This window comes from Streptomyces sp. NPDC026589 (assembly GCF_040638385.1).
Classification (GTDB): Bacteria; Actinomycetota; Actinomycetes; order Streptomycetales; family Streptomycetaceae; genus Streptomyces.
The window spans coordinates 171,496-385,921 of the sequence record NZ_JBEZYG010000006.1 but is presented as its reverse complement, the minus strand read 5'-3'; the positions used below and the strand labels follow the sequence as shown (position 1 = coordinate 385,921).

Here is a 214,426-nt window from a genome sequence, read left to right as displayed (position 1 = left end):
GCATCTCGCTTTCCAGGTCCTCCGCTTTCGCGTTCTCCCTTTCCGGCGAGTCCGACTTTACCAGACTCTTTTTCGTTCCGTTTCCGGTCCGAATTCGATTTCTGATGGCCTGCGGAGTGGCCTTGCCTTTCGGCTGATCCGACTTTATCAGAGATTCTGAGTCGGAATTCCCGCCTCGTCCGGGGCTTCCCAGGCGCACGAGTGCGCGCGGTGCTTCCCGTTCAGGCGGAGACGTAAACGTACTGGAGCGGGGCTCCCCGATGCAAATCGGGGGCCCCGCTCCAGGTCAGGCGGTCGTGAGGGATCAGACCTCGACGACGACCGGAAGGATCATCGGGCGCCGGCGGTAGGTGTCGGACACCCACTTGCCGACGACCCGGCGGACCATCTGCTGGAGCTGGTGGGGCTCCATCACGCCGTCCTGTGCCGACTTGTCCAGGGCCTCCTGGATCTTCGGCGTGACGGCAACGAAGGCGCCGTCGTCGATGCCGGAGCCCCGGGCCTGGATGTGGGGGCCGCCCACGATCTTGCCGGAGGAGCTGTCGACCACGATGAACACCGAGATGATGCCCTCGTCGCCGAGGATCCGGCGGTCCTTGAGGGAGGTCTCGGTGACGTCTCCGACGGAGAGGCCGTCGACGTAGACGTAACCGGCCTGGACCTTGCCGACGATCTTCGCCTTGCCGTCGATGAGGTCGACGACCACGCCGTCCTCGGCGATGACGATGTGGTCCTTCGGCACGCCGGTAAGGGCGCCCAGTTCGGCGTTGGCGCGCAGGTGGCGCCATTCGCCGTGGACCGGCATCAGGTTCTTCGGCTTGCAGATGTTGTAGAAGTACAGCAGCTCGCCGGCCGAGGCGTGGCCCGAGACGTGGACCTTGGCGTTGCCCTTGTGGACGACGTTGGCGCCCCAGCGGGTCAGGCCGTTGATCACGCGGTAGACCGCGTTCTCGTTGCCCGGGATCAGGGACGACGCGAGGATCACCGTGTCGCCCGGGACGATCCGGATCTGGTGGTCGCGGTTGGCCATCCGGGAGAGCGCGGCCATCGGCTCACCCTGCGAACCCGTGCAGACCAGCACGACCTCGTCGTCCGGGAGGTCGTCGAGGGTCTTGACGTCCACGACCAGTCCGGCGGGAACCTTCAGATAGCCCAGGTCACGGGCGATGCCCATGTTGCGGACCATCGAGCGGCCGACGAAGGCGACCCTGCGTCCGTACTCATGTGCGGCGTCCAGGATCTGCTGGATGCGGTGCACATGGCTGGCGAAGCTCGCCACGATGATGCGCTTCTGGGCGTTCGCGAAGACCGTGCGAAGGACGTTGGAGATGTCCCGCTCGGGCGGCACGAAGCCGGGAACCTCGGCGTTCGTGGAGTCGGAGAGGAGGAGGTCGATGCCTTCCTCGCTCAGCCGGGCGAACGCGTGGAGGTCGGTGAGACGGCCGTCCAGCGGAAGCTGGTCCATCTTGAAGTCACCGGTGGCCACGGCCATGCCCGCAGGGGTGCGGATGGCGACGGCGAGAGCGTCCGGAATGGAGTGGTTGACCGCGATGAACTCGCAGTCGAAGACGCCGATGCGCTCGCGCTGGCCCTCGGTGACCTCAAGGGTGTACGGGCGGATCCGGTGCTCCTGGAGCTTCGCCTCGATGAGCGCGAGGGTCAGCTTCGAGCCGATGAGGGGGATGTCCGGCTTCAGGCGCAGCAGGTACGGGACACCACCGATGTGGTCCTCGTGGCCGTGCGTGAGGACGATGCCCTCGATGTCGTCCAGGCGGTCCCGGATCGTGGTGAAGTCCGGAAGGATCAGGTCGATGCCCGGCTGCTCCTCCTCGGGGAAGAGGACGCCGCAGTCGACGATGAGCAGGCGGCCGCCGTACTCGAAGACCGTCATGTTGCGGCCGATCTCGCCCAGGCCGCCGAGCGGGGTGACCCGCAGGGCGCCCTTCGGGAGCTTCGGCGGGGTACCGAGTTCAGGATGCGGATGACTCAAAAGACTCTCCTTACCACGCACGCCACGTACCGCTGAGGCACGTGGCGCGCATGTCATTCGTGCACTTGCTGTTGTCTTGGGGTGGTGCTCATGCGAGTCGCCTCGCGTGTTCAGTTGTGAAGTCTGTGTTCAAAGAAGTCGGTGTCTAGAGCTGTACCCCGCCGGCGGCGAGATCGATCTTGAGCTGGGCCGTCTCCTGGGCGCTGAGTTCCACCAGCGGCAGGCGCAGCGGTCCGGCCGGGAGTCCCTGGAGGGTCAGGGCTGCCTTCGTGGTGATGACGCCCTGGGTACGGAACATCCCGGTGAAGACCGGGAGCAGCTTCTGGTGGATCTCGGTGGCCTTCTGGACGTCGCCGCTCACGTACGCGTCGATCAGGGCGCGGAGCTCGGGGGTGACCATGTGGCCGACGACGGAGACGAAACCGACCGCGCCGACCGAGAGGAGCGGCAGGTTGAGCATGTCGTCGCCGGAGTACCAGGCGAGTCCCGATTCGGCGATGGCCCAGCTGGCGCGGCCCAGGTCGCCCTTGGCGTCCTTGTTCGCGACGATCCGCGGGTGGTCGGCCAGCCGGACGAGGGTCTCCGTGTCGATCGGCACTCCGCTGCGGCCGGGGATGTCGTACAGCATCACGGGCAGGCCGGTGGAGTCGGCGATGGCCGTGAAGTGCCGGAGCAGGCCCTCCTGCGGCGGCTTGTTGTAGTACGGCGTCACGGCGAGCAGCCCGTGGGCGCCGGTACGCTCGGCCGTCCGGGCGAGCTCGACGCTGTGCCGGGTGTCGTTGGTGCCGATGCCGGCGACGACATGCGCTCGGTCGCCGACCGCTTCGAGCACCGCCCGTACGAGCTGGTCCTTCTCCGTGTCACTGGTGGTCGGGGACTCACCGGTGGTGCCGTTGACGATCAGGCCGTCATTGCCTGCGTCCACCAGGTGGGCGGCGAGCCGCTGGGCGCCGTCGAGGTCGAGAGCGCCGTCCGCCGTGAAGGGCGTGACCATAGCGGTGAGGACCCGCCCGAAGGGGGTCTGCGGAGTGGAGATCGGAGCCATGGGTAACACGCTACTCGCTGCTCAGCGCGCGGGGTCCCCTCGGGGGGACGGGGAAGAGGAGCCCGGCACTGCCTGCTCGGGGGTTCAAGCAGTGCCGGGTCCGTTTGATCAGCCTAGATGAACTTCTCGAAACGCCGCAATACGGACACCGCCTACGGGGCTACCCGTCCATTTTTGTTGAAGGCCGCATGAGTGAGCGGCATGAGCTGCTCCCAGTGGGCTTCCATCTGCTCGCCGACCATCTCGATCTCGCGTTGCGGGAAGGACGGAACCTTCGCCAGCTCGTGCTGGGTGCGCAGGCCGAGGAAGTGCATCAGGGAGCGTGCGTTGCAGGTGGCGTACATCGTGGAGAAGAGGCCGACCGGCAGGACCGCACGGGCGACCTCGCGGGCCACGCCCGCGGCCAGCATCTCCTGGTACGCCGCGTAGGAGGCCCGGTAGGACTCCTCCATGGCGCGGGTCGCCAGGTCGTACTGCTCCTCGGTGCCCTCGACGAACTCGTACTTGCCGGGGCGGCCCTGCTGGACGAGCTTGCGGGAGGTTCCGGGGACGTAGAAGACCGGGTCCAGCTCCCTGTAGCGGCCCGATTCCTCGTTGTACGACCAGCCGACGCGGTGCCGCATGAACTCGCGGAAGACGAAGATCGGGGCGCTGACGAAGAACGTCATCGAGTTGTGCTCGAACGGGCTGCCGTGCCGGTCCCGCATGAGGTAGTTGATGAGCCCCTTGGAGCGCTCGGGGTCCTTGGTGACCTCTTCGAGCGACTGCTCGCCGGCGGTGGAGACCCGGGCGGCGAACAGCACGTCCGCATCGCGCGCGTCGCTCTTCACCAGCTCGACGGTGACATCACTGCGGAAGTGGGGCTTTGCGGGTTCGGGAGTGTCGGTCACCGACAGGGGTCCTTCCAATGGCGTCGCTCTGGCGGCGACCACTTTACGGGCCATCGGCACGCGTGCACGCGCCGACCTCGGGGCAGCCGTTCGTGGAGTTCCCCCAACAAGTACGGCGATTCGGGCACCGATCCGGTCTCTCGTACGTCTGACTCATTAGCAGCACCCGTCACTGAGATCAAGGAGAGTTTCCTCATGTTCCGCCGGCGTGAAGCCGTCCCGTTCTCGTTCGTCGCCGAGTCCGACCGATTCCGCAGCAATGTCACTCCCCCTCCCTCGGCCCGCGCCACCGTTCCCGAACTTCTGGGACGGTCCCTCGTCGGGCTCACCGTGGTCGCCGGCCTCGTGGGCTCGCTGCTGCTGGGGCTCCCGGGGCTCGAATCCCCGCAGTCCCCGGCGCACGGCAAGCAGTCCGAGGCGTCGCAGGGTCGCTGACTCGTACGCCGCTGACTCGTACGGACCCCCTGGGGTGGTCGGGCCGGTGGCCCTCTCGGTAGCCTCACCGGGCACAGCAATCAAGCGTGCTTGTGAGTGAGGATGAGTCGTGCCCCTGCCCTTTCTGACGGCCGACCGCGCATTCGACGCGAGCGCGGAGGACGTCGCGCTGCCGTTCGACGACCACGACAGCTGGCGGCGGCCCTACCGCCCCGGCCCGTGGCGGGTCGCGGCGGCGGCCACCCTGTTGTTGCTGGCCTCGTTCGTTCTGCTCGCGGCCATGATCATCGGTGTGGCCGGAGCGCCTTCGGGCGCCACCGTGTGCCTGGCCCTGGCCGGCGCGCTGATCGCCGCCGCCCTGCGACTGCTGCGGGTCGGCGCTTGGGTCAGCCGTCACGGAGTGCGGCGCGTCGCGTTCTTCCGGACCACCACGGTGGCCTGGAGCGGCACGTCCGCGGTTCGTACGGTCCAGCAGCCCGTGAAGTGGATGGGTCTTCCCCGTACGGTCCAGGGCCAGGCGCTCGTCGTGGTCCGGCAGAGCGGTGAGACGCTGCCGCCGCTGACCACCGACCACAACGCGGACTTCCTCGGGCGTGAGGAGGCGTTCGAGCGGGCCACGGACGCGGTGGAGGCCTGGGCGGACGAGTACCGCCAGGTGTGAGCCGCCGCTTGTACGTGGATGAGCCCGGGACCTCTTGTGGGGTCCCGGGCTCATCCGCGTACGCGGGGAAAGATGTCCTCCATCGCCGGACGGGCTTGGTTGGTGTCCTCAAGCGCCGGACGGGCCGGATGGTGCGGCCGGGCTTGATGGTGCGGGGGCGTCGGACGCACCGGAGGGTGCGGGCTCGTCGGGCGGGGCCGAAGCGGTCGCCGGGCGGGATCGGTGCAGGGCGATGGCCCTCTGCATGGCCTTGCGGGCTCTCGGCGTGTCCCTCGCGTCCTGGTAGGCGACCGCCAGCCTGAACCAGGTGCGCCAGTCGTCCGGGGCGTCCTCCGTCTCCTCGCGGCGCTTGGTGAAGACCGCGTCGGCGGCGTCCCGGTCGATGCGGCCGGACGGCGTGCGGGCCAGGTCGTCGACCGGCAGGCCGCCCTCCGCGTCCAGCTCGGCTGCCAGGGCGTTGGCGCGGCGGACGAACTGGGTGTTCTTCCAGAGGAACCAGACGCCGATCACCGGCAGGATCAGCACGGCGACGCCGAAGGTGACCGTGACCAGCGTGCCGTGCCGGATGAGCATCAGGCCGCGGCTGCCGACCAGGACGAAGTAGAAGACCAGGACGGCGGCCGTGACGATGTAGGTGATCTTTGCGCGCATGAGGGGCTCAGTCAGTTCAGGTCGAGGAAGTGTTCCAGGCCGAACGTGAGGCCCGGAGTGGTCACCACGCGGCGGACACCGAGCAGGATGCCCGGCATGAAACTGCTGTGGTGGAGGGAGTCGTGGCGGATGGTGAGGGTCTCGCCCTCGCCGCCGAGGAGCACTTCCTGGTGGGCCAGCAGGCCCCGGAGCCGGATCGCGTGGACCGGGACGCCGTCGACGTCCGCGCCGCGCGCGCCGTCCAGCGCGGTGGCGGTGGCGTCCGGCTGGGGTGCGCTGCCCGCCTTGGCGCGGGCCGCCGCGATGAGCTGGGCGGTGCGGGTGGCGGTGCCGGAGGGGGCGTCGACCTTGTTCGGGTGGTGCAGTTCGACGACCTCGGCGGACTCGAAGTAGCGGGCGGCCTGCTCCGCGAACTTCATGGTGAGGACGGCGCCGATGGAGAAGTTCGGGGCGATCAGGACGCCCGTTCCGGGGGAGTCGTCCAGCCAGGTGGTCAGCTGCGCGAGCCGTTCGTCGGTCCAGCCCGTGGTGCCGACGACGGCGTGGATGCCGTGCCGGACGCAGAAGTCGAGGTTGCCCATCACCGACGCGGGAGTGGTGAGCTCGACGACTGCCTGGGCGCCGGTGTCGGCGAGGATCTCCAGCTGGTCGCCCCGGCCCAGGGCCGCCACCAGCTCCAGGTCGTCGGCGGCCTCGATCGCGGTGACGGCCGCTGAGCCGATGCGGCCCTTCGCACCGAGAACGGCTACGCGCAGCTTGCTCATCTTGATTCCTTAAGGGATTAGGAGACCGCTTCGTGGAGGCGGTCCGCCTGCTTGTCCTTGAGCGGGCCGATGACCGAGAGCGAGGGGCGTTGGGTGAGGAGTTCGCCCGCCACCTCCCGTACGTCGTCGGGGGTGACCTCCGCGATGCGCGCGAGCATGTCGTCGACGGACATCTGCTCGCCCCAGCACAGCTCGCTCTTGCCGATACGGTTCATCAGCGCGCCGGTGTCCTCCAGGCCGAGGACGGTGGAACCGGAGAGCTGCCCGATGGCGCGGGCGACCTCGTCGTCGTCCAGGCCGTGCGTGGCGACCCGGTCCAGCTCGTCGCGGCAGATCTTCAGGACGTCGTGGACCTGGTTCGGGCGGCAGCCCGCGTACACGCCGAAGAGGCCGCAGTCGGCGAAGCCCGAGGTGTACGAGTACACGCTGTAGGCCAGGCCGCGCTTCTCCCGGACCTCCTGGAAGAGGCGGGAGCTCATGCCGCCGCCGAGGGCGGTGTTGAGGACGCCGAGCGCCCAGCGGCGCTCGTCGGTGCGGGCGAGGCCGGGCATGCCGAGGACCACGTGGGCCTGCTCGGTCTTGCGGTTCAGCAGCTCGACCTTGCCGGCGGTGCGCAGGGTGCGGGAGCCCTCGCGGGGCGCCATGGGGACGGCGTCGTGACGGGAGAGGGCCCCGGCGCGTTCGAAGGCCTTGCGGACCTGTCGTACGACCGTGGCGTGGTCGACGTTGCCGGCGGCGGCGACGACCAGGTGCGTGGGGTCGTAGTGCTTCTTGTAGAAGCGGGCGATCTGGCCGCGGTTCAGCGCGTTGATCGTGTCGACGGTGCCGAGGACGGGGCGGCCGAGGGGGGTGTCGCCGAGCATGGTGTGCGCGAACAGGTCGTGCACGCAGTCGCCCGGGTCGTCCTCGGTCATCGCGATCTCTTCGAGGATGACGCCGCGCTCGGCGTCGACGTCCTCGGGGGCGATCAGTGAGCCGGTCAGCATGTCGCAGACGACGTCGATGGCCAGCGGCAGGTCGGTGTCGAGGACCCGCGCGTAGTAGCAGGTGTACTCCTTCGCCGTGAAGGCGTTCATCTCGCCGCCGACCGCGTCGATCGCGGAGGAGATGTCGAGGGCGGTGCGCTTGGCGGTGCCCTTGAAGAGGAGGTGTTCGAGGTAGTGGGTCGCGCCGTTCAGGGTGGGCGTCTCGTCGCGGGAACCGACGTTGGCCCAGATGCCGAAGGTGGCGGACCGGACGGAGGGCAGGGTCTCGGTGACGATCCGCAGACCGCCGGGGAGGACGGTCCGGCGGACGGTGCCGATGCCGTCCTTGCCCTGGAGAAGCGTTTGGGTACGGGCGACGGCCCGCGCCTTGGAGGAGGCGCGGGCCGTCGTCGCGGAACTACGGGACGTCACTTGTCGGTGTCGTCCTTCGTCTCGTCTTCTTCACCCTCGACGACGGGGATGAGGGAGAGCTTGCCGCGGGAGTCGATCTCGGCGATCTCGACCTGGACCTTGGCGCCGACGGCGAGCACGTCCTCGACGTTCTCCACGCGCTTGCCACCGGCGAGCTTGCGGATCTGCGAGATGTGCAGCAGACCGTCCTTGCCCGGCATGAGCGAGACGAACGCACCGAAGGTGGTGGTCTTGACGACCGTACCCAGGTAGCGCTCGCCGACCTCCGGCATGGTCGGGTTGGCGATCGCGTTGATCGTGGCGCGGGCGGCCTCGGCCTGCGAACCCTGCTGGGCACCGATGTAAATGGTGCCGTCGTCCTCGATCGTGATGTCGGCGCCGGTGTCCTCCTGGATCTGGTTGATCATCTTGCCCTTCGGGCCGATGACCTCACCGATCTTGTCCACCGGAATCTTGACGGTGATGATCCGCGGGGCGTTCGGGGACATCTCGTCCGGGACGTCGATGGCCTCGTTCATGACGTCCAGGATGTGCAGACGCGCGTCACGGGCCTGCTTCAGCGCGGCGGCCAGGACCGAGGCGGGGATGCCGTCGAGCTTGGTGTCGAGCTGGAGCGCGGTCACGAACTGCTTCGTGCCGGCGACCTTGAAGTCCATGTCGCCGAAGGCGTCCTCCGCACCGAGGATGTCGGTGAGGGCGACGTAGTGGGTCTTGCCGTCGATCTCCTCGGAGATCAGGCCCATGGCGATACCGGCGACGGCGGCCTTGAGGGGCACACCGGCGTTCAGCAGCGACATGGTGGAGGCGCAGACCGAGCCCATGGACGTCGAGCCGTTGGAGCCCAGCGCCTCGGAGACCTGGCGGATCGCGTAGGGGAACTCCTCGCGCGAGGGGAGAACCGGCACGATGGCGCGCTCGGCGAGCGCTCCGTGGCCGATCTCGCGGCGCTTGGGCGAGCCCACGCGGCCGGTCTCGCCGACCGAGTACGGCGGGAAGTTGTAGTTGTGCATGTAGCGCTTGCGGGTCACCGGGGAGAGGGTGTCCAGCTGCTGCTCCATCCGGAGCATGTTGAGGGTGGTGACGCCCAGGATCTGGGTCTCGCCACGCTCGAACAGCGCCGAGCCGTGCACGCGCGGGATGGCCTCGACCTCGGCGGCGAGCGTACGGATGTCCGTGACGCCACGGCCGTCGATGCGGACCTTGTCCTTGATGACGCGCTCGCGGACCAGCTTCTTGGTCAGCGAGCGGTACGCGGCGGAGATCTCCTTCTCGCGTCCCTCGAACGCCGGCAGAAGCTTCTCCGCGGCGATCTCCTTGACGCGGTCCAGCTCGGCCTCGCGGTCCTGCTTGCCGGCGATGGTGAGCGCCTGCGTCAGCTCGGAGGTGACGGCCTTGGAGAGCGCCTCGAAGACGTCGTCCTGGTAGTCCAGGAAGACCGGGAACTCTCCGACGGGCTTGGCGGCCTTGGAGGCCAGGTCCGACTGGGCCTTGCAGAGCGCCTTGATGAAGGGCTTCGCGGCGTCCAGACCGGCGGCGACGATCTCCTCGGTGGGAGCCTCGGCACCGTCCTTGACGAGCTGGATGGTCTTCTCGGTGGCCTCGGCCTCGACCATCATGATCGCGACGTCGCCGTCCTCCAGGACGCGACCGGCGACGACCATGTCGAAGACGGCGTCCTCGAGCTCGGAGTGCGTCGGGAAGGCGACCCACTGGCCCTTGATCAGGGCGACGCGGGTGGCGCCGATCGGACCGGAGAAGGGCAGGCCCGCCAGGATGGTGGAGCAGGAGGCGGCGTTGATCGCGACCACGTCGTACAGGTGGTCGGGGTTGAGCGCCATGATCGTCTCGACGATCTGGATCTCGTTGCGCAGGCCCTTCTTGAAGGAGGGGCGCAGCGGCCGGTCGATCAGGCGGCAGGTGAGGATCGCGTCCTCGGAGGGCCGGCCCTCGCGGCGGAAGAAGGAGCCGGGGATCTTGCCGGCCGCGTACTGCCGCTCCTCGACGTCCACCGTGAGGGGGAAGAAGTCGAGGTTGTCCTTGGGCCGCTTGGAAGCGGTGGTGGCCGACAGCACCATGGTGTCGTCGTCCAGGTACGCGACGGCGGAGCCTGCGGCCTGCTTGGCCAGGCGGCCCGTCTCGAAGCGGATGGTGCGGGTGCCGAAGGTTCCGTTGTCGATAACGGCCTCGGCGTAGTGGGTCTCGTTCTCCACTAGTGATTTCTCCATACTCGTCGTCTTTCGTCCTCACGCCCGTGTGGCGGGGGACGGTGCGGGAGAGGCGCACCGTGGATGCGGGCCGGTCTTCGATCGAAGCTCCCGGGCATGTTCCCGGGGGCCACTACCGAGGACCGGCGGCGGCGTCGTCGCGCCTCTCCCTCGTTCTTGCGTTCCTGCGTTTTCTGCTCGCGCGTTCCCGCTGATGCGTTCTCGGGCGAGCGGGTGTCACTGCACCCAGGTTACTGAGCTTGACACCGGTCGTGCACATACGGCAAAGGGAGCGGTCCCCTCAAACGCGGGAACCGCTCCCTTTCCACAGCGTCCTTACTTGGCGCCGCCGGCCGCACCACGGCGGATGCCGAGGCGGTCGACGAGTGCACGGAAGCGCTGGATGTCCTTCTTGGCCAGGTACTGCAGGAGGCGGCGACGCTGGCCGACCAGGATCAGCAGACCACGACGGGAGTGGTGGTCGTGCTTGTGCGTCTTGAGGTGCTCCGTCAGGTCCGAGATCCGGCGGGAGAGCATGGCGACCTGGACCTCGGGGGATCCGGTGTCACCCTCCTTCTGGGCGAACTCGGACATGATCTGCTTCTTCGTAGCGGCGTCGAGCGGCACGCGTACTCCTCTTGATGTTCGAAGCGCCCACGAGTGCCCCTGGTCTTGATCTCAGGGGAGCTTCCGTGACTCGGAGGCGAAGGTCCGATGAGCGCAGCCCCCAGGATGATCCGAGGACGCGTACACAAACGGCCACTGGACAGAGTACCAGCCATTCGGGTCATGCCTCACCGCTGGTCAGCCGGTGCCCGCCGCTGACCGGCCGGCGCCCGCCCACCGGTCGGCCGGCGCCCTTGGGTGATCATTCGGCGCCCTTCGGCACCCTTCGGCACCCTTCGGCACCCTTCGGTGATCAGCTGGTGAGGGCCCGGATCGAGTGGTAGACGTCGAAGACCGCGAGGCAGAGCGGGAGCAGGGTCAGCAGGACGACCGTCTCGGCGATCTCCAGGAAGCGTCCCCAGAACGGGGTCACCCCCTTGCGCGGCACGATCAGGCCGATGGCGGTGATCAGGACGGCTACGCCGGCGACCGCGGCGGCGAGCCACACCGTACGGATGTCGAGTGCGGCGCTCTCACCGCGCAGCGCGTCGCGCACCATGGCGACCGGCGGGTTGAGGGAGAGCCCCAGGCCCAGCAGGACGAGGGAGCCGAGGCCGGCGGCGAGCGCGCAGCCGACCTGGGCCGTGTAGCGGAACAGATGGGCGCGCATCAGCATGGCGACGCCGGTGGCCAGGGCGAGCAGCTGACCCCAGACGTTGTTCGAGAATCCCAGCACCGCGGCGGCGGCCACGGCGACCAGGGCGCAGCCGCCGACCAGGCCGAGGAGCAGTTCATGGCCGCGCCGCGCCTGGGCGGCGAGGCGTACGGCGTCCACCGGGCCCGTGGACGCGGGCTCGGAGGTCCCGTAGTCGCCGACCGTGGTGCGGGGCGGCTCGAACCCGATGGGCAGCCGGGCGAAGCGGGTGGAGAGTCCCGGCAGGAAGGCGAGGGCCCCCACGGCGAGCGGGGAGCACACGGCGGCGGCCTCGATCGGCCTCATGTCGCTCAGGATCGCGATGAAGGTGACCAGGAGGCCGACGGCGCTCGCGAAGACGAACGCGACGAACGGCCCGTCCCCGCCGGGCGCGACGATCATCAGAATGACCGCCACGACCAGGACGGCCGCACAGGCGAGCAGGAACTGAAGCCGTCCGATGCCCTGCCCGGCGCTCAGGGGAAGCAGGCCGGAGCCGGCCACCGCCGCGTTCACCAGGGCGCCGGTGCCGAGCGCGATCGACGAGGCACGGTCGTCGTACACCCGCGCACGCACACAGGCGAAGGCGAGCAGGAGCAGGGCGACGACGCCCGCCAGGATTCCGGGCAGGCCGTTCATGTCGTGGCGCGGGTCGGCGGTCCACAGCACGAAGCCGAGCAGCGTCAGCAGGACGGAGCCACCGAAGAGGCCGGCTCCGCGCATGAGGGCGTCGCCCCAGAGCGTGCGGTCCTTGGCCACGGCGGTGGCGACGGCGTCCGACACGTCGTCGAAGACGGCGGGGGGCAGTGATTCGGAGAAGGGCCGCATCGACAGCAGCTCGCCGTCGAGGATGCGGTGGCCGGCGAGCGTACGGGCGCTGTCCAGGACCGTGCCGTCGCGGCGCACCAAGTGGTAGCCGACGGGTGCGCCCGGAGCGGGGCTCTGTCCGGACAGCCGGAGGATCTCGGGGTACAGATCGGCTACGGGGATGTCCTCGGGCAGGGCCACGTCGACACGGCTGTCGGGCGCGACGACCGTGACCCGGCAGAATCCGGTGCCGCTGCCGGACGGGGTCCCGTGACTCTGCCGACCGGATCCGGTGGCTGCCGCTTGGGCCGTCATGGTCACCTGTTGCTCCCCCTACTGGCTTGTCCTGCTGCTGTCTGCGCCGCTCCCGCCGGATCGCGTCCGCTTCTGCCGGAATCACACCGCCGGGACCACGGATCGCACCGCTCGTCCCGAATGACCGTCTTCTCGGATCAGTTAGCGGATGCGTACACGCGTCGCGACACCCTACCGCCATGGGACCACCGCTTCGCCAGTAGGATCCTTCCCGCGGATGGAGCCCGTCGCCACGGGGGCGCCGATAGGAACACTTCCGTCCGGCAAGGGAATTGGTGAGCTGTGAGCCAGATCGTCGTCAAGCGCCCGCCGCGGGCCCTGCCCACCGAAGTGCCGGTCGAGCAGGTGCAGTTGCAACCTCCGCCGGAACTCCCCCGGGGCCAGCAGGAGGGGGCGCTGATGCAGCTCCTGCCGATGCTGGGCATGGGTGGTTCCGTCGTCTTCTTCTTCATGACGCCGAACCCGATCATGCGCATCATGGGCATGATCATGATCGCCTCGACACTGGCCATGGCCATCGCGATGCTCGTGCGGTACCGACGCGGCACTCAGGGCGAGCTGGCGGACATGCGCCGCGACTACCTGAAGTACCTGACGCAGACCCGGCGCGCGGTACTGAAGACGGCCCGCAAGCAGCGGGACGCGCAGTTCTACCTCCACCCCTCTCCCGAGCAGTTGTGGGCGCTCGTCGCCGAGGGCAGCCGGGTGTGGGAGCGGCGTGCCGGTGACGCGGACTTCGCACAGGTGCGCATCGGGCTGGGCAGCCAGGAGCTGGCCACGCCGCTCATCGCGCCCGAGACGGCGCCCGTGGACGAACTGGAGCCGCTGGCCGCCGGGGCGATGCAGCAGTTCCTGGCGACGCACTCCACGCTGGACGGCCTGCCCATGGCCGTATCGCTGCGGGCGTTCTACCACCTCACGATCAGCGGCCACGCGGATTCCGCGCGCTCCGCCGCGCGGGCCGTGGTCGGCGGGCTGGCCTCTCTGCACTCCCCCCAGGACCTGGTGATCGCGGTCGCGACCAACACGGAGGCCGCGCCGCAGTGGGAGTGGGCGAAGTGGCTCCCGCACGCCCAGACCTCCGGGCCCGTGGACGGAGCGGGGAGCCGGCGCCTCATCACCACCAACGCCCTGGCCCTGGAGGAGCTGCTGGCCGGACGCCTGGAGGGCAGGCCCCGGTTCCAGCCGGGCGGTCAGCCGCTCATGGAACAGCCGCACGTCGTGGTGGTCCTGGACGGCGAGTCGGTGCCCCCCATGTCGGTGCTCGCCTCGGCGGAGGGCCTCCAGGGCGTGACGGTCATCGAAGTGGTGCCGGGTGAGGTCACCGGGTCCCGCGGGGGCCTCTCGATCGTGGTGCAGCCGAAGTCGTTGCAGCTGGAGTCGGGCCAGGGGCTCGTCTACGACGGGGTGCCGGACCTGCTGAGCTACGAGGCCGCCGAGGCGCTCGCCCGCCAGCTGGCCCCGCTGCACATGGCCACCGGCGGCGACGACGACGAACCTCTGCTGGCCAACCTGGAGTTCACCGATCTGCTGAACCTGGGGGACGCCGCCTCGATCGAGGTCAGCCGGACCTGGCGGCCGCGATCGCAGGCGGAGCGGCTGCGGGTGCCGATCGGGGTGGGCGAGGACGGCGCGCCCGTGATGCTGGACCTCAAGGAGGCGGCCCAGGAGGGTATGGGTCCGCACGGTCTGTGCGTCGGCGCCACCGGTTCCGGCAAGTCCGAGCTGCTGCGTACGCTGGTGCTCGGTCTCGCCGTCACGCACACCTCGGAGACGCTCAACTTCGTTCTCGCCGACTTCAAGGGCGGCGCGACCTTCGCCGGTATGGCGCAGATGCCCCACGTCGCGGCCGTGATCACCAACCTCGCGGACGACCTGACGCTGGTCGACCGTATGGGTGACTCCATCAGCGGTGAGCTCAACCGCCGGCAGGAGATGCTGCGCGACGCGGGCAACTACGCCAACATCCACGACTACGAGAAGGCGCGCGCGGCCGGTGCGCCGCTGCAGCCGATCCCCTCGCTCGTCCTGGTCATCGACGAGTTCAGTGAACTCCTCACCGCCAAACCCGACTTCATCGAGATGTTCGTCCAGATCGGCCGTATCGGCCGTTCGCTGGGTGTGCATCTGCTGCTGGCCTCGCAGCGTCTGGAGGAGGGGCGGCTGCGCGGTCTGGAGACGTATCTGTCGTACCGGGTGGGTCTGCGGACGTTCTCGGCGGCCGAGTCCCGGGCCGCGATCGGTGTGCCCGACGCGTACCACCTGCCCAACGTGCCGGGTTCCGGGCTGCTCAAGTTCGGTACGGAGGAGATGGTGCGGTTCAAGGCCGCGTACGTCTCCGGGGTGTACCGCTCGGGCGCGCACCGGGCCGTCGCGCCGGGTGCGCCGCTCCCGGTGGACCGCAGGCCGGTTCCGTTCACGGCCGCTCCGGTTCCGGTGCGGTACGTCCAGCCGGCGGCACAGCCCGGAGGCGTACCGGATCAACGTGCGACGCAGGACGACGCGCTGGCGGACACGGTGCTCGATGTGATCGTGCGCCGTCTGGAGGGCCGCGGGGCCTCCGCCCACCAGGTGTGGCTGCCGCCGCTGGACAATCCGCCGTCGCTGGACGAACTGCTTCCGGGGCTCTCCCCGGTGCAGGGCAGGGGGCTGACGCAGCCCGGCTTCGAGGGAGCCGGCCGGCTGGTCGTGCCCCTCGGTGTCATCGACAAGCCGTTCGAGCAGCGGCGCGACACCCTCTACCGGGACTTCTCCGGCGCCGCCGGCCACATGCAGATCACCGGAGGGCCGCAGTCGGGGAAGTCGACGCTGCTGCGGACGCTCATCGCCGGCTTCGCGCTCACCCACACACCGGAGGAGGTCCAGTTCTACGGCCTCGACTTCGGTGGTGGCGGTATGTCCTCGATCGCGGGTCTGCCGCACGTCGGCGGCGTCGCGTCCCGCCTCGACCCGGAGCGGGTACGCCGTACGGTCGCCGAGGTGTACGGCATCATGGCGCGGCGCGAGGAGTACTTCCGCAGTGCCGGGATCGACTCCATCGCCACGTTCCGCAGGCTGCGGGCGCGCGGTGACATCTCGGTGACGGACCAGCCGTGGGGTGACGTGTTCCTGGTCATCGACGGGTGGGGCAGCTTCCGGACGGACTACGAGGGGCTGGAGACGGCGGCCACGGACATCGCGGCCCGCGGGCTGGGTTACGGCATCCACCTGATCGTCACGGCGTCGCGTTCCATGGAGGTGCGGGCCAGTCTGAAGGACCACCTCATGAACCGCCTGGAGCTGCGGCTCGGCGACGTGATGGACTCCGAACTGGACCGCAAGGTGGCGGCCAACGTGCCCGCCGGGGTGCCGGGCCGCGGTCTGACCCCGGAGAAGCTGCACTTCATGGCGGCGGTGCCGCGGATCGACAGCATCAACTCCGACAGCGACCTCTCGGAGGCCACCGCGGCGATGAACCAGGAGGTCGCCCGGCACTGGACGGCCGCGCCCGCCCCAGGGGTGCGTCTGCTGCCGCGCGAGCTGCCGGCGAGCCAGCTCCCGGCCGGCTACGCGGTACCGGAGCGGGGCGTCGCTTTCGGTATCGACGAGAACAACCTGGAGCCGGTGTTCCTGAACTTCGAGCAGGACCCGTTCTTCCTGGCGTTCGGCGAGAGCGAGTCCGGGAAGTCCAACCTGCTGCGGTTGCTGATCAAGCAGCTGACCGAGCGGTACGACGGCGATTCCTGCAAGCTCTTCGTCATCGACAACCGGCGTTCGCTGCTCGATGTGACCCCGCGGTCGCACCTGGCGGAGTACATCCCGATGTCCAACAACATGGAACATCACATGGCGGCGCTGCACGACCTGATGAAGCGCCGCACACCGTCCGCCGACGTCACGGCGCAGGAGTTGCGCGACCAGAGCTGGTGGCAGGGCCCCACGGTGTACGTCGTCATCGACGACTTCGACCTGGTCTCCACGTCGAGCGGCAACCCGCTGTCAGCAATCACGGAGCTGCTGCCGTTCGCCCGCGACGTGGGCGTCCGCTTCATCATCGCCCGCAACACGGCGGGGGCCAGCCGGGCCCTGTACGAGCCCTTCCTCCAGCGCATGATCGAGCTGGGCGCACAGGGCGTGATGCTGTCGGGCGACCCGAACGAGGGCGACATCCTCGGCAACGTACGACCGCGCCCGATGCCTGCGGGCCGGGGCATCTTCGTCACCCGGCGCCGAGGGAACCCGTTGGTGCAGACGGGGCTGATGGAGGGGTAGCGGCGGGGCGTTGCGGCGGGGGCGGGGCGGGGAGGCGACGAGGGTCGTCCCCCGCCCGGCGGCGTCGACGCCGATGCGCCGGGGTGACGCGCAGCGAGTTACGGTTCGGTCCATGAGTGAAGGACGGGGCACCGTCGGGGACAACGCCGGAGACGACGTGGGCCAGGCCAGGGGAACCGCCGGGTACGCGCGAGCAGCGGACGTGCTGGCGGTCCAGTACGAGGAAGTCACCTTCGGCGAGGTCCACCGTGACGTGTTGGGCCTGGTACCCGCCGAGCCTGCCCGGATCCTCGACATCGGCGCGGGCACAGGACGCGACGCTGCCGCGTTGGCGGCGCTGGGGCACACCGTCGTGGCTGTCGAGCCGACGGCGGAGCTGCGGGGACATGGACAGCGAATCCATGCAGACAGCGCGATCGCGTGGGTCGACGACGCTCTCCCCACTCTTGCGCTTGACCCGTACTCGGGCCCGTTCGACGCGGTCTTCGCCACGGCGGTGTGGATGCACCTGGACGCCGAGGAACGCGGACTGGCGATGGCCAGGATCGCCGCCCTGCTGGTGCCCGACGGCCGGTTCTTCGTCAACCTCCGTCACGGGCCCGTGCCTGATGGCCGTCACATGTTCGACGTGTCCGCTGCGGAGACAGCCGAGCTGGGGGCGGCACACGGTCTGCAGACGCTCCTGAGCAGCGAGCGTTCCGATCTCCACGGCCACGAGGAAGTCCGGTGGAGTTCTCTCGTGCTCCAGGCGAAGGGGTCCCGCAGCCTACAGACCGGAGCGCGAACTTTGGACGAGGGTCCTGGTTCCTGAAGCCGTCGGGACACGTCGGGACACGTCGGGACACAGCTCAGGGTGGACACCTCCCGCGCGTGTCCACCCTGCTGTGCTGTGGTGCTTTTGGTCCTGCGGTCGAACTTCGTCAGAAGTTCGCTGCCGCCCGCTTGTCACCGCTTCGGTAGATGGGCGACGCCTCGCTGACCTTCCTGGCGATGTCATCGAGGTTGCCGCGGATGGCGTCGGCGTCCGTCCTCCACCTGTCCTGGGCGGCGGTGTAGGCGCGCTTCGCCTCTCCCTCCCACACTTCCGAGACCTTCGCGATCATGGACTGGATCTCCTTGAGGTCCATGTCGAGCTGCTTGGCCTGCTTCCGGATCTCACCGGCCGCGAGATCCAGGCTCGCGTAAGTGACGACCGTCGTACCGTCGTTGTTTCCCATGCGGTCCTCCGCTGCTTTCGAGTTACGGGATAAGGGTCAGAAGCTGTTCAGGCTGGACGACTGTTCCTTGGCACTGGTGTTGTGGCCGTCGACGACGTCCACACCCGCGAGGGCCTGGCGGATCTCGTCCTCGTTGTCGCCCGAGATGGTACGGGCGGCCTTGATGGACTCCTGGAAGCGGACGAGCTGCTTGGCCAGGCTGACCATGCGGTTGTTGATCTCGGTCTGCTTCTGGTTGAAGTGGTTGGCGCCGATGCCCTTCCACCTGCCTTCGAGGTTGTCGATCGTCGCCTGGAGCTGCCGGAGCTGCCCCTTCACCGAGTCGAACTTGATGCTGAGGTCGCCCTCCAGCTTCAGGAGCGCGGCATCTGAGACCTTCTGATCTGCCATGGTTCTCTCTTCCTTTTCGGTTGGTTCTGCAAGGCCGGCATGGGTCGCCGGCCGGTACATGCGGAACGTGCGGTCAAGCGGCCCTACGCCTGCGGACCACGGCGTAGGCCACTCCTCCGAGCACGACCACAGCTGCGGCCACTCCGAGGATCAGGCCCAACTGGCTCTCGTCCCCCGAGGACTTGGTTTCTTCCGCCGCTACCGGCTTCTCGCCCTCCGCGCCGTTCTTGGCGGGCTGCGGCGAGGCGGAGGTCGAGGCGTCGGGCTTCTTGGACGGGTCGGCGGGGCCGGTCGTCCTCTCCTTGGTGAGCGGGCTGATGTCCGGGTCGCCGGGGTCGCCCTTGCCCTTGAGGACGTTCATCGAGGGGCGGATCAGACCGTGACCGAGGTAGTTGCTGGTCTCGCCCTTCTTCCAGTCACGACTGGCCGTGTCGAAGAGGACGTTGAGCACCTGGTTGGCGGTCCAGTCGGGGTGGAGGGACCAGACGAGGGCGGCGGAGGCGGAGGCGATGGCGGTGGCGGCGCTGGTGCCGCCGTCGCCGTCGCAGTAGCTCTTGAAGGAGTTGTCGCACCAGTACGGGACGTCACTTCCGGGGGACGCTACATCCACCGTGCCCGCGTGCTGCGAGTAGAAGGAGACCTTCCCCTTGCGGTCTGCTGAAGCGATACCCACTACCTCAGGGAAAGCGGCTGGATACCCCTGCTTGTTCTTTTTATGCCCTTCATTCCCTACGGCCGCAAAGAGCAGCTTGCCTTTACTTTCTGCGTACTTGATCGCTTCATGTTCCTGAGGCGAGAAGTAAAAGCCACCGAAGGACATGCTGATGATCCGTGCATCACCGTCGGCCGCAGCACGGATGGCGTTCGCCGTGTCCTGAATCGTGATGGAGGGCTTCTTCTTCTCGAACTCGCCCAGGGCAACGCGCAGAGGAATGATCTTGGCTCCCGGGGCGAGTCCCTTCAGACCGCCTCCCTTGCCTGTCCCGGCGATCAACTCAGCCATCGTCGTACCATGACCGTCATAGTCGTCGGTTTCGTCGCCTGGCGCCTCGGTTGCGTCGACTCCCTTGAGCACTTGTCCCTGCAGCGACGGCGTGGACGAATTCACACCCGAGTCAATGACAGCGACTTTGACGCCTTCGCCCGTTGTGACCTTCCACATGTCCTCAGCCTGCATCGCGCTGAGATACCACTGCTTCGACTGCGTATCGGCGGCGGCGGGCTGCGCCGCGCCGACGAACAACACACTCCACGAAGCGGCCACAGCCAACGCGCCGAGCCCACGTACGCGCCTCTGAGCTCGGCTCATTCCTGCTGTCATCCCGGCTTCCGTACCTTCCCTGGGGCTGCTACTCGACCACCGGCGGCACGGCTCCGCGCCGACCGGCATTCCACGTCTCTTCGTCTTCCGTCAGGTAGTCGGGACGGGTCGAACCGTTGTCGTCCTCTTCCTCCCGGCCGGAATTCCGCCGGCCGGCAGGACCACGGACGAGCCCTGCCCCACCGGCCGTGAAGCCCTTGGCATTCGAGCTGGCTCCCCCAGCCTTGCGGGGAGCACCCACGACTCCGTTGGCTCCCGAAGCCTGAGCGGGCCGTCCGCCGGGCCGGGATGCGGCAGCCGCTGCTCCACGTCCTCCGATCACGCCCCGCTGACCGGCAGCTCCGGTCCTTCCCTGGGGCGCATTCTGAGGGGTTCCGCCGACGATGCCGGTTCTCCCTCCCCCACGAGGACCTCCGACTGTGGACGTTCCTCCTTGGCCGGTAACCGGTCGTCCACCGGTCGGAGTGGAACGGCCAGTGATCGGCGCCTGCGGCCCGACCGGTGGACGGGTGGACGTCCCTCCACCTCCCATGGGGCTGGGACGGCCGACCGGAGGCCCACCCGGGCCCTTGGCCACGGGCCCTCCCCCGGCGGGCTGCGCCTTACCAAAGCCCGGGCCTGCCGGGTTCACCGTCCGTTGCGTTGCAGGCCCTGTCGTACGCGGCGGGTTCCCCTGCGTGGTGGTCATGAAGGGCGGCGGAACGGGCGAGGGCTGCGGAACAGTGGGCCCCGTCATGGGTGTGGGCGACGGGAGCGGAGGCGTGCCGGTAATCGTCGTCGGAGCAGGCGGCGTTTTGACGCTATTGATCTCCGTAGCTGTGCTCCCGTCCGGCAAGGGTGCCGAGCCGAGAACCTGAGCTGGTGGACTACTGGTTGTGGCTACCGGAGCGGGGTCCCCCGCCGTAGAGCGTCCTGAAGAGTCTGGCACTGGACTGTTGCCGAGACTCTCGGAGCGCTCGCCGGAAGTACCGGAGGTCGGGGTGCCCCAACGATCCCTCGGCGGAGGCATATAGATACCCAGCGGTTTATCGAACCGCGGCGGCTCCTGCCCCGCCAGCACTTCCTCGGAGACCGAGTAGTACGACGCCAACCGGTTGATCTGGTTGATCGCCTCCTGGCGGTTCTTCTCCACCTCAAGCGCCGCCGCGTACTGCGGGTTGGTCTCCGTCCGGGCCGGGAACAGGATGTCCTTCACGTCCGTCTGGATCATCCGGCGGTCGCGCGGCGGCATGGCGCTCTTCACCGACGCCAGGCCCGTGCCCGCGACCGTGATCTGGGTGCCGGCCGCGTCCGCGAAGTCGCCCAGCTTCTCGGCGTGGGCGACCAGGCCCGTGCCGAAGGCCCGGAAGGCCGTGCCGGACTCGCCCTCCCAGTCGACTCCCTTGAGGTGGTCCTTCAGCTCCTTCGCCGCGCGCCGAATGGCGTCCCTGGCCTTCCAGAGGGCCTCGCCGGCGCTCTCCAGGTGTTCCGGGTTGGAGTTCTCCACCATGTCGATGAGGGCGTTGAGCTGATGTCCCTCGAAAGAGGTACGGCCCCCGGTGCGGGGGTTGCCGAAGCCGAAGGACTCCATGACCCGGCCGACCGTCTCGGTCATGTCCGTGACGACGATCTGGGTCTGGACCCGTCCCTCGTCCTGCTTGTGCTGCTCGGCGGGGGACAGGTTCGGCTGCTTCTCGTCGCTCATTCCGCTCCCCACCCGGCGTCCGACTGCTGGTCGTTGTTGGTCTGTTCAGGCTTCGCCTGCTCGGCCTTCGCGTGCTTCTCGCGTTCCTGTTCCATGCGCGTCTGGATCTCGTAGAACCGCCGCCTGATGTCGTCCTCGACGTTGTCGAAGCCGACGGCCGCCGCGTGCACGCCCAGGCTCAGGTACTCGATCTGGTCGCCGAGCGACTTGGAGAGCGAGACGAGGGAGGAGTGGACCCGGTTGTACTGGGTGTAGAGGCCGTCCGCCTCGGCGAAGCGTGCGTTCGGGCCGCTCAGTGAGGCCCGCGAGACCTTCTGGTCGGCGACCTTCGTCTTGCTGGCCGCCGAGCCCTCGAAGTCCGTCAGCAGGGCGTCTACACGACTCTTGAACTTCTCCAGCGCACCCACTCCGCGCCTGAGGTCACCCGTACCGCCACCGCCACCTGGATCGGTCACAATGCCGTCCTCCCCGTTCCGCATCCCCGTTTGCTCGGATCGTCCCGCGTTGCTATCGCACTGACGCGGCCCGATCCGATCTCATCCCGACAACTCTAGTCACTGCGTACGACAGCGCCAATCGACTTGCGAGTCACGTGACTTGTCTCATGACCGACTCTTCGCTCTTCGTCACCGTTCCCGTCGTCATGCCTCCTCCGCCAGGCGCCCCGCGCGTCTCCGGTTGTCCCGTACCGCCACAGCCGTACCCGCGATGGCCGCGACCAGGACTCCGCCGCCGACCATGACATACGTCGCCAGGCGCGCGTTCCGCTCGTCGGCCGTTTCGCCCAGGTGGAGTTCGGCGGGAGCGGGGGCTTTGCCCTTGCTCATCCCTTCGCTCGCGACCGGGCGGTCGATCGGCTTGTCGTCCTCGGTGAGGGCGCGAACCGGGTCGACCACGCCCCAGCCGACCAGGATGTCGTGGCCCGCGACCGAGCGTTCCGCCGTCTGCTGCATCTGCGCGACGATCTGCTCCTGCGTCCAGTCGGGGTGTTTCGCCTTGATCAGGGCGGCGACTCCCGCGACGTACGGGGCGGAGAAACTGGTTCCGTTGTCGGCGCAGTGTCCGCCTCCGGGGACCGTGGAGACCATGTCCACCCCGGGGGCGGCGATGCCGACGAAGTCGCCGGACTGGGAGAAGGCCGCCCTTTCGTTGTTCCGGTCCGAGGAGGCGACGGCGAGCACGCCCTTGAAGGACGCCGGGTAGGTCTCCTTGACGTTGCCGCCGAGCCCGTCGTTGCCGGCCGAGGCGACGACCACGACGTCCCGGGCGAGAGCGTTGTCCACGGCCTGCCGCAGTTCCGCGGACGGCTTCACGGCGTCGGCGGTGTCCTGGGAGATGTTGATGATGTCCGCGTCCGCGTCGTTGACGGCGTACTGGATCGCTCGGGCGAGGCTGTCGGCCGTTCCGTGGCCCTCGGCGTCGTTCTGCTGGATCGGGATGATCGTCGCATCGGGGGCGAGGCCGCTGAAGCCGGTGCCCTTCGCCTGGCGCGCGGCGATGATGCCGGCGACTTTGGTGCCGTGGCCCACGGTGTCCGTGGTGCCGTTCTCCTTGCCGCGTTCGATCTTCGTTCCGTCGTCGTTCTTGAGGCCCTTCGGCAGGAAGTTGCGACCCGCCCCGGTGTCCACAGCCGGCTTGAGCTGTTTGTTCCTGACGTCGACTCCGGTGTCGATGACCGCTACGCGTACGCCCTTGCCGGTGGACTGCTTCCACACCTCGTCCAACAGGACGCGCTGCAACGCCCAGGGCCGGCCCGGGTAGTTCTTCGAGGGGAACGTGCACTGGGTCGAGTCGTCCGCGGCCGCCGGGAGCGCCGGCAGGGTGACGACGAGGACGGCCGCCGCCGCCGTGGCGATGAGCAGGCGGCGGGCCGGCCCGTGGAGGTCGTGGTCGTGGATCGCCATGTCTGTGCCCCGCTCACGAACCCTGCGGCTGGCTGGCCGCGCCGGTGGAGAGCCGGGGGCCGGTCGGCAGGAGGGCGGACCAGACCGCCGGTACGGGGTGGGGGTCGACGCCCTTGTAGCCCAGCCGGTTCTGCGCCTGCTGCGCCTCCTCCTGCTGGGACTCCCGCTCCTTCTTCGAGCCGGATTCGCCGATGCCGGAGTCGCCCTGGCCGCTGTCGCTGTTGGACTGCATCGCGTAGCGCAGGCCGGTGTCGGTGACCAGGAACAGGAAGCCGGCGCTGGTCGAGGAGCCCTTGAACTGGCGGAAGAACTCGCCCGATCCCGGCGTGACGTAGGCGCTGCTGGAGCCGGTGGGGAGCGTCGCGGGGAAGCTCGTACCCACCCAGGTGCTCAGCGTGGTGGCGCCGCTGTCCGCGTCGACGCCGCGCAGTACGTTGCACACGGTGTTCCGGCTGCCCTTCTTGACTTCAGGGGAGTTGACGGGCTCGGGCTTGCTGACCGGCCAGTCCTTCTTCTGGTTGAAGGGGGCGCCCGGTTCGAATGCGCCGGCGCTGACCGGCTCGGCGTTGCCCGCCTGCTTGAGGTCCACCAGTTGCCGGCTGCTGAGCAGGAGCTTGGCGGTGAAGTCCGATACGGGCGCGACCCTGCCCGGCAGGACGACGTAACTCTGGGTCCCGGTTCCCGCTGGGGCGGTCAGGACCATGCCGACCCGGTTCGTCCGGTCGTCGAGCGTGCCGGGGGCGCCCGCGGGAGCCCCCGGGGCGCCGTCCACGGTCGGGAAGGTGATCGGGTCCCCGGTGTGGAGCGTGGCGAGCCAGGCGGCCGAGACCCGCTGGGGCTTGGGGTTCTGGTCGACCAGGGTGCGCAGGAGCAGTTCGTCCTTCTGGACGGGGTAGGCCTTGCCCGCGGCGTCCACGATGTAGCGGGTCCGATCCGGTCCCGGCCCCTCGACGTACATCAGCTGACCGCCCCGCAGGGCGTTCTTGCCCCCGGTCTTCTTCTCCTCGCGCTCGGCGAAGATGAAGGTCGCCTTCTGGATGGCCCTGCCGCCCTCGCCGGGCCGTTCGCAGACCGCCCAGCGCTTGGCCGCGCCCGCTTCCTTGGCGTCGGGCAGCCGGTCGGGGGCGTACGGGATGCCGAGCGTCGCACCGTGCGGAATCTTGCCGCTGTCCAGGACCGACTCGTTGACGTTGACGACGGTGCCCTTGTCCGGGGCGAGCAGGAGCTTGGCGGAGGCCATGTTCAGGACGGGGTGCAACTGCTTCTTGCCGTCGGTCTCCAGCACCACGTACCGGGTGGTGGATTTGCTGGCGATGATGACGTGTTCCTTGGCGACGTTCCACTTCTGGGGGGCCACCGGCTTGAACATGCCCCAGGCGCCGAAAACGGCGAGAACGACCACGGCGACGATGGCCCCGGGAAGTACCGCGCGCAGCGGTTTGGGGGCGCCTTCCTCGGAACCGGTGGGGTTGGGTTGCAGGAACTGTGCGATCAACCTCCGCTTCGCAAAGGTATAGGCGTTGAGCTCATCCCGCCGTGATGCCATGTGTCCGCTGACCCTTCTCCCCAGTGATCGAACAGGGTCCCACACGCACCGTCGGCCCCCGCTGCCGTACCGCGCCCCTACTATGCCTGCTGGGGTTCCGCTCCCTGTGCTCAGGTAGGGTGACGACCCGATCAACACCCGTGTAAAAAGCGGTGAATACGGACACGAGGGGGCAACGCGGCGATGGGTGCAGCTACGCGCGAGCGTACCGGGCGGGCCGGCCGTCGAACCTCCGGGACTTCCCGGAGGCAACGTAGCAACGAGTCGCCCGCGACGCCTCCCGCCCAGCCCTCAGGCACCCCCGGTCCGCACGCCCCCGCCGCGACGACACTGCGTTCGATCTCGCGGACCGACCGGGTGCGCCCCGTGCTGCGGCAGATGGTGATCGTCGAGGTGGGCCTCGTGATCGCCGCCGTGGGCGCGGCTCTCGGTGGCGCCTGGCTGATCCCGTCGCTCGTGGTGCTCTGTCTGCTGGTCGCTCTCGCGGTGGTACGCCGGCGGGGCCGCGCGCTCCAGGACTGGGTGTCGAGCGCGCTGGGGCTCCGGGCCCGGCGCCGGTCCGCGGCCACGCCGCCCTCGGACGCGGAGCCGATGCTGGCACCGGTCGCCGAGAACGTGCCCGGTTTCGGCCCGCAGGTGTATGTGGACCGGGCTCACCGGACGGTCGGCATGCTCGGCGACGGTACGTTCCTGACGGCCGTGGTGCGGGTGGAGGCGAGCGGCGAGTCGCTGAGGCCCGCGTTCGGCGCCCGGTCGCTCCCGCTGTCACTGCTGGGCGACGCCCTCCAGGTCGACGACATCGTGTTGGAGTCGGCGCAGTTGGTGCAGCAGGTGCGGTGCGCGCCGGCCCCTCATCTGCCGCAGCAGTCGGTGGCCCGGCTCAGTTACGCTCCGTTGCAGGACCAGACCGGTGCGCCCGCCCTGCGGATGACGTGGGTGGCGGTGAAGCTGGATCCCGAGCTGTGCCGTGAGGCCATCGAGGCGCGCGGCGGCGGGCTGGAGGGTGCGCAGCGCTGCCTGGTGAGGGTCGCGGACCATGTGGCGAGCCGGGTCACGGGCGCCGGTTTCCAGGCGGTTGTGCTCGACCAGGACGAGCTGAACTCCGCGGTGGCGACCTCCGCGTGCGCTAATCCCATCCTGTCAGGGCGGGCGGGCCGGCCGGACGCCGCTCCGCAGCGGCGCACGATGGAGACGTCCCGGGTCTGGCGGTGCGACGACCGCTGGCACACCACGTACGCGGTGGACCGCTGGCCGGAGTTGGGCCGGGGCGCGACGCCGCTGCCGCAGTTGGTCGCACTGCTGACCTCGGTGCCGGCGTACGCGACGACGTTCAGCCTCACCGTGCGCCGCGGGGTGCGCCAGGGCTCGACGAGCGTGGCCGGGCATGTGCGGGTCACCGGCGGTTCGGACACCGAACTGATCGGTGTGAGAAGGACGTTGGAGCAGGCGGCCCGGCACGCCAAGGTGGGGCTGGCACGACTGGACCGCGAGCAATTGCCGGGCGTCCTGGCCACGCTCCCGCTGGGAGGCGCACAGTGAGCAACCGGACCGAGCCCCGGCGCGGGCTGCGCGGCCCCCGTCATGCGGGTCACACCGTGGCCGCGGACCACCTGGGGGCGTTGTCCCTGCCGGTCGGCGACGACGGCGTGATCATCGGCAACGACGCGAACAACAAGCCGCAGCTGATCGGCTTCCACCGCCCGGTGCCGTACGACGTCACGCTGATCGGCGGGCTGTGGACGGCACAGGTCCTGGCGTTGCGGGCGGCGGGCACCGGTGCCCGGGTGGCGGTCGAGACCGGTCGCGTCCAGGCCTGGACCACGCTCGCCCAGGCGGCGGGTGCCGGTCTTGAGTGTGTCTCCCTGTACGACGTGGGCCGTGTTCCGCCGACGGGAGCGACCGTTGGCAGCCCCGTGGTCGTCGTGCGGGACTGCGGCATGCGACCGCCGCGCGGCCGGGTGGTGTCGTCGCCGTGGCAGTCCGTGCTGACGCTGCTTCCTTATCTGAGCCCTGTCGCACCGCGGTTGATGCGGTCGTCCGCGCTGGTGGGCATCCAGCGGGTCTCGCCCGGCGAGGCCGAGCAGATCGGCCGGATCCTGGGGCTGGCGCGCGCCGAGTACGAGGCGCTGCCCACCCTGGCGGACGGTGTCACTCTCTGGGTGGCGGGGCGCGAACACCATTGGGTGATGACGAACGCGACGGACGCCGAGACCGGACTGCTGGGCACAGCTCGCCGGATGGACTGATTCCTGCACCGTTCTGCCCACGAACACCCCTCCCTCCGGGGAACATGGACCACGCACCGAATCCGTTCGATCGAAGGGACGCCGTCATGGGCACCCAGCAGGAAAAGGACGAGCTCTACGCTCTCGACATCTCGGATGTGACGTGGCTCAGCGCGCCCGGCACCGAGGAGGCGGAGGAGCGGGTCGAGATCGCTCATCTGCCGGGCGGCGCCGTCGCCATGCGCTCCTCGCTGGACCCGGACACCGTCCTGCGGTACACGGAGGCGGAGTGGACGGCGTTCGTCCTGGGCGCTCGCGACGGTGAGTTCGACCTCACATAGGTCCCCTCACACCAGTCCCATCGGCCAGGTCCTCTCGCACAGGTGCGCTCGCACGGGTCCGGCGCCACGCGGGTCCGGTCTCGCGGTCCGGTCTCGCGGAGGCGCTGAGCGCCGCGGGGGTGGCCGCCGGAGTGAGCTTTCCCGTTTCACCCTGTACGTGTATGGCACGGATTGACCGTCTCGTCGTCCCCTTTCCTTCGCGCGTCGTTCACCGGGGTGTGACACCTGGCCCGTGGGGCGGGGTCTGCCGTGCCCCACGCCCTGCCTGAGTTCACCGGATGGCGATTAGGGTGGGTGGGGCGCGGCAGAAGAAACCTGCGAGCAGGTGATGCGCGTCGCAAGGGGGAGAGCCGGGCGTACCGGCACATCGGGAACGGTCGCCCCCACCCACCACGGCACAAGGGTGCTCGACCACACCAGGAGGCAAAGTGAACGGCGATCGGGACGAGATCCGCGGCGGATGGGACATGCCCGTCGACGAGTCGTCCGACGCGGATCCCGCCGAGATGACGGGTGAGTTCACCATCGACTACACCCCTCCCGCCTGGTACACGCAGAACGCGGCGGGGGACTCGTCGGGAGGAGCGGGCTCACACCTGGCGCCGCCTCCGCCGCCGGTCGGGGCGCCCCTGCCCTCGCCCGACCTGTCGACGACACCGGGCGGCTTCGACCCCAACTGGGCGCCCGCCCCTCCGGCGCCCGCCGAGCCGGCCGCCCCCGCGACTCCGGAGGCCCCGGTCTCCCCCGCCGTGCCGGAGACGCCGTACGCTCCCGCTCCACACACGCAGGCCCCGCACACCCGGGCTCCGGACGCTCCCGCTCCGCACACGCAGGCGCAGGACGCTCCGGCTGCTGCTCCTGCGGCCGCCGGCGGCGATGCCGGTCCGTTCGGCGGCGGCGATGTGGAGAGCGGCTCGACGATGCGGTTCTCGCCCGCCGCGCTCAAGCGGGAGATCGCGGAGCGCGACGCGGAAGCCGCGGCCGGATCCGCCGGAGGGACGGGTTCCGGAGCGGCCGCGGACGGCCTGTCCGGTGCCGGATCGACGACGGGCGACGGGAAGCCCGACGCTCTCGCCTCCGGTTCGGGCTCCGAGGGCGCTTCCTCGTCCGTTACATCCTCCACATCTCCTACGCCCTCTACGTCCTCTACGTCCTCCGAGTCGGCCGCCTCCGGTCTTCCTTCGCTCGCCGACACGGACCCCGAGGCCGCCTCCCGTACGGACGCGGGCTCCACGGATTCCGAGGACGGCGGCACGGCCGGAGCGAGCACCGACGAGGCCCCCGGCCCCGAGGGCGTACCCGCCCCCGACGCCGTTACGAACGCCGGCGTGGACGCGCAGGACGTCGTTTCGCAGCACGCGGGTCCCCAGCACTCGGGTCCCCAGGACGCCGCGCCCCAGGACGCCGCGCCCCAGGACGTACCGCCTCCCGCCGCCGACGCCCCGCAGGCCGCCGCCGCACCGGTGCCGTGGTCGCCGCCCGCCCAGGGGGGCGCGCTGCCGCCGCTGCCGCCCACCTTCCAGCCGGCCGCTCCGGCGCCCTCGGCGCCGCAGCCCGCGGCGCAGTGGCCCGGTTCCGCCCCGGCGAACGAGGCGCCCGGCGGCTACGGCTTCCCGCAGACGGGACAGCCGCCGCAAGCACCTCAGGCACCCCAGGCCCAGCAGCCGCACCAGCAACAGCCGTTCCCCGGTCAGCACGGTCAGCTCGGCCCCGGCACCGGCGCACCGCTGCCGCCTCAGGCGCACCCGCAGGCCCCCCAGGGCGCGGGCGGGTACGGCTTCCCGCCACAGGGCGGCTACGGCTTCCCCCAGCCCGGCCACCCGGGTCAGCCCGGCCACCCAGGTCAGGCGCCCAACGCGCCGCAGCCACACGCGCCGTTCCCCGCCCAGGGCACCCCCAACCTCCCCGCCCCCGTCGCCCCGCAGCAGCCGGAGGCATACGGACAGCAGCCCCAGGCCGCCCAGCCCCAGCCGCCTCGGCAGCCGCACCAGTCGCCGGTCGACCCGCGTACGGGCGGAGCCTGGCCCACCCCGGTCGCGCACGACCAGCGCGAGCGGTCGGTGCCCGGCGCCCCGCTCGGGTACACGGCGGCCGTCGAGCTCTCCTCCGACCGGCTGGTGCGGGGCAAGCAGAAGGCCAAGAGCAGCCGTAACCCCTCCGCAGCCTCCCGGTTCAAGCTGGGCGGCAAGAAGGAGGAGGCCGAGCGGCTGCGCAAGCTGGAGCTGATCCGCACCCCGGTGCTGTCCTGCTACCGGATCGCCGTCATCAGCCTGAAGGGCGGTGTCGGCAAGACCACCACGACGACGGCGCTGGGTTCGACGCTGGCCACCGAGCGGCAGGACAAGATCCTCGCCATCGACGCCAACCCGGACGCCGGCACGCTGGGCCGACGGGTGCGCCGCGAGACCGGGGCCACCATCCGCGACCTGGTCCAGGCGATCCCGTACCTCAACTCGTACATGGACATCCGGCGGTTCACCTCGCAGGCGCCCTCCGGTCTGGAGATCATCGCCAACGACGTGGACCCCGCGGTCTCCACGACGTTCAACGACGAGGACTACCGGCGCGCGATCGAGGTGCTCGGCAAGCAGTACCCGATCATCCTCACCGACTCGGGCACCGGGCTGCTCTACAGCGCGATGCGCGGGGTGCTCGACCTCGCGGACCAGCTGATCATCATCTCGACGCCCTCGGTCGACGGCGCGTCCAGTGCGTCGACGACGCTGGACTGGCTCTCGGCGCACGGCTACGCCGACTTGGTGCAGCGTTCGCTGACCGTCATCTCCGGCGTCCGCGAGACCGGCAAGATGATCAAGGTGGACGACATCGTCCAGCACTTCGAGACGCGCTGCCGCGGAGTCGTCGTCGTGCCGTTCGACGAGCACCTGGCGGCGGGCGCCGAGGTCGACCTCGACATGATGCGGCCCAAGACCCGTGAGGCGTACTTCCACCTCTCGGCGCTGGTGGCCGAAGACTTCGCGCGGGCCCAGCAGCAGCAGGGGCTGTGGACGGGGGACGGCCAGAACCCGCCGCCGCAGTTCGCCCCGCCCATGCCCGGCCAGCAGGGCTACCCGGCGCCGGGACAGCCCATGCCGGGACAGCAGGGCGCCCCCGGTCAGCACGCTCCCGCTCACCAGGTCCCCGGACAGCAGATCCCTGGCCAGCAGCCGTACGCACCGCAGCAGCCCGGCCCCGGCCAGCCCTACCCGCAACAGCAGCCGCAGCCGCAGCACCCCGGGCACCCCCTGCCGGGACACCCGGGACAGCCGGGCCCGCAAGGGCAGCAAGCCGGACAGGCGCAGCCGGGGCACCAGCAGCCGTACGCCCAGCAGCAGCCCTACGGTGGACAGCCGCCGTACGGGGGATATCAGGCGGCCGGTCAGCCGGGTGGCCCCTACGCCCAGCAGGGGGCGGCGGGGGGACCGCAGAACGGATGGGGTCAGCCGCCTCCCCCGCAGGCCGGGCCGGGTGCGCCCGGGGCCGGTGCGCCGCAGCAGCCGCAGCCGGAGCAGCCGGGTGAGCACGCCAACCCGGCAGGCCAGCCCGAGTTGCAGGGTCCGGTGCCTCCCGCCGGCTGGCAGCAGACGCCTCCGCAACCGCCGGCGGCGCCTCAGCAGTAGGGCCGAAGTGGTTGAGACCAATGAGGGCCAGGGAAGGGCCCGTACCGCTCGCGCGGTGCGGGTCCTTCCGCTATTCCCGCAGCCCACACGCTGTTTGACTGACCGTTGACGCGCCTCGACCACCGCTGATAAACCTTCGCTTCACCAACTGGCGAACCAGAGATCTACCCGCCTTCTTCAGCGAGTGATGACGCGAGGTCCCCGTCCATGGTCACTAGAGTTCCCCACCACTCCACCCGGCCACGCCGACGCCTGCGCCTCCTGCTGGCCTCCGGCGTGGCCGCCCTGGCACTCACCGCCGGATCCGTCGTACCCGGAAACCTGCTCGCGCCCGCCCCCTCCGAGGCGCGCGCGGACGACGGGAGGACGACGCTCACGGTCGCCGTCGCGCAGAGCGTCGACTCACTCAGCCCGTTCCTGGCGCAGCGGCTGCTCAGCACGAGCGTCCTGCGGCTGATGTACGACTTCCTCACCAACTACGACCCCAAGGACAACAAGGCGATCCCGGGCCTCGCCACCGCGTGGGAGCCCTCCGCGGACAAGCTGACGTGGACGTACACGATCCGCTCGGACTCGAAGTGGTCCGACGGGCAGCAGGCCACCGCCGAGGACGCGGCCTGGACGTTCAACAAGATGATGACGGACGAGGCCGCCGCGACCTCCAACGGCAGTTTCGTCGGCAACTTCGAGAAGGTGACCGCCCCCAGCAAGGACAAGCTGGTCATCAAGCTGAAGGAGCCGCAGGCCACGATGGCCGCGCTCGACGTTCCGATCGTCCCGAAGCACCTCTGGGAGAAGGTCGGCGACTTCTCGAAGTTCAACAACGACAAGGAGTTCCCCATCGTGGGGAACGGTCCCTTCATCGTGACGGACTACAAGGTCGACAGCTACGTGAAGCTGAAGGCCAACAAGGACTTCTGGCGCGGGTCCCCCAAGTTCGACGAACTGGTCTTCCGCTACTACAAGGACCAGGACGCGGCGGTGGCCGCCCTGCGCAAGGGCGAGGTGTCCTTCGTCGCGGGCAGCCCCAGCCTGACCCCGGCCCAGTCCGCCTCGCTGGAGAGCGCCCCGGACATCAAGGTGAACGACGCCCCGGGCCGCCGCTTCTTCGCGCTCGCCGTCAACCCCGGCGCCCGGACCAAGGACGGACAGAAGTTCGGCGACGGGCACCCGGCGCTGCTGGACCAGAAGGTGCGGCACGCGCTGTTCATGGCGGTCGACCGCAAGACCATCATCGACAAGGTCTTCCAGGGCCACGCCGTCGAGGGCGAGGGCTACATCCCGCCGCGCTTCGGCGACTACTTCTGGAAGCCGTCGGCCGATCAGAAGCTGGCCTACGACCCGGCGAAGGCCGCGGCCCTGCTGGACGAGGCCGGGTACAAGAAGAACGGCGCGGGCAAGCGCGTCGGCAAGGACGGCAAGCCGCTCGACTTCCGCATCCTCTGCCACGCCACCGACCCCAACGACAAGGCGATCGGCAAGTACCTCCAGGAGTGGTGGGGCGAGCAGGGCATCGGACTGAAGGTCGACTGCCTCGACAACGTTTCCGACCCCTGGTACGCCGGTGAGTACGACCTCGCCTTCGACGGCTGGTCCGTCAACCCCGACCCCGACTTCGTCCTGTCGATCCACACCTGCGACGCCCTGCCGGCGAAGGCGAAGGAGACGGCCTCGACCGACAACTTCATCTGTGACAAGCAGTACGACGAGCTCTACAAGAAGCAACTGGCCGAGTACGACCCCGCCAAGCGGGCGGATCTGGTCAAGCAACTGGAGTCGCGGCTGTACGACACCGGGTACATGAACGTCATGGCGTACCCGAATGCCGTCGAGGCCTACCGCACCGACCACATCGAGTCCATCACCACCATGCCGTCGGCCGCGGGCAACATCTACGGCCAGGACGGCTACTGGAGCTGGTGGTCGGCGGTCCCGGCCGCCGGGGCCTCCTCGTCCGGTTCCTCCGACTCCGGTGGCAGCTCCACCGGGGTGCTCATCGGGGTCGGGATCGCCGTCGTCGTCCTCGCCGGTGGCGGACTCCTGTTCGCCATGCGTCGCCGCTCCACCGCGGAAGACCGTGAATAGTCCATGAGCTCAGAAAGCACTCCCGCCCTGCTGAAGGGTGCGGCGGGCGTGGAGAGCACCGAATCCGGCGGCCCGGCTCCGGCCGGGCCGTCGGCCCGCTCCCCGCGCTCCCGCTCCACCGCCGCCTACGCCCGCTACGCGGCGGGCAAGCTCGCCGGGGCGGCCGTCTCCCTCTTCGCCGTCCTCGTCACCAGCTTCTTCCTCTTCCGGCTGATCCCCGGCGACCCGGTCAAGCAGATGACCGGCGGCCGTCAGGTGTCGACCGAGCAGATCGCGGCGATGCGCCGCGAGTTCGGGCTCGACCTGCCGCTGTGGGAGCAGTTCACGCAGTACTGCGGCAAGGCGCTGACCGGCGACTTCGGTACGTCGTACCAGTTCCGCGCCCCGGTCGTCGACAAGATCGCCGAGGCGCTGCCCGCCACCCTGCTGCTGACCGGCACCGCCTTCGTGATCTACACGCTGCTCGGCATCTGGCTGGGCGCCCGCTCCGCGTGGCGCAACGGCTCTGCCGGGGACCGTGCCAACACCGCGTTCGCGCTGACGCTGTACTCGGTGCCCTCGTTCTGGCTCGGCCTGCTCCTCATCATCACCCTGTCGGTGGGCATCGGCCCGATCCCCGGGCTCTTCCCGACCGGAGGCATGGAGTCCGGCGACACCGAGGGCTTCGACCGGGTGCTGGACATCGCCCACCACATGGTGCTGCCCGTCATCACGCTCGTCGCCGTGGAGTACGCGCGCACCCTGCTGGTGATGCGCTCCTCGCTGCTGGACGAGATGGGCAGCGACTATCTGACGACCGCCCGTGCCAAGGGGCTCCGCGACGACCTGGTCCGCCGGAAGCACGCCGTGCCGAACGCGATGCTGCCGACCGTGACGCTGCTCTTCGTGAACCTCGGCACGACGGTCGCCGGGGCGATCCTGGTGGAGACGGTGTTCTCCTGGCCGGGGCTCGGCGGCCTCTTCTACCAGGCGCTGAGCGTGCCCGACCTGCCGTTGGTGCAGGCGCTGTTCTTCGTGTTCGCCGCCGCGGTGATCCTGATGAACACGCTGGCCGATGTGATCTATCCGCTGCTCGATCCCCGGGTGGGCCGATGACGACGTCGATGGAGAAGCCCTCCGAACAGCCGGAGGTGAAGGCGGAGCAGGCGGTCCCGTTGCCGAGCCCGCGCGCCCTCACCCGGGCCCGGCGGCGGCAGGCGGTGGCCCGCTTCTGGCGGCAGTACCGCACGCACCGCGCCGGACTCGTCGGGCTCGCCGTGCTCGCGGTGATCGCCCTGCTCGCGCTGACCGCCCCGCTGCTGGTCGGAGCCGACTCGCAGAGCGTGACCAACGCCCCGGGCGGCCCGATGGAGGAGCCGAGCGGTGCATTCCCGCTCGGGACGGACCAGTTCGGCCGCAGCCTGCTGGCCCTGATGCTCTGGGGCACCCGGGTCTCGCTGACGGTCGGCCTGCTCGCCGCTTTCCTGTCCGTGGCGATCGGCACCCTCATCGGGATCACCGCGGGCCACTTCAAGGGCTGGTACGCCACCGTCATCATGCGGGTCACCGACTGGTTCCTGGTGATGCCGACCCTGGTGCTGGCCATCGCCCTGGCCACCGTCCTGTCCCGGTCGGTGTGGACGACGATCCTGGCGATCGGCGTGACGACCTGGCCGACGACCGCACGTCTGGTCCGCGCCCAGACGCTGTCCGTCGAGTCCCGCCCGTACATCGAACGCTCCCGGGCGCTCGGCGGCGGACACCGCCACATCATGTCCCGTCACGTCCTGCCGAATGTGATGCCGCTGGTGCTGGCCCAGACCACGCTCGTGATCTCCACCGCCATCCTCACCGAGGCGACCCTCGCCTTCCTCGGGCTCAGTGACCCCACGATCGTCTCCTGGGGCGGCCTGCTCCAGGACGCCCGCGAGGCCGGCGCGGTCAGCTCCGGCAACTGGTGGTACCTCGCTCCGCCCGGACTCGCCATCGCCGTGGTCGCCCTCGCCTTCACCCTGTGCGGCCGCGCCATCGAGTCCGTGCTCAACCCCAAGCTGGGGGTGTCCCGTTGACCGCCACGACCACGGCCACCACGCCGAACCCGGACCCGTCCGACTCCCCCGGCCTGTCGAATCCGGTCGGCGATCCGCCGCTCCTGGAGGTGCGGAACCTGACCGTCACCTACGGGGGCGGGGCCGACGCCGTCCCCGCCGTGCGGGGGGTCGATCTGCGGGTCGAGGCCGGGCAGAAGCTCGGCATCGCCGGGGAGTCCGGCTGCGGCAAGTCGACGCTGGCCCTCGCCCTGCTGCGGCTGCTGCCCGCGACGGCCACGCTGACCGGCGAGATCCTCCTCGACGGCGAGGACGTCCTGACCATGAAGTGGGGGCGGCTGCGGGCGGTCCGCTGGGCGGGCGCGTCGATCGTCTTCCAGGGCGCGATGCACTCGCTGAACGCCGTGCACCGGGTCGGGGACCAGATCGCCGAGCCGATCCTGCTCCACAGCAGGGCCACCCCCGCCGCCGCCCGCAAGCGGGCCGGGGAGCTGCTGGAGCAGGTGGGGCTGCCGGCCGCCCGGGCCCAGGCCTATCCGCACGAGCTGTCGGGCGGTCAGCGGCAGCGCGTGATGATCGCCATGGCACTGGCCTGCGATCCGCGGCTGATCGTCGCGGACGAGCCGACCACCGCCCTCGACGTGATGATCCAGGCGCAGATCCTGCGGCTGATCGAGGCGCTCGTCGCGGACCAGGGCGTCGGGCTGATCATGATCAGCCACGACCTCGCGGTGCTCGCCGACACCTGCGACCGGCTCTCGGTGATGTACGCGGGCCGGGTCGTCGAGGAGGGCCCCGCCCGGCAGGTGTACACGGACGCCCGCCACCCTTACGGCAAGGCGCTCTCCGCCGCGTTCCCGAGGATCGGGGACCTCTCCTCCCGGCACGCTCCGCGCGGACTGCCGGGAGACCCGCCGGACCCCTCGGCGCTGCCCGGCGGCTGCACCTTCCATCCGCGGTGCCCGGTGGCGCTCGACTCCTGCGCCACCGAGGACCAGGAGCTGCGGGAGGCCGGGGCCGGGCGCCGGGCCGCCTGCGTCCTGGTGGACGCGCCCGCTGCCGCCGGGGCCGACGACACGAGGAGCACGACATGAGCACCCCCCTTCCTCTCGCCGCTCCCCTGCTCAGCGCCGAGACGCTGAAGGTCGCCTTTCCGGGCCGGCGCGGGGCCGCCACCGCCCGTGCCGTCGACGGCGTCGACCTCGACATCCGGCCCGGCGAGATCGTCGCGCTGGTGGGCGAGTCCGGCTGCGGCAAGACAACACTCGCCCGTTCCCTGCTCGGCCTGGTCCCGCCCACCTCTGGCCGGGTCACCTTCGGCGGCGCACCGCTCGACTACAGCGGCCGGGCGCTCAAGGCGTACCGAAAACGCGTGCAGCTGGTCCTCCAGGACCCCAGCGGCTCGCTCAACCCCCGGCACACGGTGTACGACGCGGTGGCCGAGGGACTGCGCATCCATGGGTACGCGGGCGACGAGCGGGCGGCCGTCTCGGAAGCCCTCTCCCGGGCCGGGCTGCGACCGCCGGAGCGGTTCTTCCTGCGCTTCCCGCACGAGCTGTCGGGCGGTCAGCGCCAGCGCGTGGTGATCGCCGGGGCCCTGGTGCTGGAGCCGGAGCTGATCGTGGCCGACGAGCCGGTGGCCTCGCTGGACGCGTCGGTACGGGGCGAGATCCTGGCGCTGCTGCTGCGCCTGCGGGACGAGCTGGGCCTCTCGGCGCTGGTGGTCACGCATGACCTGGGGCTCGCCTGGAACATCGCGGACCGGGTGGCGGTGATGTATCTGGGCCGGATCGTCGAGACGGGCCCGGTCGAGCAGCTGCTGACAGCCCCCCGGCATCCGTACACGCGGGCCCTGTTGTCCGTGCTCCCGGAGGCGGAGGGCGAACCGGTCGTGCTGGCCGGGGAGCCGCCGGACCCCTCGAAGGTGCCCGGCGGCTGCCGGTTCCACGTCCGCTGCCAGGTCCTGGCCTCGGGCGAGGCGGAGCGGGCGGGCGTGGCGGAGGCGTGCCGCACGGTGGATCTGCCGGTGCTGAGCGGCGGCGGGGGCGTCCAGGTGGCCTGCCACTGGGCGGCGGCGTGCGGTGGGGAGGACCGGGGCGGGCCCGCCTGAGGCCTGTGCTGTTCAGCGGGTCCGGTAGCGGGCGTAGATCAGTCCGCTGGCGAAGGCGCGCTCCTCGACCAGTTCGAGGTCGAGGCGCACGCCGTCGGGGAAGAACCGCTTGCCGCCGCCGACCACGCTCGTGGTGATGAAGAGGTGGTACTCGTCCACCAGTCCGGCCGCGATGGCCTGGGCGGCGAGGTTCGGGCCGTCGACGGTGAGGTCGTGGCCGGCCTCGGCCTTGAGCCGGCGCACCGCGTCCGGGTCGAAGGTCCGCTCGATCCTGGTCCTAGCGCCGGCCACCTCGTCGAGCGTCGTGGAGTACACGACCTTCTCCGCGGCCTGCCAGTCACGGGCGTACTGGAGGATGTGCGGCGGCTGGTCGGGCTCGGTGTGCGCGGTCTCCCAGTAGACCATCGTCTCGTACATCCGCCGGCCGTAGAGGTACGTGCCGACGGGGCGGAAGACGTCGGCGACGAAGGTGTGCACCTCCGGATCCTCGGCCCCGGTCCCGAGGCCGCCCTCCGCCGCCTCGGCGTAGCCGTCGAGCGAGGTGATCATGGAGTAGATGAGCTTGCCCACGGAATTCCTCCGGCTACGAGCGCCTCGGTCTGCGGATGCTTGCGGGGTGATGACCTCCGGACGGCCCGGAACTCATCGGTCCCGGTGGATCGCCCCCGTCAGTTCGCCGAGCGGGCGGCCCGTGCCGCCCCAGCGGTGCTGGATGATCTCGGCGGCGATGGAGACCGCCGTCTCCTCCGGCGTACGGGCTCCGAGGTCGAGGCCCACGGGTGAGGCGAGGCGCGCGAGATGGGTGGCGTCCACCCCGGCCGCGCGCAGGCGGGCCAGCCGGTCGTGGTGGGTGCGGCGGCTGCCCATCACCCCGATGTACGCGGCGGGCGTGCGCAGGGCCGCGACGAGCAGGGGCACGTCGAACTTGGGGTCGTGGGTGAGCACGCAGATCGCGGTGCGGGCGTCGACCTCGGTGGACTCCAGGTAGGTGTGCGGCCAGGCGCGGACGACCTCGTCCGCCGTGGGGAAGCGCTCCCGGGTGGCGAAGGCGGGGCGGGCGTCGCAGACGGTGACCCGGTAGCCGAGGAACGAGCCGATGCGGGCGGTGGCCGCCGCGTGGTCGATGGCGCCGAAGACGAGCATGCGGGGCGGCGGGGCGTACGTCCGGACGAAGACGGCGACCTCCTGCATCCTGCGCTGGCCGTGCGCCCCGTACCACTGGATCGCGGTGTGTCCCTGGGCCAGCAGACCCCGGGCGTCGTCGGTGACGGCGGCGTCCAGCCCTGCGGAACCGAGAGTGCCGGGGCTGCCAGAGGTGTCGGCGGGCCGGACGACCAAGCGGGCCCCGGTCTCCGCCGCGCCGGACAGGACCGTGGCCTCGGCCACCGGCAGACCGGCGGCGATCAGGTCCAGCACGGTGGCGAGATCCTCGCGTTCGGCGGGGGTCGCGTAGGCGCGCACCAGGATGTCGATCGTGCCGCCGCAGGTCAGGCCGACACCGAACGCCTCGTCGTCGCTGATCCCGTACGACACCAGGCGCGTCCCGGCCCCGGCGAGCACCTCACGGGCGACCTCGAACACATCGCCCTCGACACAGCCTCCGGAGACGCTGCCGACCACCGTCCCCGCCGCGTCGACGGCCAGCACGGCGCCGGGGTCGCGGGGCGCGCTGCCGTGCACGGCGACGACGGTCGCCAGGGCGAAGGGGATGCCGTCGGCGCACCGGGCACGGAGGGCGGGCAGGATGTCGCGCACCCTGTCAGCATCCGTCGTCCGCGGGCGGACCGCACGGTGGGGGTGGGGCCTGTCGTCACATGGGGGAGTGCGTGCCAGGCGTCGCCCGGCAGGCGGGAATGTGACGACAGGCCCCGACGTCAGTGGGTGAGGTCGTAGGCGGCGGTCAGCTCGCCGGCGCGCTTCACATCGGCGGCCATGGCGACCAGGAGGTCGTCGATCGAGTCGAACTTCAGCATGCCCCGGACGTACGCGAGGAAGTCGACGGCCACGTGCAGCCCGTACAGGTCCAGGTCGACGCGGCCGATGGCGTACGCCTCGACGGTCCGCTCCGTGCCGTCGAACTGCGGGTTCGTGCCGACCGAGATCGCGGCGGGCATCGACTCCCCGTCCACCTCCAGCCAGCCGGCGTACACGCCGTCGGCGGGAATCGCCGTGTGCGGGAGGGTCTCGACGTTGGCCGTCGGGAAGCCCAGCTCCCGGCCGCGCTGCGCGCCGCGCACCACGATGCCCTCGACCCGGTGCGGGCGGCCGAGGATCTCGGCGGCCCCGGCGACGTCGCCCTCGGCGATCAGCCGCCGGGTGAGCGTGGAGGAGAACGGCTGTCCGCCGCCCGCCTCGCCCGTGACGTACAGGTCGATGACCTCGACGGTGTAGTCGTAGGTGGCGCCCAGCTCGGTCAGGAGCGCGACGTTCCCCGCGGCCTTGTGGCCGAAGCGGAAGTTGGGGCCCTCGATGACGGCCTTGGCGTGCAGCCGGTCGACGAGGACCTTCGCGATGAAGTCGGCGGGCGACAGCTGGGAGAACTCGGCGGTGAACGGCAGGATCAGCAGGGCGTCCACGCCCAGCTCGGCCATCAGCTCGGCGCGGCGGTGGTGCGGGGCGAGCAGCGGCGGGTGGCTGCCGGGGCGGACGACCTCGCTGGGGTGCGGGTCGAAGGTGACGACGACGGACGGGACGCCCAGCTCACGGGCGCGCTCGACGGCCCGGCCGATGATCAGCTGGTGTCCGCGGTGCACGCCGTCGTAGGAGCCGATGGTGACGACGCTGCGCCCCCAGTCCTGGGGGATGTCCTCCAAGCCACGCCAGCGCTGCACTGTGACCGCTCCTCGCCCGAACCTGTGTACGTGTGTATGTCGATTACGCAGGTCTAAGACTGCCATGCGCACGTCCCGCAGCCCGCATCGGCATCGGCATCGACGGGCGTGACGTCTCCAACGCCTCGACCGTGCGCCGGGCGCTCGGTCCCACGACCGCCGCCCACTCCTGCGGGGCGTCGGCCAGCCAGCGGGTGACGAGTGCGGCGAATCCGGGCACGTCGCGGGCGAGCTCGACCAGCCCCCGGTCGAAACGGGCGGCGCCCTCGGGGGTACGCACCAGCAGCATCCCGGTCCGGTGGACGAGCGCGCGCGTACGGATCTCCGGGCGGAGCTGCGAGCCCTCGGCGGCGGCCCGGAGCAGGGCCTCCAGCACATCCGGGTCCCGGCCGGTGACCTGCTCGAACTCCAGCAGGACCTCCAGCAGCTCCGCCCGCAGCGGCCGGGACGCGGCGCTTCCGGCCCCGGCCAGCACCCGGGCGAGCGCGGCCCGGACCGGCGGCGGTGCGGGGCGGTCCCGCAGCAGCCCGGTCACCAGCGGCAGGAGAAGGGCCCGGGCGGCCGGACCGTGCTCCAGGCGGAGGTCGACGTACTCGGCGGCGTGCGTACCGTCCTCGGGATGGGCGTCGATGTACTCCCGTACGAGTCCGGCGACGTGCAGCGCGAGCGCGGGCGTGTCGAGTCCGGCCAGCGCCCGCAGCACCGCTCCCCCGCCGTCCCCGGGGCGGGCGAGCCGGGCGCGGAGGGCGGCGAGGACCGGCTCCTGATGGTCCGGGAAGACCTCGGCGAGCAGTTCGACGGGCAGCCGGGGGTCTCCGGCGGCGAACGCGCGCAGCGCCCCGGGGAGGTGGGTTCTCCTGGCCACCGGGTCGCGGACGAGGAGGGTGAGGGCGGCGGCGTGCAGGGCGGCGTCCTCGGGGCGGTCCAGCAGCACGAGGGCGGCGGAGCGCAGCAGGGCCCGGTCGCCCTCGGCGGTGACCCGCTGCTGGAGGAGTCCGGCGTAGCGGGCGGCGGCGGAGCGGCGGGCCGGGCGGTCCTCGTCGCGGGCCCAGCGCTCCACGGCCCGGCAGAGCGCGGTGGGCTCGTCCTCGGCGAGGGCCAGCAGCAGCTCCCCGGCCCGCTGGTGCGGGGTGGCGATCAGCGCGTCGGTCAGTTCGTCGGGGGCGAGGTCGCGGCGGGCGTACAGCAGGGCCTGCGCGGCGGCGGCGACCGTGGGGCGCAGCGGGACGTCCGGCGCGTCGGGGCCCACGAGCAGCGGGCGTTCGTCGGGGCCCACGAGCAGCGGGCGTTCGTCGGTGAACCAGCGGCACAGCAGCGGCTGGACGGCCGGGGCGTCCAGGGCGAGGCGGCGGGCGACCGCGTCCAGATAGCGTTCGTCGCCGTCGGTGCGGGGCAGTCCGTCGGCGGGCACGAGGCGGCGGAGCAGGTCGATCCGGTCCTCCTCGGGCAGCCTCAGCCGCCGCCAGAACCAGGGCCCGAACTCCCCGTACGCCCCGAGGTCCCCGGGTCCTTCGGGGGCGGCGGAGCGGCGGGTGATGCGTCCGGCGAGGACCCGCAGGACACCGAGATAGGGGCGGGCGTCGGACACGCGCAGCAGGCTGCCGTTCAGCAGGTGGGCCGCCCACCAGGCGGCGTCCTCGTCGCGCGGGCCCGTGTCGGTCCACAGCCGGTCCAGCGCCTCGATCAGGTCGGCCATCCGGTGCGCGAGCGCGGCGGTGCCCTGGCGGCGTCCGAGGAGCACCATCGCCTGGATCACCGGTCCGATGCGGTGCCGGGGCACGGGCAGGCTGCGGGGTTCGCCGGCGGTGCGGGGGTGCGGCACCCGGTCCGGGCCGCCGCTCCCCCGGTGCCAGCGGTGCACCAGGGAGCGCAGGGCCGCGTCCAGGTCGAGGTGGGCGCCCTGCACCCAGTCGCCGAGCTCCTCGTGGGCGAAGCGGTAGCCCGCCCCGGCGGGGACCAGGAGGCCCTCGGTCAGGACGGCGGAGGCCCAGCCGGTGCGCCAGGGGAAGATCTCCTCGAACGCCGTCCGGTCCAGCTCGCCCTGGCCCGGACCCAGGCAGCGGCGGGCCGCCTCGTGGACCTGGCCCGCCACGCGCGCGGCGAGGCGGCGCACGGCGGCGCCGCGGGGCTGTTCGTCGGCGGCGGCCGCGATCCGGACGGCGACGCGCACGCACAGCAGGTCGAGGTGGGCGCCGAAGACGTCCTCGGTGTCGGGGCGGCCCGGCACGCCGGGCGGCAGCGCGGCGCGGACCTCGGCGAGGAGTCGCAGGGTGAGCGGGTGCCGGTCGTGGCCGGGGGCGAGGGCGGCGGGCGGGATGCCGTAGGCCTCCTTGGCCCGCCCGGCCTCCTCGGGGGTGAGGTCGCTCAGGCGCAGGGCGGGCGGCAGCCTGCGGGCGGGGCGGTCCGGGCGGTGCAGGGCGTCCGGTGGGTAGAGGCCGCCGGCGGTCTCCCAGTGCTCGGGGCGGCAGGCCACGACGAGCCGGACGCCCTGCTCGCGCAGCCAGGCGGCGGTGTCCGCCGTCCAGCCGGCGAGCCGGTGGGCCAGCAGCGGGGGCATCTCCTCCGGGCCGTCGAGGACCACCAGGAGCGGCTGCCCGGCGTCGGCGGCGAGCCGGGCGACGCGCTCCGGGGTGGCCGTGCTCATGTCGCCGCGGGCGCCCGCCGCGGTGACGATCCGGGCGGCGCGGGTGAGGGCCCTGCTCGCGGCGTGCGCGATCGAGGTGTCCTCGGCCAGCAGGTCCGCGCCGCGCAGCCAGAGCGTGGGGGCGGGTGCGCCGGCGTCGGCGCGGCGGGCGGCGAGGGCGGCCAGCTCGGTGGTGCGGCCGGTGCCGGGCGCTCCGACGAGACCGAGGACCAGGCCCGTACCCGCTGCGAAGGCGGCGAGCTCGGCGTGGACGTCGGCGCGCGCGACGGGGGCGGTGCGGGCTCGCGGGCCGTCCGCCGAGCCGACGGAGGTGGCGGTGAGCTGGAGGGCCCCGGCGAGGTTGAGATCGGGGCCGTAGGCGGGGGCGGCGATGGCGTTGCGCCACAGCAGGGCGTCCAGCGTGCCGTCCGCGCCCCGGGTGATCGGGAGGGCCAGGCCGGCCGCCTCGTGCGGGGCGGTGAGCGCGGTGCAGAGGATGCCGACGACGGCGCCGGTGGCCGGGTCGGTGACGGGCCCGCCGACGGCCGCGCCCCCGGAGCGCAGGGCGTCGCGGCCGTCGGTGCCCAGCGCGAGCTCCAGGGCGGCGGGGACCGGGTGGCCGATGCCGTCCGGCGCGATGTAGGTGGCGGAGATGGTGCCGAGCACCCGGGCCTCGCGCCGCCCGTGGGCGGCGATGTCCACGTAGCCGCCGGGCTCGGCGCGGTCGCGTCCGGCGATGGGCAGGGGTTCCGCGTCGAGGGCGTCGGGGCCGCCCGTGCGCAGGAGGGCGAGGCCCAGGGCGGGCAGGGCGGTGATGTCGTCGGGGGCGACGGTGCAGGTGCGGCCGTCGGTGCCGTGGAGGAGGAGCGGGCCGGGGGAGGTCACGGCCTGATGGGCCGTGACGACCGTGCCGCGGTCGTCCGCGACGAATCCCGTCCCTCGCGGCCGGCCAGCCTGATCACAGATTCTTACCAGTTTCGACCGGTCCCCACTGCCCATGGTGCGACGTTAGGCCGCCGGTGATCTCCTGGTCCGCGCGGACAGGGAAAGCGCCCCCCGCGCCCCCGGTATTCACTCCGAGCGCCCGTCCAATGGGGTGAATAAGCGTGCCCCCCGGGGAGCAGGAATGGTGCCGGGGAGGGGAACGTGGAGCGGGCACCGGGTTGGGGGGTGGGTGCCCGCTCCACGCATGACCCGCCGAAGCGAGGGGGCGGCCCGGACGCGGGGGCGGCCCGGACGCGGGGGCGGCCCGGACGCGGGGTTCGCCAGGTGCGAGGTGCGCCAGATGCGAGCTACGGCTCAGGCGAAGACGGCGAGGCTCTTGGCCTTGCCCTTCTCCTCCTCGACGAGCACGAGGAACGCGCCGTCGGGCCCGAAGACCGCGACCGGCCCCGGCGGATGGGCGGGCATGTCCAGCCGTACGCCGTTGAGGAGCAGCTTGGCGCGCTTCTCGTCCACGTCCCAGCGGGAGAACGCGGAGGCGGCCGCCTCGGCGACCGGCATCACGGTCAGCTCCTCCTGGTGCTGGTCGAGCGTCCGGGCCGCGTCCAGTCCGTACGGACCGACCCGGGTGCGGCGCAGCGCGGTCAGGTGGCCGCCGACGCCGAGTCCGGCGCCGAGGTCGCGGGCGATGGCGCGGATGTAGGTCCCCGAGGAGCAGACGACGGAGACGACCAGGTCGAGGACGGGGGTGCCGTCCTCGGCGACGGCCTCACGGACGTCGTAGACGCGGAAGGAGGAGACGGTCACCGGACGGGCCGGGATCTCGAACTCCTCGCCGCCGCGCACCCGCGCGTAGGACCGCTTGCCGTCGATCTTGATGGCGCTGACCTTGGACGGGACCTGCATGATCCGGCCGGTGAGTGCGGCCACCCCGGCGTCGATGCCCTCACGGGTCACGCCGGAGGCGTCGGTGGACGAGGTGATCTCGCCCTCGGCGTCGTCGGTGACCGTGTCCTGGCCGAGCCGGATCGTGCCGAGATACTCCTTCTCGGTCAGGGCCAGGTGGCCCAGCAGCTTGGTGGCCCGCTGGACCCCGAGCACCAGAACGCCGGTCGCCATCGGGTCCAGCGTGCCCGCGTGGCCGACCCGCCGGGTGCGGGCGATGCCGCGCATCTTGGCGACGACGTCGTGCGAAGTGAAGCCGGACGGCTTGTCGACGATGACAAGGCCGTCCGGCGTGGTGGTCTGCTCGGTCATGCGGAGGCCGGGCCCTCGTTCTTCTCGGAGGATCCGTCGGTCTCGGTCTCGGTCCCGGTCTCGGTCCCGGTCCCGGTCTCGTCGTCCTCGTCCTCGGGCTTGCGGTACGGGTCGGCTTCGCCGGCGTACTGCGCGCCCGTGGAGACCTGGCGCACCTCCGCGTCCTTGGCCCGCGCCTTGTCGAGGAGGTCCTCGATGGTACGGGCGTTGTCCGGGAGGGCGTCCGGGACGAAGGCCAGGCTCGGCGTGAACCTGACCCCGGTCTGCCGGCCGACCTCGGTGCGGAGGACGCCCTTGGCGCTCTCCAGCGCCGCGGCGGAGGCCGCGCGCTCCTCGTCGTCGCCGTAGACCGTGTAGAAGACCGTGGCCTCCCGCAGGTCGCCGGTGACCCGGGCGTCCGTGATCGTCACGAATCCCAGCCGCGGATCCTTGATTCGCCGGTCCAGGGTCTCCGCGACCACGACCTGGATGCGATCGGCCAGCTTGCGGGCCCGCGCGTTGTCGGTCACCGGTCCGTCACTCTTCCTTCTGATTTCGCTCGACTGTCAGTCTTCGTCACTGTGCAGCCGCCGTCTCACCGACAGCAGCTCCACCTCGGGGCGTCCCGCGACCAGCCGTTCGCAGCGGTCCAGCACGTCCGTGAGGTGTCCGGTGTCACCGGAGACCACGGCAAGGCCGATCTCGGCCCTGCGGTGGAGATTCTGTCCGCCGGTCTCGGCCACGCTCACCGCGTACTTGCGCTGGAGCTCGGCGACGATCGGGCGGACGACGGAACGCTTCTCCTTCAACGACCGTACGTCGCCGAGGAGCAGATCGAAGGACAGGGTCCCCACATACATGTGTGTCCGGATGTCCCGCCGGTTCGGGTTCGTGCCCCGCCAGAGCTTGCCGGGGACATCAGAACCGTACCGGAACGGCCGGAGCCGATCGACGGAAATACGACCCGTCGACCGGCCCCGACCTTGGTGGAGGGGGGCCGGGAGCGAACTCCCGGACCCCTTCCGAATCCCCGCGGATCCTCGCGGACCCGAGAGTCGATCAGCCTCGCGGCTTCTCGCGCATCTCGTACGTCGCGATGACGTCGTCGATCTTGATGTCGTTGAAGTTTCCGAGGTTGATACCGCCCTCGAAGCCTTCGCGGATCTCGGTGACGTCGTCCTTGAAGCGGCGCAGACCGGAGATGTTGAGGCTCTCCGCGATGACCTTGCCATCGCGCAGCAGGCGCGCCTTGGTGTTGCGCTTGACCTCGCCGGAGCGGACCAGCACACCGGCGATGTTGCCCAGCTTGGACGAGCGGAAGATCTCGCGGATCTCCGCCGTGCCGAGCTCGACCTCTTCGTACTCCGGCTTGAGCAGACCCTTGAGGGCCGCTTCGATCTCTTCGATCGCCTGGTAGATGACCGAGTAGTACCGGACGTCCACGCCTTCGCGCTCGGCCATCTGCTCGGCACGCCCTGCGGCGCGCACGTTGAAGCCGATCACGATGGCGTCGGAGCCGGTCGCCAGGTTGATGTCCGACTCGGTGACCGCACCCACACCGCGGTGCAGGATCCGGATGTCGACCTCTTCGCCGACGTCGAGCTGGAGCAGCGAGGACTCGAGAGCCTCCACCGAACCGGACGCGTCGCCCTTGATGATGAGGTTGAGCTCCTGGACCAGACCGGCCTTGAGCGCCTCGTCCAGGTTCTCCAGGGAGAACCGGACGCCCTTGCGGGCGAAGTTGGCGTTGCGCTCACGGGCGGCACGCTTCTCGGCGATCTGACGGGCCGTACGGTCCTCGTCGACCACCAGGAGGTTGTCGCCTGCGCCCGGGACGTTGGTGAGACCGAGCACCAGGACGGGGGTCGAGGGACCCGCTTCCTGGACGTTCTGACCGCTGTCGTCGAGCATGGCGCGGACTCGGCCGTAGGCGTCGCCCACGACCACCGTGTCACCGATGCGCAGCGTTCCGCGCTGGACCAGGACGGTCGAGACGGCACCGCGACCGCGGTCGAGGTGGGACTCGATCGCAATACCCTGCGCGTCCTGCTCCGGGTTGGCCCGCAGGTCGAGCGAGGCGTCGGCGGTGAGGACGACGGCCTCCAGGAGCGCCTCGATGTTGAGGCCCTGCTTGGCGGAGATGTCGACGAACATGGTGTCGCCGCCGTACTCCTCGGCCACCAGCCCGAACTCGGTGAGCTGACCGCGCACCTTGGTCGGGTCGGCGCCCTCGACGTCGATCTTGTTGACCGCGACCACGATCGGCACCTCGGCCGCCTTGGCGTGGTTCAGCGCCTCGATCGTCTGGGGCATCACACCGTCGTTGGCCGCCACCACGAGGATCGCGATGTCGGTCGACTTCGCACCACGGGCACGCATGGCGGTGAACGCCTCGTGACCCGGGGTGTCGATGAAGGTGATCTTGCGGTCCTCGCCGTTGACCTCGGAGGAGACCTGGTACGCACCGATGTGCTGCGTGATGCCGCCGGCCTCGCCCGCGACGACGTTCGTCTTGCGGATCGCGTCCAGCAGTCGGGTCTTGCCGTGGTCGACGTGACCCATGACGGTCACGACCGGCGGACGCGAGACCAGAGCCTCTTCGCCGCCCTCGTCCTCGCCGAACTCGATGTCGAAGGACTCGAGCAGCTCGCGGTCCTCCTCCTCGGGGCTGACGATCTCCAGGACGTAGTTCATCTCCTCGGCGAGAAGCCGGAGCGTCTCGTCGGAAACGGACTGCGTGGCGGTGACCATCTCGCCGAGGTTCATCATCACGGCGACGAGCGACGCCGGGTTGGCGTTGATCTTCTCCGCGAAGTCGGTGAGCGAGGCGCCGCGCGACAGCCGGACGGGCTGTCCGTTGCCGCGAGGCAGCATGACGCCGCCGACCGACGGGGCCTGCATGGCCTCGTACTCCTGGCGCCTCTGCCGCTTCGACTTGCGGCCACGACGCGCCGGACCGCCGGGACGGCCGAACGCACCCTGTGTGCCACCGCGGGCACCGGGGCCGCCGGGACGGCCACCGAAGCCGGGACGACCGCCGAAGCCGCCGCCGCCACCGGGACGACCGGCACCGCCGCCGCCACCGGGACCGGCCGGACGGCCGGCGAAGCCGCCACCGCCGCCACCGGGACGACCGGCGAAGCCGCCGCCGCCACCGGGACGACCGCCACCGCCACCGGCACCGCCGGGACGACCGCCACCGCCACCGGGACCACGGCCACCGCCGGGGCCACCGCCGGGACGCGGGCCCGCTGCGGGACGCTGCGGCATCATGCCCGGGTTCGGGCGGTTACCGGCGGGGCCGCCGCCGGGACGCGGAGCCTGCGGGCGGGGCATGCCGCCCGGAGTGGGACGGGCACCGCCCTGACCCTGACCGCCCTGGGGACGCGGGGCGCCGCCGGGGCCACCGCCCTGGGGACGCGGGGCGCCGGGGCGCTCCGAGCCGCCACCGGGGCGCGGGGCACCACCCGGACGGGGCGCGCCGGGGCGCGCCATGCCGGTGGAACCGCCGGAGGTGAAGGGGTTGTTGCCTGGACGGGGACCGGCCGGACGGGCGCCGCCGGGGCGCGGGGCGCCCTGGCCCGCGGGACGTGCGGGGCGGTCGCCGCCACGCTCGCCACCACGGCCGCCGTCGCGCTGGCCACCGTCACGGCCGCCGTCGCGCTGACCGCCGTCACGCTGACCGCCGGCCGGAGCCGGACGGGCGGGTGCGGGACGGGGGCCGGGGGTGGCACCCGCGGGACGCGGGGCCTGGGGCTGCTGCGGGGCAGCCGGCTGGGCCGGAGCCGGAGCCGAGAACTCGGCGGCCGGGACCGGGGTCACCGGGGCCGCCTTCGGCGCGGGCTTCGGACCCGGACGGGGTCCCGCCGACGGCGCGGAGGGCGCCGCCGGGGTGCTGCTGGGGGTCTCGGCCTCGGCGGCCGGCTTGGGAGCCGGTGCGCCGGGCTTCGGGGCCCCGGGGCGTGCCGCAGCTGCCGGGGAGGGCGCTGCGGGCTTCACGGGCGCCGCCTTGCGGGGCGCACCGGGCTTGGCAGCGGACTTGCCGGCGTTGCCGCCGGGCCCCTGCAGTGCGTCGGTCAACTTACGTACAACCGGCGCCTCGATCGTCGAGGACGCCGAACGGACGAATTCACCGAGTTCTTGGAGCTTGGCCATGACGACCTTGCTCTCGACGCCGAACTCCTTGGCGAGTTCGTATACCCGGACCTTAGCCACTTCGCTCCTTTTAGGTCCGGGTTACCGCCGGACCGTCGCTACTTCATGGGCGTACTCATCGCGTACTCATCGAGTGCTGCTCATCGCAATCTCGACCTACTTCCAACTCGCGAGGTACCTGACCGCACGGGGACCCGTGCCGTTCACTTTTCTTACGGTGCAACCCGCTCGACGAACCGCGTCAGTGCCGCGGTGTCGAACGGTCCCTTGGCCTTGTAGGCCCGGGAGAACGCCCGGCGGCGGACCGCCAGGTCGAGGCAGACGGAGACGGGGTGCACATAAGCACCCCGGCCGGGCAGCGTACCGCGTGGATCGGGGGCGCAGGCGCCCTCGTCCACCACGATGCGCAGCAGCTCGCTCTTGGCCGCTCGCTCCCGGCATCCCACACAGGTTCGTTCGGGGCAAGCGCGGGCTTGCGTCCGGCCAGACACGTTTAAGTCTACCTCCCCGTACCGACCTCGCCGCTTTGGGGCAAAAATCGAACGGATGTTGTCGTGATCTCAGCGGCGTACTGCCCAGATCTATTCCCTGGAGCCCCTCCGGGTCAACGCCTTTCCGAGCGCTCCCGGGCCCTCTCGGCCCGCTCGCGGTCGGCGTTCTCGCGCTCCTCGTCCGTCTCGGTGTCCGGACGGATGTCGATGCGCCAGCCGGTGAGGCGGGCGGCGAGGCGGGCGTTCTGGCCCTCCTTGCCGATCGCCAGCGACAGCTGGTAGTCCGGCACGGTGACGCGGGCGGAGCGGGCGCCGAGGTCGACGACCTCGACCTTGCTCACCCGGGCGGGCGACAGGGCGTTGGCGACCATCTCGGCCGGGTCGTCGGACCAGTCCACGATGTCGATCTTCTCGCCGTGCAGCTCGGCCATGACATTGCGCACACGGCTGCCCATCGGGCCGATGCAGGCGCCCTTCGGGTTCAGGCCGGACCGGGTGGAGCGCACGGCGATCTTGGTGCGGTGGCCGGCCTCGCGGGCGATGGCCTCGATGACCACCGAGCCGTCCGCGATCTCCGGGACCTCCAGGGCGAAGAGCTTCTTCACCAGGTTGGGGTGGGTGCGCGAGAGCGTCACCGACGGACCTCGGACGCCCTTGGCGACCCGTACGACATACGTACGAAGACGCAGGCCGTGCACGTACTCCTCGCCCGGGACCTGCTCCTGGACCGGCAGCATGGCTTCCATCTTGCCGATGTCGACCAGGACGTTCTTGGGGTCCTTGCCCTGCTGGACGAGGCCCGTGACGACATCGCCCTCGTGGCCCGCGTACTCCCCGAAGGTGCGGTCGTCCTCGGCGTCGCGCAGCCGCTGCAGGATGACCTGCTTGGCGGTGGTCGCGGCGATCCGGCCGAAGCCGGAGGGGGTGTCGTCGAACTCCTTGGGCTCCTGGCCCTCTTCGAGGTCGGCCGGGTCCTCCTTGGCCCACACCGTGACGTGGCCGTTCGCGTCGAGCTCCACGCGGGCCCGGCGGTGGCTGCCGTCGGTGCGGTGGTACGCGATGAGGAGGGCCGACTCGATCGCCCCGACGAGCACGTCGAAGGGGATCTCCTTGTCCTGCGCCAAGCCCTTCAGAAGCTTCACATCGATGTCCACGGCTACGCCTCCTCTTCCTTCTTGTCCTTGCGGTTGAATTCGATCTCCACGCGCGCCTTGGCGATCTCGTCGAAGGCGAGGCGGCGGGCGGTGGGCTTGCGGCCCTTGACGCCGGGCACTTCGAGGTCGAGCCCGTCCTCGTCGACGGCGAGGATGCGGGCGACCAGCTCAACGGAGCCGTCGCCGGCCAGGTGGAACCTGGCCAGCCGGCCGATGGCGCGTACGTAGTGGCGGTGCTCGGTCAGCGGGCGGTCCGCACCGGGGGAGCTGACTTCGAGGACGTACTCGCCCTCGCCCATCGCGTCGGTCTCGTCCAGCTTCTCGGAGATCGCGCGGCTCAGCTCCGCACAGGCGTCCAGCTCCACGCCCTCTTCGGAGTCCACGATGATCCGCAGCACTCCTCGGCGGCCGGCCCGGGATACCTCGATCTCCTCGAGGTCCAGCTGCTGCGCGCTGACGAGCGGTTCCAGCAACCCGCGCAGCCTCTCGCTCTGGGTGGTGCTCATCCGGGTGACTCCTCGGCCGCGTGTGCTGTTGTGGGGATCGTCGTGCGTCAGGTCAAAGGGTATCCGGTCGCCAGGGGTGTTGCCGTCCGCCGGCCGCTCGGCCGCGGGTACGCTCGCCTGCGGTGATCACATCAGGACAGATCCTGTCAGGATCGGTCCCGGCCTGAAGGAGAAGCGTGCGGCACACGGGGACGACGCGCAGGGGGGCGCTCACCGCTACGGGAGCCCTCGCCCTGGGTGCGGTGCTGACCGGCTGCGGGGGCGACGAGGCGTCGGACGGCGGGGAGCCCGCGCACTCCGGCGCGCGGGCCGCCGCCGCGAAGGCCGGGGGGACCGTGCGCGAGAAGGCGGTGCGCGACGGCGCCCTCCTGCTCGCCCGGTACGACCTGGTGGCCGAGGCACATCCGGCTACGGCCGCGGGCCTGGCGCCCCTGCGGGCCGCCGTGCGGGAGCACGGGAAGGCACTGGCGCCACCGCGCGCGAAGGGCGACCCGAAGGCCGACGCCCCTCCGGCCGCGCCCGGCCCGGTGTCCGCCGTCCCGAAGGCCGCGGTGCGGGAGCTGGCCGCCGACGAGCGCCGGCGGGCCGACGCGTATGCCCAGGCCCTGCTGGACGTCGAGCCGGAGCTGGCCCGGCTGCTGGCCTCGGTGGCGGCGGCCGCGGCGGCGCACGCGTATCTGCTGACCGAACTGGCCGAGGAGACAGCCGCATGAGCACCCGTTCCGCCCGCCCGTCCGAGGAGGACGCGGACTCCCCCGAGCTGACCGCCGCCCAGGCGGCCCTGGCCGCCGAGCACGCCGCGGTGTACGGCTACGGGCTGCTGGGCGGCCGCCTCGACGGGAAGCGGGGCGACGCGGCCCGCGCGGCGTACGACGGGCACCGGGCCCGCCGGGACGCCCTGGCGCGCACCGTGCGGGACCAGGGCGGGCGGCCGGTGGCCTCGGACGCCGCGTACGCTCTGCCGTTCGCCGTCGCGGACTCCTCGTCGGCGGTACGGCTGGCCGCGGTGCTGGAGGACCGGATCGCGGGCGCCTACGCCGATCTCGTACGGGCCACCGAGGGCGCTCGCCGCAAGGAGGCCGCGGGCGCACTGCGGGAGGCCGCGGTGCGGGCGGCCCGCTGGCGGGGCGGCAACGTAGCCTTTCCGGGGCTCGCCGAGCGGGCCGCCGGTGCGGATCCGGCCGCGACGGGCCCGGTGGAGGCCGCCGGCGCGGACGGCGCGCGCTGATACGGAGAACGCGCGCTGATACGAAGAACCGGAAAGGGAACACACGACGTATGGGTTGCGAACCGCCGCAGCGCCTGATGCGCGCGCTCGGTGAGATGTACGGAGACGCCGCGGCGGCCGACTGGCTGGACGCGCTTCCCGCGCTGACCGAGCAGGCGCTCACCGCCGGGGGCGGCCTCATCGTGGAGCGGGTGGCCGCCCCCGGCGGGCGCAGCTCCCTGGTGGTTCTGGTGCGGCGGGCCGACGGGACCCCGGCAGCGCTGAAGATCGCCCCGCCGGTCGCCGGTCCCGGCCTTGAGCGGGCGGCGCTGGAGCACTGGAACGGGTGGGGGGCGGTGAAGCCGCTGGACGCGCCGGAGCTCGACTCGTCCGGTGCGCTGCTGCTGGAGCGGCTGCATCACGAGGTGTCGCTGCGCTCGCTGCCGGAGGCCAAGGCGCTGCTGGAGGCGGCGGGCACGCTGCGGCGGCTGTGGGTGGAGCCGCCGACGGGGCACGCCTTCGAGAGCGTGGCCGGGCGGACCGATCGGCAGAGCGCCGGGATGCGGGCGGCCGCCGAGGCCGAACCTGAGCTGGCGCCGCTGGTGGACGCGGCGCTCGCGGCGCGGGCGGAGCTGGTCGGGGGATCACCCGAACAACTGCTGCTGCACGGCAACTTCCGGCAGAGCAAGGTGTTCTCCGGGGAGCGGGCGCCGTGGCTGACGGTGGGTCCGGAGCCGCTGGTGGGCGAGCGCGCCTATGACCTGGCGCGGCTGGTGCGGGACCGGGTGGAGGATCTGATCGCCTCGCCCGGTGGCCCGGTGACGGCCCGGCGACGGGTCAAGCGGCTGGCGGAGTCGCTGGAAGTGGAGCAGGCGCGGCTGCATGGCTGGACGCTGTTCCGGGCGGTCGAATCGGGCACCCGCGCGCTGGCCGAGGGGCGGCGGCAGATGGGCGAGGTCAACCTGGAGTTCGCGGGCTGGCTGTAGTCCGGCGTAGGTACGAGGAGGGCCCCCGCGCACGGTGCGTCGCGGGGGCCCTCCTCATAGGCGGGGTGTGCGTGATCAGGCCAGGTCGGCCGTCAGGCGGGCGATCGCCTCGTCGACGGTCAGCTCCTCGCGCTCGCCGGTGCGGCGGTCCTTGAGCTCCAGGACGCCGTCGGCGGAGCGGCGGCCGGCGACCAGGATCTTGGGCACACCGAGCAGCTCGGAGTCGGTGAACTTCACGCCGGGCGAGACGCCGGGGCGGTCGTCGACCAGGACCCGCAGGCCCGCCGCGTCGAGCTTCTCCGAGACGTCGAGGGCCAGCTCCGTCTGGAGGGCCTTTCCGGCGGCGACGACGTGGACGTCGGCCGGGGCGATCTCGCGGGGCCAGCACAGGCCCTTGTCGTCGGCGGTCTGCTCGGCGAGGGCGGCGACGGCGCGGGAGACGCCGATGCCGTACGAGCCCATGGTGACCCGGACGGGCTTGCCCTGCTGGCCGAGCACGTCGAGCTGGAAGGTGTCGGCGTACTTGCGGCCGAGCTGGAAGATGTGGCCGATCTCGATGGCGCGGTCCAGGGTGAGGCCGGTGCCGCACTTGGGGCAGGGGTCGCCCTCCTCGACCACGACGACGTCGAGGTACTGGTCGACCTCGAAGTCGCGGCCCGCGACGACGTTCCTCGCGTGCTTGCCCTCCTGGTTGGCGCCGGTGACCCAGGAGGTGCCGGGGGCGACGCGGGGGTCGGCGAGGTAACGGACCTTCTCCAGGCCCTGGGGGCCGACGTAACCGCGTACGAGGTCGTCGCGGCCGTCGAAGTCCTCGGCGGTGACCAGTTCGACGACTGCCGGGGCCAGGTGCTCGCCGAGCTTGCCGAGGTCCACCTCGCGGTGGCCGGGGACGCCGACGGCCACGATCTCGCCGTCCACCTTGACCAGCAGGTTCTTCAGGGTGGCGGAGGCGGGGACGCCGAGGTGCGCGGCGAGCGTCTCGATGGTCGGGGTGTCGGGGGTGTCCAGCTCCTCGACCGCGCCGTGCGCCGAGCCGTCGACCGGGGCGAGCGCGAAGGTCACAGCCTCGGTGTTGGCGGCGTAGTCGCAGTTCGGGCAGTCGGCGAAGGTGTCCTCACCGGCGGCGGCGGGGGCGAGGAACTCCTCGGAGGTCGAGCCGCCCATCGCGCCGGAGACGGCGGAGACGATGCGGTGGTCGAGGCCGAGGCGCTCGAAGATCTTGATGTACGCGGCCCGGTGCAGGGCGTAGGAGTGCGCGAGGCCCTCGTCGGTGGTGTCGAAGCTGTACGAGTCCTTCATCTGGAACTCGCGGCCGCGGAGCACGCCGGAGCGGGGGCGGGCCTCGTCGCGGTACTTCGTCTGGATCTGGTAGAGCATCACCGGCAGGTCCTTGTAGGACGTGCACTGGTCCTTGACCGTCTGGGTGAAGATCTCCTCGTGGGTGGGGCCGAGGAGGTAGTCGCCGCCCTTGCGGTCCTTGAGGCGGAAGAGCAGGTCGCCGTACTCCTCCCAGCGGCCGGACGCCTCGTAGGGCTCCTTGGGCAGCAGGGCGGGCAGCAGGACTTCCTGGGCGCCGATGGCGTCCATCTCCTCGCGGACCACGTGGGAGATGTTGTCCAGGACCTTCTTGCCGAGGGGCAGCCACGACCAGATGCCGGCCGCGTTGCGGCGGACGTACCCGGCGCGGACCAGCAGCTTGTGGCTGAGCGTCTCGGCGTCCGCCGGGTCGTCGCGCAGTGTCTTGACCATCAATCGGGACATGCGCTGGACCTGGGCCATGATGAACTCCTGCTCGCAAGGGTGGTGGGCCCGAGGTTAGCCGGGCGGTGCGGGCTGGCGGAAATCCATTCAGGCCCCGGGCCTCGCGCGCAGCAGCGGCAGGGGCGCGCCCATGACCGCGTAGGGCTGCGGGGCGCTCGGGAAGACGACCTGGCGGGCCAGATCGCGGTAGCCCAGCGAGCGGTACAGGGTGCGGGCCGGGCTGTCCTTGTCGATCGCCGAGAGGATCGACCGGGGGTGGCCGACGGCGTCGGTGATGGCGGTGATCAGGGTGCGGCCGATGCCGCGCCGCTGGTGGTCCGGGTGGACGTGGAGTTCGGTGATGACGAAGGAGTCGTCGAGCCAGCCGTCGGAGCCGGTGGCCCGCAGATAGGGCTCGACGACGGTGGACCACCACTGGGCGCGTTCGTTGGGCAGCCCGTAGACGAAGCCGACGAGCCGTCCGTCAGGGGTGGTGGCGCCGACTGCGCGGGCGTGGGGGTGTTCCAGGTGTCTCAGGACGATGTGGCGGCGTACGTCGATCTCGTCCTGGCTCAGTCCGAAGGCGGCCGCCTGGACGCGCAGGGCTTCGTCGACGCGGGCGGCCAGGTCGACGGGGCCGATCTCGGCGTCGGGTGCCGCGGGGCCTTCTTGGGGGACTGCTGCTGCCATGCGGGAACCCTACTGGCCGGGGCGGGCGGTCAGAACCGTGCGTTCCACGGGCGGGCGGTGAGAACCGTTCCCGCGGCGGGCGCGCGTGACCGTTCAGAACAAGACGCTCATGAACGCGCCCACCTCGCGGAAGCCGACACGGCGGTAGGCCTTGCGGGCGGGGGTGTTGTAGTCGTTGACGTACAGGCTGACGACGGGGGCGACGTCGGCGAGTGCGTAGCGCAGGACGGCGGCCATGCCCGTTTCGGAGAGGCCCTTGCCCCGGTGTTCGGGGGCGACCCAGACGCCCTGGATCTGGCAGGCCTGGGGGGTGGCCGCGCCGATCTCCGCCTTGAAGACGACCTTGCCGTCGTCGATGCGGGCGAAGGAGCGGCCGGTGCCGATGAGTTCGGCGACGCGGGCCTGGTACAGGAGTCCGCCGTCGCCGGCGAGCGGGGAGATGCCGACCTCCTCGGTGAACATCGCCACGCAGGCCGGCATCAGGACCTCGGTCTCGTCCTTGCGGATGCGGCGGACGAGCGGGTCGGGGGTGACGACGGCGGAGAGGCTCTCGGTGACCATGAGGGGCTGGTTGGCGCGGACCTCGCGGGCGGGGCCCCAGCTGGGTTCGAGGAGCCGCCAGAGCTGGGTGGTGGGTTCGGCGGGGCCGACGATGGAGGAGCAGCGGCGGCCGGCCCTGCGGGCCCGGTCGGCGAAGGCGCGGACGGCCTCGGGGCCGGCGCAGATGGGGACGAGGTTGGCGCCGGAGTAGCACAGGGAGCGGAGCATCCCGTCGGCGTACCAACCCCACATCTCGCCGCCGAGGCGCCAGGGGTCGAGTCCCGCGACCTGCACGCGGGACGTCACGAAGGCGTTGGTCACGGGCGCGCTCTCCAGGATGGCGAGCGCTGCTTGGAGGTCGCTGGGTTCGAGGACCCGGGTGGTGGTCTGCGTCAACACGAGGGGGCCTCACCATGCGGTCTGCTGATTTCCGCACTTTAACCGACGAGCCTGTCGAACGCCGCTCGAGTCCGGAAGACGGTCTCCGGGCAGGGCGGTGGTGTATGCGGGAGCCGGTCCCCGGACATGCCGCCGCCCCACCGGGCGCGGGCCCGGTGGGGCGGTGATGGCGTGGAAGGGCGCGGGTCAGGCGCCGATGGAGACCTGGGGTTCGCCGGACGCGATGCCGTCCTTCTCCATCTGTTCGGCGATCTTCATGGCCTCTTCGATGAGGGTCTCGACGATCTTCGATTCGGGGACGGTCTTGATGACCTCGCCCTTCACGAAGATCTGGCCCTTGCCGTTGCCGGAGGCGACGCCGAGGTCGGCCTCGCGGGCCTCGCCGGGGCCGTTGACGACGCAGCCCATGACGGCGACGCGGAGCGGGACCTCCATGCCCTCCAGGCCGGCGCTGACCTGGTCGGCGAGCTTGTAGACGTCGACCTGGGCACGGCCGCAGGACGGGCAGGAGACGATCTCCAGGCGGCGCTGCTTGAGGTTGAGCGCTTCGAGGATCTGGAGGCCGACCTTGACCTCCTCGGCCGGCGGGGCCGAGAGGGAGACGCGGATGGTGTCGCCGATGCCCTCGGAGAGCAGCGCGCCGAACGCGACGGCCGACTTGATGGTGCCCTGGAACGCCGGTCCGGCCTCGGTGACGCCGAGGTGCAGCGGGTAGTCGCTCTGGGCGGCGAGCTGGCGGTAGGCGTTGACCATGACGACCGGGTCGTTGTGCTTGACCGAGATCTTGATGTCGCCGAAGCCGTGCTCCTCGAAGAGGGACGCCTCCCACAAGGCCGACTCGACGAGGGCCTCGGGGGTGGCCTTGCCGTACTTCTTCAGGAGCCGCGCGTCCAGGGAGCCGGCGTTGACGCCGATCCGGATCGGGGTGCGGGTCTCGGCGGCCGCCTTGGCGATCTCCTTGACCTTGTCGTCGAACTGCTTGATGTTGCCCGGGTTGACCCGGACCGCGGCGCAGCCGGCGTCGATCGCGGCGAAGACGTACTTCGGCTGGAAGTGGATGTCGGCGATCACCGGGATCTGCGACTTCCGGGCGATCGTGGCGAGCGCGTCGGCATCGTCCTGCGTCGGGCACGCGACCCGGACGATCTGGCAGCCGGACGCCGTCAGCTCGGCGATCTGCTGGAGCGTGGCGCCGATGTCCGACGTGCGTGTCGTCGTCATCGACTGCACGGAGACGGGCGCGTCGCCGCCGACCGCGACCGTGCCGACCTGGATCTGTCGGCTGACCCTTCGGTCGGCGAGCTTGGTCGGAACGGCCGGCATTCCGAGAGAAATCGCAGTCATGCGCTGTGCATCCCCAAGGTGTGGATCAAGGTCCCGAGATCGGCGGGCTCCGGCCTTCGAGGTTACGGCACCGGAGGCGGGACGGACGCACCGTGTCGACAAGTCCACCCGTTGGTGAGCGGCCGGACACGGGGTGTGTGCCCGGCCGACACCTGGGGTGCCGCGGCCGTCAGGAGATCTTGACGGGGTTCACGATGTCGGCCACCAGGACCAGCAGTGTGAAGCAGATGAAGAGTCCGGCGACCACGTAGGCGACCGGCATCAGCCGGGCCACGTCGAACGGGCCGGGGTCGGGGCGCCTGAAGACCTTGGCCACATTGCGCCGCAGGGACTCCCAGAGCGCGCCCGCGATGTGGCCGCCGTCCAGCGGGAGCAGCGGCAGCATGTTGAACAGGAACAGCGAGAGGTTGAAGCCCGCGAGCAGGAACAGCATCATCGCGACCTGGTTCTGCGCCGGGATGTCGAGGTTCATCACCTCGCCGCCGATCCGGGCCGCGCCCACCACGCCGACCGGCGAGTCGTCGGCCCGTTGGCCGTCGCTGAAGGCGGCGTCCCAGAGGGCCGGGATCTTGGACGGCAGCGCGATGATCGAGTCGACGCCGTTCTCGATCATGTCGCCCATGCGGACGGTGGAGTCGGCGAAGGAGAGCGGCACGATCTCGGTCCGGGCGGCGAAGCCCAGATAGCCCGCCTTGATGAACTGGTCCGGGACAACCTGGCCGTTGCCGTCCTTCTTCGCGACGGCGTTCTCGCGCAGGACGGCGTCGAGGGTCACTTCCTTGCCGTCGCGCTCGACGACGAGGGTGGCGGGGCCGATGGTCCCGCGGATGCGGTCCGAGAGCGTCGCCCAGTCGTCGACCTTCTTCCCGTCGAAGGCGACGATGCGGTCGCCCTCCTGGAGGCCGGCGGCCTTGGCCGGCGAGACCGGGTCGCCGTCCTTGCAGGTCTCGCGCTTGTCGCTCTGCGAGATCACGCACTGCTGGACGCCGGCGACCTCGGTGGTCTGGGTCTGGAAGCCGAAGGTCATCGCGACGCCCATGAAGATGGCGACCGCGAGGATCAGGTTCATGAAGGGGCCGGCGAACATCACGATGACGCGCTTCCACGGCTTGCGCGTGTAGAAGAGCCGCTTCTCGTCGCCCGGCTCCAGCTCCTCGTAGGCGGCGGAGCGGGCGTCCTCGATCATGCCGCGCCAGGGCGAGGTGGAGCGGGCTTCGAGCCGGCCGTCGGGGCCCGGCGGGAACATCCCGATCATGCGGATGTAGCCGCCGGCCGGGATGGCCTTGATGCCGTACTCCGTGTCGCCCTTCTTCTTCGACCAGATCGTCGGGCCGAAGCCGACCATGTACTGCGGCACCCGGATGCCGAACATCTTGGCCGTGGAGAGGTGGCCCAGCTCGTGCCAGGCGATGGAGAAGAGCAGGCCCACGACGAAGACGGCGATCCCCAGGACCGTCAGCAGGACCGAGGTCAGACTCATGCGCGCGCCTCCGCTGTCGCTTTCGCCGAGAGTTCCCGGGCCCGTGCGCGGGCCCACGTTTCCGCTTCGAGGACGTCCGCGACGCTGAGCGAGGTTCCCGGGGCGGGGGCGCCGTGTTCGGACACCACAGCGGTGACCGTATCCATGATTCCGTTGAAGGGCAGCTGTCCGGCGAGGAAAGCGTCCACGCATTCCTCGTTCGCGGCGTTGAAGACGGCCGGCGCGGTGCCGCCGAGCCCGCCCACGTGCCGGGCGAGGCCGACCGACGGGAAGGCCTCGGTGTCCAGCGGGAAGAACTCCCAGCTGGAGGCCTTCGTCCAGTCGAAGGCGGGGGCGGCGTCCGGGACGCGCTGGGGCCAGCCGAGCCCGATGGCGATGGGGCCGCCCATGTCCGGCGGAGTGGCCTGGGCAAGGGTGGAGCCGTCGCTGAACTCGACCATGGAGTGCACGTAGGACTGCGGGTGGACCACTACCTCGATCCGGTCGAACGGAATGTCGTAGAGGAGGTGCGCCTCGATGACCTCCAGGCCCTTGTTGACCAGGGTCGCGGAGTTGATCGTGATGACCGGCCCCATCGCCCAGGTCGGGTGGGCGAGCGCCTGCTCCCGGGTGACGTCGGCCAGCTCCTCGCGCGTACGGCCCCGGAAGGGTCCGCCGGAGGCGGTGACGACGAGCTTGCGGACGTCGGCGCGGGTGCCGGCGGCCAGCGCCTGGAAGAGCGCGGCGTGCTCGGAGTCGACCGGGATGATCTGGCCGGGGGCGGCGAGCGCCTTCACCAGCGGGCCGCCGACGATCAGCGACTCCTTGTTGGCGAGGGCGAGCGTGCGGCCCGCCTTCAGCGCGGCCAGGGTGGGGGCGAGCCCGATGGAGCCGGTGATGCCGTTGAGCACGGTGTGGCAGGCGCTCGCGGCGAGGATGGTGGCGGCGTCGGGTCCGGCCAGGATCTCGGGGAGCGGCTCGCCGGGCCCGTAACTCTCCCGCAGCGCCGTGCGCAGGGCGGGGACCGCGTCCTCGACGGCGACGGCGACCGTGTCGACCCGCAGCCGGCGGGCCTGCTCGGCCAGCAGGGCGACCCGGCCGCCGGCGGCCGAGAGCGCCGTGACCCGGAAGCGGTCGGGGTTGCGCAGGACCAGGTCGATGGCCTGGGTGCCGATGGACCCGGTGGAGCCGAGGATCACGAGATCCCGGCGGCCGTCCGCGGCGTCGAAGACGAGATGCGGATCGGCGAGGGGGGCAGGGCTGTCGCTCATGCCCCCCATTGTTGCCGCTCCGGCTGTGTGCGGGGACAGCGCGTCCCGTGTGGGCCGCGCCGCCCCTCCCGTCAGCGCGCCGCCAGCCCGTCCGCGAAGCCCTGGAACACCTCGTGGAAGCGCGGGAACGTCTTGCGTACGCAGCCGGGGTCGTCGTACGTCAGTCCTGGGGTGCGCAGTCCGGCGACGGCGAAGGACATCACGATGCGGTGGTCGCCGCGGGTGGCGATCCGGGTCGGCTTCGGTGTCCCGGGGTGGATCTCGATCCAGTCGGGCCCCGTGTGGACGGTGATGCCCATGGCGCGCAGGTTCTCGGCGCACGCCTCCAGTCGGTCGCACTCCTTGACCCGGGTGTTGGCGACGTCCTCGATCCGCACGGGTCCGTCCGCGTGGGGGGCGATGGCGGCGAGGGTCGGCATGGTGTCGGAGATGTCGCGCATGTTGACGGTGAGGCCGCGGAGCCGGCCGGTGGAGCGGACGGTGGTGGCGTCGGCGCCCACCTCCACCTCGGCGCCCATGTCCCGCAGGACGTCGACGAAGCGCAGGTCGCCCTGGAGCGCGCCGGTGCCGAGGCCGGGGACCGTGACCTCGCGGCCGGTGAGGGCGGCTGCGGCGAAGAAGTAGCTCGCGGTGGAGGCGTCGGGCTCGACGGCGTACGCGGTGGCCCGGTAGCCGCCGGAGGGGACCATGAAGGTGTTCCCCTCCCGCAGTACCTCCACGCCGAAGTCGCGCATCATCGCGAGGGTGATCTCGACGTACGGCGCGGAGACCAGCTCGGTGACCTCGATCCGCAGCCCCTTCGCGGTGAGCGGTCCGAGCATCAGCAGTGCGGTGAGGTACTGGGACGACTCCCCCGCGTCCAGGGCGATCTCGCCGCCCTCGATCCCGGCGGCCCGGACGGTCAGCGGGTGGTGCCCCTCGGCAGCCTCGTGGCGCAGGTCGACGCCGAGGGCGGTGAGGGCGCGGGTGAGCGGGGCGAGCGGGCGGCGGCGCATCTGGGCGGAGGCGTCGAAGCGGTACGTGCCGGAGGCGGCTGCCGCGACGAGGGTGGGCAGGAAGCGGGCGGTGGTCGCGCCGTCGCGGCAGAAGACGTCGGCGTCGGGTACGCCCGGCCCGGCGGGGCGGCCCTCGACGTGCCAGCGGTCGGCCTCCCGGTCGACCCTGTAGCCGAGGCTCTGCAGGCCTTCGGCGAAGCCCTCGGTGTCGTCCGAGCGCAGCGGTCGCAGCAGGGTGGTGGTGCCGTCCGCCGCGGCGGCCAGGAAGAGGGCGCGGGCGGTGACGGACTTGGAGCCGGGGATGTCGATGACGGTCACGGCCCTCATCCTGCCCGGCAGCGGGCGGGGCGTACGGGGTGCGTCCGGTGCGTGGACGGGGTGGACGCACCCCGGTCGGCGCCTGGGCTCAGCGCACCGGGCGGTGCTGGTTCTCCTGGACGGAGGGGCCCGGGGTGGCGTCCGCGATCCAGGGGCCCTCGCCGCTGGGGTCGACGACCCCCTCCTCCAGCCAGGTGTACGTCCCCGCCAGGACGCCGTCGACGACGCGCCGGTCGAGGTCGTCGGTGTTGGACCAGAGGCGGGTGAACAGCTCCTCGACCCGGATGCGGGCCTGCCGGCAGAACGCGTCCGCGAGCTGGTAGGCCTCGCGGCCGTGCTCCCCGGTCCCACGCAGGTGCTCGGCGCGGACGCAGGCGGCGCTCATCGCGAAGAGTTCGGCCCCGATGTCGACGATCCGGCCGAGGAAGCCCTGCTTGGTCTCCATCCGCCCCTGCCAGCGGGACATGGCGTAGAAGGTGGACCGGGCCAGCTTGCGCGAGGACCGTTCGACGTACCGGAGGTGACCGGAGAGGTCGCGGTGCCCGGCGGGGTGGAACTCGGCGTACGTACGCGGCAGTTGTCCCGGCCCGGCGACGAGCTTGGGCAGCCAGCGGGCATAGAACCCGGCGGCGTTCGCGCCCGCCTTCGCCTTGGCGGAGAGCGGCTTGTCGGGGTCGATGATGTCGCCCGCGACCTTGAGGTGGGCGTCGACGGCCTCGCGGGCGATCAGCAGGTGCATGATCTCGGTGGAGCCCTCAAAGATCCGGTTGATCCGCATGTCCCGGAGCATCTGCTCGGCGGGCACGGCGCGTTCGCCGCGGGCGGCCAGCGATTCGGCGGTCTCGAAACCCCGGCCGCCGCGGATCTGGACCAGTTCGTCGGCGATCAGCCAGCCCATCTCGGAGCCGTACAGCTTGGCGAGGGCGGCCTCGATGCGGATGTCGTTGCGGTCCTCGTCGGCCATCTGCGAGGAGAGGTCGACGATGGCCTCCAGGGCGAAGGTGGTGGCCGCGATGAACGAGATCTTCGCGCCGACCGCCTCGTGCCTGGCGACGGGCCTGCCCCACTGTTCCCGGGCGCCGGACCATTCGCGGGCGATCTTCAGGGACCATTTGCCGACGCCCACGCACATCGCCGGCAGCGAGAGGCGTCCGGTGTTGAGCGTGGTCAGGGCGATCTTCAGACCGGCGCCCTCCGGCCCGATCCGGCAGGCGCCGGACACCCGGACCCGGTGGAAGCGGGTGACGCCGTTCTCGATGCCGCGCAGGCCCATGAAGGCGTTGCGGTGCTCGACGGTGACGCCGGGGGCGTCGGCCTCGACGACGAACGCGGTGATGCCGCCGGGATGGCCCTCGGAGGCGGGGACCCGGGCCATGACGACGAGGAGGTCGGCGACGACGCCGTTGGTGGTCCAGAGCTTCACGCCGTCGAGGACGTAGTCCGGCCCGTCGGGCACCGCGGAGGTGGCGAGGCGGGCCGGGTCGGAGCCGACGTCCGGCTCGGTCAGCAGGAAGGCGGAGATGTCGGTGGTGGCCAGCCGGGGCAGGTAGACGTCCCTCTGCTCCTGGGTGCCGAAGATCTTCAGGGGCTGCGGTACGCCGATCGACTGATGCGCGGAGAGCAGCGCGCCGATCGCGGGGCTGGCCGAGCCGGCCAGGGCGAGCGCCTTGTTGTAGTACACCTGGGTGAGGCCGAGCCCTCCGTACGTGGTCTCGATCTTCATCCCGAGCGCGCCGAGCTCCTTGAGCCCGGCGATCACCTCGTCGGGGATCTTCGCCTCCCGCTCGATCCGCGCACTGTCGACCCGCGTCTCGCAGAACGTGCGCAGCCGCGCCAGGAACTCCTCGCCGCGTCGGATGTCGTCGGGCGGCGGCAGGGGGTGCGGATGGATCAGATCCAGGCGGAAGCGCCCCAGGAACAGCTCCTTGGCGAAGCTGGGCTTGCGCCAGTCCTGCTCCCGGGCGGCCTCGGCGACCCGTCGCGCCTCGCGCTCGGTCACCTTGGGCGCCCCGGGGGCCTGAGGGGTGTTGTGTGGTGCGGACATGAGGGACCTCACCTCGCCGCGCGCCACCGGACGGATGGACCCCTGAACCTGGACGCACGGACTGCTAGTCGCTGCTGCTACTGGGCTGCTCCTGGTCCGTATGTAACCCGTGTACCCGTGGTTCGGCACCCGCACGAGGGCCCGCACGCGGATACGCGGACGGCCCGAACCCCCGCACAGTGGGTTCGGGCCGTCCGTTTCGCGCCCCCGCCCGCACCCGCTGTCCAGGCGGGGGCACGGGCGGGGGTCGTCCGGGGTGTTACAGGGCGAGGCCGGTGAGGACCAGGACGCGCTCGTAGGTGTAGTCGTCCATGGCGTAGCGGACGCCCTCGCGGCCGACGCCGGACTGCTTGGCGCCGCCGTACGGCATCTGGTCGGCGCGGTACGAGGGGACGTCGCCGATGATCACGCCGCCGACCTCCAGGGCGCGGTGGGCGCGGAAGGCGGTCTGGAGGTCGTGGGTGAAGACGCCGGCCTGGAGGCCGTACGCGGAGGAGTTGACGGCGGCGAACGCCTCGGCCTCGCCGTCCACCTTCTGGAGGGACATGACCGGGCCGAAGACCTCTTCGCAGGAGAGCTTCACACCGTCGGGGAGGCCGGCGACGACGGTCGGGGCGTAGGTGGCCCCGTCGCGCTTGCCGCCGGTGAGCAGCTCGGCGCCGCCCTGGACGGCCTCGTCGACCCAGGACTCGACGCGCTTGGCCGCGTCCTCGCTGACGAGGGGGCCGACGTCGGTGGCGGCGTCGGCCGGGTCACCGGTGACCAGGGCCTCGACGGCGGCGACGATCTTGGGGACGAGCCGGTCGTAGACGGCGGCGTCGGCGATGACCCGCTGCACGGAGATGCAGGACTGGCCGCCCTGGTAGTTGGAGAACGTGGCGATCCGGGTGGCGGCCCAGTCGAGGTCGGCCTCGGACGCGTAGTCGCCGAGGACGACGGCCGCGCCGTTGCCGCCGAGCTCCAGGGTGCAGTGCTTGCGGGGCGCCGACTCCATGATCGCGTAGCCGACCGGGCCGGAGCCGGTGAAGGAGATGACCGGCAGCCGCTCGTCCTGGACGAGGGCGGGCATCTTGTCGTTGGGGACCGTGAGGACGGACCAGGAGCCGGCCGGGAGGTCGGTTTCGGCGAGCAGCTCGCCGAGGACGAGGGCCGAGATCGGGGTGGCCGGGGCCGGCTTGAGGATGATCGGGGCGCCGACGGCGATGGCCGGGGCGACCTTGTGGGCGCTGAGGTTCAGCGGGAAGTTGAAGGGCGCGATGCCGAGGACGGCCCCGCGCGGGAAGCGCCGGGTCAGCCCGAGGCGGCCGGTGCCGCCGAGGTCGGTGTCGAGCCGCTGGGCCTCGCCGCCGTTGAAGCGGCGGGCCTCCTCGGCGGCGAACCGGAACACGGACACGGCCCGGCCGACCTCGCCGCGGGCCCACTTGATCGGCTTGCCGTTCTCCGCCGAGATCAGCTGGGCGATCTCCTCGGTGCGCTCCGTCAGCCGCCGTACGACGTGGTCGAGGGCCGCGGCCCGGACGTGCGCCGGGGTGGCGGCGAACTCGTCGCGCGCCGCGTGGGCGGCGGCGACGGCCTCCTCGACCTGGGCGTCGGTCGGCACGCTGACGGTGCCGACGAGGCGTCCGTCGTACGGGTTGGTGACGTCGAAGCTGTCGGCACCGGTGGCCTGGCGGCCGGCCACCCAGAAGGCGTGGGGCGAAGTCATGGAGGTTCCGGCCCTTCGGAGGTCGTGAGGAGGTCGCGACCGAAGTCGTGACGAAAGTCGTGGGCGCCCGGAAGGCTCCCCTCTGTGGTCCCACGGTAGGGCGGGGAGGCCGGGATCGTGTTTGTCCGGGGTGGAGTGGGCTGGGCGTCCGCTGCTCCGATTTGGCCAGGGGTTTACCGGTGGCCCGGCGTCGCCCGCCGAGGAGTGGCCCCGGGTCTACTCCTCGGCGGGCGTCGCCGCCTCGGTCGTCTTGAGGGCGAGCCACAGCTCCATGCGGACGTCCGGGTCGTCCAACGAGCGCCCCAGGATCTCCTCCACGCGGCGCATCCGGTAGCGCAGGGTGTGCCGGTGCACGCCCAGGTCGGCGGCGGCGGCGTCCCACTGGCCGTGGCGGGAGAGCCAGGCGCGCAGGGAGGCCACGAGGTCGCCTCGACCCTTGGCGTCGTGCTCGTACAGCGCGCGGAGCATGCCGTCGGCGAAGGCCCGTACCGCGTCGTCGGCGAGCAGCGGCAGCACCGAGCCGGTGGCCAGCTCCTCGTGCTCGACCAGCGCCCTGCCCCGCCTGCGGGCGACGGAGAGGGCCTGTTCGGCCTGTTTGTACGCGGCGGAGACGGCGATCGGGCCCGAGGGGGCGGAGAGGCCGACCACGACGTCGCTGTCCTCGGCGCCGCCCTCGCGCGGGGCGCGGTCGTCCTGGGCCTCGGCGTAGGCGGCGCAGGCGGCGACGGCGGAGCCGCCGTCCGCGGCGAGCACGACGACGCGCTCGCCCTCGGGGACCAGGAGCAGCGCCTCGCCGGAACGGGCGGCGGCGGCCTCCATCGTCTCGGTGAGCAGCTCGGCCCCGGCGGGGGCGGCGGTCTCGGCGATGAGCAGCCGGAACGGGGCGTCGAGCAGCCCGCCGTAGAGGTCGCCGGCGACCGCCCGCGCATGGTCGGGCTGTCCGGCGAGGAGCATGCGCAGGACGGCGGCGCCCAGGCGCTGTTCGGCGCCCTGGAGGGAGCGGGAGCGGGCGGTGGTCAGGGTGAGCAGGGCGACGGCGGAGTGCACGGCGTAGCGCTCGGCGGTCCCGAGCGCCGCTCCCGTGCCGACGGCCAGCGCGCCGCGGGCCCGACGGCCGGAGCCCAGCGACTGGAGCTCGACCCGGTCCTCGCTGTCCCCGACGACGACGCTGGCGGGGGCGGGGCGGTCCCGGAGGCGTTCGACGTCGGGGGTGAGGCGGGCGGCTCGGCGGGCGGCCCAGTCGGGGGCGGCGGCCAGGACCGCGCCCGAGGTGTCGTACAGCGCGGCCCAGCCGTCGATGTGGGCGGCGAGCCGGGCGAGGAGGTCGGCGGGCCCGTCCCCGGCGAGCGCGGCCTTCGTCAGCTCGCGCTGGGCCTCGAAGCCGGCGGTGACCGCGCGGTACTGGTCGGCGGCGATGGCCGCGGAGACGGCCTTGCTGATGGCGAGGAACGGGGTGCGGCGGGGAACTTCGAGGAGCGGCAGCCCGGCCTCCTCGGCGGCCTCCACGAGGGCGGCCGGGATGTCGTCGTAGTTCACCCCGACCGCGAACCCCACCCCGGCGACCCCGGCCCCGGCCAGCCGCCTCACGTAGCGCCGCATGGACTCGGGGTCGTCGGCGTCGAGATTGGTGGCGGTCACGAGGAGGAGTTCGCCGCCGTCCATGTACGGGACGGGATCGGCCAGCTCGCTGGCGTGGGCCCAGCGCACGGGGGTGCCGAGCCGGTCCGCGCCCGCGCGCACGGTGAGCTTGAGCGCCGAGTGCTGGACGAGCGAGGCGAGCGTGGGGGGCATGGGCCGGGAACCCTCAAGGTCGGGGACGAGGTCGCGGCGCCACCGTACGGACGGCCGGATCGCCGGCCGGATCGGTGACACCAAATTTCGCCGTCGCGTATGAACGGCTGTCTCCGATTCTGCCAGGGCGGCAGAGTGCCGGTAACCGCTCTCAGCCGCTGCTCCCAGCCGTCTTTCGCGCCACTTCCCGGTACTCGTTCTCCGCTACTTGCTCCCGGCAGGTGCCTCAGCCGTCAAGGTGGACGAGGAGGGGGGGTGCGTGTTCGCCCTGGACGGTGGTGAGCGAGAGGACGGCGTGCCCGGCCGGCACCGCGTACGCCAGCTCCGAGGCGGACCAGCGCTCCCGCTCGACCTGCCGTACGGTCACCGCGTCCGTGGTCACGGCCTTGCCCGTGACGAGCTTGCGCAGGGCGTGCACGGCACGGGTGAACGGCTGGTCGGCGAAGACCGTGTGCTGGGCGACCTCGCGGGTCTCGACCCATTCCTTGCCCCAGGCTTCGGCGAAGCGCGTGCCTTCCCACGTGGTGATGCCGGGGAACGTCATCAGGCAGCCGACCGCGCCGAGCAGCGCCGCGTGCAGATGCGGCCCCACGTCGTCGAGGGACCGTACGGCCAGGACCGCCCCGGCGTTCAGCTGCCGCAGACGCTGCACCGCCCGGACGGAGTCGGTGGTCATCGCGCTCGCGGCATCGTCCAGTACGAGCGCGGCGAAGAGCGAGGCGTCCCGGCGCGCACCGGCGCTGGAGACGAACTGGGCGAAGACCAGACGGGTGAGAATGCGCGAGGCCTCGGGGTGGCTCCGCTCCGGCAGCACGATCCGGACGCGCACCGGATGTTCCAGGGCGCGCAGGGAGAAGGGCCTGGACCGGCCCCGGGTGTCGAAGAAGGTACTGAAGGCGGGCCTGTCGAGAAAGGCGATCCGGTCCGCGAGCACTCCGCTGAGGTCCGCGGACGTACCCAGCTGGCGCTCGCGTGCGTCGACCTCCCGCAGATAGGAACGGTGTTCCTCCGGCTGGAGGTCATCGCGGAGCAGGTCCAGCACCTGACGGCCGCCGTCGAGCAGTTCCCGCAGTTCCGGCAGCGACGGGAAGCGGCCGCGGGCGGCGTTGAACGGACCGATGAGCTGGCCCAGCGTGACGGCGGCCCGACGGCTGTCCACATCCGGCAGATCGCCGGTGAAGGCCTCCGACAGGAGCATCGCGGCCTCGTCCGGGTCGGTGATCCCGCCGTAGAGGTCGAGGTCGTACACCGAGTCGGCGTCGCCGATCTTCACCACGACGTCGTAGGAAGCCTCGGGCCCCAGCTCGACGCCTTCGGCGGAGACGACGACCACGGCCGCCCGCCCGGCCAGTGCCTGGAGGGAGAGCGACTCCACCACCGGCCTCACCAGGCGTCGCGTCCGGTCGAAGCCGTGGGGGCCGACTGCCAGAAGCGAGGTACCGAGGACCGAAGGGTCGAGAGCCGCTCCCGCCCCCCTCCGGGCGGAGGGATTACGCGGATGTTCCGCGTAGGCGCCCATCCGCACCTGCGCGGTCAGCAGATCGTGGGTGGCGGCGCGGACCGGGAGATCGCGGTCGCCCGAGGGATGCAGACAGGCCGCCGCCCCGCGCTTCACCACTCCCTCGACGAAGACGCCGGGCGGAAGAGCCCCGGCCTCCACCCGCGACCACGCGTGGCCGATCCTGGCGCAGTCGACATCGTTCATGCGCCGGGCGGCGACCTCGGCGGCAAGCCGGTCGGCGGCCCCGGGCTGCCCCGCAGCCCTCAGCCGCGGCCACACCGCGGGATCCTCCCCCGGCTCGGGCTCGGCTTCCGGAGGGGCCCCGGCGGGGGGCTTCCGGAAGAACTCCAGCCATCCGCCGGTCCGGGCGAACGGCCACAGCAGAGCCGCCCCGATCAGGACGTAGACGGCCACCCCCATGACGGCAGCCGTCTCCGGATCGCCGCGGAACACGGACACCGGCACCAGCGCGTGAAGGACGGCGTAGAAGAACGGAAGCAGGCTCGTACCCAGGACGATCCAGACCACCAGGAGACCCGCGAGCGCGGCAGCGAGCGCCCTGGCGGGTTGGGGCCGGTCCATGACCAGCCTCCGGTACAGCGCCGGCCAGTTGCCGAGCCGTCCGCAGAAATAGATCAGGAGGGCGGCGAAGAGACTGTTGTAGACGGCGCCGGCCGTCCGCGCGGACTGCCCTGGTTCGCCGCGCCACCAGTCGGAGGGGGTGAACAGTTTCAGGGGGAGCCGCTGCACGGCGATGTAGTCGGTGCGCCAGATGGCCCACGCGAAGATCCCACAGGCGATCGAGATGAGCGCGCCCACGACCAGAGCGCGGGTGGGCACCTCGGCCGCGTCTCCCGCCGGCCTCGGCCGGTACCCGTACCGCCAGAGGCCGGGCTCGGCGTCCGCGCGATGCGCCCGGAGCCACTGCCGCACATCGAGGACCGCGGCAGGCGACCGGGGCGGAAGCGGGGGCAGGGGAGGCGGGGGCGGCGTGGGACGAGGCACCCCGGCGGCGCCGGACCCGCTCCCGTAGGAGCCGCCGAGCCACCGCGCGCCGGGATCGTCCGCACCCTGCCCGCCCTGCTCACGCTGCGAGTCGTACGTGCCCTCGGTGCCCATTGCCACTGCTCCCCTGACGTGCCAAGGCGGTATCTCGGTGCAGTCGCTCAATCTAGTACCCGGGATCAGAACCTCATGGTCGTTCCCGGTTCCCGGACCGCCTCTTCCCGCCACCCGCCCGCCGCCTGTCCGCCATCTGTCCGCCGAGGACAAGGACACGCTCCCACCACTCCCGATCGGAGCATGCCCGCGCCCCTCCCCCGCCCCTAGCCTGCGAGGAGAAGAGCGTCCGAAACACCCCCAGGAGCCCCTCATGACCGCAATTCCGCAGGAGCGCCGCGTCGTCACTGCCATCCCCGGCCCGAAGTCGGTGGAGCTGCAGGCTCGCCGCCTCGCCGCCGTCGCCGCAGGTGTGGGCTCCACCCTGCCGGTGTTCACCGCCCGTGCGGGCGGGGGGATCATCGAGGACGTGGACGGCAACCGGCTGATCGACTTCGGGTCCGGGATCGCCGTGACCTCCGTGGGCGCCTCCGCCGAGGCCGTGGTGCGGCGGGCCTCCGCGCAGCTCGCGGAGTTCACCCACACCTGTTTCATGGTCACGCCGTACGAGGGGTACGTCGAGGTCTGCGAGCAGCTCGCCGAGCTGACGCCGGGCGACCACGCGAAGAAGTCCGCGTTGTTCAACTCGGGCGCCGAGGCCGTCGAGAACGCGGTGAAGATCGCCCGCGCCCACACCAAGCGCACCGCCGTCGTCGTCTTCGACCACGGTTACCACGGCCGCACCAACCTCACCATGGGCATGACGGCGAAGAACATGCCGTACAAGCAGGGCTTCGGCCCGTTCGCGCCCGAGGTCTACCGCGTCCCGGTCGCCTACGGCTACCGCTGGCCGACCGGGCCCGAGAACGCCGGCGCCGAGGCGTCCGCGCAGGCCATCGACGAGATCACCAAGCAGATCGGCGCGGACAACGTCGCCGCGATCATCATCGAGCCGGTGCTCGGCGAGGGTGGCTTCATCGAGCCGGCCAAGGGCTTCCTCCCGGCGATCGCGCGGTTCGCGAAGGACCACGGCATCGTGTTCGTCGCGGACGAGATCCAGTCCGGCTTCTGCCGCACCGGCCAGTGGTTCGCCTGCGAGGACGAGGGCATCGTCCCGGACCTGATCACCACCGCCAAGGGCATCGCCGGCGGTCTGCCGCTGTCCGCCGTGACGGGCCGCGCCGAGATCATGGACGCCGCGCACGCGGGTGGCCTGGGCGGTACGTACGGCGGTAACCCGGTGGCCTGCGCCGGTGCGCTCGGCGCCATCGAGACGATGCGCGAGCTGGACCTGAACGGGAAGGCCAAGCGGATCGAGGAGGTCATGAAGGGCCGCCTCGCCGAGATGCGGGCCAAGCTGCCGAACGGCGACATCATCGGCGACATCCGCGGTCGCGGCGCGATGATCGCGATCGAGCTGGTGAGGTCCGGCTCGAAGGACCCGGACCCGGAGGCGGCCGGCGCGCTCGCGAAGGCCTGCCACGCCGAGGGCGTCCTGGTGCTGACCTGCGGTACGTACGGCAACGTCCTGCGCTTCCTGCCGCCGCTGGTGATCGGCGAGGACCTGCTGAACGAGGGCCTCGACGTGATCGAGCAGGCGTTCGGCACGCTCTGATCCTTCGAACCCGGGACCGGGCGGGGGCGGCCTTTCACCGCTTCCGTCCGCCATCCGGGTCAGGGTCTGTGAAGAACGTGTGCGGGGGCGATGGCGGGAGGCCGTGCCGACTGTCGGCCGCCCCTCCACTGCCGTACGGTTTCTGCAGATGAGAGAAACACCTCGGTCGCGGGAAACCGCGACCGACGCCGGGCCGGGGCTTCCCCCGCGCCGTCCCGGGCGTGCGTTCGCGCACACCGGAGCCTTCGGCTCCGGGACTCCTCACCGATCGGACGGCCGCCCGCCCCACACCCCCCGGGGCGCGCGGCGAACCGATCTCGCCGGCCATCCCGGAACAACCCCCCCTGTTCCCGGGTGGCCGGCCCCTCTCGTTCTCCGCCTCCTCGGCCTCGGTCTGCTCGCGGTCCTCTTCTCGCTGATCACCTGGCAGGTCGCCCTCCAGGGTCCGCTGCTGCGGCTCGACGAGCGCGTGGGCGGGGAGCTGTTCGGTCACGGCCCGGCCGCGCTGACCCAGGTGCTCTCCGATCTCGGCGGAATGCCGGTGGCGCTTCCGGTGCTGACCTGCGCGGTCGGCTACGCGCTGTGGCGCGGCGCCCGGCGGCTCGCCGTGTACGCGGCCCTCACCATGGCGGCGGTGCCCGCGCTGGTGATCCCGCTGAAGGTGGCGACGGCCCGGCAGGGGCCGCTGACCGAGGCGGTCAACTACTACCCGTCCGGTCATACGGCGACGGCCGCCGTGGCGTACGGCGCGTCGGCCCTGGTACTGCTGGCCCTCCCCCGCCCGTCGTGGCTCCGGGAGGCTTCCTGGCCCCGGGCGTGGATGATGCCCGTCGCCGCGATCCTGTTGACCACGGCGACGGGCATCGGTCTGGTGTTGCACGGCTACCACTGGCCGCTGGACGTGCTGGCCAGTTGGTGCCTGGGGCCTGTCGTGCTCGCGCCCCTGTGGTGGGTCAGTTGCCGAAGTAGGCGTCGAAGTTCTTCGAGAACTCCCAGTTGTTGAAGCGGTCCCAGTTGATCGACCAGGTCATCAGGCCGCGCAGGTCGGACCAGGTCCCGCGGGTCTGGTAGGAGCCGCAGTCGGTCTTCTTGGTCAGGCAGTTGAGCGCCTTGTTGACCTCGGCCGGTGAGGTGTGGCCGTTGGCCGCCTGGGTGGAGGCCGGGAGGCCGATGGCGACCTGGTCGGGGCGCAGGCCGGGGAAGACCTTGCTGGTGTCGCCCGCCACCGGGAAGCCCGCGAGCAGCATGTCGGTCATCGCGATGTGGAAGTCCGCGCCGCCCATCGAGTGGTACTGGTTGTCCAGGCCCATGATCGGACCCGAGTTGTAGTCCTGGACGTGCAGCAGGGTCAGGTCGTCGCGCAGTGCGTGGATGACCGGCAGGTAGGAGCCGGCGCGCGGGTCCTGACCGCCCCAGGGGCCGGAGCCGTAGAACTGGTAGCCGAGCTGCACGAAGAAGGTCTCGGGCGCCATGGTGAGGACGAAGTCCGGGCCGTACTTCGCCTTGAGGGACTTCACCGCGGAGATCAGGTTGACGATCACCGGTGTGGTGGGGCTGCGGAAGTCGGTGTCGCCGGTGTTGAGGGAGAGGGAGTGGCCCTCGAAGTCGATGTCCAGGCCGTCCAGGCCGTAGGTGTCGATGATCTTCGAGACGGAGGTGACGAAGGCGTCACGGGCCGCGGTGGAGCCGAGCTGCACCTGTCCGTTCTGGCCGCCGATCGAGATCAGCACCTTCTTGCCCGCGGCCTGCTTGGCCTTGATCGCGGCCTTGAACTCCGCCTCGGACTCGACGTTCGGGCACTCGGCGACCGGGCAGAGTGCGAAACGGATGTCGCCGGAGGTGACGGAGGTGGGCTCACCGAAGGCGAGGTTGATGACGTCCCAGGAGGCGGGCACGTCCGCCAGCCGGGTGTAGCCGGAGCCGTTGGCGAAGCTGGAGTGCAGGTAGCCGACGAGGGCGCGGGGCGGGAGCTTGGTGTCGCCTCCCCCTCCGCCCGCCGTGGTGGTCGCGGTGATGGCGGCCGACTTCGCGGACTCGCCGGCCGCGTTGGCGGCGGTGACCTGGAAGCTGTACGCGGTGGAGGCGGTCAGGCCCGTCACGGTGGCGGAGGGGCCGGTGGCCGTGGCGACCTTCGTACCGCCGCGGTAGACGTGGTAGCCGCTCGCGCCGGAGACGGCGTTCCAGGAGAGCGCGACCGAGGAGGAGGTGATCGCCGTGGTCTTCAGGCCGGCGGGGACGGCCGGGATCACGACGGGCTCGCCGCCGGGGCCGACGAGGGTGAGGTCGTCGGCGTAGTAGGCCGGGGTGCCGTACCAGCCGTGGGTGTAGACGCTCACGGAGGTGGTGGAGGGGCCCGTCTTGAAGGTGGTGGTGAGCTGCTTCCACGCACCGGGGGACTGGGTCCAGGTGGAGACGTCGGTGGTGCCGGTGCCGGTCGCGCCGAGGTAGACGTGGCTGCCCTGTACCCAGGCGCTCAGCGTGTACGAGGAGTTGGGCTTGACCGTGATGCTCTGTGAGCACTTGGCGTGGTCGTTGCCGGCCGGGGTCGCCTTGAGCGCGGAGGCGCCGCTGCGGGTGGGCGTGGAGACGGCGGCGCCGCTGGAGGCCGCGCAGTTCCAGCCGTCCAGGCCCGCCTCGAAGCCGCCGTTGCGTGCCAGGTCCACATCGGCGGCGCCTGCCGCGGGGGCCGAGGCGACCAGGGCTCCGGCGGCGAGCAGGCCGGCCGAGCAGACGGCCAGAAGTCTGGAGAATCTGACAGTTGGTCCGGTGCGTTCCACAACAGCCTCCGCGCAGGGGGGATTTCGGGTTGGCGTGCGCACAACATGGTCCAGACCAATCAGGTTGTCAAGACCTCTGGCGGCCCTCTCAACCCTCCGGACGCTCCCCGCGGGCGTCCCGGGCGGCCGCGCCCGCCGCCTCGTGCATCGCGAGTTCGAGGAGTCCGGCGTCCGTGAGGGCTCCCGAACCGTCCGGCGGGACCAGCCAGCGCACTCCCCCGGTGACCCGCCCCGGGTAAGGGACGACGATCCAGGTGCCCTGGCCGCAGCCCCTGATCCCCGTGCCGATCCAGCGGGAGGCGGTGCCCGGCGGGACGAAGAAGCCCATGCGCGACTCGCCGAAGTCGGCGAGAACGGGGCCCGGACGGTCGATCAGGCGGGTGAGGACGTCGAGCGTCGGGTAGCCCAGTTCGCCCGGGAGGATCAGAACGTCCCAGCGCCTGCCGGCCGGAAGGAGCGCGATCCCCTGCGGATTGCGCTCCCACTCCCACCGGCAGGCGGCCGGGTCCGGTGCCACCGATGTGAGCCACGCGACCGCGGCTTTCGTTTCCGAGCCTGTCATGACCAGCCTCCCGTTGACGTGAGCACCGGCGGGGTCCCGCCGGTGCGTACACATGCGAGAGAGGGTTCGGTGCCGACTATGACGCGGGTTGGTGCTACTGATCAGTAGTGAGCTGGGTCACAGCATCTGACCTGGGGCGGAAGCGGCTCAGCTGTCGAAGCCGAGACCCAGCCCGTCCATGGCCCTCAGCCAGAGATTCCGGTGCCCGCCGTTGCTGTCGGCGCGGGCCAGGGACCGCTTGGTGATCTCGATCCCGGCCCAGGCGAAGGGCTCCGGTGGGAACGGCATCGGCTTGGAACGGACCATCTCCAGTCGGGTCCGTGCCGTCTCCTCGCCGGAGAGCAGATCGAGCATCACGTCGGCCCCGAAACGGGTCGAACCGACACCGAGACCGGTGTATCCGGCGGCGTACGCGACCCGGCCCTGATGGGCCGTTCCGAAGAATGCCGTAAAGCGGGAACAGGTGTCGATCGCACCGCCCCAGGCGTGCGAGAAATTCAGCCCGGAAAGCTGCGGAAAGCAGGTGAAGAACTGATCCGCGAGTTTCAGGAACGTCTCCGGCCGCTGGTCGAGATCGGCGCTGAGCCGGCCTCCGTACGGGTAGATCGCGTCGTATCCGCCCCACAGGATCCGGTTGTCCGCGGAAAGCCGGAAGTAGTGGAACTGATTGGCGCTGTCGCCCAGTCCCTGGCGCCCCTTCCAGCCGATGGAGTCGAGCTGCTCCGGGGTGAGCGGTTCGGTCATCAGCGCGTAGTCGTAGACGGGCACGGTGTACGGGCGGATCCGCTTGACGAGCGACGGGAAGATGTTGGTGCCCAGCGCGACGCGGCGCGCGAAGACCCGTCCGTACGGGGTGCGGACCGCCATTCCCGATCCGGAGCGGACCAGGTCCAGGCCCCGGGTGTGCTCGTGGATCCGTACGCCCAGCTCCAGGCAGGCCCGCTTCAGGCCCCAGGCGAGCTTCGCCGGATGCAGCATCGCGACGCCGCGCCGGTCCCAGAGCCCGCCGAGGAAGGTGGGCGAGTCGACCTCCGCGCGGAGGGTCTCACGGTCCAGGAGGTCCACGCCCGTGATGCCGAGCCCCACGATCTCCTCGTGCCATTCCCGCAGCTCCTGAAGCTGGTGGGGTTCGGTGGCGACGTCGATCTCGCCGGTGCGCTCGAACTCGCAGTCGATGCCGTAGCGGGCGACCGCGGCCTCGATGGCATCGAGGTTGCGCTCCCCCAGCTCCTCCAGCTCCGCGATCTCGTCCGGCCAGCGCTCCACGCCGTTGGCCAGGCCGTGGGTGAGGGAGGCGGCGCAGAAGCCGCCGTTGCGGCCCGAGGCGGCCCAGCCCACCTCGTGCCCCTCGATGAGGACGACGTCCCGGTCCGGGTCGCGCTCCTTGGCGATGAGCGCGGTCCACAGACCGCTGTAGCCGCCGCCGACGACCAGCAGGTCGGTGTGCTCGTCGCCGGTGAGGGCGGGCAGCGGATCGGGCTTCGCCGGGTCGTCCAGCCAGTAGGGGACCGGCTTGGCGCCGGAGAGTGATCGTGCGGCAGTACGCATGGCAGCTGGGGCCATGGTTTCCAACTCCTTCGGGACTTTCAGGGTCGAGCGTTGTTCTTCCGTCGGGCGGCTATGACCTGGCCGACGAGAACCACCGATATCGCCATGATGAACATCGCGGTGCCGATGACGTTGATCTGCACGGGCGTGCCGCGCTGCGCCGATCCCCAGACGAACATGGGGAACGTGACGGTGGAGCCCGCGTTGAAATTCGTGATGATGAAATCGTCGAACGAAAGCGCGAAGGCGAGCAGCGCTCCCGCCGCGATTCCCGGGGCCGCGATGGGGAGGGTCACCCGCACGAAGGTCTGCACGGGGCCCGCGTACAGGTCGCGGGCGGCTTCCTCCAGCCTCGGGTCCATCGACATGACGCGCGCCTTGACGGCCGTCACGACGAAGCTGAGGCAGAACATGATGTGGGCGATGAGCACGGTCCAGAAGCCGAGCTGGGCGCCCATGTTCAGGAACAGCGTGAGCAGGGACGCGGCCATGACGACCTCGGGCATCGCCATCGGCAGGAAGATCAGCGAGTTGATCGCGCCGCGCGCCCGGAAGCGGTAGCGGACCAGCGCGAACGCGATCATCGTGCCGAGCGCGGTCGCCCCGAGCGTCGCCCAGAAGGCGATCTGGAGCGAGAGGGAGAGCGAGCCGCACAGGTCGGCGACGCCGCAGGGGTCCTTCCAGGCGTCCAGCGAGAACCGCTGCCAGGCGTAGTTGAAGCGCCCGTTGGGCTTGTTGAACGAGAACACCATCACGACGATGTTCGGAACGATCATGTACGCGAGGGTCAGCAGACCGGCGATGACGACCAGGTTCCGGCGTATCCAGCGCAGTACGGGCATCAGACCAGGTCCTCCGTACCGGAGCGGCGGATGTAGAAGGTGACCGCCAGCAGGACGATCGCCATGAGGATGAAGGAGAGCGCGGCGGCCGTCGGATAGTCCAGGACCCGCAGGAACTGGCTCTGGATGACGCTGCCGACCATCTTGGTGTCCGTGGAGCCCAGCAGTTCGGCGTTGACGTAGTCGCCGCTGGCCGGGATGAACGTCAGCAGGGTGCCGGAGACGACGCCGGGCATGGAGAGCGGGAACGTCACCTTGCGGAAGGTGGTGGCGGGGGTGGCGTAGAGGTCGCCCGCCGCCTCGTGCAGCCGGCCGTCGATCCGCTCCAGCGAGGTGTAGAGCGGCAGGATCATGAACGGCAGGAAGTTGTACGTCAGACCGCAGACGACGGCCATCGGGGTGGCGAGGACCCGGTTGGACTCGGTCCAGCCGAGCCAGCTGGTGACGTCCAGGACGTGCAGGGTGTTCAGCACGTCCACGACCGCGCCGCCGTCGGCGAGGATCGTCTTCCAGGCCAGCGTACGGATGAGGAAGCTGGTGAAGAACGGGGCGATGACCAGGACGAGCACCAGGTTGCGCCAGCGGCCCGCCTTGAAGGCGATGAGGTAGGCGAGCGGGTAGCCCAGCAGCAGGCACAGGATCGTGGCGGTGCCCGCGTACAGCAGGGACCGGATGAACTGCGGGTAGTACTCGCGCAGCGCGTCCACGTACGTCTGGAAGTGCCAGGTGACCTCGAAGCCCTGCTCCAGCGAGCCGGTCTGTACGGAGGTGGAGGCCTGGTAGACGAGCGGCAGGGCGAAGAAGACGACCAGCCAGAGGATGCCGGGGAGCAGCAGCCAGTAGGGGACGAGCCGTTTGCGGGTGGAGGGCTTGCGGAGCCTGAGCTCCCTGGGCTCCTCGGGCTGGGAGGGGGGCGCGGGCGGCGCCTCGGTGAGGCTCACGCCGCGTCCTCCACGCTCTCCACGCCGGCGTCGATGTCCTGGTCGGCGTCGAGTCCGAAGGTGTGGGCGGGGTTCCAGTGCAGGATCACCTCGGCGCCGGGCAGGAGTCCCGTGCGCCGGTCGACGTTCTGCTCGTAGACCTGGAGCGCCTTGCCCGCCGGGCTCTCGACCACGTACTGGGTGGATACGCCGATGAAGCTGGAGTCGACGACGCGGCCGGTGACGCGGTTGCGGCCGGCGGCTATGGAGTCCGCTTCGTCCGCGTGGGCCAGGGATATCTTCTCGGGCCGGATCCCGAGGAGGAGCCGGCCGCCGCCCGTCGTGGGGGCCGAACACCGCTCGCGGGGCAGGGTGAGCTTGCCGCCGCCCGCGGCCACCACCAGATCGTCGCCCGTGGAGACGACCTCGCCCTCGATGAGGTTGGACGTGCCGAGGAAGTTGGCGACGAAGGTGGTGCGCGGGTTCTCGTAGAGGTCGGCGGGCGCGCCGAGTTGCTCGACCCGGCCCCCGTTCATCACCGCGACGGTGTCGGCCATGGTCATGGCCTCCTCCTGGTCGTGGGTGACGTGCACGAAGGTGATGCCGACCTCGGTCTGGATCCGTTTGAGCTCCAGTTGCATCTGGCGCCGGAGCTTGAGGTCGAGGGCGCCGAGCGGTTCGTCGAGCAGCAGGACCTGCGGGTGGTTGATGAGCGCGCGGGCGACGGCGACGCGCTGCTGCTGGCCGCCGGAGAGCTGGTGCGGTTTACGGCGGGCGAAGTCCCCGAGCTCGACGAGCTCCAGCATGTCGTCGACCTGCTTCTTCACCGACTTGATGCCGCGACGGCGCAGCCCGAAGGCGACGTTCTCGGTGATGTCCAGGTGCGGGAAGAGCGCGTAGCTCTGGAAGACGGTGTTGACGGGCCGCTTGTACGGGGGCAGGTCGGTGATGTCCTTCTCCCCGAGGAAGACCGTGCCGGTGGTGGCCTCCTCCAGGCCCGCGATCATCCGCAGGGTGGTGGTCTTGCCGCAGCCGGACGCGCCGAGCAGGGCGAAGAAGGAGCCCTGGGGCACGGTCAGGTCGAGCGGCTGCACGGCGGTGAAGGAGCCGTAGGTCTTGCTGATCCCGGCGAGGCGGACATCGCCGCCCGCGGTCTGCTGCTGTGTCATGGGTCGCAGTCCCAGTGTGTTCGGGGGGAGTTCGGGGAAAGGGGTGGCGGGTGACCTCGGAGGGGCCGGGCCGGGCGGGTTGTCCCGAATGGTGCGGCCTGCGGCGGGTCCGGTGGTCAGGCGCCGATGAGCTTGGCGAACTTCTCCTCGTACGCCGTCTCTTCCTTCGTGCTCAGGGAGCGGAAGGAGCGAGACTTCGCCGCCATCTCCTTGTCGGGAAGGATCAGCGTGTTCGAGGCCATCGACTCGTCGATCTTCGCGAGTTCGTCGCGTACGCCGTCGACCGGGCAGACGTAGTTGATGTACGCGGCGAGCTGGGCGGCGACCGGCGGTTCGTAGTAGTAGTCGATGAGCTTCTCGGCGTTGGTCTTGTGCCGGGCCTGCGCGGGGACCAGGAGGTTGTCGCTGGAGGTGATGTATCCGGCGGCCGGGATCGCGAACTCGATGTCCGGGTTGTCGGCCTGGAGCTGGATGACGTCCCCGGCCCAGCCGACGCAGGCGGCGATGTCGCCCTTGCTGAGGTCGGCGGTGTAGTCGTTGCCGGTGAAGCGGCGGATCTGCTTCTTGTCGACGGCCTTCTGGAGGCGGCCGATCGCGCCGTCGAAGTCGGTGTCGGTGAACTTCCCCGGGTCCTTGCCCTGGTCGAGGAGGGTCATGCCGATGGTGTCGCGCATCTCGGAGAGGAAGGAGACGCGGCCCTTGAGCTTCGGGTCGTCGAGCAGCTGGGTGACGGAGTCGACCTTGCGGCCGCCGGTCGCTTTCACGTTGTACGCGATGACGGTCGGGATGCCGGTCCAGGGATAGGAGTAGGCGCGGCCCGGGTCCCAGTCGGGGGTGCGGAACTGGGCGGAGACGTTCGCGAAGGCGTGCGGGAGGTTCGCGGGGTCGAGCTTCTGCGCCCAGCCGAGCCGGATGATGCGGGCGGCGAGCCAGTCGGTGACGCATATGAGGTCGCGCCCGGTGTTCTGGCCGGCCGCGAGCTGCGGTTTGATCTTCCCGAAGAACTCGACGTTGTCGTTGATGTCCTCGGTGTACTTGACCCTGATCCCGGTGCGTTTGGTGAAGGCCTCCAGGGTGGGACGGCCCTTCTCGTCCTCGCTGACGTCCATGTACTCGGTCCAGTTGGAGAAGGTGACTTCCTTCTCCTCGGCCGAGTGGTCGTCGGACGCCATACCGGCGTCGGCGCGTTTGGCGGGCGGGATGCCGCACGCGCCGAGGGTGGCCATGCCGCCCAGGGCGAGCGCGCCCATGCCGGAGGCGCGCAGCAGGGAGCGGCGGGTGAGGGCGCCCCTGCCGCTGGTCAGGGAACGCCTCATGGCCGCCAGTTGGGCGGACGAGAGGCGCTCGGGCTCGTAACTCTCCATACGCGTTGCCCTTTCGGGTGGGAGGCCGCTCGGGCCCGTGGGCCCCGGTCGCGCGGCAGCTGCTATCGGTCCCCGAAGATCGTGCGGTGCCAGTCCTTGCGGGCGACCGCGGTGTTGTCGTACATGACGTGCTTGACCTGCGTGTACTCCTCGAAGGAGTACGCCGACATGTCCTTGCCGAAACCGCTGGCCTTGTATCCGCCGTGCGGCATCTCGGACAGGATCGGGATGTGGTCGTTCACCCACACACAGCCCGCCTGGATCTCGCGGGTGGCGCGGTTCGCGCGGTACAGGTCGCGGGTCCATGCGGAGGCGGCCAGTCCGTACGGGGTGTCGTTGGCGAGCGCGATGCCCTCGTCGTCGGTGTCGAAGGGCAGCACCACCAGGACGGGGCCGAAGATCTCCGACTGGACGATCTCGCTGTCCTGGGCGGCGTCCGCGACGAGGGTGGGCCGGTAGTACGCGCCGTCGGCGAGGTCGCCGCCGGGGGCCTCGCCGCCGGTGACGACCCGGGCGTAGCCGCGGGCCCGCTCGACGAAGGCGGCGACGCGGTCGCGCTGGGCGTGGCTGATCAGGGGGCCGAGGTCGGTGGCGCCGTCGAAGGGGTCGCCGAGCCGGACGGTCTCCATGAGCGCGGCGACGTCCCGGACGAAGGCGTCGTAGAGCGGGCGCTGGACGTAGGCGCGGGTGGCGGCGGTGCAGTCCTGGCCGGTGTTGATGAGGGAGCCGGCGACCGCGCCGTGGACGGCGGCCTCCAGGTCGGCGTCGTCGAAGACCACGAAGGGGGCCTTGCCGCCGAGCTCCAGGTGGAGGCGCTTGACGGTGGCGGTGGCGATCTCCGCGACCCGCTTGCCGACGGCGGTGGAGCCGGTGAAGGAGGTCATGACGACGTCGGGGTGGCCGACGAGGTGCTCGCCGGCGTCCTTGCCCGCGCCGGTGACGATGTTGATGACGCCGTCGGGGATGCCCGCCTCGGTGGCGGCCTGGGCGAACATCAGCGAGGTGAGCGGGGTCAGCTCGGCGGGCTTGAGGACGATGGTGTTGCCCGCGGCGACGGCCGGGAGGACCTTCCAGGCGGCCATCTGGAGGGGGTAGTTCCAGGGGGCGATGGAGCCGACGACGCCGATCGCCTCGCGGCGTACGTAGGAGGTGTGGTCGCCGTCGTACTCGGCGGCTGCCTTGCCCTCCAGGTGGCGGGCCGCGCCCGCGAAGAAGGCGGCGTTGTCGACGGTGCCGGGGACGTCGAACTCGGTGGAGAGCTTGATCGGCTTGCCGCACTGGAGGGACTCGGCGTACGCGAAGTCGTCCGCCTGCTCGGCGAGGACGGCGGCGAAGCGGTGCATCGCCTCGGAGCGTTCGCCGGGGGTGGCGCCGGACCAGCCGGGGAAGGCGGCGCGGGCGGCGGCGACGGCCGCGTCCACGTCGTCGGCGCCCGCCAGCTCGTAGCGGAGCACGCATCTGCCGGTCGCGGGGTTCACCACCTCGTGGTGGTCGCCGGACGTACCGGGGAGCAGCTTGCCGCCGATGTACTGCGCACCTTCCGCGAAGCGGTCCTGAACCTGGAAGCCGTTGCTCATGACGCTCTCCTCCGCCGCTGTACCCGCTGGGCGGGGTCGGCGTAGCTTCTTCGTGAATTGAGTGCCGATCCTGACAGAGGGGTTCAAGCCCAACAAGTGATTCCGTTGTTGCCTTTTGGTTACGCGACGGAATCTGTCGACCATGTGTCGTGTCGGTGCGGAAATCCCCGTACGGAGTGTCAGTGGCGGATGCCACACTCACATGCCATGGGACCGATCGATGAGCTTCTGGCGGACGTGGCGCGGGGCGAGCGGGTGAAGTATCTGCCGTTCTGGGGGCACCGCCCGCGCCCGGACGGCCGGCTGGGGAGCAGCTGCCTCAGCCAGTGGTGGCCGTCGCCGTTCACGGTGGACGGGGTGACCTACGCGAGTGCCGAGCACTGGATGATGGCCGGCAAGGCGCGGCTCTTCGGCGATCCGGAGGCGGAGCGGGCGGCGGTGTCGGCGAAGAGCCCAGCGGCGGCGAAGAGGGCGGGGCGCCTGGTGCGCGGCTTCGACGAGGACGTGTGGATACGGGAGCGGTTCGCCCTGGTGGTGGAGGGCAGCACGCACAAGTTCGGGCAGGACCCGGAGTTGGGCGGCTTCCTCCTGGGCACCGGGAGCCGGGTGCTGGTGGAGGCGTCCCCGCTGGACCGGATCTGGGGCATCGGGCTCGCGGCGGACGACGAGCGGGTGGAGCGGCCGCGGCAGTGGCGAGGGCTGAATCTGCTGGGCTTCGCGCTGATGGAGGCGCGGGAGAGGCTGCGGGCGGGCGCGGGGGCCTGAGGCGGTTTCCGTACGGGGGTGACTGAGGCGGTTCCGGTACGCAGGTGCCTGGGGCGGTTCCCGCATGCAGGGGCCTGGGGCGGTTTCGCGTACGCAGGTGTCCGGGGCGGTTTCCCGTACGCAGGTGTCCTGGCGGTTCTCCCACGGGGCGCGGCGGGTGGCGGCCACCGAAGCTCGGCCGGGCGGGGAGCGGTCCCTGCCCGGCCGAGGTGTGCGGCGTTGGCGCCGGCGGTACCAGGGCCTAGCGGCGGTCCTCGACGACCAGCGACGTGGCGAACGGGTCGTCGTAGCTGTCGTTGCTGTCCCTGTCGCTGTCGCTGTCGGAGCTCGTCGCGGCCCAGATGGCCAGGCCGAGGAACGCGGCGCCGATGACGATGCCGACGGGGCCCAGGATGACCCCGGCGAGCGCCATGCCCCGGTTGGTGGCCTCGCCGCGCTTGGCACGGCCGAGGCCGATGATGCCGAAGACGAGCGCCAGGATGCCGAGGATGATGTTGACGCCGTACATGCAGAAGCCGACCACCGAGATGATGCCGATCACCATCGCGGCCGTGCCCAGTCCGTTGTTGGGCGCGGGGGCCCAGCCGGCCGGACCTGCTCCGTAGGCGCCGTAGCCCGGGTAGCCGCCGTACGGCTGCGGGGGCGGAGCCGGGTAGCCGTAGTGCGCGGCGGGCGGCGGGGCCGCGTGGCCGGGGCCGTTCGGGCCGATCGGCGGCGGCGGTACGTCCGAGGGTGCGGGCCCGAAGCCTCCGGCCTGGGGTATCGGCCCGGTGCCGTCCCCGGCGGCCGGTCCGGCGCCCGGCATCGACGTCACGGTCGGCTGGGCGTGGACCGGAGCGGGCGGCGGCGTGGGCGCGGCAGGCTTGCCCAGTTCCACCCTGCTGTCCGGTTCCACCCTGCTGTCCGGCGGCGCCCACGGATCGCGTGGCGCGGCCCCGCCCCCGGGCTGCTCTGTGTTGTCTGACATGGGCCTCCCCCATCGTGGTCCCGTCATGCTACGGCCAGGCCTCAACGCCCCGGACCCCGCCTGCGATGATCGGTGGGGCCGGTACGCCCGGCCGACGTCACGCCGAACGGGAGATTTCCGATGACCGATCCGCATCCCTTCATCGCCGGGCTGCCCAAGGCCGAGCTCCATGTCCACCATGTCGGGTCGGCCTCGCCCCGGATCGTCGCGGAGCTGGCCGCCCGGCATCCGGACTCCAAGGTCCCCACGGACCCGGAGGCGCTGGTCGACTTCTTCACCTTCACCGACTTCGCGCACTTCATCGAGGTCTATCTCTCGGTGGTGGACCTGGTCCGCACCCCCGAGGACGTCCGGCTGCTCACCTTCGAGGTGGCGCGGGACATGGCCCGGCAGAACATCCGGTACGCGGAGCTGACCGTGACGCCGTACAGCTCGACCCGCCGGGGCATCCCCGAGGACGCGTTCATGGAGGCCATCGAGGACGCGCGCAGGGCGGCCGAGGCCGAGCTGGGCACCGTGCTGCGCTGGTGCTTCGACATTCCGGGCGAGGCCGGTCTCCAGTCGGCCGAGGAGACCGTCCGGCTCGCCGTGGAGCACCGGCCCGAGGGGCTCGTCTCCTTCGGCCTCGGCGGACCGGAGATCGGGGTGGACCGCCCCCAGTTCAAGCCGTACTTCGACCGGGCCATCGCCGCGGGCCTGCACTCGGTGCCGCACGCCGGGGAGACCACAGGACCGCAGACGGTCTGGGACGCCCTGACCGCGCTGCGCGCCGAGCGCATCGGGCACGGCACCAGCTCCGTCCAGGACCCCAGGCTGCTGGAGCACCTCGCCGAGCACCGCATCGCGCTGGAGGTCTGCCCGACGTCGAACATCGCCACCCGCGCGGTCACGGACATCGAGCTGCACCCGATCCGGGAGATGGTGGCGGCGGGCGTGCTGGTGACCGTCAACAGCGACGACCCGCCGATGTTCGGCACCGACCTCAACAACGAGTACGCGGTGGCCGCCCGGCTGCTGGAGCTCGACGAGCGCGGCATCGCGGAGCTCGCGAAGAACGCCGTGGAGGCCTCCTTCCTCGACCCGGCGGGCAAGCGGAAGCTGGCCGAGGAGATCGACACGTACACGACGAACTGGCTCCGGGCTCCCGGCCGCTGACCCGGTCGTCGACAATGGCCCCATGGCCAACACCGTCACCAGCGTCACCGCCGTGGGACATCGCGGCGATCCGTATCTCGCGCGCGAGAACACCCTGCCCTCGATCCGCTCCGCCTTCGAACGGGGGGCGGACGCGGTCGAGATCGATGTGCGGGTGACCCGCGACGGGGTGCCCGTCCTGCTGCACGACGCGACGCTGGAGCGGCTGTGGGGCCACGACCGGAGGCTGGACCGGCTGGACCACGCGGAGCTGAAGGAGCTGACGGGCGGCGGGGTGCCCACGCTCCGCGAGGCGCTGCTCGCCATCGGGGCGCGCCGGGTGATGGTGGACCTGCCCGGCTCCACGGACGCCTCGGTGAAGAACATCGTGGGCACGGTCCGGGAGTGCGGGGCCGGTGAGCGGGCGTACTACTGCGCGAGCGCGGACGCGATGCTGCGGGTGCGCGCCGCCGATCCGTCCGCCGAGATCGCCCTGACCTGGACCACGCTGGCCCCGCCGCGTCCGGAGCTGCTGGCCACGGTGAGGCCGCGCTGGCTGAACTACCGCTTCGGCCTGGTGAGCCGGGAGCTGACGGACCGGGCGCACCGGGACGGGCTGCTCGTCTCCGCGTGGACGGCCGACACGAAGCGCACGATGCGCCGGCTGATCGAGCGGGGCGTCGACTCGATCACCACCAACCGGATCGACACGCTTCACCGGCTGCTGGCCAACTCGCCCGGTCGCGGCGGTTCTTGATCGGTCCGGCATGATGGGAACCCCGCACCGCCCGCCGCCGCTCCGGGCGCCGGGCCCTTGGCCATCGAGGAGCAGCTGTGATGGACCCCCGACCGCAGGCGGCCACCGCCCGGATACGTTCCGACGTCGCGCACAACGCCCGTGTGTGGAACTACTGGCTGGGCGGCAAGGACAACTACCCGGTGGACCGGGCGGTGGGCGACCGGGTGACCGGGATGTACCCGAGCATCGGTGAAGTGGCGCGCGCGGACCGGGCGTTCCTCGGCCGTGTGGTGCGTCATCTGGCCGGCGACGTGGGCATCGACCAGTTCCTCGACATCGGCACGGGGCTGCCGACCGTGAACAACACCCACGAGATCGCCCAGCACACCGCGCCGCACGCGCGCATCGTGTACGTGGACAACGATCCGATCGTGCTGGCCCATGCCCGGGCCCTGCTGACCAGTTCGCTGGAGGGCGCGACCGAGTACGTCGACGCGGACGCGCACCGCCCCGAGCAGATCCTGCGGGCCGCCGAGCCCACCCTGGACCTGGGACGCCCGGTCGCGGTGATGATGCTCGGCATCCTGAACTTCGTGCTGGACACGGACGAGGCGCGGTCCATCGTGCGGACGCTGATGGCGGCCGTGCCGTCGGGCAGCCACCTGGTGCTGACCCACCCGACGCAGGAGCTGGGCGGCGAGGGCAACGAGGCGGCGATGCGCTTCTGGAACGAGAACGCCACACCGCCCATCACCGCCCGCAGCAGGGAGGAGTTCGCCGGCTTCCTGGACGGTCTGGAGATCCTGGAGCCGGGGATCGTCTCCTGCTCCCGCTGGCGTACGAACCCGCGGGAGCGGGAGGTCGCACAGTTCGGGGTGGTGGCCCGGAAGCCCTGATGCGCTTCCCGGGCCTGTCGGCACGGCTGCGCGGGCCGCGGGCCGTCGATCTGTGGATCACGCTCGCGGTGCAGGCCGCGGTGACCATGCCTTTCGTCGTGCCGCGCGCACCGGACCTGCCGGAGGCGACCTGGGGCGCGTACGGTCTGACGACCCTGACCGTGCTGCCGCTGATCGCCCGGCGTCTCGCACCGGTCGCCGTGCTGCTGGCGACGCTCGCGGGCGGCGCACTGTACACGCTGGCCCTCGACGGTCCGGGCCAGCCGTTGCCGTACGCCGGACTGGTGACGTTCTACACGGTCGCCGAACTGTCCCCGCCGCGCAAACGGCTGGCGGTCGCGGTGCTGGTCGGCGCGGCGGTGTTCCCGTCGGTGGCCTGGAACACGGGCGAAGCGCGGGAGTTGCTGTTCTCGCTGTTCGTGTTCGGTGCCGCGTACGCCTTCGGGCGGCTCAACCACACCCGCAAAGCCTATGTGGCGGCGGTGGAGGACCGGGCGCTCCAGGCGGAGCTGGGCCGGCGGATCGAGGCGGAGCGGGCCGCGGCGCGCGAACGGGCCCGGATCGCACGGGAGATGCACGACATCCTCTCGCACGCGGTGAGCCTGATGATCGTGCAGGCGGAGGCCGGGCCGGTGGCGGTCCGGGCGGCCCCCGAACGTGCGGAGGCTGCGTTCGACGCGATCTCCGAGACGGGCCGGGACGCGATGGTGCAGCTGCGCCGCATGCTCGGGGTGCTGCGCGAGGACGGCCTCGGCCGGGCTCCCGCGCCCCGTTCGCCCCAGCCGGGGCTCGCGGAGCTGCCGGCTCTGCTGGCGCGGGTGCGCGGCGGCGGCCCGGAGGTCGTCCTGACGACGACCGGGACGGCCCGCCCACTGCCGCAGGACACCGGGGCGACGGTGTACCGGATCGCGCAGGAGGCCCTGACGAACGTCGTCAAGCATGCGCGGGCCGACCGCGTGGAGGTGGAACTGAGCTATGGGGAGGACGAGTTGACGATCACGGTGCGGGACGACGGGCAGGGGCCCGGGACCACCCAGGGGCACGGGCTGATCGGGATCCGGGAGCGGGCCGCCGCGCACGGCGGCACCGTGCGGGCCGGTGGAGGGCCCGGCGGGCGGGGCTTCGAGCTGGTCGTCGGGCTGCCGCTCGCGCCCGGGACCGGAGGGGTGCGGACGTGACGGTCCGGGTGGTGGTCGCCGACGACCAGGAGCTGGTGCGCAGCGGTTTCGCGATGATTCTGGACGCCCAGCCCGGCATCGAGGTGGTGGCGGAGGCGAGGGACGGGGCGCGGGCCGTGGCGGCGGTGCGCCGACTGCGGGCGGACGTGGCGCTGCTGGACATCCGGATGCCGGTGCTGGACGGCATCGCGGCATGCCGGGAGATCGCCGCCGAAGGGGGCTGCCGGACGGTCATGCTCACCACGTTCGACGCGGACGAGTACGTGTACGAGGCGCTGCACGCGGGCGCGAGCGGCTTTCTGCTCAAGGACGTGCGCCGGGACGATCTGGTGCACGCGGTGCGGGTGGTGGCCGCCGGGGAGTCGCTGGTCGCCCCGTCGGTGGCGCGACGGCTGATCGCCGAGTACACCTCGCGCCCGGCGGGCCTGCCCGCGCCGTCGGCCGGCCGGCTGGAAGTCCTGACCGTCCGGGAGCGGGAGACCCTGCTGCACCTGGCGCGGGGCCTGTCCAACGCGGAGATCGCGGCGGCGCTCGTGGTGAGCGAGCACACGGTAAAGACCCATGTGAGCAACGTGCTGTCCAAGCTGGGGCTGCGTGACCGCGTCCAGGCCGTCATCTGCGCCTACGAGACCGGGCTCGTGGCTCCCTCGGCCGGGTGAGCCACCGGCACTTCCTCCCCCGGCCGAGGGAGCGAGACCCCAGCCGAAGACCGCCCGGGCGGGTGATCCGCTGCGATCTCCGGGCCAACAGGATGAAGTCCGACAGCGGTTGACGACATTCCCCCCCTTGGAGGCATCCGGTGAACAGATCCGTCCGCACGCTCCTGGCCACTGCCCTGATCCTCGGCATCACCTGCGGGGCGGCCGGGCCCGTGTCCGCGAGCGCCCCCGCCGACGCCGCTCCGGGCTCCCGTCCGGTGGCCTCCGGCGCACCCCGGAGCCAGGACGCTCCGGATGCCCGGGCCCTGCGCGCGGCGATCGACGGTCTTCCGCGCCAGGACGCCGTCGCGGCGCTCGTCCGGGTCGGCGGCACCGGCGGGTCGTGGCGCGGCAGCGCCGGAGTGCATGACCTGCCCTCGGGCCGCCCGGCGGATCCGGCGGCCCGCTTCCGCGCCGGATCGGTGACCAAGGTGTTCACGGCGGCCGCGGTGCTGCAACTGGCGGGCGAGCGGAAGCTGTCCCTGGACCGCGCCGCCCGGCACTATCTGCCGGACCTGATCCCGGCCGCGTACGGGGAGGTGACCGTGCGCCAGTTGCTCGACCACACCAGCGGGATACCCGCCGCGGACCTGCCGGGCAGGAACCTGGAGGAGTGGTACGCACACCGCTTCGACGTCCACACCCCGCGCTCCATGGTGGCTTCCGCCACGGCGAAGGAGCGGGAGTTCGCGCCGGGCGTCAGCCAGCACTACCTCAACATCAACTACACGGTCCTGGGGCTGCTGATCGAGCGCGTCACCGGGCACGCGTACGCGCGAGAGGTGTCGGACCGGATCCTGCGCCCGCTCGGCCTGCGGTCCACGTACTTCCCCGGCGCGGCCCCCCGGATCCGCGGCCCGCACAACCGGGGCTACCAGGTATTCGCGACGCCGGGCGGGGGCGACGAGCTGCGGGACGTCACGGTGTGGGGGCCGACCGACGGGTGGGCGGCCGGGGACATCATCTCGACCACCGTCGATCTGGAGCGCTTCACCACCGCACTGTTCGGCGGACGGGTGGTGCGCGAGCCGCTGCTGGAGGAGATGTTCACGCTGCCTGACGCCTCGGTGCGCACCTACGGTTCCGGGGAGCCGGCGCGGTTCGGCGCCGGTCTCTCCTTGTTCACCCTGGGCGGCCGCCAGGTGTGGGGCAAGACGGGCGGCCGCTGGGGCTACAACTCGGTGGTGGCGGCCACCCGCGACCTCTCCCGCTCGCTCGTCTACAGCGTCGGCGCGACGGACGCGAAGGGGAAGGACGCGAACGCCACGGCGATGGGCATCGTGGTGGCCGCCTTCGGAGCGCCGCCCGCCGCGTGAGCCGGACGCGGCCTCGCCGTGGCCGACGGCCCGAAAGGTGTCCTGCCCATCGCGTCCGGACGGCCGTGGGCGTCAGGCGCTCGCCGGCGCGGGCGCCGGGGCCGTGGCGGCCGCCTGCTCCAGTGCCTCCAGGCACTTGATCATGCGGCGGACGATCAGCAGCGGGATGACGCCGAAGACCCCGAAGGACATGTCGATCAGGCTCCACCAGAACGGGATGTCGCGGATCGGTCCGCAGATCAGGGCGAGCGGGATGATCCCGGCGCAGGCGATCATGCCGAACTCGATGACCCAGATGTTGCGGACCGGGTCGCGGTAGGGGCCGTAGAAGGCGACCGCGATGACCAGATGGGCGAAGGCCAGCCAGTCGGTGCCGTAGAGCATGAAGGGCTGCTCGCGTTCGACGGTGTCGAGCCCTTCGCGGACCCGGGTGATCCACTCCATCAGACCGGGAAGGTGCTCGGGGACCGGGGAGGCCGAGGCGCCCAGCAGGTCCTCGGCCCAGCGGAGTTCGGTGACGAGCGGGAAAGCCGTGAGCCCGCTCAGTACCAGACAGACGATGAAGAACGCCAACCACCTGCGTATACGCCGCGTGAGGGCGTTTCGCTCGCTCATGTCCGCAGCGTACGCCCGCAGTTACCGCTCCTTTACGTCACCCCTGCCAGGGCTTCACAAGCCGACGATGGAGTTCCATTTCTTGGCGAAGTCCATCCGCTCCTCGGAGGTGATGTCCCGCGCGATGGCGAGCCGTTTCCGCATCTCGTCGTCGGGGAAGATCAGCGGATCCTCGGCGAGTGCGGCCGTCTCCGCGTCCTTCGAGGAGGCCAGGACGTCCCGGGCGGCGGGCACGGGGCAGACGTAGTTGACCCAGGCGGCGAGTTCGGCGGCGACCTCGGGGTCGTAGTAGTGGTCGATCAGCCGCTCGGCGTTGCGCTTGTGGCGGGCGAGGTTGGGGATCATCAGGGACTCCGCCCACAGTTCGGCGCCCTCGTCGGGGACGACGAACTCGATGTCGGGGTTGTCGGCCTGGAGCTGGATGACGTCGCCGGAGTACGCCTGACAGGCGAGCACGTCGCCGGTGGCGAGGTCCTTGATGTAGTCGTTGCCGGTGAAGCGGCGGATGTGCTTCGAGCGGACCCGTTTCTCCGTCTGTTCGCAGATCTCGTGGAAGTCGTCGGCCGTCCAGCGGGTGATGTCGACGCCGTTGCCCTGCATGAGCAGCGCGAACGACTCGTCGAGCCCGGAGAGCAGGGTGACCCGGCCCCGGAGGTCGTCCGCCCACAGGTCGTCGGTGGACCGGATCTCGCGGCCGAGCCTCTTGCGGTTGTAGGCGATGCCGGTGATCCCGGACTGCCAGGGGACGCTGTGGAGCCGCCCCTCGTCGAAGGCGGGCTCACGCAGCGGCGGGTCGAGGTACTCGGCGACGTTGGGCTGCCCCGCCCGGTCCATCTCCTGGACCCAGCCGAGCCGGACGAAGCGGGCGGCCATCCAGTCGCTGATGACGATCAGGTCCCGGCCGGTCTGCTGGTGGTTCATCAGCGCGGGGCTGATCTTTCCGAAGAACTCGTCGTTGTCGTTGATCTCCTCGGTGTACGTGACGGAGATCCCGGTCCGCTGCGAGAAGGCGTCCAGGGTGGGCCGCTTCGACTCGTTGTCGTCGTCGGTGTCGATGTAGAGCGGCCAGTTGGCGAAGTGCAGGGTGTGGTCGGTGGCGGAGCTGTCGCGGCCGGCCCGGTCGCCGGGCTCGACGTAGGCCGCGGGCACCCCGCAGCCGGCCAGGGTGGCGCCGGCCGCTCCCGCCCCGAGGGCGCGCAGCAGGGAACGGCGGGACATGGGGTTCTTCCTGATCGCTCGCACCCGCGCAGAATGCCGGTCGCCGGTCGCGCGGACAATGGACCAAGCGTCCAGCGGGGCGGGCCCGCCCCGCACACCTTGTACAGCCTGTCCCGCACGCCCTCGCACGGAGGCGGCACGTGCACGGCCCCGGACCGAAGCCCGGGGCCGTGCACGGTCGCGGCGAAAGCGTCAGTCCTCGATGGAGGTCATGACGTGCTTGATGCGCGTGTAGTCCTCGAAGCCGTACGCGGAGAGGTCCTTGCCGTAGCCGGACTTCTTGAATCCGCCGTGCGGCATCTCGGCGACCAGCGGGATGTGGGTGTTGATCCACACGCAGCCGAAGTCGAGGTTCTTGGACATGCGCATGGCGCGGGAGTGGTTCGTCGTCCACACCGAGGAGGCGAGCGCGTACTCGACGCCGTTGGCGTAGTCGACGGCCTGCTGCTCGTCGGTGAAGGACTGGACGGTGATGACGGGTCCGAAGACCTCGTTCTGGATGATCTCGTCGTCCTGCTTCAGGCCGGAGACGACGGTCGGGGCGTAGAAGTAGCCCTTGTCTCCGACCCGGTGGCCGCCCGCCTCGACCTTGGCGTGGGCGGGGAGCCGCTCGATGAAGCCGCTCACCTGCTTCAGCTGGTTGGCGTTGTTGAGCGGGCCGTACGCCACGTCCTCGTCGTCCGGCTGCCCGGTCTTCGTGTCGGCGGCGGCCTTGGCGAGCGCGGTGACGAACGCGTCGTGGATCGACTCGTGGACCAGGACGCGGGTGGCGGCCGTACAGTCCTGGCCCGCGTTGAAGAAGCCCGCCTCGGAGACGCCCGCGACGGTCTTGGCGATGTCGGCGTCGTCGAAGACCACGACGGGCGCCTTGCCGCCGAGCTCCAGGTGGACCCGCTTGACGTCCTTGGCCGCGGACTCGGCGACCTGCGTGCCGGCCCGTACCGAACCGGTGATGGACGCCATCGCCGGGATCGGGTGCTCGACCATGGCGCGGCCGGTGTCCCGGTCGCCGCACAGGACGTTGAAGACGCCCTTGGGCAGGATCTGCCCCATGATCTCGGCCATCAGCACGGTCGACGCCGGGGTGGTGTCGGACGGCTTGATGACGACGGTGTTACCCGCGGCGAGCGCCGGGGCGAACTTCCAGACGGCCATCATCATCGGGTAGTTCCACGGCGCGACCTGGGCGCAGACGCCGACCGGCTCACGGCGGACGATGGAGGTCAGACCCTCCATGTACTCGCCGGCCGAGCGGCCTTCGAGGAGTCGTGCGGCCCCCGCGAAGAAGCGGATCTGGTCCACCATCGGCGGGATCTCTTCGCTGCGGGTCAGACCGAGCGGCTTGCCGGTGTTCTCCGACTCGGCGGCGATCAGGTCCTCGGCCCGCTCCTCGAACGCGTCCGCGATCTTCAGCAGGGCCTTCTGGCGCTCGGCGGGCGTGGTGTCGCGCCAAGCGGGGAAGGCCGCCGCGGCGGCCTCCATGGCGGCATCGACGTCGGCCTGACCGGAGAGCGGCGAGGTCGCGTAGACCTCTTCCGTCACCGGGCTGACCACATCGATGGTCCGCCCGTCCACGGCGTCCCGGAACTCTCCGTTGATGTAGTTGCGCAGACGGCGCACCTCGGTGGTCACAACCACCCCTCCTGTCGGCTGTCCGATGGGTGAGACGTCCACCTTAATCGTTCCGGTGACGCTTTCGACATAGCCACCCGCCCTCAACTTCGGATTCAGTCAGATCCAGGCACCCAGACAACGAATTTCATCGATCTGGGGTTGCGAGACAGACGAGGAGCGGTGCATGGTGGGTGTGTGGCCAGTCGCAGCGCAGACTCCAGGACCGGGAACGGATCACCGCCAGCGGTCGATGCCGTCTCCCTCGCAATCATCGAGCAGCTCCAGGAGGACGGACGGCGTCCGTACGCCGCGATCGGCAAGGCCGTCGGCCTCTCCGAAGCGGCTGTGCGCCAGCGCGTCCAGAAGCTGCTCGACCAGGGCGTGATGCAGATCGTCGCCGTCACGGACCCGCTCACCGTGGGGTTCCGGCGCCAGGCGATGGTCGGCATCAACGTCGAGGGCGACCTCGACCCGGTGGCCGAGGCCCTGTCGGCCATGGCCGAGTGCGAGTACGTGGTCATGACCGCGGGCTCCTTCGACCTGATGGTGGAGATCGTCTGCGAGGACGACGACCACCTGCTGGAGATGATCAACAAACGCATCCGGACCCTTCCCGGAGTGCGCTCCACCGAGAGCTTCGTCTACCTCAAGCTCAAGAAGCAGACCTATATGTGGGGAACCCGATAGCCGTGAGCAAGGACCTCAGCCGAACCGCGTACGACCACCTGTGGATGCACTTCACCCGCATGTCGGACTACGAGAACGCGCCCGTTCCCACCATCGTGCGTGGCGAGGGAACGTACATCTTCGACGACAAGGGCAAGCGCTACCTGGACGGTCTCTCCGGCCTGTTCGTGGTCAACGCCGGTCACGGTCGTCACGAGCTCGCCGAGACGGCGTACAAGCAGGCCCAGGAGCTCGCCTTCTTCCCGGTGTGGTCCTACGCCCACCCCAAGGCCGTCGAGCTGGCCGAGCGTCTCGCCGACTACGCCCCGGGCGACCTCAACAAGGTCTTCTTCACCACCGGTGGCGGCGAGGCCGTCGAGACCGCCTGGAAGCTGGCCAAGCAGTACTTCAAACTCCAGGGCAAGCCGACCAAGTACAAGGTCATCTCGCGTGCCGTCGCCTATCACGGCACCCCGCAGGGCGCGCTGTCCATCACCGGCCTCCCCGCCCTGAAGGCCCCCTTCGAGCCGCTGGTCCCCGGTGCGCACAAGGTGCCGAACACCAACATCTACCGCGCCCCGCTCTTCGGTGACGACCCGGTGGCCTTCGGCCGCTGGGCCGCCGACCAGATCGAGCAGGAGATCCTCTTCGAGGGCCCCGAGACCGTCGCGGCCGTCTTCCTGGAGCCCGTGCAGAACGCGGGCGGCTGCTTCCCGCCGCCGCCCGGCTACTTCCAGCGGGTCCGCGAGATCTGCGACAAGTACGACGTGCTGCTCGTCTCCGACGAGGTCATCTGCGCCTTCGGCCGGCTCGGCACCATCTTCGCGTGCGACAAGTTCGGCTACGTGCCGGACATGATCACCTGCGCGAAGGGCATGACCTCGGGCTACTCCCCGATCGGCGCCTGCATCGTCTCGGACCGGATCGCGCAGCCGTTCTACGAGGGCGGCAACACCTTCCTGCACGGCTACACCTTCGGCGGCCACCCGGTCTCCGCCGCGGTGGGCATCGCCAACCTCGACATCTTCGAGCGCGAGAACCTCACCCAGCACGTCCTCGACAACGAGAACGCCTTCCTGACGACGCTGCAGAAGCTGCACGACCTGCCGATCGTCGGCGACGTCCGCGGCAACGGGTTCTTCTACGGCATCGAGCTGGTGAAGGACAAGGCCACCAAGGAGACGTTCACCGACGAGGAGACCGAGCGCGTCCTGTACGGCTTCCTCTCCAAGGCGCTGTACGACAACGGCCTGTACTGCCGGGCCGACGACCGCGGCGACCCGGTCATCCAGCTCGCCCCGCCGCTGATCTCCGACCAGTCGACGTTCGACGAGATCGAGGGCATTCTGCGGGCCGTGCTCACGGAGGCCTGGACGAAGCTCTGACCGTCACCAGGTCCCCCGGCCGATCTCCCACCGGCGGTCATTTCATACGGTTCTCCGGCCCGGATACGCCCCTTCGAGTGAGAAGGGGCGTATCCGGGCCGCGTGCTGTGCGCCCACACCGGTCCGACTATCTACGGTGCCGAGTGACCGATCGGCCGCGTCTTCGTTCCCCCGTACGGGGGAACGGGAAATCTGACCTGAACCGAGGTGTACGCCATGGTGGCCCCGCCGGACAACGACGTGATCTGGGCGCGTTCCCTGCACCACTCCCACAACGGATCGCCCGGTCTCGGCGGTGTCTCCCTCGGTGTCCAGGATGCCGAGATCCTCGCTGTGACCGGGCCGCGCGGCAGCGGGAAGACCACGCTGCTGCACTGCCTCTCGGGCCGGCTGGTGCCCCAGCAGGGCGAGGTGTGGTTCAACAGCGTCCCCGTCCACACCATGGCGCCCCGGGTCCGCGAACAGCTGCGCCGGGAGCGCTTCGGCTGGATCGCCTCCGATCCGGAGCTGGTCCCGGAGCTGACCGCCTGGGAGAACACCGCGCTGCCCCTGCTGCTGCGCGGCGTCTCGCACCGGGCCGCCCGGAAGACCGCCACCGAATGGCTGGAGCGCCTGGACATCGCCGCCTTCGCCAAGAAGCGGCCGCACGCGCTCCTCCAGGCGCAGCGCCAGCGGGTCTCGGTGGCCCGCGCCCTCTGCGGCGCACCGACCGTGATCTTCGCCGACGAGCCCACCGCGACCCTCCACCGCGCGGACCGTACCCAGGTGCTGCGCACCCTGACCACGGCGGCCCGCTCCCACGGCATCACCGTCGTGCTGGCCACGCACGACGCCGAGGTCGCCGCGCTCGCCGACCGGGCCGTCCCGTTGCTGGACGGCCGCTGTGTCGCCACCGGTACCGTGCCCGCGAAACCGGAAGCGGAGGGCCGCGCGGCGTGCTCGCTCTCCGTCTAGCCCGCGGGTCCCATCCCCTCGTCCTGGTCCGGCGACTGCTGGTGGCCGCCGCCTCGGCCGGCGTCGGGTTCCTCCTCCTGTGCGCCCTCGGGTACGCCGCCGCGCACCCGGCGTCCGCCGGTTCGGTGCTGCGGCTGCTCTGGTGCTTCGTCCCGCTGGCCGCCACGGTGCAGTTCGCCGTGGCGGTGGCCCGGACCGACCCGAGCACCCGGCCCCGTCCGGGCCTCTCCTCCGTGGGCCTCGGCCCGGTCAGGCTGTCCGCGGTGGCCGCGGTCTCCACCGCCGTCTCCACCACGCTCGGCTCCATGGTGGCCCTGCTCTTCTTCCTGCATCTGCGCGGCGATCTCACCGGGATGCCGTTCGACGGGGGCGCCGCGGAGTTCCTCGGCGCGGGCAGCCCGCTGCCGGTGGCCGCCGCGCTGATGCTGCTGGCGCTCGTACCGGTGGCCGCGTCGACGGCGAGCGCGCTGGCGCTGCGGACGCGGCCCGACCCGGCCCGGGACACCTTCGGCTCCGAGGAGCTGCCGGAGCCCGCACCCGCCCCGGCCGGGCTCCCCTGGGGCGTGGCGCTGACGGCTGCCGGACTCGCGGTCGAGGCGATCGCGTCACGGGGTGCTGCGGGGAGCGCGTTCCCGCTGCCCGGACGGTACGACTCCACCCCGGTGGCGGTACTGATCGGGTGGACGCTCACGGCGGTCGGCCTGGCGATGGCGGGGCCGAGCCTCACCTATCTGTGCGGGCGGGCGCTGCAGGCCGTGCGCCCCGGTGCCGTACGGCTGCTGGCGGGGCGGGTCCTGATGGACGAGGCGCGCCGGATCGGCCGCCCGCTCGGGGTCGTCTGCGCGGTGCTGTCCGCGGCGATCGCCGCTTCGGCGCTGTACGGGGGCGATGAGCGCCCGTACGGCCCGCTCACCGCGCTCGGTGCGGTCCTGGTCCTCGGCTGTACGGCGGCGACGCTGCTGACCTCGGCGCTGGAGGCCAGGCACGCCCGCGCCCACACGGTCGAGGCGCTGCTCAGGATGGGCGCCCCGGCCGCCACGCTGCGCCGGGCGACGGCGCTGCGGGCGGGCGCGCTGCTGGCCCTGTTCGCCCCGCTGACGTGGGTGATCGCGCAGTTGGCGGCGCTTCCGCTGGCGAGGTGAACCGCTGGCGGCGGCCTCTCGGGGGTCCGGGGACGGGAGCCCCGTAGGTCAGGGGACGGAGGCCCGGCAGGCTCAGGGATGGGTGGCGAGGCGGGCGGCCAGGGCGTCGAAGAAGGCCTCCCAGCCGTCCTCCGCCGCCGCGTACTGCTCGGGAGTGAGGTTCCCGCCGCGCTGCTGGAAGGCCAGCTCGGTGGTCCCGTCGCCGAGGTCGCTGAAGGTGACGGTGACGATCTCGCCCTCGGCGTCCTCGGGCGCCGAGGCGTCTTTCAGCGTGAGGACGAGACCGTCGGGCTCGCTCACCTCGCGGTAGATCCCGTGGAAGGGCATCTCCACTCCCGGCATCACGATGACCAGGCTCCACGCCCCGCCGGCCCGTACGTCCATCGCCACCCGGTCCAGGGGGACGTCCGCCTCTCCCCCGTACCAGGCGGCGAAGTCCTCCGGTGAGGTCCAGGCGGCGAAGACGCGCTGCTGAGGGGCGTGCAGGACGCGGGTGAGGTCGATGCCCTCGCGGGTGCCACCGGTCATGATCACGGTCCTTGTCCGATCCGGCCGTCCCGCGCCGCCGGAGCGCCGGGCGCGGGCTGTCCGCCTCCAGCTTGCCCGGCCCGCCGCCCCTCTGCCACGCCGGTCAGGGGGTCAGCAAGGCCGGGTCAGGGGGTCAGCAGTCCCGCGAGGGTGTCGTACGCCCCCTCCCACCCCCACGCCTCGCGGACCCACGCCCGGCCCTTCTCCCCCATCGCCCGGGCCCCCTCCCGGTCCCGCAGCAGCGCCACGAGCCGGTCCGCCACGGCGGCGACGTCGCGCCCGTCGACCACATGCCCCGTCTCCCCGTCCCGTACGGTGTCCGGCGCGCCGCCCGAGTCGCCGACGAGGACCGGCAGCCCGGCGGCGGCGGCCTCCAGGAAGACGATGCCCAGCCCCTCCACCTCCAGGCCCCGTCTGCGGGTGCGGCACGGCATCGCGAAGACGTCGCACGCCGCGTAGTGCTCCGGCATCGCCGCGTGCGGCTGCCCGCCCGCGAGGACCACCGCGTCCGCGACCCCGGTGTCCGCGGCGAGCCGACGCAGGGGCCGGGCGTAGGGCCCGTCTCCGGTCAGCAGGAGTACGGCGCCGGGTATGGCGCGCCGCACGGCGGGCAGGGCGCGGATCAGGGTGTCCTGGCCCTTGCGCGGGACGAGCCGCGCCGCGCAGAGGATCACGGGCCGCCCGCCCAGGCCGTACCGCTCGCGGACGCCGCCCGCCCGAGGGCGTATGCCCTCCCCCGCCCCGGACCGTACGGCGTCGCGCGGCCACTCCCGTACGGCATCGTGCGCCGCTTCCCTTACGCGGAACGCCTCCGCGTCCACCCCCGGCGCCAGGCGCACCATGCGGCGGGCGGCGGCCGGGCCGAGTGCGGCGGCGATGGGTGCGCGGGTCGCCTCGCCCAGATAAGTCACGGTGTCGACGCGGTCGCCGATCCGCCGGAGCAACGTCCGCGCCCCGGGCGTGCGGGCCCACCACACCTCGTGCCCGTGCGTCGTGGCGACGGCCCGCCGCACCCCGCTCTCCCGGCGCAGCCGGTCCGCCAGCAGCCCGAGCGGGGCGGCGGCCCCGAACCAGACGCTGTCGCAGCCGTGGCGACGGGCGATCTCCACCGCACGGGCGGCGACGCGCGGGACCGGGAGCAGGGTGCGGGCCGGGTCGCGGACCACGAGGTGGGGCAGGGCGGCGTCATGGGCGGCCGCCCCGGGTTCGGCGGAGGTGTAGACGACGACGGAGTCCGTGGGGAACCGGCTGGTCATGGCGTGGACGAAGGTCTCGATGCCGCCCTGGCGCGGCGGGAAGTCGTTGGTCACCACGAGGGTGCGGCGGCGCGTCATCGGGAGGCCTGCTTCCGTCCGTGTACGAGTACGCGTACGGGGTCGATGACGAGTCCGCGCACCCGTTCTCGTAGGCCGTGGGAATGGGCGGACCGCTGCCGGGCGAGGACCCAGGCCGCAAGGACCAACGGGTGCACCAGATAGCCGAACCGGCTCGCGGGCATGAACGCGATGGCCAGGAGCAGTCCGAGCGCGAGCCGCACGGCGGCGGCCGACGCCGTCGCCGGCGGCCGGACGAGCAGGGAGACGGCGAGGAGCAGAGCGCTCACCCCGAGCAGCAGGAGAGCCAGGGTCCGGCCACCGGGGACCTGGGTGGCGAGCAGATGGCCGGGGAGCGGGCTGGCGGCGGATGAGACCGCTCCGGTCAGCCCGAGGGGGAAGTCGACGACATGGGTCCGGAAGGCCCCCAGGTCGCGCAGTGCGGCGGGCAGGACAAGCGCGACGGCGGTGAGCAGGGCGGCGAACCCGCAGCGCAGGGCGGCGCGGCTCCCCCGGCGGCCGTCGTCTTCGAGCACGGCGCCGGCCCCCGGACGGCCGTCGTCTTCGATACCCCGTCGGCTCCCCCGGTGTCCGTCGCCGGAGGCCGTGGCGAGCAGGGCGAGGGCCACCGGCACCGCCGGCCACGCGGTCCACTTGAGGGCGGCGGCCAGACCGAGCGCCAGCCCGGCCCGGCCCGCCCACCCCCGCCCCGCCCAGGCCAGCCCCAGGCACATCAGCCCGGCCACCGGCAGATCGACGCCGCCGACCGCGAGCGGCAGCGCCACCAGGGGGCAGGCGGCGAGCCATCGGGGCGCCTCCCGGCGGGCCCCCGCCGGGAGGGCGAGGGCGAACGCGCCGAGGAAAGCGACGCCCATCCACAGCCGGGGGTCGGTGAACGGTCCGGGCCCGGCCACCGCCTCCGGTATCCCGAAGGCCGCCATACCGGGGAGGTACGGGTTGAAGTCCTCGGGCACGGTGGGCCGTTCGAGATAGGGCGTGCCCTCGGAGAGCAGGAGCCCAGCCGAGCGGGCGACGACGTCCACCTCCAACTGCGCCCGGCCCACGGCGAAAAGCACCAGCAGGGGCAGCAGCACCGCGCCGGTGACGGCGACCGCCCCGGCCGTGCGGCGGCTCCGACCGCGGCCCGCGAGCACCGCGGCGGCCGTGTAGCCGAGTGTCGCGGCGGCGCCCCAGACCCGGTGCGGGCCGAGCGAGGAGAAGGTCCCGAGCGCCAGGGCGGTGGCCGCGCAGAACGCCCACCAAGCCGCGTCACCGGGCCGCGCGGGACGGTCCCGGTGCAGGTCGGAAGGGGCGGGGAGCGCGAAAGTGGCCATGCGTCCGAGGCTAGGAACGGGCCGTTCACGGAACGTCACACCACCGTCCGGTCCTTGAGGTCAACCCGTGGCATGAGACGGCTCCGCGAACTCCACCCCTGCTCCGATGCGCCGGCCCGTCGGGTGGCGAACAATCGCCGTATGACGCGAACCGTCCCGCCGGACCGTCCGGCCACCGCCACCGCTACGGCCACCGCCACAGCCACCGCCGACGTCCTGACGGCGGGCCGGGGCATCCGGCGGCGACTGCGGCACTGGACGGCGGAGCCCGCGTACGCCTGGCTGACCGGAGGAGCGCTGACGCTCTTCGCGGTCGTGGAGCTGGCCGTCGTACCGGGTTCGGCGATCACGGCCTTCGGGGTGCTGGTCTGCACGGCCTCGCTGGCTCTGCGGGCGACGCGGCCCGCCGTGGGGTTCCTGACCGTGGGCGCGGCCCTCCTCAGCTTCGCGACCGACGGCAACATGGCGTACGCCACCATCGCCGGGTCCTTGATCGGCTGCTACACGCTCGGGCGGCACCGGGTGCAGCATCCGGCGGTGCTCGTCCTGGCCGGTTCGCTGGCCGCGCTGTCCGTCAATCTGGTGCACATCGACCGGTGGGCGCGGGACGGCTCCCCCGGGCTGCCCGCGCTCCAGGGCACGGACAGGTTCAGCCTGGGGCTGTACGCCGAGACGCTGGTGCTGACGGTGATGGTCCTGGGTGCGGTGAGCACGGGCGACGCGGTGCGGGCGCGCGAGGAGACCCGGCACACCCGGGCCGCCGCGCAGTCCCGGCTGCTGGCGATGGAGCGGCGGCAGGCGGCCGAGGCGGAACGGGCCGCGATCGCAAGGGAGTTGCACGACATGATCGCCCACTCGGTGTCGGTGATCGCGGTGCGGGCCGAGAGCGCCACGTACACGACGCCGGACCTCTCGCCCCCGGCGCGGGACGCCTTCCAGGAGATCGCGGGCACCGCGCGGTCCTCGATGACGGAGCTGCGGCGGCTGCTCGGAGTGCTGCGGACGGGCGACGGCGCCGAAACGGCGCCACTCACCGCCCCGCAGCCCTCGCTGGCCGGTCTGGAGGACCTCCTCGGCCAACACCGGGCGGCGGGCGGTGCAGCCGAGCTACGGGTCACCGGCGAGCGGGCGCCACTGCCCGCGTCCTGGGAGCTGTCGGCGTACCGGATCGTCCAGGAGGCGCTGACGAACGCCCGACGGCATGCCCCGGGTGCGCACACGATCGTGGAACTCCACTACCGCCCGGGCCTGTTGACGGTCCGCGCGACGGACGACGGGCCGGGCCCCGATCTCTCCGGCGGCTCCGGACGGCCGGGGCACGGACTGGTGGGCATGGCCGAACGAGCCGCCCTGCTCGGCGGTGGTCTCACCACCGGCCGGAGCCCGGCCGGCGGCTTTCTCGTGGAGGCGGAACTGCCGTGGTGATCCGGGTGCTGGTGGCCGATGACCAGGCGGTCGTGCGGACGGCGTTCTCCGGCCTGCTGAACACACAGGACGACATCGAGGTGGTCGGAGAGGCGGAGGACGGCGAGCAGGCCGTGCTCAGGGCGGCCGAACTGCGACCCGATGTGGCGCTGTTGGACATCCGCATGCCCAGGCTCAGCGGCATCGACGCGGCGCGCGGCATCGTCGCGGCGTCGGGCGGGGCGACGAGGGCACTGATGCTGACGACGTTCGGCCTGGACGAGTACGTGTTCGACGCCCTCGCCGCCGGAGCCAGCGGATTCCTGCTCAAGGACGCGACCTTCCCCGAGCTGATGCACGCGGTACGGGTGGTGGCGGGCGGCCACGCCCTGCTGGCTCCCGAGATCACCGGGCGGCTCATCGCCGAGTTCACCCGCCAGCGGGTCAGCGCTCCCCCGCCGCGCTCGATCGACGGACTGACCGCGCGCGAGGCGGAGGTGCTCGTGCTGATCGCGCGGGGCCTGTCCAACGCGGCCATCGCCGACCGGCTGACCATCACCGACCACACGGTGAAGACCCACATCAACCGGCTGTTCGCGAAGATGGGACTGCGGGACCGGGCGCAGGCGGTCATCCTGGCGTACGAACTGGGGCTGGTGGTGGCGGGGACACAGGCTCCCTGAGTCCTTAGGAGGCGTCCGCCCCTGCCGCCAGCACCACCGTCTCCGCCGCGTCGAAGCGGACGCCCACGACCGCGCCCTCGTCCGGGGTGTCCCGCAGGGCGCACTCGGCCTCCAGCACCGGCGCGTTCTCGGGCGCCAGGCGTACGGTCACGTGGTTCCCCCGGAAGGTGCGGACGCCGACCGTGCAGCGCAGACCGTCCTCGGGAGCGCCGATCAGGACCCCGGCGGGCCGGACCAGCAGATCCACCTCGCCCTGCGGGGAGCCCTCGGGCACCGGGACCTTGCCCCAGGGGGTGGCGGCGGCCCGGCCGGTCACGGTCGCCCCGGTGACGTTGTCGAAGCCGAGGAACCGGGCGACGAACGCCGAGGCGGGGCGCTGCCAGACGTCCAGCGGGCCGCCCTCCTGCGCGATCCGGCCGTCCCGCATCACCACGACCCGGTCGGCGAGCGCGAACGCCTCGCCCTGGTCGTGCGTGACGGCCAGCACGGTGGTACCCAACTCCTGGAAGAGGGTGCGCAGTTCGACGACGAGCCGTTCGCGGAGGCTGCGGTCGAGCTGGCCGAGCGGCTCGTCCAGCATCAGGAGCTTCGGGCGCGGGGCCAGCGCGCGGGCCAGGGCGACACGCTGCTGTTCACCGCCGGACAGCGCGGCGACCGCGCGGCGTTCGGCGCCGGGCAGACCGACCAGCTCCAGCAGTTCACGAACCCGCCGCACGGCCTCGGTCCGCCCGACGTCGTGCATCCGGAGCCCGAAGGCGACGTTGGCGCCGACGTCCCGGTGCGGGAAGAGCTGGTGGTCCTGGAACATCAGGCCGAGGCCGCGCCGGTGCACCGGGACGCCGCTCTGGTCCTGTCCGGCCAGCAGGACCCGGCCGCCGTCCATGGGCTGGAGCCCGGCCACGGCCCGGAGCAGGGTGGACTTCCCGCTGCCGCTGGGACCGAGCAGGCAGACGATCCGGTGGTCGGCCACCTCCAGGTCGACAGCGTCGAGCGCCGTCCGCTTCCCGAACCGCACGGTGGCTTCCCGCAAGCTCAGCATCTCTTCAGAACTCCCCGGATCGGTCGGTGCGGATACGTTCGAGGAGCAGCAGCGACACCGCGCACACCAGCATCAGAATCGTGCTGAGGGCCATCGCCTGCCCGTAGTTGAGCTCCCCGGACCGGCCCAGCAGCCGGGCCACGGCGACCGGCAGGGTCGGGTTGTCCGGCCGCGCGATGAAGACCGTCGCGCCGAACTCCCCCAGGGAGACGGCGAAGGCGAAACCCGCCGCGACCAGCACCGCCCGCCGCACCAGCGGCAGATCGACCTCCCGCCAGGCCCGCAGCGGGGAGGCCCCCAGCACGGCGGCTGCCTCCCGCAGCCGGTCGTCGACCGCGCGCAGTACGGGCAGCATGGTCCGTACGACGAAGGGGACGCCGACCAGGGCCTGGGCCAGCGGGACCAGGATCCAGGAGGTGCGCAGGTCGAGCGGCGGCTCGTCCAGGGTGATCAGGAAGCCGAAGCCGACGGTGACGGCGGACACCCCGAGCGGCAGCATCAGCAGCGCGTCGAAGCCGCGGACCAGCGGCCCGGCCCGCCGGGTCAGGGCCGCCGCCGCGAGCCCGCCGACGACGAGCGCGATGAGCGTCGCGACGAGCGCGTACCGCAGGGAGTTGCCGACGGCCTCCAGCGGTGGGACCAGGAAGGTGGAGGAGCCGCCGGACCCGGCCGACTGGAGGGCCCGGTAGTAGCCGAAGCCGTACCCGCCGGATCCGCCGGCTCCAGCAGCGCCGTCGAAGGAGCGCTCCACCAGGACCCCGAGCGGCAGCAGGATCAGCAGCAGCGCGGTGAGCAGGACGCCGCCGAGCAGTGCCCACTGTCCGGGGCCGCGCGGCCTGCGGGAGGTCCGGGCCGGGTCGACCAGCTTCAGCGCCCGCTCCCGGCGGCGTACGGTCGCGGCGTGCACGGCGAGGATCGCGCCGACCGCGGCGAACTGCACCAGGGTCAGCACGGCGGCCGTCGGCAGGTCCAGCAGCTGCGCGGTCTGCCGGTAGATCTCCACCTCCAGGGTGGAGTAGGCGGGCCCGCCGAGGATCTGCACGACGCCGAAGGAGGTGAAGGTGAAGAGGAAGACCATCAGCGCTGCGGCAGCGACGGCCGGGGCGAGCGCGGGCAGCGTCACCCGGCGGAAGGCCGCGAACCGTCCGGCGCCGAGCACCCGGGCGGCTTCCTCCTGCCGGGGGTCCAGCTGGGACCAGAGCCCGCCCACCGTCCGTACGACCACGGCGTAGTTGAAGAAGACGTGGGCCAGCAGAATCGCCCACACGGTGGTGTCCAGGCGGACGCCCCACAGTTCGTCGAGGAGTCCGCCCCGGCCCAGCAGCGCCAGGAACGCGGTGCCGACGACGACGGTGGGCAGCACGAACGGCACCGTGACGACCGCCCGCAGCAGCTGCTTGCCGGGGAAGTCGAACCGGGCGAAGACGTACGCCCCGGGCAGGGCGATCAGCAGGGTGAGCGCGGTCGAGGCGAGGGCCTGCCAGGTGGTGAACCAGAGGACGTCGAGGATGTCCGGGCGGGCCAGCACCTCGCCGATCCGCCCGAACTGCCAGTCGCCCCCCGCCTTGAGCCCGCGGCCGACGATCGCGGTCACGGGATAGGCGAAGAACACCGCGAAGAACGCCACGGGCACGGCCATCAGGCCGAGCCGCAGCGCGGCCCCGCGCCGCCCGGTCCTGTGCCGTTCCCGGTCGGCCCCGGCGGTCTTCGCCCCGGGCTCTACTTCAGGACCAGCGACTGCCACGACTGGATCCACTGCTCACGGTTGGCGGTGATGTTCTCGGGTGCGACGGTGGGAGGCGTGTCGATCTTCTCGCCGAACTTGGTGAACAGCTCGGGGAGGGCAGCGTCCTCCACGACCGGGTTCACGAACATGTTCAGCGGCATGTCCTCCTGGAACGTCTTGCTGATCATGAAGTCCAGCAGTGCCTTGCCGCCCGCCTCGTTCTTCGCCCCGGTCAGCAGCCCCGCGTACTCGGTCTGCCGGAAGCACGTGCCGGTGGCGACCCCGGTGGGGGCCTCCTTGGGCTGCGGGTCGGCGTAGAGCACCTCGACGGGCGGGCTGGAGGCGTAACTGACGACGAGCGGCCGGTCGGCGTTGGCCTTCTTGCCGCCCGCGGAGCCGGAGAACTCCTCGTTGTAGGCCTGCTCCCAGCCGTCGACGACCTTGACGCCGTTGGCCTTCAGCTTCTTCCAGTACGCCTCGTAGCCGTCCTCGCCCTGGGCTGCGATGGTGCCGAGGAGGAAGCCGAGGCCGGGCGAGGAGCTCGCGGCGTTCTCGGTGACCAGGAGGTTCTTGTACGCGGGCTTGAGCAGGTCGTCGAAGGTCTTCGGCGGGGCGAGCTTCTTGTCGGCGAAGTACTTCTTGTCGTAGTTGACGCAGATGTCGCCGGTGTCGACGGGCGTGACCCGCCTCTTCTCGTCCGTCTGCGTGTCCGCCGCGACCGTGTCCAGGCCCTTGGCCTCGTACGCGGTGAACAGACCGTTGTCGAGGGCGCGGGAGAGCAGGGTGTTGTCGACGCCGAAGAAGACGTCGCCGCGCGGGGAGCCCTTGGTGAGGATCTCCTGGTTGAGCGCGGCCCCGGCGTCGCCGCTCTTGAGGATCTCGACCTTGTAGCCGGTCTCCTTCGTGAACGCCTTCAGCACCTTGTCCGAGACGTTGAAGGAGTCGTGGCTCACCAGGGTCACGGTCTTGGAGCCGGGGCCCATGGACTCCCCGGAGCCGGCGGAACCGTCGTCGCCGCACCCCGCGAGCACGGTGACGCCGAGAGCGGCGGCGAGCACTGTCGCCGCGTACTTCGTGGTGGTGTTCATGTGATTCCTCCTGGAGATGACCAGGAAGAGACGCGGCCCCGCCCGCTGTCCGGCGAACCGGAAGCGGGCAGGGCGCAACAGCTTGAGTAAGGTCCGAACTTCCTACCCGGAATGACCCGGGCGAGGTTCAGAGGGTCTGCGGCCAACCTGTCCTTGGTGCCGCACTCTCAGCGCTGTGGCGCTCCCCTGTCGGAATATGAAGTTGATTTCGGGCCCAGGCTACACCGGCGGATTTCGGCCGCCCGGGCGGGAGAGGCCAAGGGCTACGGGACAGCCCTCAGCGCTCGGAGGCCGCGAGCTGCCCGCAGGCCCCGTCGATCTCCTGACCGCGGGTGTCCCGGACGGTGACGGGCACGCCGTGGGCTGCGATGGCCTCGACGAAGGCCTTCTCGTCCTCGGGCCGCGAGGCGGTCCACTTCGAGCCGGGCGTGGGGTTCAGCGGGATCAGGTTGACGTGCACCCGCTTGCCCTTGAGCAGCCGGCCGAGCCGGTCGCCCCGCCAGGCCTGGTCGTTGATGTCCCGGATCAGGGCGTACTCGATGGAGATCCGGCGGCCGGACTTCTCCGCGTACTCCCAGGCGGCGTCCAGCACCTCGCGGACGTTCCACCGGGTGTTGACGGGGACCAGGGTGTCGCGCAGTTCGTCGTCCGGGGCGTGCAGCGAGACGGCGAGGCGGCACTTGAAGCCCTCGTCGGCGAAGCGCAGCATGGCCGGGACGAGGCCCACGGTGGAGACGGTGATCCCGCGCTGCGAGAGGCCGAGACCGTCAGGCTCCGGGTCGGTGAGACGGCGGATCGCGCCGACCACCCGGTTGTAGTTGGCGAGCGGCTCGCCCATGCCCATGAAGACGATGTTGGACAGCCGCGCGGGCCCGCCGGGCACCTCGCCGTCGCGCAGGGCGCGCATACCGTCGACGATCTGGTGCACGATCTCGGCGGTCGACAGATTGCGGTCGAGGCCGGCCTGCCCGGTGGCGCAGAAGGGGCAGTTCATACCGCAGCCGGCCTGCGAGGAGATGCACATCGTGACGCGGTCGGGGTAGCGCATCAGGACGGACTCGACGAGCGTCCCGTCGTGCAGCTTCCACAGGGTCTTGCGTGTGGTGTCGTCGTCGCAGCTGATGTGCCGCAGCACGGACATCAGGTCGGGGAACAGCGCCTCGGCCAGCTTCTCCCGCGATCCGGCCGGGATGTTCGTCCACTCGGCCGGGTCGGCCGCGTACCGCGCGAAGTAGTGCTGCGAGAGCTGCTGGGCGCGGAACGGCTTCTCACCGGTCGCGGCGACCGCTTCCTTGCGCTCGGCGGGCGTGAGGTCGGCGATGTGCCGCGGCGGCTTCTTGGATCCGCGGGGCGCGACGAAAGTGAGTTCTCCGGGCTTAGGCATGGTTCATCCAGTGTCGCAGACACGACGAGGTGCCCCGGGTCATCACCCGGCTCAGCGGTCATCACCCAGCTCAGCGACGCCCCGGGCCGGACGGTGCCGGTCGTGGATGGTGGTTGTGGGTCGGTCGTCGGCAGCCCTCCGACGGCCCACGGGCGGCCCGGCCCGTGGCCCCGTCCGCAGGTCAGGGCCGTCGGTCGGCACTGTCGGCGGGAACCTTACCGACGGCCAAGAGGTGCGAGCTGGCGGCGAGGAGTTCCGGGTACGGCTCCGCCATGCGGGCCGCGTCCATGGCTGACGCGATCAGCTCAGCCGTGGGACCTTCGCCCGGCTGCTGTTCCGCCGCCTTCACCAGCGACCAGGCGGGGCCCTCGATGCCGAAGACCTGCACATCCTCCAGCCCGGAGGCGACCAGCTCCGCCACCAGCTCTTCGGCCCGGTGGAAGTACGACAGGGTGAACCCCCGCGATCCGTCGTAGACCGCCGTCTCCAGAATCTTGGAGACGGAGTGGTGTATCCGTTCGGTGTGCAGGTGGGCGTACGTGACGTGCTCGAAGAGCGACGCATAGCGATTGATCGCGGCAGCGGCGACCAGCCCGCCGGGCTTGGCCACCCGAGAGGCTTCCGCGAGCGCCCGTTGCCGGTCCGCCGGGTCGGGCAGGTGGTAGAGCGGCCCGAGGAGCTGCACGACGTCGAAGGTGTCGTCCGGTTCGGGCAGGTCGCGCGCGTCCCCGACGACCGCCGGGCACACCGCCGACGCGGCCTCGACGTGACGGGGCACCGGGTCCACCAGGGCGACGTCGTAGCCGTCCTTCACCAGCCATTCAGCGTGAATCCCCGTCCCCCCGCCCACGTCGAGCACACGCGCCGGCGCAGGGGGCAGGAAGCGCCGGAGGAGTTCCTGGGTCCTGACCAGTTCCATCCGGCCGTCTGCCGAGGTGCGCAGACGGCTGTCCTCGTCGGCCGTCTCGCCGTAGAACCGCATGACGGAGGGTGCTAATTCGGGATTCAGCATGGTCGCAGTTTCCTGGATACCGGTGGACAGGTCCAGTGCGTTGAAGCGGGGAAGCCAAGGGGTCCTGGAGTACGAAGAGACCGCCGGGACCGGTAGGCACGCATGGCCCGACGGTGACCTCCGCGCGGGCCTGCCGGGTCGCCGGACCCGGTCATGGATCACGGGTGTCGCAGACAGAGACGGGCGAGGGTCCGCCGCCCTGTGGACGACGGACCCTCACTCGTAAAACGTGCAGGTGGGACGGAGCGCGGGGGCGCCGAAGCGGTCAGCCGGAGCCAACGAACAGCACCAGCAGCAGCCAGACGACCGGCGCGGTCGGCAGGAGCGAGTCCAGCCGGTCCATGATGCCGCCGTGGCCGGGGAGCAGGGTGCCCATGTCCTTGATCCCGAGGTCCCGCTTGATCATGGACTCGCCCAGGTCGCCGAGGGTGGCGCTGGCCGCGACCGCGAGGCCGAGCAGCAGTCCCTGCCACCAGGCGCCGTCGTCGATCAGGAACTCCATGCACAGCGCGCCGGCGACCATCGCGAAGGCGACCGCTCCGAACAGTCCCTCGCGGGTCTTCCCGGGGCTGATGCGCGGGGCGAGCTTGTGCGTGCCGAAGCGCCAGCCGACCGCGTACGCCCCCGTGTCGCTGACCACGGTGAGGATCAGGAAGGTCAGGACCCGCCACGACCCGTCGTCCGCCGTCAGCATCAGGGCGACGAAGGTGGCCAGGAAGGGTACGTAGAAAGCCGCGAAGACCCCGGCCGTGACGTCCTTGAGATACCCGTCCGGCGGCTCGGTCATCCGCCAGACCAGCACCGCGAGGGCGGTCAGGGCCATCGCGATCCAGGCGCCCTCGGGTCCTCGCGCGTAACCCGCGACGACCATCGCGGCTCCGCCGACGGCCAGCGGCACCAGGGGCGCCTTGATGCCCTTGCGTTCCTGGAGGCGGGAGGTCAGCTCCCAGAGGCCGACGACGACCGCGGCCACTATCACGCCGATGAAAGCGGCCTTCACGATGAACAGCGAGACGCCGATGACGGCGCCGAGACCCAGGCCCACCCCTATGGCGGCGCGCAGATCACGTCCCGCACGCTTCTTCTGCGGCGGGGGCGGCAGCGGGGTGGACATGGGCTCCTGCGGCTTCTCGTCACGGAACAGGGGGCCGCTGACGTGAGCGGCTTCCCTGTCCCGGTCGTCGCGGCTCTGCGCGTCTCTACCTGCGTCGGGAACGTCCGGCACGTTGGGCATGGGCCGAGTCTGCTGGGCGCCATGCACATCGTGGGCAGGACCCGCCGGGGCAGCCCTCATCTCGGGCGTGCCCCAGTAACCGGCTCCTTGCGGGGCACCCCAGGTAGAGTCGTTCATCAGACTTCGAGCAGCTCGGCTTCCTTGTGCTTGAGCAGCTCGTCCACCTGCGCGACGTACTTCGCGGTGGTGTCGTCAAGCTCCTTCTCGGCGCGGCGCACCTCGTCCTCGCCGGACTCCTTGTCCTTGACGAGCTTGTCGAGGGTCTCCTTGGCCTTGCGGCGGATGGAGCGGATCGAGATCTTGGAGTCCTCGGCCTTGGTCTTGGCGACCTTGATGTACTCCTTGCGGCGGTCCTGGGTGAGCTCGGGGAACGTCACCCGGATGATATTGCCGTCGTTGCTCGGGTTGACGCCGAGGTCGGAGTCGCGGATCGCCTGCTCGATGTTGCGCAGCGCGGTCTTGTCGAACGGCGTCACGACGGCCATCCGCGCCTCGGGAACCGAGAACGAGGCCAGCTGGTTGATCGGGGTCAGCGCGCCGTAGTAGTCGGCGACGATCTTGTTGAACATCGCCGGGTGCGCGCGGCCGGTACGGATCGCGGCGAAGTCCTCTTTCGCGACGACAACGGCCTTCTCCATCTTCTCCTCGGCCTCGAGGAGGATTTCTTCGATCACCACGTGCTCCTGCGTGTCTTGGGTGGGCCCGGCGTCGTCATCGCCTGGCCCTGCGGGTCCTGCGTCGCGTCCTCACCTGCACGGTGTCCGACCGGCAGGCCGTTGTCCATCCTGGGGGGCTGTCAGGCCCGGGTGCTCTCGTCGCTCACGAGCGTGCCGATCTTCTCACCCTTGACCGCGCGAGCGATATTGCCCTCGGTGGTCAGCTCGAAGACGAGGATCGGGAGCTGGTTGTCACGGCAGAGCGTGATGGCGGTGGCGTCCGCGATCTTCAGATTGCGGGTGATCACCTCGCCGTACTCCAGTGCGTCGAACTTCACCGCGTCGGGGTTGGTCTTGGGGTCGGAGTCGTAGACCCCGTCCACGCCGTTCTTCCCCATGAGCAGCGCCTCGGCGTCGATCTCCAGGGCCCGCTGGGCGGCGGTGGTGTCGGTGGAGAAGTACGGCATGCCCATACCGGCGCCGAAGATCACCACGCGCCCCTTCTCCAGGTGCCTTACGGCGCGGAGCGGGATGTACGGCTCGGCGACCTGGCCCATGGTGATGGCGGTCTGGACGCGCGAGTCGATGCCCTCCTTCTCCAGGAAGTCCTGGAGCGCCAGGCAGTTCATGACGGTGCCGAGCATGCCCATGTAGTCGGACCGGGCCCGGTCCATGCCGCGCTGCTGGAGCTCGGCACCGCGGAAGAAGTTGCCTCCTCCGATGACCACCGCGATCTGGGCGCCGTCGCGTACGACGGCGGCGATCTCGCGGGCGATGGTGTGCACGACGTCGGGGTCCACGCCGAGACCGCCGCCGCCGGCGAATGCCTCACCGGAGAGCTTCAGCATGAAGCGCCCGGAACCCTTGTCGTCGTCGCGCTGGTCGTCGGCCTGAATGGCGTCCGCGCCCTTGTCCATGGAAATTCTCCTCGTGCACATACGAAGAAGGCCATTGCCGGTGGGTCTGGTGTCCCTACAGCGGCAATGGCCTCCTCGTCAGATCTGCGGTCGTCCGGCGTGGGTGCGGCCGTCAACTGCACCTGGGGGTGTCCGGCACATCAGGGCCGGAGAGGCCGCGGCGTCCGGTGCGGTGCATCGCAAGGCGCTGGAACGTCCTCATCGCGGAACGATTCGGATGTTTCGGCAACGCCGCGAGGTGCCGTGCCAGGCGTCGCGGACCCGGTCGTGATGCGCCGGATACCCCCTCGACCCTATCGGGTCCGGTGCTGTTCGCCCGGACGGACTCAGATGCCGACCTTGATGCGCGAGAAGCGCTTCAGGGTGACACCGGCCTCGTCCAGGACCTTCTGGACCGACTTCTTGGCGTCCAGCGCGTACGGCTGGCCCAGGAGGGTGGCCTCCTTGAAGAAGCCGTTGACCCGACCCTCGACGATCTTCGGGAGCGCGGCCTCGGGCTTGCCCTCGGCGCGCGTGGTCTCCTCGGCGACGCGACGCTCGGCCTCGACGACCTCGGCCGGGACGTCCTCGCGGGACAGGTACTTCGGGGCGAAGGCGGCGATGTGCTGCGCGATGCCCTTGGCCAGCTCGGCGTCGGCCTTGTCCAGCTCGACCAGAACACCGATCTGCGGGGGCAGGTCGGGCATGGTGCGGTGCATGTACACACCGACGTAGGCGCCGGTGAACTGCGCGAAGCGGTCCAGGACGATCTTCTCGCCGAGGTTGGCGTTGGCCTCGTCGACGTACGCCTGGACGGTCTTGCCGGCCTCGATCTCGGAGGCGAGGAGCGCCTCGATGTCGGCCGGGGAGGTCGCGGCGACGTGAGCGGCGAGGGTGTTGGCGACGGCCTGGAACTTCTCGCCCTTGGCGACGAAGTCCGTCTCGCACTTCAGCTCGAGGAGGACGCCGGACGTCTGGTCCTCGGAGATGAGGGAGACGACGGCACCGTTCTCGGCAGAGCGGCCCTCGCGCTTGGCGACGCCCTTCTGGCCCTTGATACGGAGCGCCTCGACGGCCTTGTCGACGTTGCCGTCGGCCTCGTCGAGCGCCTTCTTGCAGTCCATCATGCCGGCGCCGGTGAGCTCGCGGAGCTTCTTGACGTCAGCGGCGGTGTAGTTCGCCATGAGTCTGTATGTCTCTCTCGAAGTCTGAAAGATCTACGGGTGAACGGCGGGGGCGACGCTTGTGGCGTCGGCCCCCGCCGTCAGCAGCCGTGACGGGTGTCAGGCCTGCTCGGCGTCCGCGTCGGCGGCCGGGGCCTCGGCGGCGGCCGGAGCCTCGACAGCGGCCTCGGCCTCGGCCTCGGCGACGGCCTGGGCCGGCGTCTCGGCGTCGGCTTCGGCGTCCTTCTCGGTCTCGACGGAGGACTGGACCTCGGCGGCAGCCGCGGTCTCGTCCTTCTTGTCGCCCTCGAGCAGGTCGCGCTCCCACTCGGCGAGGGGCTCGCCGGCGGCCTTCTCGCCCGGCTTCGAGTCACCGGTGGCGGCACCGGAGCGGGCGATGAGGCCCTCGGCGACGGCGTCGGCGATCACGCGGGTGAGCAGGGTGACGGAGCGGATCGCGTCGTCGTTGCCCGGGATCTTGTAGTCGACCTCGTCGGGGTCGCAGTTGGTGTCGAGGATCGCGACGACCGGGATGTGGAGCTTGCGCGCCTCACCGACGGCGATGTGCTCCTTCTTGGTGTCGACGATCCAGACGGCGCTGGGCACCTTCTGCATCTCGCGGATACCACCGAGGGTCTTCTCCAGCTTGGCCTTCTCGCGCGAGAGGACCAGGAGCTCCTTCTTGGTGAGGCCGGAGGCGGCCACGTCCTCGAAGTCGATGAGCTCAAGCTCCTTCAGACGCTGAAGGCGCTTGTAGACGGTGGAGAAGTTGGTGAGCATGCCACCGAGCCAACGCTGGTTGACGTACGGCATGCCGACGCGCGTCGCCTGCTCGGCGATGGCCTCCTGGGCCTGCTTCTTCGTACCCACGAACATGACGGAGCCGCCGTGGGCGACGGTCTCCTTGACGAACTCGTAGGCGCGGTCGATGTACGACAGCGACTGGAGCAGGTCGATGATGTAGATGCCGTTGCGCTCGGTGAAGATGAAGCGCTTCATCTTCGGGTTCCAGCGACGGGTCTGGTGACCGAAGTGGACGCCGCTTTCCAGCAGCTCCCGCATCGTGACGACGGCCATGGCCGTACTCCTTGAGGTGCTCGGTTATCGCGACCGCAGGATTGCGCTCGCGCCTGACGCCCCGACGCGCCGTGCCACGAGGGACCGAGGAGCGCGGCCACCTCCGAGAAGAGGAAGGTGGCGGGGCGTGCGAAGTCGACCCGGTGACCCGGATCGCCGTAAGAAGTGTACGGGACCGGTCGGGTGCCTGGTGACGGCGATGTCCACAACCGGGCGACGGTGACGTCCACGGACGGGTGGCCGCGATATCCACAACCGGTGAGTAGTCCACAGGAGCGGTCCTTGATCCCCGGAATCCGGGCCTGCGGGCCATCGTGGCGTCATGCCCCTTCAGCCCGGCCCATGCCGCTCCCCCGCCCGCCGCACCGCGATCCTGCCGCTCCTGGTGCTCCTCGTGGTCCTTGTGCTCCCGCTGTGCGTGCCGCTTCCGGCCGCCCCCTGGGCCCCAGGTGGGTCCGTCGTCCCGGCCGGAGCCCTGGCGTCCTCGCCGGGAGCGGGCACCGACGCGTCCGTCCGTGCCGTCCGTGCAGGCGCCGGCACAGGAGGCGGCACGGAGGGTGGCACGGGAGGCGGCACGGAGGGTGGCACGGGAGGCGGCACAGAGGATGGCAGCGGCGCCCGGAGCTGGCCGCTTGCGGGCAGGCCCGCGGTGTTACGGGGGTGGGAGCCGCCCGCCGGACCGTACGGGCCCGGCCATCGCGGCGTGGACCTCGCGGCGGGGCCGGGCGCCCGGGTGCTGGCGGCCACCGACGGCCGGGTGTCGTTCGCGGGCCGGGTGGCGGGGCGGGGCGTGGTCACCGTCGAGGTGGCCGGCAGCGGTTCGCCGCCGCTGCGCACCACGTACGAGCCGGTGCGGGCGCTGGTCGAGGAGGACGCGAGCGTTCGGGCCGGGCAGCCGGTCGGGGTGCTGGAGGAAGGGCCCTTCCACTGCGACGAGGGCTGTCTGCACTGGGGGCTGCGCCGCGGAGACGCCTATCTGGACCCGCTCTCGCTGCTGCCGCCCTCACTCCTGCGGAAGGGCCCCTCGCGGCTGCTGCCGGTGTTCGGGGTGCCGGAGCCGGACGCCGTCCGGGTCAGCCGCTCACGCCGCGCAGGACCATCGCGACGACGGTGTCCGCGATGACGCCCGGCTCCTCCGCGACACCCAGTTCGATACGGCGCACGGCGGCGTCGACCGAACCCTGCATGAGCATGGCGGCCAGTCTCGGCTGTGTGTGGCCGAGGTCGCCCAGCGCTTCGACGATCATGGCGATCAGTCCGCCGTGCGCGGCCCGGATCTTCTCCCGGGCGCCCGCGTCCAGCTCACTCGCCGAGATCGCGACGACCGCGCGGTGGCGACGGTCCCCGACGAGGTCGAGCTGCCGGCGCACATACGCCTCGATCTTCGCCTCGGGCGTCTCGGCGCCCTGCATGGCGTTCTCGACCTCGGCCGCCCAGACGGGGAAATCGACGGCGCACAGCTCCTCGACGACAGCGGCACGGGAGCGGAAGTACTCGTACACGGAGGAGCGCGCGAGGCCCGTGCGCTCGGCGAGCGCGGGGAAGGTCAGCGCCTCCGTACCGCCCTCGGACAGCAGGGAGCGCGCGGCGTCCAGGAGGGCGCCGCGCTGCATGGTCCGGTGCTCGGCCACCGAGGCCGCTCGAATCCTGGGCACGCCTCCACTCTACGGCGGCAGGGGTGCGGGGGAAGGGTGCGGCCGCCGATCGGATGGCCGGAGAGTGCCCGGAAGGGGGTGTCAGCGGCCCGCGTCGGCCAGCTTCGCCCGGAGCTGGAGCACGGACTTGGTGTGGATCTGGCTGACCCTGCTCTCGGTCACCCCGAGGACGTTGCCGATCTCCGCGAGGGTGAGCCCCTCGTAGTAGTAGAGGGTCACCACGGTCTTCTCGCGGTCGGGGAGAGTGTTGATGGCCCGCGCGAGCAGTCTTCTCAGCTCACGGTCCTCGGCGACCTCCACCGGATTGTCCGCGGCGGTGTCCTCCAGGGTGTCCATCAGGCTCAGCCGGTCGCCGCCCTCGCCGCCGACGTGCAGCAGCTCCTCCAGAGCGACCACGTTGGCCAGCGACAACTGGCTGAAAACAGCGTGCAGTTCCTCCAGCGCGATGCCCATCTCCGAGGCGACCTCGGCCTCCGACGGCGTACGCCGGAACTGCGCCTCCAGCGTGGCGTACGCGCGCTCCACGTTCCGCGCCTTCTGGCGGACGGACCGCGGGATCCAGTCCAGGGCCCGGAGTTCGTCGATCATCGCGCCGCGGATCCTGGTGATCGCGTACGTCTCGAACTTGATGGCCCGTTCGATGTCGAACTTCTCGATGGCGTCGATCAGTCCGAAGACCCCGGAGGAGACGAAGTCGGCCTGCTCGACGTTGGACGGCAGCCCCACACTCACCCGGCCCGCGACGTACTTCACGAGCGGCGAGTAGTGCAGGATCAGCTGCTCCCGCAGTCGCTCGTCGCCCGTGGTCTTGTACGAGCGCCACAACTCGTCGAGGGAGGAGGGGGCGGGAGGGCGCACAGTGCCACGCGCAACCGGTGGTACTGCCGCGCGGTCAGACCCGGAGGTGTGCTGGGGCATGTGGTGCCTTGAGCCGTTCTGCCGTGAAGTGCTGGGGGACTTTTGTCTGGGGCGGAATCCTTGTGAGCGTAGCGTGACTGTGACGTCGCAGTCCGCGCAGGACGGGAGATCCCTGCTGCCTGATTGCGTTGCGCCGTTCACGCCGTCCGCGCCCGCCGGAGGCCGGGGCCGCCGCCGTGGGCACGGGCCCTGAACAGGTCACCGATCGATCGTGCGAGGTCATCGGCCTTACCTTTTCACCCGAATGCTCCAGGTCAAGTACCGCCTCGCCGCGCGTCGTCGTTGCGTGCCGACGGAAGCGTCAATCGCCAGCCGTCGCCTTCACGTTCGACGAACCCCAGTGAGTGCAGTTCGTACAGTCGACCGAGCGTTTCGTCGGCGGACGTCCCCGCGGTGCGGGCGAGGTCACGAGGGCGGGCGACACCGTGGTAGGGGAGTGCGTCGAGGACCCGCGCGGTGACCGCGTCCAGGTGATCCCGGGGCAGCACCGGGCCCCGGCGGACCGGTGGGAGGTCGCCGATGTCCCCGACCAGCTCGACGACTTCGTCCGCGTCGGTGACGAGCAGGCCCTCACCGCGCAACAGCTCGTGGACCCCTGCCGACAGTCCGCTGGTGGCGGGGCCGGGGACCCCCATCGCGAAGCGGCCGAGCCGTTGCGCCTGGCGGGCGGTGACCAGCGAACCGCTGCGGTATTCGGCCTCCACCACGACCGTCCCCCTGGTCAGCGCGGCGATGACACGGTTGCGCAGGATGAATCGGCTGCGGGTCGGGTGGGACGACGGGGGCAACTCGGCCACGATGAGGCCCTGTTGTGCCAGCCGCCCGAGCAACTCGGCGTGCCCGCGCGGGTAGGCGACGTCGACTCCGCAGGCCAGCACCGCCGTCGTCGCTCCGCCCGCGGCCAGCGCGCCGCGGTGGGCGGCACCGTCCACCCCGAACGCCGCGCCCGACACCACCACCCAGCCCCGCTCGGCGAGCCCGGAGGCGAGGGCCGCCGCCATGTGCGCCCCGTACGGGGTGCAGGCCCGCGCGCCGACCACCGCGACCGAGCGCAGGGACCACAGCCGCAGATCGGGCCGCCCCCTCACCCAGAGCCCGACGGGCCGCGCGTCGCCCAGGTCGTCCAACTGGCTCGGCCACTCCCGGTCCCCCGGGCAGACGAAGCGCCCGCCCACCGCTGCGACCGCGGCCAGGTCCCGCCCCGGCTCCGCTCCGGCGGCCCGCAGCCGGTAGCCCCCGAGCCGTGCGGCCGTCATCCCCGGCAGTTTCTCGGCGGAGCCGTCCTCGACGGTGAGCCTCCGCATCAGCTCGATGGGGCCGGTCTGCCGGAGCCAGCGCCCCGCGCGCTCGTCGCCCGGCTCCAGCACCCGGGTCAGCGCGGCCCTGGCCAACCGCTCCGCTTCCCTGTGCCGCACGGGATCCCGGCCACCGTCGCGGACCGACCCCGGCCCATGCCCCCGGCCGCCGGACCGCGCGGCGCACTCCCGGTCCGGCTCTGCCCCGTACTCCTGATCCGACTCCACGCCGCCCTCCCGGACCGGCCCCGCCCCGCACTCCCGGTCCGGCCCGCGCCCTCGGCTCTCGCCCGGCCCACCGTCCCGGGCCGACTCCCGGCCGGGCCCCGGCGGGCGACCCGGCCCCGGCAGCCCCTCCCCCGTCACCTCGGTCATCGCTCCCCCACCCCCATCGGCACCCCGCGCTGGATGCCCGTACGCAGCTCCAGGGCGACCGCCACGTCGGAGGCGTCCGGGCGGGCGGCTCCCCGCAGGTCCGCCACGGTCCACGCCACCCTCAGCACCCGGTCCAGTCCCCGGGCCGTAAGGGTCCCGCGCTCCAGATCCCGCTCCGCGGCCGCCAGCGCTCCCGGGGCCGCGAGCAGCCGGGTCCGCAGCTCGTGGCCCGGCACCTCGCTGTTCGTGGTCCACGGGGTGCCGGCCAGCCGCTCGGCCGCCCGCACCCTCGCGTCCCGCACCCGTGCGGCGACGACGGCCGTCGACTCGCCCCGGCCGCCCTGCCCCAGGAGGTCCGCGCGGTCGACCGGCTCCACCTCGACCCGCAGGTCCACCCGGTCCAGGAGGGGCCCGGACAGCCGCGCCTGATAGCGGCGGACGACCGAGGGCGGGCACTCGCAGCCCGCGCCGGTGAGCGAGTGCCGGCCGCAGGGGCACGGATTGGCGGCCAGTACCATCAGAAAACGGGCCGGCAGCCGCACCACCCCCGCGGACCGCGCGACCACCACATGCCCCGACTCCAGCGGCTGCCGCAGCGCGTCGAGGGCCTTGCCCGAGAACTCGGGGGCCTCGTCCAGAAAGAGCACCCCGCGGTGGGCCAGGGACACCGCCCCGGGCCTCGGCATCCCGTTGCCCCCGCCGACCAGGGACTGCATGGTCGCCGAGTGGTGCGGGGCGCAGTAGGGCGCCCGGGAGACGAGCGGTTCACCCGGGGGGAGGATGCCCGCCACGGAGTGGACCGCCGTCACTTCGAGGGATTCCTGCCGGGTCAACGGCGGCAGGACCGACGACAGCCGCTCGGCCAGCATGGTCTTGCCGGCGCCCGGCGGGCCCGAGAACAGCAGATGGTGTCCCCCGGCCGCGGCCACCTCCAGGGCCTGGCGCGGGCGCGGCTGCCCCGCGACGTCCGCCAGGTCGGGCCGGTGCCCGTCGCCCCGCCCGGCGGCCGGCACGAGCCCCGTACCGAGGCCCGTGCCCGGGATCATGAGCCCGGCCAGCATGGCGTCGGGGCGTCCCTGTCCGTCGACTGGCTCCTCGGGCACCGGTTCGTCGCACAGGACGGCGATGAGCTGGCGCAGGCTCCGGACGCCGAGGACCGAGACCCCCGGCACCAGGGCCGCCTCCCCGGCCGTCTGCTCGGGGACGACGACCTGCTCGTACCCCGCTTCGGCCGCCGCGAGGACGGCGGGCAGCACGCCCCGTACCGGACGGACCCGGCCGTCCAGACCCAGCTCGCCGATCATCACCACGTCGGCGATCGCTGCGGGGTCGATCCGCTCCGCCGCGCCGAGGACCGCGCACGCGACGGCGAGGTCGAAACCCGAACCGCTCTTCGGCACGGAGGCCGGGGAGAGGCCGACCGTGAGCTTCTTCTGCGGCCACTCGGCACCGGAGTTGACCACGGCGGCCCGCACCCGGTCCCGGCTCTCGACCAGGCTCTTGTCCGGCAGTCCGACCAGGGTGAAGGCCGCCACGCCCGGCTCCAGGTCCGCCTGGACCTCCACCACCACGCCCTCGACGCCGACCAGTGCCACGGAACACGCTCGTGCGAAGCCCATCAGGACACCCCCCGGGCGTGCTCCGCGACCGGGGCTCCGCGCCGGGGCACGGTCACCCCGATCAGATCGATGCGGACCCCGCCGGGCGGTGGCCCGCCGTGCCGGTCGAGCCAGATCTCGGCGAGCCGTCGCAGCCGGTCCGCCTTGACCGGACCGACCGCCGCCATGGGGTGTTCGAACCCTTGTGACCTGCGCGTCTTCACCTCGCAGAAGACCAGGGCGTCGCCGTCCCTGGCCACGATGTCGATCTCTCCGGCGCGACAGCGCCAGTTGCGCTCGACCACCGCCATTCCGGCTTCGGCCAGCAGCCGCGCCGCCAGATCCTCGCCGTACCGCCCGAGTGCCCCCCGTGCGTTCATATCGGCACCACCTCCGGCACCGACTGTGCCCCGGCCCGCCCCAAGATGTGGATCTTGGTGGACAACTCCGCAGATGTGGAAAACCCGGCCACCCACAAGGGTGACCGGGTCGTATCCGCGACGCGCGTATCGGGGGCCCGGCACCGGGCAGCGCGGGGTCAGCCTCCCGGAAGTTCCAGATCGCTCTTGTTGAGCTCTTCGATGTTGACGTCCTTGAAGGTCAGCACGCGGACCTGCTTGACGAACCTCGCGGGCCGGTACATGTCCCAGACCCAGGCGTCCGCCATGGACACCTCGAAGAAAACCTCACCCTGGACGGAGTGCACCTGCATCTCGTAGTCGTTGGTGAGGTAGAAGCGCCGTTCGGTCTCGATCACATATTTGAACAGACCGACGACATCGCGGTACTCCCGGTAGAGCTTCAGCTCCATCTCGGTCTCGTACTTCTCGAGGTCCTCGGCGCTCATGGCATGTTTCCCCTTCAGCCGTGCGTGCCCCCATTGTGCGTCAGCCTCCGACGCCCCTGGACGATTAGACGATTTCGGGGGCCAGAACCAGCGGATCGCACGGGGGACCCTCGTCGAGGAGCGTGCGCAGCAGCTCGGCGAGTCTGGTCGGGTACACCGTCTCACGCGTCGCGAGCAGTTCGGCGGAAGTCCACCACCTCAGACCGGCGACGCTGCGCAGTTCCAGGTCGGTGAGGCCCTGCGGAGCCGTCGCGGTCCGCGTCGTACGGGCCAGGTAGTACCACTCGTCCTGGTCCCAGCGCCGCCCGTCGAACGGGAAGGAACAGATCCGGGTCCAGAGCAGCGGGCCCAGCTCGATGTCCGTGATCCCGGTCTCCTCCTCCAGCTCGCGGCGGGCCGCCGCCTCCCGGGTCTCGTCGCCCTCCAGGCCCCCGCCCGGGGTGAACCACCAGGTGTCGTCCGGGTCGTCCGGCTCATGGCCGTGCAGCAGCAGGACGCGGTCGTCGGGGTCCAGGAGGACCACCCGGGCGACCCTGCGGGCCCCTGAGGTCATCGGGCCGCTCCGGCGGTCGTCCTCCGGCGGGCGAGGCGCGCCGCCACGGGCCCGTACACCGCGCCGACGAGGATCAGTACGACTCCCACCACGATCGCGCCCAGCTGGAACCGCAGCGGCCCGGCGGCGGACACCCCGCCGGGCAGCGCGGCGAACGAGGAGGGCCGGTCGATCATGCCGTCCATCGGCCAGGCCACCGCGTCCACCCGGGCCCGCACCGCGCTCAGCGGCACGGAGCCCTCGCCGCCGTCCTGGAGGTGGACCCGGGAGTCCAGGGAGGTGGCCCGTTCGTCGCCGAGCAGAAAGATCTGGCCCTGCGGCACGGTGGCGGAGAAGTCCTGGGGCGAGGCCGGCGCCTTCGTGCCCGGGGCCGCCGGGCCCCGGTCGAGGTAGGGCTCGTCGACGGGGGTTCCGTTGACGGTGAGCCTGCCCTCCCGGTCGCAGCAGGCCACCTTGTCGCCGCCGATCCCGACGACGCGCTTCATCATCGGTGTGGCGCCCCAGAGCTGGTCGGTGAAGACCACCACGTCACCGCGCCGGACCTCGGCGCCGTCTATCCGCTCGGCGAGCACCCGGTCACCGGGCTTCACCGTGGGGGACATCGAGTCGGTCGGGACCGTGTACGGCTGGTAGACCACCGCCGCCCAGACGAAACCGCCGAGGAAGAGCACACAGCCGACGGCCACGGCCAAGCCCGCCACCATGGCGCCGAGCCGACCGCGGCCGTCTTCCTCGCGTCCTGTACCGCTCATCCCAGCGCTCCCCCGTCGGAGATCGACAATCGCTGATCCGAGTCGGCACCCTACCCGGCGGTACGCCCGACGGTCAGCCTCCGGCGGCGCCACAACACGAGGGGCACCGCTCCGGCTACACCCAGTGCCGCCGGCGCCATCGCGGCGGCCGCGTTCAGACCGGGCTGGTCGAAGGTGTCCGGGACCGGGAGGGTCGACCAGCGGCCCAGCGGCCAGGCGATGACGACGGCGCGGCCGACGACCTCGTCCGTGGAGACCGTGCCCTGTCCCGGAAGCTCCTGGTGGTAGCGCGAGTCCAGGGAGTTCTGGCGGTGGTCGCCCATGACGAAGATCCGGCCGTCCGGCACCTTGATCGGGCCGAAGGGCTTGTCGTTGCACGGGGTGTTCCCCGGGAAGATGAACGACTTCTCGTCCAGGCTCTTCCCGTTGACCGTGACCGGCCCGTTCTCCTTGCACTCCACAGTGTCGCCGCCGACCGCGACGACCCGCTTGATCAGGTCCTTCTCCTCGGAGGACGGCATCAGGCCGATGAAGCTCAGGAACTTCTGCACCGCGTTGGGCTCCGGGGTCACGGTGTCCTCCAGCCAGCCGCCCGGGTCGTGGAAGACCACGACCTCGCCGCGCTCCGGCTCCGAGCCGAACCACGGGGTCAGCTTGTCGACCAGCACCCGGTCACCCCGCTGCAGAGTGTTCTGCATGGAGTCCGAGGGGATCGAGAACGCCTGGACCAGGAACGTCTTGATCAGCAGCGCCAGAACCAGCGCGATACCGACGAGCAGCGGAAGCTCCAGCCAGAAGGAACGCTGCCTCCTGGCCGGCCTGCCGCCGTCGCCGCCCGGGGGGTCGCCCTCACCCTCCGGCGGGACCGCCGCCCCGCCCGCGGGAGACTCGTCGCGCTCCGGCCGGTCCTCGGGTTCGTCGTGTCCGGATCGTGCGCCGACCGCCAAATCCCCCACATCCACTCCTCAATACGTGCCACTGCCCGCGCCCGATCCGGTGCAGGCCCACCACTCCCATAACGAGCGGGAGTTCCGCAGGGGTCGGGAGCCGGACCATTCCATAGGGATCCGGAGGTGCCACACTATTCGACGGAGCCGGAGCCGCCGCCGCCGATGCCTGCGCGTCCGGGACCGCACCGAAGGCATCGCGTTGTTCCAGGGTGCTCCAGTGGCCGAACGGCCAGGCGATCACGACGGCCCGCCCCACGACCTCTTCCTCGGAGACCGTGCCCCGGTCGGGTTCGTCGAGGTGGAAGCGGGAGTCGGCCGAGTCGGACCGGTGGTCCCCCATCATGAACAACCGCCCCTCGGGAACCTTCACCTCGAACGAGATGGTCGAGGGCCGGTCGTCGGGGTGGAGGTACGTCTCGGCCAGCGGTACGCCGTTGACGGTGACCCGGCCGTCCTCGCCACAGCACTTCACGGTGTCGCCGCCGACCGCGACGACCCGCTTGATCAGGTCCTGCTCGTCGTCGGACGGCAGCAGCCCGATGAAGGTCAGCAGCTCGGTGACCTGCTTGACGCCGATCGGCGGGTTCTTCTTCTCCGCGGGGTCCTCCTGCCGGAGCCAGCCGCCGGGGTCCTTGAACACCACGACGTCGCCGCGCTGCGGTTTCGATCCGAACCACGGGGTCAGCTTGTCCACGAGCACCCGGTCGCCGATCCGGATGGTCTGTTCCATCGACCCGGACGGGATGACGAACGCCTGCACCAGGAACGTCTTCAGGACGAGCGCGATCAGGAGCGCCACGACGACGAGGACGGGGATCTCCCGCACCGCGGACCCACGCCGCTTGCGCCGGACCTTCTTGGCCAGCCGACGGCGTTCCGCCCGGGTGGGCAGGGAGCGCGGCCCGGTGGGCCCGGTCCCGGTCGGCAGGGCCGCGTCGGGACCGGGCCCACCGCGCGGACGCCCCCGGTTACCCATGCGCCGCGCCGGGCGCCCGTACACCGCCGAAGGCGCCGGTCCCCTCCAGAGAACCCGTCCGGGCAGGCGGCCAGCCCAGCCAGTCCACCCGGCCGGTCACCCGCTCGACGGGGACCATCCCGCCGCCGGGCGATCCGAGATGGTCCCGGGAGTCGCTGGAGCGGCTGCGGTGGTCCCCCATCATCCACAGGGTGCCGGCGGGGACCACGATGTCGAAGGGCACCCGGGAGGCGGTGTCCCCGGGATGCAGGTACGGCTCGTCCACCGTCACGTCGTTGACCGCGAGCCTCCCCCGCGCGTCGCAGCAGACGACGCGGTCACCTCCCACGCCCACCACACGCTTCACGAAGTCGGTGTCGGCGGGCTCCGTGAGCCCCAGGGAGGAGGCCGCCCCGCGCACCAGCCCGGTCAGCGGGTTCGCGTCGAGATCCTCCCGTACGAACGAGCCGGTGCCGTCGAAGACCACCACGTCGCCGCGCTCGGGCTCGGCGCCGAAACGGTAGGCCAGCTTGTTGACGAGAACCCGGTCACCGACCTTCAGCGTGGGCTCCATCGAGCGGCTGGGGATCAGGAACGGCTGAACCACGTAGGAGCTGAACAGGAGCAGGGCGACGGTGGCCAGGACCATCCCGGTGAGCACCCGCCGCCAGGACAGGACGGAGACGACACGGTCCCGTATACGCGAAAAGCGCGACCTCTCCCCGGACCCCGTGTCGGGTTCCGAGGAGCGGTCGCGCTCCGAGTGCTGTGCTTGCGTGTCCATCGCGGCCGAAGCTTATCCGGCCATGCTGTGGACGGGTCACCCCCAGGGGGATGACCGGCGGCGGCTCAGCGGTCGCGCTTCTCCTTGATCTTCGCGGCCTTGCCGCGCAGCTCACGGAGGAAGTACAGCTTGGCGCGACGGACGTCACCGCGGGTGACGAGCTCGATCTTCTCGAAGATCGGGCTGTGCACCGGGAAGGTGCGCTCGACGCCGACGCTGAAGGAGACCTTGCGGACCGTGAAGGTCTCGCTGACGCCCGAGCCCTGGCGGCGGATGACGATGCCCTTGAACTGCTGGATACGGGAGCGGTTGCCCTCGATCACGCGCACGTGGACGTTGACGGTGTCACCGGGGCGGAACGCCGGGAGGTCCGACCGGAGGGTGGCGGCGTTGACGCCATCGAGCAGGGAAGTCATGGTTTCTGCTTTCTTCGCCGATGCCACAGGTCATCGACGGAATGTCGTGGAAGAGTTCGGAGTGCTGATCGCGTCGGGCGGGCGTCTTTCCCCCTGTGGCAGGGGCGCACACCGGACGTACAGCAGCGGCCTATTCTTCCACGGCGGTGGGCCTGCGCCAAAATCGGCCGCCGGGCTCCGGTGCGAAGCCGAGGATGGAGAGGATCTCTCGGTCCTTCTTGTCGAAGGCGCTCGCCTCGCACCGCTCGATCAGGTCGGGCCGGTTGAGTGCCGTGCGGGCGAAGGCCTGGTCCCGCCGCCAGCGGGCGATCTTGCCGTGGTGGCCGCTGAGCAGGACGTCCGGGATGGAGCGGCCGCGCCACTCGGGCGGCTTGGTGAAGACCGGGCCCTCCAGGAGGTCGGCCATCGCGCCCGGGGCGAAGGAGTCGTCCCGGTGGGACTCGGCGTTGCCGAGGACGCCCGGCAGCAGCCGGGCCACGGCCTCCGTGATCACCAGGACGGCCGCTTCCCCGCCGGCCAGCACATAGTCCCCGATGGAGACCTCGACGACCCGCAGCCGGGTGGCGTACTCGTCGATCACCCGGCGGTCGATGCCCTCGTACCGGGCCGGGGTGAAGACGAGCCAGGGCTCGGCGGAGAGGTCGACGGCCAGTTCCTGGGTGAACGGCCGGCCGCTGGGCGTGGGCACGACGAGCACCGGGGAGTGCGCCCCGGCCTCGTAGCCGTCGGCCAGGGCCTCGTCGAGCGCCTCACCCCAGGGCTCGGTCTTCATGACCATGCCGGGGCCGCCGCCGTAGGGGGTGTCGTCGACCGTGTTGTGCCGGTCGTACGTCCACTCCCGCAGGTCGTGGACGTGGACGTCCAGCACGCCGCGGGCGCGGGCCTTGCCGACGAGGGAGACGTTCAGCGGTTCCAGGTACTCCGGGAAGATCGTGACGACGTCGAGCCGCATCAGGCGTCGCCCTTCGGCGCCTCGTCCGCGTCCCCGGCCGCGGCCTCTTCGTCTTCATCGCGTGAGGAGGCGACCACGGCCTCGCTCTCGTCGATCAGGCCGGGCGGCGGGGTGATGACCGCGCGCTGCTCCTCCAGGTCGATCTCGGCGACGATCTCCTCCACGAAGGGGATCATCACCTCGCTGCCGTCGGGGCGCTCCACGATGAACAGGTCCTGCGAGGGCAGGTGGGAGATCTCGGTGATCCGGCCGATCCCGGTGCCGTCGGCGAGCACCACGTCGAGGTCGATCAGCTGGTGATCGTAGAACTCGTCATCGTCCTCGGGGAGCTCCTCCGGGTCCACCTCGGCGATCAGCAGGGTGTTGCGCAGCGCCTCGGCGCCGGTGCGGTCGCGCACACCCTCGAAGCGCAGCAGGAGCCTGCCGCTGTGGACCCGGCCCGTCTCGATCGTCAGCGGACCGGTCGCCGCCGGTTCGGTGGCCAGGACGGCGCCGGGTCCGAGCCGCAGCTCCGGCTCGTCCGTTCGTACCTCGACGGTGACTTCGCCCTTGATGCCGTGGGCGCGGCCGATCCGCGCGACTACCAACTGCACGCTGTTCTCCGATGGGTGGGGTGGGGACGGGACGTCGACGACCTGTCGGAGACGTCCGGGTGGCCGACGACAAAGGCCGGGGACGGCCCGAAGGCCCTCCCCGGCCCTGGCCGGTGTTCAACTCGCTTATCAGCGAACCTGGTCCACATCGACGAGGTCGACGCGGATCCCACGGCCGCCGATGGCACCCACGACCGTGCGCAGGGCGCGAGCGGTGCGGCCGTTACGGCCGATCACCTTGCCGAGGTCGTCGGGGTGGACCCGGACCTCCAGCACGCGCCCGCGACGCAGGGTGCGCTCGGCAACCTGTACGTCGTCGGGGTTGTCGACGATGCCCTTCACGAGGTGCTCGAGAGCCTCCTCGAGCATGCTCAGGCCTCGGTCGACTCGGTGGACGCGGGGGCCTCAGCCGCCTCGTCCGCCTTCTTGTCGGACTTCTTGGCCTTGGGGGTGATGGCCTCACCCTTGGCCTCGTCGCCGTCCGAGGTCAGCGCCTCGAACAGCGCGCGCTTGTCAGCCTTGGGCTCCGGCTGCAGCAGCGGCGCGGGGGCCGGGAGACCCTTGTGGGCCTGCCAGTCACCGGTGAGCTTCAGGATCGCGAGGACCGGCTCGGTCGGCTGGGCGCCGACGGACAGCCAGTACTGCGCGCGCTCTGCGTTGACCTCGATGCGCGAGGGGTTCTGCACCGGGTGGTACAGGCCGATCTCCTCGATGGCCCGGCCATCACGGCGGGTACGGGAGTCGGCGACGACGATGCGGTAGTGAGGCGAACGGATCTTGCCCAGACGCTTCAGCTTGATCTTGACTGCCACGGAAGTGGTGTCTCCTGGTCTATGACGTGGTTGGGCACAACTAGATGCCACGTGGGGTTGCGGTACTCGGAGTGCCCGATGGACGCGTCAGCCGGAGGAGAGAGGGGTCCTGTGCGACTGTCGAGTACAGCTAGCCATTGTGCCACACGCCATCGCCTCACCCCACCGCGACTGCTTCCGGGATCCGGAACGGCTTGCCGCAGCCGCCGCAGACGATCGGCGCCTGCGCCAGGACCGACGGGACGACGCGGACGTTGCGTCCGCAGTCGCAGACGGCCTTGACCCGCACACCGCCCCCGGAGGAACCGTGCCGGGCGGCAGGTCCGCGGAAGGAGCGCTTGGTGTCGGCGGCGGTGGCGACGGTGTGCGCCTTGAGGGCGCGCTGCAGCCGTTCGGTGGTCGGACGGTACCGGCGCTTGGCTTCCGAATTCAGCGTGACCAGCGAGAATCCGCTGCTGGGGTGGGGTTCCTCGGCATGATCGAGGCCCAGCTCCTCGGCGATCGCGAGGAAGCGTCGGTTGTGGTAGCGGCCGGCGCGGGAGGTGTCTCGGACTCCTCTCGCGGCGGCGATGCCGTGGACTGCCTCATGGAGCAGTCGCTCGAAGGAGAGCTCGGCGCCACAGGCGGACGAGGACTCTCCGATCAGGGACTCGGGCGCGGCAAGATCGGGCAGCTCGGGGTGGTACCGCTGAATGTCGGCCCACGCCTGTGCCAGCTCTGCGGCAAGTACAGGTGGTGTCGTGCTCACGTCGTGACAACGAGCCCGAGGGCCCCGGTGTTCCTATTCCGGGGCATCCCAAATAATTTGCACGTACCAGTCAGTTGCCCTTGATGCGTCCGGACGAGGGCGGGTGCGCAGAACTACGGAGAAGACGCACAGCTCACACCAAGGTGGTGCACAGCGTGCCGTACACCCCGGGGCTCCGGATGTGGCCCTGTCTTCTGACGAATCCGCCCGAGAGACTACCCGCCGCCGCGCTCGACGTGCTCGGCGCGGGGTGTCGGGTAAGACTGGTCGGAGAGCAGATGTGGCACGGGGCGCACGAACGGGGCACGCAAGCACTGCTCCACACCCCCCTGGACGGAACGGCGGATGCGCAGTTCTCTGGCTACGGGGGTGCGGAACACACGCACACGGGGGACGTCCACTCGGGCACGACCGACCTCCTGGCGGATTGGGGCACTTTCCATGACACCAACGCTCGTCCGGAACCAGCCGGCCGCGGATGGATCCGCACCGGCGGACGCCGGTACCCGCGCGCGCGACTGGGCCGAGATCCAGGAACGCATGCTCGCGCCGCTGTACGAGGCGGTGTACGACCGGATGGAGGTCGGGGCCGCCACCCGGATGCTGTCCCTCGGCTGTGGCTCGGGCCTCGCGATGCTCGTCGCGGCGGCCCGGGGGGCGCACGTCACGGGTGTGGACTCCGACCGCGAGCGCCTGGCGCTGGCCCGGACACGGCTGCTGCCCGAGGCGGGCTGGGACGAGGCGCCCGCGCACTCGCCGCATCCGGCCCGCCGTCGGGCCCAGCTGCTGGAGGACGGGCTGCCCGCGCCCGTCGGCGCGGACGGCGCCCCGTACGACCTGATCACGGTCTTCGAGCCGATCGGCTGTGCGGCCGGGGACTCCGAGGGGCTGGTGCCGGCGCTGCGGTCGGCCGTGCCGCTGGCGGTCAGGGGCGCCTCGGTGGTGCTGACCGGATGGGGGCCGCCCGAGCGCTGCGCCACGGCCGCGGTGCTGCGGGTGGCCGCGCGGCTCGCGGAGTCGGCGCGTCCGCCGCGTACCGGTCCTGGCAGGTGGCGGCCCACGCTCCGGGACGATCTGGAGGACGTGGCGGCGCGGGCCGGGCTGAAGCCGGACGGTTCGGGGCGGGTGTCCTGCCCGTTCGGCTACGCGGACGTGAACAGCGCCGTGCGCGGCCTGCTGTCCACCGGGCTCTTCGACGCCGCTGTACGGGCCACGGACCGCTCCCAGGTGGAGAAGGAGGTCGCGGAGGCCCTGCATCCGCACCGGCGGCAGGACGGCACGGTGTGGATGCCGAACGTCTTCCGCTACCTGGTCTGCGCGACCTGAGCCGACGGGGAGCACGGCACGCGTAAGGGGCGCCCTTGAGAAAGGGCGCCCCTTACGCGTGGTGCTCTGCTCGCGTTACATGAACTTCTTGAACTCGTCCGGCAGCTCGAAGTTCTTGTCCTCCTGGGCGGGAAGACCGAACGCGCCGCCCTGGGCCGCCTGCTCGCGGCGCTCGGCGGCGGCGGCCTCCTCGGCCTTGCGCTTCATGGGGTTGCCGCTCTTGCGCTTGCCCTTGGCCTGCTTGACCTGCTTCTTCTGACGGCCGGGGCCGCCGCCCATGCCGGGCATGCCCGGCATCCCGGGCATGCCGCCTCCCTGGGCCATCTTCGACATCATCTTGCGGGCCTCGAAGAAGCGCTCCACCAGGCTCTTGACCGCGGAGACCTCGACGCCCGAACCCTTGGCGATACGGGCGCGGCGTGAACCGTTGATGAGGGTCGGCTCGGCGCGCTCCTTCGGGGTCATCGACTTGATGATCGCGGCGGTGCGGTCGATGTCGCGCTCGTCGATGTTGTTGATCTGGTCCTTGATCTGCCCCATGCCGGGCAGCATCCCGAGCAGCTTGGAGATGGAGCCCATCTTGCGGACCTGCTCCATCTGGGCCAGGAAGTCGTCGAGGGTGAAGTCCTTGCCACCCTTGCTCGACTGGAGCTTCGAGGCCATTTTGGCGGCCTCTTCCTGGCTGAACGTCTTCTCCGCCTGCTCGATCAGGGTGAGCAGGTCACCCATGTCGAGGATGCGGGAGGCCATCCGGTCAGGGTGGAACGCGTCGAAGTCCTCCAGCTTCTCGCCGTTCGACGCGAACATGACCTGCTTGCCCGTGACGTGCGCGATCGACAGGGCCGCGCCACCGCGGGCGTCGCCGTCGAGCTTGGAGAGCACCACGCCGTCGAAGCCGACGCCGTCGCGGAAGGCCTCGGCGGTGTTGACCGCGTCCTGGCCGATCATCGCGTCGACGACGAAGAGGATCTCGTCGGGGCTGACGGCGTCGCGGATGTCCGCGGCCTGCCGCATCAGCTCCTGGTCGATGCCGAGGCGTCCGGCGGTGTCGACGATGACGATGTCGTGGACCTTGGCCTTGGCGAACTCGATGGAGTCCTTGGCGACCTGGACCGGGTCGCCGACGCCGTTGCCCGGCTCGGGGGCGTACACCGCGACGCCGGCACGCTCGGCGACGACGCTGAGCTGGTTGACGGCGTTGGGGCGCTGGAGGTCGCAGGCGACGAGCAGCGGGGAGTGGCCCTGGCTCTTGAGCCAGAGGCCGAGCTTTCCGGCGAGCGTCGTCTTACCGGCGCCCTGGAGACCGGCGAGCATGATCACGGTGGGCGCGGTCTTGGCGAACCGCAGCCGCCGGGTCTCGCCGCCGAGGATGGAGACGAGCTCCTCGTTGACGATCTTGACGACCTGCTGGGCGGGGTTCAGCGCCTGGGAGACCTCGACGCCGCGCGCCCGCTCCTTCACGTTGGCGATGAAGGCCCGGACCACGGGCAGGGCGACATCGGCTTCCAGCAGGGCGATACGGATCTCGCGTGCCGTGGCGTCGATGTCCGCCTCGGACAAGCGGCCCTTGCCCCTGAGGTTCTTGAAAGTCGCGCTAAGGCGGTCGGAGAGAGTATCGAACACGGCGCTCGTCGGTCCTCAGGGTCGGGGGCGGGGCAGGTCAGTCGCCCTCCAGGGTATCCGTCCCCCGGGGAACGCCAAGCCCTCGGCCGGATACGGAGCCGGGCGGGGCCGCTCGGAGCCGTCCCGGACGGTGCGGGGCGGGATCGGTGGGCACCGGTCGGCGAGGTGCTACTTGAACGCCTTGAGCAGGCCGCCGATGAAAGGTATCGCCAGGAGCGAGAGGAAGAAGGTGCTGATCCCATCGCCCGAGACGCTGTAGAACACGGCTATACCGATGATCACGACCAGCGTTCCGACGCACCCGCAGCCCTTCGCGGCCTTGTCGCCTGCTCTCTGGGCCCTCTGTTCGGCCCACTGTCTTCGCATCTCCGCCATGTACTGCTCGCGGAAGGCGATCTCCTCGGGGCTTCTGGCGGGCTGGGCCCAGTTGAAGTTGACGTTCCCGTGGACATCCCGGAACTGGTTCACCGGGCCGTAGAAATTTCCTCCGGAGATCTCGTTGGAAAGGTACCCGTCCTCATCGCGTAAGTCCCCCATGCGCTCACTGTAGGGCCGGCTCGGCGCGCCGTCAGCAGGGCGGAGCGCACCGGTCGTGCTCCTGCGGCCGGCTCATCCCAGCGCCTTCTCCACCTCCCGGGCGACCTCGGCGGCCCGGGCCGGGGACAGGGGTTCGTCGTCGGTCCCGGTGACGTAGAAGGCGTCCACGGCGTTGGCGCCGAGCGTGGAGACATGGGCGCTGCGCACCCGTACCGCGCTCTGTTCCAGGGCCCGGCCGATGCGGTGCAGCAGGCCCGGGGCGTCCTGGGCGCGGACCTCGATGACGGTGGCGCGGCGGGAGCCGGCGGCGGCCACGGTCACCCGGGGCGGCGGGGCTTTCACGCCGCGCCGGCGCGGGTAGGCGGCCTCGCGCTCGGCGAGGCGGGCGCGGATGTCCAGGGAGCCGTCGAGGGCGCGTACGAGGTCGGCGCGGAGGCGGGCGGCCTGCGGGAGGGACCCGTACTCGGCGGCGACGCGCCAGCTGAGCAGCAGCAGGTCCGCCCGCTCCCCCAGCTCGTTGGGGAGCTCCACCGCGCGCAGGTCGGCGGCGCGCACGGTGAGGCGGTGCAGGGAGAGGACTCCGGCGGCGGCGGGCAGGACGCCGGGGCGGTCGGGCAGGGCGATGAGGAGTTCGACGCCGACGGGTTCCACTTCGCCGTCCCCGGCGGGTTCCTCGGGCCGGGTGTGCAGGGCGAGGACGGGTTCGCCGGTGCGCAGGGCCTCGATGGCGAGGCGTTCGTGTTCGGCGCTGGGCGCGGCCTCCTGGGGCTCGTCGGGGGACTCCCCGGTGAGGACGGCGGCGACACGTTTGACGAGGCCGGTGACGAGGGAGGCGCGCCAGGAGCTCCAGGCGGCGGGCCCGGTGGCGAGCGCGTCGGCCTCGGTGAGGGCGTGCAGCAGTTCCAGCGTGGAGGTGCTGGAGAGGGCTTCGGCGACCGACCGCACGGTGGCGGGGTCGTCGAGGTCGCGTCGGGTGGCGGTCTCGACGAGCAGCAGATGGTGGCGTACGAGGGTGGCGATGACGCCCACGTCGTGGGTGTCGAAGCCGATGCGGGTGGCCATGTCCCGGGCGATCACCTCGCCGGCCACGGAGTGGTCGCCGGGCCAGCCCTTGCCGATGTCGTGCAGGAGGGCCGCGACCAGGAGCAGGTCGGGGCGGTGGACGCGGCGGGTGAGGAAGGAGGCGCGGACGGCGGTCTCCACGAGGTGCCGGTCGACGGTCCAGGTGTGGACGGCGTTGCGCTGGGGGCGGCAGTGGACGCGTTCCCAGTCGGGCAGCAGCCGGGTGATGATCCCTTCCGCTTCGAGCGCCTCCCAGACGCCGACGGTGGCCTCTCCCGCGCCGAGCAGGGTGACGAGTTCCTCGCGGGCCTCGGGGGGCCAGGGGACCGGCAGCGGCTGGGCGGTGGCCGCCAGGTGGCGTACGAGGTGCCGGGAGAGCGGGAGCCCGGCCTCGGCGGCGGCCGCGGCGGCGCGCAGGGTCAGGACCGGGTCGCGTTCGGGACGGGCGGCGCGGGCGAGGACCACTTCGCCGTCCGCGTCCACCACGCCGTCGGCGAGCGGGGTGCGCTCGGGGGCGGCCTTGGAGCCGAGCCCGCCGCCCAGCAGGGCGCGGAGTCGCGGGCGGGCGGAGCGGGCGCGCAGGACCCGGTTGACCTCGCGCCAGGTGACGTCGGTGGCGTACGAGATGGTGCGGGCGGCCTCGTAGACCTTGCGGAGCAGGGTGTCGGCGTCGAGGAGGCCGAGGGCCTGGGCGACCTGGTCCTGTTCCTGGAGGGCGAGGCGGTCGGCGGCGCGCCCGGTGGTGAGGTGGAGGGCGTCACGGGCGTCCAGGAGGGTGCGGCGGGCCTCGGTGAGGCCTTCGCGGGGGGCGTCGGCGACCCAGGAGGCGGCCACGGCGCGCAGGGCGGTGGCGTCGCGGAGGCCGCCGCGGGCCTCCTTGAGGTCGGGTTCCAGGAGGAACTGGAGCTCGCCCATCCGCTCGGCGCGCTCCTGGCAGAGCTCGTGGAGGGCGGGGAGGCGTTTGGGGGCCTGGTTGCGCCAGTCGGCGAGGATCGCGGTGCGCAGTGAGGCGACGAGGCCGAGGTCGCCGGCGACGGGGCGGGCGTCCAGCAGGCCGAGCTGGACCTTGAGGTCCTCGCCCGCGGTCTTTCTGGCCTCGCCGGGGGTGCGTACGGAGTGGTCGAGGGCCAGGCCCAGGTCCCAGACCGGGTACCAGACGGAGTCGGCGAGGGCGGCGAGGGCCGCCGCGTCGGCGCGGCCGTCGTGCAGGAGGAGCAGGTCGAGGTCGCTGCGCGGGGAGAGCTCGCCGCGGCCGTAGCCGCCGACGGCGACGAGGGCCGCGCCCCGTACCCCGGCGCGTGGAGCGGCGGCGGTGAACAGGCCGGTGAGCCAGTCGTCGGTGAGGCGGGCGAGGGCCGCACGGCGCGGCGGCCCGGACCGCGCCTCCTGCTGGAGGAGGCGCAGCCGGGCCGCCGCGTAGCCGCTGGGTCCGGGGCCTTCGGTTCCGGTGGTCACTTCGGTACTCGTCACCAGCTGCCTTCCGTTTGCGGGCCGTAGGTCAGAGGGCGTCCGGGCCGCGCTCGCCGGTCCGTACGCGGACGGCGGTCTCGACCGGGACGCTCCAGACCTTCCCGTCACCGATCTTGCCGGTACGGGCGGCCTTGACGACGACCTCGACGAGCTGTTCGGAGTCCTCGTCCTCGACGAGGACCTCGATGCGGATCTTGGGGACCAGGTCGACGGTGTACTCGGCGCCCCGGTAGACCTCGGTGTGGCCGCGCTGCCGCCCGTAACCGCTCGCTTCGGTGACGGTGAGCCCCTGGACGCCGAAGGCCTGGAGGGCCTCCTTGATCTCGTCCAGCCGGTGGGGCTTCACGACCGCGGTGATGAGCTTCATGCGTCCACCTTCTTTGCCTTCGGTGCTGCCGTCGGGTCCGTCGCGGGGGTGGTGGTGCGGGAGACCGTGCCGCCGCCGGCGCCGCTGAAGTCGTACGCCGTCTCGGCGTGCTCGACCTGGTCGATGCCGGAGATCTCGTCGTCCTCGGAGACCCGCATCCCGATCGTCTTGTCGAGCAGGAGGGCGATGAGGGCGGAGACGACCAGAGAGTACGCGAGGACGGCGACGACGCCGACGGCCTGTTTGCCGAGCTGTTCGAGGCCGCCGCCGTAGAAGAGGCCCTTGGCGTCGGACTGGACACCGCCGGTGGCGAAGAAGCCGACCAGGAGGGAGCCGATGATGCCGCCGACGAGGTGGACGCCGACGACGTCCAGGGAGTCGTCGTAGCCGAACCGGTACTTCAGGCCGACCGCCATGGCGCACAGGACACCGGCGATGGCGCCGATCGCGATGGCGCCGAGCGGGCTGACGGAGCCGCCGGCCGGGGTGATGGCGACGAGTCCGGCGACCGCGCCGGAGGCGGCGCCCAGGGTGGTGCAGGAGCCGTGGCGCAGCTTCTCGTAGATGAGCCAGCCGAGGACGGCCGCGGCGGTGGCGACCTGGGTGTTCAGGAACATGACCGCGCCGACGCCGTCGTCGTTGCCCAGCCAGGATCCGGCGTTGAAGCCGAACCAGCCGAACCACAGGAGGGCCGCGCCGAGCATGACGAGCGGCAGGCTGTGCGGCCGCATCGGGTCCTTCTTGAAGCCGACGCGCTTGCCGATGACCAGGATGACGCCGAGGGCGGCGGCGCCGGCGTTGATGTGGACGGCCGTACCGCCGGCGAAGTCGATGACGCCCATCTCGAAGAGCCAGCCGCCTGCGCCCCAGACCCAGTGGGCGACGGGGAAGTAGACGACGGTGACCCACAGGACGATGAACACCGCCCAGGCCGTGAACTTCACCCGGTCGGCGAGGGCGCCGCTGATCAGGGCGGGGGTGAGGACGGCGAACATCAGCTGGAAGACGGCGAAGACGTAGACCGGGATGGTGTAGCCGTCCCAGAGTTCGGTGACGCCGATGCCGCTGAGGCCGACGTAGTCGGAGCTCCAGCCGATGACCGAGCCGACGTCGGTGCCGAAGGCGAGGCTGAATCCGTAGAGCACCCACAGGATCGTGACGATCCCGAGGCTGATGAAGCTCATCATCAGCATGTTGAGGGTGCTCTTGACGCGGACCATGCCTCCGTAGAAGAAGGCCAGGCCGGGGGTCATGAGCATCACCAGGGCCGAGCAGATGAGCATGAACCCGGTGTTGGCGGCAGACAGCTCGGGGGCGTCTGCGGCAAGCGTCGTGATGCCTGGGGGCATCGGCGTCTCCTCGTCGTCGGTGCGGCCGCGGCGTGCGGGGGAATGCTGCGGGACCACTGGGAAGGTGCGGGCCGGCTGATGGGTCGGGTGCGGGCCGGTTATGAGCCACGAGGTTGGCCGAGCGCCGTTTCCGGGGATGCCGCACGATGTTTCGCGAGCGTGACGAAGAGGGACCGCGTGTTACGGCCGAATGAATCCGGGGTGGCACGTCCGGGTGCCGTGCCTGCCCTGCGGCGGACGCCGCATACGGTGCGGTTGAGACGCCCGGGGGCCGGAGAACACGAAACCGGCCACGGCGGCCCTCCGGTGACCAGGCAATGGGGGAGCCGAGTCGGGCTGTACGGGAGGGGCGCCGCGGCCGGGGCCGAGAGGTGCCGGTCAGACCGCTTCGGCGGTCTCCGGCAGCTGTTCGTGGAGCAGCTCGGTGAGCCGGGCGACGTCGGCGACGTCGCCGAAGTCCCTGGCAGCGGTGTCGACGGTCTTGCGCAGGCGGGTGTTCACCCGCTCGGAGCGGACCTTCTTGGCGATCTTCAGGGCTCGGGCGGCGAGCACGGTGGACTGCTCGGGCTCCCGTTGGAGGAGATGGACGGTGGCCATGCCGATGAGGTTGAGCGCGTAGGAGCGCTGGTGCTCGTCGTCCTCGCCGAACAGCTCGACGGCCTTGTCCATGACGGGCTGGGCGAGCGAGGCGTACGTGGGGCTGCGGCCGGCGACATAGGCCAGGTCACGGTAGGAGTGGGCGTTCTCCCCGTTCAGCTCCGCCTCGGAGAAGAAGCGGATCCAGTCGGGCTCCGGCTCGCCGTCGAGACCCGCGTCCAGGAAGGTGTCCTCGGCCATCCGGACGGCACGCTTGCACTTGCTGGGCTGGCCCATGTTGGCGTAGGCGCGGGCCTCCATCGCATACAGCATCGCCTGCGTACGGGAGGTGGCGCAGTCGCGGCTGCCGTACTGCGCGAGGTGGATCAGTTCCAGGGCGTCGTCGGGGCGGCCCAGGTGGATCATCTGGCGGCTCATGCTGGACAGGATGTAGCTGCCGAGCGGCTTGTCCCCGGCTTCCTTGGCGGCGTGCAGGGCGAGCACGAAGTACTTCTGGGCGGTGGGCTGGAGGCCGACGTCGTAGCTCATCCAGCCCGCCAGCTCGGCCAGTTCGGCGGCGCAGCGGAAGAGGCGCTGGGCGGTGGGACCCGGCTGGGGCTCCTGGAGCAGGTCGGTGACCTCGTGCAGCTGCCCGACGACGGCCTTGCGGCGCAGTCCGCCGCCGCACTGGGCGTCCCACTGCCGGAACATCGCGGTGGTGGACTCCAGCAGGTCCAGCTCGGGCCGGGAGAGCCGGGAGGGGCGGTGGGCGGCGGCCGACGACTCCGGCTCGCGGGAGCTCTGGGCAGGCACGGGCACCAGCCAGCGCTGCATCGGCTCGATGAGGGCGGGCCCCGCGGCCAGCGCCAGCGAGCTGCCGAGGAAGCCGCGCCGGGCCAGCATCAGGTCGCTGCGGGAGAACTCGCTGAGCAGGGCGACGGTCTGGGGGCCGGCCCAGGGCAGGTCGACTCCGGCCACCGAGGGTGACTGGTGGGCGGTGCGCAGCCCGAGCTGTTCGATGGCTACGACGGTGCCGAAACGCTCCGAGAACAGCTCGGAGAGGATGCGCGGGATCGGCTCGCGCGGCTGCTCCCCGTCGAGCCAGCGCCGCACCCGGGAGGTGTCGGTGCTGATGTGGAGGGCGCCCATCTGCCGCGCCCTCCGGTTCACCTGACGTGCCAGCTCGCCCTTGGACCAGCCGCTGCGCACGAACCACGACCCCAATTGCCCGTTGGGGCGCTTCCCGGCATCCGTGTCGCCTGCGCCGCTGCCACTCACTGGAACGCCCCCATCCCGCCGAAACCTCATCGCGCGAACCATTATCAGAATGCCGTGCGTCGGTACTGCCCGTACGGGGGTTGAAACCCCCATCAACGTCACCGGCATCACCGAACAGACAATCGGGTTGCCCGCGGCATACCCGTGGGTGCACATACTCCCAGGGTTCGTGTACCGACGGTAATCCTACGATCACCCCTCCCGCGAGGGGGATTGAAGAAACGCCACCATTCGCCACCCCTTCGAATGAACCCGACTACCGCTGGGCGCGCTTGACTTGGGGAACCAGGACCGAGGGTGAGCGGACAGAAGCACTCAGGGGCGCGCACTCCGTGGCGCACTCCCTTTCGCACTACCGCGCACGCCACTCGATCGAGTTTCAGCGACGGAGGGTTACCCGGGCAACGCCGGTCGTAACCACCGGCGAGCCGGACCCGTTGGAGGGTGCATGGGCTTCACGATCGGCGGCATCCGGGAGATGCGTTCCGGTGCGCGGCGACGCCACCGCTGCGCCGAGGGCACGGCGGTGGCCGAGTACACGGGGCTGTGGGGCTGGGCGGTGACGCCCGGAGCACGGACCGGGGCCGGCTCCTGCTCGTGCGGCCAGCCGGCCTGCCCGGCCCCGGGAGCCCACCCGCTGGGCTTCGCCCGGGAGGTCCCCGCGGGCACCGGCCTGGACCGCGCGTCGGACGCCTGGGCCGAGACGCCGGGAGCGGCGATGCTGCTGCCCGTGGGCCGCGCCTTCGACGTCCTGGAGGTCGCGGAGGGGGCCGGACGGCGGGCCCTGGTGCGGATGGAGCGGATGGGGCTGCCGTCGGGGCCCGTCGCCGTCACGCCGACCGGGCGGGCGCAGTTCTTCGTCGCCCCCGGGGCCGCCGCCGAGCTGCCCGAGCTGCTCTACCGGATGGGCTGGGACGACGCGGGCCTCGATCTGCGCGCCCTCGGCCCCGGGGCCCACATCACCGCCCCGCCCTCCGACCTCGGCGGCCTCGGCCCGGTCCGCTGGCTGCGGCCCCCACTGCTGGACACGGCGACCGCTCCCCCGCAGGCGCGGCTGCTGCTGGGGACGCTGGCGTACGTCTGTCACCGCTCGTAGCACTCGCGGCGGGCACGGAAGAACAGCGGGCACGGAGAACGGCGGGCACGGAGAACGGCGGACGCGGAGAACGGCGGACGCGGAGAACGGCGGACGGGCGGCGGGCTCCTCACAGGAGCCGCCGCCCGTCCGCCGTACCGGATGCGAGGTGGGTCAGTCGCCGATCAGGGCGTCCACGAAGGCGCCCGGCTCGAACGGGGCGAGGTCGTCCGCCCCTTCACCGAGGCCGATCAGCTTCACCGGTACGCCCAGCTCACGCTGGACCGCGATGACGATGCCGCCCTTGGCGGTGCCGTCGAGCTTGGTGAGGACGATGCCGGTGATGTCCACGACCTCCGCGAACACCCGGGCCTGGACGAGGCCGTTCTGTCCGGTGGTGGCGTCCAGGACGAGCAGGATCTCGTCCAGCGGGCCGTGCTTCTCGACGACGCGCTTGACCTTGCCCAGCTCGTCCATGAGGCCGGTCTTGGTGTGCAGCCGGCCCGCGGTGTCGATGAGGACGACGTCCGCGCCCTCGGCGATGCCTTCCTTGACCGCGTCGTAGGCGATCGACGCCGGGTCGCCGCCCTCGGGCCCGCGGACCGTGCGCGCGCCGACCCGCTCGCCCCAGGTCTGGAGCTGGTCGGCGGCGGCGGCGCGGAAGGTGTCGGCCGCGCCGAGCACCACGCTGCGGCCGTCGGCGACGAGCACCCGGGCCAGCTTGCCGGTGGTGGTGGTCTTGCCGGTGCCGTTGACGCCGACGACCATGACCACGCCGGGGGTCTCGGCGCCGCCCTCGGTCCTGACCTCGCGGTCGAAGTCCGGGCCGAGCAGCGTGATCAGCTCTTCGCGGAGCAGGGTGCGCAGGTCCTGAGGGGTGCGGGTGCCGAGCACCCGGACGCGCTCGCGGAGCCGCTCGACCAGTTCCTGGGTGGGGGCGACGCCGACGTCGGCGGTGAGGAGGGTGTCCTCGATCTCCTCCCAGGTGTCCTCGTCGAGGTTGTCGCGGGAGAGCAGGGTGAGGAGCCCCTTGCCCAGCGAGTTCTGCGAGCGGGCGAGCCGGGCCCGCAGGCGGACGAGCCGGCCGGCGGTGGGCTCGGGGACCTCCAGCGCGGGCGGCGCGGGGGCCTCGGCGACCGGGGCCTCCTCCGCGGGCGCGGTGGCGTCCGGGAGGCCGACTTCGTCGATGGTGCGCCGCGCTTCGTCGCGCGGCGTCTCGGCCTCCTCGCCGACCTGCGGTTCGGCGGGAGGAGTGATGGTCGGCGCGCTCGGCGGCGGGGGCGGCAGCTTCTTCTTCTTGCGGCTGCCGACCACGAGCCCGCCGACCAGGCCGACAGCGACCAGGGCGATGACTACAGCGAGGATGACGATTTCGACGAGTTCCATAACCCGTCCAGTATCGGCCACGGCCGTGCCGCGGGCGCGGCCCCTGCTGACCCACGGCGATCCATCGGGGCCGAATGCACCTTTTGGCGGTAATGCAGACGGCACCCCCTACACTTCTGACGCTACGTCAGCTACGGTGCCGCCGCCCGCCAGATGTCGGCGAAGGGACGCCTCCGATGGCCTTCACAGTGGTCCGGTTCAATCTCGTCGATCCAGAAGCCGCGCCCGGATCGCTCTCGGCCCGCTATCGCGCCGCCCTGGAGATGGCGGCGTACGCGGACGAGCACGGCGTCGACACGGTGCAGACCGAGGAGCACCACGGGGTGGCGAACTCCTGGCTGCCCTCCCCGTTCACCTTCGCCGGGGCGGTCTTCGGCGCCACCCGCCGGATCGCGGTGACCGTCTCGGCGATCATCGGCCCGCTGCACGACCCGCTGCGTCTCGCGGAGGACATCGCGGTGCTGGACCTGCTGAGCGCGGGCCGGCTGGTGACGGTCGCGGGGATCGGCTACCGCCCCGAGGAGTACGAGCGGGCCGGGGTCGAGTGGGGGCGGCGCGGCAGGCTCCAGGACGAGCTGCTGGAGACGCTGCTGGCGGCGTGGACCGGGGAGCCGTTCCCGTACCGGGGCCGGACGGTACGCGTCACCCCACGCCCGTACACACGCCCGCACCCGATGCTGCTGGTCGGCGGCAGCTCACGGGCGGCGGCGCGGCGGGCCGCCCGGCTGGGATTGCCGCTGTTCCCGAGCGCGCATCTGCCGGAGCTGGAGGCGTACTACCACGAGCGGCGCGCGGTCCACGGCACGGAGGGCTTCTGCATGATGCCCGCGGAGCGCACACCGCTGCTGCATGTGTCCGAGGACCCGGACCGTACGTGGGCGGAGTACGGCGACCACCTGCTGCACGAGGCGCGGACGTACGCCTCCTGGCAGTCCCCGGACATCCGCTCGGCCGTCCGCTCGGCGGCGACGACGGTGGCGGAGCTGCGTGCGGAGGGGGTGTACCGGATCGTCACGCCGGAGGAGCTGAAGGCCCTGGAGGCGGAGAGCCTGGTGCTGCACCCGCTGTGCGGCGGGATGCCGGTGGAGGAGGGATGGCGCAGTCTGCGGCTGTTCTGCGAGGCCCTGGAAAAGCCGGCTGCCCCGGCTCGGTGAGCCGGGGCAGCGCGGTTCGAGGAGACGGGCGGGGGCCGGACGCCCCCTAATAGTGCGACCCGGTTGCAGTACTAGCCCATCTCTTCCAACGTCTTGCCCTTGGTCTCCTTCACGAATTTCAGCACGAAGGGGATCGAGAGCACGGCGAAACAGGCATAGATGATGTACGTCCCCGAGAGGTTCCAGTCGGAGAGGCTCGGGAAGCTGGCGGTGATCGCCCAGTTGGCGATCCACTGCGCGAACACGGCGACGCCGAGGGCGGCCGCGCGCAGCCGGTTCGGGAACATCTCGCCCAGGAAGACCCAGACGACGACACCCCACGACAGGGCGAAGAAGAGCACGAAGACGTGGGCGGCGATCAGGGCCACGATGCCCTGGGTCTCGGGGAGTTTGCCGTCGACCAGGTCCGCGGAGAACGCCCATGCCTCGACCGCGAGCGCGACGGCCATACCGACCGAGCCGACGAGGGCGAGCGGCCTGCGGCCCACCCGGTCGACCAGCACCATGGCGATCACCGTGCCGATGATGTTGATGATCGACGTGGTGAACGAGTAGAAGAACGAGTCGGTCGGGTCGATGCCGACGGACTGCCACAGCGTCGCCGAGTAGTAGAACGCGACGTTGATGCCGACGAGCTGCTGGAACATCGACAGGCCGATGCCGACCCAGACGATGGGCAGGAAGAAGAAGCGGTTGCCGAGCAGGTCCTTGAAGGAGGACTTGTGCTCTCGGTGCATGGCGGTCTCGATCTCGGCCACGCGGGCGTCGAGGTCGATGTTCTTCCCCTCGACCTCTTCGAGGATCTTGCGGGCTTCGGCCTTCTTGCCGACCGAGATGAGGAAGCGCGGGGACTCGGGGATGGCGAAGGAGAGCAGCCCGTACAGGATGGCCGGGACGACCATCACGCCGAGCATCCACTGCCAGGCCTCCAGGCCGAGGATCTCGCCGCGCTGGTCGCCGTCGGCGATCTGGAGGACGGCGTAGTTCACCAGCTGGGAGATGGCGATGCCGATGACGATCGCGGCCTGCTGGAAGGAGCCGAGCCGGCCGCGGTAGGCGGGCGGGGAGACCTCGGCGATGTAGGCCGGACCGATCACCGAGGCCATGCCGATGGCGAAGCCGCCGATGATGCGCCACATCGCCAGGTCCCAGAGGGCGAACGGCAGGGCGGAGCCGATCGCGCTGGCCGTGAAGAGCACCGAGGCGATCTGCATGCAGCGGATGCGGCCGATCCGGTCCGCGATCCGGCCGGCGGTGGCGGCGCCGATCGCACAGCCGATCAGCGCGATGGCGATGACCTGGGCGAGCGTGCCGGAGCCGATGTCGTACCGGTCGCGGATCGCCTCGACGGCCCCGTTGATGACGGAGCTGTCGTAGCCGAAGAGGAAGCCGCCCATCGCCGCGGCCGCGGTGATGAAGATGACATGGCCGAGGTGGTCCGGATGGGCCGCCCGGGCCCCGGACTCGGGTCCGTTCGCAGTGCTGGTCACGTGAACTCCTGATGCCTGGCCGCAAGTCAGACGTGGGGGGTGAGCCTTCCCAGTGGGGCACAACAATCAGCCCGCCACCACTTGAAGGCGAAATCAACTTTGCAGAGGTTATGCGTTCAAGAAGCGAAGTCAAACAGCTGGGTCGATCTGATCTCGATCCGGCCCGTGTACCCAGGAGCGCACCAAAAGTGCGTTGAACTTCTGATGATTCGGTAAAGAGTCAGCGCAGCCGCTGGCTGATGACCTTCGAGACCCCGTCGCCCTGCATGGACACCCCGTACAGCGCGTCGGCGACCTCCATCGTCCGCTTCTGGTGGGTGATCACGATCAGCTGGGAGCTCTCCTGGAGCTCCGCCATGATCCGGATCAGCCGCTGCAGGTTGGTGTCGTCGAGCGCGGCCTCGACCTCGTCCATCACATAGAACGGGCTGGGCCGGGCCTTGAAGATCGCGACCAGCAGCGCCACCGCCGTCAGGGACCGCTCGCCGCCCGACAGCAGGGAGAGCCGCTTCACCTTCTTGCCCGGCGGACGCGCCTCCACGTCCACCCCGGTGGCGAGCATGTTGTCCGGGTCGGTCAGGACGAGCCGCCCCTCGCCGCCGGGGAAGAGCCGTGAGAAGACCCCCTCGAACTCGCGGGCGGTGTCCCGGTAGGCCTCCGTGAAGACCTGCTCGACGCGCTCGTCGACCTCCTTGATCACCTGGAGCAGATCGGCCCGGGTCTTCTTCAGGTCTTCAAGCTGCTCGGAGAGGAACTTGTGCCGTTCCTCCAGCGCCGAGAACTCCTCCAGGGCGAGCGGATTCACCTTCCCGAGCTGCTGGTACGCCCGTTCGGCCGACCGCAGCCGCTTCTCCTGCTCGGCCCGCAGATACGCCTTCGGCCGGTTGCGGGGGTGCTCCGGGTCCTCCGGCAGCTCCTCGCCCTCGGCGGCGGGCGACGGGGGCACGAGCTGGTCCGGCCCGTACTCGGAGACCAGCCCGGCGGGCTCCACGCCCAGCTCCTCCAGGGCCTTCGACTCCAGCTGTTCGATCCGCAGCCGCTTCTCCGCGCCCAGCACCTCGCCCCGGTGGACCGAGTCGGTGAGCTTGTCCAGCTCGCCCTTCAGCCCCCGGCCCCTGTCTCGCTCGACGGCCAGCTCACGCTCCCGCTCGCCCTTCGCCGCCTCGGCCGCCGCCCGCTCCTGGTCGGCCCGTACGAGGGACACCTCGACGTGCGCCAGCAGCTGGCGGGCGCCCGAGGCCACGGCGGAGGCGACCTCGGCCTCGTACCGCAGCCGGGCCCGGCGCTGTTCGGCACGGGTGCGCGCCTCCCGTTCGGCGCGGGCGGCCCGGTCCAGCGAATCGGCGCGGCCGGCCAGCGCCTTGACGCGCTCCTCGTGGGTACGGGCCTGGAGCCGGGCCTCCATCTCTGTCTGGCGCGCGTTGGCCCCGTCGGCGGCGAGCCGGTCCCGCCGGGACGTGTCGGGCTCCTCATCGGCCGGGGCCTCCTCGGCGACCAGCAGCCGTTCGGCCAGCTCCTCGGCCTCCTCCGTCGCCCGCTCCAGGGCCTCCTGGGCGCGGGCGGCGGACGCGGTCATGCGCTCGGCCTCGCCGGCCGCGCCCCGCGCCTGCCCGGCGAGCCGCCCGAGCTGCTGGGCGAAGCCGGACTTCTCCCGTTCGGCCGCCCGGCGGCGCTCTCCCAGCTCCTCGACGAGCACGGTCCGCTCCGTGCGCCGCTCCCCCGCCAGCCGCTGGGACTCGGCGAGCTCCTCGCACCGCACGGCCAGGTCGGCCAGCTCGGCGGCGGCCTCGTCGACGGCGGCCCGCACCTCCAGGAGGCTGGGCGCCCCGGCCGACCCGCCGTGGGCGAAGTGGGCGGAGAGCACGTCGCCTTCAGCGGTCACCGCGGTGACCTCGGGGTGCGCGGCCACCAGGTCCTCGGCCTCCTCCAGTGTCCCGACGACCACCATGTCCCGTACGAGTCCGCGTACGGCTTCGAGCAGCGCGGCGGGCCCGCGCACCAGGCCGGCGACGGCGGGCGCCGCGAGGGCGGTGGTCGTCCCGGCACGGCCCGCCGGGTGTGCCGCGGCGTCCGTGCCACTCCGCGCCGCCGACCCGGGTTCCTTGCCCCCCTGCGCTGGCAGCACGGCGGGGGCGGGCTCCTCCGCCGCCTCCCGTACGAGTGCCTGCTCCGGTACGTGACGGGGCGCGGCGGCAGCGCTGCCCGCGAGGTCCGCCATGCTCTCCGGGCTCTCCGCCCCCAGCAGCATCGCCGCGCGCCCCGCGTCCCGTTCGCGCAGCAGCCGGATCGCGTCGGCGGCCGTGGCCGGGTCCGTGACGGCCACGGCGTCCGCCGCCGTGCCTAGGGCGGCGGCGACCGCGATCTCGTAACCGGGCTCGACGGTCAGCAGTTCGGCGGCCGGGCCGAGGAGTCCGGCCAGCTGGTCCCGGGCCCCGAGCAGCGCGCCCGTCCCGTCCTTGCGGCGCAGCCCCAGGGCCAGCGCCTCGTGCCGGGCGGCGACCGCCGCCCGCCTGCGCTCGGCGGCGGTCGCCTCGTCGCGCGCCGTGCTGTGGGCGGTCCGTGCCTCGGCGAGGGCCTGCTGGGCCTTCTCGTGGCGGACGGTCAGCTCAGCGTCGGCACCGTCCACCCCCTCGACCTCGGCCTTGAGCTGCTCGTACTCCTCCTGGGCGCTCGCCGCGCGCTCCCGCGCCTCGTCGCGCGAGGCGGCCAGCCTGTCGATCTCGGCCTGTGCCGAACCGGCCCGGCCGCGGGCCGCGTTGACCTGGCCGTTGAGCCGGGCGAGCCCTTCGCGCCGGTCCGCGATGGCGCGGGCCGCGTCCTTGAGCCGACGCTCCTCGGCGGCCAGCTCGCGTTCCAGGTCGGCGCGGTGGGCGACGGTGTCCTCCAGCGCGTGTTCGGCCGCCTCCAGGGCCGCCGTCAGCTCCGCCTCCTGCTCACGGATCCGGGCGGCCTCGCGCTCCAGGTCCTCGGGGTCCCGGCCCCGGCGCTCCTCTCCGGGCGCCTCGAAGGCGCTGCGGACCCGGGCGTCGGCCAGCGAGATCGTGCCGCGGACCCGCTCGGCCAGCTGCGACAGCTCGTACCAGGTCTGCTGGGCGCGCTGGAGCCGAGGCGCGAGCCGGCGCACCTCGCCCTCCAGCTCGGCCTCGCGGGCGAGCGCCGTCCTCAGCTCCGCCTCGGCCGCGTCCTTGCGCTTCTTCAGCTCCGCCTCGTCGGCGATCTCGTCGCGCAGCGCGTCCCGCAGGGTCACCAGGTCGTCCGCGAGGAGCCTGAGCCGGGCGTCGCGCAGGTCGGCCTGGATGACGGCGGCCCGGCGGGCGACGGCGGCCTGCCGGCCCAGCGGCTTGAGCTGGCGACGCAGTTCGTCGGTGAGGTCCTGGACCCGGGCCAGGTTGGCGCCCATCGCGTCCAGCTTCCGCAGCGCCTTCTCCTTGCGCTTGCGGTGCTTGAGAACGCCCGCGGCCTCCTCGATGAAGGCCCGGCGGCCCATCGGGTCGGCGTGCAGCACGGAGTCCAACTGGCCCTGCCCGACGATGACGTGCATCTCACGGCCGATGCCCGAGTCGGAGAGGAGTTCCTGGATGTCCAGCAGTCGGCAGGTGTCGCCATTGATCTGGTATTCGCTGCCGCCATTGCGGAACATGATCCGAGTGATCGTCACTTCGGCGTACTCGATGGGCAATGCGCCGTCGGAATTGTCGATGGTCAGCGACACTTCGGCGCGCCCGAGCGGGGGCCGCCCGGTCGTCCCGGCGAAGATCACGTCTTCCATCTTGCCGCCGCGCAGGGATTTGGCGCCCTGTTCCCCCATGACCCAGGAGAGCGCGTCCACGACATTGGATTTGCCGGATCCATTGGGGCCGACGACGCAGGTGATCCCCGGTTCGAACCGCAGGGTGGTGGCGGACGCGAACGATTTGAAACCACGCAGGGTCAGGGCCTTGAGGTGCACGCCGCCGGACTCTACCTTTCGCTCTCGGTTTCGCTGATGAAGGTGCAGGGCACATCAGACGGTAAGCGAAGGCCGGTACGTCCGGAGTGGGGGGCCGGGCAAAGAAAAAGGGACGCCGAGGCGTCCCTGTGAATCTTGCTGGTGTCTGCGTCGATCCAGCTGCCGGTCCCGCGCGATGCATCGCGGAACTACCGGACAACGACGTCCCCGGCGCTGCGGGGACCTCGGTGTTCGGGGACGGCGATCCGTGACGCGAGACGAATCAGAGATGTGTCCGAGGCTACTGAGCGTGCCCGACCCGACCGGCCCGAGGGGCCAGGGTGGTCAGGTCAGCGCAGGCTCGCCCTGGGGTACGTCGATGTCGATGCTGTCGAGCAGCGACTCTTGGTGCTGGGCGGCGGCGTTGAGCGCGTCGTTCTCGTCCTGGATCCGGTTGAGCTCGGATTCCAGGTCCTGGACGCGCTGCTGGAGCCGTCGCATCTCGGCGAGGAGTCGCGGGTCGGAACCGCCGACGTAACCGAGAAGCGCCTTTGCCATGATGGATGGTCCTCCACAATGAGTGACCGACCGATGCGGTGTGGGTCGTCTGGGGATCGCACCCGCGGTGCTCGGCAGGGCTCTGTCACCACTGCGGTTCTGCTGCTAATCAGCTCTACCGAACAGCTAAGGTGCGCGGGGTTTTCAGCGTCTCACCAAAAAGTTTGACGGTCAACACGATCACACCCTGTGCACCCCGGTGTCCCGGGGGCGCACCGCCGGACGATCATGCGGCGCGGCTCTCCTGCGGGACCCCGAGGGGTGCGCGGATCTTCGTCAATGCCGCAGCCTCGCACGACATCCCGTATCTGGCAACCATCGGCCGCAGTGGCTCCCGCCGCAGGTCATTTCGGGTGCGAAGCCGGAGCGGGCGTTCCGGTGACCGTTCGGTACGCGGCGTTCACCGGGCGGATCGGACGGTCCCGCGCGGGACTCGGTCAGCGGATGGCGAATCCGTCGTATCCACCGCGCGGGGTGTCCCAGATCTCAGTGACTCCGTCCACACGCCCGGGTGTGTCGTCGGACCGCAGCCAGTCCAGCAGACGGTGGCAATTCTCACGCGGCCCTTCGGCCACGATCTGCACCCTGCCGTCGTCGAGATTGAGGGCGAACCCGATGAGACCGCCGATCTCCAAAGCATTTGCCCTGGTGAACCAGCGGAAGCCTACTTGCTGTACTCGGCCGCGTACCCAGACGACGAGGCGCGCTTCTTCGTTCATGCCCGAACGCTAACCGGCCAATTGCTCGTGAAGCACGTCGCCCTCTTTCGGCCATGGGCTACAGTCCCGTCGGAACAGCCTCACTCGATCGGGTGAGCATGGGATGGGTGTCAGGTGTCGACCGAAAAGTCGATCAAGCGGCGACATTCACCCCGCGTGCCACCGAATTCGATCAACGGGGCAGTCGAGCGACGTCGCCAGGGCGTCCGGAGTACCAGAAAGGCACAGCGCATGGGACGCCATCGACGATCCGCCGCAGGCCCCGCCGCTGAGGAACCCGCGACCGGGGGCGCTTCGCGAGGCGGCCGGGGCACGCGCCGCAAGAAGTCCGCCGTGCCGATCCGCACCGGACTCCTCGGCGTCTCGGCGGCCGTGGCCGTCGGCGCGGTCGCCGTCGCCTCGGGTCTGCTTCCCGGCGGTGACACCTACACCTCCGGCAACACCACCGCCGCGGACCAGGTGCGCAGCGGTGGCGCTCCGGACCTGCTGACCCAGGGCGGCAGCTCCACCGCGCCGGCCGACCGGTCCGCCTCCCCGACCAGCCGGGGCTCCGAGCGCCCGGAGTCGCCGGGCAAGGCCCCGTCGAAGACACCCTCGGCCTCGCCCTCGAAGACGCCCTCGAAGTCGGCCGCCCCAGCCACGTCGAAGAAGCCGGCGGCCACCCCGTCCGAGAAGGCGGAGGCGCCCGCCGCGCCGAAGGCACCGGAGAAGAGCGGCGCCCCGGCGAGCAAGGCCCCGGCCCCGCCGAAGACCTCCTCCGCCCCGCCGCCCAGCGAGAAGCCGAGCCCCTCCCCCACCGACGCCTCCGCACGCAGCGAGGTGCTGGCGCTGGTGAACGCGGAGCGCGCCAAGGCCGGCTGCTCGCCGCTGTCCACCAGCGCCCCGCTGACCTCGCTCGCCCAGAACTTCAGCGAGGACATGGCGGCCCGCGGCTTCTTCGACCACACGGACCCGGACGGCGACACTCCCTGGGACCGGGCCGCGCAGGCCGGCGTGCAGGGGCTCGGCGCCGAGAACATCGCCCGCGGCCAGGGGGACGCCCAGGCCGTGATGGAGGGCTGGATGGACAGCGAAGGCCACCGGGCGAACATTCTCAACTGCGACTACAAGACCATCGGCATAGGCGTCCACGAGGGCTCCGGCGGCCCCTGGTGGGTCCAGAACTTCGGCTTTTGAGAACTCCGCAGGTCAACGACCTATAGCCCCTTCTGGGCCGTCTCCGGGCCGTCATCGGTAACCGGGGCGGCCCAGACATCGTCTACGGCGGCGCGCGTGCGAGTCTCGCTCGACGGCATCAGGTGGGTGTACGTCCGCAGCGTGAAACCGGGGTCGTGATGCCCCAGGTACTCGCTCAGAGCCTTGATGCTCTCCCCCGCGTCCAGGAGCACCGACGCGTAGAAGTGCCGCAGCGCGTGCATCCCGTTGTCTCTCCCCTCAGCCACACCAGCAGCACGGAGGGCGGGCCGCCACTGACGATCGTTGAACTTGTTGCGGTTCAGCGCGTGCCCTTCGGAGCTCCGAAAGATCAGCGCCGCAGTGACCGGCGGGCCATCCAGCATCTTCCACGGCAACGTGACCTCGACAGCCGGCATCCGCGTCAGGTGGTCGGCCAACCCGAAGGCGATGGACTCGGGCAGAGGAACATCCCGCTCCTTCCCTCCCTTGGGCGGAGCGAAGACGGGCCGCCCCCGGAGCAACTTGACCTGCCGGACCACGTGGAGGACGCCACCGAGGAAGTCCACGTCCTCAACCGCGAGCCCGAACACCTCCCCCTGACGCAGACCGCATCCGGCAGCGGGGTCCACCATCGCGCGGTACTTCTCCGGCAGAGCTTCCCGAACAGCCTTGACGCGCTCGGCAGGCCAAGGCTTGATCTTTCGGGGATCAAGACGGGGAGCCTTGACCGATCGCGCCGAGCACGGATTCGCCCGGATGACTCGGTCCTCGACTGCGGCCGTGAAGACCGTCGATACGTGAGCGAAGATCCCGCGCCGGTACGCGGCGGACAGACCCGCGTCTTCCAGGCCCCGCATCCAGAGGCGAAGGTGGGTCGGGTTGAACGACCCGATGGGCCGCTTACCGATGTGCGGGAGGGCGTGCAGCCTCAACCGCATCTCGACGGCTTCGCGGGTCGCCGGGTCTGTCATCTGAGTCTTCATCCACCGCGTCGCATACTGCTCGAAGGTGACCTTGCCTGCCTCCGGCGCGATGTAGTCGCCACGGGACATGTCGGCCTCGACGTTGGACAGCCAGGTCTCAGCCTTGCGCTTCTGCTTGTCGGGGAAGCTCTTGGACTTCTCGGTGCCGTCGGGGCCGATGTAGCGGGCGCGGTAGCGGAGGCCGATGCCTTGGCGGTCGGTCTTGACCCGTATGGGCTTGCCGGTGGGGCCGGGTTCGGTCTTGTACCAGCGGTCTTGGATGTGTCCGGCCATCAGGCGGCTTCCTTGTCCATGAGGGTGGCGACCCAGGCGCGGACGTCTTCGGGGTCGTAGCGGAGGTGTCGGCCGACGCGGAAGCCGCAGGGGCCGGTGTCCTTGCGGCGCCACTGGTAGACCGTCTCGATCGGGACGCCGAGGAGGTCGGCGAGATCGATCGGGGTCAGGTAACGGTCGGGGAGAGGCCGTTTCATGCCCACGCCTCCCGTCCGTCGAGCGCTTCGAGGTCGGCGCGGTGTTCGCGGGCGGTTTCGCGGTTGTGTTGGATGTCGCGGTGGATGTTGGCGGCGAGCCAGGATTCGCCGGGGGTGTGGCCGTTTCCGGCGTAGGCCCAGTGCGCGAGGGTGAGCGTGGTGGCTTCGGGGTGGTCGTCGGGGTCGGGGAGGCCGAGGGCGGCGCGTTGTTCGGCGGCGCGGTAGTCGGCTCGGACCTGGCGGAGGGCGCCGAGGGTGGTGGAGTAGGCCCGGGACTTGGTGGAGAAGTGGCCCCGGAAGCCGAGCATGTGGGCCCAGTCGCGGAGCTTGCGTTCCGGGTAGGCGTGGTGCAGGTCGAGGCACGCCTCGATCAGTCGGCGCGGGTGGTCGGGCACGTCGAGGAGGACAAGGGCTTCCTTGTTCCCGATCCGGTAGTCCACGGTCCCGGTCGTCTCCGCCGCCTTGGTGGCGTACTTGGCGACGTAGGAGGCGACGGCCTGTTCGGTGAGGTCTTCGCCGTTGCCGAACGCGCCGATGGGCTGCACGTCGAGCTGCGTGCCCCACCGCAACGTCCACCCCTTGGCGATCCCGGCGTCCGGAACGGCCGGCACGTCGACTTCAACCCGGGCGGCGGCGGCGCGGATCGCGTCGTCCAGGAGGTCGAGGGTGGCCCAGGCCGGGGGCGGGGTGTCCGGGCCTTCGGGTCCGTCGAAGCGGATCACCGCGTGGAAGTGCACGGCCCCGCGCTTCTGGTACTCCGCGACCTTCCCGAAGGACACCTTGGACTGTTCGCGGGCGGCTTTCTGGGTGAGTCCGGCTCGCTTCGCGATTTCGCGGCGGAGGTAGATCGTGAAGTAACGCCAGAGGTCGGAGGCGTGGTTGTTCCACAGCACCGCCCTCGCGTAGTCGTAGGTGTCGGGGTCGAGCGGCGTGCCCAGCTCTGGGGCGTCCTCGGGGTGCCGGGTGCCGCAGCGGCAGGGCCGGTTGCCGGGCCGGTTGTGGACCTGGCCGAACGACGGGGCCGTGAGCGTGGCGAAGACCCGGGGGTGATCCCGAATCGTGGTGGGGGTGCCCTTGTCCGGGTCGCCGGTGAGGCCCGCGCGGATGAGGTGGTAGGTGTCGCCGGCGTAGGTCCAGGCGCAGGCGGGGCAGCGGGAGGCGCGGCGGTTGCCGCACGCGATCCGTAACCGTCCCCCGGGCTCGGTGTCGGTCGAGTAGTGGTGCAGCAGGGTGCCGGTGGTGCGGTCGATGGTCTTGGTTGCTCCGGTGAGGTGGATGGGTTGGGAGCAGCCTCCGGTGCGGCGGAGTTGTTCAGTGAGGCGGTCGAAGCCGGGAGACCCGACCACCCGGAGCAGGTCGCCCAGGGTGGTCGGGTCCAGGCCCGCCATGGTGGCGGTGTCGCTCACACCAGCACCTCCTGCCGTGCCGTGGAGAACGCGGTGCCGATCCACTGGCTGAAGGCGGGCGGGATCGCCTCGGTGAGTTCTTCGTGGACGTCGGTCCAGGTGATGCCCATGGCGGTCTGCATCTCCTGGACGTTGGCTTTGCCGCCGCCCTTGCCGTAGGCGGCGACGTAGGGGCCGTCCCGGCGGACACCGTGGCGATGACCGCGCACGTACCCCCGGTGTCGCGGGTGAGCCGGCCTTGCGGTGGCCCAGCGGCCGAGTTCGAAGTTCCGGTGCCGCAGGACCCCGAGGCCGAACATCTCGCCGCACAGGGTGAGGTCCTTGCGGATGGCGGCGCGGCCGTTGGGCTGCTCGATCACGTACGGGAGCCCGGTCCGTTCCAGCAGTTCGCGGGTGGGGGCCACCAGATCGCGGTGGTCACCGCCCCAGCCCTGGGAGGTGTTGGTGCCGATGGTGAGGGCGCAGCCGGCCTGGCAGGGCGGGGAGGCGTGCACCAGCGTGTACCGGTGGATGTCGCCGGTAGTGGTCAGGTGGTCGAGGTATTCAAGGGCGTCGCCCCGGTGGTAGGCGAAGGGGTAGTTCGGGCGGTCGGCGGTATCGCAGCCGTCGACCTGGAAGCCGGCGAGGTGGTAGCCCCAACCGGCTCCGCCGGCGCAGGAGAAGAGATCCAGGACGCGGCGCATGGCGGTCACCGTCCCGTCCGGTTGTGGGCGGCACCGTGGTTCGCGGTGTAGCCCTCGACCAGGGCACGCACCTGGCTGTCGCCCGTGGCGGTCGCGGTGGCTCCGCAGTGGCAGACGGCCGATCCGGTGGCGGGAGTGTTCGGGGAGGGCTTGCTGACGTGGAGGCCGGGGCGGACAGGGGTGGGGGTCAGGTCGGCCATGGCGCTCAGGCCCCGATCCGGGTGTGGGCGCGGGCGGGGGTGTTGGTGTGGCCGGTGCCGTGGCAGGCGGGGCAGTGCGCGGTGATGGTCTGGCGCTGCCCGTCGGGGGTGGTCTGGCCGGTGGTGATGGTGACGGTGGGGAAGCCGTCGCAGTGGCCGCAGATCGGCCGGAGCGGGGTGTGCTGGGGCATGATGGGATCTCCCTTTCGGGTCCGTTGGATCTGGAAATGGGATGGGCGCCCGGGGCGGCGGAAACTTGGCGGTTGAGGCCGCCCCGGGGGCTGTCAGCGGTTGTTCGGGCGGTTGAGCAGCGAGCGCAGGACCACGGCGCAGACCGCGACCGAGACGGCGGTGATCGCGGTCGCGAGGAGCATCGAGACCAGGACCGTCCCGATGATCAGGACCATGGCGGTCCCCGGCGGCGGCGACGAGGAGCGAGCCCGGGGTGAGCTGAACGGTGGGCCGGGCGGGCGGAGCAGTCGGGACCGGTGCCGGGGCCGGGGGCGTCGCGGGGGTGTGGTGGCAGGTGCAGGCCGGGGGGTGGGTGATGCCGGTGAGCGGCGGGACGAGGGACGTTCCGGGGGTGGGTGCGGTGTCCGGGGGCGGGATCTTCGGGGTGAACACGGATGCCTCCTGTCAGGGGTTGCAGCGGTGGGTGCGGGCGGCGAGTTCGGCGGCGGCGCGGCCGTGGTAGTCGGCGGAGAAGTCACAGCCCGGGGCGGTGCAGGCGGCGACGTGCTTGGTGCGGCCCCGCCCGTCGTAGTGGGTGCCGACCTGAACGGGGCCGATACGGAGCACGTTGGTGAAGCGGTTCGGACGCGGCATGGGTCAGCCCTTCCGGCGCAGGCCGCCGGGGAAGTCCCGGGCAACGGTGGCGTTCTCGGCGGGGGTGTTGGCGCGGTGGTCGGCTTCCTCGGCCAGCAGGGAGGCCAGGCCCGGGTTTCCGGCGTCCAGTTCCTCCCGGGCGGCGGCGAGGTAGTCACCCCGAGTCGAGTTCGGTTCCATGGCCAATTTCCTTTCTGATCAGGCGAGTTGGGCGGTGATGGCGTCGGCGAGTGGTGCGGGGACGCCGAGGCGGGCGCGCAGGGTGGCCGAGTCGATCCGGGCACCGGTCGTGGCCCGGTGGGTGTCAGCGAGCTTCCGGGCGTGATCCAGCAGTGCCGGCGGAACAGCCACGGGAGGAACAGGAGCCGGAGCAGGCGTCCGTGCGGGCTCGGCAGCCGGTGCCGGCGGGAGTTCGGGGGCCGGTTCGGGAGCCCGCTCCACCGTCACGTCTGGGACCAGATCAGGGGCCGGGGCGACTGGCGGTGCGTCGGTCGACACGGGCTCGGGCTCGGTGGGCGCGGTGGTGGGTGTGTGGACGAGGAGGGTGCCGCCGAGGAAGGCGAGGGCGGGCCAGCCGGCGACGAGGATGCGCAGCCAGGCCGGGACGTCGCCCAGGTCGAGGAGTCCGGCGGTGGCGACGTTCGCACCCAATGAGGCGGCGAGGGCGATGACGAACCAGACCCATGCGGCGCGGTTGTCAGCGTTGGTACGCATGCGCCGCCAGGCGGCGACCAGGAGCAGGTCCACGCTGACCGGGTAGGCCCAGGCTTTCCAGCCGTCCTGCCCGGCGGCTTCGGCCAGGTCGTGCAGGTGCGCGAAGGACAGGGCACCGGCGATGACGGCCTGGACGAGCACCGCGTCAATACGGATGCGGGACATAGAGGTTCACCTCCTTTCAGGGGTGGTCCGGTGCCGGGCGGGGAACGGGGCCGCCGCCGGGCACCGGGCGAGGAAGGGACGGTCAGGCGTCCGGGGCGAGGCCGGAGCCGAGGCAGTTGAGGCAGAGGCCGTCCTGCTGTCCGACCGGGCGGCGCTTGCGTCCGACGTGGACCGTGGCGGCGACCATCCCGGACCCGTCGCACGGCGAGCAGACGATAGGCGCGGGCGGGGTGTTCTTCGGGGGCTTGGTGGTGGTCCGTCGAGGTGCCATGGCGGTGGTTCCTTCCGGTTCCGGGCATGGGCGGGGTAGGGACCTGGCGTGAGACGGTCACGCCGACCGGGCGGAGCAGGGGTTGTTACTCGGTGACCGGGCGCGGCTTCAACAGCGGCATGGCCGGTGCCGGCGCGGCGGGCACGACCGGGCGGAACGGTGCGAGAGCGGCGAGGTGCGGGGTGAGGTGGGCGAACTCCCGGCAGACCGCGACCGCTTCGGCCGGGGTCATGGCGGGGGTGCGGATGCGGGACCAGCCCCCGGAGGAGTCGCCGGCCACCGCGACGCCGGGGCGGTCCGGGGCGATGGTGGTGGCGGCGAAGACCGCTCCGGGGGCGATGTCCCCGAGTGCCATTTCGGCGGTCTGCTTGTCGTTGACCCGGTGCACCACACGCCCGGTGAGTTGAGCGCGCAGGGCGGTAGCTCCCTTGCCGAGGTCGGAGCCGAAGCGCTGCCCGCACACCTCCAGGAAGATCCCCACCGCACGGGCCATCTGCGCGAGCCGGATCATCCGCATCACCATCCGGTCCCGCCGCTCCTCGTCCTTCTTCGCGGCGACGAGGAACAGTTCCGCGACCTCATCGACCAGGACCACCAGCGGCACCGGCCGAAGCTTCGCCGGCAGGCCCCACATGTCCGGCACACCGTGAGAGCTGAGGAGGTCGAAGCGCTCCTCCATCTCCCCCACGAGAGCTTCCAGCAGCCCGTCAGCCTCATCCGGAGTGACCGCCAGAGCGGAGAGGCGGGGCGCGTAGCCGCGCTGTTCGACACCCCGCTTGCAATCGATCCCGACCAGACCGACCGGAAGCTTCGCCAGCTCGGAGATGAGGTTGCGCTGATACATCGACTTGCCCGACTGGTTCGCACCGACCGTCAGGGCATGCGGGACCTTCTGATAGTCCCGGACGAACGCCGTACCGTCCTCCCGCAGAGCGACCGGAACGACCAGCGGACCGGCGGTGGTGTTGCGCGGGAGCCGGCGGGGCATCTTCACGCGGCGCAGCACGTCGTAGCCGGTCATCCGCAGTTCCACGAACCCGGGCTTCACCTCCACCACATGCACCGAGTGGACGCCCCAGGCGTGCCGGAGACGTTCGGAGGCGGCGGACACGTCGGCAGGCTCCAGACCGGCCGGGAGGCGAAGCGTCGCCCGCATGCCGGTGGTGGAGTAGCGGACCCGGCGGACCTGCGGGGAAACCGGCTGGACGTCCTGCCTGCGGGCGACGTTGCGGACCATGAACGCCCGCAGGCGGGACGGCTGGACCGTCAGCCCGCACACATCCATCGTCGCCCGGTACGTCACCGAGAACCGGACCCGGGCGACCGGGGCACCCACCAGCGACCAGAACACCCGAGGAGACCGGGCCTTCGCGTAACCGAGGCCACCGGCAGCCGATAAGGCCCCCGCAACCTCGATCACCGTGGACAGGTCCGACATGATCAGGCCCCCAGCGGAGTCACAGCGACCGCGCGGAAGCTGATCCCGTGCCGGGTCTGGCCGTTGAACGTGTTCTCCCAGTCCCGGGCCTTGAGGCCGACCACCGTGACCGGGGTGCCGGGGGCCAGGTTCTCCGGGACACCCGTGTTCGGCACGGTCACCTGGTACAGGTTGCCCTCACCCTCGTCCGCAACCAGCAGACCCACCGTCGCGAGCGGGGCACCGGTCTCACGGTCGATCGCGATCTCACCGGTCTGCTTGCTCACGAGCTTCGGCGTCGGAGGCGTCGCCACGAACACGACAGCGGTCGAAACGTCGATCTTGAAGGACGGCATGAGCTTGCTCCTCAGACAGAGGTGACTGACTTGGCTAGCCTTCTTGGCTGCATGACCAACGTAAGCAACATGGCTAGTCATGTCAACACCTGACTGTCTTGGCTGTCCCAATGTCAGGGCCGCCGCGTACCATCGCCCCATGACCTTCGTTCCCGATCCCCTCGACCCAGACGATGACCGGCCGCCCTACGAGCAGGTAGCGAGCAGCCTCGGAGCAGCAGTCCGGACGAGGAAAATCGCACCAGGGGAGAAGCTGCCGTCACAGAAGGAACTGACGGAGCACTACGGCTTCGCGCGCGCGACCATCCAACGCGCACTGCGGGACCTCGAAGACGAAGGGCTAGTGGTCTCCCGCAAGGGAAGCGGAGTCTTCGTCCGCAGCCGGACGGAACGGCCGGCGGGGCTACGCCCTTATGTAGAGCAGGCCTTTGCCGCCACGGACGTCACCATCGACTTCGCCGGGTTTTCCAGCGAAACCCTGCACGGAGCACTGCAAGAGCCGTTGGACAAGATCCGGATCGGCAGGCTGACACCGGCAAGCATCAAGGTCCGCATACTCGTTCCGGACATGGCTGTCCCCCAGGCAGCTCCAGTCCGCCGTGAGGACTGCGGCGATGATGAACGGCTCCGGTCTCGCATGCACGACATCATGGTCGGGTACGCCCGCAGCATCCGTGACTCAATGGCGGAGCTGAGCCACCTGGGCTTGGTCCCCGAGACGAGCGTTGACGTGCGAGTCCACAGTGGTACGCAGTTCTTCAAGCTGTACGTGATCAACGGAGCAGACGCCTTCTTCGGCTACTACCCGATCAAGCCCAACAAGGTTGTGGCGCAGGGCGATCCCATCGAAATCTGGGACCTGGTTGGGAAGGACACCGTCCTCTTCCACCACTCGGTCAACGACAGCGAGTCGTCTAGCGGCACGCAGCAGGTCCAGCAGGCTGGAATGTGGTTCGACAGCGTGTGGAACAGCATCGCGAGGGGATTCGACCTTGATGGACACTGACGACCTGGCCGCAGCGCTTGCCAGCAGTACCGTGGTGCTTTTCGACTTCGACGGTCCCATCTGCGATGTGTTCGCGGGGCGCCCGGCGGACCAGGTTGCAAGGGATCTCACCGAGCTTGCAACCGAAAGCAACCCGGAGCTGGAAGGGAAGCTGTCCGGCATCGATGACCCCCTGGAGGTCCTGCGGCTGACGCATGAAGCGGATGATGCCGCTGGACTGGCAATCGAGAGGGCGCTCACCACAGCCGAGGTAGAGGCTGTAGAGGTGGCTGGAGACCCGGTTACCGGGGCCGTTGCCTCTCTGAAGGCAGTTCGAGCGTCGGGGAGGGGGGCGGCGGTGGTGAGTAACAATTCTGCGGAGGCCGTCAGGGCATTCCTTGATCGACATGGGTTGTCGGAACACGTGCTCACAGTCGTTGGAAGGCCCGAAGGGCATCCGGAGCTGATGAAGCCGAACCCTCACTCGCTGATCGCAGCGGCTGAACGTTTGGACATCGACGTCTCCTTGTGCGCCTTGATCGGCGACTCGCTGACAGACATCCAGGCCGCCCACGCGATCGGTAGTACAGCCATCGGCTTCGCCAACAAACCGCACAAGCGCCAACTCTTCGTCGAGGCAGGAGCCGAAGCGGTTACCGACTCCATGCAAGCCATCGCCCAGGCGATCAGCCCCCAGCCGGGCACCTGACTACTCGCGTCGCCCGGAGTTGTTACAGGTTTCTCTACCTCATCAAGGCACCCGGCTGCGCTCCGCTCCGCCGGGCGCGCTTCCCGGCTCTGGCTGCGCCCGCGCTCCTGCCTTCGGCCCGCTCGGCGCTGCCGCCGCCGACGCGCGCCCGCAGTGGATAGGCCCGTGGGGCATGAGCCGAGAACCAAGCCCGCGGCTTCAAGACGATGCCTCCGGCGGGGGCGCAAAGACCCCGGGATGGACGGGGCACCGTTCGCGAGTGCCGGCCGGAGCGTGGCGAGCGTCGTGGGGCTCCCATCCCGACCACCTTCGACCCAGGCAGAGCCGAGCAGTCGCGGCCCAGGGCGTCAAGGTCGTTCGTACAGTGGCGCGCTCCACCTTGACGCCCTGAACCACGACCGCTCCACGGTGTGTGGGTCGAAGGCGGACGGGATGGGAGCCGAGGTGAGTGGTGGGTTGATGGGTGCGAGGACGCTTTCGGCCTACTGACCTCTACAGGTTGTGAGTCAGCCTCGTAGCCTTGGGACTTCAAGCAGCGTGTAGTAAAAGATCTCGCCAGACTCGCCAGGCCTGTGTGGCGCCTCAATCGGCTCCCAATCATCAGCTAGAGCCTCAGGTACTGCTAGCTTCAAGATGAGGGGATGGACGTCCGCCGGCGCGGAGCCGACGACCCTCAAGCCAAGGTAGAGCTCGTCGAAGCTGCCGACAGCGGTGTATACAACCGCCTCAACTGCGGTGCCGAAAGCCTCGCCACGAACGGGGCTCCCAGCACTCCCTCGCGCTTCCTTGACCAGCTGTGGGACACTCTCGCGCGCATCCTGCAGGAGCCGATAGGCGCGCTCAGTCTCCAAGCGAAGCTGATCAGCGTCTCGCGGCAGAAGATGCTTGCTGTACGTCCGCTTGCCCGGCTCCAAGTCCTGGCCAGCACGGTTGAGATCAGTGCGCTTTCGCGTGCACCTGTCACATAGCTGACGATAGAAGTCGTCGCGAGCTCCAGCAGTTCGCTGCCCGGCAGCTACAAGCCACCCGAAACCGAGGTTCTGGTCTTCCCAGACTGCTCCGCGCCAGCGCGAGCCACCCGGCTTGCACTTCAGCAGCACTACATCATCAATGCTGGCTATCTTCTCTGTCGGCGCCACATCAGCCTGCTGTTGGGCGCGAGCGACGAGAGGATGATCCAGCTCGTGTAGTGGAGTCTCTGGCGGCGGAAGATCAAGACCAAGGTCTTCTTGCACGCAACGCAAAGTAGGACGAAGGCGGGGCCTGGTCACGTACTTACAGACTCCGCTCAGGCAGCACCGACGCGACGAAGATCCTCGATTGACGCCCCGGTGAGCAGCGCAAGGTACGCACCATCACTACCGTCCAGGCGATCAAAGGCAGCCCTGATGTCTTCGCGCGCACGACGCTCGCCGGCCGTCGGCTCCCCGATACCTTTCGAGAGCTCGACTCGGCGTGCACGGGTACGCTCGCGCACCTGCGGATCCATCAGAGTCGTCATGCGGTAAGAGTACGGGACTGAGCGGCTCAGCGCACCCCCCTAGCGTCGCTTGCCCCTCTTTAGACAGGCGAGCATTAAGTAAAGATAAAGCAAAAAAAACTGCACCGCGATCTGTCCACGATACCCGCCGTGCTACGCTCCGTGATCGAAGATCAGCGTAGCGACGGAGCGTAGCACGGCGGGTATCGTGGACACTTCTCCCTTTAACCGAGAGTTACTACTTGGCTGTGTTCCAGAGGAGCAGATGGTCGCTCGACTCCGGACATCCACGAGATTCAGGACTGATTACAAAGCTAGCAGGTTCAGTCGCTACGTCCTAGACACAAACGGACTGCTAGCGCCTTTCCGGCCGTCTCGTCAGGCCCGCCCGTGTGCAGGGCTTCGCGCCCCGGGGCCGTCTCAGGGCCGTAAGAGGGTACTCAACGACGACCAACGCTGACAGGAACTAACAGCTAAACCGCAGCTCGCAGCGTTGATCGACTACATCGCCGCAGGTCACAGACCAAGCTCGTCACTTCTTCGGCTTCTGACCCACCTTCACGGTCCACTTGCTCCCGCACAGCGCTCCCTCGGGGTGAGCACTGTGCGGGAGTAAGCTTCCGTCATGGCCAGCGATACGGACCGCCTCGCGTTCGACGTCTTCTCCCGGGAGTGCCCCTCGCGCTCCACGCTGGAGCACGCCACCGGGCGCTGGGGCAGCCTGACGCTCGGCGCCCTGTACGAGGGAAGCCTCCGGTTCAACGAGCTGCGCCGCCGGGTCGACGGGATCAGCGAGAAGATGCTCTCCCAGACCCTCCACGCGCTGGAGCGGGACGGGCTGGTCCTGCGGGAGGCCCAGCCGGTCAACCCGCCCCGGGTGGACTACGAGCTCACCCCGTTCGGCCGCGAGGTCACGGAGAGGCTCCTCGGGCTGATCCGGTTCGTCGAAGGGCGGATGGACGACGTGCTGGCCGCCCGTACGCGTTACGACGAGGCGCGCGGCGGGCGCTGACAGCGCGGGCAGTAGTAGCTGGAGCGGTTCATCCAGGCGCGGCGGCGCATCGGGGTGGAGCACCGGTGGCAGGGCTCGCCCTCCCGGCCGTACGCGTCGAGCGACCGGTCGAAGTAGCCGGACTCGCCGTTCACGTTGACGTACAGGCTGTCGAAGCTGGTGCCGCCCTGGGCGAGTGCCGCGTTCATGACGTCGCGGGCGTGACCGAGCAGCTCCGCGGAGCTGGGGCGGGTCAGGGTCGCGGTCGGCCGGTCGTAGTGCAGCCTGGCGCGCCAGAGCGCCTCGTCCGCGTAGATGTTGCCGACCCCGCTGATCAGCGACTGGTCGAGCAGGGCGCGCTTGACCGTCGTACGGCGCAGCCGCAGCGCGGTGTGGAACGCGGCGTCGTCGAAGAGCGGGTCGAGGGGGTCCCGGGCGATGTGCGCGATGGTGTCCGGCAGGCCGTCGGGGGTGTTGTCGTGCAGCGAGAGCCCGCCGAAGGTGCGCTGGTCGACGAAGCGCAGCTCGGTGCCGAGCGCGTCGTCGAACCGCATCCGGACGCGCAGGTGCTTCTCGTCGGGCGCGTCCGCCGGCCGCACCAGCAGCTGTCCGCTCATGCCGAGGTGTCCCAGCAGCGAGGCGGAGGCCTCGTCGATCGGCACCCAGAGGTACTTGCCGCGGCGCATCGGCGTCCCGAAGCGGACTCCGCGCAGCCGGGCGGCGAAGTCGACGCCGCCCGCGAGGTGCCGGCGGACCGCGCGCGGGTGCAGGACCTCGACGTCGCTGACGGTGCGGCCACTGACCCAGCGTTCCAGGCCCCGGCGGACGACTTCGACCTCGGGCAGCTCAGGCACGATGCACTACTCCAGACACGACGACGGTAGTACGGGAGCGGTTCTTCCGGAGAGACCGCTCCCGGGGACAGGGAAAACCCCCCGGTGCGCATGGCACCGAGGGGTTCCCGTTTCGCTTCAGGCCGGAGCGGCGTCCGTGTGCGGCGACGGATCGGCAGGGGTGTCGGCGGCCCCTCCGTCGGCCGCGGACTTCTCCGCGGCCAGCCGTGCCTCCGCGGCGGCGCTGATCTCACGCCAGGCGGACTCGGCCGCCTGCTGCTCCGCTTCCTTCTTGCTACGGCCGGTGCCGGTGCCGTACGAGACACCACCGACGCGAGCGGCAGCAGTGAAGGTCTTCTCGTGATCCGGACCGGTCTCCGTGACGAGGTACTCGGGGACTCCGAGGCTCTCGCTCGCGGTGAGCTCCTGGAGGCTGGTCTTCCAGTCCAGGCCGGCACCGAGGTTCGAGGACCTGTCGATCAGCGGGTCGAAGAGCCGGTGGACCAGCTCCGAGGCCGCGCTGAGGCCCTGATCGAGATAGACCGCGCCGATCACTGCTTCCAGTGTGTCGGCGAGGATGGAAGCCTTGTCCCGGCCCCCCGTGCCCTCTTCACCGCGGCCGAGCCGGATGAAGGAGCCGAGTTCGAGGCCGCGGCCCACTTCCGCAAGTGCACGCGAGTTGACCACCGCGGCCCGCAACTTGGCCAGCTGGCCTTCGGGCAGGTCGGGGTGGGTGCGGTACAGCGTGTCCGTGACCACCAGGCCGAGCACCGAATCCCCGAGGAATTCGAGCCGCTCGTTGGTGGGCAGACCGCCGTTCTCGTATGCGTACGAACGGTGGGTCAGCGCACGCACCAGAAGGGCGGACTCGAGGTGATACCCGAGCCGCCCTTCCAGAAGCGTGTGGGACGAGGCTGTGTTGACGTTGTCTGCCTGCTTCTTGGCGCTGGACAACTCAGACATCGGGCCTCTCACCAGCCGCTCAGACCTCGAGGACCTGGCGCTTGTTGTAGGTGCCGCAGCTCGGGCACGCAATGTGCTGGAGCTTGGGCTCCTGGCAACGCTCGCACGAAACCAGGGTGGGGACCGCAGCCTTCCACTGCGACCGGCGGTGGCGCGTGTTGCTGCGCGACATCTTCCGCTTCGGAACAGCCACGGCTACTTCTCCTGCTTCTCGTCGACGCCAGGTTCGGCGCCGCCCATGTTGTCCTTCTCGCCGTCCTGAACGGTCTCGGCGAGTCCTTGCAGTGCCGCCCAACGAATATCGAGGGCGTCGTGGTGATGGTCCGGATTCTCGTCCAGCCTGATTCCGCATTCGGAACACAGACCGGCGCAGGTCTCCTTGCACACCGGCTGCATGGGCAGTGCGAGCACTACCGCGTCACGCAGCATTGTCTCGAGGTCGAACAAGCCGTCCTCGAGGAAGAACCTGTCCTCGTCGTCCTCGGCGTCGTCGGCCGGTTCCGCCGCACTGCTGCGGCCCCGGTCATCGGCGTCAGGGTACGAGAACATCTCCTGGAAATCCGCGTCGACCTTCACGGTCAGCGGCTCCAGACACCTTACGCACTCCCCCTCGGCGGTTGCACGGGCGGTGCCTGTGACAAGCACCCCTTCCATGACCGATTCGAGGCGGAGGTCCAGCTCCACGGGTGCGCCTTCCGGCACGCCGATGACGCCGTCGATGCCCAGGACCGGTGAACCGGGTGCGTCCACCGTGCGGGTCAGCCGCTTCAGGGCACCGGGACGCCGACCCAGCTCGCGCGTATCGAACACGAGAGGATTGCGGTGGTCGAGGTGGCCGTTCAGGGCTTTTCCTGCTTTCGAGATCATGGGTGTCGTACTGCGAAGGAAGGGCCGTCTACGGTCCGGGGACGAGCCGTCTCCGTTCCGTGGACGAAACGGGCAGCCGAGATCGCGGACCTATGTGCGACCGAGGATTCAGGATACTGGACGGACCGCTCAGCACCCAATCGGGTCAGCCCGCCCGGGATCAGCGGCCCTGTTCGTACCGGCGCAACTGTTCCAGGTCGATCATGCTGGTGTCGAAGAGACTGGTCTCGTCCAGCGCGGCACCACCCTGCTGGTCGGCCGCCTGGGGCTGGGACTGCTGGGGCTGCGGCTGGGCCTGCTGGGGCCAGCCGTAGTCCGGCTGGGTCCCCGGCGGGGGCGGGTACCCGTTCGGGTCGTAGCCCCCCTGCTGCTGGTACGCCGCGTACGGATCGGGCTGCTGCTGGTAGCCGTACGCGTCCTGGACACCCTGCTGGAGCGGCTGCTGCGGCTGCTCCTGATAGCCGTACGCCGCCTGCGCGTAGCTCGGCTCGCTCTGCGGCGGCGCGGGGTACTCGGGCTGATGGGGCGGCTGGGGCGCCTGGCGCGGTTCCGGGGCGAGCTCGGCGAGGCCGGCCAGGTAGTCGGCGTCGCTGGTGTGCCCCTGGTCGCCGGCGGCGTCCTGGGCGGCCATGTGCGCGCCGAGGTCGTCGCTGGCGACCCGGCCGTGCAGCTTCTGGCGGCCCCGGCCGACCGCCTCCAGGGTCTTCGCGAGAACGGCCTCGAAGGCGCCGAACTTGGCGTCGACATAGGCGTCGGCCCGCTGCCGCAGGGTCTCCGGGTCGGCGCTGCGCTCGGGAGCCTCGGCGAAGTCGGGGTCCTGGTAGCCCTGCTCGTCCAGGCCCTGACCGCGACCGAGGAGCTTCTCGCGGCCCCGGTCCACGGAACCGATGGTCTTGGTGAGGACGACCTCGAAGTTGGCGAGCTTGCTGTCCACGTAGTCGTCGGCCTCGGCCCGGACCTCCTCGGCCTCGCGGCGGGCCTCGGACAGGATCCGGTCGGACTCACTCTGCGACCGGCGGGCGACCTCGGTCTCGGAGATCAGCGAGGCGCGCTGGGCGTGGGCGGACTCGATGATCCGCTCGGCCTCCTGCCGGGCCTGCACGGCGAGCTGCTCATGGCCGCCGATCAGCTCCCGCGCCTGGGCGAGGGAGCCGGGCAGGGCCTGGCGTACCTCTTCGAGCATGGCGAGCAGCTCGGCGCGGTTGACCACGCACGAGGCCGACATGGGCATGGATCGGGCGCTCCCGACCGCTTCGACGATCTCGTCGAGCTTCTTCTGCACGTCCACCGTGTGCTCGCCACTCTCTGCTGCTCTGTTGAAGCTGCTGCTCCGTTGGAGACGGACGGGACGACTGTAAGGCCAGTCGGCCGCCGCCCGACACCTGGTGACGGGCCGTCAGTGACTCAGCGCTCACCCAGCCGCTTCACGAGCGCCTCGTGCACGGTCGGCGGCAGCAGGTGGGAGACGTCGCCGCCCCAGGTCGCCACCTCCTTGACCAGCGAGGACGACAGGAAGCTGTACGTCGGATTGGTGGGCACGAAGAGCGTCTCGACGCCGGAGAGGCCGTTGTTCATCTGGGCCATCTGCAGCTCGTAGTCGAAGTCGCTGACGGCCCGCAGGCCCTTCACGATCGCCGGGATCTCCCGCTGCTTGCAGAAGTCGACCAGCAGGCCGTGGAAGGACTCCACCTCGACGTTGCCGAAGTCGGCGGTGACCTCGCGGATCAGCTCGATCCGCTCGTCCACGGTGAACAGCCCCTTCTTGGACTGGTTGATCATCACCGCCACGTGTACCACGTCGTACAGCTTCGAGGCACGGCCAATGATGTCGAGATGTCCGTTGGTGATGGGGTCGAACGACCCCGGACAGACGGCGCGGCGCACTGTGATTCCCTCGCTCTCAGGTCCGGTCATCGTGCGTCTTCGCACGTAGCGGCGGCGCGACCGTACCAAAGCGTTCCCTCGCCGTAGCGACGGGACCGCAGTGGCTCGAATCCGGCGGGCCAGCCGAATTCTCCGCCCCGAGTGCCGCGTTCCACGGTGACGAGCACATCGTCGCTGAGCCACCCCTGAGCACGGAGTGTGAGCAGGATCTCGCGAAGATCGTCGTCGGTGACGGCGTACGGCGGGTCCAGGAAGACGATGTCGTACGGGTCGGCGGGCGCCGGTCCTGTCACGATCTGCTCGGCTTTGCCGGTGCGGACTTCCGCACCGGGGAGACCGAGGGTGCGGACGTTGTCGCGGACGGTGCGGACGGCCTTCGGGTCGGCCTCGACGAGCAGGGCGTGGACCGCGCCGCGGGAGAGCGCTTCGAGGCCGACGGCGCCGGATCCGGCGTACAGATCGGCGACCCTGGTCCCCTCCAGGGGGCCGAGCAGCGCTTCCCAGGTGGAGAAGAGGCCCTCGCGCGCACGGTCGGAGGTGGGGCGGGTGCCGGTGCCGGGCGGGACGGCCAGGCGGCGTCCGCCGGCCGAGCCGGCGATCACGCGGGTCATGGTTGTCGGGTCCTCGGGGTCGGGGGCGTACGGCGCACGGGCCGTCGGCGGTCGGTGTCGCGCGCTGTGCGCGTGCCGTGCGTCCACGATATGGCGTGCGGCCCGCACCGGCCCGACCGGCAGCACGCCCCGTGCCCTCACCCCTTGTCCAGATACTCCTCGCGGTCCTTGTCCAGGAGGGCGGCCAGCACCGTGCGCAGCTCCGGCAGGTGTTCCAGCTCGGGGTCGGCGGCGACGATCCGGGCGGCCTCCTCGCGGGCGGCGACGATCACCTCCTCGTCGTCGATGACGGTGAGCATCCGCAGCGATGAGCGCACTCCGGACTGGGCCTGGCCCAGCACATCGCCCTCGCGGCGCTGCTCCAGGTCGATGCGGGAGAGCTCGAAGCCGTCGAGGGTGGCGGCGACGGCGGAGAGCCGGGCGCGGGCGGGGCTCGCCTCGTGGGCCTCGCTGACCAGCAGGCAGAGGCCGGGGGCGGAGCCACGGCCGACGCGGCCGCGGAGCTGGTGGAGCTGGGAGACGCCGAAGCGGTCGGCGTCCATGATCACCATGGCGGTGGCGTTGGGGACGTTGACCCCGACCTCGATGACGGTGGTGGCGACCAGGACGTCGACGTCCCCGGCCGCGAAGCGGCGCATGACGTCGTCCTTCTCGTCGGGGTGCATCCTCCCGTGCAGCACCTCGACGCCCAGTCCGGCCAGCGCGCCCTTGCGCAGTTCGTCGGCGATCTCCAGGACGGCGAGCGGCGGGCGCTTCTCGGGGTCCTCGTCGGCGGCCGGCTTCTTGGCCTTCGCCTTCTTCCCGCTCTTGCCCTCCCCCTCTTCCGCGTCGTCGCCGATGCGGGGGCAGACGACGTACGCCTGGTGGCCTTTCTCGACCTCCTCGCGGACGCGTTCCCAGGCGCGGCTGAGGAAGTGCGGCTTGTCCTTGGCGGGGACGACGTGGCTGGCGATCGGGGAGCGGCCGGCCGGGAGCTGGTCCAGGACGGAGGTCTCCAGGTCGCCGAAGACGGTCATCGCGACCGTACGGGGGATGGGGGTGGCGGTCATGACGAGGAGGTGGGGCGGTTGTTTGCCCTTGGAGCGCAGGGCGTCGCGCTGTTCCACGCCGAAGCGGTGCTGCTCGTCGACCACGACCAGGCCGAGGTCGTGGAACTGGACCTTGTCCTCGATGAGGGCGTGGGTGCCGATGACGATGCCCGCCTCGCCGGTGACCAGGTCGAGCAGGGCCTGTCGGCGGGCAGCCATGCCCATGGACCCGGTGAGCAGGACGACTTTCGTCCCGCGGTCGGAGCCGCCGAGCATGCCGCCCTCGGCCAGCTCGCCCATCATCTCGGTGATCGAGCGGTGGTGCTGCTGGGCGAGGACCTCGGTGGGGGCGAGCATCGCGGCCTGGCCGCCGGCGTCGACCACGGTGAGCATGGCGCGCAGGGCCACCATCGTCTTCCCGCTGCCCACCTCTCCCTGGAGGAGGCGGTGCATCGGGTGCTCGGTGGCCAGGTCGTCGAAGATCTCCTTGCTGACCTTCTCCTGGCCCTCGGTGAGGGTGAAGGGCAGCTTGACGTCGAAGGCGTCCAGCAGGCCGTCCGCGACGGGGCGGCGGGCGACGGCGGGCAGTTGGGTGTCGGCGTACCGGCGGCGGGCCAGGGCGACCTGGAGGACGAACGCCTCGTCCCACTTGAGCCGGGCCCTGGCGTCCTCCACGTCCGCCTTCGTCTGCGGGCGGTGCGCCTTCAGCAGCGCCTCGGGCAGTGAGGTGAAGCCCCGGCCCTCGCGCAGGGAGGCGGGCAGCGGGTCCACCGCGTCCCGCGCGCTGGGCAGTACGGCGTCGACGGCCTTGGCGATCCGCCAGGAGTCGAGCTGCTTGCAGGCGGGGTAGATCGGCAGCAGCCGCCCGGCGAAGGCGTCCACGGCCTCGGTCGCCTCGTCGGCGTCGGAGGCGTCGAGCAGTTGGTATGTGGGGTGGGCGAGCTGCATCTTTCGGTTGAAGACGGAGACCTTGCCCGCGAACATCGCCTGGCGGCCGGGGAGCAGCTCCTTGTGCGGTTTGTGGACTCCGTGGCCGAAGAAGACCAGCTGGAGGCGGCCGCTGCCGTCGGTCAGGGTGACCTCCAGGCGTTTGCCCCGGCCGTTGTTGAACATCAGGATCCGGGCGTCGGCGACCTGGGCGAGCACCGTGACGTGCTCCTCCAGCGGGAGGTCGGCCAGCGCGGTCAGCTTGCCGCGCTCCTCGTACCGCCGCGGGTAGTGGTGCAGCAGATCACCGACCGTGTGCAGGTCGAGGTGTTCGGCCATCACCTTCGCGGTGGCTCCGCCGAGCAGCTTCTTGAGGGGTTCATCGAACGAGGACACGCGATCCATTGCACACCACGGCACTGACAGCTGTCCGCCGGGCGCGACCGTGCCGCGGATTCCCGGCTACTCGACGCCGATCAGCAGGGGGGCGCGCTGGTGCCCGCCCCGGTAGACGACGGTGTCCACGGCGAGGTAGCCCTCGCGCACGTGTTCCTCCAGCGCGTCGGCCAGCGAGTCGGGGACGTCCTCGCCGAGGACGAGGGTGACCAGCTCGCCGCCCGCCGCCAGCATCCGGTCGAGGACGGTGCGGGCGGTGGCCGGGACGTCGGCGCCGATCACGGCCACGTCGCCGTCGATCAGGCCGAGGATGTCCCCGGCCTGGCAGACCCCGGCCATGGTCCACGACTGGCGCTCCGCGACGGCCAGTTCGGCGTAGCGGGTGGCGCCGGCGGCGGCGGTCATGGCGACCACGTCCTCGTCGAAGCCCCGGTCGGGCTCGTGGACGGCGAGGGCGGCGATGCCCTGGACGGCGGCCCGGGTGGGGACGAGGGCGACCCGGACCCCCTCGGTCCTGGCCTGTTCGGCGGCCGCGGCGGCGGTGTGGCGCAGGGTCGCGTCGTTGGGCAGCAGCACCACCTCACGGGCGTGGGCGCGGCGGATGGCGTCGACCAGTTCGCCGCTGGCGGGCGGTTCGCCGGGGCGGGCGATCACGGTGGTGGCGCCGGCCTCGGTGCAGAGCCCGGCCAGTCCGTCGCCGGGGACCACGACGACGACGGCGCGCTGGGTGGGCTCGGCCTGGACGCGGAGGTCGTGGCCGCTCTCGGTGGCGAAGTGGGTGATCCGGATGCGGTACGGCCGCCCGGCCTCGACGCCCGCCTCCACGGCCGCCCCGGCGTCGTCGACGTGGACGTGGACGTGCCAGAGCCCGTCGCCGCCCACCACGACCAGGGAGTCGCCCAGCGCGTCGAGGCGGGTGCGCAGCCGGGTTACCTGCTCGTCACGGGCCTCCAGGAGGTAGATCACCTCGAACGCGGGCCCGGCGCCCCTGTTCTCGGGACAGTCCAGCGGGCCGGCCCCCGAAGGTCCTACGGGAGTGCCTCCCTCCACCGGCGTGCCGCCCACCGGCAGGCCCACCACGGAGCCGCCGTCCACGGGCGCGGGCGTCCTCCCCGGCCCGGTGCGGGGCCCCCGTGCCGGAGCCTGCCCGGTCACGGTCTCCACCAGCGCGCCCAGGACCGCGACCAGTCCCCGGCCCCCGGCGTCGACCACACCCGCCCGGCCGAGGACGGCGAGCTGCTCGGGCGTCTTCGCGAGGGCCGCGCGCGCTCCGCCGTACGCGGCGTGCACGACGGCGCACAGGTCCGGATCCTCGCCCGCGGCGGCCTCGGCGGCAGCGGTGGCGACGGTGAGCACGGTGCCCTCGACGGGGTGGGCGACGGCCCGGCGGGCGGCGTCGGCGGCCCGGGTGAGGGCGAGGCGCAGGTGAGCCGCGTCACCGCCGTCGGCAAGCACCCCGGCCATGCCGCGCAGCAGCTGGGCCAGGATGGTGCCGGAGTTCCCGCGGGCGCCGATCAGGGCGCCGTGCGCCATGGCGCGTACGGCGTCGGCGGTGGCGGGCGCGGTGGCTCCGGTCTCGTGCGCGGCGAACACCGCTTCGACGGCCGCGTGGGCGGACTCGACGGTCAGATAGAGATTGGTGCCGGTGTCCCCGTCGGCGATGGGATAGACGTTGATCGCGTCGATCTCCGCGCGCTCCCGGCCCAGGGCCTCCAGGGCCAGTGAGCACCACGTGCGCACCGCGACGGCGTTCAGATCGTCGGGGAGCTGCGGCACCGATGGTCCTCCTCGATCGGCCGTGGCGACGGACTGCACCGCAGGTTAGCCCGCCTGCCGGGGTTCCGGCCCGGACAGGGGGCGGGCGGGGCGGGGGACCGACCCGTGGTAGTTTCGTATCTCCGAAGCAGTCGTTGTATGCTGCTCCGGTTGCCCGATGAGAGTCGGGCCATTCCTCCGGTACCGCCACTTCAGTCAAATGATTCCGGCGCGCCGGATTTCACTGTAAGTGCATCTGAAGTCTTTGGAGTGACCCGTGGCTGCCAACTGCGACGTTTGCGGCAAGGGGCCGAGCTTCGGCAACAGCATTTCGCACTCGCACCGCCGTACGTCCCGTCGCTGGAATCCCAACATCCAGCGCGTGCGTGCCGTGGTCGGTCGGACGCCGAAGCGGCTCAACGTCTGCACCTCGTGCATCAAGGCCGGCAAGGTCGCGCGCTGACGTCCCCGTCGTAGCGCAGCCTGCCGGTTGCCCAAAAAGCCGGTCCACCTCGGTGGACCGGCTTTTTGCTGTGCTCAGGGGCTGATCAGGAAGCCGGATCGGCGGCCGGGCGGGTCCGCCAGCCGTGGTCGACGGGGCCGATGCCGCCGCCGAGCGGGAAACCGGCCTCGATCGCGCCGGTGACGTACGTCTTCGCGTCCCGTACCGCCGTGGGCACGTCCTTCCCGAGCGCGAGCCCGGAGGCGATGGCCGAGGCCAGGGTGCAGCCGGTGCCGTGGGTGTGGCGGTTGTCGTGCCGGGGGGCGCGCAGCCAGTGTTCCGCGCTCCCGTCGGTGAGCAGGTCCACCGCCTCACCGGGCAGGTGGCCGCCCTTGATCACGACCCAGCGCGGTCCGAAGGCGAGGATCTCGTCGGCGGCCCGGCGCATCCCGCTCTCGTCGGTGACCGTGACCCCGGTGAGCTGGGCCACTTCGTCGAGGTTCGGGGTGGCGACGGTGGCGACGGGCAGCAGCTTCGTCCGTACGGAATCGAGGGCTTCGGCGGCGAGCAGCGCGTCGCCGTGCTTGGAGACGCCGACCGGGTCGACGACGACGGGCGCGTCGGTCGTGGCGAGGAGTTCGGCGACGGTCTCCACGAGGGCGGTGGAGGAGAGCATTCCGGTCTTCACGGCCTGGACACCGATGTCGTCGACGACGCTGCGGTACTGGGCGCGTACGGCGTCCACCGGAAGCTCCCACGCGCCCTGGACGCCGAGGGAGTTCTGTGCGGTGACGGCGGTGAGCACGCTCATGCCGTGCACGCCGAGCGCGAGCATCGTCTTCAGATCGGCCTGGATCCCCGCACCGCCGCCGGAGTCGGATCCGGCGACGGTGAGCACACGGGGCGGTACAGCGGTACGTATGGGCATACGCAGCAATCTAATCCCCGCGCGCGGGTCCCCGGCTCACGCGCGGGGCGGGGTGTCCTCGATGGAGCCGAAGTGGTCCCAGCCGCCCTTGCTGGTCCAGGGCGCGCCGTCGACGGTGACCTGGGGCAGGGCGGAGGGGTTGAGGACCTCGCCGATCACCTTCCAGCGCGCGGGCAGTTTCACGTCCGGCGGGAAGGTCGCCACGATCGCGTGGTCCTCTCCCCCGGTCAGCACCCACTGGAGCGGGTCGACGCCGACGGCCTGGCCGATGTCGGACATCTGCGAGGGGATGTCGATGAGGCCGGAACGCAGGTCGATGCGGACCTTGCTGGACTCCGCGATGTGTCCGAGGTCCGCGACGAGGCCGTCGCTGACGTCGGTCATCGCGGTGGCGCCGAGCCCGGCGGCCGCGGGGCCCGCGTGGTACGGCGGTTCGGGACGGCGGTGGGCCTCGACGAAGGCGCGGGGCGAGCGGAAGCCGCGGGAGAGCACGGCGTACCCGGCGGCGGACCAGCCGAGCCAGCCGGTGACCGCGACGACGTCGCCGGGGCGGGCACCGCCCCGGGTGACCGGCTCGTGGTTGCGCAGGTCGCCGAGGGCGGTGATCGCGACGGTGATCGTGTCACCGCCGACCACATCGCCGCCGACCACGGCGGCGCCCGCAACCTGACACTCGTCGCGCAGCCCGTCCATCAGCTCGGCGGCCCAGGTGACGGGGAGGTCGGCGGGGACGACGAGGCCGAGGAGCAGCGCGGTGGGCACGGCGCCCATGGCCGCGATGTCGGCGAGGTTCTGGGCGGCGGCCTTGCGGCCGACGTCGTACGCCGTCGACCAGTCACGCCGGAAGTGCCGGCCTTCCAGCAGGATGTCCGTACTGGCCACGACCCTGCGGTCGGGCGCGGCCACGACCGCGGCGTCGTCGCCGGGCCCCAGCCGTACCGCCGGAGTGGTGGTGAGTCGGGACGTGAGCTCTCTGATGAGCCCGAACTCCCCCAACTCGCCCACGGTTCCCTTCACCGAGTCTCACCTCTCCTTTATCGCCCCGGACACCCGTCCGGGCCCCCGGTCGCGAGCCGTCTGTGCTGTCGGTACCGTCAAGAGATACGTCAACTTCTGCGCCCTGTACGCCACGCTGTGGACGCCATCCGGCCCGTAGGTCTCCCCGTGGCCCGTGGCAACGCGATAACGTGGCGTCCCTTTCCCCCACATGATCCTCGTGGCCGCCCTGGAGGTTCCGTGGTACAGGCGTACATCCTCATCCAGACCGAAGTGGGCAAGGCGTCGATCGTCGCCGAGACCATTTCCAAGATCCCGGGAGTCATCCAGGCAGAGGACGTCACCGGTCCGTACGACGTGATCGTGCGGGCCCAAGCAGACACGGTCGACGAACTCGGCCGCATGGTGGTCGCCAAGGTGCAGCAGGTGGACGGCATCACGCGAACCCTGACCTGCCCGGTCGTCCACCTCTGACCCCCGTCTAGGCTGGGCCGGTGACGTCATCCGCCCGCCGTTCCCCCCGCTCGATATTCCTCGGTCCGTCCGCTGCCGTGCTCGTGCTGGCCGCGGCGGGCTGTTCTCTCAGCGACGCTGGGCCCTCGATCACGGTTCCCACGCCGTCCTCCAAGGCCGCGGCGTACTGCGAGGCCCTGCACGAGGAACTGCCGAAGACCGTCCTCGAACTGGAACGCAGCGATCCCTCCCCGGATTCGGAGCTGACCGCCGGCTGGGGGGACGGGGCGATCGTACTGCGCTGCGGGGTCCCCCGGCCCGCCAAGATGGACGACCTCCAGTCACAGGGCGTCGAGGCGGACGGCGTGGGGTGGATGCTGGAGGAGCCCGAGGGCTCCGGTCCGCGGTTCACCACCACGTACCGCAAGGCGTACGTCGAGGTCACGCTGGACTCGACGTACGCCCACGACATCACGCCGCTGGCCGCGTTCGCCGGCCCGGTCTCCAAGACGGTACCGAGCAAGTTCTGAAGGCCGCCGGCTTCGTCAGCGCAGTCCGGTGGAGCGGCTCAACGCGGCCTGGATCAGCCGGTCGACGAGCTCCGGGTAGCTGACGCCGCTCTCCTGCCACATGCGCGGGTACATGGAGATCGGGGTGAAGCCCGGCAGGGTGTTGATCTCGTTGATGACGAAGGAGCCGTCCTCGGTGAGGAAGAAGTCGGCGCGCACCAGGCCCTCGCAGGAGACGGCGTCGAAGGCGGCGACGGCGAGCCGCTGGACCTCGGCGGTCTGCTCCTCGGTGAGCGGTGCGGGCACGAGCCCGGCGGCCGAGTCGATGTACTTGGCCTCGAAGTCGTAGAAGTCGTGTGCGGTGACCGGCGGGATCTCGGCGGGCACGCTGGCGCGCGGGCCGTCCTCGAACTCCAGCACCCCGCACTCGATCTCGCGGCCGCGCAGCAGCGACTCGACGAGGAACTTCGGGTCGTGGCGGCGGGCCTCCTCGATCGCCTCGTCGAGTCCGGTGAGGGCGTCGACCTTGGTGATGCCCATCGAGGAGCCGCCGCGGGCGGGCTTGATGAACAGCGGCCAGCCGTGCTCGCCGGCGAAGTCCACGATCCGCTTACGGGCGGCGGCGGGGTCGTTGTCCCACTCGCGGGGGCGCACGACCTCGTACGGTCCGACCGGCAGCCCGAAGGAGAGGAAGACGCGCTTCATGTACTCCTTGTCCTGGCCGACGGCGGAGGCGAGAACACCCGCGCCGACGTAGGGCACACCGGAGAGTTCGAGAAGCCCCTGGAGGGTGCCGTCCTCCCCGTACGGGCCGTGCAGCACGGGGAAGACGACGTCGACCTCGCCCAGCGCCTTGGGCACGGAGCCGGGTTCGCTGTAGAGGACCTCACGGCTGCCGGGGTCCACGGAGAGCACGACGCTGCCCTCGGCGGACTCGGTGAGCCGGTCCACGTCGGGAACCTGGCGGTCGGTGATGGCCATGCGTTCGGGCTCGTCGGCGGTGAGCGCCCAGCGGCCGTCCGTCGTGATGCCGATCGGCAGGATGTCGTACTTGGTCCGGTCGATGGCCTTCATGACGGCGCCGGCCGTGACGACCGAGATGCCGTGTTCGGAGCTGCGGCCGCCGAACACGACAGCCACGCGGGGCTTGCGGCGCTGCGGCACAGGGCTCTCGGCGCGCTCAGGGCTCTGGGGGAGGTTCTCGCTGCTCATATCGCGATGAGCGTACCTGCTGGTAAGGGAGACGTCAGCGTCGCTCGGCCTTGGCGCTCCGCGACATCAGCTCCTTGACGGCGACGACCGGGGACTTGCCTTCGTGGACGATCGAGACGACGGTCTCGGTGATGGGCATGTCGACCCCGTGCCTACGGGCCAGGTCGAGGACCGATTCGCAGGACTTGACGCCCTCGGCGGTCTGCTTGGTGACGGCGATCGTCTCCTGGAGCGTCATGCCGCGGCCGAGGTTGGTGCCGAAGGTGTGGTTGCGCGAGAGCGGCGAGGAGCAGGTGGCCACCAGGTCGCCCAGGCCCGCGAGTCCGGAGAACGTCAACGGGTCCGCGCCCATGGCCAGGCCCAGTCGGGTGGTCTCGGCGAGGCCCCGGGTGATGAGGGAGCCCTTCGTGTTGTCGCCGAGGCCCATGCCGTCCGCGATGCCGACGGCGAGGCCGATGACGTTCTTCACGGCGCCGCCGAGCTCGCAGCCGACCACGTCGGTGTTGGTGTACGGCCGGAAGTACGAGGTGTGGCAGGCGGCCTGGAGACGCTGGGCGACGGACTCGTCGGCGCACGCTACGACGGCCGCTGCGGGGCGTCGCTCGGCGATCTCCTTGGCCAGGTTGGGTCCCGACACGACCGCGATGCGGTCGGCGGAGACCTTGGTGACGTCCGCGATCACCTCGCTCATCAGCTCGGCGGTGCCCAGCTCGACGCCCTTCATCAGGGAGACCAGGACGGTCTCCGGCTCCAGGTGCGGGGCCCAGTCGGCGAGGTTGGCGCGCAGCGTCTGGGAGGGCACGACGAGGAACGCGAACTCCGCGCCGCGCAGGGCCTCGGCGGCGTCGGTGGTGGCGCGGATGGAGTCGGGGAGCGCGATGCCCGGGAGGTAGCCCGGGTTGGTGCGGGTGGTGTTGATGGTCTCGGCGACCTCGGCGCGGCGCCCCCAGAGGGTGACCTCGCAGCCCGCGTCGGCGAGGATCACGGCGAAGGCCGTACCCCATGAGCCGGTTCCGAAGACGGCTGCTTTTACGGGGTGCGTCACGTGGGTCCCTTTCCCTGGGCCCTGCGCCGTTGTTCAGCACGGGCTTTGCGGTGATCGTAGAGCTCGGCGGGCGCTTTCTCGCCGCGCAGGTCCTCCAGCTCGCGGGTGACCGCCGCCATGATGACCTCGGTCACCTCGCGGAGCACCTCGGGGGTCGGCTCCAGACCGTGGAAGCGGCTGAGGTCGACGGGCGGCCCGGCCTGCACCTGGAGCGTCTTGCGGGGGAACAGCCGGAACTTGTTCTCCTTGGCGTAGGGCGGCATCGCGAGGTTGGCGCCCCACTGGGCGACGGGGATGACGGGCGCCTTGGTCATCAGGGCGACCCGGGCGGCCCCGGTCTTGCCGGCCATCGGCCACATGTCGGGGTCGCGGGTGAGGGTGCCTTCGGGGTAGAAGGCGACGCACTCGCCGCGCTCGATGGCGTCGACGGCGGCCCGGAAGGCGTCCAGGGCGTTGGTGGTCTCGCGGTAGACGGGGATCTGGCCGGTGCCGCGCAGCATCATCCCGACGAACGGGGTGCGGAAGAGGGCGGCCTTCGCCAGGAGCCGCGGCACCCGCCCGGTGTTGTACTGGAAGTGGCCGTAGGAGAGCGGGTCAAGATAGGAGTTGTGATTGACGGCGGTGATGAATCCGCCGTCGGCCGGAATGTGTTCCATCCCCCGCCAGTCGCGCTTGAACAGAACCACCAATGGCGGCTTGGCGATGACCGCCGCCAGGCGGTACCAGAAGCCGATTCTGCGGCGGGGCACTCGGACACCTTCCTTAGGGATTTCGACGTGCGGCCTGGCTACCGAGGGTCAAGTCTCGCCCCAGGCCCCTGCTCTGTCGAGAACACCGTACGCCTCACGTTCGGTAGCGGACCTCCAGGTTGTCGTACCGGCAGGCGAGAATAAGTGCTGACGCGTACGGAGGGGGAGATCGCCACGAACACCGATCCGGCCGGGCCCTGGTCCCTGGTCGTTCCGCTGAAGCCGCTCGCACGGGCCAAGAGCCGCCTGGGGCAAGCGGCGGGCGATGCCGCGCGGCCCCGGCTGGCCCTGGCGTTCGCCCAGGACACGGTGGCCGCGGCGCTGGCCTGTCCCCTGGTGCGGGATGTGGTGGTCGTCACGGACGACGCCGTGGCCGCGGCGGCTCTTTCCGCGCTCGGGGCGCGCATCGTGCCGGACACTCCGGGGGCCGGGCTCAACGCCGCGCTCGCGCACGGCGCACGCTCCGTGCGGGCCCTGCGGCCCGCCTCCCCGGTGGCCGCGCTCAACGCGGATCTGCCGGCACTGCGCACCGAAGAATTGGCGCGGGTGCTCGATTTTGCTTCCGCTTTTCCCAGCGCTTTTCTCCGGGACGCGGCGGGAATCGGAACGACATTTCTGGCCGCCGCGGGCGGTGCGGAATTCCGTCCGGCTTTCGGCGGTCCGTCCGGGGCCCGGCACCTGGCGTCGGGGGCGGCGGAAATAGCGCTGTCCGGCGTCGACTCGGTGCGCCGGGACGTGGATACGGGCGAGGATCTGCGGGTCGCCCTGGCCCTGGGGGTGGGGCCGCACACAGCGCGGATCACGGCCGCTGCCGCCCCGTCCGGTGACCGATAGGCTGCCGCCCATGCAGGCGACCTCGTACACGTACGACCCCGAGACCCGCAGCGGCAGCGTGCTGCTGGACGACGGCACCCCGGTGGACTTCGACGCCCCGGCCTTCGACGCGGGCGGTCTGCTGCTGCTGCGTCCGGGGCAGCGGGTGCGGATCGAGGGCGAGGGTGTGGGAGCGGACCTGCGGATCACGCTGGTGACGCTGCAGACGTTCTGACCCCGCCCCGACCGGAGCGGGACCGCTGGGCCGAACGGGGCCCGCAAAGCCCGCGGGCCGGGCTCCCCCGGAGGGGAGCCCGGCCCGGCGCGTTGTGATGAGCGAGCGGGTGCCCGGTCTCACTTCTTGCGTGCGGTGGCCTTCTTGGCCGTGGTCGTGCGCGCCGTGGTCTTCTTCGCGGGCGCCTTCTTCGCCGTGGTCTTCTTGGCGGGCGCGGTCTTGCTGGGCGAGGCCTTCTTGGCGGTCGTCGCGGCCTTCTTCGCCGGAGTCGCCTTCTTGGCTGCCGCGGAGGCCTTCTTGGCCGTCGCGGTGGTCTTCTTCGCGGTGACCTTCTTGGCTGCGGCGGTGGTCTTCGCCGGAGTCGCCTTCTTGGCGGTGGTCTTCTTCGCGGTGGCCTTCTTGGCGGCCGACTTCTTGGCGGCGGCGGCCTTCACCGTCGTACGGGCGGCGGAGGAGCCGCCCGAGAGGCTGCCCTTGGGGGCCTTCTTGACGGCCACGTCGTTCTTGGGGAGCTTCTTCGAGCCGCTCACCAGGTCCTTGAAACCCTGGCCCGCGCGGAAGCGGGGCACCGAGGTCTTCTTGACCCGGACGCGCTCACCCGTCTGCGGGTTGCGGGCGTACCGGGCGGGGCGGTCGACCTTCTCGAACGAGCCGAAGCCGGTGACCGAGACACGGTCCCCGGCCACAACGGCACGGACGATCGCGTCGAGTACCGCGTCGACAGCGTCTGCGGCCTGCTGACGGCCGCCGACCTTGTCGGCAATCGCTTCTACGAGCTGCGCCTTGTTCACGTCTTCCCCTTCGGAGACATTGCCAGAACGAAAGTGTTCAAGCTTTTTCGCACGTTAGGCAGATATATACCGCAAATCAAACACGAAACGGGCTAATCACCCTAGTGCCGCAACGAAGTCGACCGATGCGCAGTTCCACGTGTCAGTCACCTTCGGGGAATCGGCCCTCATCGAGGTCCTTCATCATCCGGTCCAGACGCCTTGCCGCGTCCGGGAGATCGTGCTTCGCCGCGGCCGTGACGACCAGCAGCTTCCGGGCCAGCGCCATCCGTACGCTCTCCGGGACTTGCAGTGCACGCACCTTCGCGTGCGCTTCCTTCAATCGGTCGGCGACTTGGCCATAGAGCTTGAGTTGGCTGTCGCGTTCCATGCACCGATTGTGCCATCTGGGGCGAGTTGTCGCCCGACGGGGTCTCAACAAGCGACTGCGCCCCCTGCCGGGAGGCAGGGGGCGCAGTCCTGGAAAAGCGCTGCTCAGGCGGCAATGGTACGCGGCTTGAAGGCGGGCCTGGCCGCCTCGTACGCGGCGATGTCCGCTTCGTTCTGAAGGGTGAGGCTGATGTCGTCGAGGCCGTTGAGCAGTCGCCAGCGGGCGTTCTCGTCGAGTTCGAAGTCGGCGGTGATGCTCCCGGCGCGGACCTGGCGCGCCTCCAGGTCGACGGTCACCTCGACGGTGGGGTCGGCCTCCGTCAGCTCCGAGAGCGCGTCGACGACGTCCTGCTCCAGAACCACGGTGAGCAGCCCGTTCTTCAGCGAGTTGCCCCGGAAGATGTCGGCGAAGCGGGAGGAGACGACGGCCTTGAAGCCGTAGTTCTGCAGGGCCCAGACCGCGTGTTCGCGGGAGGAGCCCGTACCGAAGTCGGGGCCGGCGACCAGGACCGAGGCGCCCTGGCGCTCGGGGCGGTTGAGGACGAAGTTCTCGTCCTTGCGCCAGGCTTCGAAGAGCCCGTCCTCGAACCCGTCGCGGGTGACCTTCTTCAGCCAGTGCGCGGGGATGATCTGGTCGGTGTCGACGTTGCTGCGGCGCAGCGGAACGGCCCGGCCGGTGTGCGTGGTGAATGCTTCCATGGCTATCGGACTCCGGCGGGGGTACGGGTGTCGGACAGGTCGGCGGGCGAGGCCAGATGGCCCAGCACGGCGGTGGCGGCGGCGACCTGGGGCGAGACCAGGTGGGTACGGCCACCCTTGCCCTGCCGTCCCTCGAAGTTGCGGTTCGAGGTGGAGGCGGAGCGCTCGCCGGGGGCCAGCTGGTCGGGGTTCATGCCGAGACACATCGAACAACCCGCGTGCCGCCATTCGGCGCCGGCCTCGGTGAAGACCTTGTCCAGGCCCTCGGAGACGGCCTGGAGCGCGACCCTGACCGAGCCGGGGACGACCAGCATCCGTACGCCGTCCGCGACTTTGCGGCCGTCCAGGATCGACGCCGCGTTGCGCAGGTCCTCGATCCGGCCGTTGGTGCACGAACCTACGAAGACCGTGTCGACGTTGATGTCACGCAGCGGCTGTCCCGCGGTCAACCCCATGTACTCCAGGGCCTTTTCGGCGGCGTGGCGCTCCGAGGCGTCCTCGTACGAAGCCGGGTCGGGGACGTTGGCCGACAGGGGCGCGCCCTGGCCGGGGTTGGTGCCCCAGGTGACGAACGGGGCCAGTTCGGCGGCGTTGATGACGACCTCGGCGTCGAACACCACGTCGTCGTCGGAGCGCAGGGTCTTCCAGTACGCGACGGCGGCGTCCCAGTCCTCGCCCTCGGGGGCGTGGTCGCGGCCCTTGAGATAGTCGAAGGTGGTGGCGTCGGGGGCGATCATGCCCGCGCGGGCGCCGGCCTCGATCGACATGTTGCAGATGGTCATCCTGGCCTCCATCGAGAGCTTCTCGATGGCGGAGCCGCGGTATTCGAGGATGTAGCCCTGGCCGCCGCCGGTGCCGATCCGGGCGATGATCGCCAGGATCAGGTCCTTCGCGGTGACCTCGTCGGGCAGTTCGCCCTCGACCGTGATGGCCATGGTCTTCGGGCGGGCCAGCGGCAGCGTCTGGGTGGCGAGGACGTGCTCCACCTGGCTGGTGCCGATGCCGAACGCCAGCGCGCCGAACGCGCCGTGCGTGGAGGTGTGGGAGTCGCCGCAGACCACGGTGGTGCCGGGCTGGGTCAGCCCCAGCTGCGGGCCGACCACGTGCACCACACCCTGCTCGACGTCGCCCAGCGGGTGCAGCCGGACGCCGAAGTCCGCGCAGTTCTTGCGCAGGGTCTCCAGCTGGATGCGCGAGACCGGGTCCGCGATCGGCTTGTCGATGTCGAGGGTCGGGGTGTTGTGGTCCTCGGTGGCGATGGTGAGGTCGAGGCGCCGCACCGGACGTCCGGCCTTGCGCAGCCCGTCGAAGGCCTGCGGGCTGGTCACCTCGTGCAGCAGGTGCAGATCGATGAAGAGGAGGTCGGGCTCGCCCTCCGCGCGTCGGACGACGTGGTCGTCCCAGACCTTCTCCGCGAGTGTCCTACCCATCGCTTTCCCTCCGGCCGGCGTCTTCGCCGGCCCAACTAGAGATTCGGTGCGCCTCCGTCCTGACCCCCGTGCGGGGCGGTGGCTACGAGCCGTTGTGCGGCCGCCCGTACAGGTTCGCAACTTCCGCCGAAAATTGAACTTGCGTTTCACAGAGTGAGACGGGAGTATCGTCGTATGGACAACTCTAGCGGCGTCGGCGTTCTCGACAAGGCAGCTCTGGTATTGAGCGCCCTGGAGTCCGGTCCGGCCACCCTCGCCGGGCTGGTCGCGGCGACCGGGCTCGCACGGCCCACGGCCCATCGGCTGGCCGTGGCACTGGAACACCACCGGATGGTGGCGAGGGACATGCAGGGCCGGTTCATTCTCGGCCCCCGGCTGTCGGAACTGGCAGCCGCGGCGGGCGAGGACCGCCTGCTGGCCACGGCCGGACCGGTGCTCACCCACCTGCGCGACATCACCGGCGAGAGCGCGCAGCTCTACCGCCGGCAGGGCGACATGCGTATCTGCGTGGCCGCGGCGGAACGGCTGTCCGGGCTCCGGGACACGGTGCCGGTCGGCTCGACCCTCACGATGAAGGCGGGTTCCTCCGCCCAGATCCTGATGGCCTGGGAGGAGCCGGAGCGTCTGCACCGGGGGCTCCAGGGCGCCAGGTTCACGGCGACGGCGCTCTCCGGCGTACGGCGGCGGGGCTGGGCCCAGTCGATCGGCGAGCGGGAGCCGGGCGTCGCCTCGGTCTCGGCGCCGGTGCGCGGCCCGTCGAACCGGGTGGTCGCCGCGGTCTCGGTCTCCGGGCCGATCGAGCGGCTGACCCGCCACCCCGGCCGGATGCACGCCCAGGCGGTCATCGACTCGGCGGCACGGCTGAGCGAGGCACTGCGCCGCACGGGCTGACGCCGCACACCCACTTCCTCGTGACCGAACTTCCCGAAGGCCGCCCCAGCGTCGTGGCGGCCCTTTTCCTTTCCTGGGCTCCCCCACAGGGCGCAACTACAGTGCCGGGCGGGCGACTTGGCACGGGGCATCCCGCTCCGGACAAGCCGGAAGGCCCTCCACCGAAGTGAAGGGCCTTCCTGTACCGCTCTGTTGTACCCCCGACCGGATTCGAACCGGCGCTACTGCCGTGAGAGGGCAGCGTGCTAGGCCGCTACACAACGGGGGCGTGATTACTGCTGACTTGCGCTGGGCTACCAGGACTCGAACCTAGAATGACGGTACCAGAAACCGTAGTGTTGCCAATTACACCATAGCCCATGGTGTGACAAGTACCCCCGACCGGATTCGAACCGGCGCTACTGCCGTGAGAGGGCAGCGTGCTAGGCCGCTACACAACGGGGGCCCTAGCGATCCTGCATCGAGAGCGATGGGTGCGACCCATGATGTTCTCGCGGGAAGGATCTGTACCCCCGACCGGATTCGAACCGGCGCTACTGCCGTGAGAGGGCAGCGTGCTAGGCCGCTACACAACGGGGGCTTGTCCTGCTGATCTTGCTCGTACTGCTTGGTCTTGCGCTGGGCTACCAGGACTCGAACCTAGAATGACGGTACCAGAAACCGTAGTGTTGCCAATTACACCATAGCCCACTGAAACGCAACCCCTGGTGAGGGTTTCATCTCTGTCTGCGCTTCCCGGCCGGATCTTTTCGGCCCGCTCGGGCGGCGCAGAAAGAACATTACCCGAAGGTGTCCGGCGCTCCAAAACGGGTATGGCCCGCCAGCAGACCGGGGAGCTGGTCGAGCCCGGTGATCGTCACGAGATCCGGCCTCCCGCCGCTACTTCGCCGGTCGAGCCAGATACCGGTCAGCCCGGCGGCGACGGCTCCGGCGGCGTCGATGTCGGGCTCGTTGCCGACGTACGCCACCTCGTGCGGCTCCAGTGCGAGCGCCTCGCAGGCCGCGTGGAAGGCGCCGGCCTCCGGCTTGGCGATCCCCAGCTCGACCGCGCAGACCATCGCTTCGAAGCGGTCCCGGATGCCGAGCGCGGTCAGCTTGTGCTGCTGGTGGTCGGTGTTGGCGTTGGACAGGATTCCGTGGCGGTAGTCACGGGCCAGCAGGTCGAGCACCGGCAGGACGTCCGGGAAGAGCGCCCAGGCGGCCTCGTAGTGGGCGGCGTGACGGCCGAACCACGCCTCGGCCTCGGCATCCTCCAGATCGCGGGAGAGGAACTCCCGCACCCGGTCCCGCCGCTGTCCTCGGAAGTCGGTCTCACCGGCGGTCATCCGGGTCCAGTGCCGAACGCTCAGCGCCTTCCAGGCGTCGAGGGCCACCTCCACCGAGGCGTACGCCTCGGGCAGCCCCTCACGCTCCAGGTGCTGCCGCATACCGGTGCGGTCGGCATGCGCGTAGTCGAAGATCGTGTCGTCGATGTCCCAGAGCACGGCGCGGATCGGCATGGATCTCACGGTAGCCGCAGGTGGTCGGCCGAGGAGGCGAAAAGGCCGAGGAGGGCCGCAGCCGGTCGGCTGCGGCCCTCCTCGGGGTGACCTGTCGCTTACACGGTCAGCTTCGCCAGCGCGGCGTCCACCCGGGCCAGGCTCCTGTCGCGGCCCAGGATCTCCAAGGACTCGAAGAGCGGCAGGCCGACGGTGCGGCCGGTGACGGCGACGCGAACCGGGGCCTGCGCCTTGCCGAGCTTGAGACCGTGGGCCTCGCCGGCGGTGAGGACAGCGTTCTTCAGGGACTCCGGGTCGCTCCAGTCGGCCGCTTCCAGGTTGGCGCGGGCCGTGGTGAGCAGGGCCGCCGGGTCGCCCTTCATCGCCTTGGTCCAGGACTCCTCGTCCTCCACCGGCTCGTCGAGGAAGAGGAAGTCGACGTTGTCGGTGATGTCGGAGAGCACCGTGACCCGGGTCTGGGCGTACGGAGCGATCCGCGTCCACTTCTCCGCGTCGAACGCCTCCGGGGCCCAGGGGGCGAAGGGGGCCCGCAGCCAGGGGCCGCAGGCCTCGGTGAAGGCCTTCACATCCAGCATGCGGATGTGCTCGGCGTTGATGTGCTCGCACTTCTTGAGGTCGAAGCGGGCCGGGTTGGCGTTGACGTCCTTGATGTCGAACGCGGCGACCAGCTCGTCCATCGAGAAGATGTCGCGGTCCTCGGCGATCGACCAGCCCAGCAGCGAGAGGTAGTTCAGCAGCCCCTCGGGGAGGAAGCCGCGCTCGCGGTAGAGGTTGAGCGAGGCCTGCGGGTCACGCTTGGAGAGCTTCTTGTTGCCCTCGCCCATGACGTACGGCAGGTGGCCGAAGGCGGGGGTGTCCTTGGCGATGCCCAGCTCGATGAGCGCCCGGTACAGGGCGATCTGGCGCGGGGTGGAGGAGAGCAGGTCCTCGCCGCGCAGGACGTGGGTGATCTCCATCAGCGCGTCGTCGACCGGGTTGACCAGCGTGTAGAGCGGGGCCCCGTTGGCGCGGACGATGCCGTAGTCCGGGACGTTCTCCGGCTGGACGGTGATGTCGCCGCGGACCAGGTCGGTGAAGGTGATGGCCTCGTCGGGCATCCGGAAGCGGACGATCGAGCTGCGGCCCTCGGCCTCGTACGCGCTCTTCTGCCCGGCGGAGAGGTCGCGGCAGTGGCCGTCGTAACCGGACGGCTTCCCGGCGGCGCGGGCGGCGTCGCGGCGGGTGTCCAGCTCCTCGGTGGTGCAGTAGCAGGGGTAGGCGTACCCGGCGGCGAGCAGCTTCTCGGCGACGTCCTTGTACAGGTCCATCCGCTGCGACTGGCGGTAGGGGGCGTGCGGGCCGCCGATCTCGGGGCCCTCGTCCCAGTCCAGGCCCAGCCAGCGCATCGAGTCGAGCAGCTGCTGGTAGGACTCCTCCGAGTCGCGCGCCGCGTCGGTGTCCTCGATCCGGAAGACCAGGGTGCCCTGGTGGTGCCGGGCGAAGGCCCAGTTGAAGAGCGCCGTCCGGACCAGGCCCACGTGCGGGTTGCCGGTCGGGGAGGGACAGAAACGTACGCGGACTGGTGCCGCTGGTGCGTTAGCCACGCTTGATCACCTTGTTGGTGAGAGTGCCGATGCCTTCGATGGTGACGGCGACCTCGTCGCCGATGTGCAGGGGGCCGACCCCTGCGGGGGTGCCCGTGAGGATCACGTCGCCCGGGAGCAGCGTCATGGCCTCCGTGATGTGGACGATCAGGTCCTCGATGGAGCGGACCATGTCGCTGGTGCGGCCGAGCTGTCGCTGCTCGCCGTTGACCGTCGCCTGGATGGTGAGGTCGTGGGGGTCCACCTCGGTCTCCACCCAGGGGCCCAGCGGGCAGGAGGTGTCGAAGCCCTTGGCGCGGGCCCACTGCTTCTCGCGCTGCTGCACATCACGGGCGGTGACGTCGTTGGCGCAGGTGTAGCCGAGGATGACGTCCTTGACCCGCTCGCGGGGGACCTCGCGGCACATACGGCCGATGACCACGGCCAGCTCGGCCTCGTGGTGCAGCTCGTTGGAGAAGGAGGGGTACTCGATCGCGTCGCCGGAGCCGATCACCGAGGTGGTGGGCTTGAAGAAGGTGATCGGCGCGTCGGGGACCTCGTGGCCGAGTTCGGCGGCGTGCTCCGCGTAGTTGCGGCCGATGGCCACGACCTTGTTGGGGAGCACGGGGGGCAGCAGCCGGACCTTGTTCAGCGGGACCTTGGTGCCCGAGAGCTCGAAGTCGGCGTACGGAATGCCCTTGATGATGTCGAGGACGAGGTCACCGGATTCCACGGTGCCCTGCCCCTCGACGGCGCCGAAGGCGACATTGCCGTCGATGGAGAACCTGGCGATGCGCACGGGATGCTGTCGCCCCTCACTTGCTGGCTGACTGAAGACTGACGCTCCAGGCTAACGCCGATGAGGGGGGACAGCCGCGCGCACTGCGGGGGCCCTACTGGGCGGCCGTGACCGGGGCTTCCATCAGGATGGTGCGGCGCGGGTTGGCCGTCACGGTCGGGAGGTCGGCGGCGTGCTCCGGCTGGGGGGGCGTCCTCAGCGCTTCGGCGTCCTTGAGGTGCGCCAGCGTGGTGCGCCGGGGGTTGGCAATGTTGCGGAACATCGTCGTCGTCTTCATCTGCCGTCAGGACCCTGTCGGTGAGGGCGTCGCTCGTCGCGGCGCCGGCTTGTCGGATTCGCCATCCCTGTAAAGCGTCAGGCTAAACATCCGATTCCCCGCCGGAGCCGGGATGAGGCGACGATCATCATGTGAGTTTGCTCACGAACTAATCGACAATTGACCTATTACGGACAGCTGACCTTGATCCACAAAACGGACAATGCATCACTGAATCCACCATTCCGCTCCTGATCATCGCGTCTGGGACACCCCCCTCCCCTAGGTGAATTCTCCGCAATGGTCCGCTTTATCCACGATCACCCTCCACCGCTTGTCACCCGCCCATCACAACGTGTCACGCAGGTCACAGCCCGGTACACGGCCCTTGTTGGAGATCCTGCACTGTGCTGGAATTCCACGCACCGCCGCGGGTTTCAGGCCGGCGCGCAGGGGCGCAACGCAGCGCCGAGTGGCGGCGGGAGGGGGAAGTACGCCGGTCACTCATACGACCACCCATGGGGCGCGTCCAGCGCCCCACGACGCCGACACCGTTCTTGTCCGCACACGCGGGCGGGACGCCTGGTCCAGAGGTTGCGACGCTAGTGCAGGGACGTTTCAAGAGGGATGGCAGCGCTCCGGCGGAACAGGAGCCGCGCGGCGGGACCGACCGCGGTTCCTCGCCCCAGCACGCCCAGAACCCCGGGCCGGCCGCTGCCGGCGACAACAGCGACCGCGCGCAGGGCTCGGGCTCCACGACGAGCGGCGGCGCGGAGCCGAACACGCCCGCACAACCGCGCGGCCCGGTCGACACGGGTTCGCGCATAGCGCTCCGTAACTGGCGCATCAGCACGCGACTGGTCTCGCTCCTCGCCCTCCCCGTGGTCGCCGCGACCAGCCTGGGCGGTCTGCGGATCAACGAGTCCATGAACGACAGCCAGCAGCTGCAGCACATGCAGCTGCTGACCATGATGACCAAGCAGGCGACCTCGCTCGCCCAGGCGCTGCAGGTGGAGCGCGACCAGTCGGCCGGTCCGCTGTCCAACAAGTCCAAGCCCACCGACTACAAGGTCACCGGGCCCCGGGACAAGACCGACCGGGCCAAGGACGCCTTCCTCGGCGAGACCGACGCGATCGGCGACACCGAGGGCGACGAGTCGCTGGAGAGCATCCACGCGAGCATCGGGTCGATCGCCTCCCAGCTCGGCACCATCCGCACGATCCGCAAGACGGCGTACGACGAGGGCACCCCGAGTCTCAACACGATCGACCAGTACAACCAGCTGATCACCTCGCTGCTGAGCCTTTCGCAGGACATGGCTCAGGCGACCAGCAACCCGGACATGATCAAGCGGACCCGGGCCCTGGCGGCGTTCTCCTCCGCCAAGGAGTACGCCTCGGTCCAGCGCGCGGTCATCGCCGCCGCGCTCCCGGGCGGGTCGGTCAAGGAGCCGCACCTCAACCCGAACGACCGGCAGTTCGGTGAGAACGCGCTCGCCAAGGAAGCCCGCGCCCTCACCTCGTTCAAGCAGATCTACTCGACGACCGGGCAGAGCGCCGAAGAGCTCATGGCGCCCCTGGACAGCGGCAACCCGGAGATCAACGCCGGGAACATGTACGCCAAGCGGATCCTGACCACCACGAACGGGATCGAGGGCAAGCAGGTCCGGTCGTACCTGGACTGGTACGACCAGAGCACCATCAAGATCAAGGCCATGGAGACGATCGAGGCCACCCTCCTCAGCGACATGGAGGCCAAGGCCCGCGAGCTGCGCCAGGCCTCCCAGCGCGAGGCGATCATCAACGGTGCGGTCATCCTCATCGTGCTCGGCGTCTCGCTCGTCGGCGCATTCGTGGTGGCCCGCTCCATGATCCGTTCGCTGCGGCGTCTGCAGGACACCGCCACCCGGGTCGCCCAGGACCGGCTGCCCGAGCTCGTCAAGCAGCTCTCCGAGACCGACCCGCAGGACGTCGACACCTCCGTCGAGTCCGTCGGCGTGCACTCCCGGGACGAGATCGGCCAGGTGGCCGCGGCCTTCGACGACGTGCACCGTGAGGCTGTCCGCCTCGCCGCCGAGCAGGCCCTCCTCCGGGGCAACGTCAACGCGATGTTCACCAACCTCTCGCGCCGCTCCCAGGGCCTCATCCAGCGCCAGCTCTCGCTCATCTCCGAGCTGGAGTCCCGCGAGGCCGACCCGGACCAGCTGTCCTCGCTCTTCAAGCTCGACCACCTCGCGACCCGTATGCGCCGTAACGGCGAGAACCTCCTCGTCCTCGCGGGCGAGGAGCCGGGACGCCGTTGGACCCGGCCCGTCCCGCTGGTCGACGTGCTCCGCGCCGCCGCCTCCGAGGTGGAGCAGTACGAGCGCATCGAGCTGACCGCGGTGCCCGCCACCGAGGTCGCCGGCCGGGTCGTCAACGACCTCGTGCACCTGCTCGCCGAGCTGCTGGAGAACGCGACGTCGTTCTCCTCGCCGCAGACGAAGGTCAAGGTCACCGGCCACGCGCTGCCCGACGGCCGTGTGCTCGTCGAGATCCACGACACCGGCATCGGCCTCTCCCCCGAGGACCTCGCCGCGATCAACGAGCGGCTCGCGCAGCCGCCCACCGTGGACGTCTCCGTCTCCCGCCGCATGGGTCTGTTCGTGGTCGGCCGGCTGTCGCTGCGTCACGGCATCCGGATCCAGCTGCGCCCCTCCGACTCCGGCGGTACGACCGCACTGGTCATGCTGCCCGTCGACGTCGCGCACGGCGGCAAGCAGCCCCCGTCCAAGCAGGGCCCCGGACAGCAGCCCGGCGCCCCGGGCGGTCTGCTCGCGGGCAATGGGAACGGCGCCGGCAACGGTCAGCGCGCGGGCCTGGGCGGCGGACCGGCCGGTCCGGGCGCCAAGAGCCTCGGCGGTGGACCGGGCGCCCAGCGCGGCCAGGTCGGCGCGGGCGCGGGCCCCCGGGCGGCGCTGCCGGCCCGGGACACCGGTGCCGGCCGTCCTCAGGGCCCTCAGGGCGGCGGCCAGCCGAACAACGGCGGACCCGGCCAGGACTTCCCCGGTCAGGGTCCGGCGCCCCAGCGCCAGGGCGGCGGCCTCTCCGGCGCCTTCGGCAACAGCGCCCGGCTCGGTGCCCGCGGCGGCCAGGGCGGCCCGCAGGGCGAGGCCCCGGGCCGGGGTGACGCGACCAACCTGTTCGGGCACGGCGCTCCGCCCTCCCCCGGGCAGAACGGGCGCCCGGGTCAGTTCGCACCGCCGAACCAGCAGAACCCGTCCGGCTGGCAGAACCAGTCGAACCAGCAGAACCAGCAGGGCCCGGGAGCGCAGCCCCAGGGCCGTCAGGAGCAGAGCGGCCCCGCCCAGGGCGGCTTCCAGCAGTCCGGTGGCCCCGGCCGTCAGCTGCCGCCGCCCGGTGGACCGCGTGCGGAGCTGCCCGGGGGCAACCCGCAGCCGCAGCGGCCGACGACCCCCAGCTGGGGCGCGGACACGCCGCGCGGTCACGAGGAGCACGACGCGACCGGGCAGTTCGCCCGTCCGGCGGACCTCGGCCAGGACCGGTCGTTCAACGCCCCGCTGAACCAGCGGCCGTCGGACGACCGCCAGGGCCCCGGCGCCACCTCCGAGTTCGCCCGGCCCGACTTCTCGGCGCCGGGGGCTCCCCAGGACCGGTCGTATCCGCAGGGCGCTCCGCAGGGCCAGGACCCGGCGAGCACCGCGCAGTTCGCGCGGCCCGACTTCGGTGTCCCGCAGCAGCCGGACCAGAACCAGCTGGGCCAGGGGCAGTACGACCAGGGTCAGCAGCTGCCCGCGCCGCGTCAGCGCGGCGCGGAGGGCGATGACTTCGGTGCGCCGCTGCCGTCCGTCTCCCCGGCGGGCGAGGCCCCGCCGTACCGTCCCGCGCTGCCGCAGCAGTCCCGGCAGCCGGAGGCCCTGCCGCCGGCCGGTCCCGGGGACGGCCGTACGCCGCTGTACGACACCCTGGAGACGAACTGGTTCCACGGTCCGGGCCAGGGCGGCCAGCAGCCGCCCGCCGAACCGCAGGCGCCGGCCGCTCCGGACTCCTCCGATGTGCCGGTCCCGCCCATGCCTCGGCGTGGTGCGGCCGACCCCTCGGTCACCAGCTCGTGGCGGGCCTCGCCCAACGACGAGCTCGTACGCCAGGCCGAACGGGTCAAGAAGCCCGCCGCCGGCGGGGTCACCACTTCCGGGCTGCCCCGCCGTGTTCCCCGCGCCAATTTGGTTCCGGGGACCGCACAGCAGCAGAATCACCAGTCCGGACCACAGGTTTCGCGCGCGCCCGATGACGTGCGCGGTCGTCTGACCAATCTCCGCCGGGGCATCCAGCAGGGTCGGCAGGCCAACAACGGCCCGCAGACCGGCAGTATCCATCTCGGCCCCACTCACCAGCAGGAGCGTTAGTTGAGCCCCATGAGTCAGGCCGCGCAGAATCTGAACTGGCTGATCACCAACTTCGTGGACAACACCCCAGGCGTTTCCCACACGGTGGTGGTCTCCGCGGATGGCCTGCTGCTGGCGATGTCCGAAGGTTTCCCGCGCGACCGCGCCGACCAGCTCGCGGCGGTCGCGTCGGGTCTCACCTCGCTGACCGCGGGTGCGTCCCGGATCTTCGAGGGCGGCGCCGTCAGTCAGACGGTTGTGGAGATGGAGAGGGGATTCCTCTTCCTCATGTCCATCTCCGACGGTTCGTCACTGGCCGTTCTGGCCCACCCGGACGCCGACATCGGTCTGGTCGGGTACGAAATGGCCCTCCTGGTCGACCGTGCGGGCACCGTCCTCACGCCCGACCTCCGCGCCGAACTCCAAGGAAGTCTGCTCCACTAGGCGGCCATCCAGCGGATTCACGACACGATCCCCCCAGGTAATGCCCATAACCCTCACCCGTCAGGCCGCTTTAGTCCCCTCACCGGCCCCTTGCAGACGGCAAGCCGAGAACCTGCTGTCACGCCCGGAGGATTCATGACCCCGCCACCCGCCTCACCCGATCCGTACGGCGCACTGCACCACGCGTCGTACGACGGGGAAGGCGACCAGCCGCTGGTTCGTCCTTATGCCATGACCGGCGGCCGGACCCGGCCGCGCTACCAGCTCGCGATAGAGGCACTGGTCAGCACGACGGCAGACCCCGCGCACCTGGGGACCCTGCTCCCCGAGCACCAGCGGATCTGCCACCTCTGCCGTGAGGTCAAGTCGGTGGCGGAGGTGTCGGCGCTGCTGTCGATGCCGCTCGGCGTCGCCCGGATCCTGGTGGCGGACCTGGCGGAAGCCGGCATGGTGGCCATCCACCAGCCGGGCAACGGAGAGGCCGGCGGCGCGCCGGATGTGACACTGCTCGAAAGGGTGCTCAGTGGACTTCGCAAGCTCTAGCGGCGGTACGGGCCGCGCCACCACCTCGGCGAAGATCGTGGTGGCGGGCGGCTTCGGCGTGGGTAAGACCACGTTTGTCGGTGCCGTTTCGGAGATCAACCCGCTGCGCACCGAAGCCGTGATGACGTCCGCCTCGGCGGGCATCGACGACCTGACCCACACCGGGGACAAGACCACCACGACGGTGGCCATGGACTTCGGACGCATCACCCTGGACCAGGACCTGATCCTGTACCTCTTCGGCACACCCGGCCAGGACCGCTTCTGGTTCATGTGGGACGACCTGGTCCGCGGCGCCATCGGCGCCGTCGTCCTCGTCGACACCCGCCGCCTCGCCGACTGCTTCCCCGCCGTCGACTACTTCGAGAACAGCGGGCTCCCCTTCGTCATCGCCCTCAACGGCTTCGACGGACACCAGCCCTACACCCCCGACGAAGTACGCGAAGCACTCCAGATCGGACCCGACGCCCCCATCATCACGACGGACGCCCGGCACCGGGCCGACGCCAAGAGCGGCCTGATCACCCTCGTCGAGCACGCGCTGATGGCACGCCTGAAGTAGTTCTTCCCCCAAGCACAAGTCGATATCGGCATACGGAAGTTGCCGTAGTCACACGGGGGCGGCCTGTGTCGTTTGACACGATCCGCCCCCGTGTTCATAACGTTTCGAGAGAGAATTGACTCCACGCCGCCACCCGACGCATCCATTCGGTGCCACTGCGCTCACATGAGCCCCGCCTTTTGACGGGGCTCGTTCTTTATGCCCGTTTTATCTGAGGTATGGGCCACTCGGAATCGCTGGTTCCGACTGTTTGGAACGGGACCGGTCCCCGTGCTGCAATTCGACGAACTCCCCAGTAGGACCGCCCTGAACGAATAATCCGGCACAGCGTAGGTGCCGACGCCGAGAGGTTGTTGGTCGAGTGAGGCGAAGCAACGAGGGCTCCGCGGCGCAGCCCGAGCGGGGCAACTTCACCCCGCCGTCGCGCGCTGTGCCGTCCCCCGCGGACGGGCCCGGCACGGAGCCCACCGGTGATGGCAGCACCAGCCGGATGTCCCCGCGCAACTGGCGGGTGGCCACCCGGCTGAACGCGATCCTCCTGATCCCGGTGCTGGTCGGCCTCGTCATGGGCGGCTTCCAGGTGAAGGGCTCCATCGACACCTGGAGCGAGGCGCAGGACGCGGAGAAGACCGCGGTCGTCGTGCGCGCCGCGTCCGACTACGGACAGGCGCTCCTGAACGAGCGGGACCTCACCGCCGAGCCGCTGCTCTCGGGCGAACGTGACGCCGATGTGGTCGAACAGACCCGGGCCACCACGGACGAAGCCGCGCGGAAGTTCGACGACGCGGTGAAGGGGATGCCCGCGAAGCCGGGCCTGGAGCGCCGTCTGAAGCTCTTCAAGGCCGAGGAGCCCAAACTCCCCGAGCTTCGCAAAGCCGCCTACGCGGGTGCCCTGGACCCGGTGAAGACCGAAGAGGGCTACACCGAGGTCCAGCACTCGCTCATGCAGTTCGCCAACGAGCTCGGCCTCGGCACCGGCAACATCACCAGTTACGGCCGTACGGTCTACGCGATCGAGCTGTCCAAGGCTGCAGAATCGCTTCAGCGCTCGATCGGCATGCACCTTCTGGTGCGCCCGAGCAAGAAGCCCAGTACCTACGACGAACAGGTCAAGGCCTTCGGCTCGTACAACTACCTGGAGCAGATCGCGCTGGGCGAGTTCAATTCCGGGGGCACCCAGGACGACGTCGACCGGCTCAAACAGGTCATGGCCGGCAAGGCGGCCGACGGCGCCAAGCAGCTCAAGGCGGCCAAGGAGCAAGCCGAGGCCGCCGGTGAGCCCTTCGTCGCCCCGCCGAGCATCGACGGCTCGGTCTTCGACGGCATGGCCCGGGAGATCGGCCGCGGGCAGGACCCCGAGGAGCTGGCGGCCAAGGGCATCACGCCCGCGACCTGGATGGCCGCGGCGACCGCGAAGTTCGAGGGGTACGCCACCGTCGAGGACGAGCTGGTCGCCAAGGCGGTGGACGAGGCCGCGAGCATCTCCTCCGACGCCAAGACCGACGCCATCGTCAACGGCCTCATCGTCGTCATCGCGCTGCTGGCCGCCTTCATCCTGGCCGGGCTCATGGCCCGCCAGATGAGCCGCTCCATGCGCCGGCTGCGTACCGCCGCCTTCTCCATTGCCGAGCAGCGGCTGCCCTCCCTCGTCGACCAGCTCTCGCGCACCGACCCGGGCCGGGTCGACACCCGGGTGCAGCCGATCCCGATCACCACGCAGGACGAGATCGGCGAGGTCGCCCGCGCCTTCGACCAGGTGCACCGCGAGGCCGTCCGGCTCGCCGCCGAGCAGGCCATGCTGCGGGGCAACGTCAACGCGATCTTCACGAACCTCTCGCGCCGCAACCAGTCGCTCATCGAGGGACAGCTGACCCTCATCACCGACCTGGAGAACAACGAGGCCGATCCGGACCAGCTGGAGAGCCTCTTCAAGCTGGACCACCTGGCCACCCGTATGCGCCGCAACGGTGAGAACCTCCTCGTCCTCGCGGGCGAGGAGCCCGGCCGCCGCTGGAACCAGCCGGTTCCCCTGGTGGACGTCCTGCGGGCCGCCTCCTCCGAGGTGGAGTCCTACGAGCGCATCCAGCTGACGGGCGTACCGGAGAGCGAGATCCACGGCCAGGCCGTCACCGACCTCGTGCACCTGCTGGCCGAGCTGCTGGAGAACGCCACCACGTTCTCCTCGCCGCAGACGAAGGTCAAGGTCACCGCGACCCGGCTGCCCGACGGCCGGGTCATGGTCGAGATCCACGACAAGGGCATCGGCCTCACCGCCGAGGACTTCGCCGACATCAACCACAAGCTGGCCAACCCGCCGACCGTGGACGCCGCGGTGTCGCAGCGCATGGGCCTGTTCGTGGTCGGCCGGCTGGCCGACCGGCACGGGATCCGGGTCCAGTTGCGCCCCTCGGGCGAGCAGGCCGGGACCACCTCGCTGGTCATGCTGCCGGACGCCATCACCCACGGTGGCGGTGGCGAACCGGGCTCCGGTCAGGACGACTTCACCGTCTCCTCGATCATCCCCGAGCAGCAGCAGCCGGCCTTCGAGCCGGCGCCGCAGCAGGCCCCGATGCGCACGGCGGCGGAGCTCGGCTTCGACGACTCGCGCTACGAGGCCCCGGCGGACCCGGGTCAGCTGGACCCGGTCAACCGCTCGCTGATGCGCGAGGAGCGCAGGGCTGCCCTGGAGGCCCAGGCGGGCCCGGGCGGCCCGTTCGGCGACAACTCCCGGGAACAGCAGGGCTACGCGCAGGAGCCGTACGCGGGCGAACCGCACGGCGGTCAGCAGCAACAGGGTTACGCCGGCGATCGCTACGGCCAGGACCAGTTCGGGCAGCAGCAGGCGCAGCAGCCGTACCAGGAGACGTACCAGCAGCAGTACGGTGCCGGGGACGGTTACGCGCAGCAGCGGGATCAGCAGGCGCAGCAGCACCCGGGAGACGGTTATCCGGAATCGGCATATGCCGATCAGCAGGCGCAGCAGGCTCCGTACGCCGACCCGTACGCGGCTTCGCCGGACCAGTCCCACCAGGATGATTGGCCTGTTCAGAGTGGTTTCCAGAACACTTATGAGCCGATCGCGCCCGCCGAATCGGAATCTGTTCCGAGCACGCCCGCAGAGCCTTCGGAGCGCGTAGGCTTCGACCGTCCGGGGCCCACCCCGAACGTCGGCCACGAGCTGACCGAAGCCGGTCTGCCGCGCCGCGGCGCTCAGCAGCACTGGCAGCCCGGCCCCGGCGGCCGCGGCAACGACCAGCCCGATCCGACTCCGGGGCCCCCGCCGCAGCAGGAACAGCGGCAGGACCCGCAGGCGGACGGGGACGGCACCGACGACTGGCGCTCGACGAACGACGAGCGCTGGGAGCGGGCCGAGAAGCTCCGTGAGCCGAAGGCCGGCGGAATCACCCCCTCCGGCCTCCCCCGGCGCGTGCCCAAGGCCAACTTGGTCGAGGGCACGGCGGAGCAGACCCAGCAGGGCGGCCCACAGGTCTCCCGCGCGCCCGAGGACGTCCGGGGCAGGTTGAGCAACCTGCGGCGGGGGATCCTGCGGGGACGCAGCGAGGGTTCGGACACCAGTACCACCTACCACCAGGAGCGTTAGTGTGAGCCCGATGAGCCAGGCGGCGCAGAATCTCAACTGGTTGATCACCAATTTCGTGGACAACACCCCCGGGGTGTCGCACACGGTGGTGGTCTCCGCCGACGGACTCCTGCTGGCGATGTCCGAGGGTTTCCCGCGCGACCGTGCCGACCAGCTGGCGGCCGTCGCCTCCGGTCTGACGTCGCTGACCGCGGGCGCCTCGCGGATCTTCGAGGGCGGCGCCGTGAATCAGACCGTTGTGGAGATGGAGCGTGGATTCCTCTTCATCATGTCCATCTCCGACGGATCCTCACTCGCTGTTCTGGCCCACCCGGACGCCGATATCGGTCTGGTTGGGTATGAAATGGCCCTTCTCGTGGACCGTGCGGGCAGTGTCCTGACTCCGGACCTCCGCGCCGAACTCCAGGGAAGTCTTCTTAACTAGCAGACAGACAGTGCGTTTCTCGCCACCGCGCCATAAAGTGCGGTGGCGCGGCCCCACTGGGATCGGTGACCGGCAGTCGGAGGAGGAAACGTGGCAGCACCCACAGGCGGGCACCCCTACAACGGTGACCAGAGGGTTCCGGGTGAGCACGGTGACAACCGTTTCGGCTTCCCTGCCGCATCTGGTGGACAGGGCCCAGGCCAGTACCAGCCATACCAGGAGCCGCAGCACCACCAGCAGCAGCAGGGTACTCACGGCGCGCAGGGGTCCGAGTGGCCCCCGCAGCAGCAGCCGGGGGCGGGGTGGCCGCAGCAGCCGCAGCAGCCGCAGCAGCCCCAGCGGTACGACGCACCCCAGCAGCCGCGTAGTCAGCCGGTGCAGCAGCGGCGGGCTCACGAGCCCGCCCAGCCCGCCGCGCACAACCCGCTGGTCCGTCCGTACGCCATGACCGGCGGCCGGACCCGACCGCGTTACCAGCTCGCCATCGAGGCGCTGGTCAGCACCACGGCCGATCTGTCCCGGCTGCAAGGGCAGTTGCCCGAGCACCAGCGGATCTGCCGGCTCTGCATCGAGATCAAGTCGGTGGCCGAGATCTCGGCCCTTTGCTCGATCCCCCTCGGCGTTGCCCGGATCCTCGTCGCCGACCTGGCCGAGGCCGGGCTCGTCGCTATTCATCAGCCCGGCGGCGACGAGGCCGCCGGCGGCCAGCCAGATGTGACACTGCTCGAAAGGGTGCTCAGTGGACTTCGCAAGCTCTAGCGGCGGAGCGGCCCGCTCCACTACCTCGGCGAAGATCGTGGTGGCAGGGGGCTTCGGCGTGGGTAAGACCACGTTTGTCGGTGCCGTTTCGGAGATCAACCCGCTGCGCACCGAAGCCGTGATGACGTCCGCCTCGGCGGGCATCGACGACCTGACCCACACCGGGGACAAGACCACCACGACGGTGGCCATGGACTTCGGACGCATCACCCTGGACCAGGACCTGATCCTGTACCTCTTCGGCACACCCGGCCAGGACCGCTTCTGGTTCATGTGGGACGACCTGGTCCGCGGCGCCATCGGCGCCGTCGTCCTCGTCGACACCCGCCGCCTCGCCGACTGCTTCCCCGCCGTCGACTACTTCGAGAACAGCGGGCTCCCCTTCGTCATCGCCCTCAACGGCTTCGACGGACACCAGCCCTACACCCCCGACGAAGTACGCGAAGCACTCCAGATCGGACCGGACACCCCGATCCTGACGACGGACGCCCGGCACCGCGCGGACGCCAAGAGCGCGCTCATCACGCTGGTCGAGCACGCCCTGATGGCGCGGCTGCGCTAGGACACCGGTCGTACGTGGAAGGGCCCCGCACTCCTCGGAGTGCGGGGCCCTTCCACGTACGGTCCCGAGGGGGTCAGCCCTGCCAGCTGTGCGGGGCGCGGAAGCCGGGCGTGCGCTCCAGGCGCCGCCAGCCGGCGGTGTCACGGCCGCGGTGGGCGGGGGCGGTGGGCTGGGCGGCGGCGCGGGCCATCAGGACGGCGGTGATGGCCGCCAGCTCCTCGGGGTCGGCGTGACCCTTCTCGACGCGCAGGACGGACTCGGCGGACGTCGGGCTCATGGTGGGGTGTCTCCGTCTTCTCGGCAGGATGTCGTGGACCGTGCGGCGGATCGCGCCGCTGCGGAGGAGGACTACTGCGGGGGGTTGCCGTGCTTGCGGGACGGCAGGTCGGCGTGCTTGTTGCGGAGCATGGCGAGCGAGGCGATGAGCACCTCGCGGGTCTCGGCGGGGTCGATGACGTCGTCGACGAGGCCGCGCTCGGCCGCGTAGTAGGGGTGCATCAGCTCGGCCTTGTACTCCTTGACCATGCGGGTGCGCATGGCTTCGGGGTCCTCGGCGTCGGCGATCTGCCGGCGGAAGATGACGTTGGCCGCGCCCTCGGCGCCCATCACCGCGATCTCGTTGGTGGGCCAGGCGTAGGTGAGGTCGGCCCCGATGGACTGGGAGTCCATGACGATGTACGCGCCTCCGTAGGCCTTCCGCAGGATCAGGGAGATCCGCGGCACGGTGGCGTTGCAGTAGGCGTAGAGCAGCTTCGCTCCGTGGCGGATGATCCCACCGTGCTCCTGGTCCACGCCCGGCAGGAAGCCGGGGACGTCCAGAAGAGTGATGATCGGGATGTTGAAAGCGTCGCACATCTGGACGAAACGCGCGGCCTTCTCGGAGGCCTCGATGTCCAGCACGCCCGCCAGTGACTGCGGCTGGTTGGCGACGATGCCGACGACCTGGCCGTCCAGGCGGGCCATCGCGCAGATGATGTTGCGGGCCCAGCGCTCGTGGATCTCCAGGTAGTCGCCGTCGTCGACGAGCTCCTCGATCACCTTGTGCATGTCGTACGGGCGGTTGCCGTCGGCCGGGACGAGGTCCAGCAGGACGTCGCCGCGCCGGTCGGCGGGGTCGTCGCTGTCGACGGTCGGCGGGTTCTCGCGGTTGTTGGAGGGCAGCATCCCGATGAGGTAGCGGACATCGGCGATGCAGGTCTCCTCGTCGTCGTACGCGAAGTGCGCGACGCCCGAGGTCTCGGCGTGCACGTCCGCGCCGCCGAGTCCGTTCTGGGTGATCTCCTCGCCGGTGACCGCTTTCACGACGTCCGGTCCGGTGATGAACATCTGCGAGGTCTCACGGACCATGAACACGAAGTCGGTCAGCGCGGGGCTGTAGGCCGCGCCGCCCGCGCACGGGCCGAGCATCACGCTGATCTGCGGGATCACACCGGACGCGCGGGTGTTGCGCTGGAAGATGCCGCCGTAGCCGGCGAGCGCCGAGACGCCCTCCTGGATACGGGCCCCGGCGCCGTCGTTCAGCGACACCAGCGGAGCACCGGCCGAGATGGCCATGTCCATGATCTTGTGGATCTTCGTGGCGTGCGCCTCGCCCAGCGCCCCGCCGAAGATCCGGAAGTCGTGCGCGTAGACGAAGACCGTGCGGCCCTCGACCGTGCCCCAGCCGGTGATGACACCGTCGGTGTACGGCTTCTTCGCCTCCAGGCCGAAACCGGTCGCCCGGTGCCGGCGCAGCTGCTCGACCTCCTTGAACGAACCCGGATCGAGCAGCAGCTCGATCCGCTCCCGGGCGGTCAGCTTCCCTTTGGCGTGCTGCGCCTCGGTCGCCCGCTCGCTCGGTCCGCGCCGCGCCTGCTCGCGCAGGGCCAGCAGTTCGGCCACCCGGCCTCGGGCGTCGCTCGGCTCGCCCTGGGTCTCGTCCACAACGGTCATGTACTGACCCTACGAACACCGACCCAGAAATCGTGCCGTCGACTCCGTACAGTCTCCTGCCCGGTTTCGTGGTGGGAGTGAACAGAACCAGATCGCCGTGCGCGCGATCCACCAGCGAAACGCCGCTTTCGGTTGTGAAGACTCCACAAGCGGAGGGTGTGCCGTGGGCCACATGCTCTGAGGGGGCCCGCAAGGGCCCCCTCAGTATGACGCGGCAGATGACCTCTGCCGTTCACCGTGCCCGGGGAGCCGGGCGGACGGCGGTCAGCCTCCGCAGTGGAAGCGGGCATCGCCCCAATCGGCGTGGTCGTTGCCGTTGCCGTCGCCGCTGTCCTGGACGATCAGCTCGACGTACTTCGCGCCGGTGACGTCGGCGGTGAGCTTCCAGGCGGGGTCGGCCGCCCCCAGCACCGGTGACGCCGCCTTCTCCGTGCCGTCCGCGGTGACCGAGAACCGCACACTGCCCCGGGTGGTCTGGACGTCGTCCACGCCCACCTCGGCGGTGAAGGAGGTGCACTTCCCGCCCAGGTAGTACCGGATCTTCGCCGGGGCGTGCGTGCCCAGGCCCTTGGCGTAGGCGACGCCGCCGATCTTCAGGGGGCCGCCGTCACCGGCCCCGGACTCTCCGTTGGAGCGGTCGCGTTCGACCGGGCCCCAGCCGTTCTGCGAGGCGGTCCAGTCGAGGTCGCCGGCCCAGCTGTCCGCGGTGGGCGGCGGCGGAAGCGTACGGACGGAGGTTCCCGCGCCGAGCGTCCTGGCTGCTCCCCCGACGGTGTACGTGGCCTTCGCGTCCAGCGCGTACGTGTCGTAGGGGGCGTCGACCGGCGGGGTGACCCGCCAGCTGCCGGTGGCCTTCGCGCCCGGGGCGACCGAGTCGAAGGCGACCGCGCCCACGGGTTCGGCCCTCCAGCCCTCGGGCACGGTCAGTGCGAGCTGCACGCCGGTGGCGGCGCTCGCCTCGTCGTTGCCGAAGGTCGCCTTCACCGTGTTCGGGGCTCCCGGCTCCAGCGTCTCGGCGTCGGCGGCCACGCCGAGCCTGCCGCAGACCGCCTCCTGTCCGGCGGGGGCCGGTCCGAGGTCGGTCACGGTGAAGCCGTCGAGCACGAAGTCCGCGCCCTCGGGTGCTCCGGGCAGCTTCCGCAGCCCGGTCCAGGTGTCGCCGCAGCCCGCGGTGAGCGTCCGGCTGAACTTCCCGGTGGTGCGCTGCTGCCCGATCGGGGTGGCCCGGGTCTCGGTCGAGGCGGCCTCGCCGTCGGCGGCCCGGTCGTAGCCCTCCACCCAGCTGTAGGCCCCGGCGTGGCTGGACTGGTAGTCGAACGCGATCTCGTACCGGTGTCCGTCCTTCAGCGGGACGGTCCAGGGGGCGGTGCGGTAGACGAGCCCGGTGTTCTCCTCGTGGGCCTTGAGGGACTCCTTCCCGCCGAGCACGTCGTCGATGAGCTTCCCGTTCCAGCCGGACTGGGTGTACGGGGCGTGGAGCTGCGAAATGCTGGTGCGGGGGTCGGTGGAGCCGCCCGCGTCGCCCTTGAGGAAGGGGCCCCAGCCCTGGTCGACGGCCTCGAAGTCCTCGTACGCCACCGTGCCGGTGCGGGTCGCGGGGGCGTTCTCGACGATCCGTACGTCATCGGCGCGGACCTTCGCCGTGGAGTCCGCCGCCGCCTCGATGCGGAGGGTGGTGCGACCGTTCGCGGGGGCGGTGAAGTTGACCTTGGCGCGCTGGAAGGAGGTGCCGTGCCAGTCGGAAGCGGCGACGTGGTCCTTCGCTGTGGAGCGCTCGACGGCGACCGCCTTCCCGCCCGCGCTCAACACCGTACGACGGCTCGCGCCGGGCTCGACCTCGATCAGGGCGGAGGCGGTGTAGCGCTTGCCGGGCTTGAGTCCGGTGACGGTCTGGGAGAGCGCGGCCGGGCCCGATCCGGAGAGCTCGGCGCTGTTGCGGCCCTGCTCGTCGGTGTCACGGGCGGCGGTACCGGTCTTCGTCCAGCCCTTCAGGCCACGGTCGTTGAAGCCGGGGTCCTTCAGCCCGGTCCCCTTCCCCCAGGCGGCCTCCTTCTCCTTCGGCGCACGGTCGGGGTAGAGGACGTAGGCCTGTCCGGCGGTGGCGGTGAGGGTGATCCTCCCGTTCGCCGGGCGGACGGTGGCGACCTTCTTCCGGCCGTTGTCGGACAGCTCGTAGACGGTGTACGGACCCTTGCCGGGCACCTCCCAGCTGCTGGTGGCACCGGTCTCGCTGTAGTGGTAGAGCTTCTTGCCGCCGTCCCACGGCAGCAGGTAGTCGGTGCCGCTGAGCACCTTGCGGCCCTGGTCGTAGAAGGTCCGCTTCCCGTCCTCGACCGTGCCGCGCACCCCGCCGGTGAAGGTGATGTCGTTGCCGTCCCAGCGGGTGATCCGCTGCTGCTGGAGGTACTTCGCGGGCAGGTTCTTCTGCCAGATGTTGGCGGTGAAGGCGTTCCAGTCGGTCTCGCCGGTCCAGCCCTCGAAGTCCTCCAGGGCGGTCTGGCCGAGGACCGGGTGGTTGTTCCAGATGTCCTTCTCGCCGTTGCGGATGAACCGGATGATCTGCGAGTTCAGGCCCTTGTTGGTGGCCCCGCCGTAGTTGAGGTCGTTGGCCCAGTGCGACCAGAGCGAGGCGCGTTCGAACTTGTCGGCCCACTCGGTGCCTACGGTCCAGCCCTGCTTCTGTACGGCCTGGATCGTCTTGTCGGCGATCCAGCCGTGGCTGTAGTAGACGTCGATGTAGAGGAAGTCGAGGTTCTCGTCGGTCTCGTCGCGCAGTTGCTGGAAGCGCTTGGCCAGGTCGCCGCTGTTGATGTCGCGGCGCTGGTCGATGTAGTAGCTCTGGTTGAGCCAGTTCCAGCCGGGCTTCGTCTTGTCGACGAGCTGCTCGGAGAAGGCCTTGGCCTCCGGGTAGGACTCGGTGGCGTTCACATGGACGCCGAAGTCGGCGCCCCACTTCTCGCCGTCCTTGAGCAGGGTGTTGAGGTCCTTCAGCCCTCCGGCCCGCTTGTTGTAGTTGCCGCCGTAGTCCGGGTGGGCGGAGTCGTGGCCCTCGGAGCCGTACCCCTTGAGGACGGCGAGCTGGCCGAGGCCGTCGGTGGTCTTCGAGATCCGCTTGACGTCGTCGAGGGTGCGCAGGAACGGGTGGGTGGCCTGGCTGGCGAAGTTGAACGGGATGTGGGTGACGACCCGCTTCGCGGTGTCCTCGCTGCCCGGCGCGGTGACGCCGATGGTGCGGAAGGCGACGGCCCCGTCCTGCCAGTCGACGGCCTGGTCGCCGTTGGCGTCGGGGGTGACGACGACCTTGGCCCACGGCAGGTTCTCGCCGCTCTCGGGCTTCGGCGCGCCCTCGCCCCGGTAGGTCCACTGGCCGGACCAGACGCCGACCCGGACGCCGCCCTCCTCGGTGCGCGCCTGGTGCCAGAAGCGGGCGTCGTCGCCGCCGGTGGCCCCGGCGGGCTTGTCGTACGAGGAGTTGGACTCGATCGCCGCGGCGAGCGAGCCGTTGTTGAGGATCGCGTAACTGGCCCCGACGGGCGCGGAGTCGGGCTTCGTCTCCCCGGTGATCCTCGCGAAGACGTCGGCGGTGCGGGTGGAGTCCGGGTCGAGCTTCGTGAACGCGGTGGCGGCCCCGGCCTCGGCGGAGCCGACCGAGATCAGGTCGTGCCCGGGAATGTCGATGGTCCCGACCCGGAAGGCCGCGGTGTCGCGGACGGCGGTCACCCGGAACGTGGTGGCCCGCCCGGAGACGGTGAGCGAGGCGTCGATCTCGACGCCCGGCAGGGAGTCGAAGGCGAGCGTGTAGCGGGCGGCGGAGCGGGTGACCTTCGGCTTGCCCTTGAGCTTCACCGGACGGGCGGTCCCGTTGAGGGTGACGGCGGTGACCGGCCGGACGCTGCCGAGCAGCTGCTCGCCGCTCGCCCGGTCGGTGTACGACAGGACGCGGGGGAAGTCGTCGGCGACGGCGACGGCGAGCCGGTCGGATCCGATGACGGAGGAGTCGGCGGACTCCCCCGTCCCGGCCGGGGCGGGGGACGGATCGGCGGCTGCGGCGGGGAGGGCGGTCCCGTTGAGCGCCAGGACGGCTGCTGAGGCCGCGGCGATCAGGCCGGGGCGAGGGAATCTTGGCGACATGGCCCCTGAGTAGTCGCCGTGTCCGGACATCGTCAACGAACTTCGGCTCCGGGGGCCGACTCCGTCCAACAACCCCGGTGCGTTAGTCCAAGTCAGGACGGTGCGGGGCAGGCCGGGACCTCGTTCACCTCTTGGCCGTCGGCACCTCCGGGCGGTCACGGTTCGCACCCGCTCGGTTCCGGCAAGTACCGCTTCGGGGCGTCGAGTTGTGAAGACTCGGCATTTTTGAGAGCGCTCTCAGTCACAAGTCTTGACGCTCGTTCCGCGCCTCGCGAGAGTGGTGCGCACCGCAGGCACCCCCACGGTCCCGCGCCACCCCCCACCACCCGCCTGCGGCCCCCCACCACCTCGGGAGTCCCCTCGTGATCTCACGCCGAATGTTCCTGACCGGCGCCGCCGCCTCGGCCGCGGCGCTCACGTACCCCGCCTGGGGCACCGCTCTGAGCCCCCGCGCCTCCGCGGCCCCCGCGACCTGCGAACTGGCCCTGGAGAACAAGTCGTTGCCGGGCACGGTGCACGCGTATGTGACCGGCCACGAGCTGGGCACCGACCGCTGGGTGCTGCTCAAGCCGGACGGCGGCGTCTACCGCCCCGATTCGCCCGGCGCTCCGCAGACGCCGCTGCCCGTCGACTGCGCGATCCCGCTCAAGGGCGCGGGCGCGGGTCCGGTCGTGCTGACCCTGCCGCAGATGTACGGGGCGCGGGTCTACTTCGTCCGCGACGACAAGCTGGACTTCTACCTCAACCCGGGCCCCTCGCTGGTGGAGCCCGCCTTCGCGACGCCCACGGACCCCAATTACGGGCGCACCTGGTCGTTCTGCGAGTTCACCTTCAACACGGAGCAGCTGTACTCCAACATCAGCTACGTGGACCTGATCACCGCCCTTCCGATCGGGATCACGCTGGAGGGCGACGGGACGCACGTGGTCGCGCCGCACCCGGAGGGAGCGGTGCAGCGGATCGCGGACGACCTCACCGCCCAGGCCGCCGCCGACGGGCAGCCGTGGGACAAGCTGATCACCCGGAGCGACGACGGCGGCGTCCTGCGGGTCGTCTCGCCGCAGAACGTCATGGCCCCGTACTTCGACCGGCCCGCCGAGATGCCGTTCCGGGACCTGTTCACCGCGCAGATCGACGAGGTCTGGGAGAAGTACCGCTCCGAGGACCTGCGCATCGACCTCCAGGGCGGCCGGGGCACGCTGGCCGGCCGGGTCAGCGGGGACACGCTGACCTTCGAGGGCGGCCACACCTTCGTCAAGCCGCAGACGAAGGACATCTTCACCTGCAACCACGGCCCGTTCACCAACAACCCGGGCGACTCCGACGACAAGAAGGCGATCCTGGCCCGGCTGGCGGCGGGCTTCAACCGCTCGATCATGCTGAGTCACCCGAGCCAGCCGAACGGGACGTCGACGGCGGACTACTACAAGGGAACGGTCACCAACCACTGGTCCCGGGTGGTCCACGCGAACAGCCCGATCGGTTACGCGTTCCCCTACGACGACGTCCGCCCGGACGGCGAGCCGGACGTCTCGGGCGCTGCGCACGACGGGAACCCGCGCCGCTTCACGGTGAGCGTGGGCTCCTGACGCCCGCCCGGTAGGCATGTGTGCCCCCGCCCCCTGTCCCTTCGGGCGGGGGCACACTCCTGCCCGACCGACACCTTCGGGCCATCCGATACATCATCAATTGACATGGTGTGTGGCGTTCTTGACTTCGTTCCGGTACCTCGGGACCGTTCCGTATGCGAACGAACCGACTCCCCCGCCGCGTGCTCGCGGCCGTCGCCGCCGGATTCCTGCTCACCGCAGCGGCTCCGGCGCACGCCGCCCCCGCCCCACCGCCCTCCCCCGCCCCGCAGGCCCCGCAGGCCCCGCAGGCCCCCGGGGCGCACGGCCTGCGCGCCTTCCAGCAGAGCTACGGCCTGCCCGCGACCGGCCGGGTGGACACCGCCACCGCGCAGCTGCTCAGGTCGGCCCCGGACAGCGAGCTGCGCGTGTTCTTCGCCGCCGCGGCCGACCTCGGCCCGGAGCAGCTCGCCCACGCCCGGACGGTCATCGGCGTCGGGAAGGGGGCGGAGCTTCCCGAGGAGGCCCAGGTCATCGCGCTGATGACGGCCATGCAGGAGTCGAAGTTCGTCAACTACACGTCTCCGGTCGACCATGACTCGCTCGGCGTCTTCCAGCAGCGTCCCAGCATGGGCTGGGGCACGCCGGCACAGATCACCCATGTGCCGACCGCGTCGAAGTCCTTCTACGGGCTGCCTTCGCCGAGCGCCAATCCGGGGCTGCTCCAGATCGACGGCTGGGAGTCGATGGAGCCCGGCGACGTGTGCCAGGCGGTCCAGCGGTCCGCGCACCCGGACCGGTACGCGCAGTGGGAGGACTTCGCCCGGGACCTGCTGGAGCAGGAGGGCCCGGACGCCGACCCGATCCCGTAGGGCCGGAAGGCCCTGTCCCGCAACACCGGAATACCCGGTTCCATGTGGCGGTGGGGGTCGCCCCGGTGGGGGCGACCCCTGGGCTTTTGCCGTCAGCAGCCGCCGCAGTTGTAGTACGTCACGTCCCAGTGGTTGCCCTCGTCCGCGTAGATGTTGCCGGAGCCGGACCGGTACTGGCGCGCGCCGTCGCCCCGCGTGCCGATGTAGGTGAAGGTGCCGGTGACGTAGTTGTTCAGACAGGTGCTCTTGCCGAAGTCGAGCTTGTAGCCGTTCCAGTGGGAGTACGTGCCGCCGGCGTGCCCGGTCTCCGTACCACCGGTGATGTTGAGCGCGCAGCCGGTGGCGCTCTTGAGGGTCTGCGCACCCTGGGCGCTCGTCAGCATGAGCTGGTCGAAGGACGTGCACGTGGGGACGTTCCGGTTGGAGCAGCCACCGGAGGACGACCAGGTCACCCCGGACGAGCTGAACCGGGAGGTCGCCTGCGCGTGGGTCAGCTTGGTCACGGCGTGCGCCTCGGTGGCGCCGCTGCCGAGAGCGCCGATGCCGGGCGCGAAGAGGGCGCCGAGGACGAGGGCCAGGGCGGTGAGGGCGGAGCGGAGTCGTGGACGGGTCACCATGGGGGGGGATTCCTCCTGCTCATGACGAATCAGTGGGCTTGCGGGCACGGGGCCACGCGCGCCGGGCAGGGAGATAGTGCCCGAGTTCTACGCGCGTCCGCCAGAGGGCGCGACACCTCGGCCTCTGGGGGCATCCGGGGGTGGCGGGCCCCGCGTCACCGCGACCGGGTGTCACGGCCGCCCCCGCCGGCCGACCGGATACTCGCACAGCGAGCCAGTGGATCACGTTAACGTTCCCCGATGACAGAGATACAACTACGCCCCGACGTGGGCCCGCCCGACAGTGGCTCCGACGAGAGGGCGACGCTGCTCGCCTTCTTGGACTACGTCCGCGACGCGGTGATCTCAAAGGCGCGGGGCCTTGACGCCAGGCAGGGACGTACACCCGGCGTGCCGTCGGGGACCAGTGTTCTCGGCCTGGTCAAGCACCTGACCGCGGCGGAGCTCTACTGGTTCACCTGGGCCTTCGAGGGTGCCGATATCGAGCATCCGGACTTCGGCATGGATCTCGCCGAGACGGACAGCGCGGCCGGTCTCCTCGCCGCTTATCGCCGCGCCATCGAGCGGTCCAACGAGATCATCGAGCACTGTGACGACTTGAGTCAGCCGTGTGCTCGATCGGGCGGCAAGGCGGCCGTCGTGCGATCGATGCGATGGGTCCTGATACACATGATCGAAGAGACGGCTCGCCACGCGGGTCACGCCGACATCCTCCGCGAGCAGGCCGACGGTTCCATCGGCAGGTAGTTGCCGCGCGCCACCCGAGCGGGCTCAGCCGTTTGCATCGACCCGCGAGCTTGCTCACCGTGTCTCGTCGCTACGGCACGGCGCCTCGCGGCGGTCCATGCGCGCCCGGTGGTCCACCGGGTCGAGCTTCGATGCCCGCCCGTCCGCCCATCCGTCCGCCCGAAGATGGAACGAGAGGCCTCAGGGGTGCCCGGAGTGGGGGCGTACGCGGCTTCGGCGGGGCCGCGGCCGCGTTCCGGGCACGGTCCGCGGCCCGCCTGGCCGACTGCTTCCCGGCACGCTCCCACCCACCCGCTCACAGCTTCGCCAAAACGCCTCTGACCTGGTGTTTTCATGGATTCTGCATAGGCTGCGGACATCTACCGAGCACCATGGGAGGGGCCTTCGTGAGTGGGAAGAGGATGGGGTACGGCGGTGTCGGGATCGAGGCGCTGGAGGGACGGGAAGGCATTCGGAAGCGGCCCGGCATGTGGGTTGGCTCGACGGGCGAACGCGGGCTGCACGAGTTGGTGTTCCAGGCCGTGGGCTGGTCCGTGAACCGTGTCCTGGCCGGCCGCGAAGGCGGCTCCGTCGACGTCACGCTGACCCAGGACGGCGGAGTGCGGGTCGCCGACGACGGACCTGAGGTTCCCTTCGGGGCCGACGCGGACAGCGGCGGCGGTCTCGAAGCGCTGCTGACCGGTATGCCCGCCGCCGAACGCGGTGGTCGGCACATCGCACACCTGAGCCCCGTCAACCGTGCGGGGCTCTTCGTGCCCAACGTTCTGTCGAGCAGGCTGACGGCCGAGGTGCGGCACGGGGGGACGCGTCGGGTCCAGGAGTACGCGCGCGGCGTCGCGGCCGCCCGGCCCGTCGCCACGGGGCCGACGGCCGGAAGCGGGACGGTCATCGCCTTCTGGCCCGACGCGGGACTCTTCGAGACGACGCGGTACTCGTTCGCCGTGCTGGCGGAGCGTTTCCGGCAGGTGTCCTACCTCAACCGGGGCCTGGGGATCTCGTTGACCGACGAGCGCCCGGCGGGCGGCCCCCGGGCGGTCAGCTTCCGGTTTCCGGACGGCGTGCGGGACTTCGTGGCCGCCCTCGACGCGGAGACCGGGACCTTCCTCCCTCCGGACGTCATCGGCTTCGAGCACGAGGATCCGCGGATGGCGGGGACGATGGAGGTGGCCCTGTTGTGGAGCGGCTCCCACCCGGAGCACGTACGCGGCTTCACCAACAGCCGGGCCACTCGCCAGGGAGGCTCGCACGTGGACGGCTTCCGGGACGGAGTGGCGGCGGCGGTCACCGCGTACGCGCGTGAACGAGGGCTGCCGGCAGGGAACGGCGCTCCCCGGGCCGACCGGATCGGCGACGGCCTCACGGCAGTCGTGTCGGTGAAACTCGACCATCCCGAATACCTCGGCGCCACGCGCGAGTTGCTGGGCAACACCGAGGTGCGCGGCTGTGTCGGGGAGGCTGTCCGCGAACACCTCGGCCGATGGTTCGACGAGCAGCCGCAGCGCGCCGCGCAGATCGTCGACCGGATCCTCCGGACCGGTCACCGGGACTGAACAGCCCGCAGAGCCGTGCGCGGCGGCGCGAACGGGTTCGCGTGCCTGAAGTCAGCTGAGCGCCGCAGGCGGCCTGTCCGGCCGGTGCGGCGCTCAGCCCTGCCCGCGCACGCGGATGCCCGTACCCCAGATGTTGAACTTTGAACTAGATAGGGTTACAGTCGAACTCGTTGAAGGTTGAACAACACCTTCAGCACCGCTCGATCCGTCCCCCGTAGCGCATCCCCGAGGAGGAGCCATGGCTCTGTTCACCCGCAAGACGACCGCCGCCCCCACCGTCACCGAGGCTCCCGCGGTGGACCCGGCGCTGGCCGCCCTGACCGGCACGTACACCATCGACCCCTCGCACAGCAGCATCGGCTTCACCGTGCGCCACGCGATGGTCACGAACGTGCGCGGCTCCTTCGGCGAGCACGAGGGCACCCTGGTGGTGGACGGCACGGACCCGGCGAACTCCGCCGCCTCCATCGACGTGAAGATCGCCAGTGTCGACACCGGCATCGCCGACCGCGACGGCCACCTGGTCAACGGCGACTTCTTCGACGCCGAGAAGTTCCCCCTGATGACGTTCCGCTCGACGAAGGCCGAGCAGCTGGGCGGCGAGGCGTACCGGATCACCGGCGACCTGACCATCAAGGACGTCACGCGCCCCCTCTCCATCGACCTGGAGTTCAACGGCTCCGCCACCGACGTCTACGGCAACGAGCGCGTCGGCTTCGAGGGCAGCGCGGACATCCTGCGCTCCGACTGGGGCCTGACCTGGAACGCGGCGCTGGAGACCGGCGGCGTGATGGTGAGCGACAAGGTGAAGCTGACCTTCGACATCTCCGCGATCAAGGCCGCGGCCCCGGCGGCCTGACGCCCCGGCGCGGCCGGACACGACCGGCCGCCGAGCGCGTCCGCCCGTACACAGCGGCGCCCCGCACCCGGTTCTCCCGGGGACGGGGCGCGCGGTACGTTCGGTGCTGCTCCGCGACCTTCTACGCGACCTTCTCCGCGAAGAGCGGGACGACCTTCTCCAGCGCGTACGAGACGGACAGGACCGAGTCCGTGGCGAACGCCTGCGAGATGTCCTGGTCGTCGAAGACGATGTCGTTGCCCGCCTTGACCGACGGGACAGCCTTGTACAGCGGGTCGCCGCTGATGTCGGTGGCCGGAATGCCGATGGGCGCCATGACCGTGAGGTCGGCGTCGAGCAGGTCCAGGTTCTCCTTGGAGACGGACACGGAGAAGCCCTCGCCGGCCTGGGCCTCCGCCTTCGGGCTGTTCTCGAAGCCGAGCCGCTCGACGAAGTCGACGCGCCCGGTGCCACCGACGTAGACACCGAAGCCCTCGGAGGTACGCGAGCCGACCGTGATGGTCTTGCCCTTGAACTCGGGGTGGGCCTTCGCGGCGGCCTCGAACTTCCTCTCGGTCTCCGCGATCAGCTTCTCGCCCTTGTCCGGTACGCCCATGGCGGCGGCGATCATCGTGGTCTGCTGCTCCCACGAGAGCTTGTACTGGTCGCCGCCCTTCGGCACGCCGACGGTCGGGGCGATCTTCTTCAGGGTGTCGTAACGCGTCTGGTCGCCACTGGACTTGGTGTCCAGGATCAGGTCCGGCTGGAGTGAGGCGATCTTCTCGAACTCCGGCTCCATCGTGCCGATCAGCTCCGGCTTCTCGTCGTACATGCCCTTGGCCCACGGGCCGACGCCCTCGCCGCCGAACGGCAGCCAGTCGCTGGCCCCGACCGGCTGGCCGCCGAGCGCGAGCACGGTCTCGGCGTCGCCCCAGCCGAGCGCGACGATGCGCTTGGGCTGCTTGTCGACGGTGACCTCGCCGAACTTCGTCGCCACCTTCGCGGGGAAGGCGCCCGCGGAGGCCCCTTCGGAGGCGGGGGAGGCGGAGCTGTCGGAACCGTCCGACGAGCCACAGGCCGAGAGACCGACGAGCAGGACGGCGACAGCGCCGACCGCGAGGAGGGGGGTGCGGCGGGGGCGCCGGGCCCGGGGAGCGGAAGCGTTCATGCCCTTTAGGTTAGCCTCACCTAATGACAACGGTGCCATCGGGTTGGCCTTCCCGGTAACGGCCACCCGGGTGCCGCGTCTCAGGCGGCCGGGCCCTTCACATGGTGGCGGCCCAGCGGCACGACCATCGGGGTGGCCGACGCCGGATCCTCGATCACCGAGCAGCGCATCCCGAAGACCTCGCCGACCAGCTCCTCCGTCACGATGTCGACCGGCCGGCCCTCCGCGACGATCCGCCCCGCCTTCATAGCGATCATGTGGTCCGCGTACCGGCAGGCCAGGTTCAGGTCGTGCAGCACGGCCACCATGGTGACGCCCTGCTCGTGGTTGAGGTCGGTGAGCAGGTCCAGGACGTCCAGCTGGTGGCTGGCGTCCAGGAAGGTCGTCGGCTCGTCGAGCAGCAGGATGTCCGTGCGCTGGGCGAGCGCCATCGCGATCCACACCCGCTGACGCTGACCACCGGACAGCTCGTCCACCGACCGGTCGGCGAGTTCGAGAACGTCGGTCGACAGCAGGGCTCGCGCGACGGCCTCGTCGTCCTCGGCGCTCCAGCGTCGGAACCAGCCCTGGTGCGGGTAGCGGCCTCGTCCGACCAGGTCGGAGACGGTGATGCCCTCGGGGGCCGTCGGGCTCTGCGGCAGGATGCCGAGCACGGCGGCGACCTCCTTGGTCGGCATCTCCTGGATGGACCGGCCGTTCAGGAGCACCGCCCCGGCGGTCGGGGCCAGCAGCCGGGCCATCGCCCGCAACAGCGTCGACTTCCCACAGGCGTTGGGGCCGACGATGACGGTGATCCGGCCGGGCGGCACCGCCACGCTCAGGCCCGGGACGATCTCGCGTTCGCCGTAGCCGAGCCGGACGTCCCGGGCTTCCAGAGTGTGATCGGCCACGAGGGGGCCACGCCTTTCGTCGTCCTGTCGGTACGTCGCCATGTCCTGCTGACACGTCACCATGTCCTGCTGACACGTCACCATGTCCTGCTGATTCGCCGCCATGTCCTGCTGATACGTCGCCATCTCAGCCCCCGCCGCCCACGCGGTTGGCGCGCGCCAGGAGCAGGAGCAGATACGGGGCGCCGATGATGCTCGTGACCACGCCCACCGGCAGCTGCACGGAGGGCAGCGCGTGCTGCGCCGCGAAGTCGGCGACCAGGACCAGCAGTGCTCCGGTCAGGGCCGCCTGCGGCAGGGCCGCGCCCCGGCCCGGGACCAGGCGGCGGGCGATCGGGGCGGCGACGAACGCCACGAACCCGACGGGTCCTGCGGCGGCGGTCGCGACCCCGGCGAGCGCGGTCGCGCAGCCCAGCAGCGCGAGCCGCCCGCCCTCGACCTTCGCGCCGAGCCCGGCGGCGGCGTCGTCCCCGAGCTGGAGGGGGCGCAGCGCGTGGGCGGCGAGGACGGTGAGCGGGACGAGGACGCCGAGGGCGATGAGCAGCGGCCACACCTGGCCCCAGGAACGGCCGTTGAGGCTGCCCGCGAGCCAGCGGAACGCCTCCTGCGCGTCGGTGACCTCGGAGCGGGCCATCACGTACCAGACGATGCTGGACAGGCCCATGCCGACGCCGATCCCGACGAGGACCAGGCGCTGGCCGGCGATTCCCTGCCGCCAGGCGAGCAGGTAGATGGCCGCCCCGGCGACCAGCGAACCGGTGAGGGCACTCGCGGAGAGGGCGACTCCGCTGACCTGGAAGAGCAGGGCGGCGGTGACGGCGACCGCGCTGGCCCCGGCGCTGATGCCGATGAGGTCGGGGCTGGCGAGGGGGTTGCGCAGGACGGTCTGGAAGACGGCTCCGGAGAGACCGAATCCCGCACCGACGAGGATCGCGAGGAGGGCGCGGGGCAGCCGCAGTTCCAGGACGACGAACTGTGATCCGCCGTCGCCGCCGCCGAACAGGGTGGCGACGACCTTCCCGATCGGCATCACCATGTCGCCGAAGCTGAGCGAGACGCCGAACATGACGATCACGGCGGCCAGCAGGGCGGCGGCGACGAGGACGGAGCGCCGCAGGCTCCGGCCGCGTACGGCGGACACCTGGCGTACGGCGTCGGCGAGCCGCTCCTCGTCCGCGCGGGCGGCGTCCTCGGCGACGGGGGTCGGCCGGCTCACAGTTCCACCAGCTTCCTGCGCCGGACCAGCCAGATGAACGGGACGCAGCCGATCGCGGCCGTGATCACCCCGACCTGGACCTCTCCGGGGCGGGCGATGGTCCGGCCGACGATGTCGGCGACGAGGAGCATGACCGGGGCGAGCACCATGCTGTACGGGAGCACCCAGCGGTAGTCGGGTCCGGTGATGAGCCGGGCGGCGTGCGGTACGGCGAGCCCGACGAAGCCGATGGGTCCGGCGACGACGGTGGCCGCGCCGCAGAGGATCACCACGGCGAGGGCGGACACCATGCGGATGGTCCCGACCCGCTGGCCGAGGCCGCGGGCCAGGTCGTCGCCGAGGGAGAGGGCGTTGAGCTGCGGTCCGAGGGCCAGCGCGAGGACGACGCCGGCCGCGATGAACGGCGAGACCTGCCACAGCACCTCGGAGGACCGGGCGGTCAGCGCGCCCAGCTGCCAGAACCGGAACTGGTCGTAGCTGCCCCGGTCCTGGAGGAGGATCGCGCTGGTCACCGAGGTGAGCACGGCGCTGGTCGCGGCCCCGGCGAGCGCCAGTTTCACCGGCGTGGCGCCTTCCCGCCCGAGCGAGCCGACCCCGTAGACGAGGAGGGCGGCGAGCAGCGCGCCGAGGAAGCCGAACCAGATGAACTGGGTGGCGACGGTGAACCCGAGCAGGGTGATCGAGCAGACCACGGCCACGGACGCGCCCGCGTTGATGCCGAGGAGCTGGGGATCGGCGAGGGGGTTACGGGCGACGCCCTGCATCACCGTGCCCGCGAGGCCGAGCGCGGTGCCCGCCAGCAGCCCGGCGACGGTGCGCGGGATGCGGACCTCCTGGACGATGAGCTGCCCCTTGACGGCCGTGTCCGGGCCGAGGACCCCGTCGACGACGTCCCGGAAGGGCACGTCGCCGGAGCCGATGGCGAGGCTGGCGACGACGGTGAGGAAGAGCACGGCGAGGGCGGCGAGCAGCCCGAGCGCGAGTACGGGCCGGCTGCGCTTGCGCCGCGTCTCCTTGCCGCCGCCCGACGGCTTCTCCTTCGCCAGGAGGGCCGGGCCGCTCACGACCCGGCCACCGGGGCGGCCGGAATGCGGTGGTGCACTGTTCGTTCCTCAACCCTTGCTCGTCGGCGCCGGGGGATCCCCTCGGGCACGGGTGACGCCCTCGTCGGCCGGTCCACCCCGGACGGGGAACACAAGGGGGCCCAAAGTAAGGTCACCCTAACAGCGCCTGTTCGACAGTGCGCTGCCGCACCCCACGAGCTCCGGAGCACTTCCTTGTCGTACGCCGCCGCCCTCTCCGCCCCCGCCACCGGTCCGCTGGCCGGGGCCGTACCCCT

194 protein-coding genes, 5 tRNA genes, 1 pseudogene and 1 riboswitch (1 of these 201 cut by a window edge) are annotated in these 214,426 nt (G+C 71.0%); of the genes and pseudogenes, 59 read left to right on the top strand and 141 right to left on the bottom strand.

Features of this window, described 5'->3' with window-relative positions; translation table 11 throughout:
• Positions 1–304: 304 nt before the first annotated feature.
• The 3 genes from AB0F29_RS13690 to thyX form a co-directional block, all read right to left on the bottom strand.
• A complete protein-coding gene (locus tag AB0F29_RS13690) occupies positions 305–1,990 on the bottom strand; it encodes a ribonuclease J (protein WP_210936229.1) in 1,686 nt (561 codons plus the stop codon).
• A 145-nt stretch (positions 1,991–2,135) separates the two neighbouring features.
• On the bottom strand, positions 2,136–3,035 hold the full coding sequence (dapA, locus tag AB0F29_RS13685; protein WP_018960639.1) for a 4-hydroxy-tetrahydrodipicolinate synthase: 900 nt from the start codon (positions 3,033–3,035) through the stop codon (positions 2,136–2,138).
• Between the two features lie 152 nt (positions 3,036–3,187).
• Positions 3,188–3,925, bottom strand: a complete 738-nt coding sequence (thyX, locus tag AB0F29_RS13680; RefSeq protein WP_361871126.1) for an FAD-dependent thymidylate synthase — start codon at positions 3,923–3,925, stop codon at positions 3,188–3,190.
• Between the two features lie 195 nt (positions 3,926–4,120).
• Between thyX and AB0F29_RS13675 the strand changes: the two genes are divergently transcribed.
• Positions 4,121–4,360: a hypothetical protein gene (locus AB0F29_RS13675; RefSeq protein WP_018960641.1), complete on the top strand. Its 240-nt coding sequence runs from the start codon at positions 4,121–4,123 to the stop codon at positions 4,358–4,360.
• A gap of 109 nt (positions 4,361–4,469) precedes the next feature.
• Entirely contained in the window at positions 4,470–5,021 is a 552-nt protein-coding gene (locus tag AB0F29_RS13670) for a hypothetical protein (RefSeq protein WP_007453247.1), read from the top strand.
• A gap of 108 nt (positions 5,022–5,129) precedes the next feature.
• Here the strand turns inward: AB0F29_RS13670 and AB0F29_RS13665 are convergent, their stop codons facing one another.
• The 6 genes from AB0F29_RS13665 to eccD form a co-directional block, all read right to left on the bottom strand.
• The gene (locus AB0F29_RS13665; RefSeq protein WP_361871123.1) at positions 5,130–5,672 is read right to left on the bottom strand and encodes a hypothetical protein; all 543 of its coding nucleotides are present in this window, start codon (positions 5,670–5,672) and stop codon (positions 5,130–5,132) included.
• An 11-nt stretch (positions 5,673–5,683) separates the two neighbouring features.
• Positions 5,684–6,436, bottom strand: coding sequence for a 4-hydroxy-tetrahydrodipicolinate reductase (dapB, locus tag AB0F29_RS13660; protein WP_361871122.1), 753 nt, complete (start codon positions 6,434–6,436; stop codon positions 5,684–5,686).
• Between the two features lie 17 nt (positions 6,437–6,453).
• Positions 6,454–7,833, bottom strand: coding sequence for a pitrilysin family protein (locus tag AB0F29_RS13655; protein WP_361871120.1), 1,380 nt, complete (start codon positions 7,831–7,833; stop codon positions 6,454–6,456).
• Positions 7,830–10,043 carry a polyribonucleotide nucleotidyltransferase gene (locus tag AB0F29_RS13650; protein ID WP_361871161.1) on the bottom strand — a complete coding sequence of 738 codons (2,214 nt, stop codon included), beginning with the start codon at positions 10,041–10,043 and terminating at the stop codon, positions 7,830–7,832. The genes AB0F29_RS13655 and AB0F29_RS13650 overlap by 4 nt, the downstream gene beginning before the upstream one ends.
• A 330-nt stretch (positions 10,044–10,373) precedes the next feature.
• A complete protein-coding gene (gene rpsO, locus AB0F29_RS13645; protein WP_003965855.1) occupies positions 10,374–10,664 on the bottom strand; it encodes a 30S ribosomal protein S15 in 291 nt (96 codons plus the stop codon).
• 292 nt (positions 10,665–10,956) lie between these two features.
• Positions 10,957–12,459 carry a type VII secretion integral membrane protein EccD gene (gene eccD, locus AB0F29_RS13640; RefSeq protein ID WP_361871159.1) on the bottom strand — a complete coding sequence of 501 codons (1,503 nt, stop codon included), beginning with the start codon at positions 12,457–12,459 and terminating at the stop codon, positions 10,957–10,959.
• Between the two features lie 282 nt (positions 12,460–12,741).
• On the opposite strand from eccD, the gene eccCa reads away from it, so the two are divergent.
• Together eccCa and AB0F29_RS13630 are read left to right on the top strand one after the other, a co-directional pair.
• Positions 12,742–16,710: a type VII secretion protein EccCa gene (eccCa, locus tag AB0F29_RS13635; RefSeq protein ID WP_361871118.1), complete on the top strand. Its 3,969-nt coding sequence runs from the start codon at positions 12,742–12,744 to the stop codon at positions 16,708–16,710.
• A gap of 112 nt (positions 16,711–16,822) precedes the next feature.
• Positions 16,823–17,521, top strand: a complete 699-nt coding sequence (locus AB0F29_RS13630) for a class I SAM-dependent methyltransferase (protein ID WP_361871115.1) — start codon at positions 16,823–16,825, stop codon at positions 17,519–17,521.
• Positions 17,522–17,630: 109 nt separating this feature from the next.
• On the opposite strand, the gene AB0F29_RS13625 is transcribed toward AB0F29_RS13630, so the two are convergent.
• The 7 genes from AB0F29_RS13625 to eccB form a co-directional block, all read right to left on the bottom strand.
• A complete protein-coding gene (locus tag AB0F29_RS13625; protein ID WP_018960649.1) occupies positions 17,631–17,927 on the bottom strand; it encodes a WXG100 family type VII secretion target in 297 nt (98 codons plus the stop codon).
• A gap of 36 nt (positions 17,928–17,963) precedes the next feature.
• Positions 17,964–18,317, bottom strand: a complete 354-nt coding sequence (locus AB0F29_RS13620; protein WP_361871113.1) for a WXG100 family type VII secretion target — start codon at positions 18,315–18,317, stop codon at positions 17,964–17,966.
• A gap of 73 nt (positions 18,318–18,390) precedes the next feature.
• The gene (locus AB0F29_RS13615; RefSeq protein WP_361871110.1) at positions 18,391–19,638 is read right to left on the bottom strand and encodes a S8 family serine peptidase; all 1,248 of its coding nucleotides are present in this window, start codon (positions 19,636–19,638) and stop codon (positions 18,391–18,393) included.
• Positions 19,639–19,666: 28 nt separating this feature from the next.
• Positions 19,667–21,322 (bottom strand): hypothetical protein, encoded by a 1,656-nt coding sequence (locus tag AB0F29_RS13610; protein ID WP_361871108.1) that lies wholly within the window; start codon positions 21,320–21,322, stop codon positions 19,667–19,669.
• A complete protein-coding gene (locus AB0F29_RS13605) occupies positions 21,319–21,801 on the bottom strand; it encodes a hypothetical protein (protein ID WP_361871105.1) in 483 nt (160 codons plus the stop codon). Before AB0F29_RS13605 ends, AB0F29_RS13610 begins: the two co-directional genes overlap by 4 nt.
• 162 nt (positions 21,802–21,963) lie before the next feature.
• Entirely contained in the window at positions 21,964–23,226 is a 1,263-nt protein-coding gene (mycP, locus tag AB0F29_RS13600; RefSeq protein WP_361871103.1) for a type VII secretion-associated serine protease mycosin, read from the bottom strand.
• A gap of 13 nt (positions 23,227–23,239) precedes the next feature.
• A complete protein-coding gene (gene eccB, locus AB0F29_RS13595; protein WP_361871101.1) occupies positions 23,240–24,772 on the bottom strand; it encodes a type VII secretion protein EccB in 1,533 nt (510 codons plus the stop codon).
• A gap of 183 nt (positions 24,773–24,955) precedes the next feature.
• Here eccB and eccE point away from each other — a divergent pair, with 183 nt between their 5' ends.
• The 9 genes from eccE (at position 24,956) to AB0F29_RS13550 (ending at position 37,180) form a co-directional block, all read left to right on the top strand.
• Complete coding sequence (gene eccE / locus AB0F29_RS13590) at positions 24,956–26,311, top strand: type VII secretion protein EccE (RefSeq protein ID WP_361871098.1); 1,356 nt, start codon at positions 24,956–24,958, stop codon at positions 26,309–26,311.
• Positions 26,308–27,018, top strand: coding sequence for a hypothetical protein (locus AB0F29_RS13585; RefSeq protein ID WP_215102984.1), 711 nt, complete (start codon positions 26,308–26,310; stop codon positions 27,016–27,018). The genes eccE and AB0F29_RS13585 overlap by 4 nt, the downstream gene beginning before the upstream one ends.
• An 86-nt stretch (positions 27,019–27,104) precedes the next feature.
• A complete protein-coding gene (locus AB0F29_RS13580) occupies positions 27,105–27,338 on the top strand; it encodes a DUF397 domain-containing protein (protein WP_003965867.1) in 234 nt (77 codons plus the stop codon).
• A gap of 428 nt (positions 27,339–27,766) precedes the next feature.
• Entirely contained in the window at positions 27,767–30,958 is a 3,192-nt protein-coding gene (locus tag AB0F29_RS13575; protein ID WP_361871094.1) for an SCO5717 family growth-regulating ATPase, read from the top strand.
• A gap of 207 nt (positions 30,959–31,165) precedes the next feature.
• Entirely contained in the window at positions 31,166–33,043 is a 1,878-nt protein-coding gene (locus AB0F29_RS13570) for an ABC transporter substrate-binding protein (RefSeq protein WP_361871091.1), read from the top strand.
• A 3-nt stretch (positions 33,044–33,046) separates the two neighbouring features.
• Positions 33,047–34,138 carry an ABC transporter permease gene (locus AB0F29_RS13565; protein WP_210936205.1) on the top strand — a complete coding sequence of 364 codons (1,092 nt, stop codon included), beginning with the start codon at positions 33,047–33,049 and terminating at the stop codon, positions 34,136–34,138.
• Positions 34,139–34,146: 8 nt separating this feature from the next.
• Positions 34,147–35,091, top strand: a complete 945-nt coding sequence (locus AB0F29_RS13560) for an ABC transporter permease (protein WP_361871156.1) — start codon at positions 34,147–34,149, stop codon at positions 35,089–35,091.
• Positions 35,088–36,164: an ABC transporter ATP-binding protein gene (locus tag AB0F29_RS13555; protein WP_361871088.1), complete on the top strand. Its 1,077-nt coding sequence runs from the start codon at positions 35,088–35,090 to the stop codon at positions 36,162–36,164. The genes AB0F29_RS13560 and AB0F29_RS13555 overlap by 4 nt, the downstream gene beginning before the upstream one ends.
• Positions 36,161–37,180 (top strand): ABC transporter ATP-binding protein, encoded by a 1,020-nt coding sequence (locus tag AB0F29_RS13550; protein ID WP_361871087.1) that lies wholly within the window; start codon positions 36,161–36,163, stop codon positions 37,178–37,180. Before AB0F29_RS13555 ends, AB0F29_RS13550 begins: the two co-directional genes overlap by 4 nt.
• 12 nt (positions 37,181–37,192) lie before the next feature.
• On the opposite strand, the gene AB0F29_RS13545 is transcribed toward AB0F29_RS13550, so the two are convergent.
• The 11 genes from AB0F29_RS13545 to rimP all read right to left on the bottom strand — a co-directional run bounded on the left by AB0F29_RS13545 (position 37,193) and on the right by rimP (position 51,118).
• Entirely contained in the window at positions 37,193–37,750 is a 558-nt protein-coding gene (locus AB0F29_RS13545) for a dihydrofolate reductase family protein (protein WP_361871084.1), read from the bottom strand.
• 72 nt (positions 37,751–37,822) lie between these two features.
• Positions 37,823–38,935 carry an XdhC/CoxI family protein gene (locus tag AB0F29_RS13540; RefSeq protein ID WP_361871081.1) on the bottom strand — a complete coding sequence of 371 codons (1,113 nt, stop codon included), beginning with the start codon at positions 38,933–38,935 and terminating at the stop codon, positions 37,823–37,825.
• 119 nt (positions 38,936–39,054) lie between these two features.
• On the bottom strand, positions 39,055–40,011 hold the full coding sequence (locus tag AB0F29_RS13535; protein ID WP_265599005.1) for a bifunctional riboflavin kinase/FAD synthetase: 957 nt from the start codon (positions 40,009–40,011) through the stop codon (positions 39,055–39,057).
• 43 nt (positions 40,012–40,054) lie between these two features.
• The gene (locus AB0F29_RS13530) at positions 40,055–43,633 is read right to left on the bottom strand and encodes a trypsin-like peptidase domain-containing protein (protein WP_361871078.1); all 3,579 of its coding nucleotides are present in this window, start codon (positions 43,631–43,633) and stop codon (positions 40,055–40,057) included.
• 300 nt (positions 43,634–43,933) lie between these two features.
• Positions 43,934–44,833 carry a tRNA pseudouridine(55) synthase TruB gene (truB, locus tag AB0F29_RS13525; RefSeq protein ID WP_361871075.1) on the bottom strand — a complete coding sequence of 300 codons (900 nt, stop codon included), beginning with the start codon at positions 44,831–44,833 and terminating at the stop codon, positions 43,934–43,936.
• Positions 44,830–45,342 carry a 30S ribosome-binding factor RbfA gene (rbfA, locus tag AB0F29_RS13520; RefSeq protein WP_361871072.1) on the bottom strand — a complete coding sequence of 171 codons (513 nt, stop codon included), beginning with the start codon at positions 45,340–45,342 and terminating at the stop codon, positions 44,830–44,832. The genes truB and rbfA overlap by 4 nt, the downstream gene beginning before the upstream one ends.
• Before the next feature lie 36 nt (positions 45,343–45,378).
• On the bottom strand, positions 45,379–45,672 hold the full coding sequence (locus AB0F29_RS13515; protein WP_030085244.1) for a DUF503 domain-containing protein: 294 nt from the start codon (positions 45,670–45,672) through the stop codon (positions 45,379–45,381).
• Between the two features lie 199 nt (positions 45,673–45,871).
• Positions 45,872–49,027: a translation initiation factor IF-2 gene (gene infB, locus AB0F29_RS13510; protein WP_361871069.1), complete on the bottom strand. Its 3,156-nt coding sequence runs from the start codon at positions 49,025–49,027 to the stop codon at positions 45,872–45,874.
• Positions 49,028–49,179: 152 nt separating this feature from the next.
• Complete coding sequence (locus AB0F29_RS13505; RefSeq protein ID WP_361871066.1) at positions 49,180–49,458, bottom strand: YlxR family protein; 279 nt, start codon at positions 49,456–49,458, stop codon at positions 49,180–49,182.
• Between the two features lie 113 nt (positions 49,459–49,571).
• Positions 49,572–50,612 (bottom strand): transcription termination factor NusA, encoded by a 1,041-nt coding sequence (nusA, locus tag AB0F29_RS13500; protein WP_361871064.1) that lies wholly within the window; start codon positions 50,610–50,612, stop codon positions 49,572–49,574.
• 2 nt (positions 50,613–50,614) lie between these two features.
• A complete protein-coding gene (rimP, locus tag AB0F29_RS13495; protein WP_361871061.1) occupies positions 50,615–51,118 on the bottom strand; it encodes a ribosome maturation factor RimP in 504 nt (167 codons plus the stop codon).
• A 176-nt stretch (positions 51,119–51,294) separates the two neighbouring features.
• Here rimP and AB0F29_RS13490 point away from each other — a divergent pair, with 176 nt between their 5' ends.
• The 3 genes from AB0F29_RS13490 to AB0F29_RS13480 are packed head-to-tail and all read left to right on the top strand — an operon-like array spanning position 51,295 to position 53,311.
• Positions 51,295–51,831 (top strand): hypothetical protein, encoded by a 537-nt coding sequence (locus tag AB0F29_RS13490; protein WP_361871058.1) that lies wholly within the window; start codon positions 51,295–51,297, stop codon positions 51,829–51,831.
• Positions 51,828–52,346 (top strand): ferritin-like domain-containing protein, encoded by a 519-nt coding sequence (locus tag AB0F29_RS13485; RefSeq protein WP_361871056.1) that lies wholly within the window; start codon positions 51,828–51,830, stop codon positions 52,344–52,346. The genes AB0F29_RS13490 and AB0F29_RS13485 overlap by 4 nt, the downstream gene beginning before the upstream one ends.
• Before the next feature lie 50 nt (positions 52,347–52,396).
• Entirely contained in the window at positions 52,397–53,311 is a 915-nt protein-coding gene (locus AB0F29_RS13480) for an aminoglycoside phosphotransferase family protein (RefSeq protein WP_361871053.1), read from the top strand.
• A gap of 75 nt (positions 53,312–53,386) precedes the next feature.
• Here AB0F29_RS13480 and AB0F29_RS13475 read toward each other — a convergent pair whose 3' ends face one another.
• The 11 genes from AB0F29_RS13475 to AB0F29_RS13425 all read right to left on the bottom strand — a co-directional run bounded on the left by AB0F29_RS13475 (position 53,387) and on the right by AB0F29_RS13425 (position 70,227).
• The gene (locus tag AB0F29_RS13475; protein ID WP_361871051.1) at positions 53,387–55,090 is read right to left on the bottom strand and encodes a proline--tRNA ligase; all 1,704 of its coding nucleotides are present in this window, start codon (positions 55,088–55,090) and stop codon (positions 53,387–53,389) included.
• A 69-nt stretch (positions 55,091–55,159) separates the two neighbouring features.
• Positions 55,160–55,741 (bottom strand): GNAT family N-acetyltransferase, encoded by a 582-nt coding sequence (locus tag AB0F29_RS13470; RefSeq protein WP_361871049.1) that lies wholly within the window; start codon positions 55,739–55,741, stop codon positions 55,160–55,162.
• A 93-nt stretch (positions 55,742–55,834) separates the two neighbouring features.
• Complete coding sequence (locus AB0F29_RS13465; RefSeq protein WP_361871047.1) at positions 55,835–56,680, bottom strand: GNAT family N-acetyltransferase; 846 nt, start codon at positions 56,678–56,680, stop codon at positions 55,835–55,837.
• Between the two features lie 186 nt (positions 56,681–56,866).
• Complete coding sequence (gene ispG / locus AB0F29_RS13460) at positions 56,867–58,024, bottom strand: flavodoxin-dependent (E)-4-hydroxy-3-methylbut-2-enyl-diphosphate synthase (RefSeq protein WP_026291012.1); 1,158 nt, start codon at positions 58,022–58,024, stop codon at positions 56,867–56,869.
• 169 nt (positions 58,025–58,193) lie between these two features.
• The gene (locus AB0F29_RS13455) at positions 58,194–59,504 is read right to left on the bottom strand and encodes a site-2 protease family protein (protein WP_361871044.1); all 1,311 of its coding nucleotides are present in this window, start codon (positions 59,502–59,504) and stop codon (positions 58,194–58,196) included.
• The gene (gene dxr / locus AB0F29_RS13450) at positions 59,501–60,754 is read right to left on the bottom strand and encodes a 1-deoxy-D-xylulose-5-phosphate reductoisomerase (RefSeq protein WP_361871043.1); all 1,254 of its coding nucleotides are present in this window, start codon (positions 60,752–60,754) and stop codon (positions 59,501–59,503) included. The genes AB0F29_RS13455 and dxr overlap by 4 nt, the downstream gene beginning before the upstream one ends.
• 71 nt (positions 60,755–60,825) lie before the next feature.
• Positions 60,826–62,067 carry a 3-phosphoshikimate 1-carboxyvinyltransferase gene (gene aroA, locus AB0F29_RS13445; protein WP_361871041.1) on the bottom strand — a complete coding sequence of 414 codons (1,242 nt, stop codon included), beginning with the start codon at positions 62,065–62,067 and terminating at the stop codon, positions 60,826–60,828.
• Positions 62,068–62,155: 88 nt separating this feature from the next.
• On the bottom strand, positions 62,156–64,111 hold the full coding sequence (locus AB0F29_RS13440; protein WP_361871039.1) for an acyl-CoA dehydrogenase family protein: 1,956 nt from the start codon (positions 64,109–64,111) through the stop codon (positions 62,156–62,158).
• 259 nt (positions 64,112–64,370) lie between these two features.
• Positions 64,371–65,816 carry an aldehyde dehydrogenase family protein gene (locus AB0F29_RS13435; protein ID WP_361871038.1) on the bottom strand — a complete coding sequence of 482 codons (1,446 nt, stop codon included), beginning with the start codon at positions 65,814–65,816 and terminating at the stop codon, positions 64,371–64,373.
• Between the two features lie 216 nt (positions 65,817–66,032).
• Positions 66,033–67,607 carry a PucR family transcriptional regulator gene (locus AB0F29_RS13430; RefSeq protein WP_361871036.1) on the bottom strand — a complete coding sequence of 525 codons (1,575 nt, stop codon included), beginning with the start codon at positions 67,605–67,607 and terminating at the stop codon, positions 66,033–66,035.
• Between the two features lie 226 nt (positions 67,608–67,833).
• Entirely contained in the window at positions 67,834–70,227 is a 2,394-nt protein-coding gene (locus AB0F29_RS13425; protein ID WP_361871035.1) for an ATP/GTP-binding protein, read from the bottom strand.
• 253 nt (positions 70,228–70,480) lie between these two features.
• Between AB0F29_RS13425 and gabT the strand changes: the two genes are divergently transcribed.
• Together gabT and AB0F29_RS13415 are read left to right on the top strand one after the other, a co-directional pair.
• Entirely contained in the window at positions 70,481–71,821 is a 1,341-nt protein-coding gene (gene gabT, locus AB0F29_RS13420) for a 4-aminobutyrate--2-oxoglutarate transaminase (protein WP_361871033.1), read from the top strand.
• Between the two features lie 148 nt (positions 71,822–71,969).
• Positions 71,970–72,824 (top strand): phosphatase PAP2 family protein, encoded by an 855-nt coding sequence (locus AB0F29_RS13415; protein WP_361871030.1) that lies wholly within the window; start codon positions 71,970–71,972, stop codon positions 72,822–72,824.
• Here AB0F29_RS13415 and AB0F29_RS13410 read toward each other — a convergent pair.
• The 8 genes from AB0F29_RS13410 to AB0F29_RS13375 all read right to left on the bottom strand — a co-directional run bounded on the left by AB0F29_RS13410 (position 72,775) and on the right by AB0F29_RS13375 (position 82,580).
• Positions 72,775–74,598, bottom strand: a complete 1,824-nt coding sequence (locus tag AB0F29_RS13410) for a glycoside hydrolase family 18 protein (RefSeq protein WP_361871027.1) — start codon at positions 74,596–74,598, stop codon at positions 72,775–72,777. The two genes, AB0F29_RS13415 and AB0F29_RS13410, sit on opposite strands and share 50 nt — an antisense overlap.
• Before the next feature lie 88 nt (positions 74,599–74,686).
• A complete protein-coding gene (locus AB0F29_RS13405; protein WP_361871025.1) occupies positions 74,687–75,160 on the bottom strand; it encodes a hypothetical protein in 474 nt (157 codons plus the stop codon).
• 147 nt (positions 75,161–75,307) lie between these two features.
• The gene (locus tag AB0F29_RS13400; RefSeq protein ID WP_361871022.1) at positions 75,308–76,723 is read right to left on the bottom strand and encodes an FAD-dependent oxidoreductase; all 1,416 of its coding nucleotides are present in this window, start codon (positions 76,721–76,723) and stop codon (positions 75,308–75,310) included.
• A 23-nt stretch (positions 76,724–76,746) separates the two neighbouring features.
• Positions 76,747–77,550 (bottom strand): ABC transporter permease, encoded by an 804-nt coding sequence (locus tag AB0F29_RS13395; protein ID WP_274033834.1) that lies wholly within the window; start codon positions 77,548–77,550, stop codon positions 76,747–76,749.
• Positions 77,550–78,491 (bottom strand): ABC transporter permease, encoded by a 942-nt coding sequence (locus AB0F29_RS13390; protein WP_361871020.1) that lies wholly within the window; start codon positions 78,489–78,491, stop codon positions 77,550–77,552. The genes AB0F29_RS13395 and AB0F29_RS13390 overlap by 1 nt, the downstream gene beginning before the upstream one ends.
• Entirely contained in the window at positions 78,488–79,639 is a 1,152-nt protein-coding gene (locus AB0F29_RS13385; RefSeq protein ID WP_361871018.1) for an ABC transporter ATP-binding protein, read from the bottom strand. The genes AB0F29_RS13390 and AB0F29_RS13385 overlap by 4 nt, the downstream gene beginning before the upstream one ends.
• A 116-nt stretch (positions 79,640–79,755) precedes the next feature.
• Positions 79,756–81,003: a spermidine/putrescine ABC transporter substrate-binding protein gene (locus AB0F29_RS13380; RefSeq protein ID WP_361871015.1), complete on the bottom strand. Its 1,248-nt coding sequence runs from the start codon at positions 81,001–81,003 to the stop codon at positions 79,756–79,758.
• A gap of 62 nt (positions 81,004–81,065) precedes the next feature.
• The gene (locus AB0F29_RS13375; protein ID WP_361871012.1) at positions 81,066–82,580 is read right to left on the bottom strand and encodes a gamma-aminobutyraldehyde dehydrogenase; all 1,515 of its coding nucleotides are present in this window, start codon (positions 82,578–82,580) and stop codon (positions 81,066–81,068) included.
• 207 nt (positions 82,581–82,787) lie between these two features.
• Here AB0F29_RS13375 and AB0F29_RS13370 point away from each other — a divergent pair, with 207 nt between their 5' ends.
• Positions 82,788–83,345, top strand: a complete 558-nt coding sequence (locus tag AB0F29_RS13370; RefSeq protein WP_361871009.1) for an NADAR family protein — start codon at positions 82,788–82,790, stop codon at positions 83,343–83,345.
• A gap of 241 nt (positions 83,346–83,586) precedes the next feature.
• On the opposite strand, the gene AB0F29_RS13365 is transcribed toward AB0F29_RS13370, so the two are convergent.
• Positions 83,587–84,312, bottom strand: coding sequence for a DUF4190 domain-containing protein (locus AB0F29_RS13365; RefSeq protein WP_361871007.1), 726 nt, complete (start codon positions 84,310–84,312; stop codon positions 83,587–83,589).
• 120 nt (positions 84,313–84,432) lie between these two features.
• Between AB0F29_RS13365 and AB0F29_RS13360 the strand changes: the two genes are divergently transcribed.
• The 6 genes from AB0F29_RS13360 to AB0F29_RS13335 all read left to right on the top strand — a co-directional run bounded on the left by AB0F29_RS13360 (position 84,433) and on the right by AB0F29_RS13335 (position 90,273).
• Complete coding sequence (locus tag AB0F29_RS13360) at positions 84,433–85,467, top strand: adenosine deaminase (protein ID WP_361871004.1); 1,035 nt, start codon at positions 84,433–84,435, stop codon at positions 85,465–85,467.
• A gap of 22 nt (positions 85,468–85,489) precedes the next feature.
• Complete coding sequence (locus AB0F29_RS13355; RefSeq protein ID WP_361871001.1) at positions 85,490–86,203, top strand: glycerophosphodiester phosphodiesterase; 714 nt, start codon at positions 85,490–85,492, stop codon at positions 86,201–86,203.
• 80 nt (positions 86,204–86,283) lie between these two features.
• The gene (locus AB0F29_RS13350) at positions 86,284–87,081 is read left to right on the top strand and encodes an SAM-dependent methyltransferase (RefSeq protein WP_018960703.1); all 798 of its coding nucleotides are present in this window, start codon (positions 86,284–86,286) and stop codon (positions 87,079–87,081) included.
• On the top strand, positions 87,081–88,259 hold the full coding sequence (locus AB0F29_RS13345; protein WP_361870998.1) for a histidine kinase: 1,179 nt from the start codon (positions 87,081–87,083) through the stop codon (positions 88,257–88,259). The genes AB0F29_RS13350 and AB0F29_RS13345 overlap by 1 nt, the downstream gene beginning before the upstream one ends.
• On the top strand, positions 88,256–88,918 hold the full coding sequence (locus AB0F29_RS13340; protein WP_361870995.1) for a response regulator transcription factor: 663 nt from the start codon (positions 88,256–88,258) through the stop codon (positions 88,916–88,918). The genes AB0F29_RS13345 and AB0F29_RS13340 overlap by 4 nt, the downstream gene beginning before the upstream one ends.
• A 140-nt stretch (positions 88,919–89,058) precedes the next feature.
• Complete coding sequence (locus AB0F29_RS13335) at positions 89,059–90,273, top strand: serine hydrolase domain-containing protein (protein WP_361870993.1); 1,215 nt, start codon at positions 89,059–89,061, stop codon at positions 90,271–90,273.
• Positions 90,274–90,345: 72 nt separating this feature from the next.
• Here AB0F29_RS13335 and AB0F29_RS13330 read toward each other — a convergent pair whose 3' ends face one another.
• The 3 genes from AB0F29_RS13330 to AB0F29_RS13320 form a co-directional block, all read right to left on the bottom strand.
• Positions 90,346–90,888, bottom strand: a complete 543-nt coding sequence (locus tag AB0F29_RS13330) for a hypothetical protein (RefSeq protein WP_361870990.1) — start codon at positions 90,886–90,888, stop codon at positions 90,346–90,348.
• A gap of 54 nt (positions 90,889–90,942) precedes the next feature.
• On the bottom strand, positions 90,943–92,106 hold the full coding sequence (locus tag AB0F29_RS13325) for a spermidine/putrescine ABC transporter substrate-binding protein (RefSeq protein WP_361870988.1): 1,164 nt from the start codon (positions 92,104–92,106) through the stop codon (positions 90,943–90,945).
• Positions 92,107–92,298: 192 nt separating this feature from the next.
• Positions 92,299–93,738, bottom strand: a complete 1,440-nt coding sequence (locus AB0F29_RS13320) for a gamma-aminobutyraldehyde dehydrogenase (RefSeq protein WP_361870986.1) — start codon at positions 93,736–93,738, stop codon at positions 92,299–92,301.
• Between the two features lie 177 nt (positions 93,739–93,915).
• Here AB0F29_RS13320 and AB0F29_RS13315 point away from each other — a divergent pair, with 177 nt between their 5' ends.
• From AB0F29_RS13315 to AB0F29_RS13300, 4 genes are all read left to right on the top strand, one after another.
• Entirely contained in the window at positions 93,916–94,407 is a 492-nt protein-coding gene (locus tag AB0F29_RS13315; RefSeq protein ID WP_007452460.1) for an Lrp/AsnC family transcriptional regulator, read from the top strand.
• A complete protein-coding gene (locus AB0F29_RS13310; protein WP_361870983.1) occupies positions 94,392–95,771 on the top strand; it encodes an aspartate aminotransferase family protein in 1,380 nt (459 codons plus the stop codon). Before AB0F29_RS13315 ends, AB0F29_RS13310 begins: the two co-directional genes overlap by 16 nt.
• A gap of 216 nt (positions 95,772–95,987) precedes the next feature.
• Positions 95,988–96,725: an ATP-binding cassette domain-containing protein gene (locus AB0F29_RS13305; RefSeq protein WP_361870982.1), complete on the top strand. Its 738-nt coding sequence runs from the start codon at positions 95,988–95,990 to the stop codon at positions 96,723–96,725.
• Positions 96,707–97,867 carry a hypothetical protein gene (locus AB0F29_RS13300; RefSeq protein WP_361870979.1) on the top strand — a complete coding sequence of 387 codons (1,161 nt, stop codon included), beginning with the start codon at positions 96,707–96,709 and terminating at the stop codon, positions 97,865–97,867. The genes AB0F29_RS13305 and AB0F29_RS13300 overlap by 19 nt, the downstream gene beginning before the upstream one ends.
• Positions 97,868–97,939: 72 nt before the next feature.
• On the opposite strand, the gene AB0F29_RS13295 is transcribed toward AB0F29_RS13300, so the two are convergent.
• The 3 genes from AB0F29_RS13295 to AB0F29_RS13285 form a co-directional block, all read right to left on the bottom strand.
• Positions 97,940–98,395: an SRPBCC domain-containing protein gene (locus AB0F29_RS13295; protein WP_217230848.1), complete on the bottom strand. Its 456-nt coding sequence runs from the start codon at positions 98,393–98,395 to the stop codon at positions 97,940–97,942.
• A gap of 125 nt (positions 98,396–98,520) precedes the next feature.
• Positions 98,521–99,729, bottom strand: a complete 1,209-nt coding sequence (locus AB0F29_RS13290; RefSeq protein ID WP_361870976.1) for a glycosyltransferase family 4 protein — start codon at positions 99,727–99,729, stop codon at positions 98,521–98,523.
• Positions 99,726–101,042, bottom strand: a complete 1,317-nt coding sequence (locus AB0F29_RS13285) for a hypothetical protein (RefSeq protein WP_361870974.1) — start codon at positions 101,040–101,042, stop codon at positions 99,726–99,728. The genes AB0F29_RS13290 and AB0F29_RS13285 overlap by 4 nt, the downstream gene beginning before the upstream one ends.
• A 141-nt stretch (positions 101,043–101,183) precedes the next feature.
• Between AB0F29_RS13285 and AB0F29_RS13280 the strand changes: the two genes are divergently transcribed.
• Both AB0F29_RS13280 and AB0F29_RS13275 read left to right on the top strand, forming a co-directional pair.
• Complete coding sequence (locus AB0F29_RS13280) at positions 101,184–102,467, top strand: histidine kinase (RefSeq protein WP_361870972.1); 1,284 nt, start codon at positions 101,184–101,186, stop codon at positions 102,465–102,467.
• A complete protein-coding gene (locus tag AB0F29_RS13275; RefSeq protein WP_361870970.1) occupies positions 102,461–103,129 on the top strand; it encodes a response regulator transcription factor in 669 nt (222 codons plus the stop codon). Before AB0F29_RS13280 ends, AB0F29_RS13275 begins: the two co-directional genes overlap by 7 nt.
• A gap of 4 nt (positions 103,130–103,133) precedes the next feature.
• Here the strand turns inward: AB0F29_RS13275 and AB0F29_RS13270 are convergent, their stop codons facing one another.
• The 10 genes from AB0F29_RS13270 to rpsB all read right to left on the bottom strand — a co-directional run bounded on the left by AB0F29_RS13270 (position 103,134) and on the right by rpsB (position 114,404).
• Complete coding sequence (locus AB0F29_RS13270) at positions 103,134–104,168, bottom strand: ABC transporter ATP-binding protein (protein WP_361870968.1); 1,035 nt, start codon at positions 104,166–104,168, stop codon at positions 103,134–103,136.
• Between the two features lie 4 nt (positions 104,169–104,172).
• Positions 104,173–105,807, bottom strand: a complete 1,635-nt coding sequence (locus AB0F29_RS13265) for an iron ABC transporter permease (RefSeq protein ID WP_361871154.1) — start codon at positions 105,805–105,807, stop codon at positions 104,173–104,175.
• Between the two features lie 80 nt (positions 105,808–105,887).
• Positions 105,888–106,982: a thiamine ABC transporter substrate-binding protein gene (locus AB0F29_RS13260; RefSeq protein WP_361870966.1), complete on the bottom strand. Its 1,095-nt coding sequence runs from the start codon at positions 106,980–106,982 to the stop codon at positions 105,888–105,890.
• A gap of 81 nt (positions 106,983–107,063) precedes the next feature.
• Positions 107,064–107,180: riboswitch (TPP riboswitch) on the bottom strand.
• A gap of 79 nt (positions 107,181–107,259) precedes the next feature.
• A complete protein-coding gene (rlmN, locus tag AB0F29_RS13255; protein ID WP_361870963.1) occupies positions 107,260–108,366 on the bottom strand; it encodes a 23S rRNA (adenine(2503)-C(2))-methyltransferase RlmN in 1,107 nt (368 codons plus the stop codon).
• A 181-nt stretch (positions 108,367–108,547) separates the two neighbouring features.
• Positions 108,548–109,378: a methyltransferase domain-containing protein gene (locus AB0F29_RS13250; protein ID WP_361870961.1), complete on the bottom strand. Its 831-nt coding sequence runs from the start codon at positions 109,376–109,378 to the stop codon at positions 108,548–108,550.
• Between the two features lie 265 nt (positions 109,379–109,643).
• Positions 109,644–110,729 carry a phosphatidate cytidylyltransferase gene (locus tag AB0F29_RS13245; protein ID WP_361870958.1) on the bottom strand — a complete coding sequence of 362 codons (1,086 nt, stop codon included), beginning with the start codon at positions 110,727–110,729 and terminating at the stop codon, positions 109,644–109,646.
• Positions 110,729–111,286, bottom strand: coding sequence for a ribosome recycling factor (gene frr / locus AB0F29_RS13240; RefSeq protein ID WP_018960718.1), 558 nt, complete (start codon positions 111,284–111,286; stop codon positions 110,729–110,731). The genes AB0F29_RS13245 and frr overlap by 1 nt, the downstream gene beginning before the upstream one ends.
• 122 nt (positions 111,287–111,408) lie before the next feature.
• On the bottom strand, positions 111,409–112,185 hold the full coding sequence (gene pyrH, locus AB0F29_RS13235) for a UMP kinase (protein ID WP_361870956.1): 777 nt from the start codon (positions 112,183–112,185) through the stop codon (positions 111,409–111,411).
• A 326-nt stretch (positions 112,186–112,511) separates the two neighbouring features.
• Positions 112,512–113,348, bottom strand: a complete 837-nt coding sequence (tsf, locus tag AB0F29_RS13230) for a translation elongation factor Ts (protein WP_018960720.1) — start codon at positions 113,346–113,348, stop codon at positions 112,512–112,514.
• A 99-nt stretch (positions 113,349–113,447) separates the two neighbouring features.
• Positions 113,448–114,404: a 30S ribosomal protein S2 gene (gene rpsB, locus AB0F29_RS13225; protein ID WP_361870953.1), complete on the bottom strand. Its 957-nt coding sequence runs from the start codon at positions 114,402–114,404 to the stop codon at positions 113,448–113,450.
• Between the two features lie 322 nt (positions 114,405–114,726).
• Here rpsB and AB0F29_RS13220 point away from each other — a divergent pair, with 322 nt between their 5' ends.
• Complete coding sequence (locus tag AB0F29_RS13220; protein ID WP_361870951.1) at positions 114,727–115,527, top strand: M23 family metallopeptidase; 801 nt, start codon at positions 114,727–114,729, stop codon at positions 115,525–115,527.
• On the opposite strand, the gene AB0F29_RS13215 is transcribed toward AB0F29_RS13220, so the two are convergent.
• The 17 genes from AB0F29_RS13215 to AB0F29_RS13135 all read right to left on the bottom strand — a co-directional run bounded on the left by AB0F29_RS13215 (position 115,478) and on the right by AB0F29_RS13135 (position 128,607).
• Positions 115,478–116,035 carry a TetR/AcrR family transcriptional regulator gene (locus tag AB0F29_RS13215; RefSeq protein ID WP_018960723.1) on the bottom strand — a complete coding sequence of 186 codons (558 nt, stop codon included), beginning with the start codon at positions 116,033–116,035 and terminating at the stop codon, positions 115,478–115,480. The two genes, AB0F29_RS13220 and AB0F29_RS13215, sit on opposite strands and share 50 nt — an antisense overlap.
• A 105-nt stretch (positions 116,036–116,140) precedes the next feature.
• On the bottom strand, positions 116,141–116,977 hold the full coding sequence (whiG, locus tag AB0F29_RS13210) for an RNA polymerase sigma factor WhiG (RefSeq protein WP_003965944.1): 837 nt from the start codon (positions 116,975–116,977) through the stop codon (positions 116,141–116,143).
• A 254-nt stretch (positions 116,978–117,231) separates the two neighbouring features.
• Positions 117,232–118,647 (bottom strand): DNA-processing protein DprA, encoded by a 1,416-nt coding sequence (gene dprA, locus AB0F29_RS13205; RefSeq protein WP_361870948.1) that lies wholly within the window; start codon positions 118,645–118,647, stop codon positions 117,232–117,234.
• The gene (locus AB0F29_RS13200) at positions 118,644–120,266 is read right to left on the bottom strand and encodes a YifB family Mg chelatase-like AAA ATPase (RefSeq protein ID WP_361870946.1); all 1,623 of its coding nucleotides are present in this window, start codon (positions 120,264–120,266) and stop codon (positions 118,644–118,646) included. The genes dprA and AB0F29_RS13200 overlap by 4 nt, the downstream gene beginning before the upstream one ends.
• The gene (locus AB0F29_RS13195; protein ID WP_018960726.1) at positions 120,266–120,625 is read right to left on the bottom strand and encodes a YraN family protein; all 360 of its coding nucleotides are present in this window, start codon (positions 120,623–120,625) and stop codon (positions 120,266–120,268) included. Before AB0F29_RS13195 ends, AB0F29_RS13200 begins: the two co-directional genes overlap by 1 nt.
• A gap of 158 nt (positions 120,626–120,783) precedes the next feature.
• Entirely contained in the window at positions 120,784–121,092 is a 309-nt protein-coding gene (locus AB0F29_RS13190; RefSeq protein ID WP_003965949.1) for a DUF2469 domain-containing protein, read from the bottom strand.
• Positions 121,093–121,156: 64 nt separating this feature from the next.
• Positions 121,157–121,645, bottom strand: a complete 489-nt coding sequence (locus tag AB0F29_RS13185) for an NUDIX hydrolase (protein WP_361870943.1) — start codon at positions 121,643–121,645, stop codon at positions 121,157–121,159.
• Positions 121,642–122,397 carry a signal peptidase I gene (gene lepB, locus AB0F29_RS13180; RefSeq protein ID WP_361870940.1) on the bottom strand — a complete coding sequence of 252 codons (756 nt, stop codon included), beginning with the start codon at positions 122,395–122,397 and terminating at the stop codon, positions 121,642–121,644. Before lepB (AB0F29_RS13180) ends, AB0F29_RS13185 begins: the two co-directional genes overlap by 4 nt.
• Before the next feature lie 50 nt (positions 122,398–122,447).
• Positions 122,448–123,344 (bottom strand): signal peptidase I, encoded by an 897-nt coding sequence (gene lepB / locus AB0F29_RS13175; protein WP_361871150.1) that lies wholly within the window; start codon positions 123,342–123,344, stop codon positions 122,448–122,450.
• The gene (gene lepB, locus AB0F29_RS13170) at positions 123,247–124,323 is read right to left on the bottom strand and encodes a signal peptidase I (RefSeq protein ID WP_361870937.1); all 1,077 of its coding nucleotides are present in this window, start codon (positions 124,321–124,323) and stop codon (positions 123,247–123,249) included. The genes lepB (AB0F29_RS13175) and lepB (AB0F29_RS13170) overlap by 98 nt, the downstream gene beginning before the upstream one ends.
• Positions 124,316–125,086, bottom strand: a complete 771-nt coding sequence (lepB, locus tag AB0F29_RS13165; protein WP_361870934.1) for a signal peptidase I — start codon at positions 125,084–125,086, stop codon at positions 124,316–124,318. Before lepB (AB0F29_RS13165) ends, lepB (AB0F29_RS13170) begins: the two co-directional genes overlap by 8 nt.
• Positions 125,087–125,151: 65 nt before the next feature.
• Positions 125,152–125,502, bottom strand: a complete 351-nt coding sequence (gene rplS / locus AB0F29_RS13160; RefSeq protein ID WP_018960732.1) for a 50S ribosomal protein L19 — start codon at positions 125,500–125,502, stop codon at positions 125,152–125,154.
• Positions 125,503–125,632: 130 nt separating this feature from the next.
• Positions 125,633–126,454 carry a tRNA (guanosine(37)-N1)-methyltransferase TrmD gene (gene trmD, locus AB0F29_RS13155; protein ID WP_361870931.1) on the bottom strand — a complete coding sequence of 274 codons (822 nt, stop codon included), beginning with the start codon at positions 126,452–126,454 and terminating at the stop codon, positions 125,633–125,635.
• A complete protein-coding gene (rimM, locus tag AB0F29_RS13150; protein ID WP_361870928.1) occupies positions 126,454–127,047 on the bottom strand; it encodes a ribosome maturation factor RimM in 594 nt (197 codons plus the stop codon). The genes trmD and rimM overlap by 1 nt, the downstream gene beginning before the upstream one ends.
• A 129-nt stretch (positions 127,048–127,176) precedes the next feature.
• Positions 127,177–127,416, bottom strand: a complete 240-nt coding sequence (locus AB0F29_RS13145; protein ID WP_003965959.1) for an RNA-binding protein — start codon at positions 127,414–127,416, stop codon at positions 127,177–127,179.
• Between the two features lie 2 nt (positions 127,417–127,418).
• The gene (gene rpsP, locus AB0F29_RS13140; RefSeq protein WP_018960735.1) at positions 127,419–127,859 is read right to left on the bottom strand and encodes a 30S ribosomal protein S16; all 441 of its coding nucleotides are present in this window, start codon (positions 127,857–127,859) and stop codon (positions 127,419–127,421) included.
• Positions 127,860–128,016: 157 nt separating this feature from the next.
• On the bottom strand, positions 128,017–128,607 hold the full coding sequence (locus tag AB0F29_RS13135) for a hypothetical protein (RefSeq protein WP_361870924.1): 591 nt from the start codon (positions 128,605–128,607) through the stop codon (positions 128,017–128,019).
• A gap of 441 nt (positions 128,608–129,048) precedes the next feature.
• Here AB0F29_RS13135 and AB0F29_RS13130 point away from each other — a divergent pair, with 441 nt between their 5' ends.
• A complete protein-coding gene (locus AB0F29_RS13130; protein ID WP_361870921.1) occupies positions 129,049–129,933 on the top strand; it encodes a methyltransferase domain-containing protein in 885 nt (294 codons plus the stop codon).
• A gap of 75 nt (positions 129,934–130,008) precedes the next feature.
• Here the strand turns inward: AB0F29_RS13130 and ffh are convergent, their stop codons facing one another.
• The 6 genes from ffh to AB0F29_RS13100 form a co-directional block, all read right to left on the bottom strand.
• Complete coding sequence (gene ffh / locus AB0F29_RS13125; protein WP_361870918.1) at positions 130,009–131,556, bottom strand: signal recognition particle protein; 1,548 nt, start codon at positions 131,554–131,556, stop codon at positions 130,009–130,011.
• Positions 131,557–131,724: 168 nt separating this feature from the next.
• Positions 131,725–132,093 (bottom strand): hypothetical protein, encoded by a 369-nt coding sequence (locus AB0F29_RS13120; protein WP_359761028.1) that lies wholly within the window; start codon positions 132,091–132,093, stop codon positions 131,725–131,727.
• Between the two features lie 72 nt (positions 132,094–132,165).
• Entirely contained in the window at positions 132,166–134,625 is a 2,460-nt protein-coding gene (locus AB0F29_RS13115; protein WP_361870915.1) for a [protein-PII] uridylyltransferase, read from the bottom strand.
• A gap of 28 nt (positions 134,626–134,653) precedes the next feature.
• Positions 134,654–134,992, bottom strand: a complete 339-nt coding sequence (locus AB0F29_RS13110) for a P-II family nitrogen regulator (RefSeq protein WP_361870912.1) — start codon at positions 134,990–134,992, stop codon at positions 134,654–134,656.
• Positions 134,989–136,341 carry an ammonium transporter gene (locus AB0F29_RS13105; protein ID WP_361870910.1) on the bottom strand — a complete coding sequence of 451 codons (1,353 nt, stop codon included), beginning with the start codon at positions 136,339–136,341 and terminating at the stop codon, positions 134,989–134,991. The genes AB0F29_RS13110 and AB0F29_RS13105 overlap by 4 nt, the downstream gene beginning before the upstream one ends.
• A gap of 378 nt (positions 136,342–136,719) precedes the next feature.
• The gene (locus AB0F29_RS13100; protein ID WP_361870907.1) at positions 136,720–138,195 is read right to left on the bottom strand and encodes a hypothetical protein; all 1,476 of its coding nucleotides are present in this window, start codon (positions 138,193–138,195) and stop codon (positions 136,720–136,722) included.
• Positions 138,196–138,643: 448 nt separating this feature from the next.
• Here AB0F29_RS13100 and AB0F29_RS13095 point away from each other — a divergent pair, with 448 nt between their 5' ends.
• Positions 138,644–139,291: a bifunctional DNA primase/polymerase gene (locus tag AB0F29_RS13095; protein WP_361870905.1), complete on the top strand. Its 648-nt coding sequence runs from the start codon at positions 138,644–138,646 to the stop codon at positions 139,289–139,291.
• 153 nt (positions 139,292–139,444) lie between these two features.
• Here the strand turns inward: AB0F29_RS13095 and ftsY are convergent, their stop codons facing one another.
• The gene (gene ftsY, locus AB0F29_RS13090) at positions 139,445–140,656 is read right to left on the bottom strand and encodes a signal recognition particle-docking protein FtsY (protein WP_361870903.1); all 1,212 of its coding nucleotides are present in this window, start codon (positions 140,654–140,656) and stop codon (positions 139,445–139,447) included.
• Between the two features lie 176 nt (positions 140,657–140,832).
• Between ftsY and AB0F29_RS13085 the strand changes: the two genes are divergently transcribed.
• Positions 140,833–141,810, top strand: coding sequence for an LLM class flavin-dependent oxidoreductase (locus AB0F29_RS13085; RefSeq protein WP_361870900.1), 978 nt, complete (start codon positions 140,833–140,835; stop codon positions 141,808–141,810).
• 71 nt (positions 141,811–141,881) lie between these two features.
• On the opposite strand, the gene AB0F29_RS13080 is transcribed toward AB0F29_RS13085, so the two are convergent.
• From AB0F29_RS13080 to AB0F29_RS13065, 4 genes are all read right to left on the bottom strand, one after another.
• Positions 141,882–143,300: a sugar porter family MFS transporter gene (locus AB0F29_RS13080; protein ID WP_361870898.1), complete on the bottom strand. Its 1,419-nt coding sequence runs from the start codon at positions 143,298–143,300 to the stop codon at positions 141,882–141,884.
• Positions 143,301–143,520: 220 nt separating this feature from the next.
• Complete coding sequence (locus tag AB0F29_RS13075) at positions 143,521–147,249, bottom strand: AAA family ATPase (RefSeq protein ID WP_361870896.1); 3,729 nt, start codon at positions 147,247–147,249, stop codon at positions 143,521–143,523.
• A 324-nt stretch (positions 147,250–147,573) separates the two neighbouring features.
• Positions 147,574–147,786 carry a hypothetical protein gene (locus tag AB0F29_RS13070; RefSeq protein WP_003965973.1) on the bottom strand — a complete coding sequence of 71 codons (213 nt, stop codon included), beginning with the start codon at positions 147,784–147,786 and terminating at the stop codon, positions 147,574–147,576.
• A gap of 437 nt (positions 147,787–148,223) precedes the next feature.
• Positions 148,224–148,505: an acylphosphatase gene (locus AB0F29_RS13065; protein ID WP_026291025.1), complete on the bottom strand. Its 282-nt coding sequence runs from the start codon at positions 148,503–148,505 to the stop codon at positions 148,224–148,226.
• Between the two features lie 231 nt (positions 148,506–148,736).
• Between AB0F29_RS13065 and AB0F29_RS13060 the strand changes: the two genes are divergently transcribed.
• Complete coding sequence (locus tag AB0F29_RS13060) at positions 148,737–149,681, top strand: CAP domain-containing protein (RefSeq protein ID WP_361870891.1); 945 nt, start codon at positions 148,737–148,739, stop codon at positions 149,679–149,681.
• A gap of 20 nt (positions 149,682–149,701) precedes the next feature.
• On the opposite strand, the gene AB0F29_RS13055 is transcribed toward AB0F29_RS13060, so the two are convergent.
• The 13 genes and pseudogenes from AB0F29_RS13055 to AB0F29_RS12995 form a co-directional block, all read right to left on the bottom strand.
• Positions 149,702–150,937, bottom strand: a complete 1,236-nt coding sequence (locus AB0F29_RS13055) for a site-specific integrase (protein ID WP_361870888.1) — start codon at positions 150,935–150,937, stop codon at positions 149,702–149,704.
• Positions 150,937–151,134, bottom strand: a complete 198-nt coding sequence (locus AB0F29_RS13050; RefSeq protein ID WP_361870885.1) for a helix-turn-helix domain-containing protein — start codon at positions 151,132–151,134, stop codon at positions 150,937–150,939. Before AB0F29_RS13050 ends, AB0F29_RS13055 begins: the two co-directional genes overlap by 1 nt.
• Entirely contained in the window at positions 151,131–152,540 is a 1,410-nt protein-coding gene (gene repSA, locus AB0F29_RS13045; RefSeq protein ID WP_361870883.1) for a replication initiator protein RepSA, read from the bottom strand. The genes AB0F29_RS13050 and repSA overlap by 4 nt, the downstream gene beginning before the upstream one ends.
• A complete protein-coding gene (locus tag AB0F29_RS13040) occupies positions 152,537–153,223 on the bottom strand; it encodes a DNA methylase (protein WP_361870881.1) in 687 nt (228 codons plus the stop codon). The genes repSA and AB0F29_RS13040 overlap by 4 nt, the downstream gene beginning before the upstream one ends.
• A 5-nt stretch (positions 153,224–153,228) precedes the next feature.
• Positions 153,229–153,423: a hypothetical protein gene (locus AB0F29_RS13035; protein WP_361870878.1), complete on the bottom strand. Its 195-nt coding sequence runs from the start codon at positions 153,421–153,423 to the stop codon at positions 153,229–153,231.
• A 5-nt stretch (positions 153,424–153,428) separates the two neighbouring features.
• Positions 153,429–153,614, bottom strand: coding sequence for a hypothetical protein (locus AB0F29_RS13030; RefSeq protein ID WP_361870875.1), 186 nt, complete (start codon positions 153,612–153,614; stop codon positions 153,429–153,431).
• Positions 153,615–153,707: 93 nt separating this feature from the next.
• Positions 153,708–154,047 (bottom strand): annotated as a pseudogene (locus tag AB0F29_RS13025) (SpdD protein).
• Positions 154,048–154,059: 12 nt separating this feature from the next.
• Positions 154,060–154,248, bottom strand: coding sequence for a mobile element transfer protein (locus AB0F29_RS13020; protein ID WP_030119692.1), 189 nt, complete (start codon positions 154,246–154,248; stop codon positions 154,060–154,062).
• A gap of 3 nt (positions 154,249–154,251) precedes the next feature.
• Positions 154,252–154,428 (bottom strand): hypothetical protein, encoded by a 177-nt coding sequence (locus tag AB0F29_RS13015; RefSeq protein ID WP_361870872.1) that lies wholly within the window; start codon positions 154,426–154,428, stop codon positions 154,252–154,254.
• A gap of 18 nt (positions 154,429–154,446) precedes the next feature.
• Complete coding sequence (locus tag AB0F29_RS13010; protein WP_361870869.1) at positions 154,447–155,127, bottom strand: DUF2637 domain-containing protein; 681 nt, start codon at positions 155,125–155,127, stop codon at positions 154,447–154,449.
• An 82-nt stretch (positions 155,128–155,209) separates the two neighbouring features.
• Complete coding sequence (locus tag AB0F29_RS13005; protein WP_361870866.1) at positions 155,210–155,398, bottom strand: hypothetical protein; 189 nt, start codon at positions 155,396–155,398, stop codon at positions 155,210–155,212.
• Positions 155,399–155,483: 85 nt separating this feature from the next.
• Positions 155,484–156,836: an FtsK/SpoIIIE domain-containing protein gene (locus AB0F29_RS13000; RefSeq protein ID WP_361870864.1), complete on the bottom strand. Its 1,353-nt coding sequence runs from the start codon at positions 156,834–156,836 to the stop codon at positions 155,484–155,486.
• 2 nt (positions 156,837–156,838) lie between these two features.
• Positions 156,839–157,171: a hypothetical protein gene (locus AB0F29_RS12995; protein WP_007452857.1), complete on the bottom strand. Its 333-nt coding sequence runs from the start codon at positions 157,169–157,171 to the stop codon at positions 156,839–156,841.
• Between the two features lie 139 nt (positions 157,172–157,310).
• On the opposite strand from AB0F29_RS12995, the gene AB0F29_RS12990 reads away from it, so the two are divergent.
• Together AB0F29_RS12990 and AB0F29_RS12985 are read left to right on the top strand one after the other, a co-directional pair.
• A complete protein-coding gene (locus AB0F29_RS12990) occupies positions 157,311–158,177 on the top strand; it encodes a GntR family transcriptional regulator (protein WP_361870861.1) in 867 nt (288 codons plus the stop codon).
• Entirely contained in the window at positions 158,167–158,865 is a 699-nt protein-coding gene (locus tag AB0F29_RS12985) for an HAD family hydrolase (protein WP_361870858.1), read from the top strand. Before AB0F29_RS12990 ends, AB0F29_RS12985 begins: the two co-directional genes overlap by 11 nt.
• 506 nt (positions 158,866–159,371) lie before the next feature.
• Here the strand turns inward: AB0F29_RS12985 and AB0F29_RS12980 are convergent.
• Positions 159,372–160,100: a hypothetical protein gene (locus AB0F29_RS12980; RefSeq protein ID WP_361870855.1), complete on the bottom strand. Its 729-nt coding sequence runs from the start codon at positions 160,098–160,100 to the stop codon at positions 159,372–159,374.
• Between the two features lie 53 nt (positions 160,101–160,153).
• Positions 160,154–160,366, bottom strand: coding sequence for a hypothetical protein (locus tag AB0F29_RS12975; RefSeq protein ID WP_361870852.1), 213 nt, complete (start codon positions 160,364–160,366; stop codon positions 160,154–160,156).
• 604 nt (positions 160,367–160,970) lie between these two features.
• Here AB0F29_RS12975 and AB0F29_RS12970 point away from each other — a divergent pair.
• Positions 160,971–161,357, top strand: a complete 387-nt coding sequence (locus tag AB0F29_RS12970; protein WP_361870848.1) for a helix-turn-helix domain-containing protein — start codon at positions 160,971–160,973, stop codon at positions 161,355–161,357.
• Here the strand turns inward: AB0F29_RS12970 and mutM are convergent.
• From mutM to AB0F29_RS12925, 9 genes are all read right to left on the bottom strand, one after another.
• Positions 161,330–162,190 (bottom strand): bifunctional DNA-formamidopyrimidine glycosylase/DNA-(apurinic or apyrimidinic site) lyase, encoded by an 861-nt coding sequence (gene mutM, locus AB0F29_RS12965; protein WP_361870845.1) that lies wholly within the window; start codon positions 162,188–162,190, stop codon positions 161,330–161,332. The two genes, AB0F29_RS12970 and mutM, sit on opposite strands and share 28 nt — an antisense overlap.
• A gap of 117 nt (positions 162,191–162,307) precedes the next feature.
• A complete protein-coding gene (gene rnc / locus AB0F29_RS12960) occupies positions 162,308–163,132 on the bottom strand; it encodes a ribonuclease III (RefSeq protein ID WP_018960751.1) in 825 nt (274 codons plus the stop codon).
• 19 nt (positions 163,133–163,151) lie between these two features.
• Positions 163,152–163,325: a 50S ribosomal protein L32 gene (gene rpmF, locus AB0F29_RS12955; protein WP_003965982.1), complete on the bottom strand. Its 174-nt coding sequence runs from the start codon at positions 163,323–163,325 to the stop codon at positions 163,152–163,154.
• Positions 163,326–163,327: 2 nt separating this feature from the next.
• Positions 163,328–163,999: a DUF177 domain-containing protein gene (locus AB0F29_RS12950; RefSeq protein ID WP_361870842.1), complete on the bottom strand. Its 672-nt coding sequence runs from the start codon at positions 163,997–163,999 to the stop codon at positions 163,328–163,330.
• Positions 164,000–164,159: 160 nt separating this feature from the next.
• A complete protein-coding gene (locus tag AB0F29_RS12945) occupies positions 164,160–165,287 on the bottom strand; it encodes an ATP synthase F0 subunit B (RefSeq protein WP_361870839.1) in 1,128 nt (375 codons plus the stop codon).
• 116 nt (positions 165,288–165,403) lie between these two features.
• A complete protein-coding gene (gene coaD / locus AB0F29_RS12940; protein WP_007448181.1) occupies positions 165,404–165,883 on the bottom strand; it encodes a pantetheine-phosphate adenylyltransferase in 480 nt (159 codons plus the stop codon).
• 26 nt (positions 165,884–165,909) lie between these two features.
• On the bottom strand, positions 165,910–166,494 hold the full coding sequence (gene rsmD, locus AB0F29_RS12935; protein ID WP_361870836.1) for a 16S rRNA (guanine(966)-N(2))-methyltransferase RsmD: 585 nt from the start codon (positions 166,492–166,494) through the stop codon (positions 165,910–165,912).
• A gap of 137 nt (positions 166,495–166,631) precedes the next feature.
• Positions 166,632–168,854, bottom strand: a complete 2,223-nt coding sequence (gene recG / locus AB0F29_RS12930) for an ATP-dependent DNA helicase RecG (protein WP_361870833.1) — start codon at positions 168,852–168,854, stop codon at positions 166,632–166,634.
• A gap of 57 nt (positions 168,855–168,911) precedes the next feature.
• Positions 168,912–170,621: a DAK2 domain-containing protein gene (locus AB0F29_RS12925; RefSeq protein ID WP_361870831.1), complete on the bottom strand. Its 1,710-nt coding sequence runs from the start codon at positions 170,619–170,621 to the stop codon at positions 168,912–168,914.
• A 256-nt stretch (positions 170,622–170,877) separates the two neighbouring features.
• On the opposite strand from AB0F29_RS12925, the gene rpmB reads away from it, so the two are divergent.
• Positions 170,878–171,063, top strand: a complete 186-nt coding sequence (gene rpmB, locus AB0F29_RS12920; RefSeq protein WP_003965989.1) for a 50S ribosomal protein L28 — start codon at positions 170,878–170,880, stop codon at positions 171,061–171,063.
• Between the two features lie 85 nt (positions 171,064–171,148).
• Here the strand turns inward: rpmB and thiD are convergent, their stop codons facing one another.
• Together thiD and AB0F29_RS12910 are read right to left on the bottom strand one after the other, a co-directional pair.
• Positions 171,149–171,970 (bottom strand): bifunctional hydroxymethylpyrimidine kinase/phosphomethylpyrimidine kinase, encoded by an 822-nt coding sequence (thiD, locus tag AB0F29_RS12915; protein ID WP_361870828.1) that lies wholly within the window; start codon positions 171,968–171,970, stop codon positions 171,149–171,151.
• A gap of 36 nt (positions 171,971–172,006) precedes the next feature.
• Positions 172,007–172,987: a thiamine-phosphate kinase gene (locus AB0F29_RS12910; RefSeq protein ID WP_265599080.1), complete on the bottom strand. Its 981-nt coding sequence runs from the start codon at positions 172,985–172,987 to the stop codon at positions 172,007–172,009.
• Between the two features lie 219 nt (positions 172,988–173,206).
• On the opposite strand from AB0F29_RS12910, the gene AB0F29_RS12905 reads away from it, so the two are divergent.
• Together AB0F29_RS12905 and AB0F29_RS12900 are read left to right on the top strand one after the other, a co-directional pair.
• On the top strand, positions 173,207–173,440 hold the full coding sequence (locus AB0F29_RS12905; RefSeq protein ID WP_006127869.1) for an Lrp/AsnC ligand binding domain-containing protein: 234 nt from the start codon (positions 173,207–173,209) through the stop codon (positions 173,438–173,440).
• A 20-nt stretch (positions 173,441–173,460) separates the two neighbouring features.
• Positions 173,461–173,949: a DUF3515 domain-containing protein gene (locus tag AB0F29_RS12900; RefSeq protein ID WP_361870826.1), complete on the top strand. Its 489-nt coding sequence runs from the start codon at positions 173,461–173,463 to the stop codon at positions 173,947–173,949.
• A 15-nt stretch (positions 173,950–173,964) separates the two neighbouring features.
• Here AB0F29_RS12900 and AB0F29_RS12895 read toward each other — a convergent pair whose 3' ends face one another.
• From AB0F29_RS12895 to AB0F29_RS12885, 3 genes are read right to left on the bottom strand one after another with little or no spacing between them, the layout of a single operon-like run.
• Entirely contained in the window at positions 173,965–175,140 is a 1,176-nt protein-coding gene (locus AB0F29_RS12895; RefSeq protein WP_361870824.1) for a D-alanine--D-alanine ligase family protein, read from the bottom strand.
• Positions 175,141–175,174: 34 nt separating this feature from the next.
• Positions 175,175–176,185 (bottom strand): NAD(P)H-dependent glycerol-3-phosphate dehydrogenase, encoded by a 1,011-nt coding sequence (locus AB0F29_RS12890; RefSeq protein WP_361870821.1) that lies wholly within the window; start codon positions 176,183–176,185, stop codon positions 175,175–175,177.
• On the bottom strand, positions 176,182–176,934 hold the full coding sequence (locus AB0F29_RS12885; RefSeq protein WP_361870819.1) for a lysophospholipid acyltransferase family protein: 753 nt from the start codon (positions 176,932–176,934) through the stop codon (positions 176,182–176,184). The genes AB0F29_RS12890 and AB0F29_RS12885 overlap by 4 nt, the downstream gene beginning before the upstream one ends.
• 147 nt (positions 176,935–177,081) lie before the next feature.
• On the opposite strand from AB0F29_RS12885, the gene cofC reads away from it, so the two are divergent.
• Both cofC and AB0F29_RS12875 read left to right on the top strand, forming a co-directional pair.
• Positions 177,082–177,768, top strand: coding sequence for a 2-phospho-L-lactate guanylyltransferase (cofC, locus tag AB0F29_RS12880; protein WP_361871148.1), 687 nt, complete (start codon positions 177,082–177,084; stop codon positions 177,766–177,768).
• A 10-nt stretch (positions 177,769–177,778) separates the two neighbouring features.
• Positions 177,779–177,982 carry a hypothetical protein gene (locus AB0F29_RS12875; protein ID WP_361870817.1) on the top strand — a complete coding sequence of 68 codons (204 nt, stop codon included), beginning with the start codon at positions 177,779–177,781 and terminating at the stop codon, positions 177,980–177,982.
• 119 nt (positions 177,983–178,101) lie between these two features.
• On the opposite strand, the gene AB0F29_RS12870 is transcribed toward AB0F29_RS12875, so the two are convergent.
• From AB0F29_RS12870 to leuC, 4 genes are all read right to left on the bottom strand, one after another.
• Positions 178,102–178,773, bottom strand: coding sequence for an HU family DNA-binding protein (locus tag AB0F29_RS12870; protein WP_265599086.1), 672 nt, complete (start codon positions 178,771–178,773; stop codon positions 178,102–178,104).
• A gap of 142 nt (positions 178,774–178,915) precedes the next feature.
• Positions 178,916–179,143, bottom strand: coding sequence for a hypothetical protein (locus tag AB0F29_RS12865; protein WP_361870814.1), 228 nt, complete (start codon positions 179,141–179,143; stop codon positions 178,916–178,918).
• 104 nt (positions 179,144–179,247) lie between these two features.
• Positions 179,248–179,841 carry a 3-isopropylmalate dehydratase small subunit gene (gene leuD, locus AB0F29_RS12860; protein ID WP_361870812.1) on the bottom strand — a complete coding sequence of 198 codons (594 nt, stop codon included), beginning with the start codon at positions 179,839–179,841 and terminating at the stop codon, positions 179,248–179,250.
• Between the two features lie 2 nt (positions 179,842–179,843).
• A complete protein-coding gene (gene leuC / locus AB0F29_RS12855; protein WP_361870811.1) occupies positions 179,844–181,271 on the bottom strand; it encodes a 3-isopropylmalate dehydratase large subunit in 1,428 nt (475 codons plus the stop codon).
• Positions 181,272–181,445: 174 nt separating this feature from the next.
• Between leuC and ndgR the strand changes: the two genes are divergently transcribed.
• Complete coding sequence (gene ndgR, locus AB0F29_RS12850; protein ID WP_003966003.1) at positions 181,446–182,162, top strand: IclR family transcriptional regulator NdgR; 717 nt, start codon at positions 181,446–181,448, stop codon at positions 182,160–182,162.
• A gap of 195 nt (positions 182,163–182,357) precedes the next feature.
• Here ndgR and AB0F29_RS12845 read toward each other — a convergent pair.
• The 9 genes from AB0F29_RS12845 to AB0F29_RS12805 all read right to left on the bottom strand — a co-directional run bounded on the left by AB0F29_RS12845 (position 182,358) and on the right by AB0F29_RS12805 (position 186,299).
• A tRNA-Glu gene (locus AB0F29_RS12845) sits at positions 182,358–182,430 on the bottom strand.
• A gap of 20 nt (positions 182,431–182,450) precedes the next feature.
• A tRNA-Gln gene (locus tag AB0F29_RS12840) sits at positions 182,451–182,522 on the bottom strand.
• A 12-nt stretch (positions 182,523–182,534) separates the two neighbouring features.
• Positions 182,535–182,607 (bottom strand) — tRNA-Glu (locus AB0F29_RS12835).
• Between the two features lie 62 nt (positions 182,608–182,669).
• A tRNA-Glu gene (locus AB0F29_RS12830) sits at positions 182,670–182,742 on the bottom strand.
• A 38-nt stretch (positions 182,743–182,780) separates the two neighbouring features.
• Positions 182,781–182,852 (bottom strand) — tRNA-Gln (locus AB0F29_RS12825).
• 89 nt (positions 182,853–182,941) lie between these two features.
• Entirely contained in the window at positions 182,942–183,661 is a 720-nt protein-coding gene (locus tag AB0F29_RS12820) for an HAD family hydrolase (RefSeq protein WP_361870808.1), read from the bottom strand.
• 98 nt (positions 183,662–183,759) lie between these two features.
• The gene (gene gltX, locus AB0F29_RS12815; protein WP_361870805.1) at positions 183,760–185,244 is read right to left on the bottom strand and encodes a glutamate--tRNA ligase; all 1,485 of its coding nucleotides are present in this window, start codon (positions 185,242–185,244) and stop codon (positions 183,760–183,762) included.
• Positions 185,237–186,022 (bottom strand): fumarylacetoacetate hydrolase family protein, encoded by a 786-nt coding sequence (locus AB0F29_RS12810; protein WP_361870803.1) that lies wholly within the window; start codon positions 186,020–186,022, stop codon positions 185,237–185,239. The genes gltX and AB0F29_RS12810 overlap by 8 nt, the downstream gene beginning before the upstream one ends.
• A gap of 94 nt (positions 186,023–186,116) precedes the next feature.
• Positions 186,117–186,299 carry a hypothetical protein gene (locus AB0F29_RS12805; protein ID WP_361326304.1) on the bottom strand — a complete coding sequence of 61 codons (183 nt, stop codon included), beginning with the start codon at positions 186,297–186,299 and terminating at the stop codon, positions 186,117–186,119.
• A 584-nt stretch (positions 186,300–186,883) separates the two neighbouring features.
• On the opposite strand from AB0F29_RS12805, the gene AB0F29_RS12800 reads away from it, so the two are divergent.
• From AB0F29_RS12800 to AB0F29_RS12765, 8 genes are all read left to right on the top strand, one after another.
• Positions 186,884–190,684 carry a nitrate- and nitrite sensing domain-containing protein gene (locus AB0F29_RS12800; protein WP_361870800.1) on the top strand — a complete coding sequence of 1,267 codons (3,801 nt, stop codon included), beginning with the start codon at positions 186,884–186,886 and terminating at the stop codon, positions 190,682–190,684.
• On the top strand, positions 190,685–191,107 hold the full coding sequence (locus tag AB0F29_RS12795; protein WP_003966009.1) for a roadblock/LC7 domain-containing protein: 423 nt from the start codon (positions 190,685–190,687) through the stop codon (positions 191,105–191,107). It begins immediately after the preceding gene.
• 135 nt (positions 191,108–191,242) lie between these two features.
• Positions 191,243–191,650 (top strand): DUF742 domain-containing protein, encoded by a 408-nt coding sequence (locus AB0F29_RS12790; protein ID WP_003966010.1) that lies wholly within the window; start codon positions 191,243–191,245, stop codon positions 191,648–191,650.
• On the top strand, positions 191,631–192,212 hold the full coding sequence (locus AB0F29_RS12785) for an ATP/GTP-binding protein (protein ID WP_003966011.1): 582 nt from the start codon (positions 191,631–191,633) through the stop codon (positions 192,210–192,212). The genes AB0F29_RS12790 and AB0F29_RS12785 overlap by 20 nt, the downstream gene beginning before the upstream one ends.
• 361 nt (positions 192,213–192,573) lie before the next feature.
• A complete protein-coding gene (locus AB0F29_RS12780; protein ID WP_361870796.1) occupies positions 192,574–195,813 on the top strand; it encodes a nitrate- and nitrite sensing domain-containing protein in 3,240 nt (1,079 codons plus the stop codon).
• A gap of 10 nt (positions 195,814–195,823) precedes the next feature.
• Positions 195,824–196,237 carry a roadblock/LC7 domain-containing protein gene (locus tag AB0F29_RS12775; RefSeq protein WP_006127847.1) on the top strand — a complete coding sequence of 138 codons (414 nt, stop codon included), beginning with the start codon at positions 195,824–195,826 and terminating at the stop codon, positions 196,235–196,237.
• Positions 196,238–196,327: 90 nt separating this feature from the next.
• Positions 196,328–196,996 carry a DUF742 domain-containing protein gene (locus tag AB0F29_RS12770; protein WP_361870793.1) on the top strand — a complete coding sequence of 223 codons (669 nt, stop codon included), beginning with the start codon at positions 196,328–196,330 and terminating at the stop codon, positions 196,994–196,996.
• Positions 196,977–197,558 (top strand): ATP/GTP-binding protein, encoded by a 582-nt coding sequence (locus AB0F29_RS12765; RefSeq protein WP_014048542.1) that lies wholly within the window; start codon positions 196,977–196,979, stop codon positions 197,556–197,558. Before AB0F29_RS12770 ends, AB0F29_RS12765 begins: the two co-directional genes overlap by 20 nt.
• A gap of 73 nt (positions 197,559–197,631) precedes the next feature.
• On the opposite strand, the gene AB0F29_RS12760 is transcribed toward AB0F29_RS12765, so the two are convergent.
• The 3 genes from AB0F29_RS12760 to AB0F29_RS12750 all read right to left on the bottom strand — a co-directional run bounded on the left by AB0F29_RS12760 (position 197,632) and on the right by AB0F29_RS12750 (position 203,621).
• Complete coding sequence (locus AB0F29_RS12760) at positions 197,632–197,835, bottom strand: acyl-CoA carboxylase subunit epsilon (protein ID WP_361870790.1); 204 nt, start codon at positions 197,833–197,835, stop codon at positions 197,632–197,634.
• A gap of 71 nt (positions 197,836–197,906) precedes the next feature.
• A complete protein-coding gene (locus tag AB0F29_RS12755; RefSeq protein ID WP_361870788.1) occupies positions 197,907–199,490 on the bottom strand; it encodes an acyl-CoA carboxylase subunit beta in 1,584 nt (527 codons plus the stop codon).
• 264 nt (positions 199,491–199,754) lie between these two features.
• Positions 199,755–203,621 carry an endo-alpha-N-acetylgalactosaminidase family protein gene (locus tag AB0F29_RS12750; protein ID WP_361870785.1) on the bottom strand — a complete coding sequence of 1,289 codons (3,867 nt, stop codon included), beginning with the start codon at positions 203,619–203,621 and terminating at the stop codon, positions 199,755–199,757.
• A 377-nt stretch (positions 203,622–203,998) separates the two neighbouring features.
• On the opposite strand from AB0F29_RS12750, the gene AB0F29_RS12745 reads away from it, so the two are divergent.
• On the top strand, positions 203,999–205,210 hold the full coding sequence (locus AB0F29_RS12745) for a glycoside hydrolase family 64 protein (RefSeq protein WP_361871145.1): 1,212 nt from the start codon (positions 203,999–204,001) through the stop codon (positions 205,208–205,210).
• 155 nt (positions 205,211–205,365) lie between these two features.
• Entirely contained in the window at positions 205,366–206,061 is a 696-nt protein-coding gene (locus AB0F29_RS12740; protein WP_361870783.1) for a peptidoglycan-binding domain-containing protein, read from the top strand.
• A 92-nt stretch (positions 206,062–206,153) separates the two neighbouring features.
• Here the strand turns inward: AB0F29_RS12740 and AB0F29_RS12735 are convergent, their stop codons facing one another.
• A complete protein-coding gene (locus tag AB0F29_RS12735) occupies positions 206,154–206,678 on the bottom strand; it encodes a hypothetical protein (protein ID WP_361870781.1) in 525 nt (174 codons plus the stop codon).
• A 240-nt stretch (positions 206,679–206,918) separates the two neighbouring features.
• On the opposite strand from AB0F29_RS12735, the gene AB0F29_RS12730 reads away from it, so the two are divergent.
• The 3 genes from AB0F29_RS12730 (at position 206,919) to AB0F29_RS12720 (ending at position 209,834) form a co-directional block, all read left to right on the top strand.
• The gene (locus AB0F29_RS12730) at positions 206,919–207,425 is read left to right on the top strand and encodes a DinB family protein (protein ID WP_361870778.1); all 507 of its coding nucleotides are present in this window, start codon (positions 206,919–206,921) and stop codon (positions 207,423–207,425) included.
• Between the two features lie 386 nt (positions 207,426–207,811).
• Positions 207,812–208,975 carry a DNA gyrase subunit B gene (locus AB0F29_RS12725; RefSeq protein WP_361870777.1) on the top strand — a complete coding sequence of 388 codons (1,164 nt, stop codon included), beginning with the start codon at positions 207,812–207,814 and terminating at the stop codon, positions 208,973–208,975.
• Between the two features lie 238 nt (positions 208,976–209,213).
• Complete coding sequence (locus AB0F29_RS12720; RefSeq protein WP_361870775.1) at positions 209,214–209,834, top strand: YceI family protein; 621 nt, start codon at positions 209,214–209,216, stop codon at positions 209,832–209,834.
• A 121-nt stretch (positions 209,835–209,955) separates the two neighbouring features.
• Here AB0F29_RS12720 and AB0F29_RS12715 read toward each other — a convergent pair whose 3' ends face one another.
• From AB0F29_RS12715 to AB0F29_RS12700, 4 genes are all read right to left on the bottom strand, one after another.
• Positions 209,956–210,981 (bottom strand): iron-siderophore ABC transporter substrate-binding protein, encoded by a 1,026-nt coding sequence (locus AB0F29_RS12715; protein WP_361870772.1) that lies wholly within the window; start codon positions 210,979–210,981, stop codon positions 209,956–209,958.
• 80 nt (positions 210,982–211,061) lie between these two features.
• A complete protein-coding gene (locus AB0F29_RS12710) occupies positions 211,062–211,913 on the bottom strand; it encodes an ABC transporter ATP-binding protein (protein ID WP_361871144.1) in 852 nt (283 codons plus the stop codon).
• Between the two features lie 85 nt (positions 211,914–211,998).
• Complete coding sequence (locus AB0F29_RS12705; protein ID WP_361870770.1) at positions 211,999–213,087, bottom strand: iron chelate uptake ABC transporter family permease subunit; 1,089 nt, start codon at positions 213,085–213,087, stop codon at positions 211,999–212,001.
• The gene (locus AB0F29_RS12700; protein WP_361870768.1) at positions 213,084–214,151 is read right to left on the bottom strand and encodes an iron chelate uptake ABC transporter family permease subunit; all 1,068 of its coding nucleotides are present in this window, start codon (positions 214,149–214,151) and stop codon (positions 213,084–213,086) included. The genes AB0F29_RS12705 and AB0F29_RS12700 overlap by 4 nt, the downstream gene beginning before the upstream one ends.
• A 213-nt stretch (positions 214,152–214,364) precedes the next feature.
• Between AB0F29_RS12700 and AB0F29_RS12695 the strand changes: the two genes are divergently transcribed.
• On the top strand, positions 214,365–214,426 hold the start of the coding sequence (locus tag AB0F29_RS12695; protein ID WP_361870765.1) for an MSMEG_1061 family FMN-dependent PPOX-type flavoprotein. Its footprint extends 517 nt past the window's final position; 62 of the gene's 579 nt are visible here — the first part of the coding sequence; it begins with the start codon at positions 214,365–214,367; its stop codon lies beyond the right edge, outside the window.

Bases quoted from the DNA above. Each gene is read 5' to 3' on its own strand.
- AB0F29_RS13550 (WP_361871087.1), top strand. From the start codon at position 36,161: ATGAGCACCCCCCTTCCTCTCGCCGCTCCCCTGCTCAGCGCCGAGACG.
- AB0F29_RS12970 (WP_361870848.1), top strand. From the start codon at position 160,971: ATGGCCAGCGATACGGACCGCCTCGCGTTCGACGTCTTCTCCCGGGAG.
- rnc (WP_018960751.1), bottom strand. From the start codon at position 163,132: ATGTCTGAGTTGTCCAGCGCCAAGAAGCAGGCAGACAACGTCAACACA.
- AB0F29_RS12760 (WP_361870790.1), bottom strand. From the start codon at position 197,835: ATGAGCCCGACGTCCGCCGAGTCCGTCCTGCGCGTCGAGAAGGGTCAC.
- AB0F29_RS12775 (WP_006127847.1), top strand. From the start codon at position 195,824: ATGAGCCAGGCGGCGCAGAATCTCAACTGGTTGATCACCAATTTCGTG.
- AB0F29_RS12985 (WP_361870858.1), top strand. From the start codon at position 158,167: ATGGACACTGACGACCTGGCCGCAGCGCTTGCCAGCAGTACCGTGGTG.
- AB0F29_RS13120 (WP_359761028.1), bottom strand. From the start codon at position 132,093: ATGGGGGACTTACGCGATGAGGACGGGTACCTTTCCAACGAGATCTCC.
- AB0F29_RS12715 (WP_361870772.1), bottom strand. From the start codon at position 210,981: ATGAACGCTTCCGCTCCCCGGGCCCGGCGCCCCCGCCGCACCCCCCTC.
- rlmN (WP_361870963.1), bottom strand. From the start codon at position 108,366: ATGCCTAAGCCCGGAGAACTCACTTTCGTCGCGCCCCGCGGATCCAAG.
- AB0F29_RS12740 (WP_361870783.1), top strand. From the start codon at position 205,366: ATGCGAACGAACCGACTCCCCCGCCGCGTGCTCGCGGCCGTCGCCGCC.
- AB0F29_RS13565 (WP_210936205.1), top strand. From the start codon at position 33,047: ATGAGCTCAGAAAGCACTCCCGCCCTGCTGAAGGGTGCGGCGGGCGTG.
- ftsY (WP_361870903.1), bottom strand. From the start codon at position 140,656: ATGGAACTCGTCGAAATCGTCATCCTCGCTGTAGTCATCGCCCTGGTC.
- AB0F29_RS12710 (WP_361871144.1), bottom strand. From the start codon at position 211,913: ATGGCGACGTACCGACAGGACGACGAAAGGCGTGGCCCCCTCGTGGCC.
- trmD (WP_361870931.1), bottom strand. From the start codon at position 126,454: ATGCGGCTCGACGTCGTCACGATCTTCCCGGAGTACCTGGAACCGCTG.
- AB0F29_RS13105 (WP_361870910.1), bottom strand. From the start codon at position 136,341: ATGCCCCCAGGCATCACGACGCTTGCCGCAGACGCCCCCGAGCTGTCT.
- AB0F29_RS13485 (WP_361871056.1), top strand. From the start codon at position 51,828: ATGAGCACCCGTTCCGCCCGCCCGTCCGAGGAGGACGCGGACTCCCCC.
- AB0F29_RS12750 (WP_361870785.1), bottom strand. From the start codon at position 203,621: ATGTCGCCAAGATTCCCTCGCCCCGGCCTGATCGCCGCGGCCTCAGCA.
- AB0F29_RS13455 (WP_361871044.1), bottom strand. From the start codon at position 59,504: ATGAGTCTGACCTCGGTCCTGCTGACGGTCCTGGGGATCGCCGTCTTC.
- AB0F29_RS13530 (WP_361871078.1), bottom strand. From the start codon at position 43,633: ATGGGCAGTGGGGACCGGTCGAAACTGGTAAGAATCTGTGATCAGGCT.
- lepB (WP_361870937.1), bottom strand. From the start codon at position 124,323: ATGGGTAACCGGGGGCGTCCGCGCGGTGGGCCCGGTCCCGACGCGGCC.
- AB0F29_RS13005 (WP_361870866.1), bottom strand. From the start codon at position 155,398: ATGGCACCTCGACGGACCACCACCAAGCCCCCGAAGAACACCCCGCCC.
- AB0F29_RS12805 (WP_361326304.1), bottom strand. From the start codon at position 186,299: ATGAAGACGACGACGATGTTCCGCAACATTGCCAACCCCCGGCGCACC.
- AB0F29_RS13470 (WP_361871049.1), bottom strand. From the start codon at position 55,741: ATGGCAGCAGCAGTCCCCCAAGAAGGCCCCGCGGCACCCGACGCCGAG.
- AB0F29_RS12820 (WP_361870808.1), bottom strand. From the start codon at position 183,661: ATGCCGATCCGCGCCGTGCTCTGGGACATCGACGACACGATCTTCGAC.
- AB0F29_RS12895 (WP_361870824.1), bottom strand. From the start codon at position 175,140: ATGAGCAGCGAGAACCTCCCCCAGAGCCCTGAGCGCGCCGAGAGCCCT.
- AB0F29_RS13475 (WP_361871051.1), bottom strand. From the start codon at position 55,090: ATGGCCCAGGTCCAGCGCATGTCCCGATTGATGGTCAAGACACTGCGC.
- AB0F29_RS12995 (WP_007452857.1), bottom strand. From the start codon at position 157,171: ATGCCGTCCTTCAAGATCGACGTTTCGACCGCTGTCGTGTTCGTGGCG.
- AB0F29_RS13570 (WP_361871091.1), top strand. From the start codon at position 31,166: ATGGTCACTAGAGTTCCCCACCACTCCACCCGGCCACGCCGACGCCTG.
- pyrH (WP_361870956.1), bottom strand. From the start codon at position 112,185: ATGGACAAGGGCGCGGACGCCATTCAGGCCGACGACCAGCGCGACGAC.
- AB0F29_RS13345 (WP_361870998.1), top strand. From the start codon at position 87,081: ATGCGCTTCCCGGGCCTGTCGGCACGGCTGCGCGGGCCGCGGGCCGTC.
- rimP (WP_361871061.1), bottom strand. From the start codon at position 51,118: ATGAGCACCACCCAGAGCGAGAGGCTGCGCGGGTTGCTGGAACCGCTC.
- AB0F29_RS13665 (WP_361871123.1), bottom strand. From the start codon at position 5,672: ATGCGCGCAAAGATCACCTACATCGTCACGGCCGCCGTCCTGGTCTTC.
- AB0F29_RS13015 (WP_361870872.1), bottom strand. From the start codon at position 154,428: ATGGAACCGAACTCGACTCGGGGTGACTACCTCGCCGCCGCCCGGGAG.
- AB0F29_RS13605 (WP_361871105.1), bottom strand. From the start codon at position 21,801: ATGCGGAACGGGGAGGACGGCATTGTGACCGATCCAGGTGGCGGTGGC.
- AB0F29_RS13290 (WP_361870976.1), bottom strand. From the start codon at position 99,729: ATGACGCGCCGCCGCACCCTCGTGGTGACCAACGACTTCCCGCCGCGC.
- AB0F29_RS13060 (WP_361870891.1), top strand. From the start codon at position 148,737: ATGGGACGCCATCGACGATCCGCCGCAGGCCCCGCCGCTGAGGAACCC.
- AB0F29_RS13285 (WP_361870974.1), bottom strand. From the start codon at position 101,042: ATGGCCACTTTCGCGCTCCCCGCCCCTTCCGACCTGCACCGGGACCGT.
- AB0F29_RS13330 (WP_361870990.1), bottom strand. From the start codon at position 90,888: ATGAGCGAGCGAAACGCCCTCACGCGGCGTATACGCAGGTGGTTGGCG.
- AB0F29_RS13440 (WP_361871039.1), bottom strand. From the start codon at position 64,111: ATGTCCGCACCACACAACACCCCTCAGGCCCCCGGGGCGCCCAAGGTG.
- AB0F29_RS13610 (WP_361871108.1), bottom strand. From the start codon at position 21,322: ATGAGCGACGAGAAGCAGCCGAACCTGTCCCCCGCCGAGCAGCACAAG.
- AB0F29_RS13675 (WP_018960641.1), top strand. From the start codon at position 4,121: ATGTTCCGCCGGCGTGAAGCCGTCCCGTTCTCGTTCGTCGCCGAGTCC.
- AB0F29_RS13400 (WP_361871022.1), bottom strand. From the start codon at position 76,723: ATGGCCCCAGCTGCCATGCGTACTGCCGCACGATCACTCTCCGGCGCC.
- AB0F29_RS13260 (WP_361870966.1), bottom strand. From the start codon at position 106,982: ATGAACACCACCACGAAGTACGCGGCGACAGTGCTCGCCGCCGCTCTC.
- AB0F29_RS13295 (WP_217230848.1), bottom strand. From the start codon at position 98,395: ATGACCGGTGGCACCCGCGAGGGCATCGACCTCACCCGCGTCCTGCAC.
- AB0F29_RS13195 (WP_018960726.1), bottom strand. From the start codon at position 120,625: ATGAACGCACGGGGGGCACTCGGGCGGTACGGCGAGGATCTGGCGGCG.
- AB0F29_RS13095 (WP_361870905.1), top strand. From the start codon at position 138,644: ATGGGCTTCACGATCGGCGGCATCCGGGAGATGCGTTCCGGTGCGCGG.
- AB0F29_RS13265 (WP_361871154.1), bottom strand. From the start codon at position 105,807: ATGGCCGTGCCCGTGGCGTTCTTCGCGGTGTTCTTCGCCTATCCCGTG.
- AB0F29_RS13480 (WP_361871053.1), top strand. From the start codon at position 52,397: ATGGGTTGCGAACCGCCGCAGCGCCTGATGCGCGCGCTCGGTGAGATG.
- dapA (WP_018960639.1), bottom strand. From the start codon at position 3,035: ATGGCTCCGATCTCCACTCCGCAGACCCCCTTCGGGCGGGTCCTCACC.
- AB0F29_RS12790 (WP_003966010.1), top strand. From the start codon at position 191,243: ATGACCCCGCCACCCGCCTCACCCGATCCGTACGGCGCACTGCACCAC.
- leuC (WP_361870811.1), bottom strand. From the start codon at position 181,271: ATGGGTAGGACACTCGCGGAGAAGGTCTGGGACGACCACGTCGTCCGA.
- AB0F29_RS13270 (WP_361870968.1), bottom strand. From the start codon at position 104,168: ATGCTGAGCTTGCGGGAAGCCACCGTGCGGTTCGGGAAGCGGACGGCG.
- AB0F29_RS13620 (WP_361871113.1), bottom strand. From the start codon at position 18,317: ATGGCAGATCAGAAGGTCTCAGATGCCGCGCTCCTGAAGCTGGAGGGC.
- AB0F29_RS13365 (WP_361871007.1), bottom strand. From the start codon at position 84,312: ATGTCAGACAACACAGAGCAGCCCGGGGGCGGGGCCGCGCCACGCGAT.
- AB0F29_RS13070 (WP_003965973.1), bottom strand. From the start codon at position 147,786: ATGGCAAAGGCGCTTCTCGGTTACGTCGGCGGTTCCGACCCGCGACTC.
- eccE (WP_361871098.1), top strand. From the start codon at position 24,956: ATGGGTGCAGCTACGCGCGAGCGTACCGGGCGGGCCGGCCGTCGAACC.
- rplS (WP_018960732.1), bottom strand. From the start codon at position 125,502: ATGACTTCCCTGCTCGATGGCGTCAACGCCGCCACCCTCCGGTCGGAC.
- AB0F29_RS13035 (WP_361870878.1), bottom strand. From the start codon at position 153,423: ATGGCCGACCTGACCCCCACCCCTGTCCGCCCCGGCCTCCACGTCAGC.
- AB0F29_RS12975 (WP_361870852.1), bottom strand. From the start codon at position 160,366: ATGACGACTCTGATGGATCCGCAGGTGCGCGAGCGTACCCGTGCACGC.
- AB0F29_RS13435 (WP_361871038.1), bottom strand. From the start codon at position 65,816: ATGACTTCGCCCCACGCCTTCTGGGTGGCCGGCCGCCAGGCCACCGGT.
- rpsB (WP_361870953.1), bottom strand. From the start codon at position 114,404: ATGGCCGTCGTCACGATGCGGGAGCTGCTGGAAAGCGGCGTCCACTTC.
- AB0F29_RS12745 (WP_361871145.1), top strand. From the start codon at position 203,999: ATGTTCCTGACCGGCGCCGCCGCCTCGGCCGCGGCGCTCACGTACCCC.
- lepB (WP_361870934.1), bottom strand. From the start codon at position 125,086: ATGGACACGCAAGCACAGCACTCGGAGCGCGACCGCTCCTCGGAACCC.
- AB0F29_RS12735 (WP_361870781.1), bottom strand. From the start codon at position 206,678: ATGGTGACCCGTCCACGACTCCGCTCCGCCCTCACCGCCCTGGCCCTC.
- AB0F29_RS13250 (WP_361870961.1), bottom strand. From the start codon at position 109,378: ATGCTGAATCCCGAATTAGCACCCTCCGTCATGCGGTTCTACGGCGAG.
- AB0F29_RS12950 (WP_361870842.1), bottom strand. From the start codon at position 163,999: ATGATCTCGAAAGCAGGAAAAGCCCTGAACGGCCACCTCGACCACCGC.
- AB0F29_RS12865 (WP_361870814.1), bottom strand. From the start codon at position 179,143: ATGGAACGCGACAGCCAACTCAAGCTCTATGGCCAAGTCGCCGACCGA.
- AB0F29_RS13395 (WP_274033834.1), bottom strand. From the start codon at position 77,550: ATGCCCGTACTGCGCTGGATACGCCGGAACCTGGTCGTCATCGCCGGT.
- AB0F29_RS12730 (WP_361870778.1), top strand. From the start codon at position 206,919: ATGACAGAGATACAACTACGCCCCGACGTGGGCCCGCCCGACAGTGGC.
- AB0F29_RS13020 (WP_030119692.1), bottom strand. From the start codon at position 154,248: ATGCCGCGTCCGAACCGCTTCACCAACGTGCTCCGTATCGGCCCCGTT.
- truB (WP_361871075.1), bottom strand. From the start codon at position 44,833: ATGACCGAGCAGACCACCACGCCGGACGGCCTTGTCATCGTCGACAAG.
- thiD (WP_361870828.1), bottom strand. From the start codon at position 171,970: ATGCCCATACGTACCGCTGTACCGCCCCGTGTGCTCACCGTCGCCGGA.
- AB0F29_RS13110 (WP_361870912.1), bottom strand. From the start codon at position 134,992: ATGAAGCTCATCACCGCGGTCGTGAAGCCCCACCGGCTGGACGAGATC.
- AB0F29_RS13360 (WP_361871004.1), top strand. From the start codon at position 84,433: ATGACCGATCCGCATCCCTTCATCGCCGGGCTGCCCAAGGCCGAGCTC.
- AB0F29_RS13200 (WP_361870946.1), bottom strand. From the start codon at position 120,266: ATGGGCTTCGCACGAGCGTGTTCCGTGGCACTGGTCGGCGTCGAGGGC.
- AB0F29_RS13325 (WP_361870988.1), bottom strand. From the start codon at position 92,106: ATGTCCCGCCGTTCCCTGCTGCGCGCCCTCGGGGCGGGAGCGGCCGGC.
- ispG (WP_026291012.1), bottom strand. From the start codon at position 58,024: ATGACTGCGATTTCTCTCGGAATGCCGGCCGTTCCGACCAAGCTCGCC.
- AB0F29_RS13630 (WP_361871115.1), top strand. From the start codon at position 16,823: ATGAGTGAAGGACGGGGCACCGTCGGGGACAACGCCGGAGACGACGTG.
- AB0F29_RS13185 (WP_361870943.1), bottom strand. From the start codon at position 121,645: ATGACCTCAGGGGCCCGCAGGGTCGCCCGGGTGGTCCTCCTGGACCCC.
- dprA (WP_361870948.1), bottom strand. From the start codon at position 118,647: ATGACCGAGGTGACGGGGGAGGGGCTGCCGGGGCCGGGTCGCCCGCCG.
- AB0F29_RS12875 (WP_361870817.1), top strand. From the start codon at position 177,779: ATGCAGGCGACCTCGTACACGTACGACCCCGAGACCCGCAGCGGCAGC.
- AB0F29_RS13280 (WP_361870972.1), top strand. From the start codon at position 101,184: ATGACGCGAACCGTCCCGCCGGACCGTCCGGCCACCGCCACCGCTACG.
- dxr (WP_361871043.1), bottom strand. From the start codon at position 60,754: ATGAGCGACAGCCCTGCCCCCCTCGCCGATCCGCATCTCGTCTTCGAC.
- AB0F29_RS13010 (WP_361870869.1), bottom strand. From the start codon at position 155,127: ATGTCCCGCATCCGTATTGACGCGGTGCTCGTCCAGGCCGTCATCGCC.
- AB0F29_RS13000 (WP_361870864.1), bottom strand. From the start codon at position 156,836: ATGTCGGACCTGTCCACGGTGATCGAGGTTGCGGGGGCCTTATCGGCT.
- AB0F29_RS13625 (WP_018960649.1), bottom strand. From the start codon at position 17,927: ATGGGAAACAACGACGGTACGACGGTCGTCACTTACGCGAGCCTGGAT.
- AB0F29_RS13065 (WP_026291025.1), bottom strand. From the start codon at position 148,505: ATGAACGAAGAAGCGCGCCTCGTCGTCTGGGTACGCGGCCGAGTACAG.
- AB0F29_RS13380 (WP_361871015.1), bottom strand. From the start codon at position 81,003: ATGGAGAGTTACGAGCCCGAGCGCCTCTCGTCCGCCCAACTGGCGGCC.
- AB0F29_RS13560 (WP_361871156.1), top strand. From the start codon at position 34,147: ATGGAGAAGCCCTCCGAACAGCCGGAGGTGAAGGCGGAGCAGGCGGTC.
- lepB (WP_361870940.1), bottom strand. From the start codon at position 122,397: ATGAGCGGTACAGGACGCGAGGAAGACGGCCGCGGTCGGCTCGGCGCC.
- AB0F29_RS13375 (WP_361871012.1), bottom strand. From the start codon at position 82,580: ATGAGCAACGGCTTCCAGGTTCAGGACCGCTTCGCGGAAGGTGCGCAG.
- recG (WP_361870833.1), bottom strand. From the start codon at position 168,854: ATGGATCGCGTGTCCTCGTTCGATGAACCCCTCAAGAAGCTGCTCGGC.
- AB0F29_RS13030 (WP_361870875.1), bottom strand. From the start codon at position 153,614: ATGCCCCAGCACACCCCGCTCCGGCCGATCTGCGGCCACTGCGACGGC.
- AB0F29_RS13615 (WP_361871110.1), bottom strand. From the start codon at position 19,638: ATGACAGCAGGAATGAGCCGAGCTCAGAGGCGCGTACGTGGGCTCGGC.
- eccD (WP_361871159.1), bottom strand. From the start codon at position 12,459: ATGACGGCCCAAGCGGCAGCCACCGGATCCGGTCGGCAGAGTCACGGG.
- AB0F29_RS13350 (WP_018960703.1), top strand. From the start codon at position 86,284: ATGGACCCCCGACCGCAGGCGGCCACCGCCCGGATACGTTCCGACGTC.
- AB0F29_RS13425 (WP_361871035.1), bottom strand. From the start codon at position 70,227: ATGGGCACCGAGGGCACGTACGACTCGCAGCGTGAGCAGGGCGGGCAG.
- leuD (WP_361870812.1), bottom strand. From the start codon at position 179,841: ATGGAAGCATTCACCACGCACACCGGCCGGGCCGTTCCGCTGCGCCGC.
- mycP (WP_361871103.1), bottom strand. From the start codon at position 23,226: ATGGCGATCCACGACCACGACCTCCACGGGCCGGCCCGCCGCCTGCTC.
- AB0F29_RS13190 (WP_003965949.1), bottom strand. From the start codon at position 121,092: ATGAGCGCCGAGGACCTCGAGAAGTACGAGACCGAGATGGAGCTGAAG.
- AB0F29_RS13370 (WP_361871009.1), top strand. From the start codon at position 82,788: ATGGGACCGATCGATGAGCTTCTGGCGGACGTGGCGCGGGGCGAGCGG.
- AB0F29_RS13515 (WP_030085244.1), bottom strand. From the start codon at position 45,672: ATGTATGTGGGGACCCTGTCCTTCGATCTGCTCCTCGGCGACGTACGG.
- ndgR (WP_003966003.1), top strand. From the start codon at position 181,446: ATGGACAACTCTAGCGGCGTCGGCGTTCTCGACAAGGCAGCTCTGGTA.
- AB0F29_RS13085 (WP_361870900.1), top strand. From the start codon at position 140,833: ATGGCCTTCACAGTGGTCCGGTTCAATCTCGTCGATCCAGAAGCCGCG.
- AB0F29_RS13430 (WP_361871036.1), bottom strand. From the start codon at position 67,607: ATGCCCCCCACGCTCGCCTCGCTCGTCCAGCACTCGGCGCTCAAGCTC.
- AB0F29_RS12990 (WP_361870861.1), top strand. From the start codon at position 157,311: ATGACCTTCGTTCCCGATCCCCTCGACCCAGACGATGACCGGCCGCCC.
- AB0F29_RS12720 (WP_361870775.1), top strand. From the start codon at position 209,214: ATGGCTCTGTTCACCCGCAAGACGACCGCCGCCCCCACCGTCACCGAG.
- AB0F29_RS13385 (WP_361871018.1), bottom strand. From the start codon at position 79,639: ATGACACAGCAGCAGACCGCGGGCGGCGATGTCCGCCTCGCCGGGATC.
- AB0F29_RS13305 (WP_361870982.1), top strand. From the start codon at position 95,988: ATGGTGGCCCCGCCGGACAACGACGTGATCTGGGCGCGTTCCCTGCAC.
- AB0F29_RS13040 (WP_361870881.1), bottom strand. From the start codon at position 153,223: ATGCGCCGCGTCCTGGATCTCTTCTCCTGCGCCGGCGGAGCCGGTTGG.
- tsf (WP_018960720.1), bottom strand. From the start codon at position 113,348: ATGGCGAACTACACCGCCGCTGACGTCAAGAAGCTCCGCGAGCTCACC.
- AB0F29_RS13405 (WP_361871025.1), bottom strand. From the start codon at position 75,160: ATGACAGGCTCGGAAACGAAAGCCGCGGTCGCGTGGCTCACATCGGTG.
- eccB (WP_361871101.1), bottom strand. From the start codon at position 24,772: ATGGCATCACGGCGGGATGAGCTCAACGCCTATACCTTTGCGAAGCGG.
- AB0F29_RS13580 (WP_003965867.1), top strand. From the start codon at position 27,105: ATGGGCACCCAGCAGGAAAAGGACGAGCTCTACGCTCTCGACATCTCG.
- AB0F29_RS13050 (WP_361870885.1), bottom strand. From the start codon at position 151,134: ATGAAACGGCCTCTCCCCGACCGTTACCTGACCCCGATCGATCTCGCC.
- whiG (WP_003965944.1), bottom strand. From the start codon at position 116,977: ATGCCCCAGCACACCTCCGGGTCTGACCGCGCGGCAGTACCACCGGTT.
- AB0F29_RS13245 (WP_361870958.1), bottom strand. From the start codon at position 110,729: ATGAACGACTCTACCTGGGGTGCCCCGCAAGGAGCCGGTTACTGGGGC.
- AB0F29_RS13415 (WP_361871030.1), top strand. From the start codon at position 71,970: ATGAGAGAAACACCTCGGTCGCGGGAAACCGCGACCGACGCCGGGCCG.
- AB0F29_RS13055 (WP_361870888.1), bottom strand. From the start codon at position 150,937: ATGGCCGGACACATCCAAGACCGCTGGTACAAGACCGAACCCGGCCCC.
- AB0F29_RS13145 (WP_003965959.1), bottom strand. From the start codon at position 127,416: ATGCTCGAGGAGGCTCTCGAGCACCTCGTGAAGGGCATCGTCGACAAC.
- AB0F29_RS13130 (WP_361870921.1), top strand. From the start codon at position 129,049: ATGACACCAACGCTCGTCCGGAACCAGCCGGCCGCGGATGGATCCGCA.
- gabT (WP_361871033.1), top strand. From the start codon at position 70,481: ATGACCGCAATTCCGCAGGAGCGCCGCGTCGTCACTGCCATCCCCGGC.
- AB0F29_RS12755 (WP_361870788.1), bottom strand. From the start codon at position 199,490: ATGACCGTTGTGGACGAGACCCAGGGCGAGCCGAGCGACGCCCGAGGC.
- rsmD (WP_361870836.1), bottom strand. From the start codon at position 166,494: ATGACCCGCGTGATCGCCGGCTCGGCCGGCGGACGCCGCCTGGCCGTC.
- dapB (WP_361871122.1), bottom strand. From the start codon at position 6,436: ATGAGCAAGCTGCGCGTAGCCGTTCTCGGTGCGAAGGGCCGCATCGGC.
- AB0F29_RS13220 (WP_361870951.1), top strand. From the start codon at position 114,727: ATGCCCCTTCAGCCCGGCCCATGCCGCTCCCCCGCCCGCCGCACCGCG.
- AB0F29_RS13355 (WP_361871001.1), top strand. From the start codon at position 85,490: ATGGCCAACACCGTCACCAGCGTCACCGCCGTGGGACATCGCGGCGAT.